This is a genomic window from Acidithiobacillus sp. 'AMD consortium', from assembly GCF_008926505.1.
GTDB lineage: Bacteria > Pseudomonadota > Gammaproteobacteria > Acidithiobacillales > Acidithiobacillaceae > Acidithiobacillus > Acidithiobacillus ferridurans.
Genome location: NZ_CP044411.1, coordinates 2,456,590 through 2,687,275 on the forward strand (window position 1 = coordinate 2,456,590; position 230,686 = coordinate 2,687,275).

The following is a 230,686-nucleotide window of genomic DNA, read 5'->3' on the forward strand; positions in this document are numbered from 1 at the left end:
GTTTCATAAGCCAGCGTTTCCATCTGCAGCATGGCCCCGCTGGGTAACAGGCCCAGATCAGCCATCATCGCGGCCATCCCATGCAGGCCGCTAATGACGTCCTGCCGCCAGCCGTTCAACGCGCGCAGCCCCTGCAGAATGGGGGACAATTCCAACAAACCCGATTCACTCATGCCTACTCCCGACCCATCAGCGCTGACATCGAGAACAATAGATCGTCGCCCGGCCACCGATGCGGACGCTCTGTAACGGCGCACCGCAATGTGTACAAGGCTCCCCCTCTCGTCCATACACCGCCAGAGATAGTCGAAAATATCCATTCCCGCCATCCGGTCGGGTAAAATCACGCAAGGTCGTTCCACCCTGGGCAATGGCGGCCTCCAGGACGGCGCGCACCGACTGCACCAGTTTCATGTAACGCGGCAGGGCGATCCGTCCCGCAGGACGGCGTGGATCGATACCCGCCGCAAACAGCGATTCGTTGGCGTAAATATTACCGACGCCCACAACGATATGGGCATCCATGAGGAAGGATTTGACCGGTATCTGCCGATTTCGGCCCCGCTGGTAAAGGTACTCCGCGCCGAAAGCATCGCCCAGGGGTTCCGGCCCGAGATGCTGCAGGAGGGGATGGCGGTCGGCATCGGCAAGCCAGAGTACGGCTCCAAACCGGCGCGGGTCATGAAAGCGCAGACAGAGATCGTCCGCAAACAGCAAATCGACATGATCGTGCTTCTGCACCGGGGCGCTTTGGGGGAGGATGCGCAGGTGTCCGCTCATTCCCAGATGGATCAGGATCGTTCCCCGTTCCAGATCGAGCAGCAAGTACTTGCCCCGCCGCCGCAGGTTCAGCAGACGCTGCCCGCTCACCCGCGCCGCAAGGTCGTCATTCACGGGCAGTCGCAGGCGGCCGTCCCGCACCACGGCCCCCTCCAGGCGCCGCCCCCGCAGATGGGGAGCGATACCCAGGCGGGTGACTTCGACCTCGGGCAACTCGGGCATGACTAGATCCTCGTTCCGCTGCTCACACGTTCGCGCCCGGCCAGATCACAGTGGGTCCGCACGGCGCAGAAACCGGCGTTGCCGAGCAGGCGACGCACCGCGGCGCCCTGATCCGGGCCATGCTCCAGCAGGAGCATGCCGCTGGTCGAGAGCCGTTCATATGCGCCGGCAATGATGCGTTCCAGGCACTCCAGGCCACGGGGGCCGGCCACCAGGGCGTCCCGGGGCTCATGGTGCAAATCGGGAAGATGAGGGTCGTCATCAGCCAGATAAGGGGGGTTGGCTACTATCTGGTCAAAACGCAGGGCATCATCCAGTGGCGCATACCAGTCGCCTTCCAGCCAATGTACCCGCGGCGCCAGAAGCGCACCGTTGGCGCGCGCCACCCGTAATGCCGCCGGGCTGTGCTCCACGGCCCAGACTTCCGTCTGCGGCCGCGCCAGGGCGATGGCCAGGGCAATGGCCCCGGAGCCGGTGCCAAGGTCGAGCACACGCCCCGCGCCCTCCTCCGCCAGTCCCTCCAGAGCCAGGGTCACCAACGTCTCGGTATCCGGGCGGGGGATCAGCACCTCCGGGCTAACGCGCAGGTCCAGCCCGTAAAAAGACCACTCACCCAGACAATAGGCCAGAGGGACTCCAGCGAGGCGCCGGGCGAGCAGTGCGGCAATCTGTTCTCCCTGGTCCGCAGGAATGGGCAGCAAGGCATTGCGGAGCAGGGCTGTCGTATCCAGTCCCAGGGCAGCAGCCAGCAACCAGCGCGCTTCCTGCTCCGGCTGATCGCTGACTACCCGCAGTCGTTCGCGCAGATGATGCTGCCAGTCGCGCAGGCTGCGTGACAGAGGGTGTGCCACGCCTGAATCAGAGGTCATCACCCATATGCTGCAGGAGATCGGCTTGATATTCCTTGATCAGCGGTTCAATCACGGCATCGAGATCACCCTCCAGCACCGCTTCCAGCCGGTACAGCGTGAGATTGATGCGGTGATCGGTGATCCGCCCCTGGGGGAAATTGTAGGTGCGGATGCGTTCGGAGCGATCTCCGGAACCCACCAGCAGACGTCGGGTCTGCGCCGCCGCACTCTGCTGCTTCTCCTGCTCCTGTTCCAGCAGACGGGCCTGCAGCAGCGCCATGGCCCGCGCCCGGTTCTTGTGCTGGGAGCGGTCTTCCTGGCAGGCCACCACCAGACCGGAGGGGATATGGGTGATGCGGATGGCGGAGTCGGTTTTATTGATGTGCTGCCCCCCCGCGCCACTGGCACGGTAGGTATCAATGCGCAGGTCGGCGGGATTGATGGTGATCTCGCTCACCGTATCCACCTCGGGCAGTACCGCCACCGTACAGGCGGAGGTATGGATGCGGCCCTGCGTCTCGGTCTCGGGCACCCGTTGCACCCGATGTCCGCCCGATTCGAATTTCAGGCAGGAGTAAGCACCACGTCCACTGATTTCCAGCACGACCTCCTTGTAGCCGCCCCGTTCCGATTCGGAGGCGGAAAGGATGACCACCGCAAAGCCCTTACTCTCGGCATAACGGGTATACATCCGGGCCAACACTCCCGCGAAGAGCGCGGCCTCCTCACCACCGGTCCCTGCCCGCACCTCCAAAAAGACACTACGATCATCATTGGGGTCTTTGGGCAATAGGCGTACCCGCAGGGCTGCTTCGATCTGGTCGAGCTCTGCCTCGGCCGCCGCAACCTCTTCGATGGCCAGCGCACGCAGTTCCGCATCCTGTTCTTCCATCAGCATACGCCCGCCCTCGTCCCGATCCCTCTGCCGCTGCTGATACCGGCGGAGCAGTTCCAGGACCGGGCCGATCTCGCCCAGCTCTTTGGAGAGGCTCTGAAAACGCTGGGTATCGTCAGCCGCACCAGGACTCGCCAGCAACTGACTCAATTCATCAAAACGAAAGGCCAACTGCTCAAGCTGGCTCTGCAACCGCGGACTGAGACTCATCCTTCGGCGTCGCTGAGACGAAAGAGAATATCCAGTGCCGCGACCAGACTTTCGTTGGTCGCGTCCTGACAAGGCTGGCGAAGGGTCGCGATGGGATCGTGAAGTACTTTATTCATCAAGGCCTTGGAGAAGGCCTCCAGAACCGCACGAGGGTCCTGCCCCTGATCCAGGTAATGGCTAAAACGCCGTAGCTCCTCCTGGCGCCGTCCCTCCACATGATCACGCAGACGACGGATGGCGGGCACCACGTCCAGACTCTCCCGCCATTGCTGAAACTCGCCGACCTCATCGGCAATGATCAGCTCCGCCGCCGACGCCGCCTCGCGGCGGGCGCGCACGCCCGCCTGGGCGATATCGTTCAGATCGTCCAGCGTATAGAGAAAACACTGCGCAACACCTTCCACCTCCGGGGCGATATCCCGGGGTACGGCAAGATCCACCAGCATCAGATCACCCCGCGCCCGCTGTGCCATGACTGCAGAGATCGTTTCCCGCGTCACTATGGGCAGCAGGCTCGCGGTGCAACTGACCACCACGTCGGCATCGTGCAACAGATGGGGGATAGCCTCCAGCGCATGGGAGTCGCCGGTAAATTTTTCGGCGAGTTGCTGACCGCGTTCCGCACTGCGGTTGGCTACGGCGAATCTCTCCACCCCATGCTCACGCAGATGGGTCGCCACCAGTTCGATGGTATCCCCGGCGCCGATCAGCAGCACCGATTTGCCTTCGAGGCTGCCCAGCAACTGCTTGGCCAAACATACGGCCGCATAGGCGACACTGACCGGGGCCGAACCAATGGCGGTCTCCGAGCGCACCCGCTTTGCCACACGGAAGGCCCAGTGCAGCAGGCGATTCAATACCGGCCCGGCGGCACCACTATCCGCCGCCGCCTGATAGGCATCCTTGACCTGACCGAGAATCTGCGGTTCTCCGATGATCATGGAATCCAGCCCGCAGGACACCCGAAACAGATGGCGCACGGCTTCCGCATCGCTCGAATGGTAGATATGCCCATCCAGCAATCGCGGGTCCACGCCGTGAAAATGGCAGAGCCAGTCCTGCAGGGCCTGACGATGGTAGCCAGCACCGCCGTGAACATAGATTTCCGTGCGGTTGCAGGTGGATATGATCAGCGACTCGGCAGCCAAGCCCTGCTCCGCCAGGTCGTGATAGGCTGCAGCAAGCCTCTCCGGCGAAAAAGCGACTTTTTCCCGGACCGCGATGGGGGCAGTATGGTGACTCAGTCCGAAGCAGAAAATGGTGGTGACCGTCCCTGCGGAGCGACGATTAGGGGGCTGGATTGTCGCCGATGCCGGACAGGATTGCAAGCCGGAGCCCCAACGGGTATTGTGCCCGCTGGCAAAAACGTGGAGAACGAGCGGATGAGGAGCAGGCTTGGGGGCATCGTGGCGGGTATTGCACTGTGCCTTACCGCCGGAGGTGCGGCCGCCGATTCCGCTTCGGATGGCATGACCGGGAAGCAGCTCTACTATCTGCTGGTGGCCGAGTTCGCCACTGCACGGCAGGAACCGCAACTGGCCATCCCCGCCTGGCAGGAAGCCGCCAAGCTGGCACCAGAACCCAATGTTCTCGGGCGGGCAACGCAGGCTATCGCCCGGTTTGGCGATTTTCAGGATGCGCTGCAACTCGCCAGACGCTGGCGGCAGGCCGCCCCGGGGAGCGCCGAAGCGGATCAGTTTGAAGCCGCGTTGCTGCTTACCACAGGCCAGGACGAGCAGGCCTTGCAATTGCTGCAGGCCACGCTGGCCCGCTTCCCCGACGATCCGAAGGTCACCCTGCAGCTCGCCGAGTTATTGGTGACCCACGGGCGCAGCGGTGAGGCGCGGCGGTTATTGAGCGCACTGGCCGATAAAGACCCGAAATCCGCAGCCGCCTATTACGCGCTCGGGCGCATCGATCTCCTTGAAAAACGACCGGAACATGCCATCTCCTGGCTGGAAAAGGCCCTCGGCATCCGCCCTGACTGGCAGGAAGCCGCCATCAGCCTCGCCGAAGCCCTGCAGGCCGTTCAAGGTCCGGCAGCCGCCTTGCGCAGCATTCAAAGCTTTACCGCCAGCCATCCCGAGGCTACCCTCGCTCGCCAATATCTGGCGGCGCTCTATCTCCAGATGGGCGGCCTGACCCAAGCCTATCGCCTCTATCAGGACATGGCGCGGCAGAACCCTGATGACCCCGACATCCTCCTTTCTCTCGGACTCATGGACATCGACCGGAAGGACTGGAAGAGAGCGGAAAGCGTTTTGCTGCGCACCCGGGATCTGGCGCCCCAGTCTCCCGTCCCGGTCTACTATCTGGGCCGCCTCTACGAGGCGCAGGACCGATGGGCAGAGGCGCTGCAGTGGTACCAACGCATCCATTCGGGTCCCCTCTACCCTGAAGTCGAACTGCGCAGCGCGCGGGTGGAATACCTGCTGGGTCATCACGACAAGGCTACCGACAAACTGCGGGCACTGGCGGCCGCGCATCCGCAGGATGCGCAGATTCCGCTGCTGGAAGCGGGCCTGCTACAGGACAGCGGTCACCTTCCACAGGCCCTGCAGGTAATCAGCAGCGCCTTGCAACGCATGCCGGAGCAGCCCAGCCTCTGGTACGCCCAGGGTGCCATCTATGAGCAACTGAAGGATTATCCGGCCATGGAAAAAGCCATGCGTATGGTTATCCACCTCGCGCCGAACCATGCACAAGCCTACAATTTCATTGGCTATAGCTTGGTGGAGCGGCACAGCGACCTGGCCGAAGCACAAAAATTGCTCACCAAGGCATTGAGTCTGAACCCTGACAATCCCGAGATTCTGGACAGCGTCGGCTGGCTCTATCATGCGCAGGGTGACAACGACCGAGCTCTGGGATATCTGCAGAGGGCCCATGCGGCACTGCCGGATGAGGCCGATATCAGCGCACACCTCGGACAAGTCCTCTGGTCGCTGGGACACCATGCGGAGGCACGGCAGGTCTGGCAGCACGCGCTGCAAAAACACCCGGATGATGCTGCCCTCAGAAGGGCGCTCAACCGCCAGCCATGAGGATTCCCCACGCCATGCGACCCACCCGGCTTCGGTTCCGGAGAACCGTTCGCACACTGGCCGCACTCCTGCTTACCGGCGTGCTGTCCGCCTGTGCGACCACCCCTCCCGTTTCGCCATCCCCCGGGGTCATCCTGCCGACGGCCGAGAGAAACCAGGTCGTCGCCAGCCTGAAACAGTGGCAAGCCAGCGGCCAGGCAGCGCTCAGCACCCCCAAAAGCAGTGAAGACTTCGGATTCGACTGGAAGCAGTCCCCCCGGCGCCAGGAGTTCTCCGTTTACGACCCCCTCGGCCGCACGGTCGCCCGCATTACCGTCGATCCCCGAGGCGCGCACCTGCAACTGGCCAACGGTGATGTCCGACAGGCGGATACTCTGGAGGCGCTCCTTGCGCTGGTCCTCCATGTTGATCTACCGGCGAATGAATTGCCGGACTGGATACTTGGCCTGCGCCGCGGTGCGGCGACGGAGCGGCAGAATGCCGCAGGTCTGCCCGAAGTCCTGCGCAGCGGCCCCTGGCGGATCCAATATCTCCAATATGCGCCGGTAGGCGGCCTCACCATGCCCAAGCTGCTCCAGGCCACGGGGCCGGAGGGCATCACCCTGCGCCTGGCCATCACCCAATGGCGCATGGGGAATCCCGGCACTCCATGAGCGAAAGTTATCCCGCCCCCGCCAAGCTGAACCTGATGCTGCGCGTTATCGACCAGCGCAGCGATGGCTATCACGAACTGCAAACGGTGTTCCAGTTTATCGACCTGGCCGACCGGCTATGGTTCAGCTCGCGCCCTGCCGGACAATTTTCCCGCAGTGGTGGACCTACAGGCGTGGCAGAAGCCGATGACCTCAGTATCCGCGCCGCGCAATGCCTGGCCAAGGTCGGTGCCGTCCGCGAGGGGGTCCACATTCGTATGGAAAAAATTCTGCCCATGGGGGGTGGCATCGGGGGTGGTTCCTCGGATGCCGCCACCACCCTCATCATGCTCAACCGACTGTGGCGTACCGGTCTGAGTCGCGCGGAACTCATGGAGATCGGCACCAGCCTTGGCGCCGACGTTCCGGTGTTCCTATTCGGGCGCAGCGCCTGGGCGGAGGGAGTGGGCGAACGCCTACAGGCACTCGATGCCCTCCAGGAAAGCCACTATGTGCTGTTGCATCCGCAGATATCGGTTAGTACCCGGGAGATATTCACTGCTCCTGAATTGACACGGCACCATGTGCCCATCACAATAAGCGCGTTTCTCGGCGGGGCGACGGAAAACACTCTGGAATCCGTGGTGTGTGCTCGCTATCCCGAAGTCCATCGCAGCATACGCTGGTTAAGAGACCATGGCGTGCGCGATGTTCGGCTGACGGGTAGCGGGGCCTGCGTTTTCGGGGTGGTGGCAGATGCCGTTGCCGCACAGCAGGTTGCCGCGCTGGCGCCCCCGCCCTGGCGGGCATGGGCGGTACGCGGATGTAACCAGCACCCACTTTACGATCCCGCCGAGCAATGATTATTGGGGCGTAGCCAAGCGGTAAGGCACCGGATTTTGATTCCGGCATTCCCAGGTTCGATCCCTGGCGCCCCAGCCAAATTATCCTCGGACTGTTTTGCCACCTGCGAAGAGAGAACGACATCACATGGCCCACGGCAATCTCATGGTCTTCAGCGGGAACGCCAATCCCGTACTGGCCGCCCAGGTAGCGCGCTTCCTGCAAATTCCTATCGGCCGCGCCGAAGTCAGCGCCTTCAGCGACGGCGAAGTCTTTGTTGAGATACTGGAAAACGTGCGCGGGCGAGATGTTTTCGTGCTCCAGCCTACCTGCACGCCGACCAACGATCATCTCATGGAATTGCTGACCATGATCGACGCACTGAAACGCGCTTCGGCCAATCGCATCACCGCCGCCATGCCGTATTTCGGCTATGCCCGTCAGGATCGCAAGTCACGCTCACGTACAGCCATCACCGCTAAACTGGTCGCCGATCTCATTACCAGCGCTGGTGCCAACCGGGTCCTCACCATGGATCTACATGCTGACCAGATTCAAGGCTTCTTCGATGTGCCGGTGGATAATATTTACGCCTCACCCATTCTCCTCGGCGACATCTGGCGCCAGAGCTATCCGGAGCTGATTGTGGTTTCCCCGGACGTAGGCGGCGTCGTCCGCGCCCGCGCCATTGCCAAGCGCCTTGAAGTGGATCTCGCCATTATCGACAAACGCCGACCGCGCCCCAACGAATCGGTCGTCATGAATATCATTGGAGACGTGGACGGCCGCACCTGTGTTCTCGTGGACGACATGGTCGATACCGCCAACACCCTCTGCGAAGCGGCCCATGCCCTCAAGGCGCGGGGCGCCGTCAAGGTCTGCGCCTACTGTACTCACCCCGTACTGTCCGGCCCCGCCATGGAGCGCATCGAGCGATCCGATCTGGACGAACTGGTCGTCACCGACACCATACCGCTCAGGCCGGATGCCCGGGCCAGCGCCAAGATCCGCGTACTGTCCGTTGCCGAGCTGCTGGCCGAAACCATCCGCCGGATTGCGGAAGAGGACTCGGTCAGTTCGCTGTTCATGGATTGATCGCCGTTTCACCGGCCTTGCGGACGGGCGTCGGCCATTGTATGATCTGCCCTCTGTCAATGGTGGCTGTAGCTCAGTCGGTAGAGTCCCGGATTGTGATTCCGGTTGTCGTGGGTTCGAGCCCCATCAGCCACCCCATATTTTCAAGCAGTCAGGCACGTTGTGGCATAGTTCTCAGTGGGGGCCGCGCCATTTCTGTGCCGCCCTTGCAGGGCGCTCGCGTTCCGATGGTCTGGATGATAGCCATACCATGAAATGGTACATGGCGCACGATGCCGCCGCCCACCTCTCTTTTCTTGTGGGGTTTTTTGGGCCGGCGAATTCAAATAACAACCACCCTCCCTCTGCACCCAGGAAACCTGAAGCCTAAAAGACCTCGTAGGGTGTCTGGTATCACAGACACTTTCAAGACGGCAATTCAGTCGACCAGAGCTGGGCGGCGAACTGGTCCTGCACCTGATGCAGGTTTTGCGTTCCAATGCTGAGCGCGATCAAACCAAAGCTGACGCCACTATTCCGGGTTCAGTTACTTATATTGCTCGCCTTCGATCAAAACCAAAACCCGGTTTCCAGAATATCTCTGAACTGATCAGGCCTATTACCAGTGCTGAAACCAGAGGAATAGTTGGTGAGGTGAACATAAGAGAGTTCATCTCGTATAAAATACCAGTTATCTACATAAGTTGGTGTGATCATCACTCCGAAAGCGCTAGATCCCGCACCATAACCAAAATAGCCGCCCGTCGCCGCCGCAGCCTCACCAGTTGAAGTTGCGTGTTCATAGTCGACACCGGCTGCAATAGACCAGTTCTTGGTGAGATAATAGTCTGCGTGGATCATGGCGCTGATGTCGTTGGAACTTTGAGTCGTACCAAAAGCCCGATTGATTGGAGTGTACATGTACTGTAATTCCGGAGTTATGGTAAAAAGCGAACCGCTATAGGTGTAGTAAAAACCATAAACATTACTATTGTCATATACCAGTGAGCTATCTACATAACCATTTTTAGAGAAGCGTAACGAGTTCACATCATTGATCGTGCCGGTATGCCCTGTATTTCCATCGGCGTAGATGGAAACCGAGTTTTCCGGGTTGATCGTATAGGTCAGCAAGCCCGATATAACGTTATAACGATTGGAAAAATATCCGTCATTCCAAGAAACCGATGCCGATACTGGCCCATAGGAATAGTTGATCTGGATGCCGCGACTAAATGACGGTTGAATAGTCCACGGAAATCCTCCCTCGATATTCATGCGGTTATAATCAAGTGTTCCAGTATAACCAATCAGAGTGGGAAGCTGCCCGATGCTAACAGAAAAATTACTCAATGGCGCAATAGTAAGATAGGCAGACGGGAGCGCGGTAAAGTCTTGTAAGGCAGTGCTTGCAGAATGGAAGGGTTGCCCAAGGTTTGGAAAATCATAGACACCGGCAGTCAGATAAAACTGTATAAGGCCGGTAGGCTTACTGATGGATATCAAACCGTTGGTTATCCCGGCACCAAAATTTTTACCGTTGAGGCCTGTGCCGGCAGGGTTGGTCTGTGCAAAGACCATAGCAGAGGCAACACCCTGGACGTCAAGTTTTCCTAGGGGACCGGCATTAAATTTTAGTGGTGGTGGAATGGAGAAACCATCTGCATATGCTAACCCGGAAAGTCCGGATAGCAAGCCAAATACAAAAGCAATAGATTTTGGCTTTTTTGACATGTTAAAGCTCCTACATTTAATTTTAGAAAAAATGTAACTTTTTGACTAAACAGAAAAATCACCAACAGGAAGTCCGGATATCACGTCATCGGTAAGTATTCATGGTGCGCCGATGACCGGCATCTATTCGGCTGGTCCTGGTTTTTCAGCTTCATGAACAGCGTCAGACTTTGTATGGACGCCTTTAAAAACCTTCCAATTTCGGATGAATCTGCTGAAAATATAGCCAGTTGAACATTGTGGTGTATACCAGATGACACCACGAAATAGCACAATCACAATAGGCCCTGTTTGCATCTGATTTGCACCCGCAGAAACCGGATCAGGGCACCTCGAATAACAAAAATTGTTCAGTTTGAGATAGAGGTGCCCCCCCACCCTCGCCTTTCTCAGGCGATTTTTACAAAGTATCCCTACTTTATCTGCGTATTTCCAGTATTTTTTTAGCCCTTTTCGTGGGCTTTGGACAGATTGATCCCCACCTGGCTACCGATTGCTGGATCAATCAGGCAAACCGCCGCATGTTAGACCAAATACTGTTTAGCCAGTTGGATTTCTGTGAGACTATAGCCGGGTTACCCATGATGGAGGCAGCGCTATGGCGAGGACAAAGCGCAATGATCAGCGGGTGTGCGTTTGGCGGATTACCTGACCGTAGGCTATCTGGCCATGGTGCTCTATGCCAGAGTTGTTCCGCCTCGGTAGCGTCCTGAAGCTGCCCCGAGAGGAGGGCTGGCCGATGGGTCCTGCCTCAGCACCTCTATGCCAGTGCCCAAGACCGGAAGAAGGGACGCGATGGTGCCCGGGTGCGTGTCATCGAATACACCCTGGACGGGATCCCCGATGCGGAACCCCGCTATCGCCTGGTCACCAACTGGATGAACCCGACCGAAGCGGCGGCCCAAACCGGGCAGGCCGCTGAAAATTTGTCTTTCTCGCATACCATTCGCGTACTACTATCGCCGGCTACCCGCCGCTGGCTCTATTCCCCCTCGGAGTAGGTCAGCATGGATATACAGCGTCCTGGCTGAGATTGCCTCATGACGGGCGGTAACCAGTCGCGGGCAGCGTAATCCGCGTGGCGTCAGAAGAAAGATGCGTTCGTATCCGATTCGAGATCGGGGCGATTTGCTGCATCAGCCCTGTCGGTGTTCGTCAGCGATGCGCAGCATCAGCAGGCGAATGGCGTCGGAAACCGACAGCCCCATTGATTCAAGCGCGCTGGCGGCCCGCTCCTTGGTATTGGTGTCAATGCGGGCGCGGACGTAGGTGTCGGTGGTGGTGCTCATGGTAGTTCTCCAGGAAGGTTCAGACACCCGTCTTGTAGTCACAATGAGACTACGCAACAAGGACGCATTTTGGCTTATCCCCCTTCTCACGCAGTTACCTAACCGTATAGTATCCCCGGCGCTAATCTTTTGGCGCAAAAACCTAAACAAACGACGGAGGCCGTGCAGTTGAGTCATACCACCACAACTTTCTTCCTGGACCTGATCAACCTGTTAGGGATATTCGCATTTGCCATCAGCGGGGCAATGCGCGGGGTGCGCAGTCAAATGGACATTTTTGGTATTGTCGTATTGGGCGTTGTTACTGCGGTTTCAGGGGGCATTTTACGGGACCTGCTCATCGGTGCCACCCCTCCAGAAGCCATCGCCAACTGGCATATCATGGCCCTGGCGGTTCTCGTAGGTGTCGGTGTATTTTTCTTTCATCACCTTTTTGATCACCTGCGCCACCCAGTGCTACTTTTCGATGCTGCCGGCCTTGGTGTTTTTGCTGCCACGGGAGCACAAAAGGCTTTGACTTTTGGCTTATCTCCGGTCATGGCAGCAGTTTTGGGGATGATCAGCGGCATTGGCGGCGGCATGGTGCGCGACATTTTAACAGCCCAGATTCCTGTGGTTCTGCGCGCAGAAATCTATGCGTCGGCGGCCTTGTTAGGAGCAGCGATTACTCTGGTTGGCGATTTTCTGCATTTACCCTCCATCGAAAGTACCCTGGCTGGCGCATCACTGACCTTTATTCTGCGCATGATGGCCTTGTATCGACACTGGAGTTTACCCAGACCTCGCTAACGCCTTGAAGTGTGAACATCAACCTTATTCCAGATATAGAACTTCTGGCCCTCGGCCATTTCAAGTGGGTAGCCTGAGATCCCGCTTACCCAGGCCCAGGAGCTCAAGATGGGGTACGAGTAGACGCACGCTGCGCCAATCACTGCGCTGCTGCCGCCCTGGCCAATGATTCCTGCATCCGCTGCGATTCTTTCTGCGCCTCAGCCAGGAGCTGATCCCAGTCATCCGGCGGATGCCCGCTTTCCAGCATCTTGCGGAACACCCGGTAGGCGTCGTCGCTGCGCTCAAAGGCACGTTTGCTGTCTTCGTCATTCACCCAGGCGTAGACGATCACCTTGCTCGGGGCATGGTAGCGGAAGAATAGTCGGTACTGCTGGAAGAACTTGGCCCGAAACCAGTGCTTGTGATCGTCACCGAGCGTCCCGCCCTGGCGATACTCCGGTCGCGTCGGATCTTGCGGGATGACATCGAACGCCAGTTTGGTGATCGCGGCCAGCCGTTTGCTGGCGTTCTTTTTTACGTACCCGGCCGGGTCCTTCTGCTTCAGAGTCTCGACCTGCCGCGCCAGCGCTTCAATCTGCGCCAGGAACAGTGGATGGGCGAAGACCGTCCAGCCATGAATGACCAAGGGCTCAGGCTTCCCTGCACTTATTCATCGTCTGCCGACAGGGCGGCATCGAGATCGACATCGACGCCGCCGACCAGCGACTGGAGGCGTTGGACGAGGCCGGCATCCACAGCTTGCAGCCGCTCAGGATGGCGAGTGATATCGGCGGCCAGGAAGCCGAGAAACTGACCGAGCACAGGGTCGTCACCGTCGGATGCTTGGACGCGCGTCAGCACCACCTCTCCGCTGGGGCGAATGGTGTAGTGGATCTTGTCGCGCTTGCCCAGCTTGAGGGCACGACGCACGGTTTCCGGCACCGTGGTCTGGTAGCGATCGGTGAGAGTGGATTCGACTTCGAGGGTCGCGGCCATGGCAGTCTCCTGCGGATTTGGGTTGACGCTTGGATGGTAATGCAGTCGCATTGTCTTGTCAATGCGGTTGCATTACCTCCAGCGGAGCTTGGCTTGAATGGGCGTAAATGGGTGTGGTGTTGGTCGAGGCGTCGGACGCGGGTTTGATTCCCGTTTTGGGAATTGAACTGGCCCCGGAAAGCAGACGAGGTTGAGCAGCCTTTCCGGTCACCAATCAGGGTGAAAATCGCGCTTGATCGTCCACGGCCGATGGCCTTACCGGCAGGCTTGTCGATGGAGTTCGCAATGGTTCGCGCAGCCCGCAGCGCTTCGATTCCGTCCTTTCAATAGTCGTTTGATGCGGGGTACCACCCCACCGCCAAATTCACATCCAGCAGCTTCCTGAAATATACATAACCACAAGAAAATGCGGGGTTTTTCTATATGCAGCTTCCCGTGAATTCCAAGAAAAACCGTTGGCAGCCAACCGCAAGTGATGGTAACTTTGAACCTGAATCCGTGGGCCAACCCCACAAAATCCGTTTCAACAATTTGATTATTATGGGATAATATGGCCATTCGCCGTTCACCTGATGGGTGCGTATGGAACCGGTGCAATTTATCCTTCGTCAGGGCCATGAAACCCTGACTCCACTGGCGGGTTTGGTCTTGGCCGGTAAGGCCATCGCCCGGTTTTCCCGGTTGCGGCAGATCATTGATCCCCATTTTCCCGTCCGCAGCGGCATCCCCAACAGCGATGTGCTCATTGCCTACTGGGGACTGCTGTGTCTGGGCAAGTTCGATTTCGACGCCATTGAGCGCTTTTCGGGAAGACCGGTTCTTTGGCGAAGCCCTGGGCTTACGGGCTATCCCGTCGAGTCCCACCCTGCGCCAGAGACTGGATGCCAAGGCCGAGGCGTTCTGCCCGTATTGGATGAATCCCTGCTGCAACTAGTGAAGCAGTCCAAGGTGCCCGTCACTCCCCAGTCCTGTGGCGGGGTGGCTTTGGACATGGACGTCTTCACTCTGGACAACTCGGATACCCGCAAGGAGGGCATTGGCTGGACCTATGCCGGCTTGTGGGTTATGCCCCCATTGCGGCGTATCTGGGACAGGATGGCTGGTGCATCGGCATGGAACTGCGCGAAGGCACCCAACACAGCGCCGAGGCGATGGATGCCACCCTGGATCGCGTCCTGCCCCCGGGCCCTGCAGTTGACGCAGGCCCCTTGCTGGTGCGCCTGATGCCGGATTCCATGGCAAGGACATCGCCCAGGCCATCGCCCGGTACGACGCCACGTGCCGGTAGACCTCCGGTGCGCCCGTTGCCTTTCTGGTGAAATGGAACCGCCGGGGCCAGGATCTGGAGGCCATCGCACAGCGCCACCGTGCGGAACCGGAGGCGGTCTGGGGATCACCCCGCCCTGGCAAACGCGTGACTGTCTGGGAGGAAGGCGCCGCCGGGTAAAAACCGTCATCCAGGAAATCATGACCCTGGCGGCTCACTGCGTGCGCCATGCCCGCCGCCAGATCCTGTCCTTTCCGGTGCATACCCTGGCCTTTGCTCCTTTCCAACGCCTCTATGCGGTCTGGTCGGCACCCTGCCATCCGGTATGGTTTCCTCACTCCCGCCTTTTCCGGACGCCGCCACTGATAGGAGGCGGACGGCTGCCCTCCCGCTGAAAAACCACCTCAAAATACCCACAAAAACCATCACCAAAGGAGCCCGCACCCTCTTTATCCATCCGCCGGAATGACCTAGCCCTTGGCCTCACGGCCCACTCAGGCCATTTGCTGGCCGCCCGGTTACCAGATCACGGATTCAGGTCCAGGGCATCCTATACCAGCGGTTTGTCGACTGAAAGGGCAGTACATAGTGATCGTGCTCGACGTCAATTATCTTGAACGTGTTCGAGACCCCGAATTCGGCACTTTGAAATGGCGCCATTACGCCGACCATCGGTGGCACCATATTGCCAGCTGGTGACAATTCCAAACTTCAAGCACGAATTGGGCTATACAAAACATTGGCCTGGAAGCCATGGAAGGCTAGTTTACCCTGCTCTCCGGGGGAGCCCGGCCTTCGGCATCCAGCGGCTGGGGCCTCCGCTTACCTTCAAACAGCGTCCCGGCCTGCTCCTGGATGGCTCATTTCCACTGTGCCACCTGAGTCGGGTACACCCCGTGATCTTGGGCTATCTCGTGCGGTCAGGAATGTCTACCGCATGCTCCAGGCGCAGAAACGTTGGAAGCTCCGTCGATCCAGGAATTGAAATCCGGCCTGTTCGTTGGACAATCCATGTAGTCGCTTGCCCACTAGGACCCGCACCATGAACTCGCTGGGGTCAGGCTGACGGCCACCATTTCCTTGCAGGGGAGGGGGCGCAATCTGATCGACCGCATCCGTCAGCCGTTGGATAACCACGACACTGCACGATCTTCCGCAGCGAATCCCCGAACTCCTCGACCTTTCGAGCCCGCAGCTCACCGGCAAAAGATCGTTCTGGATGGCTGTCCTGAGCGCAATCATCCCCGCCCAATCTCCTGTCACTCGAGACCATCCTATTTTACCCGATCAGACCACATCGGCGGAGTTATTCGAGGTGCCCTGCAAAAAGACGTAGCCGTTTTCCCCCAGGCTGGGTATAGAACTCGCAAGCAAAGGCCATCTAACCGAATCTGGGACCTTACCAGATAGTATGGGTATTGCCATCTGTTGCGCTTTGGCGACAAACCGGGGCGGTAGGACGGCATGGGTTCTTTCCATATATGGGAGAAACTGCATAGGTAACCTATGGAAAAATTTTATGGCCTTTCGCTGATATGGCGGATTGGCATGATCCATGCATAAAAATCGCCTGCCTGATGGTGCGTCCGACTACGCGTCTAGAGTAGATCCCGACCGCCCGGCAGAGCCTGAAGCCATTGTGCGAGAAGACTCTCTTGCAGGCGACAGCCACAATACGGAACAGAGGAGATGTCGATAGCCATGGAAACCCGTATGACCTACTGGCGCTCGCTTTTGCGGTGCACACCCAACATGCGGTTGGTTCCAAGCCACACCAACGAGTTGCGCATGGCGCTGCGGGATGCGCTGGGCGAAATAGAGAACCTGCGCGGCCAAGTGGAGCGCGAGAGGCAACGCTATGCCCAACTGGAGGCCAACAGCCGGCCGCTATCCCCATTGAGATGGAGTGGCAGGTATTGATGTGGCTTTGTTCCGCAGATGAATCATAGAAACCGACATGGAGAATTTCCGATGAGTTCCTGGGCGTCCCGTCATAAGCTTTTGATCGGACTTGTGTTCGTACCGAACCTGCTCAATGCGGCCTACTGGGTTGCCCATCCGGATCAATACACCGTCACCACCAACCTGCTGGTGTACCGGAGAAGCTCCGGCACCAGCTTTTCCGGCGTCCTGCAAGGAAACGCCGGCGGGGCCGACAGCGGCGCGGGGCGGGTGCTGGCTTCCCTCCTGAAAGCGGGCAGTACCTGGCGGGCGGTGGATAGCAAACTGGATCTGGCGCGGATCTACCGGTGGGGGCCGTTGTACGGGTATTGCAGCGCCACCAATTTCTGGTCGTGCGGCGCGAAAGGCTTGCTATCTACCTATCGGGACCGGCTGCGTCCCCGCGTGAATCCCAAGAGCGGGGTGCTGTCCGTGCATTCCACCGCCTACACCGCCGCGAACAGCCTGGCCGTCCTGCAACAGGCGACTGCCGTTGCCGAACGGCGCCTTCTGCGCATGCACCAGCAAGAGTCCCTCGCGCAGTTGGCGCAGGCCCAGCGCCTGGTCCAAACCTTGACCGGCAGCCTCGAAACGGCGCAGGAAGCCAGCAATGCGTATCTACAAGCGCAAAAGAGCCTGTTTCCCAGCGCTGAGGACGCGGCCGCGCTTCACCTGATGAACACCCTGGAGACAGAATCAGCGCGGATCGACGCGCAACGCCAGGCGCTCACCAGCGGTGCCCCCCATAGCCCAATGATCGGAAATCTGGACGCCGAAGCCGCGGCGGTCCGCCAGCGTATAGAACGGCTACAGCGGCAAATGCCTCAGATGTCTGCGGTGTTCGGCCACTACACCCTTTTGCAGATGCGGGTCGACTCCTTACGGGAACAGCTGAAGCTGGCCAATGCCGCGTATGTGCAGGCCCAGATCGCGTCCGTTCGTCCCTGGTACACTCTTCATGTGCTAAGTCCCGCGCAAAAGCCGCTTGGCCCTTCCGGGCCGGACCGCAAGGCCTGGATATTCTGGGTTCTAGTCGGCACCCTGCTGCTTTGGAGCATCTTGCGATGAAGACGAAACTCCTCTACTTCCCGCTTCTCGCCGCCGTGCTCGGCGGATGCGCACAGTTCCCCTCCGGCGGCCCGGGAAGTACCACTTTGCTGCACCCTTCAGCGGGCGAGCGCATCCAGACCATAACCCCGGAAAAGGCCGCCGCTGAAGCCAAAAACCTGCGTAATCAGCAGCGGCAAGCCGTAGCCCAAGCAGTCGCTACCCTGCGGGAATACGCCGAAAGGCACCCATACTCCGGGACGCTGCTGGCAGGCGACGTTCTTCAAATTCGGCTCTGGTCCTATTCAGGCCTTAATCTCAGTTCCGCTAACGGAAGCGGATTGATCGCCACCAACCTGAGTCCGGTCACAGTGGACCCACAGGGCCGGATAGATCTGCCATATCTACCGTCTCTCCGGGTTGCGGGAGATACTCCCGCAATAGCCGCACAAGCCATAGCAAGGGCCTACGCCAAGCGACAGACCATGGAGGCACCCCAAGCCCAGGTGCGCGTCGCCCACCAAGCCCAGGGAGTCTGGATTTACGGCGCCGGAAACCGCCATTTCCTGCCGTGGACGCCGCACGGCTGGACGCTGGCACAGGCACTGTCTGGAGTCAGTGGTGGAAACAGCTCCGGATCCGGATGGGCCTCGAGCGCCATGCATCACAGTACCAGTGTCCATGTCGTGGCCCATGGACGGATGCTGGCCAGCCTTCCCATTGCTCAGGCACTCCGCAAGCACATTCCCCTGGTCCCAGGAGAGCGACTGGTGGAGATTAGCGGAGCACCGGTGCGAGTCAGCATTTTGGGATCGGGAATGCGCAAGCCGGACATATACGGTTTTGATGGAAACGTACCGGTCAGTGAGGTCCTGGCCAAGGCCGGCGGCCTGAACGGCAATACGGCCAACTATCGTTATGTTCTCCTTTACCATCCCGAAGCCAACGGCCGAATGGAGTTGGCCGTGTTCCATTGGGATAGTGGCGCCGGATTCCTGGCGTCACAGCGGTATCTGGTCAGGAACAACAGCGTGCTGTATGTCTCCAGCCAACCGATCGTCAAGCTGAACAGGGCACTAAACTTGCTCCTGAATATCGCTCTTCCTGCTCAGGTGTTCAAGGAGGTAGCCACCCAGCCGACGGGCGCCGTTGGTATTCCTGTTCAGACAGGGAATTAGCCATGTTTCGCGAACATAACAGGCACCCGCTACCTGCCGCCATTTGGGATCGCTCATGGAAGGGTGCCTTCCGGCGGCGTTTCATGCGCCCCATAGGCAAGCCCAAGGCGGGAACAGTGCCAAAGGTGCCTTGGGAGCGCTTGCTCCGCCATCGCCGGCGCAGCACTCTGGCCCTGACCGTGGCGACCGTGGCGGCGATACTCCTGCTGGTGGACAACATCCTGCGAGACCAGGCGCTGGCGCCAGTTTGGCAGATGGCATACCTCTCCCTCTACGGGGTCATGTCCTTCTTCATGATCCAGAGTTTCTACAAGATCCTGATCGGCACTTGGCACGTTTCCCGGGGCATCGCCGGCAACCCCTACCACCCTTTGCGGGAACGGCGAGATCCGCCGGGAGGGGAGACGATGGCCCTACTGTTTCCTGTGTACCAGGAGGACGTGGCTCGGGTCCTGGCCGGACTCGTGGCCACCTGGGACGCCATACGCGCCTATCGTCCGGATCTTGCGCCTCGCGCCCATACGTTCCTTCTATCGGACAGCCGGCGCCCGGCCATGGTCGCCCATGAGGCAATGGCGGTGCAGCGGCTCAAGCGGGAACGTCCGGACCTGCCGCTTTTCTACCGGCACCGGTCTATCAACGCCAACCAGAAGATGGGCAACCTGTCGGACTTCTTCCGGCGCTACGGACGGCATTATGCCTATACGCTCGTCATGGATGCCGACTCGATCATGGACGGGGAGGCCTGCATCGAGATGTGGCGAGCCATGGCCGCTCATCACCGCATCGGGATTCTGCAGACCAATCCCCGTCCGGTATTCAGGGAGAGCTTCTTTGGACGCATGTTGCAATTCGCCGCCCATCTTTATGGCTCGGTATTTTCTTATTCACTGATGGTGATGCAAATGGGCCATGCGGGTTATATCGGCCACAACGCCTTAATCCGGACACAGGCATTCATGGACCACTGCGTCCTGCCGAAGCTCCCCGGGCCAAAGCCCTGGGGCGGCAAACCATTAAGCCATGACTTCGTCGAGGCAGCCATGATGTGCCGGGCGGGTTACGAGGTGTGGTTCGTCCCCGAGTTGACAGGCTCGTACGAGGAAGTGCCCGCAAACATAATCGCATTTCTCGTCAGAGAACGGCGCTGGATGCAGGGAAACCTCCAGCATCTGCGGCTGCTGTTCCTCAATGGCATACGAGGGATGCACAGGGAAATCTTCATCAACGGGGCCATGGGGTATGTCACTGCCCCCATATGGTTCGTTTTTCTGCTGGTATCCGCATACACCATGGTGCATTTTTTGAGTGCCGCCAACCTGTCCGTTGGGTCCGTTCAGATGCTGATGGTTCCCATGGGCCTACTGCTGGCGGCAAGCATGGTGTTCCTATTCCTCCCCCGCATCCTGGCCATCCTGACGCATATGAGGTCGCACAAAGCCCCTATGTATGGCGGGCGCATCAAGCTGATATGGTCGGTGCTTGCCGATACAGTACTTTCGTTTTTTTATGCGCCGCTCATGATGATAATGGTCAGCTATTTTCTCTGGGCGTGGGTCAAGCGTCGGACCGTTTCATGGGGGCAGCAGCAACGGGATGACCGTGCCGTTGCATGGAAAGATGCATGGAAATCCTTTCGCGGTGTAATGGTCCTGGGGATCGCAGGATGGGCGGCCTTGCTGGCCCTGGTGCATGGGGCCATCCAGTCCCTGCACGCCATGCTGCTGGAGTCCATAACATACGGTTGGATACAGCCCGGCAGCATGCTGATGTGGTATGCACCGATCCTGGCCGGCTGGGCCCTTAGCGTTTTCTTAGTGCAATGGACCAGCCGAACCTTTCCTACGATCAATCGCATTCGCTGGTTCGCCATCCCTGAGGAGTTGAATCCCCCCAAGGTGCTGCAGGAGGTTCGTACCCTGGAGCAGCAGTTCCGCTCATGGTGGGAGATCCCGGATACGGACGACCCAAAGGAGTATCTGCCGGTGTTCGTGCGCATCTGCAAGGCGCAGCAAGCGGATCTGGTGGAACTGCCGCATCGCCACACCAAGACCGAACTCTACCGCCGTCTGCATGACAAGGCCATGGCCCAGGGCGGGCTTTCCCAGCGGGAATGGATCCTGCTGCTGGGAAGCCAGCAGTTTCGGCATTACCTGTGTTCGGATGCCGGGTCGGAATTCCTGGCGGCGTTGCATTGACCGCTCCGTACACCCCTGCTTCCGTCATCACTCGCTGCAATTTACAGGAGGAAATGTGGATCGTATTCGCAAGGCGGTATTCCCCGTAGCCGGGCTAGGGACCCGGTTTTTGCCCGCCACCAAGGCCAGCCCCAAGGAAATGCTGCCGGTGGTCGACAAGCCGCTGATCCAATATGCCGTCGAGGAGGCTGTTGCGGCCGGCTGCGATCAGTTGATCTTCATTACTGGGCGGAGCAAGCGAGCCATCGCCGACCATTTCGACGTCTCCTACGAGCTGGAAAAGGAGCTTGAGAAGAAGAGCAAGACAGAATTGCTCGAGCAGGTCCGGGCCATTCTGCCTAGACACGTCAAGGCCATCCACCTGCGCCAGCCCCATCCACTAGGCCTGGGCCATGCGGTAGCGATGGCCGCCCCGGTGGTGGGCGACGAGCCTTTTGCCGTGCTCCTCGCTGATGACCTGATGCTTGCCGACAGGCCGGTCCTCGCCCAGATGATGGATCTGCACCAGCGCTATCAGTCCGGCATCCTGGGCGTTGAGGAGATTCCCAGGGAGCACAGTACCCGCTATGGGGTCGTCGAAGTCCGTCCCTGGGATGAATGCGTTTATCAGGTCGAAGGCATCGTCGAAAAGCCCAGCCCTGAAGCAGCCCCATCAAATCTCGGCGTCGTAGGCCGCTACATCCTGCCTGCGCGCATCTTCCACTTTTTGGAAAACGCGCAAATGGGCGCCGGCCAGGAAATCCAGCTGACGGATGCCATCGCTGAGCTGCTTGGCGAACGGCAGATGCTCGCTTATCGCTTTGCCGGCCAGCGCTTCGACTGTGGTGACAAGCTGGGCTATCTCCAGGCGACGCTGACTCTCGCCCGGCGACACCCGGAAGTCGGCCCGGACTTCGAGGAGTATCTACGCGACCTTTGCGGTCAGTTCCGGTAACTCTGGTCTGGAGGGAGAGAGCCCATGCGCACCCAGCGCCTTGCCTCGCCAAGCGATTATCTAGCCATGGCCGTCTCAGAATTTTTCATCCAAAACCAGGACGGTTATGCTGGCGTTTCGGCTCGCCACTCGAGGTCAAAGGCATTCCGGATCCGCCCGTACCAGTCATCGGATCGGGGAAGCATCCGTCGCTTGTGCTGCGATACCGGCTTTTTCGGCAAGCCCATCGACCGTATATTTTGCGACCGCGAGCTCTTCGCCGACCTCCATACCACCCCCTACCTGGATTACGAGCCGGAATGGGCCTTTGTCGCGGAAGCGGATGGTCGTCTGGCAGGCTACCTGCTCGGTTCGGTGCGTCATGACTTCCCCTGGCTGCTTGTCTACGAAGGCTCCCGTACCGCCATGCGAATGTGCTCCCGCAGCCTGAAGGGCAGTTACGACTACCACCCGCGCAGCCGTCTCTATGTACGGTGGCTCTTGACCAGGAGCTTCCGGGAGCGCCCCAGGCACCCTCCGGGAGCCGCCCACATGCACTTCAACGTGGCCGCGGCCTATCGGGGCCGCGGTGTCGGTCTGGCTCTCTGGCGCGCCTTTGAGGCGTCCTTGCAGGCGGCCGACATCCCCCACTATTACGGCGAACTCTTTTCCTGCCCGGGTAGGCGGCCCGAGCTGGCCTACCGGCGCTACGGGCTTCGGATTTATGATCAGGTGGACACCAGCGTTTACACCCCCGAGCTCTCCCGACCTGTCCACCTCGCCTGTGTACACAAGGTTCTCGATGGAAACGACTTATGAACGAACTTCAGCGGATGGCGAGCATTTCGTTCGCTTGGACATCAATCAGTCCGCCATGATCAAGAAGCTATTGCTGATCACCAGTAACCCGCGACTCGATGAGTGGTTTGCTGCTGCATCCAGGTAATTCCAGGGAGAGGAAATAAGTTCAAGCAAAAAGGCCAGATCGAGAGCGCCCAAATTGTCATTGGCGAAGTGTTTTCACGCTTCTGGTTCCGCATCCTGGATTACCAGCGGGCCTACGTCTGGGGCAAGGATGAAATTTCCGAGATGATCGATGATGTGAATTACGCCAGCGAGCACAACCGGGAAGGGCAGTATTTCCTGGGCTCAATGGTACTGCGCAAGGCAACCCATACCACCGATGGGGTGGGATTTGAGGAGTACGAACAGCTGGATGGTCAGCAGCGCTGACACCCAGGCTTTGGCTTGGGACCATGTGCAGAAGCTCAAGGCCGAAGTAAGCAATGCGTCCTGCGATGTACGTTAGAATTACCGATTTGACCAATGATCTGCGCGTTGTTTTGTCCGTCTGAAACCACCGTGGTGATTGCCACGCCACCAGCACGACAGGCACTGTAAATGCAGCTTCAAACCAAGGATCTGAAATCGTACCCACCGTCACACACATCAAAGCCAATGGAAGCGCTCAGCTAGGGCGATCGCTCAAGTAACAAATGAGGCCAATTATGCCAAGCAACCCAAATACGCATACGCTATTATGTGTTACTGGATACGCAAGGATGCCAGGCTGTCCTATGGCCATAGGACTAGCCGTATGTATGATTCAGGAGTTGAGCCAGATATTAACGGCTGGATGCACTGGCAAAGGATGATTCTATGCCTAAAATCTCATCAATAGAGCACAGGGCCTCAAATAAGATACGCGGAATGCTGCGCCTTGGGCTGCGTGCAATGGTTGCTTGTGGCACAGCAATCCTAATCAGCGGCTGCTTGCCGTTGATGGCGGCAAGTGCTGCAGGTAGTGTGGCCTACTATAACATGCCGCATTCTGCCAAGGGCCAATAGCGCAACAGACGGTCTATCGGGCTGAACATTAACATGGCTGTTGGCTGCATAACCCGCCTACATAACATGCATGGCCAGCTTACTACATGACGTTATTGTTGCGATACCCTATTGCCAGCATAAAGGAGCCAAATTGTCATGGAATCAAGCCGGTCGTTCTCATCCCCTGATGATTCTGCAGACTGGCACAACGGCGACAACACAAGCCCTACCAAATCAGCGAGATGAGATGGAGCAACGTACAAATGTAGTCAACTGACTACAGCAGAGATGTGCCGATCAGGGTTAATACCCACTGGAAGCCCGTAAAGAGCCAGAAGTCCTGCCGGGAATGTTTTTTGCTTGTGTACTTTTGGCCTTGGATTTTCGATGGGAGCATTGCCATGAAGCCGTTCCTCCATGCTTCACAGGTGCGACGAAAACCGATGCTATTGGCGGTTGCCGTTATTCTCGTGCTTTCGCCAGTTGCTGGAATCACCTCGGCGCTTGCCGATAACCTTTCCCTGGGTTTGGCAATTCCAGGGCTCAGTGTTTCATTGGGAGGGGCACCTGTTTATTATCCTGTTCCCCCAGCGGCTTATGTTCCACCCCCACAACCCGTGTATTACTATGCAGCCCCGCCACCGCCGCCGGGATTTCCGCCCGTCTACTACGCGGTTCCCACGCCTGTGGCGGGCTATGTATCCGCTCCCTGATAGTGACGCCGGATTTCGTAGGAAGACAGAATGCAAGGGATACAGTATTTTTGGCTAATTGCGGTCACTTTACTATTGAACGGCTGTGCCTCAACCATGGTCGCTCCGTCCCCGATACCGGCACAGACATCCATTACCCATCAGCCAATGCCATCATTGTCCCAACCTCCCACCTCGGTCTTGCCACTTCCCACGGGTCCGATCCAGAAACCCTTGGGATTACAGCGCGATTGCCAGCGGTACCAGGTGCAGGCTCATCGATTGCAACAAAAACTGACAAAACGGCCACACTCTGGTCTTTTGATGGATGACTTTGACCAAATCCAGGCGGTAGTGAAACCGCTATGCGCTGCACCAGGTTCTGGAACGCCATATCCTGTTGCCCAACAAGAAATTCGCCGGGCAATGCGGGACGTGGAACAGCTATCCAGATCCGCTTCTTCATCCACACCCTAAGGAGAAATATCCGCATGTTATCCACGTTCAATTTTAAATATGGCCAGCATAAGTACCGGACAAAGGCCCTGCTGATTGGTATTGGCCTGATCGCTTTGGGCGGTTGTGCCAATATGAGCCCCACCGGGCAACGCGCACTGAGTGGGGGTGCCATTGGTGCTGCTGGCGGTGCGGTGCTCGGTGCCGTCGCTGGCGGCAGTCCGGCAGTAGGAGCCGCTGTAGGTGGTGCGGCGGGAGCGGCGACGGGTGCTTTGATGCACTGAAAGCACCCTTCAATGATGTGGAACACGCCCCATTTTCAGCAACAAATGGGGCGTGTTTTTGCGTAACCAGTTCACAGCAGAGCGATTGGCCTGTAGCTTTTGAACCCTCTTGCGGAACCTCTCATGGAGGGGGCGGTGGTGGGGGCGGACCGGGTTGCTGGTAATAACCACCGGGACCCGCTGGCCCTCCAGGCGGCGGTGGGGGTGGCGGCGGTGGTGCGGGTTGCGCATAATAACCGCCAGGTCCCGGAGGTGGGCCAGGGGGGTAGGCATAACATCCTGCCAACGCCGCCAAAACACCCAAGGCCGCGATACGTAATGCGTGATGCCACACTTTACGGCCTGTCAGGTACTGAATTTCATGCAACATGAGGTTCTCCTTTAAGGGGATCACTTAATCTTCATCGCCTGAATAAGTGAATCACGGATTTCGGTACAGCAAGTGGTCATACCTCCTTTCCGCTTTGCGGTCCTGTTTTTCCGACTTGCGCAGCGCCTTCCAGTAACGATGATCGGCTTTGCGATCCCGTTTGACCAGTCGCCGCTGACTTAAAGCATAGACGGCACCTGTAGTGGTTCCAATATCAAAAGAAATACAATGGGTTCGTTTTGCCTTGTCGGAATCCGATGAGATGATGCCATGATAGGTTGTCGCCAAAGCGCAACAGACGCGCTTGAGAACTGGCCTGCTAGCACCGAGATCCCGTGAAACCCGCAAAGCGATTTCATGAACGGACGGAGCAGGACACTGATTTCATCCAGAAATTCAGCCTGCCGGAACCTTTGGCATAAATTCTGCTGTCTAAAGCTCTGGGCTTGTCAGTGAGATTTCTCATGCTTTCTGTCATAACCCGAATGGCGGTCTGATTGCACGGTATGACTTTAAAAGGCATACCGTCAAACTCAGTCTATTTTTTAAACTAAACAAGGCAGGAGTATTCCGATGATTCAGAAAAAAATATGGTTAACCGCGTTGACTCTCGCAATCACTTTACCGATAGGTGCCGAAGCATCTGTATATGGCGTCATGAATCAAGTCGGTGTTTCCGGCAATGTGCAAGGGGCTACCAATCAGTATGGCAATACCACCGGCGGACTGGGTCTGCGTGCCAGCCTTTACAATGGTGGATTGTTTGGTACAGCTAAGTACCGCCACGAGTTCGGGGCCACCTATCAGGGATATACCGGGGGCAATACCAATACGGTTGGACTCAAATTCGGCTATCTCTTCCATGCCAGCAACATCCTGGCTGTCGGACCTTATGTGGGGTACGAGTATAACCGTTTTGCACAGTCCAACAGCTATTATGACTACCACTCCTCGCTGAGCACCAATGATCTGGGTGGGGGTCTATATGCAGCAACTGCATTGCCGGGTATCAATTTTACCGGATACATCGGGTACCTTGGTGGTATCTCTGAAACCCAGCATGTTTCTGGATTTGCACCGGATACTTTCAACAGCACATCGGACCTACTGCAAATGGGAGTAAACGCATATTATCCGTTGATGGCAAACGTATCCCTCTATGTCGGATTGCACGATGATGACTTTACGCAGCGAGGCGCTCCCAACATACTTCGGGGGGATGTGGGCTTAGGTATGCAATTTTAAGTATCCGCTGACGACATCATCAAATTCATACGTGACACTCAGGGTGGGCTCCACTCTGAGTGTGTTTCAGCCGCACGGCAAGGGACCAATGAGGGTTCTTGTCAGCGCCTACCGAAAAGTAGTGGCAGAACCTGGCTGGAACCTGTTACAGAAGGCGACTAGACTAAAAGCATATTCTCCCAATCAGGGAAGGGTTAATCGCTTTTCTGTTGCCGATGTTGATGATGAAGGGCCACGTAAAGGAGAATGCCATGCAGATTAAAACTACTACAAAACTCCTTCTGTTTGCCTTGGGTGCCATGATTTTATTCGGGCGTATGATGTTTCCTCACAGGGGATATGGCCATTCTGGTTATTATTCCCAGGGGGGCCAGCAAGCATATGGTTATCAGGGCAACCGCCCGCCACCACCGGCCTATGGGTCGGATCCTGGTAATTACGGGTATGGCAATTAACCGCCAGGGTCATAAAACGGATCCGCGGCCCTGTAGTATACTAAATAACCAAGGAGGTTAAAATGTCTCGTAAAGCTATTTTACTCCGCATCTCTCTCGCGCTTGCGGGAGCGGGTTTGTTGTCCAGTTTTGTACCGGCTACGGCCTTTCCCTTTGATATCAGCGTATTGTTGGGAGATATGGGTATCAACATCGGTAATGCTGGATGGCCCCAGCAGTATGCTTACTGGCAGCCGCCCTATGGGTACACCAGTTATTACAGCCAACCGCTCTATGCACAATACATGATGTGGTACTACTATCCGCAATCTTATTATCAGTATTATCCAGCGCCTCCGCCGCCTCTACCTGCGGGTGCGCCTCCGCCTCCGCCACCGCCTCCAGGCGCACCACCACTGCCACCGCCGGGAAATTTTTTCCATTACCTGGGCATGCGGCAGCCACCTCCGCCCCCGCCCGGAGCGAGGCTAACCCGTCCACCGGGTCCACCAGGAGCCAATCGATTTTATCCTGGTGGGCCTGGATTCAGCCCGCAACATGGACCGCAAACCGGTAGGCCAGGACCCATAGGGCCGCAGTTCCAGCATGGACCGGCGGGAGGGCCACCGCAGGGGCCACAATATCGTCCGGGAGGACGGCCACAAGAGGGGGGGCTAGGAAGGCCGGGAGGTCCGGGACCTCAACCAGGCAGACCAGGATTTGGCCCACAACTAGGACTACAACCCGGTAGGCCAGGACCCGGGGGTCCGCAGTTCCAGCATGGACCGGCAGGAGGGCCACCGCAGGGTGGCCCAGGCAGACTCGGAGGTCCGGATCCCCAACAGCGTCCACAAGGCCCTATGGGTGGACCGCCACGTGGAGGTCCAGGCGTTCCTTAAAATGCGTAAAACGAAACGAGCCGCTTATATGGGGCGGCTCGCTCTTGGGTCTTTGCGGAACGTCTTTGCGTCTATGCTATGGCTCTGAGCGATTCAGTGAAGAGCTTTACTTTGCGGGTGGAAAGAATTTTTCCGCCCGGAGTATGGCCGCCGTCAACGACTGCATTGCCGGGAAGATTGGCAAGCGTTTTGACCTGGATATGACGGTCCGGGAACCCAGTGGAGAGGGGTTTCGTGCACAGATGGAGCGATTACTGCCGCAAACACAACATGACAAGGTGTTTGGTAAGGCTGGGTATGAGAAATATTTCGAGAATACTGTCAGTGGATTGCTATACAGTCTGCAGAAGGAGCTGGAATTTGATGCTCAAAAAATCCCGCGGGTGCCGTTAGGGAAGAAAAAATGTGGTCCGGAGTTGTGACACTATTAGCCTGTTTTAGGGGTTGAGAGTGGCGATTATTACGAGAGCACGCGTGGTAAGATCATCAAAGCATCCGGAATCAACCGGCTAAAAGAAGTTTCCCGTGCGCAAGATCGTGGCAACCGTTGGTTTTGCTATCCTCGCCTTGCCTACCTGCGCGGCGGCGCACGGCGTAAACCCCATCCCGCGCGCGCAGATCCGCCTCACTACGACAGCTGGCTACCGTGTGCCTGACACCGAACTGCGCGCCAGCCTTTCGGCGCGGCCCAGCGGATCCGGTCCTCGACGCTTGCCGCCCATGTCAACCGGACGGTGGCATGGGCGGACGCACGGGTTTCGTCGGTACACCGTTTGCAACGGCACGCCGACGGATATGCGGCCGTGCGCACGGAGAACAAAACGGCCCCATGACCCGATAAGGCTGTACCACGATCACCCGATCTATACCTCCCAATCGAAGATTAACTGCGCTGGAGAGTACGATGCCCGTCCCCGCCCCACTCCATTCCGGGAACAACACCGAAAAGAAAGATCCCCGTCTTGAGCTTGCCGATAGGCTGATTGAACAGATCGAGGCAGGAACCGCCTCCTGGCAAAGGCCCTGGGAAGCCGGCGATGTGTTGGCCCCGGTCAATGCAGTCACAGGCAAGCCTTACAGCGGGGTGAACTACCAAAATCTCATGATGTTCTCTCCGGATACGTCCGATCCACGTTGGTGTACCTACAAGCAGGCCCAGGAGCAGGGCTGGCAGGTGCGCAAGGGTGAGCATGGGATCCCCATCGAAAAGTGGTCGCGTTACGAGCACAAGCGCACGGAAGAGGAAATGGGCAGACTCCGGGAACAGGGAGCAGCGGACCCTGAGCCCACAGAAATGCGTCTTGGCGTGCGCTACTACAAGGTGTTTCACGCCTCACAGATCGACGGCATCCCGCCGCTGGAGAGGTCCCCACGTCCCGAGATCCAGGGAACTCCCGATGATCGCCTGCGGAAGCTGGCCGGGCGTTTTATCGTCCGTCGGAAGACCGGGTGCAGATGCCTCTCGTGGAATCTTTCGAGCAGGCTGTGGGTCAGGACACTACCCTCCTGCACGAAGTCTGGAAGTAGTTCTATTCGTGGTTGAAATTTCTTGAATGTGCTCACTGAAACTTCCTGGTCGGCAACGTGGGTATATCGTCTTCGCTCTCCGCTAGGCCCAGCCGGTAATGCCAGAAATTCCACATGCGCGGCGTGAACCATCCCGCTTCGGCATTCTTCAGGGCATCGACCAGTTTTTCTGGCCCAAAGGTGGTTTCCAGTCGGCGGGCATCTTCCCAGTCGCCTAAATTCATAACCTGAGCGATCAGGCGACGTTCATATTGGAGTGCATCGTCAGGCGTCTTCCACCAGATATACTTGGTGAAGTCGCGTAATGCCTGTTGTTGTGCATTCACCACAACATCCCTCCACCAGTCGCCAACCCAAAAGTATTATACTATCTTCCTTTCGCGCAGCAGAGGGTCACTGGGCCTTGGTGGCTATGGCGGGCACGTCTTTATCCTATAATTTCAGGGTGAAAAAGGGGCCGCGGTAAGGCCATGGGCCAGCGCAGAGCCCAGCAGATTGGGGAGAATAAATTCATGCCTGGCCGGTACGTGATCGCGGGTATCCTTCTGGCGGCGGGCGCCAGCCGTCGCTTCGGCTCCCCCAAACTGCTTCAACCCCTTGCCGGCGGGACGCCCATGGCCCTCGCCTCCGCCCGTGCGCTGATGGGGAGCGTGGATCGGGTGATTGCGGTGATCCGTCCCGAGGACAAGGCATTGGCCCGGCTCTTCGCGGATCATGGCGTCCCCGTATTGCCCTGTCCGGAATCGTCGCAGGGCATGGGGCGTAGTATTGCGTGCGGGGTGCGGGCGAGCGCGGAGGCGGACGCGTGGATCATCGCGCTGGCGGATATGCCCTTTATTCAGAAGGGCACCATCCAAGGGGTGGCGGAGTTACTGCGGAACGGTGCGGTCTTGGCCGCTCCCCTTTATGGGGGCAGGCGAGGGCATCCCGTCGGTTTTTCCCGGTCCTTTGGAATTGCCCTATGCGGACTGAAGGGAGATGAAGGGGCGCGGAGCATCGTGGCGCGGCATCTCGACGAGTTACGCCTATACCCGTGCGCGAACCCCGGCGTACATAGGGATATCGATACCCCGAAAGACCTAGCTTTCTGCGAATCTGCGGGCATGGGCCGAGGCACAGCGGAACCGGCTCCATGACAAAGTGAACTTGCCCGTTGATGGATCACTCTTTTCTAGGCTACGGCCGTGGATCCTGCGACAAGGCGGCGGCAGCGAGCACGGCACGGCGTACTAACGTTGCGAGTAAGGGTAGTTTGTAGGCATTCTGCGCTAAGGGTGTTGCCCCCGCCAGCGCCGCTTCTCCCGCCGCCTCCGCCGTTTCCCCGTTGATGGTCGCCCCCGTCAGCAGGGCTTCTGCCTGTCGCGCCCGCCAGGGCGTCGGCGCCGCTGCGCCGAGCACGATACTCGCCTCCCGGCAAAGGCCGGCTGCGTCGAGATCCACGACCACTGCTACGGCCGCAAGGGGCCAATCAAAGGCTTCCCGTTCAGCAACCTGGAAATAAATGGAGTGATTGGTCTGCATCTGGGGCGGCAGCCATACCGCCGTCAGGATCTCCCCGGCCGCAAGAATGTTTTCCCGGTGCATATCTGCTTCGGGCAAAACGAAAAAATCCTCCAGCGGAACCTGCCGCCGCTGTCCTTGCGGGTGGAGAAGTTCCACCTGCGCATGAAAGGCCAGGAGCGCGGTGGCCGGGGTAGAGGGATGGATGATGGCGCAGCCGTGATTGGCAAAAATGGCGTGGTAGCGATTGTCGCCCGCAAAGGCGAAGCAGTGTCCACCGCCCTTGCGCAGGCAGTGATGGGCGGCAGAGCGCAAGTACCAGCAGCGCGGCCGTTGCAGCAGATTCCCGCCCAGCGTGGCGCGGTTGCGGATTTGCGGGCTGGCCGCCATGGCGGCCGCTTGTGCCAACGCGGCATGGCTCTGGTGGAGACCGGGGTGTGCGGCGATCTGAGCCAGGGTAGTCAGCGCCCCGATGCGCAGACTGCCGTCGCTCCCCCGGGAGATGCCCTGCAGTTCCGCCAACTGGCTGACGTCCACCAGACGCAGGGGATTGACCAGGCCCTCCTTCATAAGGTCCAGCATGTCCACCCCGCCGGCTTTCACCAGAATGGCTTGTTGTGCGATCGGCGTATCTTGCAGCGTGAGCATCGCCTCGGCCGTGGTCTGAGTGACGAGGGCTGCGGCTTCCGTCGGCGACCGGGCCTGTTGCCACTGGAAGGCTTCCATCAGCGCGGCCCTCCGCCTGTGGCACCGAGGGCATGGAGTACCTTTGCGGGCGTCATGGGCAAGGACCGCATGCGCACCCCGATGGCGTTGTAGACCGCGTTGGCGATGGCGGCGGCGGTGGCGATGTTGGCCGGTTCGGCAATGCCGTAGGCATCGGTGGCGCTAAATCCCTGGTAATTTTCCAGCAGTATCACCTCGATCTGAGGAGCGTCCCACGCCCCGGTCAATTTGTAATCGACCAGATTGGCATTGAGCATCCAGCCGGTGTTGGTATCCAGGATCCGTTCCTCCAGCAGCGCATAAGAAACGCCCATGAGCACGCCTCCTTGCACCTGACTTTCAATCTGCAAGGGGTTGATGGGACGGCCGCAGTCCTGAACGGCCAGCACTCGTTCCACGCGGATGACGCCTGTCTCCGTATCGACGGCTACTTCGGCGAACTGGACTCCACCCAAGTCGTTCAGTGCCATGGCCGCATCACCCGAGCGGCTGCGGAAACCGGCGTAGTCATCGATCCGCCCGGCAAAGGCGCTGATGCGGTCGGTACGCAGGGCGGCGGCCGCCTCCTGCCAGGAGATGCGCCGCTGCGGCGCATCGCGCAAATGGATCCAGCCGTCTTGCACGGTCAATTGTTGCGGATCCACCTGCCAAGACGAGGCGACGGAGCGGAAAAGGGCCTCTTTGATCTGCCAGGCGGCGGTGCGGGCAGGGGGAGTGATGGAGGCGGTGGTACGACTGCCGTAGGAAGGTGGTCCCGAGGGAAATTCGGTATCCCCGATGCGCACATGGATATCTTCCGGCCGCAGACCCAGCTCCTCGGCCACCACCTGGGCCAGGACCGTACCGACTCCGGTGCCGATGTCCTGCACGCTGGAAAGCACTTCGACCCGGCCATCCCGCCACAGGCGTAGTTCGCAGGCGGCATTGGTCTGAACATTGGCGGACCACAGGGATTGCGCCATGCCCCTACCACGTTTGATAGGCCCCTGATCAGCCCCCAGCGGCTTGCCCTGCGTCCAGCCGATTCTTTCGGCGCCCATGCGGCGTTCCTCCCGGCGAACGGGGCTGGGGTCGATGACATCGCGGAGGGCAAGGGGATCCATGGCAAGTTTTTCCGCCAGTTCATCGATGCCCTGTTCCAGGGCGAAGGCACCCTGGGTGTTGCCGGGACCACGCATGGGGCAAGCGGGACCGGCATGCGTGAAAACATCATACTGCAGGGATTCCACATGGGGGCAACGGTATAACGCGGTGGCCATATTGCCGACGCCGGCGCCGAAGGCGATGCCGGCGCTGCCGTAGGAATGCAGGGAAAGCGCCATCAGGGTGCCGTCGCGGCGGGCCCCGATGCGCAGATGCTGCTCACTGGAGGGGCGGTTGCCGCTATCCATCTGTTCCTCGTCGCGGCGATGGACCAGGCGTACCGGCGCCTTGGCCAGCCGGGAAAGGGCTACCGCCGTGCGCCCGTAAAGTCCAATCTGCGATTTGGAACCGAACCCCCCGCCAACGGCCTCGGCCCGTACGCGGACGCGGGAAAGGGGCAATTGGAAATGGCGGGCCAACTGGGCGCGCACGCCGGCGGTGAATTGGGTGGACATCCAAACGTCGAGACCGTCCTCGTGCCAGGCCGCGACGATGGCATGGGGTTCCAGACAGCAATGGGTCTGGACCTGGGTATGATAGGTTCCGTCTACCACGATCTCGGCGGCGGCGAAACCCGCATCGATGTCGCCGCGGCTGCCTTTGCTCTCGGGTCCCCGGATATTGCCGGTGATGGGGAGATCACCGGCTGCCGCAGGCAGGCCGGCCGATGGACTTTTTTGCCACTCGGAATCCGGGTAAACGATGGGCGCATCCGCCTGTCTGGCCCCATCGAGATCCACAACGAAGGGCAAGGGATCATACTCCACTCGGATCAGGCGCAACGCCGCCTCCGCCAGTGCCGGCGTGTCCGCCGCCAGGGCGGCGATGGGTTGGCCGACATAGCGCAGCACCATGGAGGCGCCATCGGCCGGGGGCTCCACTACGGTCAGGACCGCATGGACGCCGGGCAGCGCAGCGGCTGGGGAAAGATCCAGGGAGCGAATGCGGGCATGGGGCAAAGGCGAGCGCAACACCGCCGCATGGAGCATTCCCGGCTGATGCGCATCCACCGTATAAAGGGCTGCGCCAGTGACTTTGTTCCGCGCATCCCAGCGGCGGATATCCTTGCCGATCTGCGTCAACTCGGCGTTGGGCGCCAGTGGCGGCGGCTCGTCAGCGGGAATCTCCCGTTCCACCGCATCGAGCCCCAGATGGGCGAGGCCGAAGGGGAATTTCTCCCGACGCCGCGGGAATTCGTCATCCATGCTCAATCTCCTTCCGCCTCGGCCAGGGCCAGCATGGCCTGGATCACATGGGGATAGGTTCCGCAGCGGCAGAGATGCCCGCTGATGGCGGTCCGAATCTCCGCTTCGCCTGGGTGGGGGTTCCCTGCCAGCAGGGCGGCGCAACTCATCACCATGCCGGGGGTGCAAAAGCCGCATTGCACCGCGTCGTGGGCGATGAAGGCCTCCTGGACAGGATGCAGTCGCTCGCCCGCGGCCAGCCCTTCGATGGTGGTGACCCGCCGTTCCCCCACCTCGATGGCCAGGATGCTGCAGGAGGCAACCACGAGGTCGTCGAGCCACACGCTGCAGGCCGAGCAGGCCCCCTGATTACAGGCGATTTTCGTGCCCGTGAGGCCCAGAGGCCCGCGCAGGGCTTCGGCAAGGGTGGTGCGCGGTTCGACCAGCAGGGTACGGGCTTCGCCATTGACCCAGAGGACAATGGGCACGGCACCGGGACCAAGGATGGAAGCGGTGGCCGATTTTTCATTCTCCTGCGGATCTTCTTTCATCAGGGTCAGATCTCCCTCTGGAAACGCCCGCGCCCCCGGAAACATGGCGTGGCGAAGATGTCTTCAGTGTAGACGCCCATGGGAGCGTCTTCAAAATCCGAGATCTCCCGCGTGGTGCCGTCGCCGACCCGCTTGAGAATCACCAGCCCACGAAACACGGCCAGCCAACCGACGAGTTGCACAAAATTCTCATCACCATCACCGCCTCGTAACCTGGAGCGACGTGAGAACTGATCGAAAATCTCTTTGACCACAAGATATTCCGTGGCTGAAGAGCACATTGCCCTAAAACGGCGCTGATCCTGCACCATGATAATGCAGGATATACATACCGCCCACGGATACAACACCCTGCTTGTTTCGCTACGCGCTGCCAAATGATCTGCCGCCGCAGCCGCTCTTGATACTTTCTGGCATGATCTCTGCATGATGAGATGCTCGCTGAGTCTGGCGTGTATGGGCGGCATCTGTCAGGAGGGTATCCATGAATCGTTTCGATCATTTTCGCGAACTGCGGGTAGATCTCTCGGCATTATTGGGTGGGGTGGTAGACGCCGTAGCCAGTCCGCACCTGCTCAGGCAGGACCGCAAGGAGCAACGACGCGTCCTGGCGTGTTTAATTGAACGGCATCCTTTTCTGGATCTTTGTTACTTGCTTGACGCCGATGGCAACCAGATTGGCGATAATGTAGCAGCATCCAGGAGGCGGAAAGCACACGGTGGTGATGGCGCAAACCGCAGCCATCGTCCTTATTATCGATTGGCCAGGGAAGCTACCAGCCCTGTGCTCACGGAGCCGTATCTCTCCTCCACCAACGGTCATATTTGCATCACTGCAACCGCACCCGTTCGTGATGAGGCCGGTAAACTGCTGGGCATGGTAGTGGCGGATAGCGAACTGGATCGTACTTTGGCGTTGCTGGAAGAAGATGGCAGCCGACGTAGTTTCGAACCTTATTTTAAATTCATTTACCTGTTGTTCTCCGCCGGATTGCTCACGGTAAGCATGGCACTCGGTCTGCATGCATTGATCGCGCTCGGTTCTGTATGGTCTACAGTAACTACCCCGGATGATTTTAGTGCACCGTTCCAGGCAACGATTCTTTTTACTCTGGCCCTTGCTGTTTTTGATCTGGCAAAGACCATCTTTGAGGAAGAGGTATTGTTACGCAAGGATATTCGCCGTCATAGTACGACACGACGCACTCTGACCCGGTTTATTGCCGCTATTCTGATTGCGGTTTCCATCGAGGGATTGATGCTGGTTTTTAAATTCGCACTCGATGCCCCGCAGCATCTGTGGCTTGCCATTGGATTACTGGTTGCAGCCGCCGCACTTATGGTGGCCCTGGGACTCTATGTCTATTTTGGCGCGCAGGCTGAGGTACTGTTGCTACGCAACAGAGAGCAGCGCCACGATGGACACTAAAATGGTAAAACTTCCGCCGTTACCCGACAACGCAGCCCAGATGATCGACGCACTCCAGGCAAGTCCTGTCCAAACCAGGAGAACATCCAGTAACGTAATCGCCACCCGGTAGCGGCTCCCCCATGCTCCACACCATCAGCGCAGAGAGCACCTACACACCCAGTGCCAGGACAAAGGCGATGGCGAGGAACGTGACAAATCCGGCACGGCTATCAGTAATCCAACGCATCATACGCTCCCCTGTTTTTGCTGATATGCTGATTATGTAGTCGATACCTGGAGAAAGGCAGATCGCCGGCGAGCGACCTTTTGTTGCCCGCTCTGTTCGCCGACCGTCAGTCCAGCAGGGTCGCCTGCACCTGAAACACTGGTGACAGGTGTGTGGGGGCCTTGATCCGTAGCTGTTTGTTGACGTTCATTCGTCCGAATACCACCTCGATGGCCGAAGGGGCAACGCCGAACTCCCCCGCCAGAAACCGGACCATGTGATCGGTAGCGCGGCCATTTTGGGGTTTTGCGGTGACACTGACCTTGAGCTGGTTACCCTTGGGTTTGCCAATCGCATCGCGGGAGGCATTGGGTTTCCCCAAAATATTGACCACCAGAACATCCCCTTCCCACCAAAAAAATTTTTGATCTAGTTCATTGTTTTTATTCATATTTAACCATCCGGTCACAGATCCTGAAAATTTTCCTTCGGACAAGAAAACCCCACGCAGTGAAGATCTTTGGGGCTCACAAAACAGTGACGATATGATAGGACTAAGTTCTACCGATTACCATCGGCGCAAAGAGGGTATTGACTATGCGTTCCGCATAGCAAATGAGCATTACCTTACCTCTGGAGAGGGTTCGATTAAATCCATTGCCATGCCAATCTGCGGAGTCCCGGCGTACTCGTGGTCAATTTTCCGAATAGTGGTTGGCGGATGGATGCCTATATCAGTCGCATTCAGATAAGCTTTGATGATCAGGTCATAGTGGTGGAAGCGGAAGAAGCCGGTAACAAGATACTTGTTTGCATACAAAGGCAACAATTTTTCACTGTTAGCCAAGAAAATAACGGGGAGAGCGAGCGATCCATGAATTCTTTATATGATGTATCCATAAAAAATACGGCGCACAAACTGATTTATAAATTAATCCAGCTATATGCGTTATGATACCATTTTTTACTATTACCACAAATTTTTGGATGACCACCCCCGCTGAGACCAGGTCATCCGCATTCGCAGGTCGAGGATGATTAACCACCAAGTAAAGAACTGGATTGTCGTGCCGCACCCGCTTGTTCAATCCTGTTCTGCACAGAACGGCACATAGGGATATTACTGACAAACATCGTTTCGCGCATTGTGCGTTTCAGTTGTTTGGGAGGGGGCATGGCAGCGGGGCGGGTGATCAGCGATTCCTCGACCCTTGAACCGAAACAGGGGTCCCCTCACGGAGATACGCCTTTACGGCCCCGACGCGGCCAATGATCGATGATGCTGAACGCCAGATGCAGTACCCACAACAACAACAGAAAGGCGGCCAGTGTGCGGTGCCAGGGCAGGAGATCTCCCGCTCCCCGCCACAGCAGGATACCCAGGATCACGGTCACGCTCGCCAGGAGCAGAAAGACCCCCGCCACAGCGGCGTCCAGCCCCTCGCGCAGGAGGGTGCCGTCGCGCCCCAAATGGCGCCACTGGCGAACGACCCGCCGCCGAGTCGTCGCCGAAAGTAGAAAGATCCGCGCCGCACTCCGCCGACCTGCCCCAGAGCCAAGGAGCCAGGACCATTCACCGGCAAGGAAAAGCGCGGCAACCAGGCCGTCGATGATGTGGAAGGGCAGAAGCCAGATCCAGCCCAAGGCCAGGAGCAAACCCGAGGCGAGTTGCAGGGTCACCGTCAACACCACGCCGAGGAGCAGGAATATGGCCCAGGTCGGCCGACGCTCAGCCCTCACCATTGCGCCAGATCCCGCCCGAGCGGCGCCCGGCGTCAACCAGAAAGGCTTCGGCCACGGGGAACGCATCGGCACGCAGACATTGGTATAAGACGGCATACATGGCAAAGGTCCCCCATCAAGCTAACGTTCATACATTAAAGCCCTCCGATTATTTCATTACCCATATCGGCCATCGATCCGCGGCTTTATGAGCATGGGCGCATAAACGATGATAAAACCGACGAAGGCAATAATCCACAGGCCTTGCGACACCTCAATCCACATTCGGTACTGCATTGGCAATATTATTGGAATAATCACGCGCACAATGGCACCAAGAAGCAACGAAAAGAATATCCAGTTCAAGGCCGATGGGGGTGTAAAGATGTTTCTTCCTGTGTGCCCTAGAGAGACTCTCGCCATCATGCCAATGGTCATCATGCCTACCCCACCATACGCAAAAGCATGAATTCCTAACATTGGATTGATGGGTATCCAATGAGCAAGCGCAGTCAAAATAAATCCAATGAATATCCATCCATAAGCCAGGTAAAGACTCCATAACAAGGGCTTACGCCATATGCCCGGAGTATACCATCCGATCATTTGTAGAACCTGCAAAAACGCTAACGCGATGGCCACCAAAACCGTAATCAGTGAAATCGGATTCCATACAACAGCCACTATAAAAAACATCATAAGAATCAAACTGCTGATGTTTACCCACGGCCGAACCCTCAAAACCACCGGATAACCAACGCCTCTTTCAATAAAGAACGGCATTATCCGCTGTCCCATCAGCATAATCAGCGCGATAATCAGATAGAGGCCGAAAAACAACCCAATCTGCGTCAGCTCAGGATGCTTCCAGATGAGGCCTATATAGAACAATGTATTACCTGTCGTCATTAGTAATAATATGGACCATATGCCAAGCTGTTTCCATTGCTTGCTGCGGACCAAAGGATACAGTAAGGCGATGCAAACAGTGACATCAAACAACAGGTCGAATAGCGCCATGATCATCAGTGCGCCAGGAAAATCGGTGAACGGCATTATGCGTGCCATAAGCCAGAACAAACCTAGTAATAATAATCCATATCCGCGAAGCGTCTGGTGACCCGTCCAGTTTTTGACTGCGGTCAACAAAAAACCAACAGCCACGGCCATGGAATATCCAAATATCATTTCATGGGCATGCCACAGGATAATCGGGAAATTGCCATTATCAAGAAACTGCGTTCCGTGATAATAGAACCAGAACCAGGCAGAGATGGCAAAAGCAGAGAATACCGCCCCTAACAAAAAAAAGAGGCGGAACCCAAGATGGAGAAGGGCAAAACGATACTTTTTACTGGGCTCTATGACTATCACGAGACCCTCCTGTATGAAAATCCATGGGGTTGCCAATTTTTTGCAATATGCCCATTCGACTTTTACCGTTGGCTCGTCAGAAAAGGATCATGGCACATATGCTCATCAATAATCCATCTTGCCGCCGCCTCTCATTTTGGCTCCATGCCCTGAGGAGAACGGGTACCGATCCCGGATGCATAGATACCGCACTATGCGGACAAAAACCGTTCGAACTACAAACAGGAGTCCGGCAACCCTTGGCTCAGAGCGAATTTCGTCACCCCCTGGACCAGTCGCGTTGATCCGCAGACATACAGGTCCATCACCGGCTGATGGTCGCCCGGTGGCTTATCCCGATGTCGGCGTGCAGGCAGCTGTGCTGATAGACTTCGCTCGCCAGGGCCGTCCGTTGTCCGAACTGGCCCGCGCCATGGGCACGAGTTGGCCAGCTGCACAGCGCCTTATCCGTCCTGGAAACCCCACCATCAAACAGCTTGAACGCGCCGCCGCTGCTTTGGGGAAGCGGCTGGTGATCAGTCTGGAGTAAATCGTCCACCGGGTAGAACGCAGGATATCTCTCCTTTGAACGCTATCAGAAACGGACCGGCCTGCAAAACGCGTGTTTGCCAGCAAAGCTGGCGGCCGTGCCCAGTTCTTCTTCAATGCGCAGTAACTGGTTGTATTTGGCAACTCGCTCACCGCGTGCCGGTGCTCCGGATTTCAGATGGCCGGTGTCCAGAGCTACTGTCAGATCCGCAATGAAATCATCAGTGGTTTCACCGGAGCGATGAGATACGAAAGCTCCCCAGCCATGAAACTGAGCCAGCCGGGTGGCGGCAATGGTTTCGGTGACAGTCCCAATCTGGTTGAGTTTGATCAGCGTCGAGTTGGCAATGTTGTCTTCTATGGCCCGGGCAATGATTTTCGGGTTGGTGCAGAAGATGTCGTCGCCGACCAACTCAATGATGCCACCGAGTTTCTCATTGAGCAGTTTCCAGCTTTCCCAGTCATCTTCCGCAAGACCATCCTCTAGCAATACGACGGGGTAGTTATGCACGATCTCGGCGTAATATCCGACCATTTCCGCACTGCTGAGCGCTCGTTTTTCGGTGCGCAAATGGTATTTTCCATCCTTAAAGAATTCCGAAGAGGCTGGATCGATGGCGATGCCGCAATCTCTTCCCGGTTCAAGTCCGGCGCGACGGATCGCCTCTACCAGCAGGTCATAGGATTGATGATTGGATTGCACGGCGGGCGCAAAGCCGCCTTCGTCACCGACGCCAACGGACAGATGTTTTTCCAGAAGCAATCCCTGCAGGGTATGGTAGATTTCCGCACCCCAACGCAAAGCTTCGCGGAAACTGTCAGCGCCATAGGGGACCAGCATGCATTCCTGAAAATCAGCTCCCTGCCAGTGGGCATGGACGCCGCCATTAAGCACATTGAAACAGGGGACCGGTAAGCGGGTGGCACCCGGGCCGCCCAGGTAGACATACAGGGATAAATCACAAAAATCAGCCGCGGCGCGGGCGCAGGCCATGGAAACGCCCAAGAGGGCATTGGCCCCCAGTTTGCCTTTATTGTCCGTTCCGTCCAGGCCGATCATGGTGTCGTCGATGGCTTTCTGCTCGCGAACATCCAGCCCCTGGAGGTCTGGAGCAATGATTTCTTCAATATTCTTCAGTACCTGTTGCACACCCTTGCCGCCGAAACGGTGACTGTCACGGTCACGCAATTCGACGGCTTCCCTGCTACCCGTCGAGGCTCCAGAGGGAACTGCCGCCCGGGCGTGCCGACCATTGCTGAGATACACTTCTACCTCAACCGTAGGATTACCGCGTGAATCCAGAATTTCCCGGGCGATAATGTCTTCAATCAAGCTATCCATAAAACCTCCTTGTCATGGGTGCACAGAATCTTCCAAGGGAATACATATGAATCATGACGCTCATGGTAGCCGCTGACATCCTGCCAGCGCAGGCGGTAAGGCGTGTGTAAAGGAAGTGTAGCCGATCGCAGACCCTCTGCCCATTTTAGCCAGAACGTTTGCATCTGGGCCGGGCCTACCTAGCCTGCCTGAACTGGGACACCAAGCGGGTGTGCGTGGCCCTGGTAGAACGCTGGGAGCCGGACAACTTGCGCGACTACATCGATGGCACGCCGCTGCTGTCACTGGATCAGTGCATTGGCAACGTGATTGCGAGGGTGGCAGAACAGGCGATTGCAGCGCCGGCTCTGCCGGTCAAGGCCACTCACTAAACCGGCGAGAGTCAAGACCCTTTCACGATACCACGCGCCGCCGGAACCGCCCAGCAGCACCCCTCCAGGCCGGCAACGTCCGGCCTTTTTCACGCCTGCTTCGGACGCGTGCACACGTCCCTTCGCTTGACCGCATGTAATCGCTCGATTACACTACGCTCGTGACCTAGGCGGTGAAACTACTCAGTGAGTTCTCCGACTGGCTTAAGGGCCTGAGGATGGGCTGACCCGGCAGCGCATCAACAATCGGCTGCGCAAGGCCCAGCTGGGCGACGTGGAGCCGGTAGGTGAAGGCGTGTTCGAGATGCGCGAACACTTTGGGCCGGGCTAGCGTATGTACTGCGTCCAGCGGGGCGAGACGCTGATCGTGATACTTGCCGGCGGTGACAAGTCCACCCAGCAAGCCGACATCCGCCGAGCGATTGCGCTGGCGAAGCTTTTGGAGGATTGACATGACCAAGAGAATCAAGGTTTCTGAACTTGCCGAGTTCGATGCGTCGGAGTACCTGAACTGCGACGAGGATGTGGCCGCATACCTGACGGCCGTTCTTGAAGAGAATGACCCCGCGTTGCTGGCCGCGGCCCTTGGCGACATTGCCCGCGCACGCGGTATGTCGCAGGTTGCGAAGGATTCCGGCATTGCACGCGAAGCCCTGTACAAAGCCCTTCGGCCCGGCAGTGAGCCGCGCTTCGAGACGATCAGCCGCGTTTGCGCAGCCCTGGGCGTGCGCCTGGTCGTGCAACCGATGCACCCGGCGCACTGACGCCGCTCTGCTGCGGTCAAGTCATCGGGTCGGCGTACTCCGACCTTGTTCACTTGTTTGCAAAACAGTCCGGTTATACCGACCCTCCGCAAACAGAACATCGATTTAAGAAGATAATAGATGAAGCGGGGAAGATGGAGTTTCTTGTGAACGCAGGCAAAATGATAAATACGGGACTGAAGGCGGCCCCGGAAATCAGGCGAGGCAGCATCTTCGCGCGAATGTCTCGATACGAGCTGGTCGAATATTGCCGCTCGCTATACATCCAAGGCGGAATCGAAGCTCTTTCTTATGCGTCCCGGGGTGGCAAAATTGCCGATGGCATTCTCTGAGCCCAGACTCTGCTCTTTTGCGTAGCTAACGCCATTCCCCACGCTGACATCGTGGCCCTGCGACCGCGCTCCATCGGCGTGACCAGATTTGCTGACCGCTTTGTGCTGAATTTTCTTGAGGCACCTGCCCAGTCCGTCACCGATACCATGCTGGCGCTGGTCGACGCCGTCGCCTAGGAAATCTGTGGGGGCGACCAAGGTCCTTACCAGTCACCCCCTTGCCTTGAACAAAAAACTCCCGCGCACAAATTAACAATTCTCAATGCGGCATTCCCTTTGTTGGTCTATAAAGGATAATCATTAGTATTCATCAGATAGGAGATATCCCATGGACAACAGGGAATTGAGCACTCAAGGCCGGACCTGCCCCACCTGCGGAGTGGATCTGCCCGGATTGAACAGCAGCGTCGACAACAACCTGCCCAACAACCAGAATATCCGCGGTGGCCAAGGTAACCGCGGGCGCGGGGCAGGTGGTGGCCGTGGCATGGGTGGCGGTGGCATGGGTGGCGGCGGGAGATTTGGCATGGCTGGAGGTGGTAGGGGCTTGGGCGGTGGTGCTTGGCAGAGTGCGGTTCCCGCTCAGGTTGGCAGCGACTTCGTCTATCTCGACCGCACCGCGCACCGCGAGGAGCACCTCGCACAGATCCGCTCCACCGTTGCAGCGTATCGCCCGGGCGAGTTGAGCGTTGAAGAGCGCGACGATTTGTTGCTGATGCGCGAGGAAGAAAAAATTGCCCGCGATGTCTATCTACGCCTTTATGACCGCTGGGGAATTCGTCCTTTCGACAATATCAGCGGAGCTGAGCAAGCGCACATGGACGCCATCCTGGCCTTGCTGAAACATTACGGCCTCTCGGATCCGGCGCAGGGACTGGAACTGGGTCGGTTCCACCGTGCCGAGCTGCAGGATTTGTACGATCGCCTCGTACAGCAAGGGCTGCAGAGTCGGGAAAATGCGATCCGTGTCGGCCTGCTGATCGAGGAATTGGACATCGCTGATCTTCAGAATGCGGCGCATCGCGCCGTCAAACCGGAGATCCTCGCGGTCTATGCCGAACTCGAACGCGGGTCACGCAACCATTTGCGTGCATTTTATCGCTGGAAGCAGGGCCTCGGAATCGACTACCAACCGACGCATCTTCTCTCCGACGACTTTGAGCGCATCGCCCACTCGGCGCAAGAAGACTGTCAGTAATCTGCACGAAGGCATTTTATGCCGTGCCAATGCTCGAAATACCTCCCCGAGTTCCGGCCGCAATCTGACCGCTTTCCTCGTCGGGAGGTATTGACAGTACCCGCCCAACTCATTGCGCCAGCCCTTCCCATGGCCTCTCCGGATCGTCCGGGGATGCCATGCTTCCCTAATGGATGCTGGCAAGATCTGGAACGCCGTTTGCATTACGAAGCCCTCTGGATCAGGGCATTCTGGTGGAACTGTCGGGCTGTGGGATGGCACTAACGCCATAGAATCGCTGAATAATTCGATGAGGAGGGTGCTGAAGAACTGCGGCGCGTCCCCGAACGATAAGTCGATCACGAAGCTCATGTGGTTCTTGCACGCTAAAGCTGATGATGACAACTTTCCCGAACAGTTATTTAGTCGAGGTAGACATCGACATCGTGCTCGCGGCGGTCATCCATGAGCGGAATCCTGTCTTGCGGCAATTCAGCACCATCCAGGGTAATGCGCACTACCCGCGTTGATGCGGTGCTATCACCATGAACGGTGATATGGTACAGCGTATCGCGGTAGCGGTAGTGGACCTTATAGAATTTCCAGTCCGCCGGGACGCGGGGCGTGATGCGCAGGTGATCAACCTCAAGCGATAGGCCCAGCAAGGTTTCGATCGTTAATCTATACATCCAGCCCGCTGCGCCGGTGTACCAGGTCCACCCACCGCGCCCGACGTGTGGTGCGGCGCCATAAATATCGGCGCACATAACGTAGGGTTCTACCTTATAGCGGGCGATAGATTCTGCGCTACTTCCATGACGGACTGGATTGAGCATGTTAAACAACTCCCAGGCCCGTACTTTGTCTCCCATTTGGGCAAAAGCCATGGCGGTCCAAATGGCAGCGTGGGTATATTGTCCGCCGTTTTCGCGCACACCAGGTACATAGCCCTTGATGTAACCGGGTTCGAGTGCTGACCGGTCAAAGGGTGGATTGAGTAACTGGATAAGCTGCGCATCGCGACGGACCAGATATTTGTCCACCGCTGCCATGGCCTGTCGCGCCCGCAAGGGATCGCCTGCGCTAGAGAGGATGGACCAACTCTGGCTGATGGAATCAATTTGGCATTCGTCATTCGTAGCAGAACCAAGGGGCGTACCATCATCAAAATAAGCCCGCCGATACCAGGCACCGTCCCAGGCATTTTTTTCTATGTTCTCCTGTAACACGACAGCCTGTTGCACACAAAGATCAACAATGGTGCTGTCACCCCGGATGCGCGCGAGACCAGCAAACTGCTGTAGATTCTGAATCAGGAACCAAGCCAGCCAGACGCTCTCACCCCGACCCTCGTGACCGACCAGATTCATCCCGTCATTCCAGTCGCCACTGCCCATCAGAGGTAAGCCATGGACACCCAATCGCAAACCGTTTTTGAGCGCCCGAACGCAATGATCATAGAGGCTGGCGGATTCAGCAGAGCGCTGGGGTTGATCGTAGTAGGACTCTTCCTCGGAATTCAGTTCGCGGCCTTCGAGAAAATGAATGGGTTCGTCAAGAATGCCAGTATCGCCGGTAGCCATCACAAAGCGACAGGTGGCATAGGGTAACCAGAGATAGTCATCGGAAATATGGGTGCGCACCCCTTGGCCGTGGGGCGGGTGCCACCAGTGCTGGACATCCCCTTGACAGAATTGGCGCTCTGCACAACGGATCAGTTGTTCTCGGGCCAGCCCGGGGGTCGTGTGGATCAGCGCCATGCTATCTTGTAGTTGATCACGAAAACCGTAGGCCCCGCCCGACTGGTAGTAGCCGCTGCGGCCCCAGAGTCTGCTGGAGATGGTTTGGTAGACCAGCCAGCCGTTCGCTAATACGTTCAGTGCAGGATCCGGGGTTTCCACATATATCGTACCTAAGGTCCGGCTCCAGTATTCCCGTACCCCGGCCAAAGCTTGCCGCGCATACTCTCTATTGGCGAAGCGGTCTGTATATTGCTGCGCTTCGTCGGTGCTGGCTGCGGTACCAAAAACAAACACGATTTCGCGCTCCGCGCCTTCAGCCAGATGAATCGGCGTTTGTATGGCGGCGCAGGGATCAAAGCCCGCCCCTGTTTTATCGGACAGACGGCTGCGGTACAGTGCCGCAGCTTTGGCAAGCGTACCGTTACGGCCGATAAACTCGCTGCGATTGCCGGTGATCGTACGCTCCCGTTCACTGGTCTGAACGAAAACGACCCGATGTCCGCACTCGCGCCCATAGTCATTGTGGGCATACAGCGCACCGTTGTGCGGATCACTTTCGGTGACGATATGCATCATATTGGCATGACGCCACTCGCCGAGTACCAGTTCCCAGTATGCCGTCAGCGAAAGCCTTCGCGGGCGCTTGGAATGGTTGTGCAGTTTGACCACTACGAATTTCACTGGCGCGTCCATCGCGACGTAAGTGGTCATTTCTGAAGAGATCCCCGACTCATAATGTTCAAAAATAGTGTATCCAAATCCGTGGCGGCACACATATCCGGACTGACCGCGGGCGGGCAATGGAGAGGGTGACCAAAATGCTCCTGTGTCTTCGTCGCGGATATACAGAGCCTCGCCACTACTGTCACTGAGCGGATCGTTGTGCCATGTGGTCAGACGGAATTCATGGGCGTTTTCGACCCAGGTATAGGCACCGCCGCTCTCGCTGATGACAGTGCCGATGTGCGGACTGGCAATCACATTGGCCCAAGGAGCGGGTGTAATTTGGCCCGGCTCCAAACTGATGACGTATTCACGTCCATCGGCTGTGAATCCACCCAGCCCGTTGAAAAAAATGCGTTCCCGCGGCAGCAGCGGTTGTATGATTTCGACGGCTGGGGGTGACTGCGGATTCAGCGGAGCAGGAAAGCGATCCCCTGATACCCGCCGTTCCACCTGCTCTAGTAGGGAGTCGGCGCTGTCGGTGAGGATAATACGCGCGACGGTCTGGAACAGCACGCGATCCTCTTCAGAAAGTTCTTCGGCGCGGCGTAAGAAGACGCCACCGGGTTTGTCGACGATTTGTGCTTCCGGACCTGCGTGAATCAAGCCCATTATCTGATCTTGCAGCGTGGCCCGGTAGCTGGTGAAATCTTCGTTGACGATCACCAGATCGGTCGCTAGTCCTTTCAGTCGCCAATATGCATGGGCCTGCAGTATTTGTTTTACCAGATTGATACGGTTTAATTGACGGACGCGCAGCAGCACAATCGGTAAATCGCCTGATATCCCAAAGCGCCACAGGCCGGATTGCCCTAACTGATTACGGGCAATTACACTGGGCGCGGCCCGCCGCAGGGCACTGGCGTACACCACGGAATTGGCCAGGCGTCCAAACACCTGGGCATCGGCTTCGCTGGCGCTCAGATGGCGGAGCACTTCCTGGCCCTGGAACCAGGCCATTTCAAAAGCACGTTCCACCAGGTGACGGTCACCATACTTCTCCAGCAGGGCAATAGCGGCCTCACGCGTGTCGGCCATTCCGGAAATGATCTGTACCGTCGCGGACTCGTCTACGCCAAGCGTCAGTGTACGACGGATGGCCACAATGGGGTCTAATACAGGCCCCTCGCTATTTGATAATGTAGCCTGTTGTAGGCTGTCGAAGACGCGCGGATGCTCGGCGGTACGACCACGGCCTATGAACTGTGCGCGATCAGTTTCGTAAGATGCTGCACTGGCGGCAACACCGGGCGCAGCAAATAGATGAAACATCCAAGGCACTTGCTCGTCCGGTGAGCGACGACGTCGGGTACAGAGAATCGCATTGTGCTTTGACAGAATTTCGGTCTGAACGAATAAATTGCTGAATGCACGGTGAGCAAGGTCGGCATTTAACGGAGCGAGGACAATCTCAGTATAACTTGTTAACTCTATCTGACGAATGCGTGGGGAGATATTGGTGAGCGTCACACGGCGGATCTCCACGTTGTCTTCCGGCGCAACGCTGACCTCCATATAGCTCTCTATCATTTGATCACGGCGACGGTATTCCGCCCGTGCTTGGACGAAAATCGCCTCATAGTGATCGGCTTTGCTTCGGGTGGGTTGATGGGTCGTCGACCAAAAGTGTCCGGACTGACGGTCACGCAGGTAAATGAAGGTCCCCCAGACATCTGCGGCGGTATCCTCGCGCCAGCGGTTCACGGCGAGACCGTCAAGATGGCTGTAACCGCTGCCAGCGTGGTTGATCATGACGTGATAGCGGCCATTCGATAAAAGGTGGACTTCTGGCATGGACGTATCCGGATTGCTGTATACGCGCATTATTGTCGTAATTTCGACGCTGGACACGTTTGCGGCAGCGCTGACTTCAGCTGCATGGGGATGAAACGTAGCCTCCTGCCTGGGCAGACGCTCTTGCAACAATAACTGAGTGGCCTGAATGCCGGGATCAGATAAAAACCGGCGCTGCATTGGCTGATTGAGAAGGACATGGGCAAAAGCCAGGAGACTCATCCCTTGATGATGCGCCATAAAGGTTCGGACAATGGCATGACGCTCGCCCGGTGGCACCCGGGATGGCGTGTAATCGATGGCTTCGTAAAAGCCATAGGCGCCGAGAAACCCCTGCGCCGCAAGATTCTGCAAGTTGTGGCAGGCCTCCCACGGCATCACAGTTAGTGCCAGCGCGCTGGCATAAGGTGCAATCACCAAATCATCGCCGAGCCCGCGTTTGAAACCAAGACCGGGAACCCCAAATGCCCGGTATTGATAGACTTGATGCATGTCCACGGCGTTGAAACAGGATTCCGATATTCCCCAAGGTACGGTGCGTTGGCGCCCATATTCTATTTGGCGAGAGACGGCCGCTTTGCAGGTCTGGTAGAGCAGTGTGTTGGGGAAATCCGGCATGATCAATTGCGGCATGAGATACTCAAACATCGAGCCGCTCCATGAAATCAAGCACAGTTCGCCGCCGTAGCTCGTCAACAGGCGCCCCAACGAAAACCAATGTTTCTGAGGCGCTTGTCCTTGTGCAATAAGCAGAAAACTGGCCAGGCGTGCTTCTGATGCCAGCAGGTCGTAGCAGGATGGATCACGGCGCCGTTCCCCGACATCATAGCCAATGGCCAGCAGGTCGCGCGCAGGGTCGTAAAGAAATTCAAAATCCATCGCCGCCAACGCGCGGCAGCGATCCACCAACTGATCAATGACCCTTAACCGTTCTGCGGCAGCTGCCCGGGCGGCAGCCGTCCCCGTGGCAATGCCATGGGCTAATTCAGCCAGTGTCAGAGTGTTGTTCACGTCCCGCGCATCAGGGACGAGGGTTTCCAGATCCAGCGCCAAAGCCTGACATTGTTGATAAAATGCCTTTGCCCAGTAAGCACAGTCGCTATCCGCCGGAACATCGGCGGGAAACCCGTTCACGAGATCGCCGCTGATCCTTTGAATATCGGCAAGCTGGTGATGGGCATCCACCAGGGATGGGGGGCATCCGTTGAGCGTCATGGCAGACAACACATCTTGCAGTGCAAGGACTTTGTTGGCCAGATCTGTCGTGGGGATGTCGTGGATGCATGTTGCCAACAGATACAGCGTATCCTGCAGGCCCGCAAAGGCGTTGTCCGGCAACACCGGATGAGTTTTGAGCGCGTTCAACCCTGCTTGGAGGGTGAGCAGGCAGCCGCCGAGATTACCGCTATCCACCGCTGAGATATATTGCGGACTCAGTATTTGCAGGGTGCGCGTGTCATACCAGTTATAGAAGTGACCGTGATAGCGTTCCAGTTGCTCCATGGTTGTCACGGTGTTTTCGGTCAATTGGAGGAACTCGCCGGCAGTAATATAACCAAAATCATAGGCAGCCAGACTGGCCAGCAGCGACATGCCCATGTTGGTCGGTGAGGTTCGCGAGGCAATGACCGTCGTTGGATACTCCTGAAAATTATCGGGGGGTAACCAGTGCTCCGCAGGGCCGACAAAGTCATCAAAAAAACGCCAGGTACGTCGTGCCGATAGCCGCAGAAAGCGTCGCTGTATATCATCCAGACCTGTGACACCGGTCCGCAACGGCCGGCTGATCCACCATGCGATAACCGGTGAAAACAGCCACAGCCCTAAAATGGGCATGCTGAACAGTAACACCGAGGGTGAACTGGTCCCCAGGCTGGAGGCGGTCACCAAGGCTATTCCGAGGAGGATGGCGAGCAGGGGTGCACTCCAGATCTCCCTGAAAAAATCTCCGGGGGTATGACAGGCGTTACGGCTGCGGTACGAAGGCAGTTGCCAAAGCAACAATCCCCGACGGGTGAAAAGCATTCGTATGCCTGAGCGCAGAATGGCATCCAGGCTCATCACTGCGTCATAAGGCAGCAGTGCGACTGTCAGCAGTGCGGAGAATAGCGGGCGACTTGCCGAAGCCCTGGTCAAGGAGAGATGTGCTGCCCAGTCGAGGTCTTGAGGCTTGCGGAAGAGGTCGATGAGCGGCGAAAGCAGGACTGGCACGAGGATGATCCCGGTAACCAAGGTAGTCCATAACCAGGAGAAGGCCGGACCCAGGAGCCAGCCCCCCGCCAGCAGCAGCAACAGTGCGGATGACACCAGGCTGCGGCGGAGATTGTCAAAAATTTTCCATATCGACAAGTCGGATAGCGGATTGGTCGGACGCGGCGCCCGCATACCGTTAGCGGTTGGGGCACCGGGTACCGACGGCAACAGCCAGCCGATAATCTGCCAGTCACCCCGAATCCATCGGTGTCGACGGGAGACTTCTGCGGTGTAACTGCCAGGCAATTCTTCAATCAGGACGACGCTGGTCGCCAGTGCCGCACGGGCATACCCGCCTTCCAGCAAATCGTGACTGAGGATAAGGTTTTCTGGAAAACGGCCATCAACCGCCTGGCGGAAGGCATCTACATCGTAGATGCCCTTGCCGATGAATGAGCCTTCGCTGAAAATATCCTGATAGACATCGGACACCTCGCGCGTATAGGGGTCAATCCCAGAATCCCCAGCCATGAGTTTAGTAAATAGCGATTGACCGGCGCTGGTCAGGTCGATCGCTACGCGGGGCTGAATGATCGCGTAGCCATCGACGATACGGCCCTTATCGACGTCATATACGGCTTGGTTGAGTGGATGCGCCATATGACCGATCAGTGCCCGCGCCGTGTCACGGGGCAATTGGGTGTCGGTATCGAGGGTGATGACATAACGAATGCTGCCGAGGATGGACAGGTCGCCGACCTGCTCTGAGAATGCTGCCGCCTCCGCCGCCCCTCTCAGCAGCGCATTAAATTGTTCCAGTTTGCCGCGTTTGCGTTCGTAGCCCATCCACACCTGTTCAAATGCGTTCCAGACTCGGGGCCGGTGAAACCAATAAAACAGGCAGGGTCGATCATCGACATAGCGGGCGTTGAGGGTCTGAATAGCGACACGTGCATAGTCGATTAATAAAGCATCTTCCGGACTGGTCTGCTCTGCCGCATCCCGAAAATCCGTCAGTAACGCAAAGTAAATATTGGAATCGCGGTTTCCGAGGTAGCGGATTTCCTGGGCCTCCAGCAACGCGTCAATTTCCTGTGGCGAACTCAGCAGTGTCGGGATAACGACCATGCAGCGGTGCGCATCAGGAACACCCTGCGAAAAATCCATCTGCGGCAAGGCGCCGGGCGCCATAAAAAGAGTGATCAGGCGATTTACCAGAGAAACCGCCAAAGCCGAAATACTCACAACCCCGACCATGCCTAGCCACCAGACACGCCAGTCGGTGGGGCTGAGGCCCTCAAGAGGGACGCGCAAAATTAAACTGATCAGCACCGTCAACAGGAGTATGGCGCTGATATACAAGGAAAGGCGGAGATGATCGCCCATTTGTCTGGCCGCTGACCGCCATTCAAAATAGCAGCCCATCGCCAGATCAAGACGCTGCCGACCCCGATCCAGCAGGTAATAGCCGACATGCGCAGATCGATCTTCGCTGCCTGTTTGCTGCGATGCCGCCTGGGCAAGTGCAATCGCCTCCTCCGCCACCGCCAGCTCATCACGCCCACTGCTGCGTGCAATATCTTCAATAGCGTGGCGATATCGATCGCGTGTTGCGAAATCCTGTCCGTCGTATATGCCCATCGGGTCCTGGCGCAGGCTTTGTTCGACAACACTGTACGCTTCGACATGACTTCGCCAGTCCATAGCCGCGAGAAAATTCAGGCTTCCAATGCTGTTCGCCATGGATATCTGGTTGGCAGCGGACTTTCTGGCGGACACTTCAGACAACTGGGTAGCGGTTATGCCCTGTTCAAGTAATTTATGTTCGACCCAGGTTTGCACGAACGCCATAGCGGGACCGTAGGCTTGCAATCTGGCGTAAAACTCCTCCACAAACGGCGCCGTCAAGGGCATATCCGCATGCGCAAATTCAGCAAGTAATTGAATCAGCAGGTTCGGCTTTTTTTCTGCGGCGGCGAGCATGCGATCCGCCCAGATCATGGCAGCATTGCGTTCCTCCCGCCGACAAGCAACGTTCAGACTAGCGCGACGCAGGTTTTCCAGTAACGCCAATTGCAGCATGATGGGGAAGGCCCATAATTCGCCCAGCGTTAATGCCGTAATGGTCTGATAAGCATGGATATAGGCGCTGACGTTATCTCCGTCGACGCGGGCATCCTGATGCGCAATCAATTCAGAGGCGAGGTCGTAGACACGGGGGAACCCCGCCAAGCTGCCGGATTGCAGGCGTGGCAGTTGCTTGCCATAATCGACAGGCAAATGCCTTCGGGCTAGAATGATTTGCTGCTCAATGAGGTAGAAATTATCAAGCAGCCAGATCTCGCCAGACTGTGTCCGCTGCTCAGCCTGCGCGGTCCCTGCAGTGAGCACGTCATAGGCTGCACGAAGAACATCGGCATTGTCGGCCAAGCGTGGTAGCAGGCGATCTGGCCCAGGGTATGGATCAATAGCATGCTGACCAGCCAACATTACCGCATGTTGTTTCAGTTGTTCAACACTGAACAGCTCCGAGCGTAACAAGTCCATATCCGACGCATTGTTTAGGGCGTTTTTTACGCAGGATGAGAACTCTAATTTTTTTGTAGATATGACGCTCTCCTCGGAGTAATTTGGCGACACATTAAAGCATCATCTATTCCCCCTCCACTGCTTATGTACTGCAACATGTTCTTGTTACGGGACTCCTCCACACTTTTTTGGCTGGGCGCCGCTGATTTCAGCGGGGAACGATGGTGGCACCCATATCGCTGGAATGCTTCTTGGCCTGTTTGGCCTGTTTTTTCTCTTTGGGCGTCATCGCTGGCTGCTTCTTGGTTTCTTTATTGCTTTTCTGTGTTTTGCTCATGATGGTTTCCCCTATGCAGATGATTGAAATCTATAGTCAATCTGGAGTGATCTTGTTACCGGGCTTTAATGCGTCCTGCTCTGGTACCCTTTACCATTGGTCATGGCATCATGCAGCTCTGACTTGAGCCCTGCAATATCGGCCGTCTTGGATCTCAGTTGCTGCGCTGCGCGAATAGCGCCTGCCCGGTCATGGTGGGACTTCAACGTGACAATCCTTTCTTCCAACCGGTGCTGCGCGATCTCTTCATGGTTGAGGTGCTCGCGCATCTGAGCGATGGTCCTGTTATGCGTGAGCGGATAAGGGGCCGATACCCTGTCCGTACTTGCCTGGGCTCCGGCAGCGACACTACCGATGAGCAGTATACCGGCCATGGTTGCCATCCAGCGGTTCATGATCATGCTCCTGTGTAGCGATGTGCGACAAACCACGCACCATGCATTTCACAGTATAACCCATTCCTGGTCGCGCGTGCGGTAACATAAGCATAACCCCGTTTGCTGCCCGGCCTGGGCATTTCCTGTTCCAACCAGCGAGAAAGCCCAACCCCCGGAGAAATTCTCTATGGGGCACCAACCCCGATTGTGCGGTCATGGGTTCTTCTGTTGCGGACCGCTTAAAAGGACGCACAGTTCGTGCCATTTTTGTCGTCGGGTCCTCCTGCAACTCTCCCTGTAGGTGAATCTTTTTTGTCGAGTCCATTATACCGGAAAACCTTACAGGCTGGGCTCTTCATATTGTTTTTCCATCACATCATCGCGGAATTAGGGCTGGACGTTGTCCAGCATGACCGACTAATGATCGTTTGACCGACATTGATAGTAAGGCGTTTATGCATTACTATGCAAGACATCAACCTACGTAACCGCGAGGGTAGACCACCATGACTACATTGACCGTTACCGCACGGGGACAAGTGACGTTTCGCAAGGATGTACTGCAACACCTCGGCATCAAGCCGGGTGACAAGATCGAACTGGACTTGCTGCCAGATGGCCGGGTGGCACTCAAGGCGGCACGGCCCACAGGGTCGATAGACAGCTTTGTCGGCCTGCTCGCAGGTAGAACGCAGAAGGTTGCTACCATCGAAGAAATCAACGAGGCGGCGGCGCAAGGCTGGGCAGGCAAGCAATGAAGATCGCCGTCGATACCAACGTCCTTGTGCGTGCGGTTGTGCGTGACGATCCCGCACAAGCGGACGTTGCCGCCGCAGTCTTGACCGATGCCGAGTTGATCGCGGTGGCTCTGCCGTGTCTATGCGAATTTGTTTGGGTGCTATTGCGCGTATATGAGTTCCAGCAAACTGACGTGGCTGGCGCGATTCGAGCGCTACTTGCCGCCACCAACGTGGAAATGAACCGGCCCGCCGTGGAGGCTGGCTTGCTGATGCTCGACGCAGGCGGAGACTTTGCCGATGGCGTCATTGCCTACGAAGGCCACTGGCTTGGCGGGGAAACCTTCGTTTCCTTCGATAAGAAGGCAGTGGCACTCCTTACCGCGCAAGGGCAATCAACGCACCTTTTGTAGGGAAAACCGCCTATTTCTAATGCGAGTTAGAATAATACAGGGTAGCCAGGCTATTGAGGCTGACAGCGATATCGGGATGTCCATCGGGCAGCAGGGTCTTGAGGCGGATATCCAGCGCTTCTAGGAAAAGTGGCTCCGCGTCTCCTCTGGTAGAGTTTCTATTGAACAAGGACTAGAAGTCTAGACGTATAATGTGACAATATGATGAAGTTTTGATGATAGAACGGTGACATAACCAAACAAGCGCCAAAAAAACCAAAGGCCCCGTCGGGAACCGGCGGGGCCTTTGCACATCCACTACGACGATAAAATTACTTCATCATCGACTTTTTGAACATCCGCTCCACCTTCGTGTTGGCTTCATCAGCCTTCTGATTGGCAGCGTTGGCGGTGCTCATCGCCTGATCAGCGGTGCTCTGCGCGGCGTTGGCTTTGCTCAGGGCATCGGTAGCGGTGCTCTGCGCGGCATTGGCCTTGGCCAGTGCTTCGTTGGCGGTGGACTGCGCGGCATCAGCCTTCGCAGAAACCTTGGCAAGGTCAGAACTGGTCGCACAACCGGCCAGGCCCAAGGGCAAAATCAGCGCAGTTACCTTCAAAGCGGTGGTGAACTTGCTCATAGCAGTCTCCTTTGTTGGGTTGGAAAAACGAGCAAACAAAGCATAGCTAAAAAAACAACAACGCGCCAGTCTTTACACACATTTCTCCGGTGTGCCGCAATCCGGTACATTGGTCGCAAGAGCGACCGCCTGGCTCATCTTCACGGGCACTCCGCAAAAAATGTATCACCTCTTTTAAGCTGATCCAAGATCATCCAGCCGGCATGGTAACAGCGCATAAACCTCGGGCAGGGGGGCTGCCTCCTATCTCGTTGTTTACCAATAAATAAAATTATCTTCTTGACTTTTTTCATATTTTTTGTAAGATGCTGTTTCATTTCGTCTTTCGAGAAGTATGCCAGTGTCATTGCGACCGGGAGGGGTCGCCACAGACCAGCTTAGATAAGGAGATAGACTTGATACGACGATTATCTGCCGGGATGAGTCTTGCCCTGTCGACGTTTTTTCTGCCCAACGCCCTGGCGCCCAATCTGCCGGACTTGCCCGCACCATTCCTCGGCACACCCGTCGGCAGTATCGGCGACCCCCTGAAGCAGGGCGACAGCCTGGGTGATATCACCGATGCCCAGACTGTTGCGGGCTTCACCCAGGCACAGGGGGTCAGTGACGGCACGCTGCTCATGCGCCACGGTTTTTTTTATTTGCGGCGCGTAACCGCCTACAATGCGCTTGCTGACCAGACCAGCAGCACCCCGGATATTTCAGCCTGTGGCCCTAACCGGCCCGATCAGGTGGCGCTGTCGCAGGACCTGTTCTTCCGCAAAAACGGAGGCAACCGCTGTGGCGAACGCGTCAACATCATCCTACGCTCCGGGCGCGTCATTCATGGCGTAGTCTGGGATACCATGAACCCCCGCTACCACATGGCAGCCGATATACTTATGGGCAGCGTTCAACACGCCGTGGATTTTGGCGTCAAGCAGGCCAAACTGCGTTTCGTCCATTCCATGGTACCCGTCACCAACGGCATCTAAGCGGGCAACACACACGGTTCGGGCGGTTTCGTCAGCCTTCCGCCCACCCTGCTGCCATCATGGCTTCGACCTCGGCAACCTCCTTGGGTACTCCGCTCGACAGAACATCCGGACCGCCGGTGGTCACCAGCACGTCGTCTTCGATGCGAACTCCGATACCGCGCCAACGCTCCGGTACCGATGGATTATCTGGCGAGAAGTACAGGCCCGGCTCCACCGTCAGCACCATCCCTGCCTCCAGTTTCCGCCAGGACTGATCCGCACTGCGATAGTGGCCGACGTCATGAACGTCCATGCCCAGCCAGTGCCCCGTTCGATGCATATAGAAGGCCTTATAGCTGCCCTGCTCGATGACTGCGTCGCGACTGCCGGAAAGTATGTTCAGCTCCAACAAGCCGTCCACCAGCACCTTGACGGCCTCGTCATGATAATCGGTAACGGAGCGCCCTACCTGTACGGCGGCGATTGCCGCTTTCTGACTGGCCAGAACGACTTCGTAAACTTCCCGTTGTGCGGGACTGAAAACCCCGTTCACCGGCAAGGTCCTGGTAATGTCTCCGGCGTAGGCGCCAACCTCTGCGCCGGCGTCGATCAGCACCAGATCGCCATCGCGCAGTTCCGCATCATTTTCCGTGTAGTGCAGAATGCAACCATTGATTCCGCCGCCGACGATACTGGGATACGCCACGCTGGGCGACCCGAGGCGACGAAAAACATGCTCGATCTCGGCGGCCAATTCGTATTCCAGCATACCCGGACGACATTGGCGCATGCCATGGCGATGCCCGGCACCGCTAATGCCCACCGCCGCCCGCAGGATTTCGATCTCTTCGGGGTCTTTGAACAACCGCATCTCATGGATCAGCTCAGCAACATCAACCACTTCGAGCGGGTAGCGCATACCCTGGCGAATCTTGCTCTTGGCAACATTGCGCCAGTGCATGACCCGCGCGTCGAAATCCGTGGACTGACCCATGGGATAAAACAGCAGTTCCCGATTTTCCAACAGTTGTGGAAAGACGTCGTTCAGGTCATGAATCGAGAGGCAACGATCTACCTGACATTGCTCAAGAGCACCCTCCAGCCCGGCGCGACGCCCATCCCAGGTTTCCCGCTCGGGGTCACGAGGACGGCAGAACAGGATCTCCTCCCCGTCAGCGTGTCCCGGTGCCAGCACCAGTACAGCCTCCGGCTCTGTGAAACCGGTCAGATAGAGGAAATCACTGTCGCCGCGGAAGGGGTACTGTACATCGCTGTTACGGCTCTTGGGTGCGGCGGTGGGGATAATCGCAACACCGGCAGTGTGCATCTTCTGCATCAGCAGACGACGGCGGGCGGCATAATCGGGGCGGGGCAAATCAAGCTTGGGCATTGGCAGACCTCCTATATGCCCTATTATCACACAAAGCATAGATGCGGAGGAAAGGCCGAAAAAGCATAAGCCGGCACGCCGACGATCCCGGAAGGAAAGCGGCGCTAGCCAGGGTGGGTCGTTACCGCATATCTGACTCGACCTCTTTCGCGAAATCCGGATCGCTTTGGGTCTGCCTGAGCAGGCTGGAATATTGCTCTGCGGTCAGGTGATTTTTAGCGAGTATATCCTCCACCTTCGTCATATAGGATTTTTTCAACTCTTCCCGCTGGGTGGCGGTGATACCCTTCCGACTCAAGGCACTATGGACCTGTTCATTGAGTGGCTTGATCTCCTGGACGGCTGCCGCGAAATTCTTTACTTCCGCAGGGCTTGCCGCTGCGCCCCCGGCTAGCGCGGTACGCATCAACCCTGGTGCCGATGTCCCTACGCTCGACGCGAACGCCGTGCCGGCCCCAAGGCCCAACAGGCCGAAAGCCACCAAAACGCTCCCCGCCACACCTCTCCGCAGCGATGAATGAAATAGGCCCTGTGCAGCAGGGTAAACCGGTAACTTTTGCATAATACTCCTCCTTTCAGACGATCATAAAAACGCCGGACAGCTTCACATATCAGAAAATTATGTGATGTATTACCTATAGTTACAGACCACACTAACCGCTCCGGAAAGATATTGCAAGGCGCCGACCATCCTGCCGGTAGTGCGTTGCGGCCATCAGCGCGTCAGGATTCACCCTCCAGCAAAGGCGGCCTCCATTGCATCACCCAGGCGGGCCGCCGGGTGTAGTTTAAACGTGGCGGCAACCGAAATCTTGTCGCCGCGCGGGAGAATGGCGCCGTTGAAACCGAGTTTGATGGCTTCACGAACCCGTGCCTCGGTGCCCGCCACCGGGCGCACCTCTCCTGCCAGACCCAATTCGCCAAAGACCACCCGACGGCCCTCCAGGGGTTTATTGCGAAAACTGCTGACCAAGGCGAGGGCCACGGCAAGGTCGGCGGCAGGTTCGTTGACTTTGATCCCCCCCGCGATATTCACGAAGACATCCTGATCAAAAAACATGCTGCCACCGTGACGATGTAGAATGGCCAGAAGGAGGGAGAGGCGGTTGGGATCCAGACCGATGGCAACCCTGCGCGGATTCGCCAGCGGACTCGGAGTCACCAGCGCCTGCACCTCCACCAGCAGCGGTCGGGTTCCTTCCTGCGTTGCCAGTACCACGCTCCCTGCCACGGGTCGCTCATGCTGCGACAGGAAAAGCTGCGAAGGATTGGCGACCTCGCTCAAGCCCTCTTCATGCATCTGGAAAACACCCAGTTCGTTGGCCGCCCCAAAGCGGTTCTTGATGGCGCGCACGATCCGGTACGGGCTACCCGCCTCCCCTTCAAAATAGAGCACGGTATCCACCATGTGCTCGAGCACACGTGGGCCAGCAATGGCCCCCTCCTTGGTCACATGGCCCACCAGCCACACCGTGGTGCCCGTCGCCTTGGCGAAACGCACCAGGCGTGCCGCACACTCCCGCACTTGGGCCACCGAACCTGGGGCCGATTGCAGCGTGTCGGTATAGACGGTCTGAATGGAATCCACCAATAACAGTGCGGGCTGTTCTCCCCGGAGCAGCCCCTCGATCGCTTCAAGATGGTTTTCGGCGACCACCCGTACAGGGCTCCGGCCCAGCCCCAGACGCTGCGCACGTAAGGCGACTTGTGCCGCCGACTCCTCCCCGGTGACATAAAGCACCTTACTGACCTGAGCGAGGTGATGGGCAGTCTGGAGCAGGAGGGTGGATTTTCCGATGCCCGGCTCCCCGCCCAGAAGAATGGCTGCCCCCGGCACCTGCCCGCCGCCCAGCACCCGGTCGAGTTCCGCCAAGCCCGTCGTGCTACGCCCCACATCCGTGATCGGCACCGCATGCAGAAATTGCGGCGGGCTGGCCGTGGCATAGGTGGTTTGGGATTTGGCGACGGTCTTCTCCACGCGCTGTTCGACGAAGCTGTTCCATGCACCGCAATCTGGACAGCGTCCCAGCCATTTATTGCTGATACTGCCGCATTCCTGGCAAACGAAAAGGGTTTTGTCGCGACTCATGAAACCAACTGGCGCGGTACCCGCGTCTGCATGCGGCAGCTCATTTCATAGGAGATGGTACCGAGTTCCGCTGCCAAGGATTCGAGAGGCGGTCCGCCAGCCCCCATGAGGACGACAGGAGCGCCGATGTCTGCCTGCACGGCCGTCAGGTCCACAAAAAGCATATCCATGCTGACCCGCGCCAAAGTGCAGGTAGTCTGCCCGGCTACCGTGACCGGCGCGCCACACCCTAGGTGACGGGGATAACCGTCGCCGTAACCCGCTGCCACCACCCCCACCCGACACGGCGCCGGGGCCTGCCAGGCTGCGCCATAACCCAGCCAGTCACCGGGGCCGAGTTCGCGGATGGCCACCACCGCACTGCGCCAGGAGAGCACGGGTTGCAAACCGATTTCGCTGCCGCGACGCCCGGCGAAGGGCGAAAGACCGTAAAGTATGAGCCCGGGCCGCACCCAGTGCTGGTGGGTAAAGGGCAGCGCCAGCACCCCCCCCGAGTTGGCGAGGCTGTGCTGACCTGCGGTGGCGTGGCCGACGTGCGCAATGGCAGCGGCAAAAACACCCGCCTGTTGACGATTGAAGGGGTCATTCGGCGTATCGGAGCGGGCGAGATGGCTCATCAGCCCCAACACCTCCCAGCGCGGGTGGCGTTGCAAAGCGGCAAACAGGGCGGACAATCGTTCCGGGGCAAAACCCAGCCGGTGCATGCCCGTATCCACCTTGATAAACAGGCGCAACGCAGCATCCGCAGCATGGGTCTCCAGCCACTGCAACTGGCGTTGTTCGTGAATCACCAGCAGATAAGCGCGTTCTGCGGCGACGGACACTTCGTCAGCGTCAAAAGGACCCCCCAGCAGACAGATGGGGCGCTCCAGCCGCAAGGCGTGAAGCGCTTCCGCCTCTTCCAGGGAAGCCACTGCAAAGGCGTCCACTCCAGCCTCGGCCAGCACCGGGGCGCAAAGGGTTACTTCATGCCCATAAGCATTCGCCTTTACCGCCGCCATGATCTGTGCGCGGGGTGCATGTTCGCGCACCACCGCTACATTATGGCGCAGTGCGGCAGCGGAGATATCGGCAATAATCGGGCGGGTCATGGGCCAATGATACACCCCAAGGCGCGAGAAAATCCCGTGAAAAAATACATGGACGGCACGCCGATGATCGGGCTTGGTGCAGGCAACTAATGCCCGAAGCCATCCCCGGACGGCGCATAGTTCTCAAAACGGGTATATTCACCGAAGAAACTCATCCGCACCGTCCCGATAGGTCCGTTGCGCTGTTTACCGATGATCACCTCGGCAATGCCTTTCACCTCTTCCTTGTCCTTGTAATACACCTCATCGCGATAGAGGAAGAGGATCAGGTCGGCATCCTGTTCAATGGCTCCGGATTCACGCAGATCGGACATCTGCGGACGCTTCTCGGTACGATTTTCCAGACTTCGGTTGAGCTGGGAGAGGGCAATCACGGGGATCGACAGCTCTTTGGCCAACGCCTTGAGCGAACGGCTGATCTCGGAAATCTCGGCGACCCGGTTATCACCCCGTCCCGGCACTTGCATGAGTTGCAGATAGTCCACCACGATCAAAGCCAAGCCATGCTCCCGCTTCAGCCGACGGGCCCGCGAGCGCAAATCCGTCGGGGTCAGCGCGGCAGAATCGTCGGCGAACAGGGGCGCGTTGCCGAGTTCACCGATGGCATGGGCGATGCGCGGCCAGTCGTCGTTACCCAGGCTGCCATTGCGCAGGCGGTGCTGATCTACCCGTCCCCGCGACGAGAGTGCGCGCAGGACGATCTCCTCGGTCGGCATTTCCATGCTGAAAATCGCGACAGGCTTGCCTTCGATACAGGCGACATGCTCCGCGATATTCATGGCGAAAGAGGTTTTGCCCATACTCGGACGGCCCGCAACAATAACGAGCTGGCCGGGGTGGAGGCCGGAGGTTTTCTCGTCCAGATCGGCAAAGCCCGTGGACAGCCCCGTGACACCCTTCTTCTCACGGGCGATGGTCTCGATCCGGTCTATAACCGCCGGAAGTGCGTCCTTGAGTTGCTGGAAACCTTCGCCGGCTCGCTGCTGTCCTTCGGCGAGATGAAAGACCCGGCTTTCAGCCTCGTCCAACAAGGCCTGAGCCGACCGCCCTTCCGGACGGTAGGCAAGCTCGGCGATTTCCCGACCGACCCGGATGAGGTCACGCAGGGTGGCCCGCTCCCGCACGATCCGCGCATAGGCGAGCACATTGGCCGCCGAGGGCGTCTCGTTGGCCAGCATGAGGAGATACTGCACCCCGCCCACATCGGCGAGCTGCTCATGATCTTGCAACCATTCGGAGACCGTGATGGCGTCCACCGCCCGCCCGGCGCCCAGCATGGCGCTGATGGCCTGGAAAATCTGGCGGTGACGACGCTCATAAAATTCTTCGGCCGCCACCGCCTCAGTGACCTGCTCCGCCGTCTCGGGGTCGATCAGCAGGGCGCCGATGACGGATTGCTCCGCCTCGATAGAGTGCGGCGGGGCCTTGACCCCGCCGCCGTAGTCCGCCGAATCAGACACGCCCAGGCCTGGGATCAGGCGCGCTCGACGAAGACTATCACATCCAGTTCGACCTCCGGGTGCAAATGCACACGCGCCGGGAATTCGCCGATCCGTTTGATCGGCCCTCCCGCCAGACGGATTTCGGAATGAGCCACTTCGTGGCCCAGGGCCGCCAGGGCCGCACTGATGTCATGCAGGCCCACCGAACCAAATAAACGACCATCCTCGCCCGCCTGCAGGGCAATCGTGACCACGGTATCGGCCAGCGCCGCGGCGCGCTGTTGCGCGGCTTGCAGGCGTTCTGCCTCCACCTGCTCCAGCGCCGCCTTACGGGCGGCAAAGTCTTCCAGATTGCGCTGGTTGGCCACTACGGCCTTGCCCTGCGGCACCAGAAAATTGCGCCCATAACCCGGACGCACTTCGACCACATCGCCCAGACGCCCCAACTTGTTGATACGTTCCAGTAAAATCACTTTCATTTCAAATTCCTCCCAAAAATTCTCTGCAAAACCGCCATCAGGACCGCGGCCCGGCAAGCCGTCGGCGCAGGTGAAAAACACGGTCCAGAATACCCAGCACACTGACCACCAGCAGGAACTGTGAAAGCAGGATCAGTCCGATATAAAAAGCCGCCAGCGCGATCAGGGGCCAGCCTCTCGACGCGAACCACAGGTGCACCAAACTTAGTCCCTGCAGCAAGTACAGCCCAGCGACCAGAATGGCGAGGTTCTGTACCGGCCATGCGCTGCCATGTGGCAGGAAAAAGCCCAACCCCGTCACCACCGGCAACCAGATCAGCCACTCTGGCAGCACCCAATCGCGAAACACCCGTTGTGGCACCACAATACCCTGAAACCGTTCGCGCCAGCGACTGGCCATCACTGCCGCCAGCGCCCAGAGCAGTGCCATGACCGCAGCGAGGATCCCCGGCATCAGACGAACCATATCGCCCAGGACCTGACGCTGCGTCGCGCTGAGGTCCTTACGCGCCGGTGCCAGCAAGTGCTCCATCTGCGCCTGCCAGAAGCCTGGGCCCGTACCCTGCGGTATGGCCCAGAGCAGTAACGCCAGCGTCAGGAGTGACAAACCGATGACCACCCAGACCACTCCGCCCCACCCCACGTCCCACTGCAACCCCTCTCCCAACAGCCGTCCCGGCAACCAGGCTACCAGCGCAAAGGCGACACCATACCATGGGTTCAGCGTGAACAGCGCGGAGGCGATTCCGGCAATCACCAGCACTTCGAGGCTCTCCCTGCGTCCCGCCTGCAGAGTAACCAGCGCCACCAGAGCGACGCAGTTGAGCAACAACGGTCCGGCAAGAAAAGGAATCAGGCCTGCCGCGCTGAACAATACAGCAATACTGACACCAGCTGGCCAGCGTCCGCTGAGAAACCAACGGAGGACCCCGCCTCCTGGCTGCACCGCCACCGGAGCGCCGGCGCCTTAACGCACGACGTAGGGCAGTAACGCCAGAAAACGGGCGCGTTTGATCGCAGTGGTCAACTGCCGCTGATAGAGGTTGCTGGTTCCGGTAATCCGGCTGGGGACGATCTTACCCGTCTCGCCCACATAAGCCTGCAAGGTCTTCAGATCCTTGTAGTCGATTTCTTTGACACCTTCCGCCCGGAACCGGCAGAACTTGCGCCGGCGCGTAAAGTTGCTGCCGCCGCCACGCTTGTCGCCATCACCACTATCCCGATCTCTGTCCCGATTAAATGCCATCTGAAATCTCCTTAGATTAAGCCGTCACTACGGCTTCGTTAGCGCTGTGATCCGGTTCGCCTTCGGCGGTCTCTTCGCTGCGTTCCCGACGGTCCGTCTCATCGCGGGCCAGGAAGGAAGGGCTGGTGACGGCTTCATGGCGGGCCAGCGTCAGATGGCGCAATACCGCGTCGTTGAAGCGGAAAGCGTCCTCCAGTTCAGCCAGCGCAACACCGCTGCACTCTATGTTCATCAGCACATAGTGTGCCTTGTGGGCCTTCTTGATGGGGTAGGCCAGTTGCCGGCGGCCCCAGTCTTCCAGGCGATGAAAATGCCCGCCGTCGCTCTCGATCATGCCGCGGTAGCGCTCGATCATCTGGGGGACCTGTTCACTCTGGTCAGGATGGACCAGAAACACAATTTCATAATGACGCAAAAGTTGCTCCTTATGGTTCACTGCGGAGTCCGGACGCCCATCGCCCGAACAAGGAGTAAAAGGTGAGGGCGTATTCTAATACGCGACGCGGGAAAAACAAGGGGTTAACATTCTGGGCCGCGCATCAGTCCGTGCATCCGGGGGCGAGCGCCCGTAACGCTTCGATCTGCTGCAGGCAGCGCACCCGGTCAGCCGCGGACAAGGCGGCCGTGGCGGCGTTACCGGCGAGACGCTCCAGGCGGTCACCGGTCGGGAGTACATCCCTGGACTGTAAATGCGCGATGGCTGTTTCCGCACCTTCCGGATCGTTACAGACCAGCAACAGGTCGGCGCCCGCCGTCAGCGCCGCATCCACCCGGGCAGCCATGCCGCCCGCAGCATGGGCACCCGCCATGCTGAGGTCGTCACTGACCACCACACCGGTGAAGCCCATCTCTTTACGGAGAACATCCTGCAACCAGCGCGGCGAGAAGCCGGCAGGGTGTTCACCATCCACCCTGGGATAAAGACAATGCGCGGGCATGATCGCCGGAATTCCTGCGGCGATCATGCCCGCAAAGGGCTGGAGGTCTTCCTGAATGGCGCTGAACGGACGATCATCCAGCGGCAAATCGAGATGAGAGTCCGCGGCCACCGCCCCGTGACCGGGGAAATGCTTGGCGACCCCCTGCAGGCCGGTCCGGGCCATGCCCTTCCAGAGTGCTGCCGCAATAGCGCCCACCCATACCGGATCGCGGTGGATGGCGCGATCGCCGATCACCGCAGAGATACCGCGATCCAGATCCACGCAGGGGGTAAAATCCAGATCAATGCCGAGATCCCGAAGTTCCGTACCGAGCAGCAAGCCCCAGTCTTCGGCCGCCACCCGCGCACTTTCCAGTCCGTCACGATCCGCCAGACGCCCCAGGGTCGCCATGGGCGGGAAACGCGTCACCCCCGCACGCAGACGCTGCACCCGTCCGCCTTCCTGATCTATGCCGACAAGAAGGGGAGTGCTGCGCAAGGCATGCAATTCCGCGCACAGCTCACGCACCTGTCCGGCGTCGGCACAGTTGCGGGCAAAAAGGATGACACCGCCGACGGCAGGCTGGCGCAGCATGGCGCATTCGGCGGCCGTGGGCCGCAGGCCGGCGATATCGACCATCAGCGGGCCCCGTGCAGGGTGCCGCCGTTCATTCCGTACCAGCATGGGGGGCAGACTCCTGTATATCCGCTTGGGTGGTGGCCTGCGCCTTGGCTGCGGCGCGAACCCTGGCCTCTTCTTTTTTTACCTCTTCATTCTGCACCAGCTCCAGATCGGGCGACATGGAAATGGGCAGAACGATATTCGGCGGCTGGCTCGGGATACCGCGCACATGCACGGGCACGATCATCATGCTGAAACCGTCATGCTGCAGGCGATCCTGGACGATGAAGCTGACTTCATCGTGCAGCAGCCCATGGAAAGGCCCCTGCGCAGACGTGTCGATCACCCGCCCGGCAAAAAAGATGCTCTGCGGAAAATAGCGAATGGCGACATTGGCCAGTTCCTCCATCGCCAGGATACGGTCGGTGGAGTAGGTGGCGAACCAGGTCGCCGCCATCCCCTCATTACGGCAAAAGGCCATATACTGGTTGGCCTCGGTTTCCACATATACCTTCAGGTCCTCCAGGGCCTTGATACCCTTGAACTCGCCCTGACCCACGATGCCCGCGAGCAGGAAAACATAGTTCTTGACGAAGCCGCCGACCATACGGTGCGCAGTCAGCAGGGTGTGCAGCCCCAATCCGTCAAAACGGCTGACAAAAAATACGGCGGTGGCGCCACGCGGATCGAGGGGCAGGTTCGGGCCGGACTCCAGATGCTCGGGCACCACGTCCAGCATGGTCTCATCCAGTTCGGCAGTGATTTTGCTGATACTCTTGTAATGGCGATAGATCAGGTACCCAAGGCTCACCACAATCGCGGTGACCAGCAGGGTGAACCAGCCGCCAGCATCGAATTTTTCGAAAATGGTGATGGCGAGAATGGAGGCCGTGACCACAAAGCCCAGCGCACTGACCGCAAGCCGGCCTCGCCAGAGTGGATCTTTGTCGCGCTGGGCAAACCAGTGCCGACTCAATCCCGCCATGGTCAGGGTAAAGGTGATGAAGACGTTGATACTGTACAGCACCACCAGAATGCTGACGTGTCCCCCCGTCATCAGAAGGATAACCACGGCCGCGAAACCAATGAGCAACACGCCGTTACGCGACACGAAGCGATCCGACAGGTAGGAAAAACGCTCCGGCAGCCAACGATCGACGGCCATATTCGCCATGACGATGGGTGCCGTGATGATACCCGTATTGGCGGCGATGAAGAGGAGCAGCCCCTCGGTAATCAGGGTAAGCAGAGTCGCCGTCGGGCCGAAGGGGACTCCCCCCACCGTCCACCCCCGCGTAATCGCGCCATAAAGCACGGCATTCAGAGTTTGCCCCTGCTGGCTGTGCACCTGATACATCAGGTATAAAAAGATCAGGCTGCCGGCGACCAGAGACAGGGAGGTCGCCAGCAGGGTCATCGTGCGCTGGCCGGTCTGCACACGCGGCTCACGCATAATATGCACACCGTTGGCTACGGCCTCCAAACCCGTATAGGTGCCGCCTCCCAGGCTGAAGGCCCGCAATATCAGCGCCACGATGAATATCCAGCCGTACTGCGTGCTATCCTGCCGAACACTCGCAACAGTGTTGTAGGCGATGTCCGGTACGGCGCCTACATGGCTCAGCAGGCCCCAGCCGAGCAGTATGGTGTGGGTCAGGATGAAGGCCATAAAGATGGGCAGCAGGATCTTGATGGATTCTTTCATGCCGCGCAGGTTGATGAAGATCAGGAACAGCAGTATCGCGACATCCAGGAGAAGCCGTTCGCTGTACCAGGAGACGGGCATGGTGCTCAACAGCGCCTCGGTACCCGATGCCACCGAAATCGCCGCCGTCAAGACATAGTCGACGATCAGCGCAGCGCCACTTACCAAGCCGGCCTTCGGCCCTAACAGTGTAGACGCGGTGTGATATCCGCCACCCCCGTCAGGGAACAGGGCAATGACCTGTTTGTAACCTGCCGAGATGACAAACACCGAAAGCGGGATGCCGATGGCCAGAAAAACGGCCAGATATTCATGGCCCTTCAAGGCATAATAGATTTCCGGTGGACCGTAAGCGGAGGAAGACAAGGCATCCGAACCCAGACCGACCCAGGCCAGAAAGGCCGCAAGCGAAAGGTTTTCGAACAACTTTGGATTGAACACGTTTACGGCGCGGCGGAAACGGGGCAAGCGGAAACGGGCCATTAGGACATCCTCAGCGGGGGAAGTGCAGCGGTGGCTGCAGTCCGACAAAAACGGGGGTATTCACGGCACATTCCGCAAAGAGGGCGCATACCGCATCGGGCGCCATCCGCACACAGCCCGCCGACACCGGTTGACCGAGATGATCCACATCGGCGGTGCCATGGATGTAGATATAACGGCGGAAGGTATCCTGAAGGCCACCACGATTAAAACCCGTTTCACTGCCCGAGAGCCAGAGGATGCGCCCGAGAATCCAGTCCCGACGCGGCTGGCCGGCCGCCCACTCCGCACTGTAACAGGCACCGGTCCAGCGCCGGCCGCGCAGAATGGCCGTCGCGGGCAGGCCGGCGCCGATGCGCGCGCGCACTACATGCCAGCCGCGCGGCGTGCAACCGCTGTCGAACTCTTCGCCCAGCCCCTTACGGGCCGTGGATACGACATACTCGGAGCGCGCTTCGGCGCCGTGCATTTCATACAGGCGTTGGGCGGAGACATCCACCCAGAGCCAGCGCGCGGGCCGCTCAGCGTTCGAAGAGGGCAATGGATTCGACATGGGCAGTATGGGGAAACATGTTGACGACACCTGCCGCTCGCAAACGATAGCCGCGCTCATGTACCAGATACTCGGTGTCACGGGCCAGGGTCGCCGGATTGCAGGAGACATACACCAGACGGCGGACGCCGGGGGTCAGACTGCGCAACACTTCGATGGCTCCACTGCGGGGCGGGTCGATGAGCATTTTGTCGATGGCGCCCGCCGAAGCAAAATCTTCCATCCGGGCCTGGGTGAGATCGGCTACAGCATACCGGGCTTTATCCGCCAGGCCGTTGGCGGCGGCATTCTCCGCAGCCAGCGCAACCAACCGGGCATCTCCTTCAATGCCAAGCACCTGCGCTCCCAAGCGGGCGATGGGCAGGGTAAAATTCCCGAGCCCGCAGAAGAGGTCCAGAATGTGCTCTCCCGGTTGTGGTTGCAACAAGGCCATGGCGCGGCGCACCATCACCTGATTCGCCGCCTGATTGACCTGAGTAAAGACCAGGGGATCAAAACGCAGGCGCAACGCATAATCCGGCAGGTCGTAATGGAGCGGCTCCGGCTGCTCCGGCCACAAGGGATACAGGGTCTCGGGCCCGCGCGGTTGCAACCATATCTGCAGGTCGTGTTGCGCACCAAAAGCGCGCAGGTGCTGCAGATCACTTTCCGCCAGCGGCCGCATGTGACGAAACACCAGCGCGACGGCATCCGGCGTGGCCGCCACTTCGATCTGTGGGAAATCCTGGGGCGACTGCATCTGCGCGATCAGCGCCCGCAGGGGCAGAATGCGTTGCCCGACGCGCGGGTCGAGGGTCAGACATTGCCCCATATCCACGACGTAACTGCTGTTGCGTTCACGAAAGCCCACCATCGCGCCCCGGGTTTTCGGCGTGCGCACCGAGAGCCGCGCCTTGCTGCGATAGCCCAGGCTCGGGCCATGAATGGGTGGCAGGACGCGTTCGGGGCGGACCTTGCCGATGCGCCAGAGATGATCTTCCAGTTGTCTTTGCTTGATAGCCACCTGTGCCGCTGGCTCCAGATGCTGCAGGCTGCAGCCCCCGCAGACACCAAAGTGAGGACAAGGCGGCGACACCCGCAGGGAGGACGCCTTGACCACCTGCAGCAACTCGGCACGATCAAAGCTCTTGTGGTTCTGGGTACGCCGTGCCCAGACCCGCTCGCCGGGCAGCGCCCCATCGACAAACAGTACCTTGCCCTCCACACGGGCAATTCCGCGTCCCTCGGTATCCAGACTTTCAATAAACACCTGCTCAGGCTGAGCGTTATGAATGGGCTTGGGACGCGACATGCAGATTCTCTGGCCACAGTGTGAGAAATTCCTGGACGTGGGCCTCGTCCCGGCTTTGCAGGTAAGACCGCAACCGGGTCTGGCAAACATCATAAGCCGATCTGTCGAGATGCCCGCGAGTCAGTTCAAAACGCAGGTGGACCAGGGCCGTGTTGAGCACATCGACTTCGCAGTAGTGGCGAATGCCCGCCAGCTCCCCTGCCTGATAATGGGTCCAGACCTCCGCACCGCTCATTCCCAGCTTGCCGGGCAACCCCAGCAGCAACGCGATGTCCTGGAGGCGGGCGACATTGCGCGACTGATAGGCGGAGAGGACATCCATGAGATCGAGATGGCGCTCGTGGTAACGGCTGGTGTAATTGTTCCAGCGATAGTTCTGGTCCTGTTCGCCGTGCTCCCAGTAGCGGGCGGCAGGGATGCCGTGGAGCAGGGCACGGTAATGGAGCACCGGAAGGTCAAAGGCCGCGCCATTCCAGGATACCAGTTGCGGGGCATGGCGCTGAATGAACTGAAAAAAGGCCGTGACCAGAGCCACCTCGTCATCGTCCACTTTGCCGAAACTGCTGAGCTTGACCTGTCCGCCCTGCCACCAAAGGGCGGAAATAGCGACTACCCGGTGCAGATAGGGGCGCAGAAACTCCGTTGCGCCCTGGGTTTCGATGCGACGCCGGTGCTCCAGCAATTCCGCCACGCCCGCGTCGTCCGCCAGTTCAATGCCATGCACCCGTCGCCCGCCGGCAACGTCGGGCACCGTCTCGATGTCGAAAACCAGCACATTCTGCAAGGCAGTGGCTATTTCTTCTGCCATTGACCACTGGGCGACTGATACCAGTATCCCGCCGGTGCCTTGTTGATCCAAGCTTGGGCAAAAGTCTGCTGAATTTGACCCTCCCACTCGGGATGACCATTGGCATCAGCGATCTGCTGGTAGAGGTTGCTGAGTGCGCTGTTATTGCTGTTCACGAGACCATTCAGGGCCGCCCGCTGCTGCAGGGGCACGGCCGCGGCATCATGGATGGCAACCAGACCATTGGCGGTAAAACCCACGGCGCCGCTGACAAAATAAGGGCGCATCTGCGCCGCTATCGCCTCGAGCTGCGCCCTGGCCGATTGCACTCCGGGGCTGGACGCATCGAGGTTGGCGGCGGCCTCCGCCGTGCCGCTGATGGCGGAGAAGCCCATGGCGAGCAGGTAGCTGGCCGCATGGTAGGGGGATGCCATGCTCAGGGCATTGCTGGCGGAGGCTGCGGACCGTGTCGGGGCAGCCGGCGGCGCGGGTACCGATACGGCGGGCGCAACCGGCGGCGCAGGTACCGATGTGGCGGGCGCAACCGGAGCCAGCAGGGCGCCTTTGGCGGCGGCCTTATACACCTCGCCGACCACCTGATCCGCCAGCTTCTGTGCCGCCGCAGCCGGGAAGTAGATGTTGACGGTCACACAAGCGGACAGTGCCATAAGCAACCCCAGTACCAGCACACTGCGCCAGCCCTGCGTTTTCAGCCAATCCTGCCTCGTCATATGCTTACTCTCCTGTCTGGACCTGGGCACCACCGTGCATGGCGGTTTGCAGGCGCGCCAGCAGTTCGTTCCAATTTACCCGGCGATTGTACCCCACTATATCCACCCTGGGCAGCCCTTGGCCCTGGAGGATCACAAAACCGGAATCTTCGGTCCCCACTCCGGATAATTCGGCAACACCATGCCTGAGCCGCACCCCCATCCCCAAATGCGCATAAGCAAAGGTTTTGAACATCCGCAGAAACAGGCCCTGAAAAAATCCGCCGATGCCGTCACCTCCACCCAGTCGGGTAAGGTTCTGGACCGCAGCATAACTGATTTCCTGACGTACGCCAGGAACGGGAACCGTATGGAACTGCGCGTCAAAGGCCTCCGGCGACCAGTTCAGCAGGGCGAGATTTTTTACGTGGCCGTCGAGTACGCCGCTAATGTACCCGAAGTGAAAAGCGTCAGTCAGAGGCTTCAGCCGCACCCCGGAAATTTCGACGTTGCCGCGCAACAGGGGCAAAACGCCAAAGAAATTCTCAACGTGCAGGTCATTCACTCGCACGGTACCGCCAAACACCTGGGCGGAAAGTGCGCCGCTGGTGCTGAGGTCCCCCGCATGGTACTGCAGCTCCGGTATGGTCGCCGACACCGTTCCGGTAAACGGCGGCCAGCGCATGATCCTGGTCAGCTGAGCCATGCTAACCCCCCGCAGGTCGCCGCTCATGCTGAAACCCGATCGCGTCCCCGCCCAACGCGCCGCCAGTTGCCGGAAATGCAGCGCGCCCCCCAACATGGTCAGGGTAAAGGGCTGCTGCAGATGGAAGCCCTGGGGATTGACCACCAGATCCGCATGCAGCGGACCCACGGGGATACGATAGAGCGCCGCCGATTGCCAGCGGAGCGTGGCGGCGGAAATTTTACCGGTACGACTCCACGCGCCCCGGCTATTCACCCCGGTCACCGCAAGAAGCCTGTTCGAGCTGGAAACGGCCGCATTGCGCAGATCCCATCGCAGCGCGTTCAGCCCTCCTGCTCCCGCCACGGAAAACCGCACCTGCCCCGAGGCCTGCAACCCGGCCGCCAGACCTCCGGGAAGGGCCAGCGGTTTGATCCAGTTTGCATACAGCGGCGCCATGGCCACATTCATATCCCGAATCTGCCAGCGCAGCGCTCCACCCTGGGTCGGCCAGTACAGCGCAAAACCGCCCTGCCCGAGGCCGGGCCAGCGGATGCTTCCCTGGTCCAGTTGCCAGGCCTTGGCCGTCTGTTGCCAGCGGGTTTGCATCCGCACCGGCGCGGCAGGGGCTGTCCAGTACCATGGACTCCAGAGGACACCACCCTGGGTCCAGCGCAGCCGAGCGCTGCCGTGCCACCGTCCGCTGTAGACCCCCGCCCCCTGGAGCCGCAATGCAACACCCTGGGCGCCCTGCAAACCGTCCGGGCTGCTGAACTGGAGCTGGCTGCCTTGCAGTTCAAAGGCCATCTGACGGGCCTGTGCCCAGCTCGCACCCTGCGCCCGGACTTGCCACCGGGCCTGCCCCGAGGTCTGCCAGGCGGCAGGCAGCAGGCTGAAAGCATGCACCAGACCGGCAACCGGCAGGCTGCCCGCACCCGTCAGATGCCACTGTCCGGCGGCGGTACTTTGCACCTGCACCCGGGCGCTGCCGAATTGCACACCACGCACCGCCAGCACGGCCTGCCCGCTGCCACCCAGCTGCCGCAACTGTACCTGCCCATCGCCATGCAGTGCGCCCCACGGGCTGCCGTCCACCACCAGGTGGCCCTGCGGACACGCCCAACCCTGCGTCGTCCGGAGCCCGCATTGCCACTGGGCGCGCCGCCAGAGCTTGCGTCTGCCCGCCTGCACGGCACCCACCACCAGACGCAACTGGTCGCCCTGCGCCGATGTGGACAGCGTCACACGCGGGTGCTGCACCGTCCAGCCCGTTCCGCTGACGTCCGCGGCGCTGATTTCCAGAACCTGCGCCCCGGCGGCGTCACTGATCGCGAGTCCCAGGCCCGTCAACAGTAGCCACCGGGCGATTCTCGGCAACACCCCGCTGCGCCCGTGCATCGTTCCGTCAGGCCGGAAAAACGCCCGTAGAGAGGTAGCGGTCACCCCGGTCGCAGATGATGACGACGATCACGCCAACCTCCAGATGCTGCGCCACCCGTATCGCCGCCGCCAGCGCTCCGCCCGAAGAGATGCCCGCGAGCACTCCTTCTTCCCGCGCCAGGCGCCGGGTCATCTCCTCGGCTTCTTCCTGACTCACATCGACGATTCGGTCAACAGACTCGGGATGATAGATGCGCGGCAGATAGGCTTGCGGCCAACGGCGGATACCGGGAATTCTGGCCCCCTCCGTCGGCTGTACACCGATGATCTGGATACCCGGCGAGACTTCCCGCAAATAGCGGGAGGTACCCATGATGGTCCCCGTCGTCCCCATGGACGATACGAAATGGGTCACGGCGCCGCGGGTATCGCGCCAGATCTCCGGCCCGGTCCCGAGGTAATGTGCCTCGGGATTATCAGGGTTGGAAAACTGATCGAGCATGAAGCCCTCTCCCGCAGCGACCATCTGGTGCGCGAGATCGATGGAACCTTCAATACTCCGGGCCGCAGGGGTGAGAATCACCTCCGCACCGTAGGCACGCATCACCTGGCGCCTTTCGATGCTCATATTGTCCGGCATGATCAGCGTCATGGACAATCCGCGTACCGATGCCGCCATGGCCAGGGCGATGCCCGTATTCCCGCTGGTTGGTTCGATCAGACGTGTAGCGGGGGTGATGGTGCCCCGCTCCAGCGCCCGACGAATCATGTTCACGGCGGGACGATCCTTGACTGAACCGGCGGGATTGTTCCCCTCCATCTTCCCGAAAATCCGCACCCCCGCATGGGGCGACAGGCGCCGCAACTCACACAAGGGGGTATTGCCCACCCAGTTCTCCAGACCACCCATCTCTGCCTCCTTCAGGGCAATATCCAATAAGCAGCATCATAGACCCAAGCTGCAAAGTGGGGCTATCCTTTGCAAAAGATCGGGAACACACGGGAGCACATCCGCATGGAAACAGCTCGGCATCGCAATACCTGGCATATTCATCCCGATCCCGAAGCGCTCGCCCGGCGACTCGCGGCGGCTGTCGCCCGTATGGCGCGGGAGGCCATCACCGCCCGCGGCGCCTTCCATCTGGTGGTCGCCGGTGGCACCACCCCCCGCGCGGCTTACGCCCTGCTTCCGCAACTAGGCGGAGACTGGCAGTGCTGGCACCTCTATCATGGGGATGAACGCTGTCTGCCGCCCCAGGACCCGGATCGCAACAGCCTGATGCTCGACACGGTCTGGCTGTCCCGGGTGCCCATCCCGGCACGGCAGATTCATCACATCCCAGCGGAACGGGGCGCCGATGTGGCCGCCCGCGACTACGCTGCGGTTCTTCCACCCCACGCCTTCGACCTGGTCCTGCTGGGAGTAGGGGAGGACGGCCATACGGCCAGCCTGTTCCCCGACCACGACTGGGGCATGGAAAAGAACGGCCCCGCCACGATCGCCGTCCACGACGCCGCCAAGGCGCCACCCCAAAGGGTGAGCCTGAGCGGCTGGCGCTTACAATACACGCGGGAAATGTTTTTTATGGCAGCCGGCGGCGGCAAGCGGTCGGCACTCACGGCCTGGTGGCGGGGCGAGCCCATTCCCGCCGCCATGGTAGGCGCAGCAGCGGATGTCTGGCTGGACAATGCAGCCTGGCCGGAAATAGTGCCCGGGACCATCTGACCCCATGCCCCATGGCACCATCCTTCCTCCCCTTGTCCCCATGCCCCCGCGAATCCTGGTTTCTCAGACACCTCAGGCGGTGTTCAGGCTTTCGCTGCCCCATTCTGCCCGCCCGACTGTTTGACCATGGCGAGCGCCGTACCCACCAGTGCACCGATATTGCCCAGATCCGCCGGGATCACCAGACTGGTGCCCACCTTGGCGAGGTTGCCCCATTTTTCGATATAGTCCTTGGCCAACTGCATCTGTAGGGCCTCGATACCGCCCGGGGCCTGCGCAGCATCGCCGATGACCCGGATGGCGGCCGCTGTGGCTTCTGCCACCAACTGGATGGCCGCCGCCTCACCCTGAGCGCGAAGCACTTCCGCCTGCTTGCGGCCATCGGCGACATTGATGTCCTGCTGCCGTTGCCCCTCGGAGGTGTTGATCTGTTGCTGCCGTTGCCCCTCGGACTTGGCGATCAGTGCCCGTTTTTCCCGCTCGGCCGTGATTTGCAGCTCCATGGCGCGGATGATCTCCTGAGGCGGAGTAATGTCCTTGATCTCATAGCGCAGTACCTTGACGCCCCAGTTGACCGCCGCCTCATCCACCGATGCCGCGACGGCAGTGTTCAGCAACTGCCGGGACGAGAGCGCCGCATCCAGATGCAGCTTGCCGATCTCGGAACGCATGGTGGTCTGCGCCAGCTGTATCACCGAGGTAAAGGGGTTGCTGGAGCCGTAGGCCGCCTTTACCGAATCCGTAATCTGCAGATAGAGCACGCCGTCCACGGTCATCGTGGTATTGTCCAGGGAAATACACACTTGCGCCGGCACCTCCATGGGCACCTCGCGCATATCAAAACGGAAAGCGATGCGGTCCAGAAAAGGGATGATAAAATTCAGCCCGGGCTCCAGCACTGCATGATATTTACCAAGGCGCTCCACCACCCAGGCGCGCTGTTGAGGCACGACCCGAATGGTGGTTCGCAGGATGAAGAAAGCCGCAACGACAACGATCAGGACGACGATGAGGGAGGACATAGCGGCTCCTTGCCAGAATCTTGCTTGGGTAGCACTCCTAAATGTAGCAGATTATCGGTCTTGGCGATGATAACGGCCCGATCCCCCGGATGGGGGGGCGGGCCATCATCGACGACCGCCATCCACTCGGCGCCGCGATAACGCACACTGTATTGCTGATTGCTGTCCGGTCCGCTGACGACATCCACCCCCTGCCCCAGATCGAAATCACCGAGGTCTCCGCTTTTGCCCGCCAGGCGATGCCGCAGCCACACTCCGGCGGGCAGCAGAACCAGACAGAATCCGAGAAAAACCCAGTGCAGCACCGCACCCGGCAGGAGCAGCCCGGTGATCGCGGTAAACAGCGCCGCCAGCGCCACCGCCGCCAGGTAGAACGTGCCCGTAAAAAGCTCCGCCAGCCCGGCGCCAAACGCAATGACGATATAAATGATCAACATCGCCACCCCCCGGGTTCAGCCTGCCCCGGCAAGCTGTAAATAAATCGCGGCCAGGGGCGGCAGGACCAGTTCCAGCGAATGGGGCAGACCCATCCACGACTGGTCCTGGGCCTGCTGCGGCAGATTGCCCACATTGCTGCCATGATAGGCGCCCGCGTCGCTGTTGAAGATCTCCCGGTACCGACCCGCAGCCGGCACCCCCAGACGATAATTGCGCCGAGGCACCGGCGTGAAATTGAACACCGCCAGCACGAAACCGCCGTCCCGGTCCCAGCGCAGAAAACTCAACACCGACTGATCGGCGTCATGGCAATCCACCCAGGAGAAGCCCTCGCCCTGAAAATCCTGCGCATGCAAGGCCGGAACAGCCCGGTAGAGATGAGCCAGATCCCGGCTCAACCGCTGCGTACCCTGATGCCAGTCCCAATGCAGTAGATCCCAGTCCAGGGCCCGCCCGCAATCCCACTCCCGTCCCTGGCCGAACTCGTTGCCCATAAAATTCAGTTTCTTGCCGGGATGCGCAAACTGGTAGCTGAAGAGCAGACGCAGGTTGGCAAAACGCTGCCAGGCATCCCCCGGCATTTTGTCCAGCAGTGAACGCTTGCCATGCACCACTTCGTCATGGGACAAGGGCAGCACGAAGTTTTCCGAATAAGCGTAAAGCTGGCTGAAGGTCAGGTCGTTCTGGTGAAAGCGCCGGTAGACCGGGTCCTGCTCCAGGTAGGCCAGGGTATCGTTCATCCAGCCCATATTCCACTTCATGGAAAAACCCAGGCCGCCCACATAGGTGGGGCGGGAGACCATCGGCCAGGCCGTGGATTCTTCGGCAATGGTGAGGATGCCCGGATGACGCTCATTGAGGATCACATTCATCTCACGCAGGAAATCGATGGCCTCGAGATTTTCCCGGCCACCATACCGATTGGGAATCCACTCGCCCTCCTGGCGCGAATAATCGCGGTAGAGCAGGGACGCCACCGCATCCACGCGCAACCCGTCGATATGGAAGCTGTCCGCCCAGTAGCAGGCGTTGGCCAGCAAAAAACCACGCACCTCGTTGCGTCCGAAGTTGAAAATATAAGTGCCCCAGTCGCTGTGCTCCCCCTCGCGCGGGTCGGCATGTTCATACAACGGGGTACCATCGAAGCGCGCCAGCCCCCAGTCATCCCGGGGGAAATGCCCCGGCACCCAGTCCAGGAGCACGCCGATGCCCGCCTGATGAAACTGATCCACAAAGGCGCGGAAGCCGTCGGGCGTACCGAAGCGGCTGGTGGGCGCAAAATAGCCGCTCACCTGATAGCCCCAGGATTCGTCCAGTGGGTGCTCCATCACCGGCATCAGTTCGATGTGGGTATAGCCCATGTCCTTGCAGTAGGGCACCAGGCTCTCCGCCAGCGCCGCGTAACTAAGGAAATGGCCCGCCGCGTCACGCTGCCAGGAACCGAGATGCACTTCGTAGATGTTCATGGGGGCGTGCTGCCAGTCCTGCCCAGCCCGAGCCGCCACCCAGTCCTGATCCGCCCAGACGTGGTCATTTTCCACCACGCGTGCCGCCGTACTCGGTCTGAGCTCAAAGGCATGGGCGTAGGGGTCGGTCTTGACAAATACCGCTCCGGAATCGCGGTGACGGATCTCGAATTTGTAGATTTCGCCAATGGCAAGGTCCGGGATGAACAGTTCCCAGATGCCACTCTGGCCGCGCGCGCGCATGGGGTGGGCGCGGCCGTCCCAATCATTGAAGTCACCGACGACACTGACCCGCCCGGCATTGGGCGCCCATACGGCGAATAACACCCCATCCACTCCCTCGTGATGGCGACGGTGCGCACCGAGGTGACGATAGGCTTCATAGAGGCGCCCCTCGCTGAAGAGGTAAACCTCCACATCCCCCAGCACCGGACCGAAGACATAAGGGTCATGGCGTTCGTGGAATCCGTGCCGGTCCTCCCAGCGCAGGCGATAAGGCACCGGTATGACCTCGCCCTGACGGGTGAAAATGCCGGCAGGATGGCTCTGTTCCATGACCACCCATCCCGCTGGCGTCTGTATCTCCACGCCGTGGGCGCCGGGCAGAAAGACTCGCTGCACGGTCCGCCCACCAACCATATGCTGGCCCAGCCAGGCGAAGGGGTCGTGATGACGCGCCTCACGGATGGCCAGGCCGTCTTCACTGTCGCCAGATGGACCGCTCACCGTACTGCCATGCTTTTGCATTGCCGCCACCGCACCCTCCTTAACCCGCCATCCGAGGTGAAACCATTCCTGCTTCATCGTCATGCCAACACTTCTGAGCATAACACATCCGCAAAGCTGCGCCGCTCCAGCCGGAGCACGGCTTGTTCATGCACAGGCCCTTGCCGCCAACGGACAAGTTCAGTACCTTAAAGGCCAGCGCGCCGGCAATCTCACCTATACTCCAGGTAAGGTCGTATTCCGTGCCCGAAAAGGAGATGGTCATGTCGGAAGAAGGCAGTCGCGGAGCAACCAACTCACCCCGCTTCGTCAGCAACCTGACCAAAAATACCCTGGCCCTGGTGCTCGCCGGGGGGAGAGGCAGCCGCCTCGGTCCGCTGACCGACTGGCGTGCCAAACCCGCCGTTCCCTTCGGCGGCAAATTCCGCATCATCGACTTCTGCCTCTCCAACTGTCTCAACTCCGGGATTCGTCGCATCGGTATCCTCACCCAGTACAAATCTCACAGTCTCATCCGCCATATCCAGCTTGGCTGGGGTTTTCTCCGCGGCGAGTTCAGCGAGTTCACCGAGATTCTCCCCGCCCAGCAGCGCATGAATACCGGCTGGTACAAGGGCACCGCCGACGCCATCTTCCAGAACATCGATATCCTCCGTGCCCACCGCCCGCGTTTTGTGATCATCCTGGCGGGTGATCATATTTATAAAATGGATTACGGACAGATGCTTGCCGAGCACGTCCAAAGCCAGGCCGACATGAGTGTCGCCTGCATCGAGGTGCCGCTGGAAGAAGCCAGGTCCTTCGGCGTGATGTCCGTCAACAGTGAGGATCGCATCACCGCCTTTACCGAAAAGCCCCAAGATCCGATCCCCACCCCCGGCAATCCCGATCGCGCCCTGGCGAGCATGGGTATCTACGTATTCAACACCGACTTCCTCTATGAACAACTCATTCGCGATTCTGACAGTCCCGATTCCACCCACGACTTCGGCAACGACCTCATCCCTTATATGATATCGCGCTACCGGGTGATCGCGCATCGCTTCCGCAATAGCTGCATTGCCAGTTCCGAGGGGACCAATAGCCGCTGTTACTGGCGGGATGTAGGCACGGTGGATGCCTACTGGGCCGCCAACATCGACCTCGTACACGTCACTCCCGATCTCGACCTCTACGACAGCCGCTGGCCAGTCTGGACCTATCAGGAACAACTGCCGCCAGCCAAATTCGTATTTGACGACGAAGGCCGCCGAGGCATGGCGCTGGATAGTATCGTCTCGGGCGGATGCATCATCAGCGGCGCCACCGTCCGCCGCTCCCTGCTCTTCTCCAACGTGCGGGTCAATGACGGTCATACCCTGATCGAAGACTCGGTCATCCTGCCCAACGTGCGCATGGGCGAAGGCGCCCGCCTGCGCAAGGTGGTCGTGGACAAGGGTACGATCATCCCGAACGGACTGGTGGTCGGCGAAGACCCTGACGAAGACGCCCGCCGTTTCCATCGTACGCCCAACGGGGTGACCCTGATCACCCCGGAGCTGCTGGGCCAGCAACTGCATTTCGTGAGGTAATCCCCATGCCCCCGGCGCGTGCGCTTCATGTCATTTTCTGCTGGCACATGCACCAGCCCGATTACCGCGATGCCGATGGCTTCTACGCCCTGCCGTGGACCTACCTGCATGCCTGCAAGGACTACGCGGATATGGTGGCACATTATGAGGAGAACCCCCTCGCCCGGGGAGTGTTCAACTTCGTGCCGATATTGATCGAGCAGTTGGAGGACTATACCGCGCAGTTCCGGAGTGGGCAGTTTCGCGATCCGCTACTGATTGCGCTAGCCACGGGAGACCTCAAGACACTGCCCAACGAACGGCGGCATTTCCTTCTGGAGCAATGTTTTCGCCTCGACCACGAGCACATGCTCACCCCCTTCCCGCCCTATCGTCGCCTATATGAGATTTACCAGCTCATGCTGGAGGACGTTAAGGAGATGGCGGATTATCTCTCGGTACAATACATCGCGGACCTTCTGGTCTGGTACCACCTGGCCTGGACCGGGGAAACCGTGCGCCGCGGCAGTCCCTTTCTCCAGTCACTGTTCGCCAAAGGCCATGCTTTCAGCCAGGAAGACCGCCGGCAACTGGTGGCGTTTCTCGGCGAACTCATCGCCGGCCTGATTCCCCGCTATCGCGCCTTGGCGGAAGCGGGGCGTATCGAAATTTCCACCACCCCCTACTACCACCCCATCGGCCCCCTGCTGCTCGACTTTGCGGCAGCGCACGAGGCGGTGGCGGACGCGCCGTTGCCGGACTGTCCGGTCTACCCCGGCGGCGCCGAGCGTGCCCGCTGGCACATCGACCGGGCGCAGCATAGCCATCCCCGGCATTTCGGGGTACCGGCGCAGGGTATGTGGCCAGCAGAAGGAGGGGTCTCCGCCGCCTTTGTCGAAATGATGGGCAGCGCCGGCGTGCGCTGGACGGCCTCCGGTGAAGGCATATTGGCCCACAGCCTGCTGCTCGGCAACGACGACAACGGTCCCCGCGGCCGGGCGGAATACCTGTACCGCCCCTACCGACTGCAGGGGCAGGGTCCTGTGATCTTCTTCCGTGACGATGCCCTCTCCGACATCATTGGCTTCGATTACAAAACCTGGTTCGGCCACGATGCGGTCACGGACTTCATCCACAAACTGGAGGCGATCTGGCGGCAGACGGAACATGAGGAAAACCCCGTTGTCAGCATCATTCTGGATGGCGAGAACGCCTGGGAATACTATCCCTACAATGGCTATTACTTTCTCTCCGAGCTTTATAAATCCCTGGCCAATCACCCCCACATCCAGATGTGCACCTTCAGCGACTTCGTCAGCCACCATGCCGACGGTATCCAGAGCATACCCCATCTGGCGGCGGGGAGCTGGGTCTACGGCAGCTTCAGCACCTGGATCGGCGAGGCTGCCAAAAACCGTGCATGGGATCTGCTCTGCGCCGCCAAACAGGATGTGGATCAGCATATCGGGCAATTTCCTGCGGAGCAGCAGGCTCTCATCCTCGAACAGCTCGGGCGCTGTGAGGGCTCCGACTGGTTCTGGTGGCTGGGTGATTACAATCCCTCGGACTCGGTCCGCGATTTCGATCATCTATACCGCCTCAACCTCCGCAAGCTCTACACCCTGATGCAAATCCCCGCCCCCGACAACCTCAGCGAGCCCATCAGCCACGGCGGCGGCGCGGCGGAGGCCGGTGGTACCATGCGCCGTACCCACACCAAGGACCCCGAATGATCCACAGCACCCCGCTCCTCTTGGGCGTCCATGCCCACCAGCCGGTCGGCAACTTCCCCCATGTCATCGACGATGCCGTGGTCCGCTGCTATCACCCGTTTTTAGAGACGATGCACCGCTTTCCCGACTTTCCCTTCGCCATCCACATCAGCGGCTGGCTGCTCTCCTATCTGCTGGACCGGCACCCCCGAACCATCGTCCTGCTACAGGAGATGGTCAGCCGTCAGCAGGCGGAACTGGTGGGGGCCGGCGATACGGAACCGGTGCTCGCCGCCATCCCCCACCTGGACCGCGTCGCGCAACTGGAGGCCATGGCCGGGCGTCTGGAGAAGCACTTCGGACAGCGGCCGGTCGGGGCATGGCTCACGGAACGGGTCTGGGACCCCAGCGTCGTGCCGGCACTCCACGAAGCCGGAGTAAAATATGTCATGGTGGACGACTACCACTTCCTCTGCGCCGGCGCAGCAAGAGAGCAACTCGGTGGTTTCCACCGCACCGAGGAGAACGGCCAATGTATCGATGTCTTTCCGATTTCCGAAGATCTGCGTTATCGCCTGCCCTTTTCCGAAGCGGCCACCACCGTTGCCCACATAGAGGGCATCTCTGAACAGCATCCGGACAGCGCCGGCATTTACTTCGACGATATCGAAAAGTTTGGTCTCTGGCCGGAAACCTATAGCTGGGTCTATGAGAAGGGCTGGCTGGAACAGTTTCTGCGCGGCGTCCTCGATTCATCCCATATCCAGCCCATGCACTACCGGGATTATCTCGCAGTAAACCGGCCTCGGGGTGTGATCTACCTGCCGACGGTGTCCTACAGCGAGATGAACGAATGGACGCTGGCTCCCAAGGCGGCCCGCTGCTATGCCGCCTTCCTGGAGCAGGAAAAAACGGCGGGCCGACTCGACAACCGCAAGGCATTCATCCGCGGAGGCATCTGGAAGAACTTTCTGACCCGTTATCCGGAGTCCAACTGGATGCATAAACGCATGCTGCAGCTATCTCGGCGCTTCCATGCCCTGCCTGGGCGCCAGCAGAGCAAAGCCCTGCGCGCAGACCTACACGAAGCCCAGGCCAATGATGCCTACTGGCATGGCCTGTTTGGCGGTATCTACCTCCCGCATCTGCGCCGCGCGGTGTTTAACGCCATCGTGCGCCTGGAGGCTGGGCTCGATCAGCTCCAGCCCCGTCCGGAACTGGAGCGCATGGATCTGGATATGGATGGCAGCGATGAACTGCTCTATCACAATCACGCCCTGCAGATCATCATCCGCCCCGAATCCGGCGCCGCCGTCACCGAGTGGGATTGCTACGGGTTGCAGCATAATCTGGGAGACACCCTTGCCCGCCGCGATGAAGCCTACTACGACAAGATCCGCAACGGCGCCGTCAGCCCGAAACACACTGGTGAAGGCATCACTTCCGCCCATGACCGTGTCGCCTTCAAGGCAGAAATCGGCCCGGACGATCTGACTCCGGATGCCTCTCCCTGCCACAGCTTTCAGGATTGGCTCGATGACGATGCCGTCAGCTACGGTGAGCACTCCCTGCAACAATCGCCCCATTTTTCCGGAGGGGTCGCCGATGCCTGGGCGGTCAGCAAACGTTACACCCTGACAGACAACCGCCTCACCGTAAATTATCGCGTCGAGTCGGCCCGCAAGGGCGCGGAATCTCATCGTTTCAGCACCCGGCTCTTTCTGGCGATGCCCAGTTGTGACGGCCCGGCGGGACAGTTCTTTGCCAACGGCCGTTCTCAGGGCGGCTTTGGCAGCCCCATCGAGGGCGAAGCGACGAGTGAAATCGTGCTGGAGGATGCAGTCATGGGCGGCAAAATCGTTCTGCGGTTCCATCCGCCCGTGCGCTGGCAAGGTGCGCCCCACCTGACGGTATCGCAGTCGGAGGCAGGATTCGAAAAAATCATGCAGGCCTTGCGCCTGGATCTGGAATGGCCTGTGCAGATGGGCAAGGCCCATGTCATAGAGGTACAGACGGAGGTTGTTCCCCATGGCTGAGGGCCTGACCATCGGCATCGATGTGGGCGGCACCAACCTGCGTTTCGGCGTCTTTCGCGGTAACGAACTGGTGGACTCCACCCGCAGTGAAGTGGATTTGCGCGAGAAGTGCCGCCAGGCGCCGGACCCGGAGGGCGCAGCAGCGCTGGTCACCACCCTCCTGACCGAAGGCATCGCCGACCTGCGTCGACATCATCCCGATATTGCGCGAGTCGGTATTGCTTTCCCGGGATTTATCAACGATGACGGCGTATTGCTGCAATCCCCCAACATTCCGCAACTGCTTCACTTCGATCTGCAAACCGCCATCGGCGCGTCCTGCCAACTCCCCGTCCTCGTCGAAAACGACGCCAACGCTGCGGGCTATGGTGAATTCTGGGAGGAGCGGCAGGAGCACCCGGAACTGCAAAATCTGCTCTACGTCGGCCTCGGCACGGGAGTCGGCGGCGGCTGGATTCATCAGAGCCGACCTTGGCGGGGGGACCACGGCAGCGCCATGGAAATCGGTCATATCATCGTGGTGCCCGGCGGGCGGCGCTGCGGTTGTGGCAATCAGGGCTGTCTGGAACAGTACGCCTCGGCGCGCGGGGTGCAATCCAGCTATGTGGAAATGACCGGCACAGCCCCGGACGCCATGGTCATTGCCCAGATGGCGGGCGATGGCCACAGTGAAGCCGCCAGCGCCTTTCGGATGGCTGGTGGCTATCTGGGACAGGTGCTAGCCCATATCCTCAAGGTAACCGATGTCGCGGTGGTGCGGATCGGCGGCGGCATGAGCGCCGCATGGGACCGCTTCGCCCCGGACATGCTGCAACGACTCGACGCGGATATGATTCCCGCGTTGCGCGGTAACGTCGAAGTGAAACGTGGCAATGACGACGACCTCGCCGGCATGCGCGGGGCCGCGCTGCTCGCCGATCAAGAGCTTCTCCACAACTGATGCGCATCGGCATATTCGACTCGGGTATCGGCGGTCTCAGCACGCTGCTCAGTTGCCTGCGCTACCTGCCTGACGCGCATTATCTTTTCTATGGCGACAGCGCCCACGCGCCCTACGGCGACAAAAGCCCTGCGCAGGTGCGGGAGTGGACGGAGGCAGCCTATGCCTGGTTCATCGCCGCTGGCGTGGACGCGGTGGTGCTCGCCTGCAATACCGCCACCAGCGCCGCCGTCGCACCGTTACGCGAGCGCGCCGACGTCCCCATCATCGGCATCGAACCCGCCATCAAGAAGGCGCTCGAAGATCACCCGCAGGGCGAAATATTACTCCTGGCCACCGCCGTTACCGTCAGCGGCGTCAAACTGCAAGAACTGTTGGGTCGTCTCGAAGGCGGCCCGGAGCGGGTCCGCCCCCTCGCCTGTTCCGGCCTCGCCGAAATTGTCGAAACACAGGATGCACAGTGGCGCGAACGCGCCAGCCGCTATCTGCAAGCGCAGGTCCGGCCAGCGCAACAACAGGATACACGGGCCGTTGTCCTGGGCTGTACCCATTACTGCTGGATCGACGACCTGATACGCGATGTTCTCGGCGGCGACATTGCGGTTGTCGATGGCAATGATGGGGTGGCCCGTCAACTGTGTCACCGCCTGGACATCCCCACCGAGACGGGTGTAATGCCCCCACTACCAGGCCATGCGCGGATATCCCTGCACTTCACCAGCGACAACGACGTAAAAAGCCACCTGGCTCGCCAACTTTTGGCCGCCAGCGGGGTGCGCATGGATTCGCAGCCCGATTCGCCCCTCTGACCCATAGGGAGGCTATATCAGCAACGGCACCACCAGAGCCAGGGCATGAATGGCAATACCGATCATTCCGCCCACCAGCGTCCCGTTGACGCGAATATACTGCAGATCCGTACCCACCCCTTCCTCCAGGAGGCGGACCATATCCTTATCCGGCCAGGCATGTATCGTCGCTTCGATATGCTGGGCCAGACCATCGCGCAGGGCAGGCGCCAAACGACGGGCGCTGTCCTCCAGGTAGCCATTGAGCGCATCCCGCAATGCCGGTTGCTCGCCCAGGAAAAGGCCCAGTTGCTGGGACAGACGCTGCACCTGCCTCTGTAACCGGGAATCCGGGCGCTGCAGGTCCGTTTCCAGCCAGGAGCGCAGATCGCCGAGTAGGCCATCCACATAGGCCTGCGCCGCCGGATGAGTGATCAGACCATGCTGCCAGCGCTGCACCCGCGCCTGGAAGGCGGCATCTGTCTGCAAGCGCAGAATGGCATCCTGCATCCATCGGTCAAAAGCCAGGCGGCGCGGATGCTCCGGGTCATCCGCGATTTCCTGCAACAACTGATGCGCCGCCTTCACCAAATTGCGGGCCAGATTCTCACTTAGCGTGGCCGGGTCCATGACGGCCCCCATCCACGCGAACAGGGTCGGATAGGCGCGCTCGAGCATCGCCCCGATCTGATCCGCCAGCAGGCTTTGGGTATCTTCACCATCCAGCCAGCGACGCAGGCGCTGAATGCCGTCGTCGAGCAGAGTCTGGTGGCGGTGGTCTTCGGTCAGCAGCGCCAGAATACTCCCCACCCAGCGCGCACCGTCCATGCCCTGCAGTTGCCGCCCCAACGCAGCACGCAGGGCGGTGCGCAATTCGCGGTCGTCACTGAGGGCCAACCCTTGTTGGAACAAGACCGTCATCTGCCGGGCCAGCAGCGCGCTGTTTCCGGCATCACTCAGCCACTGCGCCAGCCAGGTGGCCGGATCGGCGCGTCGCAACAGGCGCACAATGGCCTCGGCCTCCAGAAAGTGATCGCGGATGAACTCCGCCAGTCGGCGTGCCAGACGCGCCTTGTTCCGCGGCAGGATCGCCGTGTGCGGAATGGGCAATCCCAGGGGATGCCGAAAGAGTGCGACCACCGCAAACCAGTCCGCCAAGGCGCCCACCATGGCCGCCTCCGCAAAGGCCCCCACCCAGGCCCAGGGTCCGGCAAAGTCATGTGCTGCCGCCACCAGAAACAGCGCCAGCGCCCCCAGCAACAAACCCAGCGCCCAGCGGCGCAGCAAACGTAGTCTTCGAGTCCGATCTGGTTTAGCGGCGGTCACGACAGCTCCTGTAGGTAAGGGCGGGCACGGGCGCATCCCCGGGATGTCTGGCCTGGAGTTTAGCAGAAGGCAGCGCATGCCCGGTAAAAGCGCGGCAAGGGCTTGAAGCGCGGACAGCGCCGGTCGTAGTATGGGCAGGCGACAAGAGAAGTCCTACGAGGGGAGCACATGCGTCTGTTTTTAGCTATTTTTCTGCCATTTCTGGTATTTTTCACCATTGGCCGCCCGATTGCGGGGATTATTTGCCTGATTTTGCAGATCACGCTGATCGGCTGGGTGCCCGCGGCCATCTGGGCGGTGTATGCGCTGAGTCAGTACAAGACGGACAAGAAAATTGAAAGGGCGTTGGGGAGGTAAGATCCTGAGAAGACTCATAAGCCGCACACGTAGTCGTCAGGAATTCATTCGGCATCTTTCTCTGACAAGAGGACCACTCAGACGGCGAAGCCCGCAACTCGGCGGGCTTGGCGTCCATCGCAACACCCTACTCCAGGTAAACTCTAGAACGGAATATCATCATCAAAATCCTCCGCTGGCGCGGGCGGCATCTCATTCTTCCTCGCGCCCCCGGCACTGCTGCTGCCGCCACTCGGCCGGGACGGATCTTCCTCATCGAAGCTGGCCGCACCGCCGCCACCGCCCCCACGCGCGCCCACCAGTTGCAGACGGTCTCCCACGATCTCCGTGGTGTAACGCTCCTGCCCTTCCTTGTCGGTCCACTTGCGCGTCTGCAAGCGGCCTTCCACATAGGCCATGCTGCCCTTGCGCAGATATTCGCCGGCGATTTCCGCGGTGCGTCCGAAGAGCACGACGCGATGCCATTCGGTGCGCTCCTGCTTGTTGCCTTCCTTGTCCTTGAAGGTCTCGGAAGTCGCGATGCTGAAGTTCGCAATGGCGCCGCCACTGGGCTGATAACGCATCTCCGGGTCCCGTCCCAGATGCCCCAACAATATGACCTTGTTCACTCCCGCCATCGTCTGATCTCCTTATGGTCAAGGGGACGGGTGTCCCCGAAAGCTTTATACTAACCCATTGTCCTAAAAAAGAGCATGTCGGCTGCATGGAACACATCCACATCCGGGGCGCCCGCACCCACAACCTCAAGAACATTTCCCTTACCTTACCGCGCGACCGCCTCATCGTCATCACCGGGCTGTCCGGATCGGGCAAGTCGTCGCTGGCCTTCGACACCCTCTACGCCGAGGGTCAGCGCCGCTATGTGGAAAGCCTCTCGGCCTATGCCCGCCAGTTTCTCTCCCTCATGGGCAAGCCCGATGTGGATGCGATTGAGGGGCTCTCCCCGGCCATCGCCATAGAGCAGAAATCCACCTCCCATAACCCTCGCTCCACCGTCGGCACCGTCACCGAGATTCACGACTATCTGCGCCTGCTCTACGCCCGTGCGGGTACCCCCTGGTGCTGCGGCGCGCCCATTCAGAGTCAGACCATCAGCCAGATGGTCGATCAGCTTCTGGCCCTGCCCGAAGGCGAAAAGCTCATGATCCTGGCGCCGGTGCTGCGTGATCGCAAAGGCAGCCACGAGGACATCATCGGCAGCCTGCGTGCCCGTGGTCTGATCCGCGCCCGGGTGGATGGTCAACTCCTCGAACTGGACGAAATCCCCGCGCTGGACAAGAAGCGCAAGCATCGCATCGAGGCCGTCATCGACCGGCTGGTGCTGCGCGACGATAGCGGGCCGCGCCTGGCCGAATCGCTGGAAACCGCCCTCAGCCTCGCTGAAGATCAGGCCATCGTCGTTCTCATGGGGCCACAGCATGTGGAAGAGCGACTATTTTCCGCCCACCATGCCTGCCCCAGTTGCGGACGCTCCTTTCCGCCTTTGGAGCCGCGCCTGTTCTCTTTCAACAATCCCGCCGGGGCCTGTCCGCGCTGCGACGGTCTGGGCGAAATCACCTTTTTCGATCCCGACCTCATCGTCCCCAATCCGGAACTGAGCCTGCGTGATGGGGCTATCGCCGCCTGGACCAAGCGCCATCAGGAGCACTACGCGCCCCTGCTCACGGCGCTGGCCGAGCACTTTCATTTTTCCCTGGACACCGCCTGGCAGGACCTGCCTTTCGACATCCGCGACCATATCCTTCACGGCAGTGCCGAACGCATCACCGTCCAGCAAGGGGCACGCAGCCACAGGCTGAGCTTCGAGGGCGTCATCGGCGGGCTGGAACGCCGCCTGCGGGAAACCCAGTCCAACCTCATCCGCGAAGAAATCATGCGCTATATGGGCCGTCTGCGTTGCCCCGCCTGTAATGGCAGCCGCCTGCGCGAAGAGGCGCGCATGGTCAGGGTTGGCCCGCTGGCCATTCAGGAAGCCTCTGCCCTCTCCATCCGTGACGCCCTACAACACTTCACCCATCTGCAACTGGAAGGGCAGGAAGCCCTCATCGCCGAGCGCATCCTCAAGGAAATCGGCAGCCGTCTGACGTTTCTGGTGGATGTCGGCCTCGACTACCTCAGCCTCGACCGCTCCGCCGAAACGCTCTCCGGTGGTGAAGCGCAGCGCATCCGTCTCGCCTCGCAGATCGGAGCCGGGCTGGTGGGCGTGATGTACGTCCTCGACGAACCCTCCATTGGCCTGCACCAGCGCGACAATGACCGGCTCCTCGGCACCCTCAAGCATCTGCGCGATCTCGGCAATACCGTCATCGTCGTCGAACACGATGAAGACGCTATCCGCGCCGCCGATTATGTGGTGGACATGGGTCCCGGCGCCGGCACCCACGGCGGCGAAGTCATCGCCCAAGGTACACCGGAAGAAATCTGCACCAATCCCAACTCCCTCACCGGCCGCTATCTGACCGGCGATCTGTGCATCGCCGTCCCCGGACGGCGTCGCACCAATATCAGCCAGCGCTGGCTGGAAGTGCAGGGCGCCACCGGCAACAATCTCCAGTCGGTGGACGTGCGCATTCCCATCGGCCTCTTCACCTGTATCACCGGGGTCAGCGGTTCCGGTAAATCGACCCTCATCAACGACACCCTCTACCCCGCCTGCGCCCGCGTGCTCATGGGCAGCAGCCAGAGTCCTGCGCCCCACAGGCAGATACGCGGCCTGGAAGAACTGGACAAGGTCATCGCCATCGACCAGAGCCCCATCGGCCGCACCCCGCGCAGCAACCCGGCCACCTACACAGGCCTCTTCACCCCGATCCGCGAATTGTTCGCCGCGACCAGCGAAGCCCGTACCCGCGGCTACAATCCCGGCCGTTTCAGCTTCAACGTCAAGGGCGGGCGCTGTGAAGCCTGCGAGGGCGACGGCGTCATTCGGGTGGAAATGCACTTTCTGCCGGATATTTATGTACCCTGCGACGTCTGCGGCGGCAAGCGCTACAAGCGCGAGACCCTGGATGTGCATTACAAGGGCAAAAGCATCCACGACGTCCTGGAGATGACCGTGGAGGAGGCGCGGGCCTTTTTTGACCCCGTCCCCGCCATCGCCCGCAAATTGCAGACCCTGCTGGATGTGGGACTTGGTTACCTGCGTCTGGGCCAGTCGGCCACCACCCTCTCCGGCGGCGAAGCGCAGCGCGTCAAGCTCTCCCGGGAACTCTCCCGTCGCGACACCGGACGGACCCTCTACATCCTTGACGAACCCACCACCGGCCTGCACTTTCATGACATCGCCCTGCTCCTGGAGGTACTGCAGAAGCTGGCCGATGCGGGCAACACCATCGTCGTTATCGAACACAATCTGGACGTCATCAAGACGGCAGACTGGGTCATCGATCTCGGCCCCGAAGGCGGCTCGGGCGGCGGCCAGATCATCGCCACCGGCACACCGGACGAAGTGGCGCACAATCCCCTGTCCCACACCGGGCATTATCTGGCGCGACATCTCGATCGTTGAGCTTTTTTGCACACCCGCAGCCAATATCGCAAAATAACCGGCAACCATTGACTGGAGTTCACCGCATGCCCGTCCTCCCCGAACGCCGAGAGCAGATCCGCAGCGCCCACGCGGCGCTCATCCTGCAAGTCGTCGCCGCCTGCCAGAATGTCCATCTCCGGGCGCCGCTGGAAGAAAGCCTGCGCGTAGCGGCCGCCAACGGCTGGGGAGATCTGGTCACCGTCATCCGCCACATACTGGCCGGGCAGCGGGAGCCAGGCCTGCTCCAAGGGCTGGACGAAGAAGACGGCACCATCATCGAATCCATTCTCATGGGCTTGCAAAATCCCGAAACCTTGCCCAAGGCAAGTGATCAGGCCGACCCCACACTTGCCGCCCCTGGCCTCGCCAGCGTCATCCTCGCCACCCGCCGCGGTGAGCCGGAAGCCTTGGCGTGGCTGGGCCGTATGGCCACCCAAATGCAGCGGGCCGGTGGTGACATGGCACGCATGGGCGCGGCCCTTGGCCCCCTTTCCCGGGGCCAGTACGATCGCCGCAAACTGGAACGCGGCATGGGCCCCCTCGGGCGTAGCCTGCTCCAGGCCGTGCTGGACGCCTTGGCTAAAGCGGAACAGCAATAACCGCCCTGGAAGCCGGCCGCGCCTTGAAAATGCCCGGTTTCGACCATACCTGAAACGGTAAAGGAAGGCGGTACGGTCCTATCCTCTTCTTCACCTCTTCTTCTCAGGAGTTTGCATGGCCGTCAGTGAACACGTTCTCGAAGTGAATCTCGATAATTTTCAGGAAGCCGTCGTAGGGCTGTCCCGGAAGGTGCTGGTACTGGTCGACTTCTGGGCGCCCTGGTGCGCGCCCTGCCGCGCTCTGGGTCCGGTCCTCGAAAAACTGGCGGAGGAGATGGGCGGCGCCTTCGTGCTCGCCAAGGTCAACTCTGACGAGAACGCCGACCTGTCGCGCCAGTATCAGGTGCGTGGCATCCCCGCCGTCAAGGCCTTCAAGGATGGCAAAGTCGTCGACGAATTCACCGGGGCGCTGCCCGAATCCGCCGTGCGTCGCTTCATCGAAAAAAACCTGCCGTTGCCAGGTGACAACCTGCGTGTGCAGGCGCTCGACGCCATCGCCAAGGGCAAGGCGGCGGAGGCCGAAGCATTGCTGGAACAGGCCATCAGCATCCACCCTGGGAACGATCCTGCGCGCCTGGCGCTGGCGCACCTGGCCATCCAGCAGGGCCGCCATGCCGACGCCCAGGCCCAGATCGACGCCATGTCCCCTACCTTCCAGATGGAAACCGAAGTCGAAGGACTGAAAGCCCTGCTGGAATTCACCGAGGTCGCCCGCAGTGCGCCGTCCATGACCGCACTGGAGGCCACCATCGCCAGCGAAAAGGGCGATCTCCGTGCGCAGGCCATGTATCAGCGGTCCTTGCTCCTTCTCTTGCAAGGGCAGGAAGAAGCAGCCCTGGACCAGCTCATCGAGATGGTGGAACGCCACAAAAACTACCAGGACGGTCTGGCCCGCAAAACCGTACTGAAGATATTCGCTTTGCAGGGTAACCGAGGGCCTCTGGTGGAACGCTACCGGTCCCGTCTGTCCCGCGCTTTGCACTGAGGGCGTTGCTAGCCATATCGTCTCTCATTGAGGTTTTATATGTTATGTTGTGATGGCTGGCCGGAACCACGGCCTTTTCCCGGAGTCCAAGCTGGAACGTACCAAGCTGCAAGACAAAATCCCGAAGGAGAGTCCTATGGCGAATGATCGCCCGAGTGTAATGTTGAAGCGCCCCAAACTGGTAATCACTGCCGTCGTGGCGGCATGTTTTGGTTTTTCACTGGGTGCAGCGGAGTGGGCGCAAGCCGACGCCCCCGCAGCCCCGGCCCTTGCCATCTCGACCGACACCGTTCCCCAGAAGGCGCTGGTCGCCTTGCCGGATTTCACCCCGATTATCGACCGTTATGGTCCCGCGGTGGTCAACATCAGCAGCACCACCAACAAGGTCATTCACCAGCAAGCCAATCCCTTTCCGCCAAACTCGCCTTTTTACCAATTTTTCCATCACTTCATGGCGCCCGGACAGGGTGGTGGTTCCGGACCACAGCAGCATGAAAAAATCCAATCTCTCGGTTCCGGCTTCATCATCAGTCCCGACGGCTATATCGTCACCGCCGGTCACGTCGTTCGCGGCGCTAACCATATCGTCGTTACCCTCACCACCCACCATGCCTATCCGGCCAAACTGATCGGCCTGTCGGTGCGTTACGATACGGCACTGCTCAAAATCGACGCCAAGAACCTGCCCACTGTGCCCATCGGCAATTCCGACGATCTGAAGGTCGGCCAGTGGCTGCTCGCCGTCGGCGCGCCGTTCGGTTTCTATAATACGGTGACCCAGGGTGTAGTCAGCGCCATGAACCGCCCGCTACCCGATGATGAATACATCCCCTTCATCCAGAGCGATGTACCCATCAATCCCGGCAACTCGGGCGGGCCACTCTTCAATATGAATGGCCAGGTGGTCGGCATCAACGACCAGATCTATACCAACAGCGGTGGCTATATGGGTCTGTCGTTCTCCATCCCCATCAATACCGTGATGCGGGTGGTGCAGGACTTCAAAAATCACAAGGCAATCCAGTTTGGCTATCTGGGGGTCGAGGTACAGGATGTCACGCCGCAAATGGCGCAGGCGCTGCACCTCCAGGAACCCGTCGGCGCCCTCATCGCATCCGTGGAACCCGGCAGCCCGGCGGCCAAGGCAGGCATCAGGCCCGGTGACGTCATCGTCACCTATGATAACAAGCCGGTGTACAATGTCGGACAGTTGCCACCTATGGTAGGCAACACCCTGCCGGGCACCCACGCCAAGGTCGGCATCCTCCACCGCGGAGAAGCGGAAACCAAAGATGTCCTGATTGCCGCCCTGCCCAAAAACATGGAAGGGCCTTCCGGCAACCAGGAGCCCTCCACGGCCGCCAAAGTAGGCAAGATCTCCCGTATGGGCATCCATGTCCAGTCGCTGACTCCCAATATGGAGAAGCAGTTGGACGTACATCATGGCGTCGTGGTGGTCGGTGTTAGTGAAGGCGCGGCAGCGGAGGCAGGGATCATGCCGGGTATGATCATCCAGCAGATCGATCAGCAGGACGTCAACAGTCCCGCCGAGTTGGAGCATATCGTTGCCGGTCTGCCGGCCGGTCAGCCCATCCCGCTGCTGGTGCGGCAAGGCAAGGCCAGCATCTACGTGGTGGTGACGCTACCCAAGAAGTAGAGACGCGACAATACAGGCATCACCCGCGCGGGTGATGCTTCGCGTGCAGCGCCTTGAGCCGCGCCTGCGCCACATGGGTATATATCTCCGTGGTGGACAGGGCGGCATGTCCCAGCATCAACTGCACACTGCGCAGGTCCGCGCCGTGGTTCAGCAGGTGGGTGGCAAAGGCGTGGCGCAGGCTGTGCGGCGATACGGTCTGGGTGATTCCGGCAGACCGGGCGTAACGTTCAATGTTTTGCCAGAAACGCTGTCGCGTCATGGCAGTCCCCCGCCCGGTCACAAAAAGGAAGGCACTGATGCGCTGACCCAGTATCTGCGGACGACCCATCTGCAGATACTGGGTCACGCGGCTGGACGCCACTTCTCCCATGGGCACCAGGCGTTCCTTGCGACCCTTGCCAAAGACCACCACCATATCGGCGCCGAGGTCCACCTGGCGCGTCTCCAGATTCACCAGTTCCGATACCCGCAAACCGCAGGCGTACATCAGTTCCAGCATGGCTGCGTCACGCAGGCCCAGTGGGTGGGTACAATCAGGGGCCGCCAGCAAGGACTCTGTTTCCGTTTCGCTGAGAACATGGGGTAGTACGCGGCCGATACGAGGACTCTGCAGGTTGCGACTGGGGTCACGGGATACCCAGCCCTCCCGCTCCGCGTAGCCATAAAAACGACGCACACTGGAGAGCAGGCGGACTACGGAGCGCAGGGCGGCCCCGGCCTGTAACCTCTGTCCCAGTATGCGCGCCAAGGCGCCGTCGTCAGCGGTAGTCAGGGTCAGACCCAGCTCCGCGAGCGCGGCGGCCACCTGCAGCAAATCCTGACGATAAGCCGTCAGGGTATTTTCACCGAGGTTTTTTTCCAGCCACAGGGCGTCAAGAAAGGTGTCGATCCGCTGCCGTTCGGCAGACAGACCGGCGCTAGGCATCGAATCCCCCCGCCGGATTATCGTGACACCAAGCGTCCGGGCGCCGCCGGGTCAACCCGGAAACAAGCGTATGATCACCAAAGGATGAATCCATGCCAACGCCGCTCCTCCCGTCAGGGAACCAGCACGCCGCGCCGTGCGCCACAAGGACCAGAAGCCGGGCAAGCCCGTCTGTGCCACACCGCGCTCTGCCATCTGTAACCACCACTGGGGACCGGAGCCCGACGCCGCAGCGTATAGAGCCCCCTGCCAGCTAAAAGGTTCCGGCACCGGCTCGATGGCGGCCCGTTCACGATAAGCGGCCAGCATACTGAAGTGCGGCCAGTCTTCCTGACGCTGCCATCCGGCAAAACCAAAAGTGGTGGCTGCGGCACTGAACAGCACTTTCCGCGCCTGCCGCAAGCTGCGGTGGGGTAATGCCAGCAAACTGCCGAGCCAGACGTAAAGACGCAGCAGCGGCAGGGGTTCCTGGCCGCCGCCGCCCTCGATGATCATCAGGGTAACCGTCAGGAAGAGCTGACGGATGGCATCTAAAGGCTGATCGCCGAGCGCGCGGATACGCCCCATGAAGGCAGGCAGATCGCGCTCCCGCAGGGCATGGAGCAGGGGCTTGTCTACCGCCGGATCACGACTGGCCCGCCCTTCGGGGACGACCACCGCCACTCCGGAAGGCAGTTGCCAGTGACTCTGCAACAGCGCCAGAGCCCCCAGCGAAAAAGGCCGGGCTGGCAAATCAGCCGCAGCACCCTGCCACTGCCCGTAGAGGATTGTACGCAGGCCCTGGGCGTGGTTATCATCGGCAAGACGCTGGGCCAGACGATGGAGGACAACCCGCCGGGCATTATCGTCCTCCGCCATACTGAACAGTAGCGGCGCCAGTGTCTCCAGATCACGGTCCTCGATCGCCTTGGCAAAGGTATCCGCCTCCATGTCCAGGGGCATGGGGTTGGCGGCCTTGGACATCAGCGCCGCCGGCAGCATGGCTGCCGGCTTCACCAGCGACGTCTCCTGCACCTGTAGGGCAGCCGCCAACAGTGCCGGGGGCAAAGACTCCGCCTCGGCGAGAAGAGCCTGGGTATCCGCCACAACCTGTAGTGCCTGCGCGTCTGCGGCGGCGGCCCACCAATGCGGCAACAAACTCTGCTGCCAAGCAGCGCGCAAGGCCAACCGTCGGGCGGAGTCGGCCCAGAGCATTTCCCACTCCGGGACAGAAGCGGAGCGCCAGTGTTCGAGGATCTTCCGCGAACCCGGCGTCAGCACTCCTGCCCCCAAGCCGAACCCGGCCATGGCCGAGTGCCGCGTCAGCCCAGCTTTTCTTTAATGCGCGCAGCCTTGCCCGAAAGATCACGCAGGTAATAAAGCTTGGCGCGACGCACATCGCCACGGCGCTTTACTTCAACCTTGGTCACCAGCGGGGAATAGGACGGAAAAACGCGCTCCACCCCTTCACCGTTGGAGATCTTGCGGACCGTAAAGGCAGAGTGCAGGCCGCGGTTACGGCGGGCAATGCAGATACCTTCAAAAATCTGGACACGCTCGCGGTCACCTTCCTTCACTTTCACGTGAACGGCCACCGTATCCCCCGCACCGAAAGCCGGCAGTACCGACTGCATTTGTTCCTGATTGATTTCGTCAATGATGTTCATGCCCAACTCCTTAAGCCTGGTATTACTGCACTTCGCCGCGCTGACGGCGATACTCTTCCAACAATATTTGCTCATCTGCCCGCAGCCCTCGCTGCTCCAGCAAATCCGGGCGCCGCTCAGCGGTGCGTCCCAACGACTGCTGCAGACGCCAGCGCCGGATGCGTCCATGGTCCCCGGAAAGCAGCACCTCCGGGACACCTTCCCCGGCCACCACCTCGGGCCGGGTATAATGCGGGCAATCCAGCAGGCCAGACGCCGCGAAACTGTCTTCTGCTGCGGAATCCGCATGACCCAGCAGACCCGGCAACTGCCGCGCCACGGCCTCCATCAGTACCAGCGCCGGCAATTCTCCGCCCGCCAGCACGTAGTCGCCGATGGACCATTCCGCATCCACTGCCGCCAGCACCCGCTCATCAATACCTTCATAACGACCTGCCAGCAAAATCAGGCCCGGCGCCGCTGCAAAATCCTGCACCGCCCGCTGCTGCAAGCGCCGCCCCTGGGGCGACAAGTAAATCACCGGTGCCCCGGGATTGGCCTGCCGCGCCGCCGCAATGGCCGCCAGCAAGGGCGGAGCCATCATCAGCATACCCGGCCCACCACCGAAGGGGCGGTCATCCACCCGCCGGTAAGCGCTGTCACTGAAATCCCGAGGGTTCCAGGTATGCACCTCGATCAGCCCGCGGGTCAGCGCGCGTCCGACAATGCCTTCCTGCAAGTAGCCGTGGATCAGCCCAGGGAAGATGGTGAGGACGTCAAAACGCATCACCAGTCGGCTTGCCAGTCCACGACAATCTGCCCGGCGGGCAAATCCACACCCGCAGAGGCTTCCGCCGACCATGGGATGAGCAGTTCACCACCCTTGCCATCGTCGACCACCATCACATCATTCGCGCCGGTCTCCAGGAAAGCGGACACGGTGCCGAGAACGATGCCTTCCCGGTTCAGCACCCGAAGCCCGGTCAGCGTGCTCCAGTAAAACTCACCGGCAGCCAACTCGGGCAAATTAGCCCTGATCACGGCGATCTCCTGCCCGATAAGGGCACGCGCCTGCTCACGGTCCTCTACCTGCGCCAGTTTGGCCACCACACCCTCGCCCTGCATACGTCCATCTTCCAGCACCCAGGGGCGCCGGTCAGGCCCGAGGTACCAGGGCGAGTAGTCGAGGATACTGTCACGCGACTCAGTGAAAGAAAAAACTTTCACCATACCGCGCACACCGTAGATGCCGGAGACACGTCCCAGCACCACCCACTCCTCGGCTTCAGACGCTGGCAACACCCGTCTTGCTCACGCCTTCTTTCTTCAGAAAGCCGGCGACGGTATCGGACGGCTGGGCGCCCTGGCTCAACCAGTAAGCGGCGCGTTCCTTATCGATCCGCAACTCCGCTACCGCGCCAACGGGATTGTAAAAACCCAGACGCTCAATGAAACGGCCATCCCGACGGCTACGGCTATCGGCCACCACAATGTGATAAAAAGGCCGCTTCTTGGCGCCGCCCCGGGCCATACGAATGACTACCATGTGTTCTCCTTAACCATGATCCTCTCCCACTGTGCGGAAGAAAGGCGCGTATCGTAACTAAAAACAAGCTCTAACGGAAGGGTAAACTGCCCTTCAACATGGATTTGGGATTCATCCCCAGCAAACGGCTGAGCCCCCGGCCCCCTTTACCCATTTTTTTGAACATCTTTTGCATCATTTCGAACTGTTTTAGGAGTTTGTTCACTTCGGTCACGGTCGTCCCGGAACCCGCGGCAATCCGCCGCCGCCGCGAGGCCTTGATGATGTCCGGATGACGCCTTTCGCCGGGCGTCATGGAGTTGATGATCGCTTCCAGGCGGCGCATGGGCTTGCCATCCTGCATCGCGCTCTGCGCCTCGGCGGGCAACTCGCCCATACCCGGCAGCTTATCCATGATGCTGGCCATACCGCCCATGCGCTCGAGCTGACGCAACTGCTCACGGAAGTCTTCCAGATCGAAGCCCTTGCCGCTGCGCAACTTCTCGGTCATTTTCCGGGCCTGATCCTCGTCCACATCCTGCTGGACCTGTTCCACCAAACTGACGATGTCACCCATCCCCAGAATGCGCGAGGCCATGCGCTCGGGATAAAACGGTTCCAGACCCTTGCGGATTTTCTCACCGATACCGATAAACTTGATGGGCTTGCCGGTAATGGCTCGCACCGACAGGGCCGCGCCACCGCGGGCGTCACCGTCCGCCTTGGTGAGAATCACGCCGGTCAGCGGCAGAGCGTCGTTAAAGGCCTTGGCGGTATTCACCGCGTCCTGACCGGTCATGGCATCCACCACAAAGAGCAGTTCCACCGGCTTGACCGCCGCCGTCAGTGCCTGCGCCTCGGCCATCATCTCGCCGTCCACGTGCAGACGCCCCGCCGTATCGACGATGAGCACGTCATAGACGCCGCGCTGCGCCGCCTCCACCGCATCCTGGGCGATACGCACCGGCTGCTGGCCGGGGCTGGAGGGAAATACATCCACCTCGATGTCCTTACCCAGATGCGCCAACTGTTCCATGGCGGCAGGACGATAGACGTCGGTACTGACCATCAGCACGCGCTTCTTTTCCTTGTCCTTGAGCCACAGGCCGAGCTTGGCGCTCGTGGTAGTCTTACCCGAACCCTGCAAACCCGCGAGGAGAATCACAGCCGGAGGGCGGGCGCTGAGGTCGAGGCTGTCGTTATGCGCGCCCATCAGCTTCACCAATTCGTCATGGACGATCTTGACGAAGACCTGCCCCGGCGTAAGGCTTTTGACCACGGCTTCGCCCATGGCCGATTCGCGCACGTTGTTGATAAAGTCCTTGACCACCGGCAGGGCAACATCCGCCTCCAGCAGCGCCAGGCGCACGTCGCGCAGGGCGTCACGGATGTTGTCCTCGCTCAGCCGTCCCTGGCCGCGCAGATTCTTGAAAGTCTGGGTCAGTTTCTGGGTCAGATTGTCAAACATGGGTCCCCCTCGTGTAGCGGTGGATTTTGGACTGTATGGAGCAGTCGCGCAATGCGTCCGCTGGCACTTGCGTAGCCCTGCAATTCTACCACTTTGGGATGTGTCACCGGGGCATCATCGGGCAGGGGTAGTCCCGACGGGTGAAAGACGTGGGTTTCCGCGCCAAAGTATCGCAGCAGACGTTCCGCCTCCAGCGTCAACAGGCGACTGTAGGAACATTCCCGGTTGGAGCCATACAGCAGCAAGATGCGCGGCGGGTGATCCGTTTCGGCGGCACTCCGCAAACACCGGACATCCGGCACCTGCAGCAGCACATCGTCGGTATTGGGCAAATTTCCAGACATGATGACCATCCTCCTCAAGCCAGCGGCAACCACCAGGCCAGGGCCAGCAGGGTGACCAACAATACCGGCGGGGTAATGAGCAGACCCGTTCTCATGTACTGTCCCCAAGTCACGGTCATACCTTTGCGACTCAGCACATGCAGCCAGAGCAGGGTCGCCAGGCTGCCGATCGGGGTAAACTTGGGGCCGAGATCACAGCCGATAACATTGGCGTAGACCATGATCTCTCGGAGCATGGGGTCTGTTGCTACCGACGACAGTTGATGGATAGCCAGCGCTCCCACCAATACCGCTGGCATATTGTTCATGATGGAAGACAGCAGGGCCGCGAGAAACCCCGTGCCCAGCGCCGCGGCCACGGTCCCGTGACCGGCAAACCAGTGCAGGGCCATGGCCACATAACTGGTGAGTCCGGCATTGCGTAATCCATAAACCACCAGATACATACCCAAACTGAAAACCACAATCGCCCAAGGGGCTTCCTGCAGCACTTTGCGCACGGGAATCCGCGCGCCGCGCCCGCCCTGTGGCCAGCGCCCGGCCAGCGCCAACAGGATCAACGCACCGGTTCCGGTCACCACGGAGACCGGAATCTGCCATTGCGCAGTGACAAAATAGGCCACCAACAACAGAATCAACACCGGAAAACTGGCCCGAAAAACCACGTGATCCTTGATGACTGAAGCCGGCTCGGGCAGGTCACTGGTCAGATATCGGCGTGGCACCACCCGCCGGAAATAGAGCCAGAGCACTCCCAGCGTCGCGGCCAAGGCCACCAGATCCACCGGCACCATCACCATTGCATAACGATCAAAAGAGATATCGAAGTAGTTCGCACTGACGATGTTCACCAGATTGGAAATCATCAGCGGCAGGCTGGTGGTGTCGGCCACGAAACCCGTCGCAATGACAAAGGCAAAAGTGGCCGCCGGGGTAAAATCCAGGCGCAGCAATATGGCCATGACGATCGGGGTGAGCAACAACGCCGCGCCGTCGTTGGCGAACACCGCAGCAATCATGGCCCCCAGCACGACGATCAAAGGAAAGAGCAGGCGCCCGCGACCACCACCCCAGCGAACCACATGCAGGGCCGCCCAGTGAAAAAATCCTGCCTCATCGAGAATCAGCGAGATAATGATCAAGGCCACAAAGGTAAAGGTGGCATCCCAGACAATGTGCCAGACGATGGGAATGTCGCCCCAGGTGATGACGCCGGTGGCCAGCGCCGCGACAGCGCCACCCATGGCGCTCCAGCCGATGCTGAGGCCCTTGGGTTGCCAGATGACGAGAATCAGGGTGACGAGAAATATGGCGACGGCCAGCATGCTTGGAGGAACTCCGGAAGTAAAACACAGCGCCAAGTCTTGACGAGCGCCACGGTCTTGTCAATACTGCAAGAAATATTCGTGGATAATACGATGGAATCACTACAAGACCCTGCACAAATCGTCGCCCGCCTGGAGGCCCTGGCCTCGCCGGTGCGCCTGGAGATCTTTCGCCTGCTGGTAGAACAGGAGCCGACGGGTCTGGTATCCGGCGATATTGCCGAGCATCTGGGGCAACCGCACAACGGCATTTCCTTTCATCTGAAAAACCTCCAGCACGCCGGGCTGGTCACCGTGCAGCGCGAAGGACGCTATCAGCGCTACCGGGCAGCCATGCCGGTGGTGCGCGCGCTGGTCGCGTATCTCACCGAAAACTGTTGTCGCGGTACCCAGGATTGCGCTTTACCCCGTGCAACCATCCCTTCTTCGGTCCGCCAAGGAAACCAGCGATGAAAACCCCGGAAATCCTTTTTCTCTGCACCGGCAACTCCTGCCGTTCCATTCTCGCCGAAGTCACCTTCAATGCGCTGGCCGGACCGGGCATGCATGCCAGCAGCGCCGGTAGCCATCCTGCAGGGTACGTCCACCCTCGTTCCATAAGCCTGCTAAAGCGTGAGGGCTTTCCTACGGAAGGTCTGCGCAGCAAATCCTGGGAGGACCTGAAAGAGACTCCGGACATCGTCATCACCGTCTGCGCCAGTGCCGCCGGCGAAACCTGCCCCGCCTATCTGGGACCAGCCATCCGTGCCCACTGGGGTGTGGACGATCCCGCCAAGGCAAACGGGTAGCGAGGCGGAGATCGAGGCGGCCTTCACCACCGCCTACCAGATCCTGCGTCGTCGGATCGAAGCCTTTCTGGCCCTGCCCTGGACACAGGGGGAAGAAAGTAGCGACGTGGCCCTTCAAGCCGAACTGGCGCGCATCGGTGCGCAGTAACTTTTCAGACGGCATTCATTCTTTCAGGAGACGTTATCATGACCAAAATCCGTGTGTATGATCCCGCCATGTGCTGCAGTACGGGCGTATGCGGTCCGACCATCGATCCTGCGCTGGTACGCTTTTCTGCTGACGCGGACTGGGCAAAAGGCCAGGGAATCGATCTGGTACGCTACAACCTCAGCCAGGAACCCATGGCCTTTGTCCACAATTCGGTGGTGAAACAGTTTTTGGATCGTTCCGGCGCCGAAGCACTGCCGCTGATCTTGGTGGAAGGGGAGATCGCCCTGGCCGGGCGTTATCCGACCCGTGAGGAACTGGTCCGCTGGGCCGGGTTGGCGGCGGCGCCGGCCATGAAAAGCCCTTCTGGCGGCTGTTGCGGTGGCAGCGGCACCTGCTGAACGGTTCATCATTGGCGTAGGCTTCAACGAGGACTTCGGTATGCTTTTCCTACAAAATCCGCCCGCCTTTCTGTTTTTCACGGGCAAGGGTGGCGTTGGTAAAACGTCGCTGTCCTGTGCCACAGCCATCCATCTGGTTCGATTGGGCGAGAAGGTCTTGCTGGTGAGCACCGACCCTGCGTCCAACATCGGTCAGGTATTCAGTCAGGAAATCGGCAACAACATCACCGCCATTTCCACGGTACCCGGGCTATTCGCCCTGGAAATCGATCCGCAACAGGCGGCACAACAATATCGGGAGCGCATCGTGGGCCCGGTGCGCGGCGCTCTGCCGGAGGCCGTGGTCAAAGGCATCGAAGAACAGCTCTCCGGAGCCTGCACCACCGAAATCGCGGCCTTCGACGAATTCACCGCGTTGCTGACCGATGCGACACTAACGGCCGACTACGATCACGTCATCTTCGACACGGCGCCGACGGGCCATACCATTCGTCTGTTGCAATTGTCCGGCGCGTGGAGCGGCTTTATTGAGAAAAATCCGGAAGGCGCGTCGTGCCTTGGTCCACTGGCGGGCCTGGAAAAGCAACGCCAGCGTTATGCCGAAGCGGTCAAGGCGCTGTCCGATCCCCAACGCACGCGCCTGATACTGGTCGCGCGTGCGCAGAAAACCACGCTGGACGAGGTCGCACGCACCCACCAGGAACTGGCGGCCATCGGCCTGACCCGGCAGAACCTGGTCATCAACGGTGTGCTGCCGGCAGGCGAGGTTGTTCACGACGCGCTGGCCGCTGCCATACGTCACCGCGAACAGGCGGCCATAGCGGGCATGCCCGCCGCGCTGCGCGATCTGCCTGTCGATCCATTACCGCTTAAGGCATTCAATATGGTCGGCGTCGAGGCGCTGTGCAGCCTGCTCTCTGATCAAGACGAGATTGCAGCACCCGCCGGTAGCGATGCACCCGCTGAAATCGTTGGACTTCCGCGGTTGTTGACGCTGGTGGAAGAGATCGCTGGAATGGGTCACGGCCTGATCATGATGATGGGCAAGGGCGGAGTCGGCAAAACCACCCTGGCCGCTGCAGTGGCGGTGGCACTGGCCAAACGTGGCCTGCCCGTTCACCTGACCACCTCCGACCCCGCCGCACACCTGTCCGACACGCTGGCCGGTTCGCTGTGCAATCTGGAAGTCAGCCGCATTGACCCAGAGGTGGAGACCGAGCGTTATCGCCAGCATGTGCTGGACACCAAAGGCCAGGACCTGGATGCCGAAGGCCGTGCCCTGCTGGAAGAAGACTTGCGCTCGCCCTGCACGGAAGAAATCGCGGTATTCCAAGCATTCTCGCGCGTCCTCCGTGAGGCCGGCAAGCAATTCGTGGTGATGGACACCGCACCGACCGGGCATACCCTGCTGCTGCTGGACGCCACCGGGGCCTATCATCGCGAAGTGGCCCGCCACCTCGTCGATCCGCAGGTGCATTACACGACGCCGATGATGCAATTGCAGGACCCGGAACGGACGAAGGTGTTGATCGTGACCCTGCCGGAACCCACGCCGGTCCTGGAGGCAGCACAGTTGCAGGAAGACCTGCGTCGCGCGGGCATCGAGCCGTGGGCCTGGGTCATCAACAACAGCCTGGCGGCTGCGCCCACTGCGTCCCCCCTGCTGAAGAAGCGCGCCGCGCTGGAGGTGGCCCAGATCCAGTCGGTTCGCACCGACTACGCCAAACGCATCGCCCTGGTACCCATGCAGACAGAGGAGCCGGTGGGCATAGACCACTTGCGATCGCTGCTGAATCCAGCGTCGTGACCGTGGGTCATGCCGATCCCGTGTTCCCGAAGACGATTTTGCCGCAAAACTGCTCTGGTATGCCCATCCCGATGCCTTGGCCGATCTGGGCCGGCGCAAGGGAATCCCACCACGGCGCTAAGGACCGGCCCTGGAATCGCCCGGTCATTTTGTCTACGATCAGGGGAAGCGGCCCGGCCGTGGCTCCCGCTTTCCCATTGCCAGGAGGTGTTGAATGTCCGACGCACAAGCTGCAGATCTCGTTGTCGTCCTCATTACCGGGCCGGAAAACCCCAAGCGTTTACCTTCGGCCTTTTTCCTCGCCGCCACGGCGGCAGCCGCCGAGCAGAATGTCATCATGTATTTCACCGGTCCTGCTACAGAACTGTTGCGCAAGGGTAAGGCCGAATCCATCTTTCCCATGGCCGGGGGCAAGAGCGTGGCCGACTTCATGAAATTGGCCGAAGATAACGGCGTGCGCTTCATCGGTTGCCTCCAATCCCTGGAACTCAACGGCATGACGGCCGATGATGTGGACAAGCCGATTCCACTCCTCACTCCCAGCGCGGCGTTGCCCTCCTTGGGCGCTGCCGGGCGTGTCCTGACCTGGTAATCACCCCATCGCGATGAAAAGCCGCCGATGCCCGTCCCCCGTGACGGGCATCGCTATTCCTCTCCAACGTCCTCCCCAGAACCCTCTCCATGACCCTCCCCAAGGGGACATCTCTGCTTTGCTCAAAAGGGGACATTTGTGAATTGGGTTGACACAACGCCGACCCATCCTTTGCTCTTTTCGGAGTATGCCTTATGCTTTACCGTGCCAAACATGCCCAACAGGAGGCGTGACCATGGGAACAGCAATAAAGCTCGAAACGCCCGTCAATCTGTATGACCAGGACTTCTATGTATGGACCATGGAGCAGGCAGACCTTTTGCGCCGTCGCAAGCCGGAGATTGTGGGTTACCGCAACCTCTGAGGACATGGAAGCATGACGAAGTACATCCTCACTAAACATGCACAAGAAGAAATGGCTATTCGGGGGATTCCTGAATCCATTTTGGATGTGGTCATGCAGACGCCCGGAGAAGTTGTGCCGGAGAAAGAGGAATTGGTGGCTTACCAATCGGTGATCAGTTTTCCCGAAGGACCTATGCTGCTCAGGGCTATCGTGGCTGACCAAGACCTACCTATGCGGATCATTACCGTCTACCGTACCAGCAAGATAGAGAAGTATTGGAGGGGATCATGAAAGTACGCTACGACCCGGACACGGATACGCTGACCATGCGACTGAGTGAGCATCCTGTCATGGAAAGCGACGAGGCAAGCCCCGGCGTCATTTTGGATTATGATGATCACGGGAATGTGGTAGGCATCGAAATACTGAAGGCATCCAAAGGCGGCGCCACCCTGCAGACCATTGAGTATGCCTACGGCGTAGGCAGGTGAACCAGATCCGGGGCTTGTTTTATGAATTTGGTGCCGATCTGCCGCAAGGTCGCCGCGACGGCGGTTGTTCCAGGTGCCGGGCCGGCTCATCCGCCATGCCGGTGCCTGGATCCTGAAGGTGGCCAACCTTTGTAGAAGACTTTGCGGACATTCGTGCTCGCGGTTACGCCACGCTCCACGAACTGGCCCCCTGAACGCTCCTTGGTACCGCCCACGTCCCATTGAACGCCTCCGGCGCGGTAGATCTGCGCCTGCACTCCGCACTGGTGCCTGTATGCCCCCGGCAATCGAGCGAAAAACCGGCCAACGACTGAAGATTCGTCCGAAAATAACGCATCCTAGAGCTAAATCACCTCTCGCATACCCGTCATGCGACACATCGAGACCATCCTCCAACATCAATCGCGGATTTGGGCACAGAGCCAAGTCTTGACGAGCGCCACGGTCTTGTCAATACTGCAAGAAATATTCGTGGATAATACGATGGAATCACTACAAGACCCTGCACAAATCGTCGCCCGCCTGGAGGCCCTGGCCTCGCCGGTGCGCCTGGAGATCTTTCGCCTGCTGGTAGAACAGGAGCCGACGGGTCTGGTATCCGGCGATATTGCCGAGCATCTGGGGCAACCGCACAACGGCATTTCCTTTCATCTGAAAAACCTCCAGCACGCCGGGCTGGTCACCGTGCAGCGCGAAGGACGCTATCAGCGCTACCGGGCAGCCATGCCGGTGGTGCGCGCGCTGGTCGCGTATCTCACCGAAAACTGTTGTCGCGGTACCCAGGATTGCGCTTTACCCCGTGCAACCATCCCTTCTTCGGTCCGCCAAGGAAACCAGCGATGAAAACCCCGGAAATCCTTTTTCTCTGCACCGGCAACTCCTGCCGTTCCATTCTCGCCGAAGTCACCTTCAATGCGCTGGCCGGACCGGGCATGCATGCCAGCAGCGCCGGTAGCCATCCTGCAGGGTACGTCCACCCTCGTTCCATAAGCCTGCTAAAGCGTGAGGGCTTTCCTACGGAAGGTCTGCGCAGCAAATCCTGGGAGGACCTGAAAGAGACTCCGGACATCGTCATCACCGTCTGCGCCAGTGCCGCCGGCGAAACCTGCCCCGCCTATCTGGGACCAGCCATCCGTGCCCACTGGGGTGTGGACGATCCGGCCAAAGCGACCGGTACGGAAGCGCAGATCGAAGCGGCTTTCGATACTGCCTACCATATCCTGCGCCACCGTATCGAAGCCTTGCTGCAGTTACCAGTGGTAGAACTGCTGGAGAAAGATCCGGCAAAGCTGCGGCAGGAACTGGAGCACATCGGCACTTTGCTGCCTTAATCTACCCATCAAGGCGCACGGCGCATGGGTACGATGATCATGCAAAGCAACGGCTTGGCGAACACCCCCGTCACTTGATGCGTTTCTCCGAATCCAGACCATCCTCCCCCACTCACGGGCAGCGCGGCACGACCGCATCTGGAATCCGTCAATATCCTGTCAATAGGGCGCGAAGCGTTCTAACATAACGCGCGTAACCATCGGAGATAAATATGGCCATTTCCCGCAAAAAACGCGCACTGGCACTGGTAGTAGTGCTTATCGTTGCTGGTGCGGTCGCCTATTATTTTCTGAGCCGCAATCACGCCCCAGAAAAAACCGTCACCATCTACGGCAATATCGACATTCGCCAGGTGCAAGCCGCCTTTGACGACAATGGCCGGCTTCTCGGTCTTCGGGTACAGGAGGGCGACCGGGTAAAAAAGGGACAATTGCTGGCCGATCTGGACCCCGTACGCTTCCAGGACGCTGTAGATAAAGATGCCGCAGGCATGGCCGCACAGGAGCAGGTGCTAGCTCGCCTGCTGGCGGGTTCCCGTCCGGAAGAAATCGCCGAAGCCCGGGCCGAAGCCGCTGCCGCTCAAGCGACCCTGAGCAATGCCGAGATCACCTGGCAACGCCAGCAGTCCCTGGCCGCCGAGCAATACGTGCCCAAGCAAAGCCTCGACAACGCCGCCGCCGCCCTGAAGACCGCCCGCGCCAATCTCGATCACGCCCAGCAGGCACTGACCCTGGCTATCAAGGGGCCGCGCAAAGAAGATATTGCGGCGGCGCGGCAGCAGCTGCAAGCCGATAAGGCAGGTCTGTCTCTGGCGCGCCGCGAACTCACGGACACCCGTCTTTATGCGCCAGAAGACGGCGTCGTTCAGGACCGTATTCTGGAGCCGGGCGACATGGTTTCCCCGCAGACCCCGGTGTTCACTCTGGCATTGGATAATCCGGTCTGGGTGCGCGCCTATCTGCCGGAAAAGGCGTTGGGGCAGGTGCGACTGGGCATGAAGGCGACGATCGATAGTGATTCCTTCCCGGGCAAATCTTTCTCGGGCTGGGTGGGTTTCATTTCGCCCACTGCGGAATTCACGCCCAAGACCGTGCAAACCACGGAGTTGCGTACGGAGTTGGTGTACCGGGTGCGGGTCTATGCCTGCAATCCGCAGCATCGCCTGCGCCTGGGTATGCCCGTCACCGTTCATATTCCGCTGATAGACAACCAGCCGCAAAAGCTTTCTGCGCATCCTTGCGGAAACTGAGCCGTGGCTGAGGCTGATACCCCGCTGCGTTTTACCGAGGTCAGCAAGGGCTTCGCCCGCGGCCGAGCCCGGGTGCAGGCGCTGGACCGACTGGAAATTGCGCTGCAGGCAGGCACCGTCACCGGCCTGCTGGGTCCCGATGGTGCCGGCAAAACAACGTTGATGCGTTTGGCGACGGGCCTGCTCCTGCCAGATACCGGAACGGTGACGGTCCTGGGCGCAGACACTCGCAGCCAGGCCAATACCATTCAGCGCGAAATCGGCTACATGCCCCAGCGCTTCGGCCTTTACGAAGACCTCACGGTACAAGAGAACCTGGATCTCTATGCCGACCTGCAGGGACTCGGCCGGGAAGATGCCCGCGCCCGCCAGCAGGACCTGCTCAAGCTGACAGCCCTGGGTCCCTTCGGTGCGCGGCGTTCCGGAGCCCTTTCCGGCGGCATGAAGCAAAAGCTCGGCCTCGCCTGTGCGCTGTTACGCGCGCCGCAATTGCTGCTGCTCGACGAACCTACCGTTGGTGTCGACCCCATCGCGCGCCGCGAGCTCTGGGACATCGTTCAGGGACTGCGGGACAAGGGCGTGACGGTCCTCATGAGTACGGCCTATTTTGATGAGGCGGAGCGCTGCGACGAAATCATCCTGCTCCATCAGGGCAGACTGCTCAAGAAAGACACCCCCAAGGCCTTCGGCGCGCCCCTACAAGGACGCTGCTTGCTGGTGACCAACAACCATGCCACCAGCAAGCGGCATCTACGCGAGGCGTTACAAGCCCGTCTGGGTGTTCAGGATGCCCGCATTCTGGCGGAGGGAGTGCGGGTGCTCTGCCGGACCACCGCGCAACCCGCTGCGGCGGAGGGCGAACAATGGCAACCCGTCGATCCGGTCTTTGAAGATGCGTTTGTGGATTTGCTGGGCGTGCCGGTGACCGCTACAGCCGCCAGCGCGGCGACCACTGCTCCTGCGACCGGCACCGCACCCCAGGCGTCGGCCAGCGCACCGCCGGGACAGGAATCCGCAGTGGAAACCGTCATCGAAGTACGCGATCTCTGCAAATTCTTCGGTCACTTCGAGGCCGTCAAGGGCAACACCTTCCGTGTGCAGAAAGGGCAGATTTTTGGCCTGCTGGGCGCCAACGGCGCTGGCAAGACCACGACTTTCCGCATGCTCTGTGGCCTGTTACCGGCGTCCTCCGGCACCTTGCGCGTCGCCGGGGTCGACATGCGCCACGCCAGCGGCCGGGCGCGGGCACGCATCGGTTACGTCTCTCAGAAGTTTGCGCTCTACGGCAACCTCAGTTGCGATCAGAATCTCGCCTTTTTCTCGGCGGCTTATGGCTTGCGCGGTACCCAGCGGCAGGATCGCCTGAACTGGGCGCGTCAGGAATTTCAGTTGCGCGACTACCGCGACGTCAACGCCGATGATCTACCTTTGGGTATCAAGCAGCGTCTCGCCCTGGCCTGCGCGCTGCTACACGAACCGCCCATCCTCTTCCTCGACGAACCCACCTCTGGTGTCGATCCTCTGGCGCGCCGGGAATTCTGGCAGCGGGTCAATGCCCTTGCAGAGTCGGGTGTCACCGTAATGATCACCACCCACTTTATGGATGAAGCCGAATACTGCGACAACCTGGTGTTGATGTCCCTCGGCGAAGTGCTCGCCCAGGGCAGCCCCGAGCAGGTGCGGGCCCAGGCCAAGGATGCAGAGCATCCCGACCCCAGCATGGAAGACGCCTTCATTCTCCTGATCCAGGCCCACGAAAGCCGGATCCGGAGGGCGTCATGAATCTGCAACGCCTGCGCGGACTGATCCGCAAGGAATTCGTCCAGATCCTGCGCGACCCTTCCGCCATCGCCATCGCCTTTTTCATGCCGGTGTTTTTGCTGTTTCTGTTTGGCTACGGTGTGTCTCTGGATGCCAAGCATGTGCCGGTCGCCGTCGTAGTGGATCAACCAACGGCGGAAACCAGTGCCTTCGTGGGCGGCTTGCAACAGTCCCCCTATTTCGAGCCACAGATATACACCAGCATGCACAGTGCCCGGCAGGCACTGATGGCACGCAAGGCCGATGGCATCCTCTGGCTGCGCGAGGACTTCAGCCGCCAGATACTACGGGGAAATACCGCCTCCATCGGCGTTCTGATCAACGGGGTAGATGCCAACAATGCGCGCATTCTGGAGGGCTATCTGCAGGGCATCTGGCAGAACTGGCTGCAACAGCGCGCGCTCAATGCCGGAGCCCCGCTGATCATCCCGGTGAACGGCGAAGACCGCATCTGGTTCAATCCCGCCCTGCGCAGCAGGGACTATCTGGTACCGGGTCTGATCGCGGTGATCATGACCCTCATTGGCGCCTTGCTGACCGCCTTGGTGGTGGCCCGTGAGTGGGAACGCGGCACCATGGAGGCCCTCATGGCCACTCCGGTCACCATGAGTGAGATTCTGCTGGGCAAACTGATTCCGTATTTTATCATGGGCATGGGCGGTATGCTGCTCTCCGTGGCACTGGCCGTCTGGCTTTTCGCCGTCCCCCTGGTCGGCAGTTTCTGGGTGCTGCTCGCCTGCTCGGCGCTCTTTCTGCTGACGGCGCTGGGCATGGGGTTGCTGATTTCCAGTGTCGCCCGTAATCAGTTTGTGGCCGGGCAGATCGCCATCATCGTCACCTTTCTGCCCGCCTTTATTCTTTCGGGCTTCATCTTCGATATCCAGTCGATGCCGGCGGCCATCCGCATCATCACCCATATTGTCGCGGCCCGCTATTTCGTGAGTATCCTGCAGACCATCTTCCTCGCCGGGGATGTCTGGCCCATCATTCTCTGGAACAGTCTGGCGCTGCTGCTGATGGCGGCGTTTTTCCTCGGCGTCACCTTGCGTCGTTCCCACAAGAGGCTGGACTGATGCTAGCACGGGTCTGGGCCTTGGTCATCAAGGAATTCCTCGCGCTTTTGCGGGACAAGAAAAGCCGTTTCGTGCTCATCGGTCCACCCCTCATTCAGTTACTGGTCTTCGGCTATGCCGCCACTTTTGACCTGAGCCACATCCCCTATGCCGTCTACAACCAGGACACCGGATTTGCCTCCCGGAAACTGCTGGGGGATTTTCAAGGCTCTCCGGCTTTTCAGCAGGTGGCGACCATTACAAACGAGGGGCAGATAGCCCCGCTCATCGATAACGAAAAGGCCCTGCTCGTCTTGCAGATCGGCCCCCACTTCACTCGCGACCTGCTGCTGCATCGGCCGGCTCCCGTGCAGGTGATCATGAATGGCCGCAACTCCAACACGGCCACTTTGGCCCTGAATTACGTCAATACGGTGCTGCTGTCCTTTGATACCCGTTGGGCCGCGGACCATCATTGGGGTCGGCCGCCGGCACAACTGGTGGTCCGTTCCTGGTTCAATCCCAATCTGCTGTCCCGCTGGTTTATTGTGCCGGGCATTGTGGCCCTGCTCATGCTGGTGGTAACGCTCCTGGTGACCGGCCTGTCGGTGGCGCGCGAGCGGGAGCAAGGAACCTTTGACCAGCTCCTGGTGACCCCCATGGATCCGGTGGAGATACTGGTGGGGAAAGCCCTGCCCGGGTTCATCATCGGGGGGCTGGAAGGCAGCTTCATCGCCCTGGTGGCGGTGCTCTGGTTTCACGTGCCTTTTGTGGGCAGCATACTCGCACTACTGGTGGGTATGGCCCTGTTCCTGCTGGCGGCGGTAGGCATCGGCCTGATGATCTCCTCACTGGCGGTGACCCAGCAGCAAGGACTGCTGGGCGTGTTCCTCTTTCTGGTACCCGCCATTATCCTCTCGGGATTCGCCACCCCTATCGCGAATATGCCGGAACTGGTACAGGATCTGACCTATATCAACCCCATGCGCTATTTTCTGGTGATCGTGCGCGGGGTGTTTCTGGAGGGAGACAACATGTCCATGCTCTGGTCGCAATACTGGCCCCTGGCGCTCATCGCGATTTTCTCCATGAGCGCTGCCGCCTGGCTCTTCCGGCACAGGATGCAATGATGCGCCCATTCTCTCAACACGCTTCCCCGAGGAATTGAAAATGCTGCGTATCCTGTTGATCGAGTGTTTGTTCAGCGCACTGCTCGGCGCGATCATTTTTCGTCTGGCTTACGCCTTCCTGCAAAAACGCTGCTGCGCCTGGGCGGTTGCACTACTGACCGCCTTGCTGCTGGGGATCGGCGTCAGCGGTGTGCTGCATCCTTACCTGGTGAGGGATTTCGCGGAAGCATCGAACAGGCTGATTCCGCCTCTATGGTTTTCGCAACTCTCCCGGTCTCTCTGCTATCTCGCCGGAGCCTGGCTGGCCGATCATGTCGTACGCAGACGGGAGCGTCTGGGTTTTGGTCAGAAGAAGATCTGAGCCCGTTCCAGAACCGCGGCCAAACGCCACCACCATAGGGCCTTGCCGGTTGCACACGCATCCCGCCGACCATCACGAAGCGGACACATTGTGAAAAGAATGGGGCCGGGACGACAGCGTCCCCAGCCCCGCCCTTGGGTCACCGTTCCTCAGAGCGTTTTCGTGGAACGTGCCATGGCTGCAGTGATTTCTTCCGGACTCAGGTCTCCCGCAATATGGATTTGGGTGCCGTCCTCTCCCTGAACCACCTCCATACCCGTCACCTTGGCTTTGGTTTCAGCGCTCATGCAGTTGCATTGCCCGGTCTGGCAGTTTTCCACGATGGCAAAGACCTTTTTGGCCTCTACCGAGTTATCGACGTGTACGGCTACACCCTCGGCCGTTTTTTGTACGGTGCTGACATCTTTGATGGTGCGATCACAGCAGGACATGGCAATGCTCCTTTTCGGTCAAAGAAATAAGGTATCCCGAGCCAATGCCGGGCTTACCCTGCTTCCTTCATGAGATTAATAATACTTGTACAATATACGTACTTTCGTTGACTCATTGCAATAGCGCACTTCATGGAACGATGTCACTTTCTCATCGCCGAGGCCTTCACTGCGGTCAACACCCTCGGCGCCCTGCTGCCAAGCACGGCAGGCTTCAGGCGCCGAGCAATTTCAAAACGTCACCTAACGGCTGAACGCCCACAGCTTTCAAGGTGCCATCCACCACCACCGCAGGAACGGTTTTGATGCGCAGTCGGCTGACGACCTCGCGACCATCCCGTTCAGCGACATCCAGAATCTGCAGGTCCATGGGTAATTTTTGTGCCGCTTCTGTCCAGATTCTTTCTGCCTGTGGGCAGGTGGGGCACCATTTCGACACCAATAGTTGCACTTTCATTTCCGACCTCTCTGGCGACATTGGGCTATGATTGCAGGAGCGGTAACCGTTTTACCCGCTCCACACTCAAAAAGGAGAGTACCGTGGGTAGCATAGATCAGATCATGCAACACGACCATGAACGGCTGGACGCGCTTCTGGAAGCCTGCGCTACCGCCGTGCAGGAGAGTCGATGGCAAGATGCTGCCGGGCTTTTGGAACAGTTTCGTCGCGGCATCGTGGAGGGACATATGTTCGTGGAGGAAACGATGCTGTTTCCCGCATTCGAAGCGCTGGAGGGTGGCGACGAGCATTCCCTGACGGCCTTGCTGCGCAAAGGGCATCAGGACCTGCAGGTGTTCTTTCAAGAGATGGCCGAGGCCATAGAGGCGCAGGATGCCGAGGAGTTCAACGACTTCCTGAGCACGGTGCAGACCATTCTCAAGCAGCATGACGCCAGGGAGGAGGCGGAACTCTATCCCCATCTGGCGGACGCCCTGCCGGATCACGGCGCCGCCGCAGCGCAGCGCATAGCAGATGGACCAAGGGAGAAAGGGAATGAGTGAGTTTCAAGGCTGCCAGTTGCCGGAAGACCTCCATTATGATCTGGACTATGTCTGGGCACGTCCCGAGGAGGATGGCACCTTCACCATCGGCGTCACCGATCCGGCCCAGACAATGTCGGGGCGCTTGCAAAAGGCCCGCATCAAAAAGGTGGGCACCCACCTGGAGGCCGGTCGACACGTGGCCACCCTGGAGAGTGGCAAATGGGCCGGCGGCGTCCCGGTGCCTTTTGCCGGGACGGTGATAGCGCGCAACGACACGTTGCTGGAAAATCCCCATTTCATCAACATCGACCCCTACGGCGATGCCTGGATCGCACGGGTGCAGCCTGACGATCCGGCCACGGCCCTGGAGCGCCTCCATACCGGCCCGGATGCCGTCGCGGCACTCCAGGCCTGGATCAAGCGCTATGACGTGCAATGCATGCGCTGTTCCGACTAAGGCGCCGACGCTCGTTCGTTGGCTGGTTTTCTGCAAACACTCCCGTCCGACGATATGCGGAAGCTTACGAACCGGCTGCCCGGAATAACCTCATGGAGATATGCCGTTGCGGTGCCGACGCGGCCAATGATCGATGATGCTGAACGCCAGATGCAGTATCCACAACAACAACAGAAAGGCGGCCAGTGTGCGGTGCCAGGGCAGGAGATCTCCCGCTCCCCGCCACAGCAGGATACCCAGGATCACGGTCACGCTCGCCAGGAGCAGAAAGACCCCCGCCACAGCGGCGTCCAGCCCCTCGCGCAGGAGGGTGCCGTCGCGCCCCAAATGGCGCCACTGGCGAACGACCCGCCGCCGTGTCGTCGCCGAAAGTAGAAAGATCCGCGCCGCACTCCGCCGACCTGCCCCAGAGCCAAGGAGCCAGGACCATTCACCGGCAAGGAAAAGCGCGGCAACCAGGCCGTCGATGATGTGGAAGGGCAGAAGCCAGATCCAGCCCAAGGCCAGGAGCAAACCCGAGGCGAGTTGCAGGGTCACCGTCAACACCACGCCGAGGAGCAGGAATATGGCCCAGGTCGGCCGACGCTCATCCCTCGCCATTGCGCCAGATCCTGCCCGAGCGGCGCCCGGCGTCAACCAAAAGGCTTTCGGCCACGGGGAACGCATCGGCACGCAGGCATTGGTGTAAGACGGCATACATGGCACAGGTCCCCAGTCCAGCGACCGTCTTCTTCCAATCAGTCAAGGACGCAATGATGCAACCCGCCACGTAAAACACTGTCCCGAAACCACTCCATGACGTTCAACACCGCCTGCCGCCACCTCCAGCGTCACGCGGGCGCCCCGGCAGGATTTAAGCCGCCATGGCCTGACACGCGAATGGCACGCCAACACCTTCAGATCGGCATCCAGGAAAACGATATCGATGGGGAAACGCATACCCGCGGTGTGTACACTCCCGCAAGCAGTCAGCAACAACCCCTGCTGATCAGCGAGCCCGGCCTTGCCCAGCAAACCCTGCAAACGGTCGAGAAAACTGTCCGCCATCTGCACCTCAGACCAGAGCACCTGATCACCCCGACAAACTACGCCTTGTTGTGTCAAAAGCCGCCTTCCTGAAGAAACTTCATGTAGATGACAAAAGCTAGCATCAAAAAGGTGATGGGAAAAATGAAGACGAGCAGTGGCGCCAGCAACTTGACCGGGGCCTCCAGCGCCATTTTTTCGGCGCGCAGGAAACGCTCTTCGCGCCGCTGTTCCGCCTGCGCCCGCAACGCTGGCCCCAGATCACCACCCCGATCTTCCGACTGAATCAGCGCACTGACCAGACTCCGGACCTCCGGCAACGGAACTCGCTCGCCAAAGCGCCGGAAAATGTCTGTCTTCGATGTCCCCGCGCGCAAATCGCGGATCATGACACCGAACTCATTACGCAACGGACCCGGAGGCCCCTTATCCACCGCCACTTGCATGGCGCCGGTCAAATTCAGCCCGCCCTCGATCATCAGAGTGATAAAATCGAGATAAACGGGCAGATCCTTGAGAATCAGCCGCCCCCGCCGCCGGGATTGCTCAACAAGCCACAGATCGGGATAAAAACTGCCGATAAACACGGCCAGCAGGCTCAGCCAGAGATTAAAAACTCCTAGCGCCATGTAGAGTAAAAAGATAAAAATCAATGGAGCCAGAGTGCCGACCCATTTGAGCGCCACGAACTCTCGAGCATTGAGCATATAATGAACGCCCGCTCGCTGTAATCGCTGGTGGATGCGCAGCAGAAGGCGGTCCGGAATAAAAATAATCACCGTGGACCGGATGAATTGCACAAGGGGCCAGAACAGGCGTAACTCCTTTGGCAGGGGGTCCATATAATCCCGCAGTGAAGGCTCCATCTGCCGCACCAGCACCCCCAGCGCATAGACCAAAAGCCCGACGGAAATCCCGGTGACGAGGGCTACTGACAGTGTCCATGGCGTACTCATACCTCAATGCTCACGATTTTTCGAATCCAGAAATAGCCGAGCACCTCAAACAGGATGGCGATGGCAAGCACTGCCCAGCCCCGTATGGTATTGAACAGCGCACCCATGGCCTGTGGCTCGATCTGCAGGAGCGCAAAAACAACCAAAGCCGGTAATATGGTCATCACCATACCCTGAAGGCGGCCTTGTGCCGTCAATGCTTGAATCTTCTGCTCCATCATCAATCGTTTGCGGATGGTATGTCCCAGTCGCGCCACCGTTTCGGCAAGATTGCCCCCCACCTCTCGACTGATGCGCAGCGCCGAGGATACCAGTTGCACATCCTGCGACGGTACCCGTCGCGCCAGATGGTCTATGGCGTCCTCGAAGGCAACCCCCAGACGTTGCTCCCGCACCACCAGCGCTAGCTCTTGGCTGATGGGTGGGCTCAGATCACGGGAAAGCCCCTCCATGGCTTGCTGCAGGTTGGCGCCACCGCGCAAGCTGCCAGCCAGCATCATAAGAGCATCCGGCAGTTGGACATGCAGACGATCCAAACGCCGCTTCCGCAACCAGCGCAACGCAAAACGCGGCAGCAATGCGGCGAGGGTAGCCGCTGCAATGACCAACACCGGCGAACCCAGCAACAGCCAGGCCGTGAGCGGTAAAATCAGCACCAGCGCCACATTTAGCTTCCACAACAGATCAGGGTCCGCAAAGATGAACAACTCTGACAACCTGACCTGCCCATCGCGAGCGAAGGTCGCCCGCCCCTTCACCAAAGCCTGCCGGGTTGCCTCCAGAGCCACCAAAACAAATCCGGCCACCGCAGCGAACACCAGAATACCCAGTATATTTTGGTCTACCATCCGCTCCTCCACCCATTTTTCGATCCGATTACCGATTCCCGACGAATCGCACCAATACCCCGTATGTGACGTCAGCTTCCACCCATTACCTCTGGCGCCGACATGTTTTCTGCATTAAAACACAATCCACAGATCAGAAACAGATATTCTATAATCACGCACTATAAATTGTATTTCACTGTATTTGTTTGTTATTTTAACATCAACTCAAAAATAATAGCTTTACAATAGCCATTATAGTGAGCCGCTTTGGTACATATTGACATCGGCACCAAGGGCGGTACTATCGCATCATAGTATAAATTAATCTCCATATCGGAGGGAGCGAATATGTGGCTGAACCTACTGGCCCAACCCGCGGCGTGCGGCGCGGGTCCTGCACTGAAATGCTATGCATTGGGAAGATCCCCCACGGAAATCGCCAAAGGATGGCGAGAGCAGGGCTGGTTCCGACAAATCAAAGTCTATCGCCTGCACCGTCATTGCAAAGGCTGGCAGACGACTTCCTGGTGGCGCTACCCCGCCGGACGCTGGCCTGCCCTGCCCCGGGAGCTGATCGTCCGGGCGCAGCGCGAGGCCACAGCCGGGAATCCACACCCCTACTGCATCACAACGTCCTCGCAACTCGCGATGAGTATCCTCTGCAACCTCGCGCCCATGCAGATCGCGTTATGCCACCTGGAGATCACCAGGCAACTAAGCCATACGGAACTTAGGGATATCCAGGCAGAGTTATTAATTCTCTACACTTCCCTCGAAACCAAAGAACCTTTCCATCCCGAACTCACCCCGACGGACTTACGTATTGCCCAAATGCTGGTAGAGGGAATCGGCCAGAATGAGATTGCGGCTCAGATTGGCCAAAGTGAAAGCACCATTCGCTCCCGGATCGCCGTCATGTGCAGACGGCACGGGGTACCCAACCGCAGGATGCTCTTGGCCCGCCTACTCAAAACCATCGAAAACAAGGGATCTGGGAGTAAACGATCGTTTCCGAACCAATTGTCACAATCGGAGTGAAAAGCATGCGCACGTTTATCCTGCGACTCAGCCTGGTACCGCTTTTATTCACCGGCCCTGCTCTTGCACTGGACGAACCTGGACAGGACTTGCCCTATCTAGGACGTTACCCTGGCAGCGTCATTGACGGGTACAAAACCACCCATTATGACCAGATCACCGTGCCTCTCGGCCCGTTGGGCAAAAATGGTTTGACCCGTTCTGAGACCGTAGCGGGTCAGGTGACGTACATTCGTTACAACGTACCCGAAGACCGCTCCCCCTTGGAATTCATCCTCAACTACCAACAGGCCCTGCAGCACGCAGGATTTCACATCCTATGGCAATGTGCCAACCTTGGCTGTAGAGTCAACAACGACGCCCCAGTAAACACTCTCCTATGGCGCGGCGCGCCAACCAATTACCAGGGGAATGTAGAGAACTTTTTATTTGAGAACGGTCGGATGTTGACCGCCGAGCATCACGCCACCGATGGCGTACGTACCCTGATTTTCATTAATGATAACACGTTGTTTGGACACTCCCAGATCGCTTCAGTGTATTCGGTGCAAACCAAACCCATGCAAGGCGGTTTAGTCAGCAGCGATGCCGGACACTTGACCAGTGCGGGCATGGCCGATGCCCTGGCTCAGCACGGCCGCTTCACCATGCACCTGCCCTTCGATTTCAACCAGGCGACCTTACGCGCGGATGCCCAATCCAGCATCATGGCGTTATTTCAGCTTATGCAGCAGCATCCTCCCCTGCGGGTACGCCTAGACGGGCATACCGATCCGGTAGGCACCGCCACCTATAACCAGAAGCTGTCGCTGAACCGCGCTCTAGCCGTAAAATCAGCGTTGACAGCGCAAGGTATAGATGGTCGGCGTATTGAGGTCACCGGGTACGGAGCCTCACGTCCGATAGCATCTAACAGTACCGACGACGGCCGGGCAAAAAATCGTAGGGTCGAAGTGGTCGCCCTCACTCCCGGCGCCACCGCCGGACTCCGGCCCGCAAGCGTGCCACCACCCACCATAGCATCTGCCCCAACCGAAATCCCCGGTGCTGCACTGGCGGCCAATGTCTTGGACACTGCCCGCAGCGAAACCAACTATCAGATACAGCAGGGCGTACGCAACCTGATTCAGGGCGTATTTGGAAACTGACTACATACACCTTCCGGACCACCATCACCAGAAGCGCCGAAACTTTTCTCCGGCGCTTTTTTTATGTCGTAACACCAGGCAATTTTAGCACCACCATAAAGTTACACAATGGCATACAGGCACGTTTACACTAATGTTACATATCGTCGCCCAATTTGACTATTACTAATATCTATTCGTGTTGTTCACGCTCAGAGTACCATGGTTTCAACCCACCTCACAGCTCCGGATTCACACCATTTTTTATAACGATATGGGAGTACCACTGATAATCATTGTATTCATATAATTACAAAATATGTTCAGTGATTACCGACCATATTGCGCGACTAATTTACCTATGCTTGAATGAGGTCGTGGTAGTCATCAATCCTTTCAGGAGAACCCATGAAACCAAACTTCGCCACTCCAATATTTCAGGCAGAACGCGGACAAGGCATGACAGAATATCTGATTATCGTCGCTCTTATCGCTATCACTGGTATTGCCGTATATTCGTTCTTCGGTCAGACCTTGCGTCATCAGATGGCAGGAATATCCCAGGAATTATCTGGTAAAAAGGCAGACTCTGAGATTGGATTAGCCCAAGGTACCGCCGGAGAGGCGACGAACAACGCGGGCAAGCAGAAGAACATGAGCGATTACAAATCGGATATGGGTAAGTAATTTTCTCTTCGCAGGACGGGGCATACCCCGTCCGTAATCTGCGGCTATACCTCCCGGTATGCCGTGACTATAACATATATTTTGGGGAGATGCAGTGTTTCCTATTCCTCGATCACGAGACGACTCTCCTGTCGCGGTAAGGCATGTAGAATCCGGACAGGCCGCGTTATTCTCTGCCCTTCTGATTCCCGTAGTGTTATTGGCGGCACTCTTCGTATTCAACACCGGACAACTATCCGCCATCAAACTGAAAACCCAGAATGCCGCCGATGCGGCCGCTTTCTCCGCTATGCAAATGGAAGCACGAGAACTCAATTTCATCTCCTACACCAACCGTGCAATGGTTGCCAATCAGGTGGCTATCGGGCAAACCATCAGCCTGGTTTCGTGGGCACATTATGTAAAAAGTCTTGGCCTGAACATTCAGAGAGCCGGCACAATTGCTTCTTTCATACCCTACGTTGGTCAAGCAATAATGATGATTACCAATGGTATTGCCAAAGCCGCAACCTTGCTGGATCAAAGCGTTTCCAACGCTGCCAAGGTGGCTCTTCCCGCTCTGGATATCGCCGATGCCGCACTTAGCGGTGCGCAAGAAATCTATCATCTATCCAACGGCGCTTTTGATCCCGGAACAGACAACAGCAAAGCAGGAGGCGCGATGACCGCAGTGGCTGAGCAGGTAATCAAAATCCATGATCCGGATGCCCGATTAAACGCCATTCTTTTAGCAAGCAATCTTGGGCAGTATTTCAAAAATCGTAGCGACCTTATCCAGCGTTGGGGAGGAGATAAGAATAGAGCGCAGGCACGCATGGCTTATATGATCAATGCCTCACGGGATGGGTTTACGGCGGCTCGGAATGATTTGCCGACACCGTTGCGTTTCTTTAGCTCACCAAATTTGTGGAGTTTTGGATGGGAATTTCGCCGTGCGGGCGGAACGCAGTTGGCCCCCAACCGAGATGGTCGTTATGTCTGGTCTGGGATGGATACACTGTCTTTCCACTACTGGCAGAGGAAAGCGGCACTTTTTGGCGGAAAGAAATGGTCTGAAATACCTTTAGGTTACGGTGCCTCGCAGACCGGTAATGGTAACAATTTTTCATACCCCAGCAACTACACCGAAACCCGGGCACAACCGCAAATGCATTTCCCCGCCGATGACCGCAACGCGCTTTTACCGGCCTATCAAAATTCCTGGAATGCCAATTCCGGCGCCTCTCGCATCGCCGCCAGTCTGCACCCGGAGGACCAGAACGGCATGGGCAGCACAGCACTTAAACGCCCCGGCGGCGATAGTAGTCGCGCGACGGCGGGTGGGATTACCCGTTACTGGGACTTCAATCGTCGCAACCAAAAACTCGTGGACGCCAACGGCGATCCATCAGACATCATGCCATTTTACACGGTGGTCGTGGAGCATGCACGGGGAAGTGTTCGGGATGCAGCAAACGCCCTGCGCATCCATCAAATGGCATCTCGCCAGGATATCAACTTGGTATTGCCGCAAAAGGCGCTAGAAGGTCAGGTACGCGCCGTTGCAAAAGCACAGGCCTACTTCCGTCATCCTGCGCCCATCTGGCAACGGAACGATAGATTCTATGAAAGAGGCAACCTGTTCAGCCCCTTCTGGGAAGCCCGTCTCGTCGACTTAGACGCGACTGACCGTATGCAATACGCCGCCATGCTCGGTCTGCACTAACCTGAGGACAATCCATGATCAAAGATAGAAATGTAATTCGCATCGGTCTGCAAATCAGCATGGCAGTTGCCTGCCTCACCCTCACCACCTATGCCGATGCGGAAAAAGTGACGGAACCGGTCCCCGATTCTCCCCATGCAAACCCGGCGTTACGCGCGAAGATTCGCTCTGGCCAGATCGGTAGCACTTTGGAAGAAAAATTAAAAACATTGCGTGAAGCGAGGGACTACACCAATGCGCCGGGCGACTTCACGAAAAATGGAGACGTTCCTGAGTACGATGTTATCGTTGCCGGCTTGAACCATTTCAAAAAATTCATTACCAACTATACAAACCCATCAATAACGGACTGGGACCGTGATTTAAAGTTGCCAGAAGGATGCCGATGGATTCCCAATCCTCCGGCACTCGCTCCTGTCATCATCAGGAGTGCTTCAGTGAATGCCCCAACCCATACCAGCAAATGGCACATTATCTCCTGTGTGGCGAAGGTCCAGTCCGGCAAAAAGATGAAATCTGTGACATATTTTTACCGTCTTTATGCCAGCATCACTAGCGGTTCAGCAGACGAAGCCCTCTCTCTCGCGCGAAAAAATCTACGAAAATACGGATACGATGAAGTAACGCTTCCCACTTATCCTCATGACCAAAATGATAGATCAGCCATATTTTCAGATAAGGGCCGTGCAGCGATAGCTGTTGCCGGTGCGTCTTCTGAAACCGTGCCGGCCACATACATTAACCACCCGGACAAACTAACTAAATATACGCCAATGTTACATAACTTGAAGAACTATTTACAAAATAATGGAAAAATCACCACCATAAGCATATATGAGGTTTCTTTGACCCCGTTGGATGCCCCACTAAAACCCATCCGCGGACTGGACACCGCCGTCGCCGGACTTCCCAAGAATCATTAATCAAAAAGATATGACACATCGGCCACTCACAAGCCTGCCACATACCTGTAGCGAACGCGGTCAATCCCTTACCGAGTTCGTCGTGGTGGCTGCGTTCGCGCTTATTCCACTTTTTTTCCTGGTGATCTACACCGGGAAATGGAGCTTCACCCAGTTACGGACTATCGAAGCGGCGCGCTACGTGGCATGGGAGCGCACGGTGTGGCGCAGTCAGCCACCGCAGGGACGGGGGTGGGTGGCCATTAAACCTGATGCCGATCTGCGGGATGAGGCGGCTGCGAGATTTTTCGGGCAACACGGTATGGCGTTAGCCAATACCGAGAACAGAACAGTTATAGACCCGATTCTGACCCGTCATGATGGTCGGCCTTTGTTACGTGACCTCGCCAATATTCAGGTGGCTACGCATGAGGAAACCATCTCCAGTGGAGTTTCTATGAACTTTTTGGGAACCATCATGAAAATTACGGACATTCCGTTGCGCATGACCGGACCCACAGTCGCCACCGTCAGCGTTCAACTGGAAGGACTGCCGGGGTATCGCTATCTACCGGACAATCCGCTCGCCAGCGGCCCCCTCTTTACCGCGCAGGCCGCCGTGCTCACGGATGCATGGACAGCCAACGGCCCTGCAGAGGAAGCGCAGACGGTAAAAAAGTTCCTGCCAACCGCGTATCTGGATGACGGGGCGATAAAAGCGGTAACAACCGTGGGAGGCACCCTTTTTCCTGAACTCAAACGCCTGGATTTCGGGCACGTCGATCCGGAAGTGCAGTATGGCGACCGCCTGCAACCTTATCCCAGTGGAGGCAAATAATCATGAACATCCGATCGATCATGTTCTGTATCGTTGCGATTCTCAGCGCCCCGACTTTGGCCGTGGCGGATGAGAAGGGACCACTCCTGCCTCCTCCAGACAACGCGGTCACCGAACCACTGGCAAGTCACCTTCGTATCAACGGCTTGGATATGCGTGCCGTACAATTTCATGTGGGTGCGGAGGAAGAACGGCTACGCTCCTATTTTGTAGAGGCGTGCGCAAAACTGGGCGGATCCTATACGGAAAATCAACTTCGCAATGAACATATTCAAGGGTGCATTACGCCACCTTATTCGTTGGCCACCCAGTGGCACATGGAGGGCGAGTCTGCCTACGGCACTCTCTCCAGTCTGCGTATGGATCAAAAAATGGAGCGCGACCCGCTACCTGCCGATTTGCCGTTACCGTCCAACGCCTCAGTATTGCAGGATGTGGAGACTACCGACGCGGGCATTCACGGACGGGTTTTGCATATACGTGCTGACAGTCCTGCCAAAACACTGCGCAGCACGCTCACAAACGCATTAATGGTACAACAATGGCAACCGGCTCCGGCCATGCGCAACAACCCATCCGTGATCTCCATGAATAAAGGGAACCGCCATCTGGACATTGTAATTGGTGAAGACGGTACCGATAACAGTCGCCTGGTGGTAGTTCTGGATCAACGTTAGGGGCGTGCCATGAACGAAAAAGGCCAGTCCAGCATCGAGTACATCATCGTTGCGGTTTTCGCCCTGGGATTGCTGTTTGTCGGCAATCCCAGCCCCATTACCCGGCTCCTGGAAGCACTGCGGACATTTTCCAGCGATTTTTCCTGGGCTGCGTCCATAGCCACTTTGCCATTCTGAGGAAACGCATGTCGACCCCGATTAAACCTGACTCCATAATGCGGCCGACTCTACAAAAGAAAAGTCGTGCTATCACCGGATGGATTCTTCTGTCATTCGCGGTGCTGGCCGGGCTTGGCGCAGCGTATCTTGCTGTGCATATCCTCAATGCCAAGGAGTCCGCTTTGAAGCAGCGCTTGCTAAGTGAAATGTCTTCCAAAAAGGAAATCACCGTTGCCGCGGTTGTACCGATTGAGAATCTGCCCGCGAATACCATCCTCACGTTGTCTATGGTCGCGCGGCGAAGAATCCCGGTCGACACCGCACCGGCCGGGATCATACGGGAATCCGATTTCAACAAAATTGAAAACAAAAGACTCCTGTTCCCGGCGGAAGGCGGCAAACCGCTGACACGGTCGATGTTCAGCAACGTGGGCAGCCCGGCGGATATTCTCGATGCTCATCACATCGCCCTGACGATTTCGGTCAATTCGGAAAACTCCTTCAATAAAATGCTTCGCCCTGGAGACCACATCGACATGCTATGGATCACGCCAGCCGATGTTCGCGCCAATGCAGCCGCAAGCACCATCACCAACCTACAGACCGCTCCTGCAGCGCCAGATGGCTCCTTGGCGCGATTTTTAGGGCAGAACCTGAAAGTTCTCGCGACTGGGCGAGAGATGTCTCCCAATAACCCTGGTGGAGCAGATGGCTATGGCACCATTACCCTCGAAGTCACACCGCAGCAGGCGCAAAAAATCCTGGTAGCCCAGAAAAGCGGGGAAATCCGTCTGGATTTAAGGGGTAACAACAATACTGGTGCCTGGCCAAAATATGCGATTTCGCTGCACGATATTATCGGATATCCGCACACCATGCCGGCTGGGGTGGAATATATTGTCGGTGGCGCATCGAATAGTGGTAGCACGACTATCCGCGACGTGCAAACCGCCGGAAATGCAGCGCAGCACGCGGCCCCCGGGAGCGGGGATATGACGCTACGGAATAAGGCTCAGAACGGCGAATTCACCGCTCTGCCGTTCCCCTATGTACCATCATCACCCACGCCTTGACAGGACATTTTTCCGATGAAATACATCCGTAACTCCTTGGCTGTGGCCATGGCAACCTGCGTCCTACCCGCTCTGACCTATGCTGGTGATCTCCTCAGTCTCGAGCAGCGATCTGATATTTCCATGTACGCCGGGCAGGTAAAAATCATCCCTACCAATACCGTGAAGCGGGTCGCCGTCGGTAATGGTAAAATACTCAGCGTTACCTTGGTTGACAACAAAGAATTACTTCTTCTGGCTGAGGGGTCTGGTGAAACAAATTTACACCTTTGGTATAAAAATGGGGCCAAAAGCGCGTCGCGAGTCGTCATCGCACCAAAAGATGTAGGTCGCACCGCCGAGGAAATATCTACTTTACTCGGGAACGGCACTCATACACAGGTCAAGGTGGTCGGCGACAAAGTTGTTATTGATGGTAGGAATCTATCGGACGAAACCATAAACAGAATAGAGAAACTCAAGGCGATTTATCCAAATGTTGTCAACCTCGCAGAAAAAGAATCGATAAGAATGGAGAAAGTGGTGCTTCTGGATGTAAAAATATTGAAGATGAAAAATGATTTTTTCCGCAGTCTCGGAATTAACTGGAACCAATCAATTTCCGGACCACAAGCTGGCATCGTCGGAGATTTCAGTTCTAATCCATACTTCCGCATGGATGTGCCATCCACAACCGGCACTGGCGGACCCCTTGCCAATTTTTCCTTCCCCAGTTCAGGGGTGCAAAACCTCCCTCTCAAGGTGGCCCCATTTGCGACCAATTTCGGGGTCATCGCCTCAGTGGCTTCCCGCATCAACTACGCACTGCAAAACGGTGATGCGTACGAAATCGCCAATCCCAAACTCAGCGCCAAAAGTGGCAGCAAGGAGCCAGCGGAGTTTCTGGCAGGCGGACAGATTCCCATTCCCCTGGCGATTGGATTTGGACAAACATCTGTCATTTTTAAGGATTTTGGCATTCGCCTGAAGTTTTCTCCGGTTGCGGATGACAGAAATAATATCAGCCTGAAGATATTCTCCGAGATAAGTAACATTGATCCAGCATTGAGCGTTGGTGGCGTACCCGGATTTTTTACTACCAGGACTCAAGAGGAAATCAACCTGAAAGATGGTGATACACTTGTAATGTCTGGATTGATAGATCACAGTATGGCCAATAATACCAGCAAAATACCAGGACTCGGAAATATCCCTGTTCTTGGCTACCTATTTAAATCTGAAGATTTCCGCAACAACGAGTCAGATTTGGTTTTTCTCGTCACACCCAAGGTAATCACTGCCGATTCCCTAGAGAATATCGATGCGGAATCTCATGGTCGTTATCTGGAAAACCTATATCGAATGCGTTCTGAAAAAGGCCTGATCCGCTAGGAGAACCTCTATGTTTACCGTTCGTGTGTCACATCCCAGAATCGGTACGCAGGTCATATCACCGAGCGACGGCGTTTGTCTTCTTGGCAAGGCGGAGCATGCCCATCTGCGCATGGAAGGCTGGAACGTCGGCAAGGAACACGTGCGTATTTACGCTGAACAAGGTGGTGTTTATATCGAAGGATTAGGAAGGTTCGGAGCAGTGCTGGTCAACGGCGAACGCATGCGAGCCTACGGTCCGGTGGAGGCGCACGACGAAATATCGATCGCGGGATACCGTCTGCAAATCATGCCGCGCTTTGATAACGTGACGGCATCCATCGAGGAATTTGCCTACCTTCCCCTTTCTGGTACCAAGCCACCCGACGGTGCGCCCGTTATCAGGCAATCACCATATTGGAACCAGCAGCTGACCGAGGAAGTTACCTGGCCAACCCGTCCCGTTTACGACGCTCACTGGCTGGTATTGGTGCGCGAAGTCCACGAAGCCGTGCGCAGTCAGATGGATTTGCGACGTGTCGACCTCGGGGCGCTATCGCCGGAGGAGCTGCGCCGTATCGTCGGCGAGTTGGTGCGGGAAGTCGTGTGGCGGATGAATTCACCCCCGGAATTCGACCGGCAGCGTCTCGTAAAAGAGGTGCTGAATGAAGCCGTCGGACTTGGTCCGCTGGAAGACTTTCTAGCGGATGAAAGCATTACGGAAATCATGGTGAACCGCTATGACGAAGTATTTATCGAGCGCCAAGGCAGATTGCTGGCTGCCCCGGCGCTATTCAGCAGTGAGATGGCGGTGCGGCACATCATCGACCGTATCGTTGCGCCCATCGGTCGGCGCATTGATGAAAGCGCACCGCTGGTGGATGCCCGCCTATCCGATGGTTCCCGCGTCAATGCCGTCATTCCACCGCTATCGTTGAAAGGCGCGTGCATCACTATCCGTAAATTTTCCAAAAAGCGGCTACAAATGGAAGATTTGATAGCTTACGACTCCATTGCGGTGCGCATGGCACATTTCATCCAGGTCTGCGTACAGCAACGCAAAAACATCATCATCTCCGGGGGTACCGGCTCCGGCAAAACCACCCTGCTCAATGTACTTTCCAACTATATTCCCGACCATGAACGCATTGTGACCATTGAGGATGCGGCGGAACTGCGCCTATACCAGCCCAATCTGGTCTCGCTGGAGGCGCGCCCGGCCAACATGGAGGGAAAAGGCCAGATTTCCATCCGCGAACTGGTGCGCAACGCCCTGCGTATGCGCCCTGACCGCATTGTAGTGGGCGAATGCCGCGGCGGCGAGGCCTTGGACATGCTGCAGGCCATGAACACCGGCCACGACGGCTCCCTCACCACCGCCCACGCCAACACGGCACGGGACATGCTGTCCCGTCTGGAAGTCATGGTGCTGATGGCGGGAATGGACATCCCCCTTATCGCCATTCGGGAGCAGATCGCCTCAGCAGTAGACATCATTGTTCAGATCACGCGCTTTTCCTGCGGCTCGCGCAAGGTGACCAGCGTCTGCGAGGTCACCGGCATCGAGAGCGGCACCATCCAGTTGCAGGAGCTATTCGCCTTCAAGCAGCAAGGCTACGACGCCGCCGGCAAGGTCAAGGGCGTCTTCCGCGCCACGGGCGCCGTACCAGAGTTCTATGAAGTGATGCGCGAGCGGGGCCTGCCGGTGGATCTGTCCATCTTTCAGGAGGAGGAACCCTTGCGGGGGCGGGAGGCGGGTTATGTGGCGTAACCCAGTAATCGGAATGGGGAATGGACCCGCTGCGGCGGTGGCGCCGTTACCGGCATCAGAAAGGGTGCCAGTATCCCCCCACCTCCTCTTGCAAAGCGCGGCCGGACGGCGCGAAGGCGGCGCCAGCGCCGTGGAGTTCGCCATCGCGGCCCCTGCCTTGCTGCTCGCGATCTTGGGCACCTTTCAGACGGCCCTGCTCTACCAGGCCCGCGCCCAACTGGAGGTGGCGGCCCAGGAGGCAGTGCGGGCCGGGACCTTGCACGGGGCAAGCCTGGGCGCCATCCGCGATGGCCTCGCCCGGGGATTGACGCCCCTCTATACCCACGGCCGGGACATGACGGCGCTGGCTCAGGGCTATGCCGCCGCCACCCTCGCCGCTCAGCAGGCCGACATCCACATTCTCAACCCCACCCAAGAGGCCTTTGCCGACTTCCAGGAGCGCACCCGCGATCCCGACGGCCACTGGGTCACGGGCATCCCCAGTGATCATCTGGGCTACCGTAGCGTCCAGCCGGGCCAGCAGAGCGGCCTTTCCATCCAGGATGCCACCCTCCTCAAGATCCGGGTGGTCTACCACCATCCCCTCATCATGCCCTTCGTGGACCACCTCTTCGCCCGCTTCGGCGGCGGGGCCTTCGCCCAGGCCCAAGGGGTGCAGGACCGCCTCCTCGACACCTTTCCCCTCTCCGCCGAGGCCATCTTCCGCATGCAAAGCCCCTTTACCCATCCCGAGGCGCTGCAGGCGCTTTCGAACCTGGGCAGACCGCAGCCAGGGCAGACATCTTCCGAGAATGCCGGAGAGGGCAGCAGAGAGAGCGCAAACCCAGGTACCGTTCCCGAACTGCCGGAATATGCCGACGAGGGTGCTTCTTGCGCCGAGGACTCGTCCCCACCCGCAACGGAGGGGACGAATCCATTGCTCGACTACATCAATCGGCAGGGCGGATCGGGATCGTCCAATCCTTTTTCCGCCGTTTCCGAATAGTCCAGGCCGTTTTGCCCATTTGAATGGAGGGAGCCATGTTCGCGAAACGCCCGATTCTCAGCTCGGCCCTGGTAGCCGGGACCGCCATCGGCGGCGCCTACCTGTACGCGGATTACCAGGATCTCTGGGATGACAAAAGCATCGAGCGGCGCGACGAAAACGCTGCGGATGTCCAACGCCCGGAAATCGGGGAAGCACAGCCCACGGTTCTTACCAACTCGGAGCAAGCGACCGCCCATGGTGCCGGCGAAGCCCCGGCCCAAGGAACAAGTCCCGGCACAGAGGCCCAGACCTTCCCCCTGCCGCCCACCGGCCCCATAGAGCAGCGGAACATTCCTTTCCCGAATCCTTCCAAGGAGGCGAGCACGTCCCTTGCGTCCCGCCCGTCCCGCGAGACGCCCATCCTTACGAACCCGTCTTCCGGCATGGCATCCCGCCCCCATCCGGCCTCCCGGGAAGGGAACCGGCAGGCCAAGCGCCCATCCCCTGCCGTGATGCCCGATTATCCGGACCAGAACCCCAAGCCGCCCCCTTCCCTCCCGCAGACACTCTGGGAGCGCGCCAGATCCTGGGCAGAGTCCTCCTGGCAGCGGGTGCGCCAGGAGGCCCGGGATTTCTTCGCCCCCCCACCCCCCGTCGAGCCGATCCTCCAGCGCAATCAACCCGCCGGGGCGGCTTGCGTTCGGAAAACGCCCTTGCCGGGTCTTTTTGCGGGAATGGATGGGGCGCAGACGGGTGCGGACGATCGCTTTGCGCTTTACCGCAAATGCGTGAAGGTGCGTTCCGGTTTCGAAAAGTACCTCAGCGACGAATTCCTCGCCAAAACCGAAGCGGTCGCCGGGCACGTAGGGGCGAAACCCGCCCATCTCCTCGCCGTCATGGCCGCAGAGACGGGGGGAAAGTTTCGGCCTAGCACAAGGAACGACATCGGCGCCACGGGGATCGTCCAGTTCACCAAAAGAACCGCGAAAGGACTTGGAACGAGTACCCAGGATCTGGCCGGGATGAGTAACACCCAACAACTGGACTATGTGCAAAAATACCTGGAGCAGCGCCGCGCCCGCGGCATCTCTGTAAAACTGGGCGGCCCGGTCAAGGGCCCCGTCCCCTTGGACAGCATCCCCCGTCTGTATGGGGCCGTCTGGTATGGGACCCCACTGGACAACGAAGATACCGTGCTCCACCGCTGGCCGGAGCGCCCCTACCTCCTCAACTGGAACATGGACGTGGATCCCCGCACCGGCAAACTCGAAGGGGCTACCGTCAATCCCGGAACGCGGCATGGCGTCAAGGGATACATCAACGGCAACGATCTGGTATGGTTCATAAAAAAGAATGGCACCCACGCCAACAAGGCCGGGTGCGCGCATTTCCTCGACTGATGTGGGAGCGTGTCATGTGGAAGAAACTGAACAAAGGGCTCATGGCCCTGCTGGCGGGGCTCTTCCTGACCCTGCCGGGCCTGCCCGCGGCCCAAGGACAGGAAACCCCGTCCGACCATACTTGGCAGGTCATTGTCGACCTGCGCCCCCTGCGCCTGGTGGGGGACAGGAAAAAGCCCTTGCCCGGCTACTGGCAGAAGCGCAACCTCGCCTTCAATGACCGAGCCGTGCCCCTGGCCAGGGTCCTGTACCCCAAGCCCGGCAAAGGCGTGGAGATCGGCATCAGCGACAGCCTCCAGGGCCATTTCACCGATACTCAAGGTATCCAGACCCTCTACCTCGCCTACAAGTACTTCGCCGGTAGCGAAGCGGTCAACCCCAACCCCTATTTTGCCCGCCAGCCCGACATGGCCTACTCGCCGAAATACAACGATGACGCCCTCATCCTTACCCAGGGCCAACGGATTCTCGGCTTTCTGCCCATGGACCGGCTGCCGTGGTTTCACTATCCCGTCTATCACGACCCCAAGGACCCAGATCAGGGTTTGGCACCGGACAATACCTTCATTGCCCAGAAAGACGACGAATTTTCCCCCTACACCTATGGTTTTACCCACCTCCCCAAGATAGGGGGCATGGGCGCTGTCTTCGCCATCGGCGGGCGAATGGGCTTTTGGGGGCGGCATGGTTGGGAGGATCATACGGGGGACTATATAGGTAACGTCTACACCGAAAACTACGCCCTGAATCTCCTGCGCTTCGAAGGGAATCGGCTGGTCCTGCTGGCCACCTTCCCCCATGCCCACGAGGTACATTTTTGCGGGATGCCCCAAGACAAAGGCTCCTTGCGCAATCAGGTCATCGCCTACCGTCCCGATCCCGGCGATCCGGCCAAGCTGCAATTTCGCATCCAGACCTATGCGGCCCCTTGCAATTGGCACAAACCGGCCATCGAGGTCCCCATCAAGGGCCCCTTGAAGCTGGTCAAGACGGAGATCGTCACCGTGACCCCCGAGGTGCTGGGGCCTTTGCTGCCCTTTCCCGGCGGCAAATCGGTGCCATGAGCCCGGATGGGCCTTTGTGGTCTCGCGACGGGAGATTCTGGTCATGAACCGATCGTCCCATTGGCATCATTTCGCCTTCGTCATCTGTTGCATGGGCTGGCTCGGCATCAGCCCGGCCCAGGCCCAGTCCATCGACGATCTGCCTTATACCCACACCTTAAATTGCAATGCCGAGCAGAAAAGTCCGGCGGTGGGAACGATCTGCGCGCAGCCGAAACCGAAGAATTTTGATGAATCGCACACCCTTCGCGGTGAACTGTTGCGTCAAGACATGTATGTCGTCGGCCTCTACCGCCGCGCCCTGGAGAACACCGCACCGGGCGGGCCCGAGCAGGCGAAGATCATTGCCGAGCAGGGGGCGTATCTCAAACGGCGCGACGCCTGCGGCCAGGATGCCCAGTGCATCCTGCGGGTGGAGCAGGCCCGCCACAAGGAACTGATCACGCTGACCCATAAGCTGCAAAAGGAACTGCCCTATGAGGACATCCAATCCTGGACCCGGGGCCTGGTGTTCCCCGATGGAAACGGCAAAGCCCAGCCCCTCGAGCAACGCCTCTTGCAGTCCTTTGATCAATATCCCATGCCCCATGTGACCCTCCCCGACGGCAGCACGGTCTTCTGGGGCTTTCTGACCGGGGCCGGGCAGGTGCAGTCCCTGGCCATCACCGATGCCCAAAACCATCTGCGCTTGCTCGGGGCGGCCGACGATCTCCTCCTGGCGGGTACCGATCCGCACAAGCTCCAACAGGCGCGCCTCGTGGTCTTCGTCCGCGATCCCCAAGCCTTGGCCCGCTATCTCCCGGTCGTGCGCGCCTGGGCGGCCGCGGATGTCCTGGGTTTCAACCGGAAGTGCCCGGGCCAGGACCACGCCCGCTGCACCGCGGCCTTGCAGGCGCCCCTGCCCATCCAGGCCTATAACCTGAATTGCAAAACCAGCAACGGCAAAATCATCCAGCAGCACTGCGCCCTTCCCTTGCCGCAGGTGCCGGATGACGTCTCACCCGGGTTGTTCTGGCAGTGAGCAGTCGAATCCATAAGTTACGCAGGATGTTGTTTTCACCTGACAGAAGGAGCGTATCCATGTACTTAAACACCCTGTTCCTGAACACCCCATCCCGTTTTGGGGCGTTGCTGATCCTGTCCACCGCGCCTTTGGCCTCGCCCGCCGTGGCGCAGGCCGGCCTGCCCGCCGCCCAATGCAGCCGGGCGGCCACGCCCACGGAAGGGGCCATTTGCGCCAACCAGGAACTCCACGCCCTGGACACGGAACTTGCCGAGGCCTATCACCACGCCTTGACCGCTACTAATAAGGGTAGCAACGAGCGTCAAATGCTCATTGCCGAACAGCGACAGTGGCTTACCATGCGTGATGCTTGCAAGGCGAATGTCGGGTGCTTGGCGGCGGCGTACCGCGAGCGTCTGGCGCAACTGCATCCAGGGGCGATGCTGGAGCTATCTCCGATCGCGCTTCCCCAGTTTCTGGCGATGCACCCAGACGCGGTCATTCAACTCACCAGTCAAAGTCCGGGCTGTATATACTGTACGGACCAGGATCGCAGGATTTTCGCTGAGGTGGCGGCGCATCTACCCGCGCATGTGGCCATCGCCCGGGTAGAGTGGACACCATGGTACCTTTTCCCCAAGGAAGTTGCTTCGCTTGCCGAATCCACGCCGGGAATTCCAATGATCGCGATATTGCGTAATGGAGAGGTGGTCGATCGCATTACAGGTGAGCAGAGAGACCCGGCATTGCTATCCCGAGCCATAGCCTCGGTGTTTCGGGAGTGATCGGGCTCAGGCAAAGACGGTCGCCCATCTCCCAAGAGACTGAACGGCGGCGCCCATGACGCTTAGAAGGTTGCCTGCTCCGCAAACACCCCCAACGCCCGCTTCAGATCCTCCCAGACCTTGCGCTTGTCGATGGGATTACGCAGCAGATAGGCGGGGTGGTAGGTGACGATCAAGGGAATGCCTTGGTAGTGCTGGGTCGTACCGCGCAATTGGCTGAGCGGCGTATCCACCTGAAGCAAGCCCTGCGCAGCAAAGCGTCCCAGGGCAACGATCACACGCGGCTGTAACAGCGCGATCTGGCGCTGCAGGTAGGGCATGCACGCCTGCACCTCCGGGCCCAGCGGATCGCGGTTGTTGGGGGGACGGCATTTGAGGATATTGGCAATGTAGGCGTCTTTGTCGCGACTCAGGCCCATGGCCTGGAGCATGTTGTCGAGGAGTTGACCGGCACGCCCCACAAAGGCTTCGCCGCGGCGGTCTTCTTCCGCGCCCGGCGCCTCGCCGACAAAGAGCCAGGACCCGCGCGGGTTGCCCGCACCGAATACGGCATGTTTGCGGGTTTCGCCCAGGGGGCATGCCTGACAGGTGCTGACCATGTTGCTGAGATCACGCCAGTCCAGAGTGGCGATGCGGGTGATCCGTTGCCGCTCCCCAGTAGCGCCGCTGGCCTGGGCTGCGGCGGGTGCCGGCGGAGATGGAAGGGGCTCGGCAGTGGGCGGCGACCGTGTGCCGTTCACCGGGATCGGGGTCGCCTCTGCGGATGAGAGTGCCGTCGCGGGTGCCGCACCACCCCCTACCGGGGCCCCCTCTTCGGCGGGGATCGGGAGTGGTTCCGGGCACCGCATGGACGTCTCCACAAGGGGCGCCGGAACCGACTCCGACGCTGATGGCGCAGGTACAGATCGGTTCGCTACAGCGCTAGCGTTGTTTGCCGTCGTTTTGTCCTGCGCCAGCTCCGGCGGCGGGTCACCGGGCACGGGCATGCGCAAAAGCTGCAGGAACTGGCGTTGTTCGTCGCTGAGGATGTCGGGCATGAGTCTATGCTAAAGGTCCGGCCCCTTGGTGGCAATCCTCCAGCCGTCCGCAAAGGGCCCATCGCAAGGCTATTCTTTGACAAAAAATTCAGTATGATAGTGAGCACGGGCCACACAGACTGGAACGCCACTCGGCCACCCAGCGCAAAATCCATCATCCTACAGGGAGCGTGAACATGGACAGCAATGACCTCATTGAATCAGTCAGTAAGGACGATCGTAATATCGCTGCGCTCACCCATGCCGGCGGTATCATCTTCGGGTTCATCCCGTCGCTCATCGTCTATCTCCTCAAAAAGGACAGCGGCTCCGCCTGGTTGGTGCAGCAAAGCCGAGAGGCGCTGAATTTCCAGATCACGGTGCTGATTGCCTGTGTAGTAGCCAGCATTCTCAGCACCTTGTTGATAGGCCTGTTCATTTTCCCGCTGATTTTCATAGTGAATTTGATATTCTGTGTGTTGGCCGCCATCAAAGCCAGTAATGGCGAGGTCTACCGCTACCCGCTCACCCTGCGTTTGCTGAGTTGACGCGTAGAACCAGAGAACACCCTTTCGGCTTGCGCCACTGCAGCGCGCCCCGTACCCTACGCCTTTATTTTGCATAACCAGGATGGGGTCGGCTGAATGTCTATTCTGCGGCTGGAGGCAGGGCAAGTGGAATGGGGTGGCCGGGCGCTGCTGGACCATGCCGAGTTGAATCTGGAGGCGGGCGAGCGGGTCGGCCTGATCGGCCGCAACGGTGAAGGCAAGTCTACCCTGCTGCAAGTGCTGGCAGGGCTCTGCCCCCTCGATGGTGGAACGCTGTGGGTGGCGCCCGGCATACGTCGGGCCTACCTGGCGCAGGAGCCGGAATTAGCCGGTGAGCACGACCTGCTCACCGCCATCAAATCCGGACATCCTGCCTGGCGGCACTTGCAGAATGCCGATGCGGACGATGCCCATGCCCATGCCCTTGCCGACCACCACGATGCCTGGCAGATCGACTACAAGGCAGAGGCCCTGCGCGACAGCCTGGGGCTGCCCGCTGAAGGCGTGGTCAGCGCCCTTTCCGGCGGCCAGCGCAAGCGGGTAGCCATCGCCGCCACCCTGGTCGCCGAGCCGGACCTGCTCTTTCTCGACGAACCCACCAACCATCTCGACCTGCCCGCCATCCTGGCGCTGGAACAATCCCTGCTGCGCCATCGCGGCACACTGGTCTTCGTCACCCACGATCGACGTTTTCTCGACCGCCTGGCGACCCGCATCGTCGAACTGGATCGTGGCATACTACGCAGTTTTCCGGGCACTTTTGCGGCTTATCAAAGCCGCAAGGCCGAAGTCCTCGCTGCTGAGGCTGCCGCCGACAGCCGTCTGGAAGGGCAACTGGCGGAAGAGGAGGCCTGGCTGCGCCAGGGGGTCAAGGCCCGCGCCAAGCGCAACCAGGGCCGCCTGCGCCGTCTGGAGGGGCTGCGTGAGGAGCGCGCCAGCCGTCGTCAGCAGCAGGGGCACGCCACCCTGCAAATCAGCACGGCGGATCGTTCCGGCGCACTCATTGCCGAGCTGGATCACGTGTCTTTTGCCTATGGTGGGCGTCCGGTCATCCGCGATTTTTCCACCCGCATCGAACGCGGCGACCGGGTTGGCATTATCGGCCCCAATGGAGCGGGCAAGACGACACTGCTGCGCCTGATCCTTGGCGAACTGGAGCCACAGGAGGGTACCGTCCGCCGCGGCACCAAACAGGAGGTCGCCTACTTCGACCAGATGCGCGCCACCCTCGACCCCGAGAGCCGGGTGTTGGACGCCATCGCGGACGGGAATGATTTTATCGACATCAATGGCGAACGCCGTCACGTGCTGAGCTATCTGCAGGATTTCCTCTTCCCGCCCAGCCGGGCGCGGGGGCTGATCAAGGCACTCTCCGGCGGCGAGCGCGCACGTTTGCTGCTGGCTCGCCTGTTTGCCCGCCCCGCCAATATTCTGGTGCTGGACGAACCCACCAACGACCTGGACCTGGAGACGCTGGAGGTGCTCGAAGAACGTTTACAGAGTTACGCCGGCACGATCTTCCTGGTATCCCATGACCGAGACTTTCTCGATAACGTGGTCACCCAGGTGATCGCCTTCGGGGAAGACGGCCAGATCAGCCAGAATGCGGGCGGCTACGAGGACTGGCTGCGTTGGCAGATGGAGTCGCAGCGCACGGCAAAATCGGTAGAAGGTGGCGGCGGCAAGGGTTCCGGCAAGCGGGATGGCGGCAAGGGCAGAAAATCCGCCATGAGCTACAAGGAAAACCAGGAACTCGCCGCCCTGCCGGCGCAGATCGAGGCGCTGGAGAAAGAAGAGGGTGAAATCGCCGCCACGCTGGCCCTGCCGGAAACCTACCAGAACCCGGAGCGCTTGCGCGAGGTGCAGGCCCGCGCCGATGTCGTCAGTGCATCTTTAACGAAAGCGTATGGGCGCTGGGAGGCGCTGGAAGAAAAGGCCGCCCGGGCTGCCGACTTTTAGGAAGAAGAATTTGGTGTGCCCTGCCCCTTGTCGCGCAGCAAAAAATGCAGGGCCACGCCGTCGACTACCGCCAGGAACAGGGTCGCGACCAGGCCCGCGGCCATGCTGACCCAGGGTCCGGGGGGCGCCTGGGGGTCGGGAACGAAACCCTGCCAGTGCCAGGCCATTCCGGTTATCCCATAGGCGATGATCAGCCCCGGAATCAGCAGCAGACCATCCAAGGCCAGCAGTACCAGCACCGCCAGCAGTACCAGCAGTACCATACCCGCGCCTTTGAGCAGCTCGCGCAGCCAGCGCAACCAGTCACGTGGTTCAGCCACGGTACACCCAAAGCACGATATCCCGGCGCGGCAGGGTGACCGGAGCCCCATTTTGGAAATCCAGGGTGGCGTTGGGCCAGAAGGCCGTGTCGGCGAAGCGCGGGGTCACCAAATAGGTTCCCGGCCAGTCGGGCGCGGCCACTGCCTGATGCCCTCCGACAATAATGGCGCGCGCCCCGGCCTCGTTCACATAGATGTGCGCCACAGGGATGCGGGTAAACACCGCCGTCGTCAAGATCCCCAGCAGGATCGCCACAATACCTGCCGTAAGTACTCCCGCGACCCATTTGTCCAGCCTGCTCAATTGCCGCCTCCTTCCGCCCAGATTTCCGCCTGGGTGGCCGTGATATGGTTCTCCTTGGAGGCACAGGCCTTGCCTCCGCACCAGCGTGGTGCAATGTTCAGCTCTTCCAGGGCGTGGCGCATGGTCACCCGGAACACGGGGGCCGACTCCACGCCACCGAAGTTCCAGTAGCGGGTACTTCCGCGCAAGGTTACCGCCATGACCAGTTTCGGTGCAAAACCAGGTGCAAATCCGACAAACGTCGCATTGGTCTTGTTCTTCAAAAACCCGTCTTTTCCGTTGGCCAGGTTGGCAGTGCCCGTCTTGCCCGCCACTGCATAACCGGGGATCGCTGCGAGGATGCCCGTACCGTTGGCAGCGCAGACTCCTTCCAGCCAGTGCCGCAGGTGCGCCGCGATGGCGGCGGGCATGATGCGCACGCGCTGCGTGGGCTGGCCGGCGATCAGCGTCGGAGCGACGTGATAACCCCCGTTGGCGATGGCCGCATAACCTTCCGCCAGTTGCAGGGTCGTCACCGACACGCCGTAGCCCAGCGCTATGGTGGCATGGCGCGCCTTGTCCCAGGTCTGGGGCGGAGGCAGCACACCACCGGTTCCACCTGCAAAACCCAGATCCGGCTCCTTGCCATAACCCGCCGCCCGATACATGTCGTAGATGGCCTGGGCAGGTGTTCGCAGGGCAATCTTGGCGGCGCCGATGTCGCTGGAGTATTTGAGAATATGCGCCACGTTCAGTTCATGGTGTACCACATCGTCGCGAATACAGAACCCGCCCACGGGCAGGCAGTGGGAGACGTTAAAGCGCTGGTCCGGCTGGATACTGCCCGTTTCAAGGGCGGCCGCCACCATAAATGGCTTCATTACCGAACCGGGCTCGAAAGCCTGGTGCACGGCGTTATTGACATAATCCATAGGATCGCCGCAACTACCGCGCGCATTGGGATTACAGGACGGCACGCTCGCCATGGCGAGAATCTGTCCGGTTTGCACATTCATTACCACCGCCGAGCCTTCGGTGGCGCCGAAATGTTGTTGCGCAGCCAGCAACGTCATGTAGGCCCAGTACTGAATCTGAGGGTTGATGGTCAGGTGCAGGTCGTGGCCGGGTACCGGCGCCTGCCGCGCACCGAGGAGGTGGAGCACTTCGCCCTGCCCGTCTACCAGCACCTTCTCACGGCCCGCCTTGCCCGACAGCCAGGAGTTATAGCCCATCTCCAGGCCGGCAGCGCCCTGGTGATCGAGATGTACCAAGCCTAGCAGCGGTGTGGTTACCGCCCCCAACGGATAATAAGTGCGACTGGTCTTCTGGACATAGATACCGGGCACATGGAGGGCATCGAGTGTGCGCCCCAGTTGCGGCGGCACCTGACGCAGGATATAGGCGAAGCCGGATCCACCGGACCGGACCCGCGCCGTCAGCTCGTCGGGACTGAGATTCAGAGCCTGCGCCACCTTGTTCCAGTCCTTACGGTGGGCATTGAAGATGCGCGGATCCGTCCAGATGGTCACGGCCGGCACATTTACCGCCAACGCATCACCGTTGCTACCGTAGATCACGCCACGGGCAGCGGGCAAAGGCCGCGACTGCAGATAGCGCATGCGCCCCTGAACACGCAGCTCGTGGGCTTGCCGCCATTGCAGTTCCGTATCCCGCGCCAGCACCACCACCAGCCCCAGAAGAATGACGGCAAGGAGCAGTATCGCCCGCCAGCGCGGCAGGATGCGTTGCAGGCTTAAGCGTTCCGACGGCATGCCCAGCCCCTCAGCGGTATTCCCCGGGCGTCCCTATGGAAAGGCAAGGGCACGCCGGCAGGACTTAGAATGAGCGCCTCCGGCGGTTCGCGGTTCTCCGCCCCACGAACGTCACAAGCCGCAAAGATGCTGGTCGGGATATCCATACTCAGTGCGCTATTGCCGCCTCCTTCGCAGTCTGGCGATGAATGGATTGCAGCCAGGAAACAGCCGGGGTATAGGCCGGATTCGCGCGCAACAATTGCAACAGGGTGGCTTCCGTCGCACGTTTTTCGCCTGCCCGCCACTGGGTGAGGGCGATTTCCATCTGCAGATTACTGCGCGGGTAAGAAAACAGCGGCCGCTGTAACCCGGCAGATAAAAAGGCTATACCCTCCCCGATGTGCCCCTGATCCACATAGGCCAGTTGGGCGATTTTGTTGCGCAGGCCGACACTTTCGGGATTGATCGCCAGGCCTTTACGCCAGGCCAGCAGCGCCAACCGGTCCTGCTGCGCCTTATCGAGGCCGAGCAGGGCGCCCTGCTCCAGATAGAGCGTACCGATGGAATTCCACACGCCCGACTGCTGGGGAATTCCCACCAGACTCTGGCGATATTGACTGAGCGCCGCCTTTACCAAGGAACGGCGTTGGGCAATATCCGGCTGCTTTCCGCGCTCTGCGAGACTGAGATAGGTGTTGGCCAGATACACATGGGGTTGGGTCGCCAACGGTCGTACCAGCGTCAGCACATCCGCCGCCTTGAGTAGAAGCACGGCACGCTGGTTCGCGTTGGGGATCAACCGGTTGAGCCAGCCGTTTTCGCTCAGCAGGGCGAAAGTCGCGCCATCGGCGGCGAGGTTCCAGGAAGCCGCCACCACCGCCAGCACCAGGAGCGCTTGCGCGATGAATCCATGGTTAATGCCGATCCGTGGTAGCAAGGGCGCAGTCTCGGTCTGGACACCGTAGAACCGCCAGGCACGTGCCAGAAAGAGGCCAGACAGCAGGCTCAGGGGTAGATTGTAGAAAATGAAATTCCCCAGGGCATGGCCGGTAACGGCGAAAACCCCGAGTACCAGACCCAGGGCCTGCAAGCGGCGTTCATCCGGCACCTGCAAGACCTTGCCCGCGCGGTAAAGCAGACGGTACAGGGCGTACATCAGGGTCGCGGCAAAGCCGAGGAGAACACCCAGATTGATGAGCCCTCCCTCGGCCAGATATTCCAGGTAATCATTGTGGGCGTAAGTACCCGCCGACGCCAATTCGCCGGGCAGACGATAGGCAGGGTAATTCAGAAAATATGACCCGAGGCCGGTACCCAGCCAGGGATGGCTGAGAAACATATGCCAGGTCGCCACCCACATCAACCCGCGGGAAACCGTAGAAATGTTATGGGTAATGAAGCCTGGCGCCAGATGTCCCAGAAGGTCATAGCCCTGGGGATAACCCAGCAGGGAAAAGCTGATCAACGCCACCGCCGTTATCACCGCCATACGCGCCCAGCCGCCCGGGCGCCTTCCAAACCCCCAGAAAACAAAAGGCATCGTACATATCCACGCCAGCAACCCACCCCGGCTATTCGTGGAAAAAAACGCGAGCAGGATTACGGTAAGCGTGGTGAGATAAAATAACCCGGCCATGTTTAGCTGAAGCGCCCCAAAGCGCGTACCGCGTTTCTCATCGTCGATGAGGTAAACGGCAAGAATGGGGAAAAACAGGAGATTCAGCCACGCCGCGAAACTGTTGGTATCCAGCAGCGGACCATAAGGCCGCAAGCCGGATAGCCCAACGCCCTGCCCCATCCAGTGGTAATACTGCCAGAGCGCCATACCGCTCAGAATCCAGGCACTCAGCAAGATCCCTCGCCAAAACCAGACCCAGGCCTGTTCTGCGACCGGCGCCGGAATCATCACGCTGATGAGAAATGTCAGTGGCAGGGCACCCAATACCCAAAAGTAGAACCAGCTCGTGTAAGGTGATCCGCTCCAGAACAGGGTCAGGCCAAACCACAGCAGCCAGAGCAGCATGAAGATCGGCAAAAACCCGCGCGGCCAGGCCAGTCCTTCCCCCAGGCGCGGCCACCAGACCAGTGCACCCCAGACCATCAAAACCATGCTGGTGACGGCCAGCAGGGGGATCATCTGACCGTTGTAATACCAGGAAAAAAAATAAGCGATCAGGGGAAAGGCCGCATAGAGCCCGGCCCGATAGGAGGGTACGGCAGGATTCACTGATCGTCTCCAGCATGTTGTGGGCAACAGTAATGGCCGTCAGCCCGGCGGACCGCTTCCTGTAGTGGCAGATGCCGGTTGCAGCGCGCGCATCGCACCAGCCGATCTATCCGTGGCGCCCGGGGGCGGCGGTGCTGCCGACCATACCAAAGCAGCGCCACAAACACCGTTAGAATCAGCCACTTCAACATAAGCACAGGTACCCGTGTGGTGCGGACTGACAGCGCCATGCCATCCGCGGATCCACCACAAAAAGCGACTCGACGATCGCCAAGTCCTTGTGAAAAAGGCCCGACAATGCGGGCCTTTCCTCAATTGGTCGGGGCGAGAGGATTCGAACCTCCGACATCCGCCTCCCGAAGGCGGCGCTCTACCAGGCTGAGCCACGCCCCGATGACATACATCAAAAATCACGCCGCACGGCAAATGCCGCCAAAAAAGCAAGGGCTTCCTTCTCCACACCTGCCGGGAACCCGGACAGGCAAGCAATGGCCTGATCCGCCTTTTCCTTCGCGACGCGCAAAGTGTAATCAATTGACCCCGTTCTGGCAATGATTTCCCAGACGGTTCCAAAGACGGCTGGCGCATTGCCGCACAGTGCTTCACGCAGAATGGCCTGCTCCGCCGCCGTAGCATGCTGCATGGCGTGGATATAGGGCAGGGTTGCCTTGCCTTCCGCGAGATCGTCGCCGCGGTTTTTACCCATTTTCTCGGCACTGGTGGAATAATCCAAGGCGTCATCCATCAACTGAAAGGCGATGCCGAGCAGCGAGCCATATTGCGCCAAGGCATTCTCCGCAGCGGCATCCAGGTGGTTTACCAGCGCCCCGATACGGGCGGCGGCCTCGAAGAGCTTGGCAGTCTTGGCTTCTATGACCGCGAAGTACGCCTCAGGGCTCAGATCGGCATCGTTGGCATTCTCCAGTTGCGCAACCTCTCCCTGGGCAATAACGCTGGTGGCCTCCGCCATGGTGGCGAGGATACGCATGTCGCCGTCCTGTACCATCATCTCGAAGGATCGGGCGTAAAGAAAATCCCCGACGAGGACGGCGGCGGCGTTGCCCCAGCGTTGATTGGCAGTCGCATTGCTGCGCCGCAGTTCGGAACCATCGACTACGTCATCATGCAGCAGCGTCGCGGTGTGGATAAACTCGACAACAGCCGCCAGAGAGATCGGACGCGGGCCACGCTCACCGCCCATACGTGCGGCGAGCAGCAGAACAATAGGCCGCAGCCTTTTGCCACCGGCGTTGATCAGATAAGTCCCCATGGCCGGAATGGTCGGCACCCCCGAACGCAATTGTTCCTGGATAACGCTGTTCACCGCAACCATATCGGCCCGTACGAGGCGGTTGACTTCCTCCAGATTCATGCCCTTGCTGCTCCCTGCTGTCTGCCTCAGCACCTGCCACACACCGGTATGGTGCGGAGCCGTTGATTGCAGGCGATTGTCGTTAGCGCGGCACAAGCTTGTCAAGCGCGGTCGTCCGCCTTATGCGCAGCGCCGGACAACCCGGCCGGGATCTCCAGGTGGCGTGATCTGGCCAATCGTCTCAATACTTCCGGGTCGCCATTCCAATGTGCAAGAGTATCCCACAGGGGGTGCGGGCCGAGGTCTTCACCTACCCGCAACATGCGTTCACGCAAGGTTTTGCCACCACTGCCCACCGCCAGAAAGAGCAGTATCAGGGTATTGATATAATCCTCGCTACGGCGTTGCTGGTAGGTGATGCGCAGAAGTTCGGCATACAACGGCAGTCGCCGCGGTTCATGGGCGATAGCCCGCCACAGGATCGCCATGCCGTAGGCCGGATCATGGTTGCGGGACACCAGGGCCAGCGCCATCTCCGCCGTCATGACGGCATCCGGAGTTCGCACGTGCGGAAGGGGGATGGCCATGCCCACTTTCTCGGCAAGCACGAGGAGTTCAAGATTGCCGGGATCCTGACTCAGGCCGGTATTTACCCGTTCCTGCCACCAGGATTCGTCCATAGGGGCAGCCCCCGGCTTTTCTCCCAGACTTTCGAGCAACTCGGCATAGCTGTCGATATCGGCCATGGCAAGATAGGCATCCAGGAGCATGTTGATGGGTTTGGTCACATGCGGATTGATATCCACATACCAGCGCAACACGGTCGCGGCCTGCGCATAGTGGCCATACTCCAGGTAAATGGTCGCTTCGTTGAGAAGATCGTCGATGCTGAGCGCTTGCTGCTCGGCACCACCGGTAGTAGTTACGGGTGGCGCAACAGCATCTACGCTGGACACTTCGGGTCGCATCTGCCGCACGTCTGTGGCGGGTGCCGAACGCGCTGCTGAGGAGACTGGCGCGCTGCTTTTGTTCTGTAAACGGCGGCGCCGTGCCCGTAAACGGATGAAAACCTCCACCAGCAGCAGCAGGACGACAACGATTTCCAACAGTAACATTACACCTTGCATAGGCACCTCGAGTTCGACCAAACATGTCCCTGTATTCCCGCATACAAGGGGGTATTAGTCGAAAGCCCGGGATTCGCCAGAAGCGACGCTTTACGTATCCTCCGCCATGCCCAACTCCTTCAGCTTGCGGGTGAGCGTATTGCGCCCCCACCCGAGTTTGTGCGCGGCGCTCTGCTTATGGCCACGGGTATGTTGCAGGGCCGCTTCCAGCAGACAGCGTTCGAACAGCGGCTGAATTTTGTCCAGCAAGGCTTCTTCACCACCAGCGAGGCGCTGCCGTACCACCGCCCCCAGCAGCAGGCGCCAATCCTGGGTGTTCGGGTCCGATATCATGGCGGACGCCGGCGACGCGGCCATTTCCGGCGGCAAATCCGTCACCTGGACCTCGCGGGTGGGTGCCATCACCGTAATCCAGCGACAGACGTTTTCCAATTGGCGCACATTACCGGGCCAATGCCAGTTCATAAAGGCGGTCTCCGCCTCCGGACTCAATATTCGCCGCTCCACATCCAGTTGCTCCGCGCTACGACGGAGAAAATGGCGGGCCAGACGCGGGATGTCCTCCCGCCGCTCGCGTATGGGCGGAAGATGGATATGGATGACGTTGAGACGGTGGTAGAGATCTTCCCGGAAGCTGCCATCGCGCACCTTGGCTTCGAGGTTCTGGTGGGTCGCGGCGAGGACGCGGACGTCCGCACGCTGGGGCGCGTGGCCACCGACCCGATAGAAAGTACCGTCGGAAAGCACCCGCAGCAGGCGCGTTTGCAGGGCGGCCGGCATATCGCCGATTTCATCCAGAAAGAGGGTTCCCCCGGAGGCCTGCTCGAAGCGACCCTGCCGGGTCTGCACCGCCCCGGTAAAAGCGCCCTTTTCATGGCCGAAAAGTTCCGATTCCAGCAACTCGGCGGGAATGGCCGCCGTGTTGATAGCGATGAAAGGTCCGCGCGCACGGGGGCTGTGCCGGTGCAGCGCACTGGCCACCAACTCCTTGCCGGATCCCGATTCACCGGTAATCAGCACATTGATCTGTGAGCGCGACAGTCGCCCGATGGCACGAAACACCTCCTGCATGGCCGGAGCCTCACCGATCATTTCCGCCGGATCGCTCTCCTCAACACCCGCCGCACTCGGTCCCGCCCCACTGCCGAGGGCGCGCCGCACCAGCGTAACCGCCTCGTCCATGTCAAACGGCTTGGGCAGATACTCAAAGGCCCCACTTTGAAAAGCGGCGACGGCATTGTCGAGATCAGAGTGCGCCGTCATCACGATCACCGGCAGTTTTGGCCAGCGCGACTGAACTTCGCGCAGAAACGCCAATCCGTCCAGGCCGGGCATGCGCAGATCGGTGACAACGGCGCCCGGCTGCTCACGCCCCAGGGCCCGCAGCGCGCTGTCGGCGTCTGCAAAGCTGCGCACCAGGATATCGGCCTGAGTCAACGCCTTCTCTAAAACCCAGCGAATGGAAGGATCGTCATCGATAATCCAGACCTGTGTCATGCGGATGCCTCCCGGTGCGGTGACAGGGGCAGGGAAACGGAAAATACCGTTTCTCCAGGTTCTGAATGGCAGTGGACCACGCCGCCATGCCCACGCACCAGTCCCTGTGCGATGGCGAGCCCCATTCCCATACCCTCGGCACGACTGGTGACCAGGGGCAAAAAGATCCGTGGCAGCAGGTCCGGGGAGATTCCCGGGCCGTTGTCGACGACATCCACACGCAGCGCCAGGCGGAACTTGTGGTGCAGCAGGGTAACGTAGCGTTCGACCCGGGTACGGATCAGGATTGCACCGTGGCGGTCCAGCGCCTGTTGGGCATTGCGCATCAGATTCAGAAAAACCTGCACCAGTTGCTCCTGATCCGCCATAAGGTCGGGAATGGAGGGGTCGTAGTCGAAACGCACGGCAATACCGGTGGGCAATTCCGCATTCAGCAGGTGACGCACGTGCTCCAGCACCTGATGGATATTCACCTCGGCAAAAACTGGGCGGCTACGGGGCCCCTGGAGGCGATCCACCAGATGATGCAGGCGATCCACCTCATGGAGAATGACGCGGATGTAATCTTTCAGTTCCGGACGTTGCAACTCACGATCCAGGAGCTGCGCAGCGCCACGCAAACCACCGAGGGGGTTTTTAATTTCGTGGGCGAGGCCGCGCAGCATCTCCTGCGCTGCGCCGTAAATGCGGTCCTGCATTTCCTCCTCGGCGTGCCGCGCCGGCAGTTCCATGGGCCGCATTTCGATAATGAGGCCGTCGGTTGGTGCCGGTGTCACCACCAAATCCACCACGGCGCCGCCGCCCTCACTCAGCGCCAGGGGCAGGGCTCTACGCAGAGTCGCCGCATTCGCCGCAATGGTATCCGCAAAAAGTGTGGCAAATCGCTCTTCGCCAACGACACTGCATAGCGCCGGCAAATATTGTCCCAATGCCTGGTGCTGGCTGATGCGCAGCAGATTCTCGGCGGCGGGATTCATATACCGGATGTGGTAACCCGCTCCCAGAATCAGTACCGCTGATTCCAGGGCGTCCAGCACCATATTCTCCGTGGGCAGGGTGGCTATGTTTTTGCGGCGCGCCATGCAAGCTCCGATTTTATGATTCACCAAACAGGCTCCGTGCTCAGTAAAGCAAAAAGCGCACCAGACCATCAGGAACGCAGCCCCTGCACCCCGGCATACCATGGACATACTTCTGCATCCCCGGCGCAAACACCAGGCATACCCTTATCGTGCGGCAGCCGGTTGCAGACGCATATGATGCACCATAATAGTGCATTTCGGACGAGGCGCCTAGCGCCACTGGCGGCCGACCTTTTGGTCGCGCTTCCCAAGGACGGTATTTTCAGCGACTATCATCCATCCATGTCGTCGGGCTCACAGGAACACTCCATGACCTATTGCCTCACCACCCACGTCACCGGGGGTCTGATTTTCTGCTCCGACTCGCGGACCAACGCGGGCACCGACAATGTCAGCATCTACTCGAAAATGCATCACTTCTGCTGGCCCGGGGATCGTTTTCTCTGCCTGCTTTCAGCGGGCAATCTGGCGACCACCCAGGGCGTGGTCAAGCGGATGCAGCAAGATATCGATCAGGACGCCGAAACCCATCTGCTCAATCTGACCAGCATGGCAGAGGCGGCGGATTATGTCGGCCTCATCAATGCCGAGGTGCAGCGCAACCAGGCCAACCGTGATACCGCCAACACCAATTTTGAGGCGACCTTCATACTCGGCGGGCAGATCGGGGCAGAAATGCCAGCCACCTACATGATCTATCCACAAGGCAACTACATCCATGAATCATCGGACCATCCCTTTCTGCAAATCGGCGAAATCAAGTACGGCAAACCGATCCTGGACCGCGTAGTCAGGCCCGACCTCTCGCTGGAGGCTGCAGCACGCTGTGCGCTGGTCTCCATGAATTCCACCATGCGCAGCAATGTCACGGTAGGCCCTCCGGTGGAACTGCTCATTTACCACGCCAACAGCCTGCAGGCGGGGCGCTACCTGACCTTTTCCGAAGAAGATCCTTTTTACCGCAGCATCGGTGAACGCTGGAGCCAGGGGTTGCTACGGGCGCTGGATGACCTGCCGCGCTTTGCCTGGGAAAGTGCGGCCACGAGTCCCACGGAAACGACAGAAAACGGCGTCCGTTAACGGACGAAATCAGCCCTGCACTACGGCTGAGCCAAGCGCACCGTATTGGTGCATATCTCTTCTTGACTGCGGCACGGTCCCGCCGGAAATCCGCCATTCGGGTGCAACCGGCATCCAAGGACCACGAACTGCGGGAAATGTGATGGTTGGTGACCGGAGAACGAGGCGATCGCCCAGCCGGCATCTGGCATAATCTTTGCTGATATCATCCCAGCGACCACAGCACAGCCCGATCCGGCACCGGAACGAGGACGTCGTCTCACCGCCATATTCAGAAGCGTGAGCGTGCATCACGCGAAGAGGAGAACTGGTTTATGGATTGGCTGAGCAAGCATTATCAACAGCAGAAGAGTTACGATGAACTGGTAGGCGAAGGTGGGGTGCCACGTCTGCCCGCAGCCCCCCTGTTTGACTACCTCAGCACCCTGGACGGTAGTGAACTGCGTGCCCGCCGACAGGCCGCCGATGCCGCGATCCTCGCCATGGGTATCACCTTCACGGTGTACAGCGAGGCAGGCGATATCGACCGCGCCTGGCCCTTTGATATCATCCCCCGCATTCTCTCCCGGCGAGAATGGGTGCGCATCGAAGAAGGGCTCAAGCAGCGTTTACAAGCCCTCAACCTCTTTATCGACGACATCTATAACGCACAGCGTATCGTTGTGGACGGTGTTTTCCCGGCCGAGGTCCTGGCCAGTTCCCGTAATTTCCGGGAGGCCTGTCGCGGCGTGCGTCCACCTTTCGGAGTCTGGGCCCACATCTGTGGGAGCGATCTGGTCCGCGATGCGGACGGCACGATCTATGTTCTGGAGGACAACCTGCGGGTTCCCTCCGGCGTCTCCTACATGCTGGAAAATCGACAGATCATGAAGCGGCTCTTTCCTGAACTATTCAAGTCCTCCACGATCCTGCCCGTGGACGACTACCCCAACCGGCTCTACGACACCTTGGCCGCGCTGTCGCCACGCGAGGGTGAACGGCCCGTGGTCGCCGTGCTTACCCCGGGCATCTACAACTCGGCCTACTTCGAGCACAGTTATCTGGCGCAGCAAATGGGGGCATATCTGGCGGAGGGCGCGGATTTCTTCGTCAGCAGGGACGATATCGTTTATCTCCGGACCATCTCCGGTCCGCAGCGGGTGGATGTGATCTACCGCCGCATCGACGACGAATATATGGACCCCGAGGTCTTCCTCTCCGATTCCGTTCTGGGTATTCCCGGATTGCTGCGCGCCTGGCGACGCGGCACGGTCGCCATTGCCAACGCCCCCGGTGCCGGGGTCGCCGATGACAAGGTGGTATACGCCTTCGTGCCCGATATCATCCGCTACTATCTGGGCGCCGAACCCATCCTGCCCAACGTGCCGACCTACTTGTGCATGCGTGACGCAGACCGCGATTATGTACTGAGTCACCTGCACGAACTGGTGGTCAAACCGGCCAACGAGTCAGGCGGTTACGGCATGCTCATCGGACCGCGCGCCACATCCGAAGAGCGTGGGCGCTTTGCGGAACTGATCACCGCTAACCCGCGTAATTATATCGCCCAGCCCACCCTGAATCTTTCCACCGCGCCAACCCTGGTGGAAGACCATCTGGAAGCCCGCCATCTCGACCTGCGCCCCTTTATCCTGCAGGCGGACAAGCTGTATGTGACCACCGGCGGCCTGACCCGGGTGGCCATGCAACCGGGGTCGCTGGTGGTGAACAGCTCCCAGGGCGGCGGCAGCAAAGACACCTGGATTGTCGATGAGGAGGCCCCATGCTTTCGCGCGTAGCTGAAAACCTGTACTGGATGGCCCGCTATCTGGAGCGGACCGAAGACATGGCCAGACTGATCAACGCCACCACACTGCTGCTGCTCGACCTGCCCCAGGGCGCCGAGTTCGGCTGGGACATTCTCTTGCAGGTGACGGGCGACGCCAAACTCTACACGGAACACTACGGCACGCCGGAGGAAGGCCGCATCATGCGGTTTCTCATTGCCGACGAGCGCAACCCCAACTCGGTGATGGCCGCCATCCATCAGGCCCGGGAGAATTGCCGCACCTTCCGCGACCTGCTTCCCGCCGAGTTCTGGGAGCGCCTGAACACCCTTTTCCTCTTCGTCCGCGAACATGCCGACACCAGTTCAGACAGCCGTCATGCACGTTATGCCTTTCTCAGCGAGGTCATTTCCCGACGCCACGCCCTGGTTGGGCTGCTCATCAGCAGCATGAGCCAGGACAACGTCTACCAGTTCATCAAGCTGGGCCGCAACATGGAACGCGCCGACATGACCACCCGCATCGTCGACGTGACCAGCGCCGTGATTCTGCCCCAGGACCAGGGGCTACAGAAAACGACCACCAGCAGCCTCTGGCTGGGCGTATTGCGTGCGCTCAGCGCCTTTGAGATGTACCGCCGTCATGTCTCGGTACAGGTGCGCAGCAATCAGGTGGTAGACTACCTGCTCAAGGATAACAAGTTTCCGCGCAGCATGAAGTACTCCCTGGGGGAGATGGAGGTGGCGCTCGCCTATCTGCCCAACGCGGGCATCCCCGCCGAGGCCGTGCGCCGCGCGCGGCGGCGTCTGGATGTCCTGAAACTGGCGAATTTGCGCCCGGACCTGCTCCACGAGTACCTGGATCAGGCACAGAAAGATCTCGCCATGGTGCACCGCACGATTCACGACACCTATTTTGCCCGGGATGATACCGGTTTCGGCGGAGTGCCGAGCGGGCTGCTCCTGAATGCCGCGCAAGCCTGACCGCAGACGCGGCCCCACCCACTTCGGAGGAAATCATCATGGGCATCCATGTCGTACTGCGCCACCAGACCGAGTATGACTTCGACCGGCTGGTGGAAATCCACCCCCATGTGCTGCGCCTGCGCCCCGCGCCCCATTGTCGCACCCCGATCCTGGCCTACTCCCTCCATGTCGAACCGGGCAAGCATTTTCTCAACTGGCAACAGGACCCATTCGGCAACTACCAGGGGCGCCTGGTCTTTCCCGAGCGTGCGCGCTCGCTGAAGGTGGAGGTAGAGGTCATCGCCGATCTGACCGTGATTGACCCCTTTGATTTCTTCATCGAACCTGAGGCCGAACACTGGCCCTTCGCCTATGACCCCATTCTCCGCAAGGAACTCGCACCCTACCTGGAAGAGGAAGAGGCCGGCCCGTTGCTACGGCGTTTTCTACTCGATATCCGCCGCCAGCGCCAGCGTACCGTGGATTTTCTCGTGGCCATCAATCAACGCCTGCAGGGACAGATCGGCTATACCCTGCGCATGGAGGCCGGGGTGCAGACACCGGAGGAGACCCTGGAAAAGGCCAGTGGCTCCTGCCGCGACAGTGCCTGGCTGCTGGTGCAGGTGCTCCGCCACATGGGCCTCGCAGCGCGCTTCGTGTCCGGCTATCTGGTGCAACTGGTAGCCGATCAGGCGCCCCTGGACGGACCCGCAGGCCCCGCCAGCGATTTCACTGATCTCCATGCCTGGGCAGAAGTTTACGTCCCCGGCGCCGGCTGGATCGGTCTCGACCCGACCTCCGGACTGTTTGCCGGAGAGGGCCACATCCCGCTCGCCTGTACCCCGCATTATCAAAGCGCGGCCCCCATTACCGGCGCCACCGGTGCCTGCAAGGCCGAGTTTCACTTCGCCAACACCGTGACCCGCCTGCTGGAAACGCCTCGCGTCACCAAGCCGTACACCGACGGGCAATGGGAACAGATCATGGGCCTGGGCGATGCGCTGGACAAGCGTTTTCAGGCCGCCGACATGCGCCTCACCATGGGCGGCGAGCCCACCTTCGTGGCCACGGAAGGAGTGGATGCCGCCGAATGGAATCAGGACGCCCTTGGCGACCACAAGCGGGAACGCGCCGAAACGCTGGTGCGTCGCCTCGGCCAGCGCTTCGCGCCCGGCGCACTGCTGCACACGGGTGAGGGCAAATGGTATCCCGGTGAACCGCTGCCGCGTTGGGCGCTCGGTCTATACTGGCGCAAGGATGGTATCCCCCTGTGGGGCGATCCCCGACTGCTCGCCGATCCATTGCACGACTACGGCTGGCAGGCCGATGACATCCACAATTTCGCCTGTACCCTGACCCGCTATCTGCAACTCGACAGTGACCGTCTGCTGCCCGCTTACGAGGATGCCTGGCATATTCTGCATCAGGAGGGCCGCACTCCGATCAATATCGATCTCAGCACCCATCGCCTCGACGACCCGCTGGAACGCCAGGCGCTGATCGGCAAATTGCAGGCGGGACTCGATCAGCCGGTGGGCTGGGTGCTGCCCCTCGCCTGGGAATGGAAACAGCAGCGCTGGTACTCGGCGCCGTGGAGTTTCCGGGGCGGGCGGCTGGTTCTGCTGCCTGGCGACTCCCCGCTGGGCATGCGTCTGCCCCTCGACAGCCTGCCCTGGGTCGTCGAAGCCCATAAAAAATGGCAGCCGGACCCTGACCCCTTCGCGCCGATGCAGCCATTGCCGGATATCCACGGCGATATCGCCGCGCGCTACAGCCATGTCCCTGAAGCGCAGCCATCGTCCACGGCGGACCAGCAACGCTGGGAGGAGATCCCCCATACCGCAGTCACCCTGGAAATCCGCAAAGGCTGCCTGTACTGCTTCTTTCCGCCCTTGCAGGTGACGGAACACTATCTGTACCTGCTCAGCGCGGTCGAACACAGCGCCACCGAACTCCATATGCCGGTGGTCATCGAGGGTTATGCGCCGCCCAGCGATCCACGGGTGGAGAAGCTGCTCGTCACCCCCGATCCCGGGGTCATCGAAGTCAATATCCATCCTTCCACGCACTGGCAGGAGATGGTGGAAAAGACCACGGCCCTCTATGATGACGCCCACGCCTGCCGGCTGACCGCCGAAAAATTCATGCTGGACGGGCGCCATACCGGAACTGGCGGCGGCAATCACATGACACTCGGCGCCGCCACCCCCGGCGACAGTCCCTTTTTGCGCCGCCCCGATCTGCTGCAGAGCCTCATCACCTACTGGCAGCACCACCCGGCCCTGTCCTACTTTTTCAGCGGCATGTTTATCGGCCCCACCAGTCAGTCGCCGCGGGTGGATGAGGCGCGCCATGAGGCCCTTTACGAGCTGGAGATCGCTTTTGCTCAGGTGCCGCCCGGCATCGTGCCGCAGCCATGGCTGGTGGACCGTCTCTTCCGCAATCTGCTGGTGGACATCACCGGCAACACCCACCGCGCCGAAATCTGCATCGACAAGCTCTATTCGCCGGCCGGGGCCGCCGGCAGGCAGGGACTGGTGGAACTACGGGCCTTCGAGATGCCGCCCCACGCCCGCATGAGCCTTGCGCAGCAACTGCTGGTGCGCAGCCTCTTGCTGCGATTCTGGGAAACCCCCTATCGCCATGAACTGGTGCGCTGGGGCACCACCCTCCACGATCGCTTCATGCTACCCCATTATATCTGGGAAGATCTGCGCGAAATTTGCGCGGACCTGCAGGAACACGACATTCCCTTCCAACTCGACTGGCTGGCGCCCTTCTCCGAGTTTCGCTTTCCACGATACGGTCACATCCGGATCGGCGAGATCGACATCGAGTTGCGCGCCGCCATCGAACCCTGGCACGTTCTCGGCGAAGAGATGACGGGTAGCGGCACGGCGCGCTATGTGGACTCCTCGGTCGAACGGCTGCAGGTACGGGTAACGGGCATGACTCCGGGGCGCCATGTGCTCGCCTGCAACGGACGACGGGTGCCACTGCAGGCCACTCGTGCGCACGAAGCGCAGGTGGCCGGGGTACGCTACCGCGCCTGGCAACCGCCATCCGCGCTGCACCCCACCATTCCGGTGCATACGCCGTTGACTTTCGACCTGATCGACACCTGGAACGGAAGTAGCGTAGGCGGTTGCAGCTACCACGTCATGCATCCCGGCGGGCGCAATCCGGAGGCCTTCCCGGTCAATGCCTGGGAAGCGGAGGCGCGGCGCCAGAGCCGCTTCACCACGACCGGCCACAGTCAGGGTCCGCAACCGGAGCCGATCCTGCAGGGTCAGGGCGAGAGCCTTTTCGTGCCAACCGGCAGCGGTGAGCACGCTTGGCTGCCCCCCCATGCGGAAGATCAACCTGACTATCCCCATACCCTGGACCTACGCATGGCGCGGCCCATGGCATCGAGCTGAAAGGCTGCATCGAATATGGCACGCTTCCTGCTACATAAATACTGATCATGGTCATGTGATCACTCCTCCTCAAGTGGCTTCCAGGGCGGTTATTCCGCCCTTTTTTTCGTCCTCAGGGCGAACGTCATTGAAAATAATATGTAGAACAATATGTTAAAAACACTCGCCATTCTCGAACCAAGCGTCTCCCGGGGATAGAGCACCCGCGCTGCACTGGCGCACCCCCAGGATCTGCACCATACTTGTGCAATGGCGCACCACTCCAGCGCACCCTATTCGGGGTGATTGCACACGATCATCTCCATGGTAGAACGGCAGGCGACTGGAGCAGCAAATGTCAAACTGGCACAGGAAATGCTAGTTTCATGGTGTACACGGGGTCTTCCCCATAGCGAACCGCGACGACCGATGCCGGTCTAACCAATCGCAGACGCGGCAATGCCGCAAGGAGTGGCAAATGGCGTTATTCGACCGTTACCAGGAGCGTTTCCTGCAGCAGCAGGAAGTCACCCTTTCCATCGATGAGTATCTGGACCTTTGTGCCCGGGATCCCATGGCTTACGCCACCGCCGCGGAGCGGATGCTGGCGGCCATCGGCGAGCCACAGGTGGTGGACACCCAGGCTGATCCCCGGCTGTCGCGTATTTTCATGAACCGTAAACTGCTCACCTATCCCGCCTTCAAGGACTTCTATGGCATTGAAGACGTGGTGGAAAACCTCGTCGCGTATTTTCGTCACGCAGCGCAGGGACTGGAAGAGCGTAAACAGATTCTCTATCTGCTCGGTCCGGTGGGCGCCGCCAAATCGTCTCTGGCGGAGCGCCTGAAAAACCTGATGGAGCACTATCCCATCTATTGCCTCGCCGCCCATGGCAGGGTATCGCCACTCTTCGAGTCACCCCTCGGTCTCTTTGACCGGGATGAGGATGGCCCGGTGCTGGAAGACCGCTTCGGCATTCCCTCCCGCGCCCTCAATGGCGTAATGTCGCCCTGGGCCGCCAAACGGCTGCGCGAGTTCGGTGGTGACATTCGTAAGTTCACCGTGCACCGCCTGATGCCGTCGCAGTTGCACCAGATCGGCATCACCAAGGTGGAACCGGGCGACGAGAACAATCAGGATATTTCCAGCCTCGTCGGCAAAGTGGATATTCGCAAGCTGGAAGATTTCTCCCAGGACGATCCCGACGCCTATGCCTATGCGGGCGGCCTCAATGTCGCCACCCAGGGCGTGCTGGAGTTCGTCGAGATGTTCAAGGCGCCCATCAAGATGCTCCACCCCCTGCTGACGGCCACCCAGGAGGGCACCTACAACGGTACCGAAGGTTTTGGCGCCATGCCCTTCCAGGGCATCATCCTGGCCCACAGCAATGAATCGGAATGGTCTGCTTTCCGCAACAACAAGCGCAACGAGGCTTTCCTCGACCGCGTCTATATCGTCAAGGTGCCCTATTGCCTGCGCGTCACCGAGGAGACGCAGATCTACCGCAAGCTCCTCGAAAGCAGCGCCCTCAACGCCGCCCCCTGTGCCCCCGACACCATGGACATGCTGGCTCGTTTCTCCGTCCTCAGTCGTCTCAAGGAACCCGGCAACAGCAGCCTGTGGTCCAAGATGGAGGTCTACGATGGCAAGTCCCTCAAAGATCGGGACCCCAAGGCCAAAAGCCTGCAGGAGTATCGTGACGCATCCGGCGTGGACGAGGGCATGGACGGCATTTCCACGCGCTTCGCTTACAAAATCCTGTCACGCACCTTCAACTTTGACGGCGACGAGATAGCGGCCAACCCGGTACACCTCCTGCATGTGCTGGAAACACAGGTCCGTGCCGAACAGTTTCCGGCAGAACTGGAATCCCGCTATCTCGCCTTCCTCAAGACCGAATTGGCCCCCCGTTATGCCGAGTTCCTCGGTCTGGAAATTCAGAAGGCCTATCTGGAGAGCTATGGCGATTACGGCCAGAATCTCTTTGACCGCTATATCCAGTACGCCGATTTTTGGCTGCAGGATACGGAATTCCGTGACCCCGATACCGGGCAACTCATGGACCGCAGCCTGCTCAACGAAGAACTGGAAAAAATCGAGAAACCGGCGGGCATCGCCAACCCCAAGGATTTTCGCAACGAAGTAGTAAACTTTGTGCTGCGGGTCAAGGCATCCAACGACGGCGTCAGCCCGGCCTGGACCAGTTATGAGAAGCTGCGCGCAGTCATCGAGAAGAAGATGTTTGCCAATACCGAGGATCTGCTACCGGTGATTTCCTTCGGCAAGAAGAGCTCCTCGGATGACGAACGCAAACATCAGGACTTTGTCGCACGCATGACTTCCAAGGGCTACACCGAAAAGCAGGTACGCCTGCTGGTGGACTGGTATATGCGTTATCGCAAGCATCATTAGAGGCTGTGCCATCGCAAAGAGGGCCAACGGCCCGCGCTTCGACCTGTCCCGATCTCCTGCCCGCACCCGCGGGCTTTTTTTGCCGGGATGGCCGACTCCACCGGCGCGCAGCGGATAGAGCGCACTATTTTGGTGCGCTCGGCATTCCCGGCCTCCTGTCACAATCCATAAGCCCTTATTTTTCGTTATCCTGCCCGGCTTGCACACTTATTGCTTGACGCTATCTGAGTAAGCACGGGGCGAACAGCCCCATAACGGGCAAAAAAGGAGCGACAAGATGCAGAAGGGAGCGAAACACCCATTTTTACCGGTGGCGTCGGGAATCGGCGCATGGATATGGTTGGCCAGCCCGCTGGCCCAGGCCGATACCACCCCACCCTTTAACAGCGGCGATACGGCATGGATGCTGAGCTCCACGGCTCTGGTGCTGCTCATGACCGTCCCCGGCCTGGCCCTCTTTTATGCGGGCATGGTGCGCAAGAAAAATGTCCTGGCCACGGCGGCGCAGAGTTTCGCCATCACGGCCCTGGTTTCCGTACTGTGGATGTTCATAGGCTACTCACTGACCTTCACCTCAGGCAATGCGTTCATGGGCGGGCTGAGTCGACTTTTCCTCAACGGCATGGGCCTGGATTCCGCCAATGGTCTGGCCCCCACCATTCCGGAATCGGTGTACATGACCTTTCAGATGACCTTCGCCATCATCACGCCGGCCCTGATTGTCGGCGCCTTTGCCGAACGGATGAAGTTCTCCGCCCTGCTCTGGTTCACCGGCCTCTGGTCGTTGCTGGTCTATGCGCCCATCGCGCATATGGTCTGGGGCCCAGCCGGCTGGCTGGCTGCGGATGGCGTCCTCGATTACGCGGGCGGCACCGTGGTGCATATCAACGCCGGTATCGCCGGGCTGGTCGCAGCGCTCGTCATGGGCAAGCGGATCGGTTACCGCCATGACACCATGCACCCCAATAATCTGATGTATACCCTGATCGGCGCATCCCTGCTCTGGGTGGGCTGGTTCGGCTTCAACGCCGGTTCGGCGGTCGCCGCCAGCGACCGCGCGGGGATGGCCATGGCTACCACCCAGATTGCCACCGCCGTGGCAGCCCTCTCCTGGATGTTTGCGGAATGGCTGGCGCGCGGCAAGCCGACGGTGCTGGGCATGACTTCTGGCGCCGTAGCCGGTCTCGTCGCGATCACCCCAGCCTCGGGTTTTGTCGGCCCCATGGGTGCATTGTGGATCGGTCTTGCGGCGGGCGTCATCTGTTTCTGGGCTGCGGTCTACCTGAAGAACCGGTTGGGTTACGACGATTCTCTGGATGCCTTCGGCGTCCATGCCATCGGCGGTATCATCGGCGCGTTGCTGACCGGCGTTTTCGCGGTGAAAGCCATCGGTGGTACAGCGGGTATGCTGGAAGGGAATACCGGACAACTGCTCATTCAGGCGACGGGTGTTGGTGTCACGATTGTCTATGACGCCATCGTCAGCTTCATCATCCTCAAGGTCATCGACTGGACCCTGGGCCTGCGCGTCATAGGGGAGCAGGAACGGGAGGGGCTGGACATCACCCAGCACGGTGAGCAGGTCTACGAATAAACCGCGTTCCCGGTGGACCGTCCATGGGGGAGGTCCACCGTAACCATCCGCCCCATTTTAGGTCATAATGAGGGTGAGGCGTCGCCACCAGGGAGTCTGCCATGAGCATGATCATCGACCGGCGCAGTTCCGGAACCAGATCCACGGCCAATCAGGATCGTCTGCAAAGACGTGTCCGCGCCCGACTCAAGGTCGCTGTCGAAAAAATGGCCCGCTCCGGCTCCATTGAGGATCTGGCCAATACCGACCAACCCGTTTCCATCCCCACCCGCGATCTCCATGAACCCAGCTTTCGCCGCGACCTCGGCGATACCTCCTGGGAGCGGGTGTTACCCGGTAACAAGGAATATCAGCGTGGCGACGAAATCAACAAGCCCGAGGGGGGCGGTTCCGGCAAGGGTCGGGTGGGGTCTCCCGACGGCCTGGGAGAAGACGAAGTCGCCATCGTCCTCTCCGCCGACGAGTTTCTGGACCTGCTCTTCGACGGACTGGCGTTACCCAATCTGCGTAAAATGGCACAGGGGGATATCCAGGCCGATCAATGGCGGCGGGCGGGTTTCATCAAGGACGGCAGCCCCTCCCGCATGCACGTCGGCCGCACCATGCGTGCCGCCCGTGCCCGTCGGCTGGCTTTGCGTGCCGGAAAACGCCGCGAATTGCAGGATCTGCTGGATGCTCGCAACGTCCTGCAGGAAGAGATTCAAGACCGTCTGGCACAGAAGCAAGATGTCTCCGTAGAGCAGGAGCGCCTCAGCGAACTGGATCATCAGATTGACGCGTTGGAGCGCAAAATCAAAGCGATTCCATTCATCGACGAGGCCGACCTGCGCTTCGCCCATATCGACCAGCAACCCCACCCCATTACCAACGCGGTGATGTTCTGCGTCATGGACGTTTCGGGCAGTATGGGTGAAAAGGAAAAAGACCTGGCCAAGCGCTTCTTTCTGCTGCTGTATCTGTTTCTGCACCGGCATTATCAGGCGGTGCAGATGGTCTTCATCAAGCACCACAGCACCGCCTCGGAGTGCAGTGAACAGGCCTTTTTCGGCGCCCGCGAGGGAGGTGGGACGCTGGTCTCTCCGGCCATCATCCTGAGTGAAGAAATCATGCAACAACGCTTCCCCCCGGATCGATGGAATGTCTATCTGGCACAGGTATCCGACGGTGATAATTATTTTGCCGACAACGCCGTGGTGGAAGAGCACCTTCTGAACCTGCTGCCGCGCCTGCGCAACCTCTTCTATCTGGAGGTCAACCGGGACAGCGAGAGTGATCTGCTGCGACTCTACGATGCCATTGCCCAGGACTTCCCGGAGCTGGTCACCGCCCGCGCCAGCGAGCGCGAGGACATCTACCCGATGTTCCGGACACTCTTTGCCACTGAGGAGACGCCAAGCCATGTCTAGGTTCCTCTTTACCGACAATGACTGGACCTTCGCGCGGATCGATGCGGTCACCGAAGAAATTGCGGCCATCGCCGCGGAAGAACTTCAGCTCGACACCTATCCCAACCAGTTGGAGATCATCAGCGCCGAGCAGATGCTCGATGCCTATGCCTCCATCGGGCTTCCGGTCTATTACGCCCACTGGTCTTTCGGCAAGCAACGTGCCATCGAATCCGGGCAGTACCGTCGCGGCGAAATGGGTCTGGCGTATGAACTGGTGATCAACAGCAATCCCTGCATCAGCTACCTCATGGAAGAAAACACCATGACCATGCAGACTCTGGTGATCGCCCATGCGGCTTACGGGCATAACGCCTTTTTCAAGAACAATGTCTTCTTCCGGCAATGGACGGATGCGGAGGGCATTCTGGATTATCTGGCGTTCGCCCAGCGCTACATCGCCCGCTGCGAGGAGCGCTACGGGATCGAGGCGGTAACCGACGTATTGGATGCAGCCCATGCCATCAGCCGTAACGGCGTGGATCGCGGCCGCCGTCCGCGCCAGCTCTCGGCCCGCGAGGAAGAGCAACGCCGCGAAGAACGTGAACGCTACCTGCAGCAGCAGCTCCTGGAAATATGGCGCACCCTGCCTCCGCATGACACCAGCCAGCCCGTTGATGCCAACGTATTCCCGCCAGCCCCCCAGGAAAACCTGCTCTATTTCATCGAAAAAAACGCCCCACACCTGGAGGGCTGGAAGCGGGAAATACTGCGTATCGTGCGCAAGATCTCCCAGTATCTCTACCCCCAGGGACAGACCAAGATCATGAACGAGGGCTTCGCGTGCTTCGTGCATTACCATATCCTGCACAGCCTGCATGCCCGGGGGCTGATTACCGACGGCACCCTGCTGGAGTTTTACGCCAGCCACACCGCCGTCACCTTCCAGCCGGACTTTGATGATCCGCGCTACAGCGGAATCAACCCCTATGCCCTGGGTTTTGCCGTGTTCCAGGACATCAAGCGGATTTGTCTCGCGCCCACGGACGAAGACCGCCGCTGGTTTTCCTTTGCCGGAGACCCCGACTGGCGCAAGCAGATTCACTTCGCCATGCGCGAATTCCGTGACGAAAGCTTCATCCTGCAATACCTCTCGCCCAAGGTCATGCGCGACCTGCACCTCTTTGCCCTGAGCAACGACCCAGACGCTACGGCGTACCGGGTCAGCGCCATCCATGATGACTCGGGCTACCAGTATCTGCGCCAGGCTTTTGCCCGACAAATCGCTGAAAGCACCCGCCCGCCGGACATTCAGATCGTGTCTGTGGATCGCTGGGGGGACCGACATCTGCGTCTACGGCAGATGGATCCTCAGCCCCTCGATCAGGATGAAGCCCAAAAGACCCTCCATTTGATTCACACCCTCTGGGGGTATGATGTGCATCTGAACATGGAAGAGCTTTCCCTGAGCGAATCCGGCACGCTCTGAAGATCCGATTCCGACAACCCCAAGGGTTGCACCATAATAGTGCATAGCGCATTGATATGGTGCACCAAATGCGGTCACTTCCTCGCCATTTTTCAAAAAACGTTACGTTATAGCCTGTTATAAGTTGGCACTAAGTTTGCTAGAAGCTCCCTGTAATTTCACACCAAAGGGAGCAGCAAACATGAAGAGTTCCAAACGGAGTTATGGTCATAAAATCATTCCGCTGACTGTACTCGCCCTATCGCCGCTGGCGATCGGGACTGGCCACGCATCGCCACTGGCCCTGCCCAGCCCGCTGACCTTCGAGGCGGGTCCACTGGGTAAACTCAATGTGCAAGGCGTGGCGAGCGGCTATGGCATCTGGCAGGACAACAAGTTCGCCCCCGCCGCCTCCGGCCCGGCAAACACTCCGGCAACCAAATCTGCGTCCGCCGACATCAGCAACGGTCAGGTGATCATCCAGAAGAACTCCGGTCTGGTGCAATTTTATCTGCAGGCAGGGGCGTATAACGTCATGACCCTGGGCTCCAGCTATTTCTCCACCGGTACCTTCACTCAGAACACCTTCGGCGCCCTGCCGGTCGGTTATCTTGAAATCGCCCCCACCGATAACTTCAATGTCCAGATCGGCAAACTCCCGACCCTGATCGGCGCCGAATACACCTTCAGCTACCAGAACTGGAACATCGAGCGCGGCCTGCTCTGGGGCCAGGAGAATGCCGTCAACAAAGGCATCCAGGCCAATTACACCATGGGGCCGGTCACCGCTTCCTTGTCTTGGAATGACGGTTTCTACTCCGATCGCTTCAACTGGGTGACGGGCGCCCTGACCTGGGCCATCAACAAGGAAAACAGTGTCTTCTTCCAGGCTGGCAGCAATATGGGACATACGAATTTCGCCTATTCGTCCATTGCCACCACGCCGCTACAGAACAACGAGAGCATTTACGACCTGGGTTATACCCATACCGGCGCAAACCTCGTCGTGACGCCTTATGTGCAGTATACCAGCGTGCCGGCGAGCGCAATTCAGGCGCTGGGTGCCGGCACCAGAAAGACCAGCACCTTCGGTGCCGCCATTCTTGCCGATTACAGCCTGACGGACAAAATCTCCGTCGCCGGGCGGGTGGAGTACATCAGCAACTCCGGCACTGCTACAGATGGTGCCGCCAACCTCACCGGCTTCGGCCCCGGTTCCCATGCCTGGTCGCTGACCGTGACGCCGACTTATCAGGACGGCGGCTTTTTCGCTCGGGCCGAGCTTTCTTATGTTACAGCATCCATGCAGAGCGGCACTGGTTTCTCGGGTACCAACGGCCTCGCCCAGAACCAACTCCGGGGCATGGTCGAAACCGGCTTCATGTTCTAACCCCCGGGGTCGTTGCCCCCCGAGATGTTCCAACCCTGCGCAAGAGGTGTCGTCATGAAATTGATTACTGCCATAGTAAAACCCTTCAAGCTCGATGATGTCCGTGAGGCATTGTCGGCAGTCGGGATCCAGGGCCTCACGGTCACCGAAGTCAAAGGTTTCGGGCGCCAGAAAGGTCATACCGAACTCTACCGCGGCGCGGAATACGTGGTGGATTTTCTCCCCAAGGTCAAAATCGAGACGGTAATCAGCGATGACGTCGTCGACCAGGCCATTGAGGCCATCGAAAAAGGTGCCCGCACCGGCAAGATTGGTGACGGTAAAATCTTCGTCTCTGAAGTGCTGGAGACCATCCGTATCCGCACCGGGGAATCCGGCAATGATGCACTGTAATCACCTATAACCGTTTTACAACCGCTCCGAATCCTTATAGGGAGGAATTTCTTCATGTCAGTAGCTTGGCTTAATACCGGCGACAATGCGTGGCAGCTTACCGCAGCGACCGTCGTTGGCTTGCAGAGTGTTCCCGGGCTCGTCGTCCTGTACGCGGGCATCGTCAAGAAGAAGTGGGCCGTCAACTCCGCTTTTATGGCCTTTTATGCCTTTGCCGCAGTACTGATCGCATGGGTCCTCTGGGCCTACAATATGGGTTTCGGTAATCAGTGGTTTCCTTTTGTCGGCATGCCGCATTCCATCATCAGTATGCAGGATGAACTCAAACAGGCCCTGATCCCGGCCTCCAACACCAGCGCCGCCTTTCCCATGTCCACCATGGTATATTTCCAGTTTGTCTTTGCCGCCATTACTCTGGTGATCATGGCTGGCGCCGTATTGGGACGGATGAGCTTCAAGGCATGGATGATTTTCGTTCCCTTATGGCTCACCTTCTCCTATACCGTTGGCGCCTTCAGTTTGTGGGGTGGCGGTTTCCTCTCCAGCCTCGGCGTCATCGATTACTCCGGTGGTTATGTCATTCACCTCTCTGCAGGTGTCGCGGGCTTTGTGGCGGCCGCGGTGATTGGACCACGCCTCGCGCGTGACCGTGAAAACTTCCAGCCCAACAACGTACTGCTGATGCTGGTCGGTGCCGGTATCCTCTGGCTCGGATGGAACGGCTTCAACGGTGGTGATCCCTACGCTGCCAGCCGCGATGCCGGCGCGGCGGTGCTGAACACCAATATCGCCACAGCGGTCAGCGTCATCGTCTGGACCATCATGGATATCTTCTACTTCAAGAAGCCATCCGTCATCGGTGCTGTACAAGGCATGATCACCGGGCTGGTGGCTATCACCCCCGCGGCAGGTGTGGTCGATGGCTGGGGCGCGATAGCCATCGGCATCAGTTCCGGCATCATCCCCTGGCTCAGCATGAATCTGCTCGGTAAAACCGCGCTCTTCCGCAAGGTAGATGACACCCTGGGGGTCTTCCATACCCATGCGGTGGCGGGTCTCCTCGGTGGTATCATGACCGGTTTACTGGCGACCAAGGCGGGCTGTGCAGCTTTCGCCCTGAGCACCCCGGGCGGCGCCATCGAGGGCAACTGGCATCAGGTCTGGTTACAACTCGTCGGCGCAGCATTCATCATCGTGCTGAATATCATAGTGACGTACGTTCTGCTCAAGCTCATCAGCCTGATCGTGCCTCTGCGCATGACGGAAGAAGAGCTGCTGATCGGCGATGATGCGGTGCATGGCGAGGAAGCCTACGCCTTTTTCGGTGACGGCGAACGCCGGCCGGTGACTGGTGACTGAACGCTACCCCCGACATCTTTACGGTTATAATACGACACGGCGGGCAACCGCCGTTTTGTATGCCATCATGGCACCCCGACATCACTGAAGAAGGGCCTGCATCATGACCAGGATTCTTGTTTTACAGCATCATCCGGAAGAGGGGCTGGGAAGCCTGCACGATATTCTTGCGGCACAGGGGCATCGAACGGGCGTATATCGCCTGGATCTGGGCGTGCCGGCTCCCGATGACTTGGCCGACTATGGCGCCTTGATCATCATGGGTGGACCCATGAGCGTCCACGATACGGACCGGTACCCGTGGCTGCTCACCGAGCAACGAATCATTCGTCGGGCAGTGGTCGAAGAACTCCCCGTCCTGGGACACTGTCTCGGTGCGCAACTGATTGCCCAAGCGATGGGCGGCCAGGTAACCCCTAACCCGGATGGCCCGGAGATCGGCTGGTGGCCCGTCACCAAGACCCCGGAAGCAATGGGCAGCACCTGGTTAACAGAGCTTCCCGACACGTTTACGCTCTTTCACTGGCATGGCGAGACCTTTTCCCTGCCAGCCGGTGCAGTGCCCCTGCTTTCCAGCGACCTTTGCGCCCAGCAGGCCTTTGCCATCGGCAAGCACTGCCTGGCGCTTCAAGGCCACCCGGAGGTCACTCCCACCACGGTGCAAGCCTGGACGGAAAGCATGGCGCATGACTTGCAACAAGCCGGTGCGGGCGTACAGAGCCGCCAGACCATTCACGACCATCTGGAGCGCCGATGTGAAGCGTTGCTGGCCAGCGCCGCGGCCATCTACCGCCCGTGGTTGGAGCAGTTACGCTGACCGTTCAGGGCCGCGCAATGGCCTGCCCTACATACTGCCCCATCCAGTGCTCGATCTCTTCCACCTCACGGAGGTGCCCATACAGACCGATACGCGCCGAAAACTTTGTCACCGCAGCACCCTTGGTTTGCAGGGTGATCAGGATGGCGTTACCCTCTGGATCGTAGCCATGCACTTCTACGGTACTGGGATTGATCTGTTTGGATCCGGTAAACCGCATCCCCGCCTGGGGCAGTGCCCTCTCCGCCGCTGCCGTGACGACGCTGAGAGATGCCGGGTAAAAAGTATAGTACGGTACGGGGTTGACTTGCGGAGCCCAACTGGCGGTACAGCCACTCAACCCAAGAGCCAGCACCAAAGAAGCTACTGCAAGGCGTAAGGATAAGGTCATAGCATTCTCCATAGCGAAATTATGAGGCTGGTCCGGGGTGAACCCGGCTTTCCCATTATACGGCAAAAGACCGCGCAGGGGATTCCTTCGGGAAGGGACTCACCATAACGGCGCCCCCGCTGCCGGAGCAGGCATCGCGATCGATCAGGCCGGTGGGTGTACCCCATTCACCACACTGGCATACCCGTGGGATTTTGCATCATAATGAAATGTAACTGGCTCAAGACGATATAAGGAGATGATGACCATGAACACTGCACGCTGGTTAATGATTGCGGCACTGCCCCTGACGCTTGCGGGCTGCGCGAATAATCCCTACGCCACCAACGGCACTACGGCCAACACGGCGGGCGGCTCCCTGCTCGGCGCCGTCGCGGGCGCGGTCATCGGGAATCAAACCGGGTCGCCGCTGGCTGGTGCCGCCATCGGTGCCGGGCTGGGCGGACTCGCCGGTTACGGCCTCTCACACAGCCAGCAGCAGCCGGCGCCACAACCCGGCTATTATGCCGCGCCACAAGGTAACGTACCTTGCCCCTCCGGCTATGTGTGTACGCCAACGGCCCCGCAATACCAGCAGCCACCCGCCTGCCCGCCCGGATATACCTGCTCCCCGCAATAAGCGGAAACTAGCGAGGGTAGGCCGTCCCTCCGGCACCCCGCTGCAACCCACGCGGGGGAGAGCGGAGGGATGGCACGCTCCTGGGTGCCGGAGCCGCGCCGGCAATCTCCACGATAAAAGCGCTATGGCCCATAGCGGTAGAAGCCACAGCAGTACAGGCTGGTTTGCTGGCATTTCTAGTCCACAGCTTGAGAATAAACGGCCAACCCCTAGCCTTACTTAAATTTTTCAAATACTATGGCCTAGAATGTAGGGATATTTCCAGACGGAGACCGCGCATCGGCAAACGTCCAGAACGGTTCCGACCAGGGGGAAACATGCGCGTACGGTTCCATCTGCGGCTTTTGAGGCTAGGGGCTTTTGGCCTTGGTGCCGCAGCACTAGCGGGTTGTGCGAGCATGCCTGATCATGTTGCGGGCCAGCCGCGCAATAGCTACGGTTCGGCCATGGCGGGCTCGGGATATTCTACCGGACAGGACTGCTTTGCCACCGCGCCCAACCTGAATGCCGCCTACAACCAGCCTTATGAAATCAACGGTCGCTGGTACCATCCGCTCCGCGGTGACGCGGATTTCTCCGAAAATGGCATCGCCTCCTGGTACGACCGGCAGTCGTCCAGCGACGTGACCGCCATGGGTACCGCCTTCCACGCCCGGCAAATGACCGCCGCGAGCCGGACATTGCCACTACCATCGTGCGTGCGCGTCACCAACCTGAAGAACGGGCGCAGCATCGTCGTCCTGGTGAACGATCGCGGCCCCTTCGTGAGCGGCCGTATCATGGATATGTCCTATGGTGCCGCCAGCCGGTTGGGCATGCTCAGCCGAGGCACCACGCCGGTACATATTCAGGTGATTCCCAGCAGTCCGGCACCTGGCGCACCGCTGCCGAGGGTACTGCCCGTAGTCCAACGCACTGTGCCCGGAACGGTACCCGCACCGGTCCCGCAAGCGCCGGCGGCGATACCGGTACCGGCCTATACCGCCCCCTCCAATGCCAATGCCAAGCTGACGGCGGTGGTGGACGACACTTTTGCCAGCGGTCCGATTCGCGCCATGCCTGCCGCCGCCCGCACGGTCCCGCCCGCTCCCCTTCCCCCACATAGGGAGGCCACCGCCCATACTTTGGAACAGTGGCGGCAGACGCCGCGATCCGAGCAAATCTATCTGGAAACAGCAAGCCCCATGCATCTACAGACCGCGGTTCGTGAGCGCAGCAAGCTGCAGGATTTCGGCATAAGCACCGCGCAGATGGTGCCGGTATCCTCCACGACCGGGGGCGGGCTGTATAAGATCAAGATCGGTCCCATGGCCCCCACCGCGGCCCCGGAAGACTACGCGGCCAGCCTGCGACGCCTGCGCCTCGGTACCTTTGTGGTCAGCGAGCAGGAGGGTTAAAGGCATCGGTGCTCAGCCTGCGCGGGGGTGGTTCCCTCCGTTCGCCGAGAATGGCCCAGACAATCAGCGCGATCCAGGCGATGCCCGACCAGCCGAGCACGATGTTCAATATCAGCACCCACAGAAAATGCTCATGGTGGCGCGCGGCAGCGATGATGCTGGGGACAAAATAGATCAACAGACCGAGTATGGCAGCCAGCAGCCATACCACCGTGTGCAAAAATAGCGCCGCAATACCCAGTGCAATCAAGGCGAATATGGCAATGCTTATGGCGATCAACGCACTCAAGTCTCAGCTCCTTCCGCCTTCGCGGTAAACAATTTACTGATAATGGCATCTCCTGCCAGACTCTCACCGCTCAGGGCCAGCGCCAGCAGTTCCCCGCCCAACACTTCCGGAGAGATGATGAGATCGGCCCCGATCTGTCGCAGACGTTCCAGATGCTTACCGTTCTGAACCGCCGCCACGGTTTTCCCGGGAACACCCAACTCTCTCGCCGCGAGAATGATAAAGGCATTTTCACTGTCATTCGCCCGCAATGCGAGCACTCCCAGGGCATACTGGGCTCCCGCTCTGCGCAATACATCCAGGTCCGTTGCATCACCGATCATGAGATCTTCCGTGGCCATCCACTGTCGCTCCGGTAGCACGGACATCAGCACCAGCGCCGACAAATGCCTGGCGCGCAGGGCGCGGTAGGTATTCTGGGCCAACGCATTATCCCCGATGATCAGGTAGTGACTACGGTAACTGCGCCGTTTCTCTCCCATGAGCAGGCGCTGCATCCTGCCGTTCAGCAACGGTACGACAACCGCGGAAATAGAGGTTGCGAAAACGGTGATGCCCAGGATGATGATGGAGATGACAAAAATCCGGGCGTCTTCGCTTTTCGGCACGATATCTCCATACCCGACGGTGGACATGGTAACCACGGAGAAATACAGGGCATCCACCAGATTCATGATAGGCGGCGAAAAGCCTGCGCCCAGCACGTAACTGCCCAGTACCGCGTAACTCATCAGCAGCAAAATGGATATCGCTGCAAACAGGGTTCCCGCAGCCACGCTCGAATGCGCAAAATGGCGCCGAAACACCAGCAGCGCTATCAGGATCGCCGCATTGTAGGCAACGACGCCGCTCCACACAAAACCGTAGTGGTGCAGCAACATGGCCAGCATCGCGGCCGCCAATATCAGAGTAATGGCCCAGGAGAAGCGGGAGCGGAACAATAACCCGATGGCCATCAGCAACAGGACGATACCGACAATCGCCTCGGGTACCGTGCCCAGTGCCGATAAGAGCGGGGCCTGGGTCAGGCTGGCGGAGGGGGCAAGGCCTGCCAGCGCCGGAAAGATCCGGGTCAGGCGCGGCAAGGCATTCAGGATCGCCAGCCCCCCCAACAGCCCAACGGCCAGCGCCATCGGAATCTGTGGAAACCAGACATCCAGATTCAATACGACACGCGCCTTGGCCACGAAGCGAAAAAACCGCTGTCGCAGTGACCATCTCATCACATCGGGGATTCTGATCATGGACAGACCCTTACTTTCGGAGGCCGGACACTGCTCAGCCCAAACATCGTCCGTACGGAACTGTAGCATCTGCGGATCGCTGCAGCGACCTATGGCTGGCGCAGCACCCTGTGCATGCCGGCGCGAAGAACCGTCAGCTTTGGATTTCCAGGGGTGTGGACACGCCCGACGGCACGGAGATCACAGCCAGGATTCTCCTTCGTGTAACAGGCGGGTGAACCATCCCGCCGGCTGCACGGCGCTCCGTGCAACCACCGGCACACTCTGCAGGACATGGCCGTGCCAACGGACAGACAGGGTACCGATGGGTGCACCGGCGCGAATCGGCGCCTTGAGACCGGCGGCGGGAATAAACCGCGTGTGCAGCCCGACACCCTGCTGTTTGGGTTCAGACACCACGACGGCGCGGGTGGTCACCCCCTCCATCACTTCCGGACTCCAGTCCACATGACGGACTTGTGCGACTACCTGTCCGGCCTTATACAATGGAAGGTTCTGCCAGCCGTTCCAGCCATAATCCAGCAGCGCGCTCGCATCACTGCCCGCCGCACTGCGTGAAGGCGCCCCCAGCACGACGGCCACCAGGGTGCGTCCGCCGCGGGTCGCGCTGACATCCAGATCCCAACTGTTCTTTGCCGCCAGGCCGACACCCAGACCATTGATGTTTTCCTGACCGGCCAGCGGGTTGTAGTTGTACTGGGTGATATGGTTGTAAGTGTAAGAGACCTTCCCCGCCACCTGTAACACCTGCGGATACGCCTGGATCAAGTGTTTCGAGAGTCGCGCGACATCCAGCGCTGTACTGGTCTGGCCCGGCTGGGGCAAACCATCGGGGTTGGTAAAGTGGGTGTGTTGCAGCCCCATCGCCGCCGCGTCGTGATTCATCAGATCGACGAAACCACCGACGCTGCCGGCCACCGTTTGGGCGATGGCGACAGCCGCATCATTCCCCCCGTCAATCAACAGACCATGCTCCAGTTGGCTCATGGTCACCGGCAGGTGGGGCTGAATAAACATGCGCGAACCCTGCGCATGCCAGGCCTCGTTGGAGACATGAACCCGCCGCTGCGGCGGCACCAGTCCCTGCTTTTCCGCCTGATACATGACGTAGGCCGTCATTAACTTGACCAGCCCGGAAGGGTTGAGGGGTTTTTCGGCGTTCTCCGCCACCAGTACCTGACCGCTGTTCACATCCAGGAGAACCGCGCCCTGTATGCCCGTCAGTTGGGGCGCCGGCATGGGTGGCGGCGGGGGCAGGGTTGGCAAGGGGGGTAAATTCGGGGTCGCCGCGTTGGCGCCCCCCCACACAAGCAGCGCCACGAGGGCCAGAATGTTTGGCGATTTCATTGTTTTTGGCGGTTCTTCATCCGGCGGATAACACTGGGTTGGAAGCCCTCCGACAGGTAAAAGTTCCCGGCCGGCATCGTAAATTTTCAGCCGCGGCACACCCGCCAGGATCAGCTACCCCGGCGCTGCAGATAGCGCTGCAGCAAAGCGGCAGTCGAGGCGTCGTGGGGATGGCGGGCCGTACTCCGCAGTTCCGCCACGATCCGCTGCGCCAACACCTTGCCCAACTCCACGCCCCACTGATCAAACGAGTCGATACCCCAGATAATCCCCTGGGTAAAGACGCTGTGCTCGTAAAGTGCCACGAGCGCCCCCAGAGTATGGGGGTCGAGGCGGTCCCCCAGAAGGACGCTGCTGGGCCGGTTGCCGGGGAAAACGCGGAATGGCACCAACGCCTCGGCCACCCCTTCGGCACGCAATTCCTCCGCCGCCTTGCCAAAGGCCAGCGCCTCGGCCTGGGCGATGAGGTTAGCCATCAGCAACTCGTGCTGCTCGGCCAACGGACTGAGCGGCTGACAAAAGCCAATGAAATCACAGGGAATCAGTCGCGTACCCTGATGAATCAATTGATAGAAGGAATGCTGCCCGTCGGTGCCGGGCTCACCCCAGATAATGGCGCCCGTATCGACGGTAACCGGGTGACCATCCTCATCCACGCCCTTGCCGTTGCTTTCCATCTGCAGTTGCTGAAGATAAGCGGGGAAACGCGCCAGATCATGGGCATAGGGCAATATGGCCTGGGTCTGCGCATCCCAGAAATTGTTATACCAGAGCGCCAGCAGGCCCATGAGCACCGGCAGGTTCTGTTCCAGGGGCGCCGTCTGAAAGTGGTTATCCATGGCATGGAAGCCCGCCAGCATGGCGGTGAAATGTTCCACCCCCACCCCCAGCATGGTGGACAGGCCGATGGCCGAATCCATGGAATAACGTCCGCCTACCCAATCCCAGAAACCGAACATGTGTCCGGTATCCATCCCGAAGGCCTTGACAGCTTCGACATTGGTGGACACGGCGACGAAGTGCCGGGCCACGGCCGCCTCGCCCAGGGCCGAGGTAACCCAATAGCGGGCCTGTTGGGCGTTGGTCATGGTCTCCAGGGTGGTGAAGGTTTTGGAAGAGACGATGAACAGGGTTTCGGCGGGGTCCAGATGCGCCGTAACGTCGGTAAAAGTCGCGCCATCCACATTGGCGACAAAACCCAGCTCCATGCCTGGGTGACGATACGGGCGCAGCGCCTTCCAGGCCATTTCCGGCCCCAGGTAGGAGCCACCAATCCCAATATTGATGATCTTGCGAATGGGCTGACCGGTCGCCCCCCGCCAGGTGCCATCGTGGATGGATCGGGTGAAGGCGGCCATGTGGTCCAGTACCTTATGGACTTCTGGCACCACATCCACCCCCGCCGTGCGCATGACATGGCCTTTGGGTGCGCGCAGAGCCACATGAAAAGCCGCCCGCCCCTCCGTGCGATTGATCCGTTCGCCCGCGAACATCGCCGCCCGGCGTTCTTCCAGGTGCCGCGCCCGCGCCAGGGTGATCAGCAGACGCAAGGTCTCCGGGTTGATGAGGTGTTTGGAATAATCGAGGTAAAGGCCGCAGGCCTCGGCGGAAAAATTCCGGGCGCGCTGCGGGTCGTCCTGAAAGAGCTGACGCAGGGTCACGCCCTCCCAACTTTGCCGATGCTGCTGTAAATCCCGCCAGACGGATGAGGTATTCAAGGGTGTGGACACGAAAAAACTCCTTGCGCAAAACGGGACGGACGCGGAAAAGTGCTGACCCAAGAGTAGGCAAGGCGCGTCTCCACTGCAAGGGCAGCGGTTTTGCACCGAAAAAATTCGCGGCATCATAGCATTCAGGCAATGGCTTCGTGCCGCATACCGCCTTCGCCTCCGCGCCTGCGCCTGCGCCGATATTTCCTGCCCTGTCCAGTTTCACCAGTTTATCGTAATATTCATTCTTTACGATTTAATGTGTGAGAAAATTTGGCTAGTTAGTAGATCAACCTGTTTTTGGGCGTTTTTTGAAAAATCGGCTGAGCCGCTTATACTGCCAGTCTTTGTTGGTCCGGAACCTCTACTCGCCTTGATTGTTGCCTCATTACCCGCCGTTTCGCGCGATAGCTCATCCTGGTTTTCCGAGTCGCCGCCTGACGCCCGTGTAACTCCTCGGGGATCTGCCCATGTTTTCCCGGAGTAGTGCCGTCGGCCGAGTCTTCGGACTCAAGGCAGCCGCGGTTTTTTTGCTGGCGCTGCTGTTTTTCGGCTGGGACGTGGGCAATACCAGTCTGTGGAACATCGATGAGCCCATCTACGCGCAATCCCTGAAAGAACAGATCGCCCAGCACAATCTGGTGGTACCGACCTTCAACGCACGGCTGATGCCTGACAAGCCGGCGCTGAACTACTGGCTGATGTGGACCGGCGTAAAAATGCTGGGAATGAACTCCTGGGGATTGCGGATGGGTTCCGCCGTTGCCGGCGCCCTGCTGGTTCTGTATCTGGTCATCGGATTGCGGCGTCTGTATGGTGAAAACATCGCGCTGATCAGCGGGCTGATGACCGCCACGGCACTGCACAGCACGGTGATTTTCCGCAGCGCCACCCCCGATCCGCTGCTGATCCTGACGGTGACGATCGCCCTGCTGAGTTACCTGCGCGGTTATCTGTTCCCGGACATACGCAGCCGCGAAATCCTCATCGCCTATGCCGCCATGGCCCTCGCCACGCTGGACAAGGGCCCCATTGGATTTCTCTTGCCTGGCCTGATCATCGTCCTGTTTTTGCTGCTGCGCAGGGAGCTGTCCTTTCTCTGGCGGGAAGGCCGGCTGACCTGGGGAGTGCCGATCTTTCTGATCATCGCCCTGCCCTGGTATCTTGCCGTCGGCGTCGAAACCCATTGGGCCTGGGATCGCGCGTTCATCTTCAAACAGAACATCGGCCGCTTCAGCGACAGCATGCAGGGGCACCGTGGTCCTTGGGTCTATTATCTCATCAGCACCTTCCTCGGGATGCTGCCCTGGTCGATTTTTTTACCCCAGGTTTTCCGGGAGATATGGCTTTCCCGGCGGCAATTTTTGCGCAGCCATCCGAAGACATCGTTCCTGCTGGTCTGGGCGGTGGCGTGGATCGGTTTTTTCACCCTCTCCGCTACCAAACTCCCCAATTACGTCTGGGAAGCCTATCCGCCGCTCTTCATTCTGCTGGCCGCCTATTTCGAGAAAGTCCGGGCGGGTACCACTCGCCCCACACGCCGGGGGTTGATCCTGTCAGCCGGGGTGCTGTTCCTGATCGGACTGGCCATGAGTCTTTTTGCGGGCCTGGTCCTACCGCTACGCGAGCCGCACCTGCCGGATATGGTGGAGATCGGCCTGCCTTATCTGCTGGCTGCGACCGGCGCCGGCGCCCTGCTCTGGCAGCGGCGCTGGGTGCCGGCATGGGCGACTCTGGGCGTCGGCGGCGTGGCGCTAACCGCCTTGCTGGTCTTGGTCATCACCCCGTCCTTGAATGGGGTGAAGCCCTCCCGGGAGATGGGGCAACGCATTGCCGCCCTGCAAGGTCCGCAGCCATATCGGCTGGCGTCCTGGCAATGGTTTCAGCCGAGCTTTCTATTTTATGCCGGGCGCGGCAACATGCCCATCCGTCATTTGCAGACCCTGACGGAATTACCGGCGCTACTCGGTCCGGAGCCGCTCTATCTCGTCTGCCCGGCACACACCGTCGCCGCTGTTCGCGCCGCCGTGCCCGCGGCATACCGGCAGCAGACCGTCCTACTGCGCTACGAGATCTATAACCGCGAAAATATCGCCCTGTTGCGGATCAGCCCGCGCACGAAAAGCCTTGACCATGCCATTGCGCCTTACTACCATCAATAAAACGTGTGGCGATGGAGTCCGCCCAATAACCGCCTTTATAGGCTAATGACTGCTACTGATCCTGATCGCAAGATCGGGCGGTGGGGAGTCGGAAGTCATATAAGGGGAAGGTATGCTCGACGATATCGTCCTGCAGTGTGAGCAAGTCTTGGCGGTGCTTTTGTTATCACCGCTCCTGCACGGCTTCATGGTCACCATGGAAGAGCGCGTTCAGCGCGGACAGGGGCCGTCCATCTTCCAGCCCTATCGGGATCTCTGGAAACTCTTCCACAAAACCCTGCTGATACCGGTGCTGACCAATTTTCCCCTGCCGCTCTCGGACATGGGCGATATCCTCGGTGGCGGCCTCATCCTGACCCTTGGCGGTTTTTTCATCCTGCTGGCCTTTTCCATAGTTGACATCCGGAACGTGAATATTTCGTGCGCAATCGGAATTCGGAATATTGTTGATCGTTGTTTTTGCGTCTTTTATTTGTAACGTATAAGGAGTAGAGATGTTCGCCACTTTCGGCTTCATTGCCCTGTTCGCGGTGCTCGGCGCCTGGGCGCGTTATGGACAGACCCTGTTGGTGCAGGCGGCATTCGGCCGCGGTTTTCCCTGGGCTACCCTGAGCATCAATGTCCTGGGCTGTTTTATCATGGGCTTTCTGTTTTTCGAGACCTTGGAACGTATTTCCGTGAGCCCGGAATTGCGCACGGGCATACTCACCGGCGGCCTGGGTGCCTACACCACTTTTTCGACGTTTTCCCTCGAAACCTTGGTGCTTTTTGAAAATGGCGAAGCCATCAAGGCGCTGCTATATATGTTTACATCATTGTTTCTGTGCGTCGGTGCCGCTTTTGCCGGGGCCTGGGTTTCCCGCAGTATCTGAGAGGTGCATCATGACGACCGTATCCGTAGTACGCATTTATATCAAAGAAGGCGACAAACATAGCGGACACAATCTCATGGAAGAAATCTTCCGCATGCTCCACGACCAGTACAAGGTCCATGGCGTCACCGCCTTTCGCGGTATCGCGGGCTTTGGCAGCAAAGGACAAGTGCATGCCGACGATGTTCTGCGCCTCAATGTGCATTTGCCGCTGGTACTGGAATTTTTTGACGAACCGGAGGCCGTGGATGCGGTGATGCCGCACCTGCGGGAATTGGTGCCACCGGGCCACATTCTGCGCTGGGAAGCTGACTGCTGCTGCGAATGATTTGTCCGGCTTGCGGGTGGGATATCAGAGCGTTGAATGTGGATGACGGGCATGGACATGGATAATGACCAGAAACTCTGGGCACGGGCGCAAAACTACGTGCTGAGCCGTCAGTCGGCGGATGGCGGCTTTTGTTTCTACCGGGTCTGGGGCGTGGAAGAGTCCACCGCACCGGATACCTATTACGCCGTTGCCGTACTCCGCTTCTGGGGCATGGCTATTCCCCACCGCGCCGAGCTGGTCCGCTGGCTGCACTCCCTGCAGGACGATCAGGGGCGGTATTCCAGCCTGACCAATGCCAGTTTTGGCGTGCGCGCCCTGAGTCTGTTGGCCGCTGCCCCTCTCCGCGATCCGCGCCCGCATGTACTGAATTGGGCGGCCCAAGCCGCAGGCCGTAAAAAAGCAGCCAATAGCGAGACACTGCGGGACTGGCAGCGCTGTATCCAACTGCAGCGCCTGCTCGCCCCGGATGAGCCCCTGCCCGAAATCATGCGTAGCGGCGCCGAAGCGATTCTGCATGGCATGGAGGCCGTCGCCGGAGGCTTCGGCAGTCACCCCAACCTGATCGACAGCGGCATCGCCTGGGCCTTGCAGCGGCTTCTGGGTCAGCCCCATCGCCCGCAGGATCGAATCTTCCTGCATGACTGCGAAGATGCCACCCTCGGCCTGCGTCTCAGCCCCGATGGCGCCAGCACCCGTCTGGAGGCCATCTTCTGGGGGATACTACAGATGGTGCATCTCCACATCGCGCCACAGTATCCAGAGGCCGTCATGGCCTATGTGCGTGCATGCCAGCCAGTGAATGGCGGTTTCGGACGCCGCGCTGGCGCCATTGCCACCCTGGAGGGCACTTTTCATGCAGTGATGATTGCGGCGGGCTTGTCCCGTAACCCGCTGTTACAGATGCTGACGGGAATTTCAACGAGCGAGGATGTTCTACACTGAATTGGGGGGCAGACGTTCGCACTGATGAGCGGGCGTTTCTGCCGTTCCGCTTGGCTTGAAAGGACAGGAGTCTCAACGTGAAAGATCTACGCACCAACTTTTTGGACCACGTCAAAAAGGGTCTCAACGGAAAGCCGCTGTTTCTGCGCATCGTCTTCTGGGATGGCCATGAATACGCCTTTAACCAGGACATCCGCGTCACCATGCGCATCAGCTCCGCCAAACTCATCTCGCGCATGCTCATGGGCAGTGCCCTGGATGTGCTTGGCGAAGGATATGTGGAGGGCACCATCGGCATCGATGGTCGCTATCAGGATATTCTCGCGGTGGCGGAAGGGCTGAGTGACGCCTTCCCCGCCAAAAAACCCAAAATCGGCATTTTCCGCAAACATCAGGCCACCCACAGCAAATCCCGGGATGCCGATGTGATTCACTACCACTACGATGTTTCCAACGACTTCTACAAGCTCTGGCTGGACCGCAATATGGTCTACTCCTGCGGCTACTTCAAAACCGGTGCGGAAGATATCGACACCGCCCAAGAGCAGAAGCTGGACCATATCTGCCGCAAACTCCATCTGCAGCCGGGTGAAAAGCTTCTGGATATCGGCTGCGGCTGGGGTGGTCTGCTGAGCTGGGCCGCAACACATTACGGGATTCAGGGCGTGGGCGTTACCCTCAGCGAGCAGCAGTTTGCCTACGCCAAGGAACGTATGGAACGGGAGGGGCTGGCGGATCGGGTGGAAATCCGCCTGCAGGATTACCGCGACATCCCCGAACGGGATTATTTCGATAAGGTGTCTTCGGTTGGGATGTTCGAGCACGTCGGCCGCGCCAAGCTGGGAGAATATTTTGGCGTCATCAACCGGGTGCTCAAGGAAGGTGGCTGGGTGATGAATCATGGCATTACCGCCAGCCAGCAGGACGACGAAGACGGACATCATTCCGGCAGCGATTTCATGGACAAGTACGTCTTCCCCGACGGGGAAATCCCGCATCTGTGGCGCCTGGTACTGGAAATGGCGGGACAGGATCTGGAAGTCCTGGATGTGGAAAACCTCCGCCCCCACTACGCCCAGACTCTTATCCACTGGGTACAACGCCTGGAAGCACACAAGGACGAAGCCGTCGCCATGGTGGGGGACAAGCGCTATCGCATCTGGGCCATCTACATGGCGGGCTGCGCCTATGCCTTCTGGCGCAACTGGTCAGCCCTGCACCAGGTGCTGGCCGTCAAACAGGGCGGCGCCGAGCTCACGCCGCGGCCCTGGGAGCGGCGTTACCAGCATCAGGAGGATAGCTTCCGCCTGGCCGCGCCGGATTGGGGGGATTTGTAAAAATAGCAGACATCAACCTGTATGGGCGCGGAATCATCCGACTGGGGCAAGGGAATACCGTATGGGCAGAAATCGACTGGAGGCCTTTAGTGATGGCGTGATCGCTATCATCATCACCATCATGGTCCTCGAAATGAAAGTGCCCCCTGGTGAGCACCTGCATGCCCTCCTGCCGGTGCTCCCGGTGTTCCTCAGTTATGTGATGAGCTTTATCTACGTCGGCATATACTGGAATAACCATCACAACATGCTACAGGCCAGCGGAAAGGTGAACGGCGCCATTCTCTGGGCCAATCTGCACCTGCTCTTCTGGCTCTCTTTGTTTCCGTTTGTGACGAGCTGGATGGGTGAAAACCATTTCGCCGTCGCTCCTACCGAACTGTACGGCGTCGTACTTTTTATGGCCGCCGTCGCCTATCTTATTCTCCAGTCTTGCATTATCGCCGCCGGGGCGCCGACCTTGCGCCGCGCCGTCGGTCGAGACTGGAAAGGGAAGGCCTCGCCCGCCCTCTATTTCATAGGTATTGTTTCCGCCCAATGGTCCCCCACGGCGGCCAAACTCATCTATCTGGGCCTGGCCTTGTTGTGGTTGATTCCGGATCGCCGGATAGAAAATCTCCTCGTCGACAGCAAGGAATGAGCATGCCCCACTCGGGGTGACGATGACGCCCGCTGCGCCCGAATAACGTCCGCGATGGCCTGCTGGATTTCCGCCTCGTGGTTCATCACGCGGAGCGGGACGGTTTGTTACCGGAGTTCTGGGTTATACTCGCAACAAGGGCAGGGTCGCATGACAAAACACCCATAACCTTACCGAAGTCGCAAGAGGGGGCGGGGATGAGCCGGCACAGACGTTTACTGGGTTGTTTTCAGGCAGATGCCCGCGAACGGTCAAAGAATCCATACCGAATCACGCCGGTCGGCTCGGCGCCCGCCCTCGCATGAGTCATCCGGAAATCGAACCGGGCTTTATCGTCCTCCACGGCGACCGTCTGGAGTGGCTCGGCGATGCCGTTCTGGAATGGTTGCGCGAGCACCCGCTTCGGCCACTGGAAGAGGAAATCTTCCTCGTCCAGAGCAACGGCATCGCCGAGTGGCTGCAATGGACACTGGCAGCCCATGAGGGCATCTGTGCAGCGGTGCGCGTCGCCCTGCCGGGGCGTTTTCTCTGGGAAAGCTATGCACGGGTGCTGGGCACCGGCATCGTCTCGGGCCGCGCGCCGCTGGACAAGGCACCGCTCACCTGGCGACTGATGCGGCTCTTGCCGGAACTGCTGGCCCATGCCGATTTCGCCCCCTTGCGGCATTTTATCGGCCAGTCACAGCGGCCGGACGGCGCATTGGAGCGGCGCTGGCAAATGGCCGCGCAGATCGCCGATCTCTTCGACCAGTATCAGGTCTATCGTGGCGACTGGCTGGCGGACTGGGCCACAGACCAGTCCCTGCTGCGGCGGGGCGATGGCGAGCGGGTGACCCTGCCCGCCGACCAGTGCTGGCAACCCCGGCTCTGGCAGGCGTTACGGCAGGACCTGCACAGCAGCGGGCAGGACCAGGCGCTGGGCCGGGCGCAGGTGCATGAGCAATTTCTCGCCGCCCTGAATGCCGGGCGCCCCCCCGTAACGCCCTTGCCCCGCCGCGTCGTCATCTTCGGAGCAGCCACCCTGCCGGAACAGAGTCTGACCGCGCTGGCCGCGCTGGGCCGGCAGATGCAGGTGATCCTTGCGGTGCCCAACCCCTGCCGCTACCACTGGGCCGACATCGTCTCGGGACGCGAATTGCTCAGGCGCGAGCGCCGTCGCCAATCCCCGCGCAACGGCCACGATCTCTCTGCCACCGCAACAGAGGACCTGCATCAGTTCGGCAACCCCCTGCTCGCGGCCTGGGGACGTCAGGGCCGGGATTTTCTCCATCTGCTGGACCAGTTCGATGAAACGGCGGCATTGCAGCGCCAGATGGACATCCCGCGCATCGATCTCTTCAGCGAAGATCAGGGCGCCACCCTCCTGCGCCAGTTGCAGGTGCAAATCCGTGATCTGGAAGGCATCAGGCCGGAAACCTGCACGGCGCTCGACGACAACGATCACTCCGTGGTCTTTCACATCGCCCACAGCGCCCTGCGCGAGGTGCAGATTCTCCACGATCAACTGCTGGACCGCTTTGCCGCCGGCACACTGCAACCCCGCGACGTAATCGTCATGGTCCCGGAGATCGGCGGTTTTGCGCCCCTCATCCGCGCCACTTTCGATCAATATGACCGGGAAGACAGGCGTTACATTCCCTACCACATCGTCGATCTGCAGGCCCGCGACGAACAGCCCCTGCTCCTGGCCCTGGACTGGCTGCTGCGGCTGCCAGAACAGCGCTGCCGACAGAGCGAAATCCGCGATCTCCTCAACTGCCCCGCCCTGCGCCGGCGCTTTGGTCTGGAACTGGAGGACCTGCCCATCGTGCAGCACTGGCTGGCCGAGGCCGGCTGGCGCTGGGGGCTCTCGGCAGAGCACCGGGCCGCGCTAGGCATGCCCCATTGCGGTCCCCAGAACAGCGGCGACTTTGCCCTGCAACGCCTCTGCCTCGGCTATGCCAACGGCGACGACAGCCATTTCTCCGGGATCGAGGCCTACGGCGAGGTGGGCGGGTTGGACGCCGCGCTCCTCGGCCCCCTCGGTCAATTGCTGGAAAAGCTGGAGCACTGGCAGCACGTTCTGGTGGAATTTCTGGTGCCGGGACGCTGGGGTGAAGCGGCCCGCAACCTGCTCACGGACTTTTTCAGCGCCAGCGATGACGACGATGAGGCGCTCCTGCAAAATCTGGAAGAGGCCCTGCGCCAATGGCTGGAGGACTGCGCGGCGGCAGGTTTTGACGAAGCGCTCCCCCTCGCGGTATTTCGCGGCGCCTGGCTGGAGATGCTGGATGCGCCGGATCTGGGGCGCAGCTTTCTTGGCGGCGGAGTCACCTTCTGCACCCTCCTGCCCATGCGCGCGGTGCCCTACCCGCTGGTCTGCCTGCTCGGTATGAACGAGGGCGATTACCCGCGGCGCAGCCCCCGTCCGGACTTCGACCTCATGGCGCTACCCGGCATGGCCCGCCCCGGCGACCGCTCCCGCCGCGATGACGACCGCTATCTGATGCTGGAGGCGCTCCTGGCCGCCCGTCAGGAGATCTACGTCAGTTGGGCGGGAAGGGATCAGCGCAATAACCATGAACGGGCGCCCTCCCTGCTGGTGGCGCAGTTGCGGGAGGCCATTCGCGACGGCTGGCCGCTGGCCCTGGAAGAGCGCACTTTCGAGCATCCCCTACAACCCTTCAGCCCCGACTATCTGTCCGGCAAACCCGGCCTGCGCACCTGGGCCCGCGAGTGGTATCCCTCTCCGCACAGCGCCCCGGAAAACACCGCGCTACCCGACCCCGCCGAGGTCACCCCCCGCAGCATCCGCGAGCTGCTGGAGTTTTTTCGCCTGCCCGCCCGCGCCTTTTACCGGCAACGCCTGCGCACGGACTTCAACGAAGAAGATCCGGCTGAGGAGGACGACGAACCCTTCACGCTGGACAGCCTCGAAACCTATCACCTGCTCGAAGACCTGCTCCGCGCCGCAGAAAAAAACGGCCCTGACCGAGTTGCCGAAAGAGCGCGGGCACAACAGCGCGGTGGTCGCTATCCCCTCGCGGGCATGGCGGCGAGAACCGCGGCCGCGCTGCTCGACGACATCACTCCCGTCCTGACCGTCTGGCAGGAGATCCGCATGGAATGGGCCGCAGCGCCGCAACGACAGGCTATTACCCATGCCCACGGCCGGATATTGCTGGAGGACTGGCTGCCCACATTGCACCAAAACAGTGCAGGAGACCTCGCCTTCGTCCAGCTCCGCGCCAGTCGCCTACTGAATAAGGAGAGCCAAAAACCCGAAGGGGATAAACTCGCAGCGCTCTGGCTCCAACAGTTGCTCGCCAATGCCGTCGGCCTGCGCTGCGATGGCATCGTGGTGGGCCGGGATGTGCTTGTCCGCGCCGCGCCACCGCCACCGGGCGCCATGGCCGCACTGGACGATCTGCTGGATCTCTGGCAGGAAGGTCTCTGCGAGCCCCTGCCGGTCACCCTCAAAACCGCCCTCGTCAGTCTGCAGGGCAAAAACCCGGCGCCGATTTACGACGGCAATGACCACCTGCCCGGCGAAGTCAGGAAAAATCTCAACCTGTTCCGCGATTATCCCGACTTCGCCGCCCTCAGCAGCGCCCGAACCGGGCTGCAACGACGCGGCTTCGCAGAATACGCCGCAGCCCTCTACCGCCCCTTCGCCGACTGGCTGGAAACCCTGGAATGGCAGGCGCATCCATGACCACGATCCTCGACCCCCTGCACCTGCCCCTGCACGGCAGCCGCCTCATCGAGGCCAGCGCCGGCACCGGCAAAACCTGGACCATCGCCGCCCTCTATCTGCGCATGATCCTTGGGCATGGCGCAGAAGGTGAGCGCTTCGCACGCCCTCTTCTGCCCGAAGATATTCTGGTGATGACCTTCACCCGCGCCGCCACCCAGGAACTCAAGGAACGCATCCGCGATCGCCTGCAAACGGCCGCCCGATATTTCCGCGGCAGCGAACATCCAACGCAGCCAGATCCCTTTCTCGAAGCGCTGCTGGCCGACCATCCCGACCCCGTGGTCCGCGCCCGCGCCGCGCATCAGCTTGCCTTGGCGGCCGATGCCATGGATGACAGCGCCATTTTCACCATTGACGCCTGGTGCCAGCGCACCCTGCGCGAGCACGCCTTTGCCACCGGCAGCGACTTCCGCGAGACGCTGCTTCTGGATGAGACCGATCTGCGCGACGACGCGGTGCGCGACTTCTGGCGGCAGGAGATCTATCCGCTGAGCGAACCCGTCCTCGATGAGGTCCTCCAGCTCTTTTCCAGTCCCGACAAGATCCGGCAGGAAACAGAAGCCCTGTGCAAACTCGATCCGCCCCTGCCCGCCCCCGAATCGACACTGGCGGACTGGCTGTCCGCCGCCGTCGGTGCGCCCCGACGGCAGCTCGCCACCCTCAAGGCGCAATGGGCGGCGGAGCATGATGCTTTTGCGGAGTGGCTGTTGGGGCTCGTAAACGGTCCCAAGGCAGACAATCCATTGAATGGTAAAAGCCTAAGCGCAGCGATTGTCAGTCGGGCCCTCGCCGCGCTGCGTGATTGGGCCGACCATTCCGATATATTGATTCCCGACGAACCGGATAAATGCCAGCGCCTTGCTGCCAGCCAACTGCCCGAGTATTGCAAAAAAACACCGCCTCTCGTCATCCACCCCGCTGCCGAGACACTGGATACCCTGTTCAGGGAGTTGGAAACCATCGCCCAACAGTTCGCCCAACTGCATGGTGAAATTCGCACCCACGCCGCCGCCTGGATCAACGCCCGGCTGAGTCAGCTCAAGGCCCAGAGCGGGCAGGTCAGCTTTGCCGACTATCAGCAGCGCCTCGCCAGGGTACTGCACGACAAAACCCAGGGACCGGCACTCGCCGCCCGCCTGCGGCAGAAATATCCCGCCGCCCTCATCGACGAGTTTCAGGACACCTCCGCCCTGCAATACCAGATCTTCGACGACATCTACCACGCCGCCGACAACGACCCCAATACCCTGCTTCTGCTCATCGGTGACCCCAAACAGTCCATCTACGCCTTTCGCGGCGCGGACATCGGCAGTTATCTGCAGGCACGTCGCCTGACCGAGGGCCGCCATTACGCCCTCGGCACCAATTATCGCTCCAGCCATGCGCTGGTCAGCGCCCTCAACGCCATCTACACCGCCGCCGAACACGACGACCCCCAAGGCGCTTTTGCCTATGCGGCCCCCGGTGCCGACAACCCGCTCCCTTACCAGCCGGTGCAGGCCCATGGCCACCAAAAAGTCTGGCGGATCCATGGCAAAGCCGCCCCCGCGCTGACTTTCTGGAATGCCGGCGGGAAACTGAACAAAGGCGACTATCTGGAACGCTGCGCAGCACAGGCCGCAGAATGCATTGTCGGACTGCTCGACAACCCGGAAGCAGGATTCGCGCAGGAGGGAGAAATCACCCGACGGCTGGAGGCCAAGGACATCGCCATTCTCGTCCGCGATCATCATGAAGCCGCCAGCATCCGTCAGGCCCTCCACCACCGCCGATTACGCAGCGTCTTTCTCTCGGAGCGGGATTCCGTCTATGCCAGTGAGGAAGCCCGCGAACTGCTTCTCTGGCTGGAGGCGGTGGCCGAACCCGAAGATGCCCGCCGTCTGCGCGTCGCCCTCGCCCTGCCGCTGCTGGGACGGTCTTTCAGCGCCCTGGACGCCTTTCATCAGGACGAAGCGGCCTGGGAGGCGCAACTGGAGCAGTTCCAGGATCTGTCCCGGCAGTGGCGGCGGCAGGGCGTCCTGGCCATGCTCCACCACAGCATCCATCAGTTCGGCATTGCCGCCCGCTTGCTGACGCAGCCCGAAGGCGAACGTCGCCTCACCAACCTGCTCCACCTCGGTGAACTCTTGCAGCAGGCGAGCGCCACCCTCGACGGTCCCGAGGCCCTCATTCGCCACCTGCGCGAGGCCATCGCCGCCGGAAGCGATCAGAGTGATGCCCACATCCTGCGTCTGGAGAGCGATGCCGGACTGCTGCGCGTGGTCACCATCCACGCCGCCAAAGGTCTGCAATATCCCCTGGTTTTTTTGCCCTTCATCGCCACCTGCAGGCCCGCCAGGGCCAACCCCTTTACGGTCATCCACAGCGCGGACGGACAGTCCGCCATCCACTGGGAAAGCGGCGACACGGCAGCGGCAGAAAGGGCACGGTTGCAGGAAGATCTCCGCCTCCTCTATGTCGCCCTCACCCGCGCCGAACACGCCCTCTGGCTGGGCCTCGCCGAACGCCAGGACAGGAAATCCCATATCTTCACCGGCAGTGCCATCGCCCATCTGCTGGGTAGCGAACGCACCGCCCGCGATCTCGCCACCTTGCTCGAAGACTGCGCCCGCCGCTCTCCGGAGATTGTCGTCGAGACGCTACCGGACAGCATCCCCACGACGCTGTTCATGCGGCCCCTCGACAACGCCCACAACCCGCCTGCAGAGTACACCGCCAGCTTCGAGAAGCACTGGGGCGTTGCCAGCTTCTCCCATCTGGTGCGCGAACTCCCTGCCGACCCGGCGGCGCCACCGACGCCCCGGCGCGCCCAGGCTGGCGCGCCATGGCATCGCTACCCGCAAGGCATGAACGCCGGCACCTTTCTTCACGACCAACTGCAACGCCTCGCCCGGAACGGCTTTGCCCAAATCGGTCAGGACCACTTTGCCGAACAACTGCATAAGACCTGCGCCCAGGCCGGCCTGGGCGACTGGGTCGAGGAGACCGCCGAATGGCTGCAAGCCATCGTCCATAGCCCCCTTGCCCCCCTCACGGCGACGCTCTGCGATCTCAGCGACACCCTGAGCGAAATGGCCTTCTGGTTTCCCAGCGACGCCTTGCGCAGCGACGACCTGGACAGGCTCTGCCAACAACATATTTTCCCCGACGCCGATCGCCCCAGGCTCCCCCAGCGGGTCATTCACGGCATGATGCGCGGCTTCATGGACCTCGTCTTCGAGCAGGGGGGGCGTTACTACGTCCTCGATTACAAATCCAACGTGCTCGGCAGCGAGGATGCCGATTACCACGCCAAAGCACTGCGCGACGCCACCCTCGGTCATCGCTACGAACTGCAATCCAGCCTCTACCAACTGGCCCTGCACCGCCTGCTGCGCCAGCGCATGGGCAGCCGTTACCGGCCCGAGGCCCATCTCGGCGGCACCCTCTTCTTCTTCCTGCGCGGGCTGCAAGGACCGGAGCAAGGCATGCTCCATCTTCCCGCCGACCTCGCCCTGCTCGATGCCCTCGACGGCCTCTTCGGCGGACCGCAGCGAGCAACCCAGCCAGGAGTAAGCCCATGACCAGCCCCATGATCGACCAACTCCGCGCCTGGACCAGCGCCGGCTGGCTACGGCCCCTCGACCTTGCCTTCGCGCAGTTCCTCATCCGCCTGGACCCGCAGGCCCCGGCCCTCCTGCCCCTGGCGGGCGCCCTCCTCGCGCGGCTGGAGGGAGAAGGCCACACCTGCATCGCGCTGGAAGACTTCCTCGGCGCGCCCGAACGCTTCCTGGACTGGCCTGCGTCGGGGCACGCCATGCTGGCCACCGCACTCGGTGACTGGCCCCATGCCGCCCAATGGACGGAAACCCTCGCCCGTAGCCTCTGCGTACAGGTCACCGAACGCAACGCCTCCGACCCGGCAAACGGCGCAGAAACACCCCTGGTCCTCAGCGCCGCCCGCCTCTATTTGCGCCGCTACTGGCGCGACCAGCAATTCATCGCCGCGACCCTGCGCCAGCGCGCCCAACAGCGCGTCGCCGATGCCGCCAACCCCGAGGTCTTAAGGCCCTGGCTGGAGCAGCTTTTCCCGGCATCTGATGAACCCGACGATGCACTCCCCTGGCAAAAAATCGCCTGCGCCCTCGCCCTGCGCAGCCACTTCAGCATCATCACCGGCGGCCCCGGTACCGGCAAAACCTACACCGCCGCGCGCTTCATGGCCTTGCTCATGGCGACCAGCAGCACACCCCTGCGCATCGTGCTTGCCGCCCCCACCGGCAAGGCCGCCGTGCGCATCGACGAATCCCTGCAGAGCGCGGTCGGCACCCTTCCGCAATTGAGCCGAATACCCGATATGACTGCCGCCTTCGCCCGCCTGCGTCCGGCGCGCACCCTGCACAGCCTGCTCGGCGCCCGCCCCGACAGTCGTCGCTTTCGCCACGATGCCGCCAACCCCCTCGAACTGGACGTACTCGTGGTGGACGAAGCCTCCATGATTCATCAGGAGATGATGGCCGCCTTGCTCCGCGCCCTGCCGCCTGCGGCCCGCCTCATCCTCCTCGGCGATCAGGACCAGCTTGCCTCCGTCGAAGCGGGAGCGGTGCTGGCCGAACTCAGTCTCGGCAGCGGTAAATACGACGCCGAGACCTGCCGCTATATGCAGGCCAGTTGCGGTGCCGCGCCGCAGCCCGGCGACAACGGCCCCGGCCCCCTTGCCGCAAACATCATCCGCCTGCAACGCAGCCATCGCTTCAATGCAGAAATCGGCGCGCTGGCGGACGCCGTGCATAGCGGCCACCCCGAAACCGCCATCCGTATCCTGCAAACGGCGCACACTGGCACCCTCGCCTGGCAACCCGCCCCCGCCATCCACCAGATACTGGAACTCGCCCGCTCGGAAAGCGCCTATGGTCCGGTCTGGCAAACTGCAGGCCAGCCGCCACCCAAAGACCGGCAACAACATAGCGCATGGGTTAAAACCATCCTCAACGACTACGCTGGTTTCCGCGTCCTCTGTGCCCTGCGCCAAGGCCCCTGGGGCGTTACCGGCGTCAACCGCGCCATCGAAGACTACTTGCAGCGCCAGGGCATCCTGCAGAGCCGCGGCCTTTGGTATGCCGGCCGCCCCACCCTCGTCACCCGCAATGATCCCAACCTCGGCCTCAGCAATGGCGACATCGGCATCGCCCTGCCCGACCTGGATAAACGCCTGCGCGTCTACTTCCCCAATGGCGAAGCCCCCCCCCGCGCCATCCTCCCCAGCCGCCTCAACCACACCGAAAGCGCCTGGGCCATGACCGTCCACAAGGCACAGGGTTCTGAGTTTGCCCACACCGTCCTCATCATTCCCCCGGAAGACAGCCCCGTCCTCAGCCGCGAACTGCTCTACACGGCCATCACCCGCGCCCGCAAATGCTTCACCCTCATCGCTCCCCGGGAGCGACTGGAAAACGCCATTCAGCGCCAGACACGGCGAATGAGCGGGTTACATGCGGCGTTAAATGATCCCAGGCGCTGAATGTCACCGACATCAACTTTGTGACCAGGCTGGAGCGAATCTCCACAGGTCAGATTTCGACGGTTCGTTCTTGTCATAACATAGTCATGCAATCTTCATATTAGTGTCACATAAGCCAGTTACGCTAAGGGGAGCCGCTATATCAGCCCCCATAAGGAGATCTGCATGAGTCAACCCACGGGCACACACGTACCCCAACCGGGCGTCATCGAATCCCTCAACCATGCCCTGATGAACTTCTTCCATTGGTTCGTCACCTTCACGGCAAGCATGAGATTTTTACCATGTTATTGATTTTACTAGATAGTGTTGTTGTACACAGCGTACATGTGCTACATGCGGCGATGCTGGCGCAGACGCGCGCGCCCCTGCCGATCCGGACCGAATCACCGCAAGGCCCACGAATCCTTCTGCTGGTGAATGCACGGACCAACGGTAAAACGATCGTCTCTGTCGAAATAGCTCTGGAACGCACCGGCGGCAGGGTAATGCGGGTCACCGAGCGTGCCGAAGCCGAACAGTTGGTGCGCCGCTGGGATCCTCAAGTAATGGTCCTGCTCGGGTGGTCTAGCAGTATGCGCGACTGGCTGCGGCATCTGCAATTCGCATCGCGTCAGGGCGAATTGCCCTTCCTGGTGGTCGGCAATAGTGCGGGAGAAAACCACGAGGAAACAAACGCCGTAGCGGCTCTGGAAACAGGTGCACAGGCGTATATCCCTGCCGGTATGGGGCTGGGAATCTTAACCGCCCAGGTATGCGGTCTCCTCAAAAAGCTGCGCACACAAGCACCTGCCCGATTGGTTCAAGAGGAAAACCTCTGCATCGATCTGGTATCACTGCGTGTCTGGATATTGGGACAGGAAATTCATCTACCGCGACGACTTTTCTATCTGCTGTACTATTTCGCCACCCATCCGGACGAAGTCGTTTCCAACGAGCAGATCGCCGATATCCTGTGGGGGGGCAAGAGCACCTATCTCGCTCCCAATACCCTGGTGGTCAAGATTTATCGTCTACGCAAAATTCTGGAAAGTGCCGGCGCCAAAGGCTGGCTGGAAACAGTGCACAGTTTCGGATACCGCTTTTCACCACCAAAGAATGTGTGAAATGTCATAATAACGTCATAACAATGTCATATTAACGCCACCTCAGTGACACATGGATGCAATATTCGGCCGTTAGTATAGGGGCCATTCCAAGAGGCAAGAGGCGTATATCCGTGAAACATCAGTATCGTTATCATCCTTTATTTAGTGCATTGATTGCTGCGGGTTTATGTGGGATGTCCAGCATGGCGCTCGCTACCGGTGTAACCGCTCCCACCACCTCGTCCAGTATTAGCGTTGGAGAAGTATCCTCTACCACCGGCGCTCTAAACACGCTGACCCATCTCCCCACTAAAAAACAGGTGTTCAATTCCACCCAGTCGGTAAAAGTCATCAATAAGCGTCAGATGGCTACCGCAGGGCCGGCGGGTGGGGCGGCACAAGCGCTGGCCGTGGCCCCGGGCATCAATGTCGCCACCGATGGCCCGAGTGGCGCGCCGCGCTCATCGATCAGCATCAACGGCATGAAGACCGGCTGGGGCAACATCGCGGGCAACGCGAATGATGGCACGGTCATGGTCACTTTTGACGGTGTACCCATGGTGGATCCGGCTTACGGCGTCTGGCAGGGCTCAGAGCTGCCCCAGATGTCCATGATCAGGGGCATTACCGCAACCTACGGTCCAGGCTATCCGCTGAATCGCTGGTACAACAATATTGGCGGATCCATTAATTTTTCGCCGCTGCAACCGACCAGGAAGGCCGGGGCATCCATAGGCATGTACTATGGGAGTTTTGATTCCAAAGGTATCCACTTCAATATTCGCACTGGCCAGCACGACGGCTGGTCAGGGATCATTGCGGGTGGGGTAGGCAGCAGCGGAAACTATTTGAACGGGTATGGGTTCAACAATCCCGGTAATAATTATGCCTATTATGGAAAGGTCCGGAAAAGCTTTCGTGGCGGCCACATCAGTTTTGGTGGCTACGTCTCACGTTCTGTGGCCTACAGACCATTGCCAATCCCGGTAACCGCCAATCCCAATGTCACTATCTACGGGGTCAACCCAAATACCGGAACCGTGAATCCCGGACCCATCTACAGTCAACAAACCACGGGCTTTTATACCACCCTCCCATATTCTGTTTACTGGAAGGAAGCTTTTGTAAAGACCTATCTCATTTATTCTCGCTTCGAACAACATCTTACCCCCAGCATGGTGATCCATAACCTGCTATGGTATCGCTATGGCGACCGCGTGCATCTGCACTACAACAATACCGGCAATGCTGCCAACGTGCTGAATCAGCATTATAACGCCTCCGACCATACCTACGGGGACAAGCTTTATCTGACCGTAAACGCACCATACAACAATATTTCACTCGGCGGGTATTTCCTGAACTCGAAATACAACTCCCTGTTGTATTTCTACAATCAGAACCAGATTGCGACTTATGATTCGCTAAGCCCCAATGCCGGAAATAACGTAATCATCAATGGTTCTCCGGTATACAACAGCCCATCCTTGCCGAGCGCATTCCATAGCTCGTATCTCTACATGACAGACCTTGCGGCCTTTGTCCAAGACGTCATCCACCCTATCCATGGTCTGCGCATTACCCCCGGTATCCGCGTGGTTCAGTTTCAAACCAACTTTGTGAACAACTCTGCCGCCCAATTCCCCACGAGTGTGGCTAACCTGATCGGCCACAACGGCGATTATCAACCGAACTCATCGACGAATTTCACCGAGTTCGAACCGTCCATCGGCATCAACTATAAGGTGACGCCCAATGTTGCGCTATATGGAAACTACGCCACCGGCTACAAGGCACCGGCGGGCGCTACCGGGACGTATGCGCATGAATTGACATCCACGTTACAGCCGCAAAAGTCGACACAGTACCAGATTGGGGTAAAGGCGTATGTCAAAAGTTATGGACTGCTGCATCACGCCGTCTTCAATGCTAATTACTACCATCTGAATGATACCAATGAAATCATCCCCATCCCGGTTGTCAACCATCTTTACTCGCGCTTCGCATCGGGTTCGTCGGTATTCAGCGGTGTCAATCTGTCGATGGACGACAATCCGCTCTACAATCTATACCTGTTCTCCAACGTGAGTTTCGAGAAGGCCACTTACTCAAACTACACCACCGGTCATGGCGTATCCTACGCTGGCTTGCCTATTTCTAATGTGCCGGCGCAAACCGCCAACATCGGCGCCTACTATCAGCTTTATAATTCGGGCATTCTTTATGAGCCAAGAGTCTGGTGGCAGTATACCGGTGTCCAGAACATCTACAACAACAACACCGGAGCTCCCACAAGTCAGAAATTGCCCAGTTTTGGCATATTCAATGCCGCACTGCGGGTCAAGGTATCCAAAAGATATCTGTTTGCCGGGATGCATGATGCCTCGGTTAATGTAACAGTCCTTAATCTTCTGAATAAGCAATACAACAATTACGAGTATATTTCCGGTGGCGGCTATTATGGCGTGGCCGGCCAGATACTTGGGGAACCAGGTATGCCACGCTCGGTTTATCTTAGTGTAAACGCCTCATTCTAGCATTACGAAGTAACACGGTTCGCCGGGGCGAGTCATTCCTTCGCCTCGATTTTTAAATGTATTATTGTCATAATATGGTCATTGTAACGTAATAATAGTGTCACAATTCTCCTGTATCGTTTTCCCTGTTGTTTTGGCAACATTAATGAAATCATGCAGTTTTATACGATCATATTCTTATACAGGAGCCAGAAATGAATAAGCGGACTCGTATGAACCCGTTATTGTTCGCAATGTGTACCGCAGGGCTTTGCACCTGGAATACCCTAACAGCCGCATATGGTGCCAATTCAGGCGGCCAATCCACCAGTGTCGGCGAGGTAAATGCTTCGGCCAGCGCACTTTCTGAATCTGCCAAGGCGCTGGCCAGCACCGACGGCAAGCTGACCAAGAAGAAAATCTTCCAATCCACCCAATCCCAGGCGGTTCTCGGGAAGCGTGAAATTCAGGGTGTAGGTCCCGCCGCGGGGGCGGCACAAGCGCTCTCTCTGGCACCCGGCATCGCTGTCCGTGGTTATGGCGGCATCTCCTCGACCGCGCGCTATGAAATCGCAGTGCGCGGCGTAAAGGTAGGCTGGTCATCCGTGAATGGTGACGTCGAGCGCAATGGCTTGACGGTGCTGTTTGACGGAATCCCCATGAACAACCTGATTTCCCATAACGGCGGCTGGGATTCCAACGAAATCCCCATTCTCCAGATGATCCATGGCATCAACGTGACCTACGGCCCCGGAAATCCCGCCGGCCGGTGGTTCGACAGCATCGGTGGCACCATCAACTTTGTGCCGCTGCAGCCATCCATAAAACCGAGCGCTGAAATAGGTACCACCTTCGGCAGTAACGGCACTCTCGGCTACAACTTTGACCTCAAAACGGGAATGTACGATGGCTGGTCCGCGGTTCTGGCCGGAGGTTATACGAAAAACAATACGTTCCGCACCGGTACGTTCAATGCGCCGTCCCAGTCTCTCGCCTATTTTGGCAAGGCGGTGAAGACCTTCCGGAGTGGCACCTTCAGCCTTGGCGGCTATGTCGACAGTTCGCGGGAGTTCAGGCCCAATTTCATACCGGTTACCCCGATACCGGGCATCACCACCCAGGGCCTGAACGCCAATGCGCCTTTATATAGCCAACAGACCAGCGGGTTTTACGCATCTCTGCCTGAGTCCATCTGGTTTAAGCAATTGAAAGTACAGGGCTACATGTTGTACTCCAAGTTGAACCTCAAGCTCAGCAGGGACGTCACCCTGCACGAAATGGCCTGGTATCGCCATGGCCACCGGGTGCATTACCGCATTACCAACTTTGTACCAGGAAGCAGCGTGAATTCCGAGTATTACCATCCGAACTCGGAAACTTATGGCGACAAGCTGTATTTCGACTGGCGCCTGCCTATGAACCTCCTGAAGGCCGGAGGGTCGTGGATTCATCAGCAATACACCACGCCCTATGCAGGATACAATACACTCATGGGCACCAGCCCCTCCTTCCCCAGTCAGTACAATAGTGACGTTCTGTATAACAACTATCTGACGGGCTTCATTCAGGACACGTTCACCCCGTTCTCCGGCTTCAAGATTACTCCGGGCATTGCTGCCGTCCAGTACCAGACCCAGATGTATAATAATGGGGCCCAGGCATTCCCCAATCTTCCTGCCGGCGCCCAAAATCAGACGCTGATCAACAGTGCTGCGGATACCATATCCGGTCTTGAACCTTCGGTTGGAGTTCGCTTTGCTCCGGTAAAGTGGGGCTCACTATATGCCCATTATGCCCGGTCTTATCAAAATCCCACCGACAATAACTTTGGCGCCTACAACAGCCACGGAGGCAATATAGACTTCAACAGTTTGAAGCCGGTAAAAAGCACGGATTATGAAGTCGGAGCCAAGTTTCTCGTGCACAACTGGATGTTGCTGCATAACTTCACGTTCAATATCAACTACTACTATGATCACTTGGCCAATGAGACCATAGCGACCTATCTGACAAACATCGCACAGACCAAGTTTGCCGCGGCCAATGCGGTGGTGAACGGCGTCAATATCGCGATGGCCGACAACCCCTCCTGGAACTGGCATCTGTTCGCCAATCTGGCGCTCAATCATTCGTACTACACCTCGTATACTCCGCAGGGTGGGGGTACGACCATATATGGCGCCAACGTATCTTATAGCCCGTACCTCACCATGAGCGCGGGTATTGACTATCGGTACTACTACCATGGATTCCTGTTCTCCCCACAGTTCGTGGATCAATACACCAGTTCACAGTACCTCTTCAATAATTTAACCGGTGCGCCATCGCACCAGAAGCAGCCGGGATACAATGTCTCCAACCTCAGTCTTGGGATAAAAACGACCCGATTGAATCCATACGTCCCGACCCTGAAAGACGTAAAGCTCTCCGTGGGAATATACAATCTCTTTGATGCGCACTATAACCCCATTGAGTACATCACCAGTGGTGGATACTTCGGCGGTAACAGTGCCGGTGCCATTCTGGCTGATCCGGGGGCACCACGGCAGTATTTTATGACGGTATCCGCGAAGTTCTAAGACTTTTTCGCGCTGCGTGGTGTCACGCAGCGCGCTTTTCATTGATTTTGTTACACTAACGGATTTATCAAACTACGGAGTTTCACATGCCTGAAGAGATTCAAGAGTGGCCAAGAAGTACGCGATGGATACATGCGGGATTTGCGTTGGCGGTAACGCTTCTGCTGTTCAGCGAACTTGACATGAAGGCCATATGGAAAAAAGTCGGCGAACTTCCATTCCGGCATTTACTGTTTCATATGCATATGTGGATTGGCATGTTTGCAGCGATTATTGTTGTCGCATTCTGGGCGCAGGTTTTCTCCAACAAAAACCTGCGCTCACACCTGTTCCCCTACAGCGGGCCGTACTTGGACAACGTCTGCACCGATATCAGGGGGCTGGCAAGCAGAAAGCTGCCGCCAAGCGGGATGCGCGGCGGGGTGCCGGGCATGGTACATGGTTTTGGTTTGGCTGCCGTGACCGGCATGGCCCTCCTGGGATTTATCATGTTTTTCCTGATTCCAAATTATGGAGTGGCTGCGCCCATAGGCTTCTACCAGCTTCCCAAGAAGATGCACGACTTTCTTTCTTCATTTGTCTGGTTGTACTGGTGGGGTCATATTGGCATGGCTACACTTCACGCAAGCAAATCCCCGGTCATTTTTCGCATATTCAGACCGTAGTAGCGCAACCCTCGGCTTGGTTTAGCGGCCCCGGAAAGCGGCTCCTGGAATACTCCAGGAGTATGCGCTTCCGGGGTTACCGGGTAGCATTAGTTCTCGGGATTTACGCTCCGTACCTTTAGCGGCCCGCGTGACCTCCCCGGAAATTCCTAGTGATCGGCACGGTGATAGTCCCGATGCCGGTATTCCTGCCGCCGATTTTCCCGGTGCCACTCGTGATCCCGATATCTACGCTCATCCCGATACCTGTAGTGGTCCTCCCGTGGGCCATAGTAAGCCGGATACTTCATATAGTAATGATCCGCATAGCCCCTCTGGTCAGCAAATCCATCCTGGGCAACGGAAAACGTCAGCCCGAGGATGATCAACGGCATCATAGCCAGTTTTTTTCTCATATGATTTCACCTATACCAAACATATACGGCAATAATATTTGACAGCCATCATGGATGCATTGACACCGGACCGTTGCAATCAGTGATCTTCACCATGATGCCACCCGCCTTCTCCCCTTCCTCCATAATAGCCGCCATAACCCCCATAATAGCCGCCATACGGGGGAGCTATTATGCATCCGGAAAGCATGGAAGCGCTCACAAAAACAAAAAGCGCCATATAAACCAGTCGCCTTACCTGCCTCAGCTTGTTCATGATTTTCTCTCCAAAAAGGTTTGCGACACCAATCCGTAATACTTCCTGCTAATAAAGCATTCCGTGACATGCATGACCCATACGCCAATCATGACACAATTAACCGGTTAATCAGATAGAAAGTCAAGCTATCGAATGGCCTTACTTTTGTGTCCAGTGCAACCGTCGATTGTTTGTCCAGCGCACGGTTTGCAGCCACAGAACGCAGAGCACTACCAGCCCGCCGGCGATCAGCAGTGGCGGCATGCCGATGGCGGCGAAACCCATCACACCGCGCATGAAAGGAATCGCCAGGACCGCGACGAGCACCGCGCCCACTCCCACGAACATGGGCGCCAGCAAAGAATTGTTGCCACTCAGATTACGCAGAGCCGGACGCGTGAGGTCGCGGTTGGCGAGGATCAACAGAAACAGTGCAAACACCAAGGCACTGAATATGCTGATACGAACGTCTTTTTCGGCCCAACCCAGGTGTTGCAACCATGCCGATCCCGCCAGAAGAATGGCCGCAATCCCCAGGCCTTGGGTCAAGGCAAAACCGATGTTACCCGAGGCAAATGGATTGGCATGGAGGGAACGCGGCGGCCGATGCATGATGTCGGCGGCTGCGGGTTCGGCCTCGAATACGATGGAACAGGCAGGATCGATGAGCAGTTCCAACAGCACGATATGCACCGGCAGCAGTAATACCGGCCAGCGCAGAAGCGCCGGAAGCAGCGCCAGCGCGACGATGGGCATATGCACCGCAAACACGAAGCGTGTAGCTTTGGTGATGTTGTCGTAGATGCGCCGTCCACTGCGGATGGCACCGACGATACTGGCAAAACTATCGTCCAGCAGCACCAGCGCCGCAGCCTCCCGCGCCACATCGGTGCCATGTTCGCCCATGGCGATGCCGACATCGGCGGCCTTCAGGGCCGGGGCATCGTTGACGCCGTCACCGGTCATGGCGACCACCTCGCCGGCCTGTTGCAGTGCCCGCACCAGACGCAGCTTCTGTTCAGGCAACAGGCGGGCGCACAGATCGACCTGTTTCAAGCGCAGACGTAGCGCCTCGTCATCCAGTGCGGCGATTTCGGGGCCGGTGATGACCTCGGCACGCTTCGACAACCCCACCTGCCCGGCGATCGCGCGCGCTGTGGCAGGATGATCGCCCGTGAGCATCAACACCCGTATACCGGCGTCGCGGCATTCGGCAACAGCGGCGGGAACGTCGGGACGTGGCGGATCGAAAAAGCCTACCAGGCCAAGAAATCGGAAATCGAAATCGTGCTGGGTTTTGGGCCAGGGAGTATCGGGGTTGCCAGCCTCCCACAGGCCCCTGGCCACGCCCAGCACGCGCAGACCTCGTGCGGCCATGGCTTCCACCCGCTGCTGGATCGCCAACCTGTCCGCCGCGGACAAGTGGCACAAATCGGCCACGGCTTCAGGCGCGCCTTTGGTCGCCAGCAGATGCGCATCGGGTCGCGCACCGGAAAACACCCGGGTCATCGCCAGAATGTCGGGGGATAATTCATACTGAAACTCAGGCTGACGGTCGTCATGGACATGTTCGGTCCCGGCCAGACGCCCATGGCCGAATACCTGGATGGCCTTTTCCATCGGGTCGAAGGGATCGATGGGAGTGGCCAGCATCGCAAACTCGACCAGGGTATGGAAGGTCTCTGGGAGATCGGGTTGGGCCACCACGAATACGGCGTCGCCCACCGCAAGTTCCGCCACCTGCATGCGGTTCTGCGTCAGCGTGCCGGTCTTGTCCACCGCCAGCACGGTGATCGCACCCAACGCTTCCACCGCCGGCACGCGTCTGGTGAGTACCCTGGCTTTGGCGATACGCCAGGCGCCCAGCGCCAGGAACACGGTGAGAATGACCGGAATTTCCTCGGGCAGGATGGCCATCGCCAGGGCGATACCGGACAGCAGGCTTTCCAGCAACGCGCGGCCATCCCACAACCAATCCACCAGAACCAGCGATACCGCCAGCAACAGCGCGGTCGCCGTCAGGTTACGGATGAGGTTGCGCGAGGACTGTTGCAGGCCGGAGGTCGCCTCTTGCGTTGTTGCCAGCGCCTGACCGATGCGGCCGACGGCGGTGCCGATCCCCGTAGCCTGCACCACCGCGAGGCCCACCCCCCTGGTGACCACGGTGCTGGCGAACAGCGCAGCGCCGTCAGCACCGCCCGACGTGGCCAGCGCGCCGAGCTCCGGATTGGGGAGCTTGTCCACCGGCACCGCCTCCCCAGTGAGCAGCGACTCATCCACCGTGAGCTGGCCCTGCACCAGTTGCGCATCGGCGGCGATGCGGTCCCCCTCATGCAGGACCAGGAGATCGCCGCGCACCACCTCGCGCCCGGCGATCCGCAACTCCCGATCGTCGCGGATCACCAGCGCCCGCGGCGCGGAGAGATCGCGCAACGACTCCAGCGCGCGCTGGGTCTTGCGCTCCTGGGCCAGGGTAATGCCGATGACCACGAACACGAAGGCCAGCAGAAACAGCGCTTCGGCATGGTCGCCCAGCAGCAGATAGATGCCGCCAGCCACCAGCAACATCACGAACATCGGCTCGGCCAGGACACCGAGCACGATGGCCAGCAGCGTTTTTGGCGTGCTTCCGGGCAGAAGGTTCGGGCCATCTTCGGCAAGGCGCCGGGCCGCGGTTGCGCCGTCAAGTCCGGTAAATGGACGGACGTCCGCTTGCGCCGCAGGGCGTGTATCCATATTCAATGCTCCCCCTGTCCGGTAACACATCCCGCTATCCGCCAGCAACAACCCCGTCGACGACGGAAACCAGGATGCCGCAGGGTCCTACGATGTGGCCCTTTGAAAGCGCAGCGCCGCCGAATTCAAACAGTAACGCCGCCCCGTCGGGGCCGGACCATCGGAAAACACATGCCCCAGGTGGCTGTCGCAACGCGCGCAGCGGATTTCCGTGCGTACCATGCCATGACTGGCATCGCGGATCTCATGGATATGGTCGGGTGCAAAAGGCTCCCAAAAACTCGGCCAGCCCGTCCCCGACTCAAACTTGGTTGCCGAGCGAAACAACGGCAACCCACACAAAGCACAAACGAAAGTCCCGTCGCCCTGTTCGTGCAGCAACCCACCGCAGAAGGGCGGCTCCGTGCCATGTTCAAAAAGGACATGGCGCACCTCGGCAGACAATCCTTGCGCCATTTCTGCGCGCTTCCCGGCATCGATGGGGGTCAGATCAAAACCTGCGGATGAACGGATCATCGTCATCACCTCCGTTGATTCTCGCGCAACCATTGCGGAAAGCGCGTGCGCAGTTTTTCCACTTTCGGCAGCGCCACCGCACATATATAGGGCTGATTCGGATGCTGGCGGGCATAATCCTGATGATCGTCTTCCGCCGGATAAAAATGCGTCAGGGGCGTGATTTCGGTGGCGATGGGTCCGGCAAAAACCTTCGCCTGATCAAGCTGCGCCACATAGTCCCGCGCCAGCGCCGTCTGAGCGTCATTCAGGGTGAATATCGCGGACCGGTATTGCGTCCCCACATCATTCCCCTGCCGGTCGTGCTGCGTCGGATCGTGGGCCACCGCAAAAAAGACCTGTAACAGCCGGCCAAACGACAGCAACGCCGGGTCGTAGTGAATCTCTACCGCCTCGGCGTGGCCGGTCGTCCCCGTGCATACCGCCCGGTAATTGGCCGTTTCCGCCGCGCCGCCCGTATAACCGGACACGACCCGCGTCACTCCCGCGAGGCCCAGATACACCGCCTCCACGCACCAGAAGCACCCCGCCGCCAATACCGCCACACCCGGCGTATCGGCAGCGGCATCCTCCCGGTCGGGGGCGGGAATCGTCAACGCCATGACCTGTACTCCATGTGAACGGACCCTGTCCAAAGCATAGCCGCAAAGCTCCGCCAGACCAACCGTCGGCAGACGATGTGCCAGACTCCGGCACATTTGCTAGTATCCACGCTTCAAAGAAATTCGTCCTGCAAAATTCTGGGGAAGGGCCATGGAAACGGAAGATCGGAGCGGTGGAAAAAAGGCGCGCGTAGGATTCGGAAAGTCCGCAGGGGCGGCTTTGGGCGCATTGTTCTTCGGCCCGCTACTGCTCGCCGGGTGCGCCACCAGCCCGAATCTCCAATCCGCGGAGCATCTGGTGCAAGACAACTTCCACGGCAAGGCCCATGTGGTGAAGGTCTTTCCGGGCCCCACCCAAAAACTCACCGGCATCATCGCCGAAAACAGCCAGCATCAGCAGGGGATACTCTGGATGTTGTCCAATCGCTACCTCCTGCTCGGCCCGGTGGTGAACGATAAGGGCCAGGATATCACCCAGGCGGCCACGGAGAAGTATCTGCCCCAACCCCGAAAGGTCCCCGCCGGACAGGTCGCCCCGGCGGCCATGCAGGCACCGGGCTTCACGATCGGTCACGCGGGGCCACTCATGGTGGTGTTTGCCGACCCCAACTGCATCTACTGCCATCTGCTCTGGGAGGCATTGCAAAAACCCATCGCCGTCGGTCAACTCCGGGTAAAACTGATCCCCGTCGGTTTTCTGAAAGATTCCAGCGCCGCCAAGGCAGCCACGATTCTCGCCGCCCCCGACCCGGCGGCAGCATGGGCGGAGAACGAGAAGGGGTTTGACAAAAGCACCGAGGAGGGTGGCACCCGGCCCCTGGCGCAGATTCCCGCCGAAGACATGAAGGCGGTCCATGCCAACACCGCCTTGCTTCAGTCCAGCGGTGAAGAAGCGACGCCGACCCTGCTTTTCTGCCGGAAGAAGAGGATGGTGCTGGTCCATGGCATCGCCGTGAGCGGACTGCCCGCGCTCATTCACTCGCTCCGTGGCGATGTCAGCGCGGAGGGCTGCACCCCCTGATCTCCGCCGGTTCTGCCGGACGACTTCCCCCGCAGGCAGCCCTTGGTTATATTCCACTAATGCACAGTTCCACACATGATGATCTGGTCATCCTCGGCGGCACCTTCGACCCCATCCATTACGGGCACCTGCGCGCCGTGGAGGAGGTGCGGCAGGCCCTCGGCATTGCACAGGTAATGCTGATCCCGGCGGGGCACCCGCCCCACCGCGAAAGCCCCTGGGCCGACGCCCGCCACCGTCTGGCCATGACCCGCATCGCCGTCGCGCACCATCCGCAATTCACGGTCAGTTCCTGGGAAGTGGAGCGGGAGGGGCCGTCCTACACCGTGGATACCCTCACCGCCCTGCGTCGGCAACGCCCGGATGCGGTACTCGCCACGGTCATCGGCATGGATGCCTTTCTGCGCTTCGACACCTGGCACCACTGGCAGCACATTCTCGACCTCACCCACCTCGTCGTTACCGGGCGCCCGGGCTGGCCTGCCGCCGAATTACCCGAAGCCCTGCGCCAGGCCCTCTATCAGCGCCGTTGCGAAGATGTCGGCGCCCTGCGCCAGACGCCCGCCGGCTGTATCCTGTTTCATACGGTCACAGCCCTGGAAATCTCCGCCAGCAGTATTCGCAGCCTGCTCGCCGGTCATCAGAGCCCGCGCTTTCTGTTACCGGACGAGGTATTGGATTATATTGACGCCGAAGGGCTCTACCAGAGCCCATAGCCCGACAACAAAGGATCATAACACTTGGCGACAGCAGAAACCCTTCGCGACCTGGCCATCTCCGTTCTGGATGAACACAAGGCGCTCGACATCAAGAGCATCGATGTCCGCAAACAGACCGACATCACCGACTATCTCATCATCGCCTCCGGCACCTCCGACCGCCACTTGCGGGCGCTGGCCGACGCGGTGATGGCACGCATGCGCGAGGAAGGCGTAAAACCCATAGGCAAGGAAGGCCTCACCGTGGGCGACTGGGTGCTGGTCGACCTCGGTGATGTGGTCATCCATGTGATGCGTCCGGAAGTGCGCGATTTTTACCAACTGGAGCGGCTCTGGGGAGAACTTCCGCAGATGCGTAACCAAAGCGAGGGGCACTGATCCGCGATGCGCCTCTGGGTGCTGGCCATCGGCAGCAAAATGCCGGCTTGGGTAGAGGCGGGCGTCGCCGAATACAGTGCGCGGATGCCGCCGCAACTGCGCGTCGAGTGGCGGGGATTGCCGCTGGCACGACGCGGGCGCAGCGGCGACCCGGCCCGCTGGCGGCGCGAGGAAGGTGAACGGATACTGGCGGCAACCCCGGCCGGAGCCGAGCGGATCGCACTGGAAGTAGACGGCAGGAATCTGGACAGCGAGGCACTGGCGCAGCGCATCGACACCTGGTTCCACGGCGGGCGCGATGTCGCTCTGTGGGTCGGCGGCCCCGACGGCCTCGACCCGGCCCTGCAACCAGACTGGCGCTGGTCCTTGTCGCCCCTGACCCTCGCCCACCCGGTGGTGCGTGTCGTGCTGGCCGAACAATTATACCGGGCCTGGAGCATTCAGGCCCGATTACCTTATCATCGTGGCGGAGAGGAGTGACGCTGAAGTGAACATGCCATGGAACCGAAGTCTCCATCCCCGCCTGGGGATGGCCCTGGCCCTGAGTCTGGGCCTCAGCGCCTGCGCGCAGATGGTGCAGGTCAGCCCACAACAGAGCGTCTCCGACGCCGTTGCCGTGCAGGCGGGACGGGAACGCATCCTCGCCCTCTCCCCTGCGGTCAGCGCGCGGCGGCTCGCGCCGGTACGACAGGCGCTGAACGCCGCCAGGGACGCCGTGGCACGGAACGACTACGCCTATGCCGACCGGCAGACTCTCCTCGCCAGGGTACTGCTCGACAACATCCAGACCCGCCTCAATACCGCCCCAAGCAACAGTCGGCAAATGGCCCTGCGAAGTCAAATCGCCAATTTGCAGAGTCAGATCGCCACGACCCGCCAGCAGATCGCCACCACCAAAGCGCAGATCGCCCAGGAGGCACCATGATGCGCGTCCGTCACCTCATCGCCGCGGTCCTGCTCATTGCGCTGCCCGGTATGGCGGCAGCCGATCCCGCCACCACGCAGGCGCTGCAGCAGGCGATCCAGCGCCTGCGCGACGCACAGCGCGGCGCGCCGCCCATACCCGCCGCGACCTTGTCCGGCCTGCACAGCAGCCTGCAGATGATGACCCGCGACCAGGTCGACCCCGCGCTCTTCCGGGTCGATCAGGCCATTTTTAATGCGCGCCTCGCCGGGCTCCGTGAAATGCGGGAGCAGGCTGCAAAACAAGACCAGCTCAACAGTCTGCAGCGCCAGGTGCAGTCGTTGACCCGACAGCAACAGTCGCTGCAGACCGAGTATGGCAAACTGCGCGAACAACTGGCGAACAATACCATGAGCGGTGCCCGGACCCAGCACCTGCAAGCCGAAATCCAGCAACAGAAGCAAATGTTGCAGTCGGAAGAACAGCGCCTGGCCGGCATCGCCAAGCAGCAAGGCGCATCTGCCAGCCCCCTCGCGGCGCAGCCCGGCTCCGTCAAGGCCTTGACGGTATACGCCCAGGTCCGGGCCGCCAGCGACGGGGTGCATGTCACCATGCCGGTAGACAGCCTGTTCGGCAGCGACAACCAGCTTTCCGCCAGCGGCAAACAGCGCTTGCAGGCCATTTCCGGCATCCTCAAGCAGACGACAGCCAGTGAAATACTGGTGCGGGTGGCGCCACAGCCCCTGGGTGCCAATGTTGCCACCCAACGTGCCGAAACCATCCTCCGCGCCCTGCGCCGCGATGGCGTTCCCGATCAGGTGCTCGCACTGGCTACCGGCGTCGGCCTCAGTGCTGGGAGCGCCGAACTGCTGTTGGTGAATGCCAGCCCGGCGCCGTGACCAGCCTGATTCTCGCCTCGGCCTCGCCGCGCCGACTGGCCCTGCTCCACCAGTTGGGCTATGCGCCAGAGGTTATCGCCACCGACGTGGATGAATCCCCGCGGCCCGGAGAGAGTCCGGATACCCTCGCGCTGCGCCTTGCCCACAGCAAAGGCCTTGCTGCCGCGACGGCAAGGCCCGAAGCCGTCATCCTGGCGGCAGACACGGTCGTCGCGCTAGGTGATCGCACCTTCGGCAAGCCCAGCGGCTACGAGGAAGCCGTGCGGATGTATACGGTGCTCGGTGGCGTCTGGCATCAGGTGCATACCGCTGTCGCCGTTCTCCATCGAGGCCGTGTAGACCAGCGCCTGTGCAGCAGCGCCGTCCGCCTGCGCCCCCTCAGCAGCGCGGAGATGCGCAGCTACTGGGACACCGGGGAACCGGTGGACAAGGCGGGGGCCTATGCGGTTCAGGGCATCGGCGCAGTCTTTGTCAGTGGCCTGCAAGGGTCCTACAGCGGCGTCATGGGCCTGCCCCTTTTTGAAACGGCAGAGATGCTTGCCGCTTGCGGCCTCTCCCCCCCTTGCCTCTCAGGACATCCATGAGCGAAGAACTGCTGATCAACGTCACCCCCCAGGAAATCCGTGTCGCGCTGGTGGACAACGGCGTCCTTCAGGAACTCCAGGTCGAACGTAGCGGCCACCGCGGTCTGGTGGGCAACATCTATAAGGGCGTCGTCCGCCGCGTCCTGCCCGGCATGCAGGCTGCGTTCGTCGATGTGGGTCTGGAACGTACAGCCTTCCTCCACGCCGCGGATATTCAGGACGACAGCGAGGAGATCCAGGGCGAAACCGACATCGAGCCCCGTGCCGGGCACCACCACGAGGTCCGCAACGTCTGCACCCTGCTCCGCGAAGGACAGGAAGTGCTGGTGCAGGTCATCAAGGACCCCCTCGGCAGCAAAGGCGCGCGACTCTCCACCCGCATCACCCTGCCGGGACGTTATCTGGTATACATGCCCTTCGTGCCACGCATCGGCGTCTCCACCCGTATCGAATCAGCGGAAGAACGGATGCGTCTCAAGGAGCAGCTCAAATCGGCGATCCCCCCCGAAGAGGGCGGCGGCTATATCATCCGCACCCTCGCGGAAGGCGTGACGGAAACCGACTTCGCCGGAGATATCGATTTTCTCCGGCGCCTGTGGGACTCCATCCGCGCCCGGCTGGAGCGCAGCTCGGCGCCCAGCCAGATTCACAGCGACCTCAATCTAGCCTTACGCGTGATGCGCGATGTGATGTCCGACAATATCCAGCGGGTGCGCATCGATTCACGGGAAACGGTCGATGCCGCTCTGACCTTCTGTCAGGGCGTCATCCCGGAAGTGGCCGACCGCATTGAACACTACAGTGGCGAACGTCCGCTCTTCGATCTCTACAACGTCGAGGACGAGATAGAGCGCGCCCTGCAAAGCCGGGTCACCCTCAAGTCCGGCGCCTACCTCATCATCGACCAGACGGAGGCCCTGACCACGGTGGACGTCAATACCGGCGGCTTCGTGGGGCGGCGCAATCAGGAAGAGACCATCTTCAAGACCAATCTGGAGGCCGCCGCCGCCATCGCCCGGCAGATGCGCCTGCGCAACATCGGCGGCATGATCATCATCGACTTCATCGACATGGAGGACGAAGAACATAAACGCCGGGTCCAGCGCGCGCTGGAAAAAAGCATCCAGAGTGACCGCACCCGCTGCAATATCACCCAGATATCCTCGCTCGGCCTGGTGGAGATGACCCGTAAACGCACCCGCGAAAGTCTCCGCCAGACCCTCTGCGAGCCCTGCCCCTATTGCCACGGCCGCGGCTTCATGAAAACCGCCGAAACCATCTGCTACGAAATCCTCCGCGAGATCGTCCGCGAAACCCGCGCCTACCCCGCCGAACGCTTTGTGGTTCTGGCTTCACCGCAGGTCATGGACAAGCTGTTGGACGAAGAAAGCACCAGTCTGGCGGCGCTGGAGGAATTTATCGGCCGCCCCATCAAGGTGCAGGCGGAGGCGACCTATACCCAGGAGCAGTACGACATCATCCTGATGTAACCGGTCCGGCATCCACCCCCTTACTCCTCCTCCGCTTCGCCACCGGGTTCCTTGAAGGCGGCGGGATCGAGGTGGTAGCGGTGCAGGAGGCGGTAAAACTCGGTGCGGTTGCGCTGTGCGAGTTGTGCGGCCTGACTCACGTTGCCGCGGGTCATGCGCATGATCTGGATCAGATAATTCATCTCGAAACGGCCCTTGGCATCGGCCAGAGGCATGACCTCCCCTTCCCGGTCGCGCAAGGCATGACGGATCAGGGGCGCCCCGATTCGCGGGGTAGTGGACAGCACCACCGCCTGTTCAATGACGTTGGCGAGCTGCCGGACATTGCCCGGCCAGGGCGCCGACACCAGCAGCTCCATGGCCTCCGGCGCGATCCCGCGAACGTCCTTGCGATTCTTGGCCGCTGCATCCCGCAGGAAAAACTCGGCCAGCAGCGGGATATCCTCCGGGCGCTCCGCCAGGGCGGGAAGCTCCAGGGTCACCACGCAAAGGCGATAGTAGAGATCATCCCGGAAACGCCGGGCAGCCATCTCCTGCTCCAAATCCCGGTGACTGGCGGAGATGATCCGCACGTCGACGGCAATGCTCTCGGTGGCGCCGACCGGACGAATCATCCGTTCCTGCAGGGCGCGCAACAGCTTGACCTGTAACGGGAGAGGCATATCGCCAATTTCGTCCAGAAAAAGCGTGCCGCCCTCCGCCGCCTGGAACAGGCCCTGATGACTGCTGGCCGCTCCGGTGAAGGCGCCCTTTTTGTGCCCGAAGAGTTCCGACTCCAGCAGTTGTTCGGGAAAGGCCGCGCAGTTGACCGCAATAAAGGCTTGGCTATGGCGCGGACTCGCCTGATGGATGGCCTGGGCCAGCAGTTCCTTACCGGTACCACTGGCGCCATGGATGAAGACGCTGGCATCGGATGCCGCCACCAGACGCGCCTGATCCAGCACCGTCTGCATTTTGGGGCTGCGGGTGAGGATCCGGTCCCAACTGGAGTCCCGGCCCTTCTTGCCCGAAGAAGGGGGAACCGCCGCCGTCAGGTTGAAGGCACGCTCCACCTGCGCCATCAGGTCCTTGCCATCAAAGGGCTTGGTGAGGAAGGCAAAGACACCCTGGTCAGCGGCCAGCAGGGCATCGGGGATGGAACCGTGGGCGGTAAGGATGATGACCGGCAACGTCGGGTAGTCGCGGCGAATGGCGTCCAGCAGCGCCATACCGTCCATCTCATCCATCTTGAGATCGGTGATGACCAGGGACGGGTGCTCCATCGCCAGTACCGACAACGCTTCGCTACCGTTGGCCGCGGTACTGACCACATAGCCGGCCGCCTTCATGCGCAGGGACAACAGACGCAGGAGATCGGCGTCATCATCCACCAGTAAGATTCTGCCCTTTTCCATTTCGGTTCAGTGCCCCTGGGGTAAACGTGCGTTTTTTTCGATCTGCACCAGCTCGTTCAGCTTCTTGCGCAACTCCGCCTCGCGCTGCTGGGACTGCGAGAGGCGGTTTTGCAGTTCGTTGACCCGCGTCTGTAGCTTCTGGTAGCCGGGATCACCCGCCCTGGCTTCGGCCAGTTGGCCGGACAGACTCTCCGCCTCCGCCTTTTCGGAAACACAACTCGCAGTCACCGGAGCAGTCTTTTCCAGCGCCGCAATCTGATCCCGCAAAGCCATCAGGGTGCTGGTCTGTACCACCTGTTCACCGGGCTTGAGAGTCACTGTATTGGGCGGGGACGGCAACGGTGTGGTCGCGCAACCCGCCAGGGTCAGCACGATGAACACCATGGGGAGCGACATGGTCGGTAAGGGGCAGGCGCAACTGGAACCATGCCCCCGGCGTTTCTTTATCCAGCAATTCAAGACTTCCCCCATAACTCAGTACATATTCTCTGGCGATGGCCAGTCCCAACCCGCTGCCCTCGATCTTTCCCGCATCGGAGGCCTCGCCCCGGTAGAGGATATCAAAAATCTTTTCACGCTCTTGGGGCGCCACACCGGGCCCCTCATCCTGAACATCGAGAACCGCCTGTTCGTCCTGTACCTGCAAATGCACCCGTATGGTAGCGTTTTGCGGCGAGAATTTCACGGCATTTGAGAGCAGGTTATCGCAAATGGTCCGCAAGCGATCTTCATGACCAGGCACCCGCACCTCCGCCAGATCCGTGACCAGGTGCAGGGATTTGCTACGCAGGCTCGGCTTATAGCTCAACAACAGGTCCTGCACGACCACCGTCAGGGAGATTTCCTGCACCATGCCCGCCCCCACCGGCCCCTCGGCCAGGCTGAAACGCAGCAGGTCTTCGATCAGGCGCTGCAAACGCAAGCTGTTATCGCGAACGATGTGCACGATCTCCCGCTGCTCGGCACCCAGTTCATGCCCCAGATCCTCCTGGAGCAACTCCGCGCCTTCGCGAATGGCCGTCAGCGGCGTCTTCAGCTCATGGGAAAGCTGCCGCAGGAAATGCAGCTTGGCGGCTTCCAACGCGTTGAGCCGGTTACGCAACCACTCCAGACGGTCACCCAGGCTGGCAATATCCCGCGGACCCTGCACGGCTATGGGCGTTTCCAGATCGCCGTCACCCAGGCCGGAAACCGCCTGATCGAGACGCCGGATGGGACGGGTGATCAACACGATAAACAGGATGGCGACGGCAATGGAGAGTGGCAGCACCAGCAATACTTCCGCAATGGTCAGACGCTTGATGGCCAGCGCCCGGGTACCCAGTTTGGCCACTTCGGTGCTGATCCCCTCATTCACGTCGCTTTGGAGATGTTGCGCCTCACCGGTGGCAAGGCTGAAGTCGCTTTCCAGCGTACTGCGGTTGCCCCCCAGGGATACCAGCGGCAATAGTTGCCGCGCGCTGGTCAGATGAGCCGCCAGCCGTTCAAGATGCCGACGATCCACGGGAGAAGGCCCAGCGGCGGCAAACTGGGTGCTGGCTTTTTTGTACTCCGCGAAACTCTGATCATAGAGCACCAGCAGCGCCTGATCCTGCAGGACCGTATACTGCAGACCATAGCGTTCCATGGATCGCACCGCGTTATTCATCCGGTTGGCGGCATCACTCATGGCTACCGCGCGCAAAATGCTCACCTGTCCTTGTTCGGCAAAGTGTGCGATGGAAAAGGTTACACTGACGATAACCAGCACCAGCGGCACAATGGCCAGACTAAAACCGATGACGATGAGTTTGGAGATGGAACTCGGGCGTAATGCCATGGACCTGCAAGCTCCGGCAAGGATCATGAAGAGCCTCAGCGTAGAATCGTGGGCTGGAAAGTGCAAGGACTTCGAGACATCCGGGCACCGCCCGCCGCGTCAGGGGGCAGCCGATCCAACAAAAAAGCCTGGGGAGTTAGGCCCCCCAGGCTTGCACATCAGAACTCAACAAGTCACGCCGCAGGCTTCTTCGCCGCAGGCTTCTTCTCCATAGCCTTCTTCTCCATCACTTTGTGCGCAGGAGCCTTCTTGACGATCTTCTTGTGCACCGCCTTCTTTTCCATAACCTTATGCTCAGGGGCTTTATGCTCCATGGTCTTTGCCGGGGCCTTTGCGGCAGCGGCAGGGACTTCGGTGGCAAAAGCAGCAGTGGCCGTCAGGAAGGACAGGGCAGCCGTCAGGGCAATAATTTTCTTCATGGGTAATCTCTCCTCAAAAGGTGGTTCCAGTTCCCGCATTCAGCGGTGCCGTCTTTCGACAGTGATCAGGCAATAGCATAAGTCATGCCATATAGTTATGTGCATGTTTTTCAGCGAAAACAGGAGGAAGCGACGTATTGCAAAGGCAATATTACGTCACCCTCCGGCGACAGAATCTGACGGTTTTATGACGATTTCCTAAATATCAGAAGCTCCGGCGCGCCCTGGCCCTGTCGTTCGAGAACGACGTCGGAGGCCGACAGGCATTGCGGCGCGCCGCGGAGGCGCCCTTCAGGAGTCCTGCGGTGCCGGCGGCACATAGCCTTCCGGCGATTGGGCACCTTCGCCAAAGAAATATGCTTCCATCTGTTTTTCCAGAAATGTCCGTGACTTGGGATCAATGGGAGAAAGACGGTATTCGTTGATGAGCATGGTTTGATGTTTCAGCCAGCCCTGCCAGGCCTCCTTGGAAACCTCCTGATAAATTCGCGCGCCAAGGGCGCCAGGATAAGGCGGACGATCAAGACCTTCGGCCTCATGGCCGAGTTTTACGCACTGTACCATTCGTGACATGACGGCAATTCCTTAATGATTCCGGGGTGGATGACATGGTGCCCCCTATATTACCTGAACTTGTCGCTCAGGAATAAGCCGCACGGCAATAAATTTACTCTATTAACCAGCCCGACGCACCAGGGCGAAAAAGCCGGTTTATTCCTAGACACAACCCCCAGCCAACCCGGTGCCACCCAGGTTACAGAAGTTGTAACTATTTGCTAATAAAGCGTGAATGGCCGTTAGAACGAGAATCGGCCCATACGAGGCCTCCTGAAGCCCGGCTGGCCCCTGCTGCATTATAAACTCACATCATTAGCTTGCATTATGGCCATGGGATGTTTCATACTTGAAACCATCCGCAAAATTTGGGCAGACAAAAAGGGGATAACCATGCGTTTAGTGCCTGTGATTTTGTCCGGCGGTACGGGTTCCCGCCTGTGGCCGCTCTCCCGCAAATCCTTTCCCAAACCTTTCGTCGCGCTGCCGGACGGCGAAAGCCTCATTCAAAAAACCCTGCATCGCATCATCAACCTGGGAGCCAAAGGCCCCATCCTCACGGTCACCAACCGCGACTACTATTTTCTGACGCGCGACACCTATGCCGCCTGCGCCAAAACCCACCATTGCAAGATACCGGACGCGCACTACCTGCTGGAGCCGGAAGGCCGCAACACCACTCCCGCCATGGCCGCAGCGGCCCTCTGGGCGCGTGAGACAGAGGGGGATGACGCGGTTCTCCTCTTCCTACCGGCGGACCATCTCATCGCGGACGAAGCGCGCTTCGGCGCCGCCGTACAGAGCGCGGCAGCCCTGGCCGGGCAAGGTTACCTCGTCACCTTTGGCGTGGCCCCCACCGCGCCGGAAATTGGCTACGGCTATATTCAGGCAGGCGAATCACTGGGCGCGGGGCACCAGGTCGTGCGTTTCGTCGAAAAACCCAACACGGCAACCGCCCAAGACTATCTCGCCAGCGGCGACCACCTGTGGAACTCCGGCATGTTCTGCATGCAGGCGGGCAACCTGCTGAAGGCGCTGGAAGAGCATGCACCCGCCACCCTCGCCGCCGCCAGTGCCGCGATGGCCTCCGCCGAGCGCAACGGCGACACCTGGGAGCTCGGTGAGGAATTTGCTACAGCCCCGGACATTTCCATCGACTATGCCGTCATGGAAAAGGCCGCCAACGTCGCCGTGGTGCGCGCCGACTTCGACTGGAACGACCTCGGCGCCTGGACGAGTTACGGTGTACTGATGCCGGAAGATGAAAACGGCAACCAGGTCCACGCCTGCGACAGCCTCTTCGTCGATGCGCAGCGCTGCGTCGTGCATAGCCCGGACCGGCTGACCGCCGTACTCGGTCTGCGCGATGTGCTCATCATAGACACCCCGGATGCGCTATTGATTGCCGACCGGCACCGGGATCAGGAAGTCAAAACCATCGTCGAACGGCTTAAAGCCCGCAAACACGATAGCGTGGATATTCACACCACCGTCCACCGCCCCTGGGGTACCTACACCACGCTGGAAGAGGGCGACCGTTTCAAAATCAAGCGGATTATCGTCAAGCCCGGTGAAAAGCTCTCCTTGCAGATGCACCACCATCGCAGCGAACACTGGATCGTGGTGCGCGGCACCGCCAGAATCGTCAACGGCGATACCGAAAAGTTGATCCTGACCAACGAATCCACCTATATCCCGGCTGGTCATTGCCATCGCCTGGAAAACCCCGGCATGATCGACCTGGTGCTGATCGAGGTGCAGAGCGGGGCTTATCTAGGTGAGGACGATATTGTACGGTTCGACGATATTTATGGCCGCGCCCCGAAAAACGCGCCCGAATCTCCTAAAATGTCCGTAACCGGTTAACCCGCAAAAGGAACCCCACGTTACCCCTATGGAACCACGCCCGCCGTCGTCAGACCCTGAATGGGGTAAACGACCTGTATGATCAAGCCCAGGAATTTCTGCAGATCGGTGATAGGCGCAGACGCCACATAAATCAGATCGTGATTCTGGATCGGGAACGTCTGCGCCGCAAAAAGCGTAGCCGGGTTGCTGAAGTCGAAACGGAACACCGTCGGCACCTGGCCGTTGGCGGCCAGTTGCACGGGTTTTGGCCAGTGGGGGAGCAGAGAGGGCTTCTCGAAGCGGAAGACAAAGACCGCCTTGGCATCGGCCTGGGTGCCATCCAGTCCGCCGACGCTCGCCAGGGCTTGCGCCAGACTGATGCCCGACGCCTGGAAATCCACTTCCTTGGTCTGCTTGGTGGCGCCCATCACCGTCACGTGCAAAGGCTGATACAGCGCGGTCAGAATATCGCCGCCGCGCAAGGAAACATTCTCGGCCGGATCACGGATGACATCCTCCAGCGGCAGTTGCAGCACCTTGCCGGCGCGGGACAACTGCAGGGTCACCTTGTTGACGGGTTTATTCACGCCGCCCGCCGCAGCGATGGCCTGGAGTACGTTGACGCCGCCTGGGATCATGGGCACCAGGGCGCTCCGGGCCACATTGCCGACCACGGTAATGCTCTGCGCATGGTTGTTCACCAGCCGCACCACCACTTGCGGATCGTGGGCCATATGGCTGAGCCGCTTGCGGATCTCGGCGCCAATCTCATTGAGGGTTTTGCCGGCACAAGGAATCTTGCCCGCGAAAGGCATCATGATATCCCCGTCGCTCCCCACCATCTGCTCCGGGATGGCAGTCATCATGGACCCCGACGGCTTGCTCATGGACTGGCTCGTCGAGGTAAAAAGCATGGCCGGCGGCGCCTCCCAGAGATAGACCTGCAGGGTGTCGCCGGGGCCGACGGTATAGGTGAGCGGGTCGGGATTGGTGAAGTCCTTCAGCAGATCCAGGCGCGGCCGTTCGATCTCGTTCTTGATGTAGCGGGACACGGCATAATTCACGTCCACCAGTTGAATCCCCGCCATGGCCTTGTTGCTGGCGACATCCTTCACACTGCTGGCGCGCGGCCCGGAATACGGCATGTAGCCGGCGCAACCCTCCAGGCCCAGCAGCAGGGCAGCCAGGACCCCCATGCGTATGGTCCAACTTTTCGTCACCATGACCACGTGCGGCCTCCCAACCTATCGATCAAGCGCATTTACCCGCGCACATCAGGCATCACAAGGCCGCCCTTCGCGGCCCGAAGCTCTATAAATCTACTCTATAATCTAGTCCGGCGCAAAGGGGCGAAAAAGCCGGTTCATTCCTGGACACAATCCTCAGGCAACCCGGTGCCACCCAGATTACAGGATTTGTAACCACTTGCTAATAAAGCGGGCATGGCCGTTAGAACCAGAATCGGCCCGTACAAGGCCCTCTAAAAGCCCGGCTTGCGCCCGCTACATTATGAACCCACATCATTAGCTTGCATTATGGCTATAGAATGTTTCATACTGGAAACCATCCGCAACATTAAGGAATAGCGCGTGCTCAAGGCCCTCCGGACCCGGATCAGCAATCTCGGCAAACTATTCATCTGGGTGGTATTGGTACCCACAGGCGTGTCCGCCCTCTATTTTGGCGTGATCGCTTCCCCGATATATATTAGTGAGGCCCGTTTCGTCGTTTACAGTCCCAACCAAAGCGTGAGCACCAGCGGACTCGCCTCCCTGCTCAGCAACTTTGGGGGCAGCAACTCCACCAGCGCGGCCCAGACCATCAGCGCGTACATCTCGTCCTGGGACGGCATGATGGCGGTCAACAAGCCCTACCCGCTCAAGCAGATTTACGGCAACAGTCATATCGACATCTTCAACCGCTTCGGCGGCATATTTCACCCCTACACCTCCTATGTGCGCCTGTGGCGCTACTATCAATCCATGGTGGGGGATGTGCTGGACTCCAGCAATGGCATCAGTGAACTCAAGGTCAACGCCTATACCCCGCAGGATGCGCAAAAGATCAATGACTTTCTCCTCGCCAAAAGCCAGGATATCGTCAATCAACTCAACGCGACGGCCCGCCATCGGGCCGTCTTTTACGCCAAACAGGACGTGGAACAGGCCAAGCGCTCCCTGCGCGACGCCACCCTGGCACTGGCGGAATATCGGAACAGTCATCGGGTATTCAGCCCCCCTGCACAAAGCAGCTTGCAGTTGGGCATGGTCAGCAAACTGCAGGATCAGTTGATCACCCAGCAGACCGAACTGGCCTCCATCCTCGCCCATGCCCCGGCCAACCCTCAGATACCCGTGCTCAAAAGCAGTATTCACGCACTGAAGGGACAAATTACCAACGAGCAGGCCAAAGTCACGGGCGACCAGGAATCTCTGGCCAGCAAGGATATTGAATTTGAACGCCTCACGGTCAACCAGCTTTTAGCGCAAAAATTGCTGGAGGCCGCGGTGACCTCACTGGAACAGGCAAGAGTGACGGCACAGAAGCAGGAATTGTATCTGGAAACCATCAGCCGCCCGAACCTGCCCGACGCGCCCCAGAAACCCAAGCGCTTTGAGGACATTCTGGCCGTGTTGATTGTATCCCTCATGGTCTGGGGTGTGCTGAGCATTCTGTATGCAGGGGTGAAGGAACACCATGAGCGCTAACGCCACAAAGGAAACGTTCTGGTTCCAGCTCCGCCTGCAACTGCGGGTGATCTGGGCGCTGATGCTGCGGGAAACGGTCACCCGCTTTGGGCGGGAAGGGCTGGGGATGCTGTGGATGATTGCGGAACCAGCTTTGTTTGTGGTGGGCGTGATGATTATTTTCTCGTTCATTGAGGGTAGTTATCCTTACAATATTAGCCCAGCGGAGTGGTTAGCAGTCAGCTATCCGACGCTGCTATTTTGGAGAAATGGAACCGGGCGAGTGACGGGCGCTATTAATATTAATCGAGCGCTATTGCATCATCAACCTATTCGCCCTATGGATATTATCTATTCCCGTATTCTATTGGAATTTTCCAGTTCCATTGCTGTTTTTTTGTTTTTGTTTCCGATTTTTGTCGTTATAGGCGTTTGTCATTATCCCGCTAGCGTTCTGACAATGGCTTTGGGTTATCTGTTGATTATCTGGTTCTCCTTTGGGTTTGTACTGATTATGGCGGGGTTGGCGGAGCTGAGTGAAACTATAGAAAAGACATCACATATTATTTTGTATCTCATGTTACCTTTCAGTGGAGTATTTTTTCCGACATTTCTTGTGCCAGAACCTTATCGCAGCTATTTATTGTATTTTCCGCTAATTGATGCAGTTGATTATTTCCATCATGGATATTTTGGCCGCGGCGTCCCCAGTTATTACCATATAAATTATACCATCTTTGCGCTCATTGGAATGACGTTATTTGGATTAGCTATATCCGGTGTAGCCATTAAGCGTGTAAAAATAAGTTGAAGGATAGACAGACTATGGCCGTAAAGCATATCGTGGAATTGTTTGCACTGGATGGTCGTGATTTTATTACGGAAGCTTATCGAAACCTACTAAAACGCGAGCCTGACGAAGACGGCTTGATGTACTACATAGGGCGTCTGGCTCAGGGCAACAGCAAGGACACTGTCATTGCCCAGTTGGCGGAATCTCCGGAATGCAGGCCCTTGAATGAGATTGCCGGGCTCGAAAAAATTACGGTGGATGCACAACGCTCAAAAAATTGGTTTTGGAGATGGTTCAGCCGCCCTGGTCACCTGGAACGCGCGGTTTATAGCGGTACGAGCCGAATTGACGCTCAATTTACCCGCACGAATCAGCATTTGGCTTCGTTGCAAGAGGCCCTACAGATTGCCGCAAAGGACCACGCGCAACAGATGGAGGTTTTAATACATCAAGTCGCGCAAATGCAGATCACTTCACCTTATCTAGATCAATTGCAGGATAATCCGCAGCAGCTTTCACTTAAAATCGTCGAACAGGCTTTTATGGATATTCTCGGCCGTTCGCCAGAAGGAGCGGGAGAATTAAATCACCACGCTAAGTCAGAATCGCGCCAGGCCTTGCGCGAAGCTTTGATTCTGTCCGATGAGTTTCAAGCTAGAGTTTCAGCGCTGCCCGAATACGCACGCAGTATTCTTCAGTGCCAAATCCAAATGGCAAAGCTCACTTTGGAGAATAATTCATGCGTTTGTTGATTGATATGCAGGGCACGCAAACCGCGAGCCGGTTTCGGGGCATTGGTCGCTACACCCTCTCTCTGGTGCAGCAAATGGCGCGGAAGCGCGGCGAGCATGAAATACTGCTTGCGCTTAACGGCGCCTATGCAGATACCATCGAACCGATTCGCGCTGCCTTTGCTGAATGGCTTCCTGTGGACGCGATTAGGGTATTTGAGGTGGCGGGGCCTGTCGGTGGGCACGATGCGGCCAATGACGCGAGACGCAAAGCCGCCGAGATGATGCTGGAAGCGTTTTTATACAGTCTGCAACCCGATGTGATTTTTATTCCTTCCTTGTTTGAGGAGTTTGGCGGTGAGGCGGTTACCTGTGTTCATTTTAGCCAAAAGGCGATACCGACCGCTGTATCACTGCATGATCTTATCCCCCTTGTGCATCGCGATGAATATCTGCTGGATACGGCGATGGAGCGTTGGTACTATTCCAAGCTTGATCATTTGCGCCGGGCCGACTTGTTGTTGGCCGTGTCCGACGCCTCCGGACGCGAGGTGGTGCGATATCTGAGCGTGCCCGAAAAATCGGTAGTCACGGTGCCAAATGCCTGTGATACCCATTTTCACCCTGATACCCTGGATAATACCCAGAAAGTACGCATCGTCGCCACCTACGGCATAGACCGCCCATTTATAATGAATACCGGCGGTACAGATTTCCGTAAAAACTGCTGCATCTGGATCGCTTGCCCAGCAGCGATGCAGCGGGAGATTGGTTGCGCCGGGCGGGGGAGAGTAAAGGCTTGGCGGGCTTGGACCGGGTGAATCAACGGGTGGTGGAGCGCAGGCTCCGGAAGTTCGGACGCACGGCCCACACGCTGGATATTGATGCCACCCAGATCATTGCGGAAAAACGCTCGACCGAATGGACCTACAAGGGTGAACGCGGTTACATGCCCATGGTGGGTCATTTGGCCGAAGCCGGGGTCGTGATTCATGATGATTTCCGTGCAGGGAACGTCGCCCCCGCCAGCGCCAACCTCGACTTCGTGAAAGCCTGCGAGGCGCGGTTACCGAAAGGCCATCGCCTCGCGGCGATCCGCGCGGATTCTGCCAGCTATCAGGCCGATCTCTTCAATTACTGCGAAGAGACCGGCAGGACTTTCGCCATCGGCGGCAGGCTGGATGCCCCGACCCTGGTGGCTATCGCCGCGATTCCCGAATCCGCCTGGACCCGCTATGCGGACTGTGCCGTGGCGGAGACCGTGCATAGCATGGAGGCCACGCACAAGGCCTTTCGACTCATCGTGGTGCGCCCCCGCCATCAGGCGGATCTGCTGGAAGAGGAACGGCCCCGCTACCATGTCATCGCCAGCAATCAGACCGGAAGTACCACCGACGTGCTGATCTGGTACCGCCAGCGGAGCGAGTATTCCGAGAACGGCATCAAGGAGCTCAAAATCGGCTTTGGCATGGAGCGCATGCCTTGCGGTCAGGAGAGTGCCAATGCCGCCTTCTTCCGGATCGGTGTCATTGCCCATAACCTCTTCGTACTCTTCAAACACTCGGCCCTCGGCGAAGGCTGGCAGCGGCATCGCATCGCCACCGTGCGTTGGCGGTTGTTCCAGGTGCCGGGCCGGCTCATCCGCCATGCCGGTGCCTGGGTCCTGAAGGTGGCCGCCACCTTTGCAGAAGACTTTGCGGACATTCGTGCTCGCGGTTACGCCATCTCGACGGACTTTTTCGTGCTTTTGCTGGCTTGCCCGCCAAAATGCGGGCCACCTACGTGCTCGTACTTGTGGGGCGCGAAGTATTCGAGCAAAAAACCCATTTTCTGGTCCTGGCGGCCCAAGCCGGTTTGCGCGAAAGTGAACTGGTCTTTACCGGCTATGTGTCCGATTCTGACTTGAACGTGCTATACAACGCCTGCAGCCTGTTTGTCTTCCCCTCCTGGCACGAGGGCTTTGGCCTTCCGGTGCTGGAAGCCATGGCCTGCGGCAAAGCGGTCATCGCGGCCAATAGCTCCAGTCTGCCCGAAGTGGTGGGGCGGCAAGATGCCTTGTTTGCCCCGCGTGACGACGCTGCTATGACTACCAAAATGATTGAGGTGCTGGGCAATGCCGAGTTTCGTCAGGAATTGGAACGCCACGGCCTGGAGCAAGCGAAAAAATTTTCGTGGGAAGTCAGCGCCAGTCTCGCCTGGAATGCCTTGGAAGTCCTGCATACTCAACATGCAACTCATCACCCTGCGGCGCGGATTCGCCCTGCCCGTCGTCCCAAACTGGCCTTTATTTCTCCGCTACCGCCCGCCAAAGCCGGCGTTGCCGATTACTCTGCCGAGCTTTTGCCAGAATTGGCACGATATTACGACATCATCGTAATTGTACAGCAAGAATCAGTGAGCAATGCCTGGGTGCAAGCCAACGCGCCCATACGCGATGTCGCCTGGTTTCGCCAACATGCGTGGCAGTTTGACCGAGTGCTGTATCAGGTGGGCAATTCAGACCAGCATATTCATATACTGGCGCTCATGGCAGAAATACCCGGCATGATGGTTTTGCATGATTTTTTTCTGTCTGGGCTGCTGGCCTGGTGCATGGAAGAGCAGCCAGATCATTTTCGCGCTTGGACCAAAGCTCAATACCAATCGCACGGTTGGAAAGCAGTGGCAGATCGCTTCTTGCCCGATCATGAGGTACAGACAATCATGACTTGGCCTTGTAATCTCCCCATGCTGCAGCAGGCTTTGGGGGTTATTGTCCACTCTGACTTCTCCCGACAACTGGCCCACCGATTTTACGGTGATCAGGCGGCTAAAGACTGGATTCTCATTCCGTATTTGCGTCAGTCCGCTCCACCAAAAAACAAAACTACTGCCCGGAACAATTTGGGGCTTGCGCTGCAAGATTTTGTGATCTGCAGCTTTGGTGTATTGGGTGAAACTAAGTTAAACCGGCGCCTGCTGGATGCCTGGTTGGCATCGCCGCTCGCTGGTCAATCGCACTGCCACCTGGTTTTTGTGGGTAAAAATGATGACGGGGAATATGGACAGGCTCTGTTACAAAGCATTGGCCAAAGCAACGCCAAAGACCGCATTCGGATTACCGGCTGGGCGAGCACCGATGCGTATCGCGATTGGCTAGCCGCCGCCGATATGGCGGTACAGCTACGCACCCTGTCGCGTGGAGAAAGCTCGGGCACTGTGTTGGACTGCATCAATTATGGGCTGCCCACCATAGTCAACGCCCAAGGCAGCATGGCCGAATTGCCTAGCGATGCTGTGTGTTTGCTGCCCGACGTGTTCAGCGATACGCAGTTAACAGAAGCCATCACCGCCTTGTATCGCGAACCAACTCGCCGGGAACAATTGGGCGCTAAGGCGATAGCGCATGTCCGCGCTCGGCATAACCCGCGTCTCTGTGCCGACCAATATGTTGAGGCTATCGAAACGTCCTATGCCCAAGCCGCACAAACCTTGCACGGCCTAAATCAGGTATTACCACAACTAACGCCGCCGCTTCCTCTGAACGAGTATCCGCGCTTGGCGAATGTGTTTGCAGCTAATTTCCCCCCGGTGCCTAGACGTCGACAGCTATTGTTGGATGTTTCCGAATTAGCCCAGCGAGATGCTAAAACTGGCATTCAGCGTGTTACCCGCGCGCTCTTGGGGCAATTTATTATGAATCCGCCCGACGGCTGGGTGGTGGAACCGATATATGCCACGACTGACCAGCCCGGTTATCGCTATGCACGTCAATTCATGTGCCGGTTTTTGGGCATCTTGGCAGACTGGGCCGAAGATACGCCGGTACAAGTCTGGCAAGGCGATATATTTTTTGGGCTGGATTTCCAGTCTCATGTTGTCCGCACTCAGGAAAGTATCTTCAATACCTGGCGGAATCGTGGCATTCGTGTATATTTTGTCGTATATGACTTATTGCCGGTATTAATGCCCGAAGTATTCCCAGAAGGTACAAAACAAGGGCATCAACCCTGGCTGCAAATCCTTACCCGCATGGATGGCGCCTTGTGCATCTCCCGTGCGGTGGCCGATGAGTTGTATGACTGGCTGCAAACCTTTGGCGAAAAGCGTGAACGCCCCTTTGTAGTGGATTGGTTCCATTTGGGCGCGGATGTGGATAACAGTAGTCCCACTCGCGGCCTTCCCAGCGATGCCCTGCAAACTCTGCGCAATGTGGCAGCTCGGCCCAGCTTTCTGATGGTTGGTACCATAGAACCTCGCAAGGGAGTTTTGCAAACTCTTCAAGCCTTTGATCAGCTTTGGGCGCAGGGTGTGGATTGCAATCTGGTTATTGTCGGCAAGGAAGGCTGGAAGCCAATGCCTGAGCACCAGCGCGGCGATATTCAGCAAACCGTCCTAGCCTTGCGAAGTCACACCGAACTTGGCAAACGCCTGTTCTGGCTAGAGGGCATCAGCGATGAATATTTGGAACAGGTCTATGCGGCATCTGTCTGTCTGATTGCCGCCAGTTATGGTGAGGGCTTCGGCTTGCCACTCATCGAGGCCGCCCGCCACGGCCTGTCACTGCTGGCGCGCGACATTCCGGTATTCCGTGAAGTAACTGCAGAGCAGGCGGCGTTTTTTGCAGATACCCGCCAACCGGAAGTGATCACCAAGGCCGTAATACATTGGCTGATGCTCTACCAAAAGGGCCAACACCCGCGCAGCGATGCCATGCCGCACCTTACCTGGGCACAAAGCGCGCGCAATGCCCTCGGTATCGTATTGGGCAACTCGCCTCCTTACCGCACTTGGCTACCCGATGGGGTGCGCCGTTACTGGGGCGCAGATCCGCGCATGCACACCCAAGCGGGTGACTATCGTGGCACCAAAGTATGCAGCAATGGCAAGGCGGGGGCCTTAATTCACGGCCCTTATGAACGCTTTGAGCCGGGTCTGTATCAACTTGTGCTACAAGGTGCAACCCATCAGTGGACGGGCGAGGAGTATCTGGATATCGTTTGCGATGAAGGTAAACTTAAGATGTTGCATATTGATCTGAAGGACCAGCAACCAGGAGCGTGGCAGATTAAAAAGGAGTTTGTTATAGACAAGGTATGTCATGATTTGGAAGTTCGGGTTTGGGTTTCAAAAAACTCTCATATTTGTATCAAGAATTTTACGATAGCTATGGTAGAGAGCTGTCGAGTTGATAGGCAGAAATGAAACAAGCTTGCTAATATGGCAAATCTACAACTTTATGATTAATAAAAGGTAAACCATTGGATAAACTCAACCTCACTTTTAATCCCTACAAGGATATCAAAAATATTCATTTGTCATATGAGTATTTGCTATCGTTAATATCTGAAGATTTATTTTTATCTAGCTCATTAATAATCAAAAGTGGTATCACTTTTGATGTATATAAGGATGTATTAATTGAGAGCGCAAAAAAAAGTAAATCCATTTTTTATTATTCATTCAACAATGCGGGCGATGCCATTGAACGAAAGCCTGATAACATTGAATGGGGTGACATAGAAATCCGTGTTAATAGTTATCAGAAATTTCTAACCAACCTAACCAGCATCATTAAACTTCCAGGATTTTATTTTGGCATAGAATACGAGGATATGGGCGGAGGTTGTGATATTCCACTCCTTTGTTATCATAAGAACACAAACAATAAAACGTATATACTGGTACCTGATTTCGAGATTTTTGAATACAATTACTATATGCAACTGAATGACGAGACTAATATTAATGATAAAGTTAATAAGGCTATTTTTGTAGGGAGTACTACGGGCACAAATTTCGAGGAAAATCGCGATTGCTATAATACTGTCGACAATATACTGAACGATCCGAGCGTACGCATCAGCGCAGCTCGCTTTTTTAATAATAATTATAACGTTACTTTCAAATTACCTTCTATTGTCCAATGTGACAGCTCTGAAACTGAGAAATTCTTACGAAACCAGCCTTATATGCAGGCACAAAGAATGACATGGGATCAGCAGTACCAAAATAGATACATTATTTCTGTTGATGGTAACGGTCCTACATGCACCCGAGTAGCCTTGGCATTGCTTAGTAATTCAGTATTGATGAAATACAATAGCAATTGGATTGTTTATTATCATAGAGCATTAATACCATATTATAATTATTTTCCTGTTAAAAATCATGATGATATTGAACGCCTGATGGAAACTTTTTCTCATGATTTAGATCTACTTCGTTTTATTAATAGTAATGCAAAACGCGAATTTAGATTGTTATTTAATCGGCGTAACGTGCAAAGGATGTTTGCGGTTGCATTGAATGAGTTATACGCAATATTCTTTGGTCATAACACAATTTATGAAGAAAATAGGCGATGCATTAGTCGGGTTGCGCATTTAGATATAGATACACACTTTTCTAATATTGGCGATAAACAGTTCTGGCCGGACCATAAAATCTACTGTAATGGCCAATTCATTGAAGGCATAACCATTTATCCCGCAAGTGCTCTTATAGACTGGTATAATATGGAATATCAGGCAAAAATGGAAAATGGAACAATTACAGAATGTGCTAATGGTGGCGGTTTTGTTGGTGTAAAAGGTCAACACCTCAGGATGACAGCCTTCAGGTTTTTAGCAAAACCAAATATTCCTTGTCATATTGTATATGAAGGTGAATTTGAAAGCGGTCTTAAAAAAATTGTAAATAACGGAAACTGGCTGGAACACAATAATGAAAAACTTAAATGCATTACCATCGAATTTGAGGATATCTAAAATTAATCATGTAATATTGGCGGCAACAGGGATTATTGCTTGAATTGGTGTTATGAAATTATTAATCTGAGGGTATGGAAGCATGAAAAAATCTTATAATGAATTATTTCCGCAATCATTTTGCCATAACCAAAAATGGACGAATGATGGTATTGAATTTTGTGCAAGTCACAACGGCATGTTGTGGGGTCCGTATATTTTTCTCGAACCTGGTGATTATGACTGTTGTTTTTCCGTAAGTAGTAAAGAAGACAATTCAGTGGTCGCTTTTGATTTTGATGTATGCGCTGAAGGAAGAAAAATGCTGATAGAGCGGTCGCCTCTCTCTAGAAATGAACAAGGACTTTGTTTTAATCTATCTTTGCCTAATGCTGAAGATGATGTTGAGTTTCGGCTTTATCATTTGGGAGAGTATAGCGCTACAATTTCCGGCTTTCATATACAGCGGGCAGATTATAAACCCATGCCAATGTTTGCAGATAGCTTTCTAATTTACAAGTCTAAAATATTTTTCGCAGATATGCCGCACAGGCAATCCAATTCACAGCAATTGTCAGACAGAGTTGTTCTTCTGCAAACTGCAGATGCGTATCGTTATTCAAAAATCCTGGATGTCAGTTCTGCAATAAATAAGGCCTATTGTCAACGCCGAAAAATTTTCTATGAATCTTTTCGTGGAACTATTTTTGGGGATAAGCCTTTTCAGGCAACGTACAATAGAGTAGCCTTATTATGGTTTCTTATGGAAAGAGGTTATAACGGATGGGTGTTGTATTTGGATGCAGATGCAGCAATATCAGACTTTGAATTTGATTTTACAAACTACCTTTTGAATAAACGAAAGGCAGGCATGTGCTTTGTCTTTCACCCAGTTCATGAAGCAGGACACCCCTTACAGTTTTTTGGAAATGTAAATGCTGGAGCATTTGCTGTTGACTTCTCCAACCCCCTTGTCAAGTCGCTAATATTGACATGGTATTCTTTTTATCGCGAATATTTGAGTAGTGAAGATTATGCACGTGCAGTTAACTGGCTAGACCTGATGGATGATCAAAGTTCTTTACAGCGTATTTTATACAAAAACAGAATACATCTTGAAGATCATATAGCATTTGAACCGATTCAACATGAATATATATTTCAGGCTTTACGATCCGATCATTCTAGCGAATCTAGTATAGATGATATCGAATATAGAATCAATCAGTTAACGGATGTTGGAGCTAAAAATGGCATATTTTTCTAAAAAATTATACCAATTGTCTTTTTTAGTCGCCGGTAGGAAATCTGTATCCCCCCCCCGCCTTTAGGTTGTAGATGGGTATAGCCATGTAACCGAGAGCATGGGATCTTATATATAAGGTAGCCACGCCGTTTGGGACTGTAAGTAACACCTGGTCTGGACCACAAAGTACCGTTATTCTGTGCTGGTGGGAGATGTTGGGCTCCGATGTCGGGAGTAGCTGCGCGAGATAGCGCGTAGCAAGGACATGATGATCTATGCTGGGTCGATCAATCGTAAGCGTCTAAGCAACCCACCTTCCCAAATTTCCTGACCTGACCGATCCTGATCTGCATTCAGCGCGGAGGGATGGTGATGAAGAAAGAAGAGAAAGTCGCTTATTGGCGGCAGCAGGTAGAGGGATTTCAGGCGAGCGGACAGTCGGTCAAGAATTATTGTGCGCAGGCGGGGATCGCCGTAGCCACGCTGCATTACTGGCGCAAACGCTTTGCCGATTCTGTACAAACGCCGTTGCTGTCCGCCGTGCCCGAAGGGTTTTTGCCGGTAACTCTGGCCGCGCCGGTCAGGACGCCTGTTTCACCGGTGGAAATTCACCTGTTATCCGGTCGTAGCCTGAAGCTTGCGGCGCCGGTAGATACCAGCTGGCTCCAGACCTTGGTGCAGATTCTGGAAAGACCATGTGGCTAAATTCGAGCAGCCGGATCTGGCTCGCGGCAGCGCCCGTAGATATGCGGTTAGGCTTTGATGGCCTGGCGGCCAAGGTACAGGGGGTATTGGCTGCCGATCCTTTTTGCGGTCATGCTTTTGTCTTTCGCAACCGCCGAGGGGATCGTCTGAAATTGTTACTGTGGGATGGACTGGGCTTCTGGCTGGTGTATCGCCGTCTGGATCAGGGACGACTCCATTGGCCCCGCGCCGATGCCGGTGCCATAGAACTCTCCGCTGCGCAGTGGGCGATGCTGGTAGAGGGGCGCCCGTGGACGCCGTTACCGAGCCTGGAAAAATGCACACCAACACTGCTGTAACTAGCGGGAATTTCTTGTATAAATAGCCCAGTTCCGATACTATTTTCTGATGATTTCAGCGCCGCAAACGCCTCTTCCCACCAGCCCGGACGCCCTGCGCGATCTGGTGCTGAGCCTGCTGCAACAGCAGGAGGAACAGGAAGCGGAACGCACCCGGATCATCGCCCAACAGCAAGCGGCCATTGCCCTGCGCGATGAAACCATCGCCCGCCTGGAAAGCACCATCGCCAAACTGCAGCGCTGGCGATTCGGACGCCGTTCGGAAAAGCTCTCTCCCGACCAGATCAGTCTTTGGGAAGAAGCGCTGGATACCGAAATCGCGGCGATGGAAAGCCTCCTCGAAACCGTTCTGGAAGACAGTGCGGCCGTGACCGCTGGCCGTGCAGAGGGAGCAGCCGCCGACGCGCAGACCGTAGCGGTCCCCGCCCGTCCCGTACGCCGGCACCCCGGCCGCATGGCGATCCCCGCCCATCTGCCCCGGGTAGAAGTACGTCACGATCCCAAGACTTGCACTTGCGCGCAATGTGGGGGTCCACTCGAAACGGTCGGGGAAGAGATCAGCGAAAAACTGGATTATATCCCCGGACGCTTCCAGGTCATTCGCCATATCCGCCCCAAACTGGCCTGCCGCCCCTGCGGTACCCTCGAAAGTCCGGCATTACCGGCACAGGTGATTGACAAGGGCTTGCCCACGGCGCGCCTGGTGGCCCATGTGATGACGGCGAAACACGTGGATCACCTGCCTTTGTACCGGCAGGAAACCCAGTACCAGCGAGCGGGCGTACCGATCTCTCGCGCCACCCTCTGCAGCTGGCTGGGTCAGGGCGAATACTGGATCAGCCTGCTCGCCGAAGCCTGCAAAAGGGCCTTGCTGGAAGGAAAGATTCTGCACGCCGACGAGACGCCCTTGCCGGTCCTCAACCCCGGCAGCGGCAAGACGGACAAAGCCTATCTCTGGGTGTATCGCAGCCAGGCGGATGCCCCGCATCCCGTCGTGGTCTTTGATTATGCCCCGGACCGTAAGGGGATCCACGCGCAGCACTTTCTGGGTGACTGGCAAGGCATCCTCCAGACCGATGACTATGGGGGGTATGATGCCCTCTACCGCAAGGAACAGATCATCGAAGCGGGATGCTGGGCGCATGTCCGCCGCCACTTCTATGACGTGGAACAGCGGGGTCCCAGTCCGGTAGCCCAGAAGGCCCTGGCCTGGATCGTCAAACTCTACGCCATCGAAGCGGAGATCAAGGAATCTCTACCAGATCAGAAAGTCGCCGCCCGGCAGCAGCGTGCCGGTCCCCTGCTGGAAGCCTTCCATGCCTGGCTCACGGAAACCCAGATGCAGGTGGCGCCGAAAAGTGGCATCGCTAAAGCCATCGGCTATGCCCTCAACCGTTGGAAAGCACTGACGCTCTACCTCGAAGAAGGACAACTCAGCATCGATAATAATCCGGTGGAGCGAGCGCTGCGGGGCGTGGCCATTGGTCGCAAGAATTTTTTATTTGTTGGAAATGATGCCGGTGGCGAGCGTGCCGCGTCCTTCTACAGCATCATCGAAACGTGCAAACTCAACGGCATCGAGCCCTTCGCGTACCTCTGTGACGTGCTCGAAAAGCTCCCGACCTGGCCCAACAAAAAACTCCACGAACTCTTGCCGTGGAACTGGAAAAAATCTGCATTAGCCTGATTGGCGCCAACCCGCAAGGGTGGGTTGGCTGAACGTTTACGATCAATCGAGATCACGTGCATTTGTTGATAGGGATACCGCCTAAACTATCCGTCTCCAAGGCGGTCAGTATTTGAAAGGGAAGCGTTTGCACCGGTTACTGATGGGGTATGCTGTGCTACGCAAGCTCTACTGAAGCCAGCGTTTAATGGAGGCCGCGGCTATTGAGTGGCGAGTAGTGGGAACGGTCACGGATGAGGCTTGACGGGAGCGCAGCAAGAACCAAACCCCGCCGGAACCGGGTGATGATTTTCATGTTGTGTAGCGATAGCCGTCGGCATTGGCTGACTGATCCGGCTTCTAGCCGTAACTTGAAGCCGGTGGAGTATTTACAAGAAGTCACCATTACAAACCAGTAATCAAATATTCCTGATTCGACAGCAAGGATTAAAAGAGATGGAAAAAATATCAATCATCACCGGCATCACCGGCCAAGACGGTGCCTATCTCACCCAACTCCTGCTGGAGAGGGGTTACACCGTCTACGGCACCTACCGCCGTACCAGTTCTGTGAGTTTCTGGCGTCTGGAAGAACTCGGCGTCGCCGATCACCCCAATCTCCATCTGGTCGAATTTGACCTGACCGATCTGGGTTCCACCATTCGCCTGATTGAAAGCAGCGGTGCGACTGAAGTCTATAATCTGGCCGCGCAAAGCTTCGTCGCTGTCAGTTTCGACCAACCCAACACCACCGGCCAGATTACCGGTTTGGGTGCCTTGAACCTGCTCGAAGCCATTCGCATCGTCAATCCCAAAATCCGCTTCTACCAGGCATCCACCTCGGAAATGTTCGGCAAGGTTCAGGCTATTCCCCAGGATGAATCCACCAACTTCTATCCCCGAAGCCCTTACGGGGTGGCCAAACTCTATGCCCACTGGATGACCATCAACTACCGCGAAAGCTACGGCATATTCGGCAGCAGTGGCATTCTTTTTAATCACGAAAGTCCTCTGCGCGGTCTGGAGTTTGTCACCCGTAAAATCACCGACGGCATGGCGAAAATCAAACTCGGCAAACTCGATCAGCTCCAGTTGGGCAATCTCGATGCCAAACGCGACTGGGGTTATGCCAAGGATTATGTGGAAGGCATGTGGCGCATGTTGCAGGCCGATACCCCGGATACCTATGTACTGGCTACCGGCCGCACAGAATCCGTCCGGGATTTCGTCACCATGGCCGCCAAAGCGGCAGGCATCACCATGGAATGGCAGGGTCAGGGTGAAGCTGAAAGCGGCAGAGACGCGGCTACTGGCAAAGTGATTGTCTCCGTCAATCCCAAGTTCTACCGTCCCGCTGAAGTGGAACTCCTCATCGGTAACCCTGCCAAGGCCAAGACGGAACTTGGCTGGGAAACCCCGACGACACTGGAACAGCTTTGTGCCATGATGGTCGAAGCCGACTTGCAGAGGAATCGCTGAGGATTCTGGAGGCCTGATGCCCGATCCCGACTTTTACCGTGCCTTCGAAGACCGTCACCGGGGTTCGCGAGCACTCATCAAGTCGCGGGTAAAAGTCTATCTGCCATTCTTGTATCCCCTGAAAGAACTTTATCCCGATAGTCCCATACTGGATCTGGGCTGCGGGCGCGGGGAGTGGCTGGAACTGCTCCGTGAAGAAGGCTTTACCGCCCACGGCGTGGATCAGGATGCCGGTATGCTCTCGGCCTGCACGGCACTGGGCCTGTCCATAGAGCAGGGCGACGCACTGGCCGCATTGAGAAAGCTGCCCCGTGCCAGCCAGATCGTGGTCTCCGGCTTTCACATTGCCGAGCACGTGCCTTTCCCGATGTTGCTGGAGATGGTCCAGGAAGCCCTGCGCGTGCTCAAACCAGCGGGTTTGCTGATACTGGAAACCCCCAATGCCGAGAATCTGGTCGTGGGTTCTTCCAGCTTTTATCTGGACCCTACCCATCAGCGGCCTCTGCCGCCCTTGCTGCTATCGTTTCTGACGGAATACACCGGCTTTCTGCGCAATAAAATAGTGCGTTTGCAGGAATCTCCCGAGCTTGCCGCCGGGAAAACCCCCGTATCTCTGCTTCAAGTGCTGGCGGGAGTGAGCCCGGATTACGCGGTCGTCGCGCAAAAAGATGCCGCAGCAAAGAGGCTGGCGCACTTTGACAACCCCTTTGCCCAGGAATATGGCCTCACCTTGGAAACTCTGGCTGCGCGCTATGAAGCCAGTCTGCGGGCGGAACTAACCCGGGAACTGAAACCCCAGCGTAAAAAACCGGTAGCCAAAGGTAGCGATGCAAAGGAATAGCCTTTTGATGACTGGCTGGTGAGCATCACGGAAACTGTCGTATCTATCGCACTGGCTGAAGCCAAAGCACGGCACGGTTTTCCGATACTTCTGGCCGAAATAAAGCCAACTACCTCGACCCCCAATGCCGCTCATTACGCGTGCCGCTTGCGAGCGTCTCCCATCACCACGCCGTCCCTTTCTGCTGCTCCCAACTCCAGGCATGCTCAATCATCGCGGCCAGATCCGCAAAGCGTGGTTCCCAATTCAGGATATTGCGCGCCTTTTGGCTGTCCGCCACCAACACGGCGGGATCACCGGGGCGGCGGGGCTGAACGTCGGCGGGAATGGTCTGGCCGGTCACGCGTCGGGCGGTATCAATGACTACTTGCACCGAAAAGCCCTGACCGTTGCCCAAATTAAAGGCATTGCTCTCCCCATCGGCGAGCAAATGCTCCAAAGCCAGCAGGTGCGCGCTGCACAGGTCCCAGACATGAATATAGTCGCGCACACAGGTACCGTCTGCCGTTGGGTAATCGTCGCCGTAAATAGCTATCTGTGCCCGCCGACCGCTGGCCGCCTGCAACACGAGGGGGACTAAGTGGCTCTCGGGATCATGGCGCTCACCTAACTCGCCCTGCGGGTCGGCTCCGGCGGCGTTGAAGTAACGCAGGCTGACGAAGCGCAGACCGTAAGCGCGGTCGTAATCCGCCAGCATCTCCTCCACCATGCGCTTGCTGCGCCCATAGGGGTTGATGGGGCGCTGGGGATGCTGCTCGTCGATGGGGGTGTATTCCGGCTCCCCGAACAATGCCGCCGTGGATGAAAATATGAAGCGGCGCACGTTATGGCGGAGCATGGTTTCCAGTAGATTCTGGGTATTGGCGACATTATTGCGATAGTAGCGGGCGGGTTCGCGCATGGATTCGCCCACCTGACTGAGCGCCGCAAAATGCATCACGGCGGCAATGGGCGTCTCCTCGAAAATCTGTTCCAGCAGCGCGGTATCCGCCAGATCGCCTTCAAGCAAACGGCCATAGCGGGCGGCTTCCCGAAAGCCCGTAGAAAGATTGTCCAGGATGAGCACTTCATGCCCACTCTGGACGAGCATCTTGGCCATGTGCGAGCCGATGTAACCGGCGCCGCCGACGACAAGGATAGGGTGCTTCACAAGGATTATCCGATGCTTATGCGGCGTGCTAAAAGATTTCAAAGTATGGCTCATTCAAATGCACTTGCCAAGGCCGAGAATCTGGTGGTGGGTTCTTCCAGCTTTTATCTGGACCCTACCCATCAGCGGCCTCTGCCGCCTTTATTGCTTTCGTTCCTGACGGAATACACCGGCTTTCTGCGCAATAAAATAGTGCGTTTGCAGGAATCTCCCGAGCTTGCCGCCGGGAAAACCCCCGTATCTCTGCTTCAAGTGCTGACGGGAGTGAGCCCGGATTATGCGGTCGTCGCGCAAAAAGAAGCGGCAGCAAAGAAGCTTAAAAGTTTTGATGCGCCCTTTGATCGGCAGTATGGGTTGACTCTGGAAGACCTGGCCAAGCGCTATGAGGCCAGTCTGCGCGCAGAAATCATCCGTGAACTGAAGCCCAAGCGTAGAAAACCCACGGCAAAAGCTGCCAGCGATGCTCAGGACGCGCCTGGAAAGTAGCGGGAATATCGCCAAAATCAAACTCGGCAAACGGTGCTGTGCTGGGGACGGCTTGCAGCCCAAAGCAATTGAAATTATACTTAAATATAATTTAACGCACTGAAGGTGCATCATGCACACAACCAAACTGCGCAAGGTCGGCGGCTCGATCATGTTGGCCGTCCCACCCGCATTCCTTGAACAGTTGCACCTGCAAGCCGGTGCGACGGTCGGCTTGGTCGTCGATCATGGTCGACTGGTGGTCAATCCCAGTCCACGCCCGCGCTACACACTTGCAGAGTTGCTGGCCGCGTCCGACTATTCCCAGCCGCAACCGGTCGAGGAGCGCGAATGGGTCGATGCGCCCGCCGTGGGCGGTGAGCTGCTATGAAGCGAGGTGACATCTACCTCGTGTCGCTCGATCCCACCGCCGGGCATGAACAAAGCGGTAGCCGTCCTGTCCTGATCGTGTCGCCTGCGGAGTTTAATGAAACCACCAAGCTGCCGGTGATCCTACCGATCACCAATGGTGGTGAGTTCGCCCGTCGCCTTGGCTTCGCGGTGCTCGTGACCGGCATAAAGACCACCGGCATCGTGCGCTGCGACCAGCCGCGCGTGATTGACTTGGCCGCCCGAAATGCCCGCAAGGTGGACACTCTGCCGGTACCGATCATGGACGAGGTGCTGGCCAAGGTCGCCACGATTTTCGAGTGAGCACGGCATGAGCATGAATGAATTTC

General features: G+C 59.0%; 216 protein-coding genes, 3 tRNA genes, 7 pseudogenes and 1 riboswitch (2 of these 227 running past the window's edge). Of the genes and pseudogenes, 139 read left to right on the forward strand and 87 right to left on the reverse strand.

Annotation, left to right across the window (positions count from 1 at the left end):
* The 5 genes in view from F6A13_RS12865 to hemA are tightly spaced (at most 16 nt apart) and all read right to left on the reverse strand, a layout consistent with a single transcriptional unit that may run on beyond the window.
* A protein-coding gene (locus F6A13_RS12865; RefSeq protein ID WP_126604363.1) for a dynamin family protein crosses the window boundary here: on the reverse strand, positions 1 to 173 show its 5' end (the start). 1,807 nt of this gene lie to the left of the window's left edge; only the first 173 of its 1,980 coding nucleotides appear in the window; it begins with the start codon at positions 171 to 173; its stop codon lies off the left edge, out of view.
* 16 nt (positions 174 to 189) lie between these two features.
* On the reverse strand, positions 190 to 1,002 hold the full coding sequence (gene mutM, locus F6A13_RS12870; RefSeq protein ID WP_126604364.1) for a bifunctional DNA-formamidopyrimidine glycosylase/DNA-(apurinic or apyrimidinic site) lyase: 813 nt from the start codon (positions 1,000 to 1,002) through the stop codon (positions 190 to 192).
* 2 nt (positions 1,003 to 1,004) lie between these two features.
* On the reverse strand, positions 1,005 to 1,871 hold the full coding sequence (gene prmC, locus F6A13_RS12875) for a peptide chain release factor N(5)-glutamine methyltransferase (RefSeq protein WP_126604365.1): 867 nt from the start codon (positions 1,869 to 1,871) through the stop codon (positions 1,005 to 1,007).
* A complete protein-coding gene (gene prfA / locus F6A13_RS12880; RefSeq protein WP_113525977.1) occupies positions 1,861 to 2,958 on the reverse strand; it encodes a peptide chain release factor 1 in 1,098 nt (365 codons plus the stop codon). The genes prmC and prfA overlap by 11 nt, the downstream gene beginning before the upstream one ends.
* Positions 2,955 to 4,286 carry a glutamyl-tRNA reductase gene (hemA, locus tag F6A13_RS12885; protein WP_113525976.1) on the reverse strand — a complete coding sequence of 444 codons (1,332 nt, stop codon included), beginning with the start codon at positions 4,284 to 4,286 and terminating at the stop codon, positions 2,955 to 2,957. Before hemA ends, prfA begins: the two co-directional genes overlap by 4 nt.
* A 54-nt stretch (positions 4,287 to 4,340) precedes the next feature.
* On the opposite strand from hemA, the gene F6A13_RS12890 reads away from it, so the two are divergent.
* The 6 genes from F6A13_RS12890 (at position 4,341) to F6A13_RS12915 (ending at position 8,710) form a co-directional block, all read left to right on the forward strand.
* Positions 4,341 to 6,002 (forward strand): tetratricopeptide repeat protein, encoded by a 1,662-nt coding sequence (locus F6A13_RS12890; RefSeq protein ID WP_126604366.1) that lies wholly within the window; start codon positions 4,341 to 4,343, stop codon positions 6,000 to 6,002.
* A 14-nt stretch (positions 6,003 to 6,016) separates the two neighbouring features.
* Positions 6,017 to 6,655: a lipoprotein insertase outer membrane protein LolB gene (gene lolB / locus F6A13_RS12895; protein WP_225981841.1), complete on the forward strand. Its 639-nt coding sequence runs from the start codon at positions 6,017 to 6,019 to the stop codon at positions 6,653 to 6,655.
* Positions 6,652 to 7,497, forward strand: coding sequence for a 4-(cytidine 5'-diphospho)-2-C-methyl-D-erythritol kinase (ispE, locus tag F6A13_RS12900; protein ID WP_126604368.1), 846 nt, complete (start codon positions 6,652 to 6,654; stop codon positions 7,495 to 7,497). The genes lolB and ispE overlap by 4 nt, the downstream gene beginning before the upstream one ends.
* A gap of 4 nt (positions 7,498 to 7,501) precedes the next feature.
* Positions 7,502 to 7,576, forward strand: a tRNA-Gln gene (locus F6A13_RS12905).
* 48 nt (positions 7,577 to 7,624) lie between these two features.
* Entirely contained in the window at positions 7,625 to 8,572 is a 948-nt protein-coding gene (locus tag F6A13_RS12910) for a ribose-phosphate pyrophosphokinase (RefSeq protein WP_113525973.1), read from the forward strand.
* Between the two features lie 62 nt (positions 8,573 to 8,634).
* Positions 8,635 to 8,710: transfer RNA gene (locus tag F6A13_RS12915), tRNA-His, on the forward strand.
* A 411-nt stretch (positions 8,711 to 9,121) separates the two neighbouring features.
* Here the strand turns inward: F6A13_RS12915 and F6A13_RS12920 are convergent.
* Positions 9,122 to 10,285, reverse strand: coding sequence for an outer membrane beta-barrel protein (locus F6A13_RS12920; RefSeq protein ID WP_113525972.1), 1,164 nt, complete (start codon positions 10,283 to 10,285; stop codon positions 9,122 to 9,124).
* A gap of 806 nt (positions 10,286 to 11,091) precedes the next feature.
* Here F6A13_RS12920 and F6A13_RS12925 point away from each other — a divergent pair.
* Positions 11,092 to 11,286 carry a hypothetical protein gene (locus F6A13_RS12925; RefSeq protein ID WP_126604369.1) on the forward strand — a complete coding sequence of 65 codons (195 nt, stop codon included), beginning with the start codon at positions 11,092 to 11,094 and terminating at the stop codon, positions 11,284 to 11,286.
* A 144-nt stretch (positions 11,287 to 11,430) separates the two neighbouring features.
* Here F6A13_RS12925 and F6A13_RS12930 read toward each other — a convergent pair.
* Positions 11,431 to 11,574, reverse strand: a pseudogene (locus tag F6A13_RS12930) (type II toxin-antitoxin system RelB/DinJ family antitoxin); the annotation flags it as partial.
* Positions 11,575 to 11,736: 162 nt separating this feature from the next.
* Between F6A13_RS12930 and F6A13_RS12935 the strand changes: the two are divergent.
* Complete coding sequence (locus F6A13_RS12935) at positions 11,737 to 12,363, forward strand: trimeric intracellular cation channel family protein (protein WP_172959400.1); 627 nt, start codon at positions 11,737 to 11,739, stop codon at positions 12,361 to 12,363.
* A gap of 139 nt (positions 12,364 to 12,502) precedes the next feature.
* Here the strand turns inward: F6A13_RS12935 and F6A13_RS12940 are convergent, their stop codons facing one another.
* Together F6A13_RS12940 and F6A13_RS12945 are read right to left on the reverse strand one after the other, a co-directional pair.
* Positions 12,503 to 12,991: a type II toxin-antitoxin system YhaV family toxin gene (locus F6A13_RS12940; protein WP_225981842.1), complete on the reverse strand. Its 489-nt coding sequence runs from the start codon at positions 12,989 to 12,991 to the stop codon at positions 12,503 to 12,505.
* A gap of 20 nt (positions 12,992 to 13,011) precedes the next feature.
* Positions 13,012 to 13,341: a type II toxin-antitoxin system PrlF family antitoxin gene (locus tag F6A13_RS12945; protein WP_113525968.1), complete on the reverse strand. Its 330-nt coding sequence runs from the start codon at positions 13,339 to 13,341 to the stop codon at positions 13,012 to 13,014.
* 582 nt (positions 13,342 to 13,923) lie between these two features.
* Here F6A13_RS12945 and F6A13_RS12950 point away from each other — a divergent pair.
* From F6A13_RS12950 to F6A13_RS15695, 15 genes and pseudogenes are all read left to right on the forward strand, one after another.
* Positions 13,924 to 14,565 carry a hypothetical protein gene (locus tag F6A13_RS12950; RefSeq protein WP_192796469.1) on the forward strand — a complete coding sequence of 214 codons (642 nt, stop codon included), beginning with the start codon at positions 13,924 to 13,926 and terminating at the stop codon, positions 14,563 to 14,565.
* 243 nt (positions 14,566 to 14,808) lie between these two features.
* Positions 14,809 to 15,003: a hypothetical protein gene (locus F6A13_RS15470; protein ID WP_181710098.1), complete on the forward strand. Its 195-nt coding sequence runs from the start codon at positions 14,809 to 14,811 to the stop codon at positions 15,001 to 15,003.
* A gap of 1,306 nt (positions 15,004 to 16,309) precedes the next feature.
* A complete protein-coding gene (locus F6A13_RS12965; RefSeq protein ID WP_113525967.1) occupies positions 16,310 to 16,528 on the forward strand; it encodes a hypothetical protein in 219 nt (72 codons plus the stop codon).
* A 51-nt stretch (positions 16,529 to 16,579) separates the two neighbouring features.
* Positions 16,580 to 17,617 carry a hypothetical protein gene (locus F6A13_RS12970; protein ID WP_113525966.1) on the forward strand — a complete coding sequence of 346 codons (1,038 nt, stop codon included), beginning with the start codon at positions 16,580 to 16,582 and terminating at the stop codon, positions 17,615 to 17,617.
* A complete protein-coding gene (locus F6A13_RS12975; RefSeq protein WP_126604371.1) occupies positions 17,614 to 18,774 on the forward strand; it encodes a polysaccharide biosynthesis/export family protein in 1,161 nt (386 codons plus the stop codon). Before F6A13_RS12970 ends, F6A13_RS12975 begins: the two co-directional genes overlap by 4 nt.
* Before the next feature lie 2 nt (positions 18,775 to 18,776).
* A complete protein-coding gene (mdoH, locus tag F6A13_RS12980) occupies positions 18,777 to 20,972 on the forward strand; it encodes a glucans biosynthesis glucosyltransferase MdoH (RefSeq protein WP_113525964.1) in 2,196 nt (731 codons plus the stop codon).
* Positions 20,973 to 21,027: 55 nt separating this feature from the next.
* Positions 21,028 to 21,906, forward strand: a complete 879-nt coding sequence (gene galU / locus F6A13_RS12985) for a UTP--glucose-1-phosphate uridylyltransferase GalU (protein WP_126604372.1) — start codon at positions 21,028 to 21,030, stop codon at positions 21,904 to 21,906.
* Positions 21,907 to 22,098: 192 nt separating this feature from the next.
* The gene (locus tag F6A13_RS12990; protein ID WP_126604373.1) at positions 22,099 to 22,704 is read left to right on the forward strand and encodes a hypothetical protein; all 606 of its coding nucleotides are present in this window, start codon (positions 22,099 to 22,101) and stop codon (positions 22,702 to 22,704) included.
* A 102-nt stretch (positions 22,705 to 22,806) separates the two neighbouring features.
* Positions 22,807 to 23,118: a DUF262 domain-containing protein gene (locus F6A13_RS12995; protein WP_181710097.1), complete on the forward strand. Its 312-nt coding sequence runs from the start codon at positions 22,807 to 22,809 to the stop codon at positions 23,116 to 23,118.
* A 1,780-nt stretch (positions 23,119 to 24,898) separates the two neighbouring features.
* Entirely contained in the window at positions 24,899 to 25,147 is a 249-nt protein-coding gene (locus F6A13_RS13010) for a YMGG-like glycine zipper-containing protein (protein WP_172959324.1), read from the forward strand.
* Between the two features lie 943 nt (positions 25,148 to 26,090).
* On the forward strand, positions 26,091 to 26,762 hold the full coding sequence (locus tag F6A13_RS13020; protein ID WP_113525959.1) for a hypothetical protein: 672 nt from the start codon (positions 26,091 to 26,093) through the stop codon (positions 26,760 to 26,762).
* A 251-nt stretch (positions 26,763 to 27,013) separates the two neighbouring features.
* Positions 27,014 to 27,217: a hypothetical protein gene (locus F6A13_RS13025; protein ID WP_113525958.1), complete on the forward strand. Its 204-nt coding sequence runs from the start codon at positions 27,014 to 27,016 to the stop codon at positions 27,215 to 27,217.
* A 1,021-nt stretch (positions 27,218 to 28,238) separates the two neighbouring features.
* Positions 28,239 to 28,517, forward strand: coding sequence for a hypothetical protein (locus F6A13_RS13035; RefSeq protein WP_126604374.1), 279 nt, complete (start codon positions 28,239 to 28,241; stop codon positions 28,515 to 28,517).
* Positions 28,518 to 28,999: 482 nt separating this feature from the next.
* Positions 29,000 to 29,362 (forward strand): annotated as a pseudogene (locus F6A13_RS13040) (ArdC-like ssDNA-binding domain-containing protein); the annotation flags it as partial.
* A 188-nt stretch (positions 29,363 to 29,550) separates the two neighbouring features.
* Positions 29,551 to 29,622 (forward strand): hypothetical protein, encoded by a 72-nt coding sequence (locus F6A13_RS15695; RefSeq protein WP_232027926.1) that lies wholly within the window; start codon positions 29,551 to 29,553, stop codon positions 29,620 to 29,622.
* 32 nt (positions 29,623 to 29,654) lie between these two features.
* Here the strand turns inward: F6A13_RS15695 and F6A13_RS13045 are convergent, their stop codons facing one another.
* Positions 29,655 to 29,948, reverse strand: a complete 294-nt coding sequence (locus F6A13_RS13045; protein ID WP_197722477.1) for a hypothetical protein — start codon at positions 29,946 to 29,948, stop codon at positions 29,655 to 29,657.
* 186 nt (positions 29,949 to 30,134) lie between these two features.
* On the opposite strand from F6A13_RS13045, the gene F6A13_RS13050 reads away from it, so the two are divergent.
* Entirely contained in the window at positions 30,135 to 30,758 is a 624-nt protein-coding gene (locus F6A13_RS13050) for an NTP transferase domain-containing protein (RefSeq protein ID WP_126604375.1), read from the forward strand.
* A gap of 40 nt (positions 30,759 to 30,798) precedes the next feature.
* On the opposite strand, the gene F6A13_RS13055 is transcribed toward F6A13_RS13050, so the two are convergent.
* The 4 genes from F6A13_RS13055 to F6A13_RS13070 are packed head-to-tail and all read right to left on the reverse strand — an operon-like array spanning position 30,799 to position 34,980.
* Entirely contained in the window at positions 30,799 to 31,848 is a 1,050-nt protein-coding gene (locus F6A13_RS13055) for an FAD binding domain-containing protein (RefSeq protein WP_126604376.1), read from the reverse strand.
* A complete protein-coding gene (locus F6A13_RS13060; RefSeq protein WP_126604377.1) occupies positions 31,848 to 34,196 on the reverse strand; it encodes a xanthine dehydrogenase family protein molybdopterin-binding subunit in 2,349 nt (782 codons plus the stop codon). Before F6A13_RS13060 ends, F6A13_RS13055 begins: the two co-directional genes overlap by 1 nt.
* Before the next feature lie 2 nt (positions 34,197 to 34,198).
* Entirely contained in the window at positions 34,199 to 34,726 is a 528-nt protein-coding gene (locus F6A13_RS13065) for a (2Fe-2S)-binding protein (RefSeq protein ID WP_126604378.1), read from the reverse strand.
* Positions 34,727 to 34,731: 5 nt separating this feature from the next.
* Complete coding sequence (locus F6A13_RS13070; RefSeq protein ID WP_126604379.1) at positions 34,732 to 34,980, reverse strand: hypothetical protein; 249 nt, start codon at positions 34,978 to 34,980, stop codon at positions 34,732 to 34,734.
* Between the two features lie 230 nt (positions 34,981 to 35,210).
* On the opposite strand from F6A13_RS13070, the gene F6A13_RS13075 reads away from it, so the two are divergent.
* A complete protein-coding gene (locus F6A13_RS13075; protein WP_113525950.1) occupies positions 35,211 to 36,155 on the forward strand; it encodes a PDC sensor domain-containing protein in 945 nt (314 codons plus the stop codon).
* Positions 36,156 to 36,490: 335 nt separating this feature from the next.
* On the opposite strand, the gene F6A13_RS13085 is transcribed toward F6A13_RS13075, so the two are convergent.
* Complete coding sequence (locus F6A13_RS13085) at positions 36,491 to 36,859, reverse strand: DUF167 domain-containing protein (RefSeq protein WP_225981844.1); 369 nt, start codon at positions 36,857 to 36,859, stop codon at positions 36,491 to 36,493.
* 225 nt (positions 36,860 to 37,084) lie between these two features.
* Between F6A13_RS13085 and F6A13_RS13090 the strand changes: the two genes are divergently transcribed.
* Entirely contained in the window at positions 37,085 to 37,318 is a 234-nt protein-coding gene (locus tag F6A13_RS13090; protein ID WP_113525948.1) for a hypothetical protein, read from the forward strand.
* 278 nt (positions 37,319 to 37,596) lie between these two features.
* On the opposite strand, the gene F6A13_RS13095 is transcribed toward F6A13_RS13090, so the two are convergent.
* Both F6A13_RS13095 and F6A13_RS13100 read right to left on the reverse strand, forming a co-directional pair.
* Positions 37,597 to 38,106 (reverse strand): hypothetical protein, encoded by a 510-nt coding sequence (locus F6A13_RS13095; RefSeq protein ID WP_126604380.1) that lies wholly within the window; start codon positions 38,104 to 38,106, stop codon positions 37,597 to 37,599.
* Between the two features lie 156 nt (positions 38,107 to 38,262).
* On the reverse strand, positions 38,263 to 39,459 hold the full coding sequence (locus F6A13_RS13100) for an NnrS family protein (protein WP_126604381.1): 1,197 nt from the start codon (positions 39,457 to 39,459) through the stop codon (positions 38,263 to 38,265).
* 325 nt (positions 39,460 to 39,784) lie between these two features.
* On the opposite strand from F6A13_RS13100, the gene F6A13_RS13105 reads away from it, so the two are divergent.
* The gene (locus F6A13_RS13105) at positions 39,785 to 39,988 is read left to right on the forward strand and encodes a hypothetical protein (RefSeq protein ID WP_126604382.1); all 204 of its coding nucleotides are present in this window, start codon (positions 39,785 to 39,787) and stop codon (positions 39,986 to 39,988) included.
* A gap of 45 nt (positions 39,989 to 40,033) precedes the next feature.
* Here the strand turns inward: F6A13_RS13105 and eno are convergent, their stop codons facing one another.
* Positions 40,034 to 41,329, reverse strand: coding sequence for a phosphopyruvate hydratase (gene eno, locus F6A13_RS13110; RefSeq protein ID WP_126604383.1), 1,296 nt, complete (start codon positions 41,327 to 41,329; stop codon positions 40,034 to 40,036).
* Positions 41,330 to 41,544: 215 nt separating this feature from the next.
* Here eno and F6A13_RS15475 point away from each other — a divergent pair, with 215 nt between their 5' ends.
* The gene (locus F6A13_RS15475; protein ID WP_172959326.1) at positions 41,545 to 41,700 is read left to right on the forward strand and encodes a hypothetical protein; all 156 of its coding nucleotides are present in this window, start codon (positions 41,545 to 41,547) and stop codon (positions 41,698 to 41,700) included.
* Positions 41,701 to 41,866: 166 nt separating this feature from the next.
* On the opposite strand, the gene F6A13_RS15480 is transcribed toward F6A13_RS15475, so the two are convergent.
* The gene (locus F6A13_RS15480) at positions 41,867 to 42,154 is read right to left on the reverse strand and encodes a hypothetical protein (RefSeq protein ID WP_172959327.1); all 288 of its coding nucleotides are present in this window, start codon (positions 42,152 to 42,154) and stop codon (positions 41,867 to 41,869) included.
* Here F6A13_RS15480 and F6A13_RS13120 point away from each other — a divergent pair.
* The 5 genes from F6A13_RS13120 (at position 42,153) to F6A13_RS15875 (ending at position 44,442) form a co-directional block, all read left to right on the forward strand.
* Positions 42,153 to 42,464, forward strand: a complete 312-nt coding sequence (locus F6A13_RS13120; protein ID WP_172959328.1) for an addiction module antidote protein — start codon at positions 42,153 to 42,155, stop codon at positions 42,462 to 42,464. The genes F6A13_RS15480 and F6A13_RS13120 overlap by 2 nt on opposite strands.
* Positions 42,465 to 42,610: 146 nt before the next feature.
* Entirely contained in the window at positions 42,611 to 42,796 is a 186-nt protein-coding gene (locus F6A13_RS13125; RefSeq protein WP_126604384.1) for a hypothetical protein, read from the forward strand.
* Positions 42,797 to 42,805: 9 nt separating this feature from the next.
* Positions 42,806 to 42,973 (forward strand): DUF6858 family protein, encoded by a 168-nt coding sequence (locus tag F6A13_RS15870; RefSeq protein ID WP_331251186.1) that lies wholly within the window; start codon positions 42,806 to 42,808, stop codon positions 42,971 to 42,973.
* A gap of 151 nt (positions 42,974 to 43,124) precedes the next feature.
* Positions 43,125 to 43,994, forward strand: a complete 870-nt coding sequence (locus F6A13_RS13130; protein WP_172959329.1) for a DUF2202 domain-containing protein — start codon at positions 43,125 to 43,127, stop codon at positions 43,992 to 43,994.
* Between the two features lie 169 nt (positions 43,995 to 44,163).
* Positions 44,164 to 44,442 carry a transposase gene (locus F6A13_RS15875; protein ID WP_197722478.1) on the forward strand — a complete coding sequence of 93 codons (279 nt, stop codon included), beginning with the start codon at positions 44,164 to 44,166 and terminating at the stop codon, positions 44,440 to 44,442.
* Here F6A13_RS15875 and F6A13_RS13140 read toward each other — a convergent pair.
* The 3 genes from F6A13_RS13140 to F6A13_RS13145 all read right to left on the reverse strand — a co-directional run bounded on the left by F6A13_RS13140 (position 44,396) and on the right by F6A13_RS13145 (position 53,686).
* On the reverse strand, positions 44,396 to 52,966 hold the full coding sequence (locus F6A13_RS13140; RefSeq protein WP_126605668.1) for a GH36-type glycosyl hydrolase domain-containing protein: 8,571 nt from the start codon (positions 52,964 to 52,966) through the stop codon (positions 44,396 to 44,398). The genes F6A13_RS15875 and F6A13_RS13140 overlap by 47 nt on opposite strands.
* Before the next feature lie 196 nt (positions 52,967 to 53,162).
* The gene (locus tag F6A13_RS15880; protein ID WP_264158128.1) at positions 53,163 to 53,291 is read right to left on the reverse strand and encodes a hypothetical protein; all 129 of its coding nucleotides are present in this window, start codon (positions 53,289 to 53,291) and stop codon (positions 53,163 to 53,165) included.
* Positions 53,292 to 53,356: 65 nt separating this feature from the next.
* Entirely contained in the window at positions 53,357 to 53,686 is a 330-nt protein-coding gene (locus F6A13_RS13145) for a hypothetical protein (RefSeq protein ID WP_126604385.1), read from the reverse strand.
* A 488-nt stretch (positions 53,687 to 54,174) separates the two neighbouring features.
* Here F6A13_RS13145 and F6A13_RS13150 point away from each other — a divergent pair, with 488 nt between their 5' ends.
* Together F6A13_RS13150 and F6A13_RS13155 are read left to right on the forward strand one after the other, a co-directional pair.
* Positions 54,175 to 54,426: an AbrB/MazE/SpoVT family DNA-binding domain-containing protein gene (locus tag F6A13_RS13150; protein WP_113525940.1), complete on the forward strand. Its 252-nt coding sequence runs from the start codon at positions 54,175 to 54,177 to the stop codon at positions 54,424 to 54,426.
* On the forward strand, positions 54,423 to 54,818 hold the full coding sequence (locus F6A13_RS13155; protein ID WP_126604386.1) for a type II toxin-antitoxin system VapC family toxin: 396 nt from the start codon (positions 54,423 to 54,425) through the stop codon (positions 54,816 to 54,818). The genes F6A13_RS13150 and F6A13_RS13155 overlap by 4 nt, the downstream gene beginning before the upstream one ends.
* Before the next feature lie 311 nt (positions 54,819 to 55,129).
* Here the strand turns inward: F6A13_RS13155 and F6A13_RS13165 are convergent, their stop codons facing one another.
* On the reverse strand, positions 55,130 to 55,435 hold the full coding sequence (locus tag F6A13_RS13165) for an Lpp/OprI family alanine-zipper lipoprotein (protein ID WP_009569260.1): 306 nt from the start codon (positions 55,433 to 55,435) through the stop codon (positions 55,130 to 55,132).
* Between the two features lie 395 nt (positions 55,436 to 55,830).
* Between F6A13_RS13165 and F6A13_RS13170 the strand changes: the two genes are divergently transcribed.
* Entirely contained in the window at positions 55,831 to 56,409 is a 579-nt protein-coding gene (locus tag F6A13_RS13170) for a hypothetical protein (RefSeq protein WP_113525938.1), read from the forward strand.
* Positions 56,410 to 56,440: 31 nt separating this feature from the next.
* Here F6A13_RS13170 and pepP read toward each other — a convergent pair whose 3' ends face one another.
* The 17 genes from pepP to cysM all read right to left on the reverse strand — a co-directional run bounded on the left by pepP (position 56,441) and on the right by cysM (position 74,173).
* A complete protein-coding gene (gene pepP, locus F6A13_RS13175) occupies positions 56,441 to 57,781 on the reverse strand; it encodes a Xaa-Pro aminopeptidase (RefSeq protein ID WP_126604387.1) in 1,341 nt (446 codons plus the stop codon).
* A 121-nt stretch (positions 57,782 to 57,902) separates the two neighbouring features.
* Positions 57,903 to 58,343: a DUF4168 domain-containing protein gene (locus F6A13_RS13180; protein ID WP_113525936.1), complete on the reverse strand. Its 441-nt coding sequence runs from the start codon at positions 58,341 to 58,343 to the stop codon at positions 57,903 to 57,905.
* A gap of 168 nt (positions 58,344 to 58,511) precedes the next feature.
* Positions 58,512 to 59,870 (reverse strand): DNA repair protein RadA, encoded by a 1,359-nt coding sequence (gene radA / locus F6A13_RS13185; protein WP_113525935.1) that lies wholly within the window; start codon positions 59,868 to 59,870, stop codon positions 58,512 to 58,514.
* The gene (alr, locus tag F6A13_RS13190; protein WP_113525934.1) at positions 59,867 to 60,961 is read right to left on the reverse strand and encodes an alanine racemase; all 1,095 of its coding nucleotides are present in this window, start codon (positions 60,959 to 60,961) and stop codon (positions 59,867 to 59,869) included. Before alr ends, radA begins: the two co-directional genes overlap by 4 nt.
* An 86-nt stretch (positions 60,962 to 61,047) precedes the next feature.
* Positions 61,048 to 62,421 carry a replicative DNA helicase gene (gene dnaB, locus F6A13_RS13195; protein WP_126604388.1) on the reverse strand — a complete coding sequence of 458 codons (1,374 nt, stop codon included), beginning with the start codon at positions 62,419 to 62,421 and terminating at the stop codon, positions 61,048 to 61,050.
* A 14-nt stretch (positions 62,422 to 62,435) separates the two neighbouring features.
* The gene (gene rplI, locus F6A13_RS13200; RefSeq protein ID WP_113526351.1) at positions 62,436 to 62,882 is read right to left on the reverse strand and encodes a 50S ribosomal protein L9; all 447 of its coding nucleotides are present in this window, start codon (positions 62,880 to 62,882) and stop codon (positions 62,436 to 62,438) included.
* A gap of 37 nt (positions 62,883 to 62,919) precedes the next feature.
* Complete coding sequence (locus F6A13_RS13205; RefSeq protein WP_113525932.1) at positions 62,920 to 63,834, reverse strand: DUF2232 domain-containing protein; 915 nt, start codon at positions 63,832 to 63,834, stop codon at positions 62,920 to 62,922.
* 15 nt (positions 63,835 to 63,849) lie between these two features.
* The gene (rpsR, locus tag F6A13_RS13210; protein ID WP_009562432.1) at positions 63,850 to 64,128 is read right to left on the reverse strand and encodes a 30S ribosomal protein S18; all 279 of its coding nucleotides are present in this window, start codon (positions 64,126 to 64,128) and stop codon (positions 63,850 to 63,852) included.
* 16 nt (positions 64,129 to 64,144) lie between these two features.
* Positions 64,145 to 64,543 carry a 30S ribosomal protein S6 gene (gene rpsF, locus F6A13_RS13215; protein WP_113525931.1) on the reverse strand — a complete coding sequence of 133 codons (399 nt, stop codon included), beginning with the start codon at positions 64,541 to 64,543 and terminating at the stop codon, positions 64,145 to 64,147.
* Positions 64,544 to 64,667: 124 nt separating this feature from the next.
* The gene (nagZ, locus tag F6A13_RS13220) at positions 64,668 to 65,732 is read right to left on the reverse strand and encodes a beta-N-acetylhexosaminidase (RefSeq protein ID WP_126604389.1); all 1,065 of its coding nucleotides are present in this window, start codon (positions 65,730 to 65,732) and stop codon (positions 64,668 to 64,670) included.
* Positions 65,716 to 67,857: an APC family permease gene (locus F6A13_RS13225; RefSeq protein WP_113525929.1), complete on the reverse strand. Its 2,142-nt coding sequence runs from the start codon at positions 67,855 to 67,857 to the stop codon at positions 65,716 to 65,718. The genes nagZ and F6A13_RS13225 overlap by 17 nt, the downstream gene beginning before the upstream one ends.
* A gap of 10 nt (positions 67,858 to 67,867) precedes the next feature.
* Positions 67,868 to 68,410 carry a L,D-transpeptidase gene (locus F6A13_RS13230; RefSeq protein ID WP_113525928.1) on the reverse strand — a complete coding sequence of 181 codons (543 nt, stop codon included), beginning with the start codon at positions 68,408 to 68,410 and terminating at the stop codon, positions 67,868 to 67,870.
* Positions 68,379 to 69,701, reverse strand: a complete 1,323-nt coding sequence (gene rlmD / locus F6A13_RS13235; protein ID WP_126604390.1) for a 23S rRNA (uracil(1939)-C(5))-methyltransferase RlmD — start codon at positions 69,699 to 69,701, stop codon at positions 68,379 to 68,381. Before rlmD ends, F6A13_RS13230 begins: the two co-directional genes overlap by 32 nt.
* Positions 69,676 to 70,509, reverse strand: a complete 834-nt coding sequence (locus F6A13_RS13240) for a 3'-5' exonuclease (RefSeq protein ID WP_126604391.1) — start codon at positions 70,507 to 70,509, stop codon at positions 69,676 to 69,678. The genes rlmD and F6A13_RS13240 overlap by 26 nt, the downstream gene beginning before the upstream one ends.
* Positions 70,494 to 71,219, reverse strand: a complete 726-nt coding sequence (locus F6A13_RS13245; protein WP_126604392.1) for a DUF1318 domain-containing protein — start codon at positions 71,217 to 71,219, stop codon at positions 70,494 to 70,496. Before F6A13_RS13245 ends, F6A13_RS13240 begins: the two co-directional genes overlap by 16 nt.
* A gap of 4 nt (positions 71,220 to 71,223) precedes the next feature.
* Entirely contained in the window at positions 71,224 to 73,326 is a 2,103-nt protein-coding gene (locus F6A13_RS13250; RefSeq protein WP_225981845.1) for a hypothetical protein, read from the reverse strand.
* Positions 73,289 to 74,173 carry a cysteine synthase CysM gene (gene cysM / locus F6A13_RS13255; RefSeq protein WP_113525923.1) on the reverse strand — a complete coding sequence of 295 codons (885 nt, stop codon included), beginning with the start codon at positions 74,171 to 74,173 and terminating at the stop codon, positions 73,289 to 73,291. The genes F6A13_RS13250 and cysM overlap by 38 nt, the downstream gene beginning before the upstream one ends.
* A gap of 105 nt (positions 74,174 to 74,278) precedes the next feature.
* Between cysM and pgl the strand changes: the two genes are divergently transcribed.
* The gene (gene pgl, locus F6A13_RS13260) at positions 74,279 to 74,989 is read left to right on the forward strand and encodes a 6-phosphogluconolactonase (RefSeq protein WP_113525922.1); all 711 of its coding nucleotides are present in this window, start codon (positions 74,279 to 74,281) and stop codon (positions 74,987 to 74,989) included.
* Positions 74,990 to 75,072: 83 nt separating this feature from the next.
* Here pgl and F6A13_RS13265 read toward each other — a convergent pair whose 3' ends face one another.
* The 3 genes from F6A13_RS13265 to glgB are packed head-to-tail and all read right to left on the reverse strand — an operon-like array spanning position 75,073 to position 78,662.
* Positions 75,073 to 76,011 (reverse strand): SPFH domain-containing protein, encoded by a 939-nt coding sequence (locus F6A13_RS13265; protein WP_113525921.1) that lies wholly within the window; start codon positions 76,009 to 76,011, stop codon positions 75,073 to 75,075.
* Entirely contained in the window at positions 75,987 to 76,448 is a 462-nt protein-coding gene (locus F6A13_RS13270) for an NfeD family protein (RefSeq protein ID WP_151528347.1), read from the reverse strand. Before F6A13_RS13270 ends, F6A13_RS13265 begins: the two co-directional genes overlap by 25 nt.
* Before the next feature lie 15 nt (positions 76,449 to 76,463).
* Positions 76,464 to 78,662: a 1,4-alpha-glucan branching protein GlgB gene (glgB, locus tag F6A13_RS13275; protein ID WP_113526350.1), complete on the reverse strand. Its 2,199-nt coding sequence runs from the start codon at positions 78,660 to 78,662 to the stop codon at positions 76,464 to 76,466.
* A gap of 242 nt (positions 78,663 to 78,904) precedes the next feature.
* On the opposite strand from glgB, the gene glgC reads away from it, so the two are divergent.
* Genes glgC through murI form a run of 5 tightly spaced genes read left to right on the forward strand, consistent with a single transcriptional unit; the run spans position 78,905 to position 85,688 of the window.
* Complete coding sequence (gene glgC, locus F6A13_RS13280) at positions 78,905 to 80,212, forward strand: glucose-1-phosphate adenylyltransferase (RefSeq protein WP_113525920.1); 1,308 nt, start codon at positions 78,905 to 78,907, stop codon at positions 80,210 to 80,212.
* Positions 80,213 to 80,217: 5 nt separating this feature from the next.
* On the forward strand, positions 80,218 to 81,924 hold the full coding sequence (locus F6A13_RS13285; protein ID WP_126604395.1) for a glycoside hydrolase family 57 protein: 1,707 nt from the start codon (positions 80,218 to 80,220) through the stop codon (positions 81,922 to 81,924).
* A complete protein-coding gene (locus F6A13_RS13290) occupies positions 81,921 to 83,939 on the forward strand; it encodes an alpha-amylase/4-alpha-glucanotransferase domain-containing protein (protein WP_126604396.1) in 2,019 nt (672 codons plus the stop codon). Before F6A13_RS13285 ends, F6A13_RS13290 begins: the two co-directional genes overlap by 4 nt.
* The gene (locus F6A13_RS13295) at positions 83,932 to 84,879 is read left to right on the forward strand and encodes an ROK family protein (protein ID WP_126604397.1); all 948 of its coding nucleotides are present in this window, start codon (positions 83,932 to 83,934) and stop codon (positions 84,877 to 84,879) included. Before F6A13_RS13290 ends, F6A13_RS13295 begins: the two co-directional genes overlap by 8 nt.
* Positions 84,879 to 85,688, forward strand: coding sequence for a glutamate racemase (murI, locus tag F6A13_RS13300; protein ID WP_113525916.1), 810 nt, complete (start codon positions 84,879 to 84,881; stop codon positions 85,686 to 85,688). Before F6A13_RS13295 ends, murI begins: the two co-directional genes overlap by 1 nt.
* 12 nt (positions 85,689 to 85,700) lie before the next feature.
* On the opposite strand, the gene F6A13_RS13305 is transcribed toward murI, so the two are convergent.
* Entirely contained in the window at positions 85,701 to 86,993 is a 1,293-nt protein-coding gene (locus F6A13_RS13305; RefSeq protein ID WP_126604398.1) for a DUF445 domain-containing protein, read from the reverse strand.
* A gap of 168 nt (positions 86,994 to 87,161) precedes the next feature.
* On the opposite strand from F6A13_RS13305, the gene F6A13_RS13310 reads away from it, so the two are divergent.
* On the forward strand, positions 87,162 to 87,350 hold the full coding sequence (locus tag F6A13_RS13310) for a YqaE/Pmp3 family membrane protein (protein WP_009569363.1): 189 nt from the start codon (positions 87,162 to 87,164) through the stop codon (positions 87,348 to 87,350).
* 143 nt (positions 87,351 to 87,493) lie between these two features.
* On the opposite strand, the gene F6A13_RS13315 is transcribed toward F6A13_RS13310, so the two are convergent.
* Positions 87,494 to 87,967, reverse strand: a complete 474-nt coding sequence (locus F6A13_RS13315) for a single-stranded DNA-binding protein (protein ID WP_113525914.1) — start codon at positions 87,965 to 87,967, stop codon at positions 87,494 to 87,496.
* An 86-nt stretch (positions 87,968 to 88,053) separates the two neighbouring features.
* Here F6A13_RS13315 and uvrA point away from each other — a divergent pair, with 86 nt between their 5' ends.
* The 4 genes from uvrA to F6A13_RS13335 all read left to right on the forward strand — a co-directional run bounded on the left by uvrA (position 88,054) and on the right by F6A13_RS13335 (position 94,120).
* Positions 88,054 to 90,858, forward strand: a complete 2,805-nt coding sequence (uvrA, locus tag F6A13_RS13320) for an excinuclease ABC subunit UvrA (protein WP_126604399.1) — start codon at positions 88,054 to 88,056, stop codon at positions 90,856 to 90,858.
* Between the two features lie 65 nt (positions 90,859 to 90,923).
* Positions 90,924 to 91,478: a hypothetical protein gene (locus tag F6A13_RS13325; protein ID WP_113525912.1), complete on the forward strand. Its 555-nt coding sequence runs from the start codon at positions 90,924 to 90,926 to the stop codon at positions 91,476 to 91,478.
* Between the two features lie 115 nt (positions 91,479 to 91,593).
* Entirely contained in the window at positions 91,594 to 92,463 is an 870-nt protein-coding gene (trxA, locus tag F6A13_RS13330; RefSeq protein WP_126604400.1) for a thioredoxin, read from the forward strand.
* Positions 92,464 to 92,599: 136 nt separating this feature from the next.
* Positions 92,600 to 94,120 (forward strand): Do family serine endopeptidase, encoded by a 1,521-nt coding sequence (locus F6A13_RS13335; RefSeq protein WP_126604401.1) that lies wholly within the window; start codon positions 92,600 to 92,602, stop codon positions 94,118 to 94,120.
* Positions 94,121 to 94,139: 19 nt separating this feature from the next.
* Here the strand turns inward: F6A13_RS13335 and xerD are convergent, their stop codons facing one another.
* The 9 genes and pseudogenes from xerD to F6A13_RS13380 form a co-directional block, all read right to left on the reverse strand.
* Positions 94,140 to 95,048 (reverse strand): site-specific tyrosine recombinase XerD, encoded by a 909-nt coding sequence (gene xerD, locus F6A13_RS13340; RefSeq protein WP_126604402.1) that lies wholly within the window; start codon positions 95,046 to 95,048, stop codon positions 94,140 to 94,142.
* A 51-nt stretch (positions 95,049 to 95,099) separates the two neighbouring features.
* Complete coding sequence (locus F6A13_RS13345) at positions 95,100 to 96,335, reverse strand: hypothetical protein (RefSeq protein WP_151528348.1); 1,236 nt, start codon at positions 96,333 to 96,335, stop codon at positions 95,100 to 95,102.
* A 14-nt stretch (positions 96,336 to 96,349) separates the two neighbouring features.
* Positions 96,350 to 96,694 (reverse strand): 50S ribosomal protein L19, encoded by a 345-nt coding sequence (gene rplS / locus F6A13_RS13350; RefSeq protein WP_009564594.1) that lies wholly within the window; start codon positions 96,692 to 96,694, stop codon positions 96,350 to 96,352.
* 22 nt (positions 96,695 to 96,716) lie between these two features.
* Positions 96,717 to 97,460 (reverse strand): tRNA (guanosine(37)-N1)-methyltransferase TrmD, encoded by a 744-nt coding sequence (trmD, locus tag F6A13_RS13355; RefSeq protein ID WP_126605669.1) that lies wholly within the window; start codon positions 97,458 to 97,460, stop codon positions 96,717 to 96,719.
* Positions 97,460 to 97,942 (reverse strand): ribosome maturation factor RimM, encoded by a 483-nt coding sequence (gene rimM, locus F6A13_RS13360; protein WP_197722479.1) that lies wholly within the window; start codon positions 97,940 to 97,942, stop codon positions 97,460 to 97,462. The genes trmD and rimM overlap by 1 nt, the downstream gene beginning before the upstream one ends.
* A gap of 16 nt (positions 97,943 to 97,958) precedes the next feature.
* Entirely contained in the window at positions 97,959 to 98,219 is a 261-nt protein-coding gene (gene rpsP / locus F6A13_RS13365; protein WP_126604403.1) for a 30S ribosomal protein S16, read from the reverse strand.
* A gap of 70 nt (positions 98,220 to 98,289) precedes the next feature.
* On the reverse strand, positions 98,290 to 99,666 hold the full coding sequence (gene ffh, locus F6A13_RS13370) for a signal recognition particle protein (RefSeq protein ID WP_126604404.1): 1,377 nt from the start codon (positions 99,664 to 99,666) through the stop codon (positions 98,290 to 98,292).
* A gap of 80 nt (positions 99,667 to 99,746) precedes the next feature.
* Positions 99,747 to 100,010: pseudogene (locus F6A13_RS13375) on the reverse strand (NADPH-dependent FMN reductase); the annotation flags it as partial.
* Positions 100,011 to 100,024: 14 nt separating this feature from the next.
* Positions 100,025 to 101,335 (reverse strand): arsenic transporter, encoded by a 1,311-nt coding sequence (locus tag F6A13_RS13380; RefSeq protein ID WP_126604405.1) that lies wholly within the window; start codon positions 101,333 to 101,335, stop codon positions 100,025 to 100,027.
* Between the two features lie 93 nt (positions 101,336 to 101,428).
* Here F6A13_RS13380 and F6A13_RS13385 point away from each other — a divergent pair, with 93 nt between their 5' ends.
* From F6A13_RS13385 to F6A13_RS13455, 15 genes and pseudogenes are all read left to right on the forward strand, one after another.
* A complete protein-coding gene (locus F6A13_RS13385) occupies positions 101,429 to 101,788 on the forward strand; it encodes an ArsR/SmtB family transcription factor (RefSeq protein ID WP_113527514.1) in 360 nt (119 codons plus the stop codon).
* A pseudogene (locus tag F6A13_RS13390) lies at positions 101,785 to 102,271 on the forward strand (arsenate reductase ArsC). Before F6A13_RS13385 ends, F6A13_RS13390 begins: the two are co-directional and overlap by 4 nt.
* 38 nt (positions 102,272 to 102,309) lie before the next feature.
* Positions 102,310 to 102,672, forward strand: coding sequence for an arsenite efflux transporter metallochaperone ArsD (gene arsD / locus F6A13_RS13395; protein WP_151528349.1), 363 nt, complete (start codon positions 102,310 to 102,312; stop codon positions 102,670 to 102,672).
* A 40-nt stretch (positions 102,673 to 102,712) separates the two neighbouring features.
* Positions 102,713 to 104,479, forward strand: coding sequence for an arsenical pump-driving ATPase (arsA, locus tag F6A13_RS13400; protein ID WP_151528440.1), 1,767 nt, complete (start codon positions 102,713 to 102,715; stop codon positions 104,477 to 104,479).
* A gap of 214 nt (positions 104,480 to 104,693) precedes the next feature.
* Positions 104,694 to 105,071, forward strand: a complete 378-nt coding sequence (locus F6A13_RS13405) for a DsrE family protein (protein WP_113527510.1) — start codon at positions 104,694 to 104,696, stop codon at positions 105,069 to 105,071.
* A gap of 235 nt (positions 105,072 to 105,306) precedes the next feature.
* On the forward strand, positions 105,307 to 105,435 hold the full coding sequence (locus F6A13_RS13410) for a DUF29 family protein (RefSeq protein ID WP_181710144.1): 129 nt from the start codon (positions 105,307 to 105,309) through the stop codon (positions 105,433 to 105,435).
* Between the two features lie 12 nt (positions 105,436 to 105,447).
* On the forward strand, positions 105,448 to 105,708 hold the full coding sequence (locus F6A13_RS13415; protein WP_113527512.1) for a DUF4258 domain-containing protein: 261 nt from the start codon (positions 105,448 to 105,450) through the stop codon (positions 105,706 to 105,708).
* On the forward strand, positions 105,705 to 105,908 hold the full coding sequence (locus F6A13_RS13420; protein ID WP_113527513.1) for a DUF2283 domain-containing protein: 204 nt from the start codon (positions 105,705 to 105,707) through the stop codon (positions 105,906 to 105,908). The genes F6A13_RS13415 and F6A13_RS13420 overlap by 4 nt, the downstream gene beginning before the upstream one ends.
* Positions 105,909 to 106,391: 483 nt before the next feature.
* Positions 106,392 to 106,751: an ArsR/SmtB family transcription factor gene (locus tag F6A13_RS13425; RefSeq protein ID WP_113527514.1), complete on the forward strand. Its 360-nt coding sequence runs from the start codon at positions 106,392 to 106,394 to the stop codon at positions 106,749 to 106,751.
* Positions 106,748 to 107,239, forward strand: a complete 492-nt coding sequence (locus F6A13_RS13430; protein ID WP_126604406.1) for an arsenate reductase ArsC — start codon at positions 106,748 to 106,750, stop codon at positions 107,237 to 107,239. Before F6A13_RS13425 ends, F6A13_RS13430 begins: the two co-directional genes overlap by 4 nt.
* Positions 107,240 to 107,451: 212 nt before the next feature.
* On the forward strand, positions 107,452 to 108,489 hold the full coding sequence (locus F6A13_RS13435; RefSeq protein ID WP_126604407.1) for an efflux RND transporter periplasmic adaptor subunit: 1,038 nt from the start codon (positions 107,452 to 107,454) through the stop codon (positions 108,487 to 108,489).
* Positions 108,490 to 108,492: 3 nt separating this feature from the next.
* Positions 108,493 to 110,271 carry an ATP-binding cassette domain-containing protein gene (locus tag F6A13_RS13440; protein WP_126604408.1) on the forward strand — a complete coding sequence of 593 codons (1,779 nt, stop codon included), beginning with the start codon at positions 108,493 to 108,495 and terminating at the stop codon, positions 110,269 to 110,271.
* Positions 110,268 to 111,383 carry an ABC transporter permease gene (locus F6A13_RS13445; RefSeq protein ID WP_113527518.1) on the forward strand — a complete coding sequence of 372 codons (1,116 nt, stop codon included), beginning with the start codon at positions 110,268 to 110,270 and terminating at the stop codon, positions 111,381 to 111,383. Before F6A13_RS13440 ends, F6A13_RS13445 begins: the two co-directional genes overlap by 4 nt.
* Entirely contained in the window at positions 111,383 to 112,492 is a 1,110-nt protein-coding gene (locus F6A13_RS13450) for an ABC transporter permease (protein ID WP_151528350.1), read from the forward strand. The genes F6A13_RS13445 and F6A13_RS13450 overlap by 1 nt, the downstream gene beginning before the upstream one ends.
* Positions 112,493 to 112,532: 40 nt before the next feature.
* Positions 112,533 to 112,853 (forward strand): hypothetical protein, encoded by a 321-nt coding sequence (locus F6A13_RS13455; RefSeq protein ID WP_225981846.1) that lies wholly within the window; start codon positions 112,533 to 112,535, stop codon positions 112,851 to 112,853.
* Between the two features lie 149 nt (positions 112,854 to 113,002).
* Here the strand turns inward: F6A13_RS13455 and F6A13_RS13460 are convergent, their stop codons facing one another.
* Together F6A13_RS13460 and F6A13_RS13465 are read right to left on the reverse strand one after the other, a co-directional pair.
* Entirely contained in the window at positions 113,003 to 113,284 is a 282-nt protein-coding gene (locus F6A13_RS13460; protein ID WP_113527521.1) for a hypothetical protein, read from the reverse strand.
* A gap of 214 nt (positions 113,285 to 113,498) precedes the next feature.
* A complete protein-coding gene (locus tag F6A13_RS13465) occupies positions 113,499 to 113,741 on the reverse strand; it encodes a thioredoxin family protein (protein ID WP_113527522.1) in 243 nt (80 codons plus the stop codon).
* Positions 113,742 to 113,824: 83 nt separating this feature from the next.
* Between F6A13_RS13465 and F6A13_RS13470 the strand changes: the two genes are divergently transcribed.
* Together F6A13_RS13470 and F6A13_RS13475 are read left to right on the forward strand one after the other, a co-directional pair.
* Complete coding sequence (locus F6A13_RS13470) at positions 113,825 to 114,286, forward strand: hemerythrin domain-containing protein (RefSeq protein WP_113527523.1); 462 nt, start codon at positions 113,825 to 113,827, stop codon at positions 114,284 to 114,286.
* A complete protein-coding gene (locus F6A13_RS13475) occupies positions 114,279 to 114,725 on the forward strand; it encodes a glycine cleavage system protein H (RefSeq protein ID WP_113527524.1) in 447 nt (148 codons plus the stop codon). Before F6A13_RS13470 ends, F6A13_RS13475 begins: the two co-directional genes overlap by 8 nt.
* Positions 114,726 to 114,815: 90 nt before the next feature.
* On the opposite strand, the gene F6A13_RS13480 is transcribed toward F6A13_RS13475, so the two are convergent.
* The 4 genes from F6A13_RS13480 to F6A13_RS13495 form a co-directional block, all read right to left on the reverse strand.
* Positions 114,816 to 115,325, reverse strand: a complete 510-nt coding sequence (locus F6A13_RS13480; protein WP_126604410.1) for a hypothetical protein — start codon at positions 115,323 to 115,325, stop codon at positions 114,816 to 114,818.
* Between the two features lie 141 nt (positions 115,326 to 115,466).
* The gene (locus F6A13_RS13485; RefSeq protein WP_126604411.1) at positions 115,467 to 115,829 is read right to left on the reverse strand and encodes a DUF192 domain-containing protein; all 363 of its coding nucleotides are present in this window, start codon (positions 115,827 to 115,829) and stop codon (positions 115,467 to 115,469) included.
* A complete protein-coding gene (locus F6A13_RS13490; protein WP_126604412.1) occupies positions 115,826 to 116,707 on the reverse strand; it encodes a type II secretion system F family protein in 882 nt (293 codons plus the stop codon). Before F6A13_RS13490 ends, F6A13_RS13485 begins: the two co-directional genes overlap by 4 nt.
* Complete coding sequence (locus F6A13_RS13495) at positions 116,704 to 117,555, reverse strand: type II secretion system F family protein (protein WP_113527528.1); 852 nt, start codon at positions 117,553 to 117,555, stop codon at positions 116,704 to 116,706. Before F6A13_RS13495 ends, F6A13_RS13490 begins: the two co-directional genes overlap by 4 nt.
* A 330-nt stretch (positions 117,556 to 117,885) precedes the next feature.
* Here F6A13_RS13495 and F6A13_RS13500 point away from each other — a divergent pair, with 330 nt between their 5' ends.
* The 16 genes from F6A13_RS13500 to F6A13_RS13570 all read left to right on the forward strand — a co-directional run bounded on the left by F6A13_RS13500 (position 117,886) and on the right by F6A13_RS13570 (position 134,083).
* Positions 117,886 to 118,575 (forward strand): helix-turn-helix transcriptional regulator, encoded by a 690-nt coding sequence (locus F6A13_RS13500; protein ID WP_113527529.1) that lies wholly within the window; start codon positions 117,886 to 117,888, stop codon positions 118,573 to 118,575.
* 5 nt (positions 118,576 to 118,580) lie between these two features.
* A complete protein-coding gene (locus F6A13_RS13505) occupies positions 118,581 to 119,723 on the forward strand; it encodes an OmpA family protein (protein WP_113527530.1) in 1,143 nt (380 codons plus the stop codon).
* A 387-nt stretch (positions 119,724 to 120,110) separates the two neighbouring features.
* Positions 120,111 to 120,389, forward strand: coding sequence for a Flp family type IVb pilin (locus F6A13_RS13510; RefSeq protein ID WP_113527531.1), 279 nt, complete (start codon positions 120,111 to 120,113; stop codon positions 120,387 to 120,389).
* A gap of 94 nt (positions 120,390 to 120,483) precedes the next feature.
* Entirely contained in the window at positions 120,484 to 122,094 is a 1,611-nt protein-coding gene (locus F6A13_RS13515; protein ID WP_126604413.1) for a pilus assembly protein TadG-related protein, read from the forward strand.
* A 14-nt stretch (positions 122,095 to 122,108) separates the two neighbouring features.
* Complete coding sequence (locus F6A13_RS13520) at positions 122,109 to 123,017, forward strand: hypothetical protein (protein WP_113527533.1); 909 nt, start codon at positions 122,109 to 122,111, stop codon at positions 123,015 to 123,017.
* Positions 123,018 to 123,027: 10 nt separating this feature from the next.
* A complete protein-coding gene (locus tag F6A13_RS13525) occupies positions 123,028 to 123,834 on the forward strand; it encodes a hypothetical protein (RefSeq protein ID WP_225981847.1) in 807 nt (268 codons plus the stop codon).
* Positions 123,835 to 123,836: 2 nt separating this feature from the next.
* On the forward strand, positions 123,837 to 124,511 hold the full coding sequence (locus F6A13_RS13530) for a hypothetical protein (RefSeq protein ID WP_113527534.1): 675 nt from the start codon (positions 123,837 to 123,839) through the stop codon (positions 124,509 to 124,511).
* A gap of 9 nt (positions 124,512 to 124,520) precedes the next feature.
* The gene (locus F6A13_RS15485; protein ID WP_172959331.1) at positions 124,521 to 124,688 is read left to right on the forward strand and encodes a hypothetical protein; all 168 of its coding nucleotides are present in this window, start codon (positions 124,521 to 124,523) and stop codon (positions 124,686 to 124,688) included.
* Positions 124,689 to 124,696: 8 nt separating this feature from the next.
* A complete protein-coding gene (gene cpaB / locus F6A13_RS13535; protein WP_113527535.1) occupies positions 124,697 to 125,743 on the forward strand; it encodes a Flp pilus assembly protein CpaB in 1,047 nt (348 codons plus the stop codon).
* Positions 125,744 to 125,758: 15 nt separating this feature from the next.
* Positions 125,759 to 127,114: a type II and III secretion system protein family protein gene (locus F6A13_RS13540; RefSeq protein ID WP_126604414.1), complete on the forward strand. Its 1,356-nt coding sequence runs from the start codon at positions 125,759 to 125,761 to the stop codon at positions 127,112 to 127,114.
* A 10-nt stretch (positions 127,115 to 127,124) separates the two neighbouring features.
* Positions 127,125 to 128,864 carry an ATPase, T2SS/T4P/T4SS family gene (locus F6A13_RS13545; RefSeq protein ID WP_126604415.1) on the forward strand — a complete coding sequence of 580 codons (1,740 nt, stop codon included), beginning with the start codon at positions 127,125 to 127,127 and terminating at the stop codon, positions 128,862 to 128,864.
* A complete protein-coding gene (locus tag F6A13_RS13550) occupies positions 128,854 to 129,849 on the forward strand; it encodes a TadE/TadG family type IV pilus assembly protein (RefSeq protein ID WP_225981848.1) in 996 nt (331 codons plus the stop codon). The genes F6A13_RS13545 and F6A13_RS13550 overlap by 11 nt, the downstream gene beginning before the upstream one ends.
* Positions 129,850 to 129,884: 35 nt before the next feature.
* Positions 129,885 to 131,231, forward strand: coding sequence for a hypothetical protein (locus F6A13_RS13555; RefSeq protein WP_126604416.1), 1,347 nt, complete (start codon positions 129,885 to 129,887; stop codon positions 131,229 to 131,231).
* A 14-nt stretch (positions 131,232 to 131,245) separates the two neighbouring features.
* Entirely contained in the window at positions 131,246 to 132,295 is a 1,050-nt protein-coding gene (locus F6A13_RS13560; protein WP_126604417.1) for a hypothetical protein, read from the forward strand.
* A 43-nt stretch (positions 132,296 to 132,338) separates the two neighbouring features.
* Complete coding sequence (locus F6A13_RS13565) at positions 132,339 to 133,316, forward strand: hypothetical protein (RefSeq protein ID WP_126604418.1); 978 nt, start codon at positions 132,339 to 132,341, stop codon at positions 133,314 to 133,316.
* Positions 133,317 to 133,375: 59 nt separating this feature from the next.
* Positions 133,376 to 134,083 carry a lysozyme inhibitor LprI family protein gene (locus F6A13_RS13570; RefSeq protein ID WP_172959332.1) on the forward strand — a complete coding sequence of 236 codons (708 nt, stop codon included), beginning with the start codon at positions 133,376 to 133,378 and terminating at the stop codon, positions 134,081 to 134,083.
* Between the two features lie 62 nt (positions 134,084 to 134,145).
* Here F6A13_RS13570 and F6A13_RS13575 read toward each other — a convergent pair whose 3' ends face one another.
* Positions 134,146 to 135,120, reverse strand: coding sequence for a uracil-DNA glycosylase (locus F6A13_RS13575; protein ID WP_126604420.1), 975 nt, complete (start codon positions 135,118 to 135,120; stop codon positions 134,146 to 134,148).
* Between the two features lie 176 nt (positions 135,121 to 135,296).
* Here F6A13_RS13575 and F6A13_RS13580 point away from each other — a divergent pair, with 176 nt between their 5' ends.
* The 4 genes and pseudogenes from F6A13_RS13580 to F6A13_RS16050 all read left to right on the forward strand — a co-directional run bounded on the left by F6A13_RS13580 (position 135,297) and on the right by F6A13_RS16050 (position 137,606).
* Positions 135,297 to 135,647 carry a DUF4870 domain-containing protein gene (locus F6A13_RS13580; RefSeq protein WP_126604421.1) on the forward strand — a complete coding sequence of 117 codons (351 nt, stop codon included), beginning with the start codon at positions 135,297 to 135,299 and terminating at the stop codon, positions 135,645 to 135,647.
* A gap of 96 nt (positions 135,648 to 135,743) precedes the next feature.
* Positions 135,744 to 136,580 (forward strand): annotated as a pseudogene (locus F6A13_RS16040) (ATP-binding cassette domain-containing protein); the annotation flags it as partial.
* A 33-nt stretch (positions 136,581 to 136,613) separates the two neighbouring features.
* Positions 136,614 to 137,090, forward strand: a pseudogene (locus F6A13_RS16045) (ATP-binding cassette domain-containing protein); the annotation flags it as partial.
* A 285-nt stretch (positions 137,091 to 137,375) separates the two neighbouring features.
* The gene (locus F6A13_RS16050; RefSeq protein WP_404813022.1) at positions 137,376 to 137,606 is read left to right on the forward strand and encodes an ABC transporter C-terminal domain-containing protein; all 231 of its coding nucleotides are present in this window, start codon (positions 137,376 to 137,378) and stop codon (positions 137,604 to 137,606) included.
* Here the strand turns inward: F6A13_RS16050 and F6A13_RS13590 are convergent.
* From F6A13_RS13590 to glnL, 9 genes are all read right to left on the reverse strand, one after another.
* Entirely contained in the window at positions 137,603 to 137,926 is a 324-nt protein-coding gene (locus F6A13_RS13590) for a hypothetical protein (RefSeq protein WP_172959333.1), read from the reverse strand. The genes F6A13_RS16050 and F6A13_RS13590 overlap by 4 nt on opposite strands.
* Positions 137,919 to 138,230: a hypothetical protein gene (locus tag F6A13_RS13595; RefSeq protein ID WP_113527544.1), complete on the reverse strand. Its 312-nt coding sequence runs from the start codon at positions 138,228 to 138,230 to the stop codon at positions 137,919 to 137,921. Before F6A13_RS13595 ends, F6A13_RS13590 begins: the two co-directional genes overlap by 8 nt.
* Positions 138,227 to 139,981 (reverse strand): peptidoglycan D,D-transpeptidase FtsI family protein, encoded by a 1,755-nt coding sequence (locus F6A13_RS13600; protein ID WP_113527545.1) that lies wholly within the window; start codon positions 139,979 to 139,981, stop codon positions 138,227 to 138,229. Before F6A13_RS13600 ends, F6A13_RS13595 begins: the two co-directional genes overlap by 4 nt.
* Before the next feature lie 148 nt (positions 139,982 to 140,129).
* A complete protein-coding gene (locus F6A13_RS13605; RefSeq protein WP_126604422.1) occupies positions 140,130 to 142,190 on the reverse strand; it encodes an O-antigen ligase family protein in 2,061 nt (686 codons plus the stop codon).
* A 316-nt stretch (positions 142,191 to 142,506) separates the two neighbouring features.
* A tRNA-Pro gene (locus F6A13_RS13615) sits at positions 142,507 to 142,583 on the reverse strand.
* Between the two features lie 10 nt (positions 142,584 to 142,593).
* Positions 142,594 to 143,562, reverse strand: coding sequence for a polyprenyl synthetase family protein (locus F6A13_RS13620; RefSeq protein WP_113527547.1), 969 nt, complete (start codon positions 143,560 to 143,562; stop codon positions 142,594 to 142,596).
* Positions 143,563 to 143,663: 101 nt separating this feature from the next.
* A complete protein-coding gene (locus F6A13_RS13625; protein ID WP_225981849.1) occupies positions 143,664 to 144,617 on the reverse strand; it encodes a tetratricopeptide repeat protein in 954 nt (317 codons plus the stop codon).
* A gap of 102 nt (positions 144,618 to 144,719) precedes the next feature.
* A complete protein-coding gene (gene ntrC, locus F6A13_RS13630; RefSeq protein WP_113527548.1) occupies positions 144,720 to 146,126 on the reverse strand; it encodes a nitrogen regulation protein NR(I) in 1,407 nt (468 codons plus the stop codon).
* Positions 146,123 to 147,208 carry a nitrogen regulation protein NR(II) gene (gene glnL, locus F6A13_RS13635; RefSeq protein ID WP_113527549.1) on the reverse strand — a complete coding sequence of 362 codons (1,086 nt, stop codon included), beginning with the start codon at positions 147,206 to 147,208 and terminating at the stop codon, positions 146,123 to 146,125. Before glnL ends, ntrC begins: the two co-directional genes overlap by 4 nt.
* Before the next feature lie 309 nt (positions 147,209 to 147,517).
* Between glnL and F6A13_RS13640 the strand changes: the two genes are divergently transcribed.
* From F6A13_RS13640 to F6A13_RS13695, 12 genes are all read left to right on the forward strand, one after another.
* Positions 147,518 to 148,288, forward strand: coding sequence for a peptidase (locus F6A13_RS13640; RefSeq protein ID WP_126604423.1), 771 nt, complete (start codon positions 147,518 to 147,520; stop codon positions 148,286 to 148,288).
* A gap of 314 nt (positions 148,289 to 148,602) precedes the next feature.
* Positions 148,603 to 150,066: a circularly permuted type 2 ATP-grasp protein gene (locus F6A13_RS13645; RefSeq protein ID WP_113527551.1), complete on the forward strand. Its 1,464-nt coding sequence runs from the start codon at positions 148,603 to 148,605 to the stop codon at positions 150,064 to 150,066.
* Positions 150,051 to 151,037: an alpha-E domain-containing protein gene (locus F6A13_RS13650; protein ID WP_113527552.1), complete on the forward strand. Its 987-nt coding sequence runs from the start codon at positions 150,051 to 150,053 to the stop codon at positions 151,035 to 151,037. The genes F6A13_RS13645 and F6A13_RS13650 overlap by 16 nt, the downstream gene beginning before the upstream one ends.
* 38 nt (positions 151,038 to 151,075) lie before the next feature.
* Complete coding sequence (locus F6A13_RS13655; protein WP_126604424.1) at positions 151,076 to 154,438, forward strand: DUF2126 domain-containing protein; 3,363 nt, start codon at positions 151,076 to 151,078, stop codon at positions 154,436 to 154,438.
* 457 nt (positions 154,439 to 154,895) lie between these two features.
* The gene (locus F6A13_RS13660) at positions 154,896 to 156,830 is read left to right on the forward strand and encodes a PrkA family serine protein kinase (protein WP_126604425.1); all 1,935 of its coding nucleotides are present in this window, start codon (positions 154,896 to 154,898) and stop codon (positions 156,828 to 156,830) included.
* 277 nt (positions 156,831 to 157,107) lie between these two features.
* A complete protein-coding gene (locus F6A13_RS13665; RefSeq protein WP_225981850.1) occupies positions 157,108 to 158,424 on the forward strand; it encodes an ammonium transporter in 1,317 nt (438 codons plus the stop codon).
* A 101-nt stretch (positions 158,425 to 158,525) separates the two neighbouring features.
* Complete coding sequence (locus tag F6A13_RS13670) at positions 158,526 to 159,830, forward strand: YeaH/YhbH family protein (protein ID WP_113527555.1); 1,305 nt, start codon at positions 158,526 to 158,528, stop codon at positions 159,828 to 159,830.
* Positions 159,823 to 161,298: a SpoVR family protein gene (locus F6A13_RS13675; RefSeq protein WP_151528351.1), complete on the forward strand. Its 1,476-nt coding sequence runs from the start codon at positions 159,823 to 159,825 to the stop codon at positions 161,296 to 161,298. The genes F6A13_RS13670 and F6A13_RS13675 overlap by 8 nt, the downstream gene beginning before the upstream one ends.
* Positions 161,299 to 161,479: 181 nt before the next feature.
* Positions 161,480 to 162,667: a porin gene (locus F6A13_RS13680; RefSeq protein WP_126604426.1), complete on the forward strand. Its 1,188-nt coding sequence runs from the start codon at positions 161,480 to 161,482 to the stop codon at positions 162,665 to 162,667.
* Positions 162,668 to 162,721: 54 nt separating this feature from the next.
* Positions 162,722 to 163,060 (forward strand): P-II family nitrogen regulator, encoded by a 339-nt coding sequence (gene glnK / locus F6A13_RS13685; RefSeq protein ID WP_113527613.1) that lies wholly within the window; start codon positions 162,722 to 162,724, stop codon positions 163,058 to 163,060.
* 54 nt (positions 163,061 to 163,114) lie between these two features.
* Positions 163,115 to 164,419 carry an ammonium transporter gene (locus F6A13_RS13690; RefSeq protein ID WP_113527614.1) on the forward strand — a complete coding sequence of 435 codons (1,305 nt, stop codon included), beginning with the start codon at positions 163,115 to 163,117 and terminating at the stop codon, positions 164,417 to 164,419.
* Positions 164,420 to 164,522: 103 nt separating this feature from the next.
* Positions 164,523 to 165,236 (forward strand): type 1 glutamine amidotransferase, encoded by a 714-nt coding sequence (locus tag F6A13_RS13695; RefSeq protein ID WP_126604427.1) that lies wholly within the window; start codon positions 164,523 to 164,525, stop codon positions 165,234 to 165,236.
* A gap of 4 nt (positions 165,237 to 165,240) precedes the next feature.
* Here the strand turns inward: F6A13_RS13695 and F6A13_RS13700 are convergent, their stop codons facing one another.
* A complete protein-coding gene (locus F6A13_RS13700; RefSeq protein WP_113527616.1) occupies positions 165,241 to 165,627 on the reverse strand; it encodes a hypothetical protein in 387 nt (128 codons plus the stop codon).
* Between the two features lie 247 nt (positions 165,628 to 165,874).
* On the opposite strand from F6A13_RS13700, the gene F6A13_RS13705 reads away from it, so the two are divergent.
* Positions 165,875 to 166,246 carry a glycine zipper domain-containing protein gene (locus tag F6A13_RS13705; protein ID WP_012537475.1) on the forward strand — a complete coding sequence of 124 codons (372 nt, stop codon included), beginning with the start codon at positions 165,875 to 165,877 and terminating at the stop codon, positions 166,244 to 166,246.
* Between the two features lie 317 nt (positions 166,247 to 166,563).
* Positions 166,564 to 167,643: a septal ring lytic transglycosylase RlpA family protein gene (locus F6A13_RS13710; RefSeq protein WP_113527617.1), complete on the forward strand. Its 1,080-nt coding sequence runs from the start codon at positions 166,564 to 166,566 to the stop codon at positions 167,641 to 167,643.
* Here the strand turns inward: F6A13_RS13710 and F6A13_RS13715 are convergent.
* The 4 genes from F6A13_RS13715 to pgi form a co-directional block, all read right to left on the reverse strand.
* Positions 167,624 to 167,932, reverse strand: coding sequence for a superinfection immunity protein (locus tag F6A13_RS13715; protein WP_113527618.1), 309 nt, complete (start codon positions 167,930 to 167,932; stop codon positions 167,624 to 167,626). The genes F6A13_RS13710 and F6A13_RS13715 overlap by 20 nt on opposite strands.
* A complete protein-coding gene (gene kch, locus F6A13_RS13720; protein ID WP_172959334.1) occupies positions 167,929 to 169,176 on the reverse strand; it encodes a voltage-gated potassium channel protein in 1,248 nt (415 codons plus the stop codon). The genes F6A13_RS13715 and kch overlap by 4 nt, the downstream gene beginning before the upstream one ends.
* Positions 169,177 to 169,356: 180 nt before the next feature.
* Entirely contained in the window at positions 169,357 to 170,523 is a 1,167-nt protein-coding gene (locus F6A13_RS13725; protein ID WP_126604428.1) for a D-alanyl-D-alanine carboxypeptidase family protein, read from the reverse strand.
* A 110-nt stretch (positions 170,524 to 170,633) separates the two neighbouring features.
* On the reverse strand, positions 170,634 to 172,253 hold the full coding sequence (pgi, locus tag F6A13_RS13730; protein WP_126604429.1) for a glucose-6-phosphate isomerase: 1,620 nt from the start codon (positions 172,251 to 172,253) through the stop codon (positions 170,634 to 170,636).
* Between the two features lie 449 nt (positions 172,254 to 172,702).
* Here pgi and F6A13_RS13735 point away from each other — a divergent pair, with 449 nt between their 5' ends.
* Positions 172,703 to 174,394: an ArnT family glycosyltransferase gene (locus tag F6A13_RS13735; RefSeq protein WP_126604430.1), complete on the forward strand. Its 1,692-nt coding sequence runs from the start codon at positions 172,703 to 172,705 to the stop codon at positions 174,392 to 174,394.
* A riboswitch (Fluoride riboswitch) is annotated at positions 174,393 to 174,456 on the forward strand. (Overlaps the previous gene by 2 nt.)
* A 104-nt stretch (positions 174,457 to 174,560) precedes the next feature.
* Here F6A13_RS13735 and F6A13_RS15700 read toward each other — a convergent pair.
* Complete coding sequence (locus tag F6A13_RS15700) at positions 174,561 to 174,899, reverse strand: hypothetical protein (protein WP_172959335.1); 339 nt, start codon at positions 174,897 to 174,899, stop codon at positions 174,561 to 174,563.
* Here F6A13_RS15700 and crcB point away from each other — a divergent pair.
* The 13 genes from crcB (at position 174,889) to F6A13_RS13800 (ending at position 194,600) form a co-directional block, all read left to right on the forward strand.
* Positions 174,889 to 175,266 (forward strand): fluoride efflux transporter CrcB, encoded by a 378-nt coding sequence (gene crcB, locus F6A13_RS13745; RefSeq protein ID WP_126604431.1) that lies wholly within the window; start codon positions 174,889 to 174,891, stop codon positions 175,264 to 175,266. The two genes, F6A13_RS15700 and crcB, sit on opposite strands and share 11 nt — an antisense overlap.
* A 10-nt stretch (positions 175,267 to 175,276) precedes the next feature.
* Positions 175,277 to 175,594, forward strand: coding sequence for a DUF190 domain-containing protein (locus F6A13_RS13750; RefSeq protein ID WP_113527628.1), 318 nt, complete (start codon positions 175,277 to 175,279; stop codon positions 175,592 to 175,594).
* Between the two features lie 51 nt (positions 175,595 to 175,645).
* Positions 175,646 to 176,539 (forward strand): prenyltransferase/squalene oxidase repeat-containing protein, encoded by an 894-nt coding sequence (locus F6A13_RS13755; protein WP_225981851.1) that lies wholly within the window; start codon positions 175,646 to 175,648, stop codon positions 176,537 to 176,539.
* Positions 176,540 to 176,616: 77 nt separating this feature from the next.
* The gene (locus tag F6A13_RS13760; protein ID WP_126604432.1) at positions 176,617 to 177,876 is read left to right on the forward strand and encodes an SAM-dependent methyltransferase; all 1,260 of its coding nucleotides are present in this window, start codon (positions 176,617 to 176,619) and stop codon (positions 177,874 to 177,876) included.
* A 61-nt stretch (positions 177,877 to 177,937) separates the two neighbouring features.
* Entirely contained in the window at positions 177,938 to 178,516 is a 579-nt protein-coding gene (locus F6A13_RS13765; RefSeq protein WP_126604433.1) for a TMEM175 family protein, read from the forward strand.
* A gap of 301 nt (positions 178,517 to 178,817) precedes the next feature.
* Positions 178,818 to 182,210 carry an exodeoxyribonuclease V subunit gamma gene (gene recC / locus F6A13_RS13770; RefSeq protein ID WP_151528352.1) on the forward strand — a complete coding sequence of 1,131 codons (3,393 nt, stop codon included), beginning with the start codon at positions 178,818 to 178,820 and terminating at the stop codon, positions 182,208 to 182,210.
* Entirely contained in the window at positions 182,207 to 185,815 is a 3,609-nt protein-coding gene (gene recB, locus F6A13_RS13775) for an exodeoxyribonuclease V subunit beta (RefSeq protein ID WP_126604434.1), read from the forward strand. The genes recC and recB overlap by 4 nt, the downstream gene beginning before the upstream one ends.
* Positions 185,812 to 187,752 carry an exodeoxyribonuclease V subunit alpha gene (recD, locus tag F6A13_RS13780; RefSeq protein WP_151528353.1) on the forward strand — a complete coding sequence of 647 codons (1,941 nt, stop codon included), beginning with the start codon at positions 185,812 to 185,814 and terminating at the stop codon, positions 187,750 to 187,752. Before recB ends, recD begins: the two co-directional genes overlap by 4 nt.
* 165 nt (positions 187,753 to 187,917) lie before the next feature.
* Positions 187,918 to 188,046 (forward strand): hypothetical protein, encoded by a 129-nt coding sequence (locus F6A13_RS15885; protein WP_257248105.1) that lies wholly within the window; start codon positions 187,918 to 187,920, stop codon positions 188,044 to 188,046.
* Positions 188,037 to 188,858: a winged helix-turn-helix transcriptional regulator gene (locus F6A13_RS13785; RefSeq protein ID WP_126604435.1), complete on the forward strand. Its 822-nt coding sequence runs from the start codon at positions 188,037 to 188,039 to the stop codon at positions 188,856 to 188,858. Before F6A13_RS15885 ends, F6A13_RS13785 begins: the two co-directional genes overlap by 10 nt.
* Before the next feature lie 113 nt (positions 188,859 to 188,971).
* Entirely contained in the window at positions 188,972 to 191,377 is a 2,406-nt protein-coding gene (locus F6A13_RS13790; RefSeq protein WP_151528354.1) for a TonB-dependent receptor, read from the forward strand.
* A gap of 194 nt (positions 191,378 to 191,571) precedes the next feature.
* Positions 191,572 to 193,935 carry a TonB-dependent receptor gene (locus F6A13_RS13795; protein WP_151528355.1) on the forward strand — a complete coding sequence of 788 codons (2,364 nt, stop codon included), beginning with the start codon at positions 191,572 to 191,574 and terminating at the stop codon, positions 193,933 to 193,935.
* Between the two features lie 86 nt (positions 193,936 to 194,021).
* Complete coding sequence (locus F6A13_RS13800; protein ID WP_151528356.1) at positions 194,022 to 194,600, forward strand: cytochrome b/b6 domain-containing protein; 579 nt, start codon at positions 194,022 to 194,024, stop codon at positions 194,598 to 194,600.
* Between the two features lie 149 nt (positions 194,601 to 194,749).
* On the opposite strand, the gene F6A13_RS13805 is transcribed toward F6A13_RS13800, so the two are convergent.
* The 4 genes from F6A13_RS13805 to msrA form a co-directional block, all read right to left on the reverse strand.
* A complete protein-coding gene (locus F6A13_RS13805; RefSeq protein ID WP_151528357.1) occupies positions 194,750 to 194,995 on the reverse strand; it encodes a hypothetical protein in 246 nt (81 codons plus the stop codon).
* Positions 194,996 to 195,392: 397 nt separating this feature from the next.
* Positions 195,393 to 197,969, reverse strand: coding sequence for a cation-translocating P-type ATPase (locus tag F6A13_RS13810; RefSeq protein ID WP_151528358.1), 2,577 nt, complete (start codon positions 197,967 to 197,969; stop codon positions 195,393 to 195,395).
* Positions 197,970 to 198,056: 87 nt separating this feature from the next.
* Positions 198,057 to 198,485, reverse strand: a complete 429-nt coding sequence (gene msrB, locus F6A13_RS13815) for a peptide-methionine (R)-S-oxide reductase MsrB (RefSeq protein ID WP_151528359.1) — start codon at positions 198,483 to 198,485, stop codon at positions 198,057 to 198,059.
* A gap of 5 nt (positions 198,486 to 198,490) precedes the next feature.
* Positions 198,491 to 199,087 (reverse strand): peptide-methionine (S)-S-oxide reductase MsrA, encoded by a 597-nt coding sequence (msrA, locus tag F6A13_RS13820; protein WP_151528360.1) that lies wholly within the window; start codon positions 199,085 to 199,087, stop codon positions 198,491 to 198,493.
* A gap of 151 nt (positions 199,088 to 199,238) precedes the next feature.
* Here msrA and F6A13_RS13825 point away from each other — a divergent pair, with 151 nt between their 5' ends.
* From F6A13_RS13825 to rng, 8 genes are read left to right on the forward strand one after another with little or no spacing between them, the layout of a single operon-like run.
* Positions 199,239 to 200,108 (forward strand): thioredoxin fold domain-containing protein, encoded by an 870-nt coding sequence (locus F6A13_RS13825; RefSeq protein ID WP_151528361.1) that lies wholly within the window; start codon positions 199,239 to 199,241, stop codon positions 200,106 to 200,108.
* Between the two features lie 59 nt (positions 200,109 to 200,167).
* Positions 200,168 to 200,824, forward strand: a complete 657-nt coding sequence (gene nadD / locus F6A13_RS13830) for a nicotinate-nucleotide adenylyltransferase (protein WP_113527498.1) — start codon at positions 200,168 to 200,170, stop codon at positions 200,822 to 200,824.
* 24 nt (positions 200,825 to 200,848) lie between these two features.
* Positions 200,849 to 201,205 carry a ribosome silencing factor gene (gene rsfS, locus F6A13_RS13835; RefSeq protein ID WP_151528362.1) on the forward strand — a complete coding sequence of 119 codons (357 nt, stop codon included), beginning with the start codon at positions 200,849 to 200,851 and terminating at the stop codon, positions 201,203 to 201,205.
* A 6-nt stretch (positions 201,206 to 201,211) separates the two neighbouring features.
* Positions 201,212 to 201,685 (forward strand): 23S rRNA (pseudouridine(1915)-N(3))-methyltransferase RlmH, encoded by a 474-nt coding sequence (gene rlmH, locus F6A13_RS13840; protein ID WP_126604444.1) that lies wholly within the window; start codon positions 201,212 to 201,214, stop codon positions 201,683 to 201,685.
* Between the two features lie 13 nt (positions 201,686 to 201,698).
* A complete protein-coding gene (locus tag F6A13_RS13845; RefSeq protein WP_126605672.1) occupies positions 201,699 to 202,130 on the forward strand; it encodes a DUF4398 domain-containing protein in 432 nt (143 codons plus the stop codon).
* Positions 202,127 to 203,008: a hypothetical protein gene (locus F6A13_RS13850; RefSeq protein WP_126604445.1), complete on the forward strand. Its 882-nt coding sequence runs from the start codon at positions 202,127 to 202,129 to the stop codon at positions 203,006 to 203,008. The genes F6A13_RS13845 and F6A13_RS13850 overlap by 4 nt, the downstream gene beginning before the upstream one ends.
* Positions 203,005 to 203,592: a Maf family protein gene (locus F6A13_RS13855; RefSeq protein WP_151528363.1), complete on the forward strand. Its 588-nt coding sequence runs from the start codon at positions 203,005 to 203,007 to the stop codon at positions 203,590 to 203,592. Before F6A13_RS13850 ends, F6A13_RS13855 begins: the two co-directional genes overlap by 4 nt.
* Positions 203,589 to 205,082: a ribonuclease G gene (gene rng / locus F6A13_RS13860; RefSeq protein ID WP_126604447.1), complete on the forward strand. Its 1,494-nt coding sequence runs from the start codon at positions 203,589 to 203,591 to the stop codon at positions 205,080 to 205,082. The genes F6A13_RS13855 and rng overlap by 4 nt, the downstream gene beginning before the upstream one ends.
* Positions 205,083 to 205,102: 20 nt before the next feature.
* Here the strand turns inward: rng and F6A13_RS13865 are convergent, their stop codons facing one another.
* The 5 genes from F6A13_RS13865 to F6A13_RS13885 form a co-directional block, all read right to left on the reverse strand.
* Positions 205,103 to 206,476, reverse strand: coding sequence for a sigma 54-interacting transcriptional regulator (locus tag F6A13_RS13865; protein WP_126604448.1), 1,374 nt, complete (start codon positions 206,474 to 206,476; stop codon positions 205,103 to 205,105).
* A gap of 6 nt (positions 206,477 to 206,482) precedes the next feature.
* Positions 206,483 to 206,770 (reverse strand): hypothetical protein, encoded by a 288-nt coding sequence (locus F6A13_RS13870; RefSeq protein WP_225981852.1) that lies wholly within the window; start codon positions 206,768 to 206,770, stop codon positions 206,483 to 206,485.
* Positions 206,771 to 206,774: 4 nt separating this feature from the next.
* The gene (locus tag F6A13_RS13875) at positions 206,775 to 208,295 is read right to left on the reverse strand and encodes an ATP-binding protein (RefSeq protein ID WP_126604449.1); all 1,521 of its coding nucleotides are present in this window, start codon (positions 208,293 to 208,295) and stop codon (positions 206,775 to 206,777) included.
* A gap of 173 nt (positions 208,296 to 208,468) precedes the next feature.
* Positions 208,469 to 208,714 carry a hypothetical protein gene (locus tag F6A13_RS13880; RefSeq protein ID WP_126604450.1) on the reverse strand — a complete coding sequence of 82 codons (246 nt, stop codon included), beginning with the start codon at positions 208,712 to 208,714 and terminating at the stop codon, positions 208,469 to 208,471.
* A 291-nt stretch (positions 208,715 to 209,005) separates the two neighbouring features.
* On the reverse strand, positions 209,006 to 209,287 hold the full coding sequence (locus tag F6A13_RS13885; RefSeq protein ID WP_126604451.1) for an oxidative damage protection protein: 282 nt from the start codon (positions 209,285 to 209,287) through the stop codon (positions 209,006 to 209,008).
* Between the two features lie 375 nt (positions 209,288 to 209,662).
* Here F6A13_RS13885 and F6A13_RS13890 point away from each other — a divergent pair, with 375 nt between their 5' ends.
* A complete protein-coding gene (locus tag F6A13_RS13890) occupies positions 209,663 to 211,135 on the forward strand; it encodes a mannose-1-phosphate guanylyltransferase/mannose-6-phosphate isomerase (RefSeq protein ID WP_151528364.1) in 1,473 nt (490 codons plus the stop codon).
* 26 nt (positions 211,136 to 211,161) lie between these two features.
* Here the strand turns inward: F6A13_RS13890 and F6A13_RS13895 are convergent, their stop codons facing one another.
* On the reverse strand, positions 211,162 to 212,340 hold the full coding sequence (locus F6A13_RS13895) for a polysaccharide biosynthesis/export family protein (RefSeq protein WP_151528365.1): 1,179 nt from the start codon (positions 212,338 to 212,340) through the stop codon (positions 211,162 to 211,164).
* Positions 212,341 to 212,706: 366 nt separating this feature from the next.
* Between F6A13_RS13895 and F6A13_RS13900 the strand changes: the two genes are divergently transcribed.
* The 14 genes and pseudogenes from F6A13_RS13900 (at position 212,707) to F6A13_RS13970 (ending at position 228,331) form a co-directional block, all read left to right on the forward strand.
* Positions 212,707 to 213,825, forward strand: a complete 1,119-nt coding sequence (locus F6A13_RS13900) for a capsule biosynthesis protein (protein ID WP_151528366.1) — start codon at positions 212,707 to 212,709, stop codon at positions 213,823 to 213,825.
* Positions 213,815 to 214,615, forward strand: coding sequence for an ABC transporter permease (locus tag F6A13_RS13905; protein WP_151528367.1), 801 nt, complete (start codon positions 213,815 to 213,817; stop codon positions 214,613 to 214,615). The genes F6A13_RS13900 and F6A13_RS13905 overlap by 11 nt, the downstream gene beginning before the upstream one ends.
* Before the next feature lie 14 nt (positions 214,616 to 214,629).
* Positions 214,630 to 215,349: a DUF4214 domain-containing protein gene (locus F6A13_RS13910; protein WP_151528368.1), complete on the forward strand. Its 720-nt coding sequence runs from the start codon at positions 214,630 to 214,632 to the stop codon at positions 215,347 to 215,349.
* Positions 215,337 to 216,149 carry a glycosyltransferase gene (locus F6A13_RS13915; protein ID WP_151528369.1) on the forward strand — a complete coding sequence of 271 codons (813 nt, stop codon included), beginning with the start codon at positions 215,337 to 215,339 and terminating at the stop codon, positions 216,147 to 216,149. The genes F6A13_RS13910 and F6A13_RS13915 overlap by 13 nt, the downstream gene beginning before the upstream one ends.
* Positions 216,101 to 216,955: pseudogene (locus F6A13_RS15705) on the forward strand (IS1380 family transposase); the annotation flags it as partial. The gene F6A13_RS13915 and the pseudogene F6A13_RS15705, both read left to right, overlap by 49 nt.
* Entirely contained in the window at positions 216,937 to 220,512 is a 3,576-nt protein-coding gene (locus tag F6A13_RS13925; RefSeq protein ID WP_225981853.1) for a glycosyltransferase, read from the forward strand. The pseudogene F6A13_RS15705 and the gene F6A13_RS13925, both read left to right, overlap by 19 nt.
* Before the next feature lie 56 nt (positions 220,513 to 220,568).
* A complete protein-coding gene (locus tag F6A13_RS13930) occupies positions 220,569 to 222,077 on the forward strand; it encodes a glycosyl transferase family 90 (RefSeq protein WP_151528372.1) in 1,509 nt (502 codons plus the stop codon).
* An 82-nt stretch (positions 222,078 to 222,159) separates the two neighbouring features.
* The gene (locus tag F6A13_RS13935) at positions 222,160 to 223,323 is read left to right on the forward strand and encodes a hypothetical protein (protein WP_151528373.1); all 1,164 of its coding nucleotides are present in this window, start codon (positions 222,160 to 222,162) and stop codon (positions 223,321 to 223,323) included.
* 351 nt (positions 223,324 to 223,674) lie between these two features.
* Positions 223,675 to 224,007, forward strand: a complete 333-nt coding sequence (tnpA, locus tag F6A13_RS13945) for an IS66 family insertion sequence element accessory protein TnpA (RefSeq protein WP_012536651.1) — start codon at positions 223,675 to 223,677, stop codon at positions 224,005 to 224,007.
* Positions 223,998 to 224,345, forward strand: coding sequence for an IS66 family insertion sequence element accessory protein TnpB (gene tnpB / locus F6A13_RS13950; RefSeq protein ID WP_012536650.1), 348 nt, complete (start codon positions 223,998 to 224,000; stop codon positions 224,343 to 224,345). Before tnpA ends, tnpB begins: the two co-directional genes overlap by 10 nt.
* A 49-nt stretch (positions 224,346 to 224,394) precedes the next feature.
* The gene (locus F6A13_RS13955; protein ID WP_126604988.1) at positions 224,395 to 226,032 is read left to right on the forward strand and encodes an IS66-like element ISAfe4 family transposase; all 1,638 of its coding nucleotides are present in this window, start codon (positions 224,395 to 224,397) and stop codon (positions 226,030 to 226,032) included.
* Between the two features lie 41 nt (positions 226,033 to 226,073).
* Complete coding sequence (locus F6A13_RS16055; protein WP_151528441.1) at positions 226,074 to 226,148, forward strand: transposase; 75 nt, start codon at positions 226,074 to 226,076, stop codon at positions 226,146 to 226,148.
* A 319-nt stretch (positions 226,149 to 226,467) separates the two neighbouring features.
* Positions 226,468 to 227,490, forward strand: a complete 1,023-nt coding sequence (gene gmd / locus F6A13_RS13965) for a GDP-mannose 4,6-dehydratase (protein WP_151528374.1) — start codon at positions 226,468 to 226,470, stop codon at positions 227,488 to 227,490.
* A 16-nt stretch (positions 227,491 to 227,506) separates the two neighbouring features.
* Positions 227,507 to 228,331 (forward strand): class I SAM-dependent methyltransferase, encoded by an 825-nt coding sequence (locus F6A13_RS13970; protein WP_151528375.1) that lies wholly within the window; start codon positions 227,507 to 227,509, stop codon positions 228,329 to 228,331.
* A 163-nt stretch (positions 228,332 to 228,494) separates the two neighbouring features.
* On the opposite strand, the gene galE is transcribed toward F6A13_RS13970, so the two are convergent.
* Entirely contained in the window at positions 228,495 to 229,481 is a 987-nt protein-coding gene (gene galE, locus F6A13_RS13975) for a UDP-glucose 4-epimerase GalE (protein ID WP_225981854.1), read from the reverse strand.
* Positions 229,482 to 229,526: 45 nt separating this feature from the next.
* Here galE and F6A13_RS13980 point away from each other — a divergent pair, with 45 nt between their 5' ends.
* The 4 genes from F6A13_RS13980 to F6A13_RS15490 form a co-directional block, all read left to right on the forward strand.
* Positions 229,527 to 229,967, forward strand: coding sequence for a hypothetical protein (locus F6A13_RS13980; protein ID WP_225981855.1), 441 nt, complete (start codon positions 229,527 to 229,529; stop codon positions 229,965 to 229,967).
* A 112-nt stretch (positions 229,968 to 230,079) separates the two neighbouring features.
* On the forward strand, positions 230,080 to 230,337 hold the full coding sequence (locus F6A13_RS13985) for an antitoxin (protein WP_151528377.1): 258 nt from the start codon (positions 230,080 to 230,082) through the stop codon (positions 230,335 to 230,337).
* Positions 230,334 to 230,660: a type II toxin-antitoxin system PemK/MazF family toxin gene (locus tag F6A13_RS13990; protein ID WP_151528378.1), complete on the forward strand. Its 327-nt coding sequence runs from the start codon at positions 230,334 to 230,336 to the stop codon at positions 230,658 to 230,660. The genes F6A13_RS13985 and F6A13_RS13990 overlap by 4 nt, the downstream gene beginning before the upstream one ends.
* A gap of 7 nt (positions 230,661 to 230,667) precedes the next feature.
* On the forward strand, positions 230,668 to 230,686 hold the start of the coding sequence (locus F6A13_RS15490) for a hypothetical protein (RefSeq protein ID WP_172959336.1). It continues 122 nt past the right edge of the window; the window shows 19 of its 141 coding nt (coding positions 1–19); its start codon is at positions 230,668 to 230,670; its stop codon lies beyond the right edge, outside the window.

What these genes read in the sequence shown, in the direction of transcription:
- mutM (WP_126604364.1), bottom strand. Translation starts at nt 1,002, where the DNA reads ATGCCCGAGTTGCCCGAGGTCGAAGTCACCCGCCTGGGTATCGCTCCC.
- prmC (WP_126604365.1), bottom strand. Translation starts at nt 1,871, where the DNA reads ATGACCTCTGATTCAGGCGTGGCACACCCTCTGTCACGCAGCCTGCGC.
- prfA (WP_113525977.1), bottom strand. Translation starts at nt 2,958, where the DNA reads ATGAGTCTCAGTCCGCGGTTGCAGAGCCAGCTTGAGCAGTTGGCCTTT.
- F6A13_RS12890 (WP_126604366.1), top strand. Translation starts at nt 4,341, where the DNA reads ATGAGGAGCAGGCTTGGGGGCATCGTGGCGGGTATTGCACTGTGCCTT.
- lolB (WP_225981841.1), top strand. Translation starts at nt 6,017, where the DNA reads ATGCGACCCACCCGGCTTCGGTTCCGGAGAACCGTTCGCACACTGGCC.
- ispE (WP_126604368.1), top strand. Translation starts at nt 6,652, where the DNA reads ATGAGCGAAAGTTATCCCGCCCCCGCCAAGCTGAACCTGATGCTGCGC.
- F6A13_RS12910 (WP_113525973.1), top strand. Translation starts at nt 7,625, where the DNA reads ATGGCCCACGGCAATCTCATGGTCTTCAGCGGGAACGCCAATCCCGTA.
- F6A13_RS12920 (WP_113525972.1), bottom strand. Translation starts at nt 10,285, where the DNA reads ATGTCAAAAAAGCCAAAATCTATTGCTTTTGTATTTGGCTTGCTATCC.
- F6A13_RS12945 (WP_113525968.1), bottom strand. Translation starts at nt 13,341, where the DNA reads ATGGCCGCGACCCTCGAAGTCGAATCCACTCTCACCGATCGCTACCAG.
- F6A13_RS12950 (WP_192796469.1), top strand. Translation starts at nt 13,924, where the DNA reads ATGGAACCGGTGCAATTTATCCTTCGTCAGGGCCATGAAACCCTGACT.
- F6A13_RS15470 (WP_181710098.1), top strand. Translation starts at nt 14,809, where the DNA reads ATGACCCTGGCGGCTCACTGCGTGCGCCATGCCCGCCGCCAGATCCTG.
- F6A13_RS12965 (WP_113525967.1), top strand. Translation starts at nt 16,310, where the DNA reads ATGGAAACCCGTATGACCTACTGGCGCTCGCTTTTGCGGTGCACACCC.
- F6A13_RS12970 (WP_113525966.1), top strand. Translation starts at nt 16,580, where the DNA reads ATGAGTTCCTGGGCGTCCCGTCATAAGCTTTTGATCGGACTTGTGTTC.
- F6A13_RS12975 (WP_126604371.1), top strand. Translation starts at nt 17,614, where the DNA reads ATGAAGACGAAACTCCTCTACTTCCCGCTTCTCGCCGCCGTGCTCGGC.
- mdoH (WP_113525964.1), top strand. Translation starts at nt 18,777, where the DNA reads ATGTTTCGCGAACATAACAGGCACCCGCTACCTGCCGCCATTTGGGAT.
- F6A13_RS13010 (WP_172959324.1), top strand. Translation starts at nt 24,899, where the DNA reads ATGTTATCCACGTTCAATTTTAAATATGGCCAGCATAAGTACCGGACA.
- F6A13_RS13020 (WP_113525959.1), top strand. Translation starts at nt 26,091, where the DNA reads ATGATTCAGAAAAAAATATGGTTAACCGCGTTGACTCTCGCAATCACT.
- F6A13_RS13025 (WP_113525958.1), top strand. Translation starts at nt 27,014, where the DNA reads ATGCAGATTAAAACTACTACAAAACTCCTTCTGTTTGCCTTGGGTGCC.
- F6A13_RS13035 (WP_126604374.1), top strand. Translation starts at nt 28,239, where the DNA reads ATGGCCGCCGTCAACGACTGCATTGCCGGGAAGATTGGCAAGCGTTTT.
- F6A13_RS13050 (WP_126604375.1), top strand. Translation starts at nt 30,135, where the DNA reads ATGCCTGGCCGGTACGTGATCGCGGGTATCCTTCTGGCGGCGGGCGCC.
- F6A13_RS13055 (WP_126604376.1), bottom strand. Translation starts at nt 31,848, where the DNA reads ATGGAAGCCTTCCAGTGGCAACAGGCCCGGTCGCCGACGGAAGCCGCA.
- F6A13_RS13060 (WP_126604377.1), bottom strand. Translation starts at nt 34,196, where the DNA reads ATGGATGACGAATTCCCGCGGCGTCGGGAGAAATTCCCCTTCGGCCTC.
- F6A13_RS13065 (WP_126604378.1), bottom strand. Translation starts at nt 34,726, where the DNA reads ATGAAAGAAGATCCGCAGGAGAATGAAAAATCGGCCACCGCTTCCATC.
- F6A13_RS13075 (WP_113525950.1), top strand. Translation starts at nt 35,211, where the DNA reads ATGAATCGTTTCGATCATTTTCGCGAACTGCGGGTAGATCTCTCGGCA.
- F6A13_RS13090 (WP_113525948.1), top strand. Translation starts at nt 37,085, where the DNA reads ATGGATGCCTATATCAGTCGCATTCAGATAAGCTTTGATGATCAGGTC.
- F6A13_RS13095 (WP_126604380.1), bottom strand. Translation starts at nt 38,106, where the DNA reads ATGGTGAGGGCTGAGCGTCGGCCGACCTGGGCCATATTCCTGCTCCTC.
- eno (WP_126604383.1), bottom strand. Translation starts at nt 41,329, where the DNA reads ATGGATAGCTTGATTGAAGACATTATCGCCCGGGAAATTCTGGATTCA.
- F6A13_RS13120 (WP_172959328.1), top strand. Translation starts at nt 42,153, where the DNA reads ATGACCAAGAGAATCAAGGTTTCTGAACTTGCCGAGTTCGATGCGTCG.
- F6A13_RS15480 (WP_172959327.1), bottom strand. Translation starts at nt 42,154, where the DNA reads ATGTCAATCCTCCAAAAGCTTCGCCAGCGCAATCGCTCGGCGGATGTC.
- F6A13_RS13130 (WP_172959329.1), top strand. Translation starts at nt 43,125, where the DNA reads ATGGACAACAGGGAATTGAGCACTCAAGGCCGGACCTGCCCCACCTGC.
- F6A13_RS15875 (WP_197722478.1), top strand. Translation starts at nt 44,164, where the DNA reads ATGGATGCTGGCAAGATCTGGAACGCCGTTTGCATTACGAAGCCCTCT.
- F6A13_RS15880 (WP_264158128.1), bottom strand. Translation starts at nt 53,291, where the DNA reads ATGAGCAAAACACAGAAAAGCAATAAAGAAACCAAGAAGCAGCCAGCG.
- F6A13_RS13145 (WP_126604385.1), bottom strand. Translation starts at nt 53,686, where the DNA reads ATGAACCGCTGGATGGCAACCATGGCCGGTATACTGCTCATCGGTAGT.
- F6A13_RS13150 (WP_113525940.1), top strand. Translation starts at nt 54,175, where the DNA reads ATGACTACATTGACCGTTACCGCACGGGGACAAGTGACGTTTCGCAAG.
- F6A13_RS13155 (WP_126604386.1), top strand. Translation starts at nt 54,423, where the DNA reads ATGAAGATCGCCGTCGATACCAACGTCCTTGTGCGTGCGGTTGTGCGT.
- F6A13_RS13165 (WP_009569260.1), bottom strand. Translation starts at nt 55,435, where the DNA reads ATGAGCAAGTTCACCACCGCTTTGAAGGTAACTGCGCTGATTTTGCCC.
- pepP (WP_126604387.1), bottom strand. Translation starts at nt 57,781, where the DNA reads ATGCCCAAGCTTGATTTGCCCCGCCCCGATTATGCCGCCCGCCGTCGT.
- F6A13_RS13180 (WP_113525936.1), bottom strand. Translation starts at nt 58,343, where the DNA reads ATGCAAAAGTTACCGGTTTACCCTGCTGCACAGGGCCTATTTCATTCA.
- radA (WP_113525935.1), bottom strand. Translation starts at nt 59,870, where the DNA reads ATGAGTCGCGACAAAACCCTTTTCGTTTGCCAGGAATGCGGCAGTATC.
- alr (WP_113525934.1), bottom strand. Translation starts at nt 60,961, where the DNA reads ATGACCCGCCCGATTATTGCCGATATCTCCGCTGCCGCACTGCGCCAT.
- rplI (WP_113526351.1), bottom strand. Translation starts at nt 62,882, where the DNA reads ATGAAAGTGATTTTACTGGAACGTATCAACAAGTTGGGGCGTCTGGGC.
- rpsR (WP_009562432.1), bottom strand. Translation starts at nt 64,128, where the DNA reads ATGGCATTTAATCGGGACAGAGATCGGGATAGTGGTGATGGCGACAAG.
- nagZ (WP_126604389.1), bottom strand. Translation starts at nt 65,732, where the DNA reads ATGCTGGTACGGAATGAACGGCGGCACCCTGCACGGGGCCCGCTGATG.
- F6A13_RS13225 (WP_113525929.1), bottom strand. Translation starts at nt 67,857, where the DNA reads ATGGCCCGTTTCCGCTTGCCCCGTTTCCGCCGCGCCGTAAACGTGTTC.
- F6A13_RS13230 (WP_113525928.1), bottom strand. Translation starts at nt 68,410, where the DNA reads ATGTCGAATCCATTGCCCTCTTCGAACGCTGAGCGGCCCGCGCGCTGG.
- rlmD (WP_126604390.1), bottom strand. Translation starts at nt 69,701, where the DNA reads ATGTCGCGTCCCAAGCCCATTCATAACGCTCAGCCTGAGCAGGTGTTT.
- F6A13_RS13240 (WP_126604391.1), bottom strand. Translation starts at nt 70,509, where the DNA reads ATGGCAGAAGAAATAGCCACTGCCTTGCAGAATGTGCTGGTTTTCGAC.
- F6A13_RS13245 (WP_126604392.1), bottom strand. Translation starts at nt 71,219, where the DNA reads ATGACGAGGCAGGATTGGCTGAAAACGCAGGGCTGGCGCAGTGTGCTG.
- cysM (WP_113525923.1), bottom strand. Translation starts at nt 74,173, where the DNA reads ATGGGTGGTCTGGAGAACTGGGTGGGCAATACCCCCTTGTGTGAGTTG.
- pgl (WP_113525922.1), top strand. Translation starts at nt 74,279, where the DNA reads ATGGAAACAGCTCGGCATCGCAATACCTGGCATATTCATCCCGATCCC.
- F6A13_RS13265 (WP_113525921.1), bottom strand. Translation starts at nt 76,011, where the DNA reads ATGTCCTCCCTCATCGTCGTCCTGATCGTTGTCGTTGCGGCTTTCTTC.
- F6A13_RS13270 (WP_151528347.1), bottom strand. Translation starts at nt 76,448, where the DNA reads ATGTTGATCATTTATATCGTCATTGCGTTTGGCGCCGGGCTGGCGGAG.
- glgB (WP_113526350.1), bottom strand. Translation starts at nt 78,662, where the DNA reads ATGCAAAAGCATGGCAGTACGGTGAGCGGTCCATCTGGCGACAGTGAA.
- glgC (WP_113525920.1), top strand. Translation starts at nt 78,905, where the DNA reads ATGTCGGAAGAAGGCAGTCGCGGAGCAACCAACTCACCCCGCTTCGTC.
- F6A13_RS13285 (WP_126604395.1), top strand. Translation starts at nt 80,218, where the DNA reads ATGCCCCCGGCGCGTGCGCTTCATGTCATTTTCTGCTGGCACATGCAC.
- F6A13_RS13290 (WP_126604396.1), top strand. Translation starts at nt 81,921, where the DNA reads ATGATCCACAGCACCCCGCTCCTCTTGGGCGTCCATGCCCACCAGCCG.
- F6A13_RS13295 (WP_126604397.1), top strand. Translation starts at nt 83,932, where the DNA reads ATGGCTGAGGGCCTGACCATCGGCATCGATGTGGGCGGCACCAACCTG.
- murI (WP_113525916.1), top strand. Translation starts at nt 84,879, where the DNA reads ATGCGCATCGGCATATTCGACTCGGGTATCGGCGGTCTCAGCACGCTG.
- F6A13_RS13310 (WP_009569363.1), top strand. Translation starts at nt 87,162, where the DNA reads ATGCGTCTGTTTTTAGCTATTTTTCTGCCATTTCTGGTATTTTTCACC.
- F6A13_RS13315 (WP_113525914.1), bottom strand. Translation starts at nt 87,967, where the DNA reads ATGGCGGGAGTGAACAAGGTCATATTGTTGGGGCATCTGGGACGGGAC.
- uvrA (WP_126604399.1), top strand. Translation starts at nt 88,054, where the DNA reads ATGGAACACATCCACATCCGGGGCGCCCGCACCCACAACCTCAAGAAC.
- F6A13_RS13325 (WP_113525912.1), top strand. Translation starts at nt 90,924, where the DNA reads ATGCCCGTCCTCCCCGAACGCCGAGAGCAGATCCGCAGCGCCCACGCG.
- trxA (WP_126604400.1), top strand. Translation starts at nt 91,594, where the DNA reads ATGGCCGTCAGTGAACACGTTCTCGAAGTGAATCTCGATAATTTTCAG.
- F6A13_RS13335 (WP_126604401.1), top strand. Translation starts at nt 92,600, where the DNA reads ATGGCGAATGATCGCCCGAGTGTAATGTTGAAGCGCCCCAAACTGGTA.
- xerD (WP_126604402.1), bottom strand. Translation starts at nt 95,048, where the DNA reads ATGCCTAGCGCCGGTCTGTCTGCCGAACGGCAGCGGATCGACACCTTT.
- F6A13_RS13345 (WP_151528348.1), bottom strand. Translation starts at nt 96,335, where the DNA reads ATGGCCGGGTTCGGCTTGGGGGCAGGAGTGCTGACGCCGGGTTCGCGG.
- rplS (WP_009564594.1), bottom strand. Translation starts at nt 96,694, where the DNA reads ATGAACATCATTGACGAAATCAATCAGGAACAAATGCAGTCGGTACTG.
- trmD (WP_126605669.1), bottom strand. Translation starts at nt 97,460, where the DNA reads ATGCGTTTTGACGTCCTCACCATCTTCCCTGGGCTGATCCACGGCTAC.
- rpsP (WP_126604403.1), bottom strand. Translation starts at nt 98,219, where the DNA reads ATGGTAGTCATTCGTATGGCCCGGGGCGGCGCCAAGAAGCGGCCTTTT.
- ffh (WP_126604404.1), bottom strand. Translation starts at nt 99,666, where the DNA reads ATGTTTGACAATCTGACCCAGAAACTGACCCAGACTTTCAAGAATCTG.
- F6A13_RS13380 (WP_126604405.1), bottom strand. Translation starts at nt 101,335, where the DNA reads ATGCTGGCCGTCGCCATATTTCTCGTCACCCTGATTCTCGTCATCTGG.
- F6A13_RS13385 (WP_113527514.1), top strand. Translation starts at nt 101,429, where the DNA reads ATGGAATCACTACAAGACCCTGCACAAATCGTCGCCCGCCTGGAGGCC.
- arsD (WP_151528349.1), top strand. Translation starts at nt 102,310, where the DNA reads ATGACCAAAATCCGTGTGTATGATCCCGCCATGTGCTGCAGTACGGGC.
- arsA (WP_151528440.1), top strand. Translation starts at nt 102,713, where the DNA reads ATGCTTTTCCTACAAAATCCGCCCGCCTTTCTGTTTTTCACGGGCAAG.
- F6A13_RS13405 (WP_113527510.1), top strand. Translation starts at nt 104,694, where the DNA reads ATGTCCGACGCACAAGCTGCAGATCTCGTTGTCGTCCTCATTACCGGG.
- F6A13_RS13410 (WP_181710144.1), top strand. Translation starts at nt 105,307, where the DNA reads ATGGGAACAGCAATAAAGCTCGAAACGCCCGTCAATCTGTATGACCAG.
- F6A13_RS13415 (WP_113527512.1), top strand. Translation starts at nt 105,448, where the DNA reads ATGACGAAGTACATCCTCACTAAACATGCACAAGAAGAAATGGCTATT.
- F6A13_RS13420 (WP_113527513.1), top strand. Translation starts at nt 105,705, where the DNA reads ATGAAAGTACGCTACGACCCGGACACGGATACGCTGACCATGCGACTG.
- F6A13_RS13425 (WP_113527514.1), top strand. Translation starts at nt 106,392, where the DNA reads ATGGAATCACTACAAGACCCTGCACAAATCGTCGCCCGCCTGGAGGCC.
- F6A13_RS13430 (WP_126604406.1), top strand. Translation starts at nt 106,748, where the DNA reads ATGAAAACCCCGGAAATCCTTTTTCTCTGCACCGGCAACTCCTGCCGT.
- F6A13_RS13435 (WP_126604407.1), top strand. Translation starts at nt 107,452, where the DNA reads ATGGCCATTTCCCGCAAAAAACGCGCACTGGCACTGGTAGTAGTGCTT.
- F6A13_RS13445 (WP_113527518.1), top strand. Translation starts at nt 110,268, where the DNA reads ATGAATCTGCAACGCCTGCGCGGACTGATCCGCAAGGAATTCGTCCAG.
- F6A13_RS13450 (WP_151528350.1), top strand. Translation starts at nt 111,383, where the DNA reads ATGCTAGCACGGGTCTGGGCCTTGGTCATCAAGGAATTCCTCGCGCTT.
- F6A13_RS13455 (WP_225981846.1), top strand. Translation starts at nt 112,533, where the DNA reads ATGCTGCGTATCCTGTTGATCGAGTGTTTGTTCAGCGCACTGCTCGGC.
- F6A13_RS13460 (WP_113527521.1), bottom strand. Translation starts at nt 113,284, where the DNA reads ATGTCCTGCTGTGATCGCACCATCAAAGATGTCAGCACCGTACAAAAA.
- F6A13_RS13465 (WP_113527522.1), bottom strand. Translation starts at nt 113,741, where the DNA reads ATGAAAGTGCAACTATTGGTGTCGAAATGGTGCCCCACCTGCCCACAG.
- F6A13_RS13475 (WP_113527524.1), top strand. Translation starts at nt 114,279, where the DNA reads ATGAGTGAGTTTCAAGGCTGCCAGTTGCCGGAAGACCTCCATTATGAT.
- F6A13_RS13480 (WP_126604410.1), bottom strand. Translation starts at nt 115,325, where the DNA reads ATGGCGAGGGATGAGCGTCGGCCGACCTGGGCCATATTCCTGCTCCTC.
- F6A13_RS13490 (WP_126604412.1), bottom strand. Translation starts at nt 116,707, where the DNA reads ATGAGTACGCCATGGACACTGTCAGTAGCCCTCGTCACCGGGATTTCC.
- F6A13_RS13495 (WP_113527528.1), bottom strand. Translation starts at nt 117,555, where the DNA reads ATGGTAGACCAAAATATACTGGGTATTCTGGTGTTCGCTGCGGTGGCC.
- F6A13_RS13500 (WP_113527529.1), top strand. Translation starts at nt 117,886, where the DNA reads ATGTGGCTGAACCTACTGGCCCAACCCGCGGCGTGCGGCGCGGGTCCT.
- F6A13_RS13505 (WP_113527530.1), top strand. Translation starts at nt 118,581, where the DNA reads ATGCGCACGTTTATCCTGCGACTCAGCCTGGTACCGCTTTTATTCACC.
- F6A13_RS13510 (WP_113527531.1), top strand. Translation starts at nt 120,111, where the DNA reads ATGAAACCAAACTTCGCCACTCCAATATTTCAGGCAGAACGCGGACAA.
- F6A13_RS13520 (WP_113527533.1), top strand. Translation starts at nt 122,109, where the DNA reads ATGATCAAAGATAGAAATGTAATTCGCATCGGTCTGCAAATCAGCATG.
- F6A13_RS13525 (WP_225981847.1), top strand. Translation starts at nt 123,028, where the DNA reads ATGACACATCGGCCACTCACAAGCCTGCCACATACCTGTAGCGAACGC.
- F6A13_RS13530 (WP_113527534.1), top strand. Translation starts at nt 123,837, where the DNA reads ATGAACATCCGATCGATCATGTTCTGTATCGTTGCGATTCTCAGCGCC.
- F6A13_RS15485 (WP_172959331.1), top strand. Translation starts at nt 124,521, where the DNA reads ATGAACGAAAAAGGCCAGTCCAGCATCGAGTACATCATCGTTGCGGTT.
- cpaB (WP_113527535.1), top strand. Translation starts at nt 124,697, where the DNA reads ATGTCGACCCCGATTAAACCTGACTCCATAATGCGGCCGACTCTACAA.
- F6A13_RS13540 (WP_126604414.1), top strand. Translation starts at nt 125,759, where the DNA reads ATGAAATACATCCGTAACTCCTTGGCTGTGGCCATGGCAACCTGCGTC.
- F6A13_RS13545 (WP_126604415.1), top strand. Translation starts at nt 127,125, where the DNA reads ATGTTTACCGTTCGTGTGTCACATCCCAGAATCGGTACGCAGGTCATA.
- F6A13_RS13550 (WP_225981848.1), top strand. Translation starts at nt 128,854, where the DNA reads ATGTGGCGTAACCCAGTAATCGGAATGGGGAATGGACCCGCTGCGGCG.
- F6A13_RS13555 (WP_126604416.1), top strand. Translation starts at nt 129,885, where the DNA reads ATGTTCGCGAAACGCCCGATTCTCAGCTCGGCCCTGGTAGCCGGGACC.
- F6A13_RS13560 (WP_126604417.1), top strand. Translation starts at nt 131,246, where the DNA reads ATGTGGAAGAAACTGAACAAAGGGCTCATGGCCCTGCTGGCGGGGCTC.
- F6A13_RS13565 (WP_126604418.1), top strand. Translation starts at nt 132,339, where the DNA reads ATGAACCGATCGTCCCATTGGCATCATTTCGCCTTCGTCATCTGTTGC.
- F6A13_RS13570 (WP_172959332.1), top strand. Translation starts at nt 133,376, where the DNA reads ATGTACTTAAACACCCTGTTCCTGAACACCCCATCCCGTTTTGGGGCG.
- F6A13_RS13575 (WP_126604420.1), bottom strand. Translation starts at nt 135,120, where the DNA reads ATGCCCGACATCCTCAGCGACGAACAACGCCAGTTCCTGCAGCTTTTG.
- F6A13_RS13580 (WP_126604421.1), top strand. Translation starts at nt 135,297, where the DNA reads ATGGACAGCAATGACCTCATTGAATCAGTCAGTAAGGACGATCGTAAT.
- F6A13_RS16050 (WP_404813022.1), top strand. Translation starts at nt 137,376, where the DNA reads ATGAGCTACAAGGAAAACCAGGAACTCGCCGCCCTGCCGGCGCAGATC.
- F6A13_RS13600 (WP_113527545.1), bottom strand. Translation starts at nt 139,981, where the DNA reads ATGCCGTCGGAACGCTTAAGCCTGCAACGCATCCTGCCGCGCTGGCGG.
- F6A13_RS13620 (WP_113527547.1), bottom strand. Translation starts at nt 143,562, where the DNA reads ATGAATCTGGAGGAAGTCAACCGCCTCGTACGGGCCGATATGGTTGCG.
- F6A13_RS13625 (WP_225981849.1), bottom strand. Translation starts at nt 144,617, where the DNA reads ATGTTACTGTTGGAAATCGTTGTCGTCCTGCTGCTGCTGGTGGAGGTT.
- ntrC (WP_113527548.1), bottom strand. Translation starts at nt 146,126, where the DNA reads ATGACACAGGTCTGGATTATCGATGACGATCCTTCCATTCGCTGGGTT.
- glnL (WP_113527549.1), bottom strand. Translation starts at nt 147,208, where the DNA reads ATGGCGCGCCGCAAAAACATAGCCACCCTGCCCACGGAGAATATGGTG.
- F6A13_RS13640 (WP_126604423.1), top strand. Translation starts at nt 147,518, where the DNA reads ATGACCTATTGCCTCACCACCCACGTCACCGGGGGTCTGATTTTCTGC.
- F6A13_RS13645 (WP_113527551.1), top strand. Translation starts at nt 148,603, where the DNA reads ATGGATTGGCTGAGCAAGCATTATCAACAGCAGAAGAGTTACGATGAA.
- F6A13_RS13650 (WP_113527552.1), top strand. Translation starts at nt 150,051, where the DNA reads ATGCTTTCGCGCGTAGCTGAAAACCTGTACTGGATGGCCCGCTATCTG.
- F6A13_RS13655 (WP_126604424.1), top strand. Translation starts at nt 151,076, where the DNA reads ATGGGCATCCATGTCGTACTGCGCCACCAGACCGAGTATGACTTCGAC.
- F6A13_RS13660 (WP_126604425.1), top strand. Translation starts at nt 154,896, where the DNA reads ATGGCGTTATTCGACCGTTACCAGGAGCGTTTCCTGCAGCAGCAGGAA.
- F6A13_RS13665 (WP_225981850.1), top strand. Translation starts at nt 157,108, where the DNA reads ATGCAGAAGGGAGCGAAACACCCATTTTTACCGGTGGCGTCGGGAATC.
- F6A13_RS13670 (WP_113527555.1), top strand. Translation starts at nt 158,526, where the DNA reads ATGAGCATGATCATCGACCGGCGCAGTTCCGGAACCAGATCCACGGCC.
- F6A13_RS13675 (WP_151528351.1), top strand. Translation starts at nt 159,823, where the DNA reads ATGTCTAGGTTCCTCTTTACCGACAATGACTGGACCTTCGCGCGGATC.
- F6A13_RS13680 (WP_126604426.1), top strand. Translation starts at nt 161,480, where the DNA reads ATGAAGAGTTCCAAACGGAGTTATGGTCATAAAATCATTCCGCTGACT.
- glnK (WP_113527613.1), top strand. Translation starts at nt 162,722, where the DNA reads ATGAAATTGATTACTGCCATAGTAAAACCCTTCAAGCTCGATGATGTC.
- F6A13_RS13690 (WP_113527614.1), top strand. Translation starts at nt 163,115, where the DNA reads ATGTCAGTAGCTTGGCTTAATACCGGCGACAATGCGTGGCAGCTTACC.
- F6A13_RS13695 (WP_126604427.1), top strand. Translation starts at nt 164,523, where the DNA reads ATGACCAGGATTCTTGTTTTACAGCATCATCCGGAAGAGGGGCTGGGA.
- F6A13_RS13700 (WP_113527616.1), bottom strand. Translation starts at nt 165,627, where the DNA reads ATGACCTTATCCTTACGCCTTGCAGTAGCTTCTTTGGTGCTGGCTCTT.
- F6A13_RS13705 (WP_012537475.1), top strand. Translation starts at nt 165,875, where the DNA reads ATGAACACTGCACGCTGGTTAATGATTGCGGCACTGCCCCTGACGCTT.
- F6A13_RS13710 (WP_113527617.1), top strand. Translation starts at nt 166,564, where the DNA reads ATGCGCGTACGGTTCCATCTGCGGCTTTTGAGGCTAGGGGCTTTTGGC.
- kch (WP_172959334.1), bottom strand. Translation starts at nt 169,176, where the DNA reads ATGATCAGAATCCCCGATGTGATGAGATGGTCACTGCGACAGCGGTTT.
- F6A13_RS13725 (WP_126604428.1), bottom strand. Translation starts at nt 170,523, where the DNA reads ATGAAATCGCCAAACATTCTGGCCCTCGTGGCGCTGCTTGTGTGGGGG.
- F6A13_RS13735 (WP_126604430.1), top strand. Translation starts at nt 172,703, where the DNA reads ATGTTTTCCCGGAGTAGTGCCGTCGGCCGAGTCTTCGGACTCAAGGCA.
- crcB (WP_126604431.1), top strand. Translation starts at nt 174,889, where the DNA reads ATGTTCGCCACTTTCGGCTTCATTGCCCTGTTCGCGGTGCTCGGCGCC.
- F6A13_RS13750 (WP_113527628.1), top strand. Translation starts at nt 175,277, where the DNA reads ATGACGACCGTATCCGTAGTACGCATTTATATCAAAGAAGGCGACAAA.
- F6A13_RS13755 (WP_225981851.1), top strand. Translation starts at nt 175,646, where the DNA reads ATGGACATGGATAATGACCAGAAACTCTGGGCACGGGCGCAAAACTAC.
- F6A13_RS13765 (WP_126604433.1), top strand. Translation starts at nt 177,938, where the DNA reads ATGGGCAGAAATCGACTGGAGGCCTTTAGTGATGGCGTGATCGCTATC.
- recC (WP_151528352.1), top strand. Translation starts at nt 178,818, where the DNA reads ATGAGTCATCCGGAAATCGAACCGGGCTTTATCGTCCTCCACGGCGAC.
- recB (WP_126604434.1), top strand. Translation starts at nt 182,207, where the DNA reads ATGACCACGATCCTCGACCCCCTGCACCTGCCCCTGCACGGCAGCCGC.
- recD (WP_151528353.1), top strand. Translation starts at nt 185,812, where the DNA reads ATGACCAGCCCCATGATCGACCAACTCCGCGCCTGGACCAGCGCCGGC.
- F6A13_RS15885 (WP_257248105.1), top strand. Translation starts at nt 187,918, where the DNA reads ATGAGTCAACCCACGGGCACACACGTACCCCAACCGGGCGTCATCGAA.
- F6A13_RS13785 (WP_126604435.1), top strand. Translation starts at nt 188,037, where the DNA reads ATGTTATTGATTTTACTAGATAGTGTTGTTGTACACAGCGTACATGTG.
- F6A13_RS13795 (WP_151528355.1), top strand. Translation starts at nt 191,572, where the DNA reads ATGAATAAGCGGACTCGTATGAACCCGTTATTGTTCGCAATGTGTACC.
- F6A13_RS13800 (WP_151528356.1), top strand. Translation starts at nt 194,022, where the DNA reads ATGCCTGAAGAGATTCAAGAGTGGCCAAGAAGTACGCGATGGATACAT.
- F6A13_RS13805 (WP_151528357.1), bottom strand. Translation starts at nt 194,995, where the DNA reads ATGAGAAAAAAACTGGCTATGATGCCGTTGATCATCCTCGGGCTGACG.
- F6A13_RS13810 (WP_151528358.1), bottom strand. Translation starts at nt 197,969, where the DNA reads ATGGATACACGCCCTGCGGCGCAAGCGGACGTCCGTCCATTTACCGGA.
- msrB (WP_151528359.1), bottom strand. Translation starts at nt 198,485, where the DNA reads ATGATCCGTTCATCCGCAGGTTTTGATCTGACCCCCATCGATGCCGGG.
- msrA (WP_151528360.1), bottom strand. Translation starts at nt 199,087, where the DNA reads ATGGCGTTGACGATTCCCGCCCCCGACCGGGAGGATGCCGCTGCCGAT.
- F6A13_RS13825 (WP_151528361.1), top strand. Translation starts at nt 199,239, where the DNA reads ATGGAAACGGAAGATCGGAGCGGTGGAAAAAAGGCGCGCGTAGGATTC.
- nadD (WP_113527498.1), top strand. Translation starts at nt 200,168, where the DNA reads ATGCACAGTTCCACACATGATGATCTGGTCATCCTCGGCGGCACCTTC.
- rlmH (WP_126604444.1), top strand. Translation starts at nt 201,212, where the DNA reads ATGCGCCTCTGGGTGCTGGCCATCGGCAGCAAAATGCCGGCTTGGGTA.
- F6A13_RS13845 (WP_126605672.1), top strand. Translation starts at nt 201,699, where the DNA reads ATGCCATGGAACCGAAGTCTCCATCCCCGCCTGGGGATGGCCCTGGCC.
- F6A13_RS13850 (WP_126604445.1), top strand. Translation starts at nt 202,127, where the DNA reads ATGATGCGCGTCCGTCACCTCATCGCCGCGGTCCTGCTCATTGCGCTG.
- rng (WP_126604447.1), top strand. Translation starts at nt 203,589, where the DNA reads ATGAGCGAAGAACTGCTGATCAACGTCACCCCCCAGGAAATCCGTGTC.
- F6A13_RS13865 (WP_126604448.1), bottom strand. Translation starts at nt 206,476, where the DNA reads ATGGAAAAGGGCAGAATCTTACTGGTGGATGATGACGCCGATCTCCTG.
- F6A13_RS13875 (WP_126604449.1), bottom strand. Translation starts at nt 208,295, where the DNA reads ATGGCATTACGCCCGAGTTCCATCTCCAAACTCATCGTCATCGGTTTT.
- F6A13_RS13880 (WP_126604450.1), bottom strand. Translation starts at nt 208,714, where the DNA reads ATGAAGAAAATTATTGCCCTGACGGCTGCCCTGTCCTTCCTGACGGCC.
- F6A13_RS13885 (WP_126604451.1), bottom strand. Translation starts at nt 209,287, where the DNA reads ATGTCACGAATGGTACAGTGCGTAAAACTCGGCCATGAGGCCGAAGGT.
- F6A13_RS13890 (WP_151528364.1), top strand. Translation starts at nt 209,663, where the DNA reads ATGCGTTTAGTGCCTGTGATTTTGTCCGGCGGTACGGGTTCCCGCCTG.
- F6A13_RS13895 (WP_151528365.1), bottom strand. Translation starts at nt 212,340, where the DNA reads ATGGTGACGAAAAGTTGGACCATACGCATGGGGGTCCTGGCTGCCCTG.
- F6A13_RS13905 (WP_151528367.1), top strand. Translation starts at nt 213,815, where the DNA reads ATGAGCGCTAACGCCACAAAGGAAACGTTCTGGTTCCAGCTCCGCCTG.
- F6A13_RS13910 (WP_151528368.1), top strand. Translation starts at nt 214,630, where the DNA reads ATGGCCGTAAAGCATATCGTGGAATTGTTTGCACTGGATGGTCGTGAT.
- F6A13_RS13915 (WP_151528369.1), top strand. Translation starts at nt 215,337, where the DNA reads ATGCGTTTGTTGATTGATATGCAGGGCACGCAAACCGCGAGCCGGTTT.
- F6A13_RS13935 (WP_151528373.1), top strand. Translation starts at nt 222,160, where the DNA reads ATGAAAAAATCTTATAATGAATTATTTCCGCAATCATTTTGCCATAAC.
- tnpA (WP_012536651.1), top strand. Translation starts at nt 223,675, where the DNA reads ATGAAGAAAGAAGAGAAAGTCGCTTATTGGCGGCAGCAGGTAGAGGGA.
- tnpB (WP_012536650.1), top strand. Translation starts at nt 223,998, where the DNA reads ATGTGGCTAAATTCGAGCAGCCGGATCTGGCTCGCGGCAGCGCCCGTA.
- F6A13_RS13955 (WP_126604988.1), top strand. Translation starts at nt 224,395, where the DNA reads ATGATTTCAGCGCCGCAAACGCCTCTTCCCACCAGCCCGGACGCCCTG.
- gmd (WP_151528374.1), top strand. Translation starts at nt 226,468, where the DNA reads ATGGAAAAAATATCAATCATCACCGGCATCACCGGCCAAGACGGTGCC.
- F6A13_RS13970 (WP_151528375.1), top strand. Translation starts at nt 227,507, where the DNA reads ATGCCCGATCCCGACTTTTACCGTGCCTTCGAAGACCGTCACCGGGGT.
- F6A13_RS13980 (WP_225981855.1), top strand. Translation starts at nt 229,527, where the DNA reads ATGGCTCATTCAAATGCACTTGCCAAGGCCGAGAATCTGGTGGTGGGT.
- F6A13_RS13985 (WP_151528377.1), top strand. Translation starts at nt 230,080, where the DNA reads ATGCACACAACCAAACTGCGCAAGGTCGGCGGCTCGATCATGTTGGCC.
- F6A13_RS13990 (WP_151528378.1), top strand. Translation starts at nt 230,334, where the DNA reads ATGAAGCGAGGTGACATCTACCTCGTGTCGCTCGATCCCACCGCCGGG.